This window comes from Azorhizobium oxalatiphilum (genome assembly GCF_014635325.1).
Classification (GTDB): domain Bacteria; phylum Pseudomonadota; class Alphaproteobacteria; order Rhizobiales; family Xanthobacteraceae; genus Azorhizobium; species Azorhizobium oxalatiphilum.
Window position 1 is genome coordinate 1 of sequence record NZ_BMCT01000004.1, and the last position, 228982, is coordinate 228982.

Below are 228982 nucleotides of genomic sequence, written 5' to 3' on the forward strand. Positions count from 1 at the left end.
GTGGCCGGAGCGGCCTTCCCTGAACCAGAATGTGCTCCGGCCACAATCAGTTTTCAGGGCGTCAGTTATGAGCGTTGAGTCGTTTGTCGCCTTCGTTGCAAAAGTTCGGGACATGCCGGTGGAGTTCGCCGCGCTCCGCGCGAGCCTGAGGAGCCCCCGGGAGCTCGTGCAATTTGCGTCGGCGATGGGACATCCGATTTCATTCACCGAAGCTGAAATGCTCATCGAGCAGTCCCGAAGCGCCGAAGGTGCGGAACCACTGACTGACGAAGGTTTGGACTGCGTGAGCGCGGCAGGGTGGCGGCGAAACTTTTTTAGTTGAGCCGAGCGCCGTTTGAGGGCGTTTAGGTCGAGGATCCGATGTCCCCTCAACGGATCCCGGTCGGGCCGCAGCGCGCATGAATAGACCTCTCGTGCAGCGCGCGGCCCGGCCGTCACATATCATCGGAAACAATTTCTGACTTTCGGTGTTTCGGCGGGCGTGGGCCGACCTATTGTGCGGTCGTGCGGCGGTTAGCGGGGACTGCTGCGCTGGATTGCCTGCCACCTCCACTCCGCGATTATTCAGCGGAATATACAATTCCGATGGACTATGACTCTAAACGTGCCGCGGAGCTGATCGCGTTGAACATTGTCCTAAAGCGCTTGGAGCGACGGCTCGTCGAGGACTGGGACATGGACATCCGGGACCTTCTTAAGATCGAACATGAAGGTGCTCTCGCCGCCCTGCATGCGATGGAAATTTCTCCGCATGATCCGGCAAGAGCGACAGCGATCCGCGCTCATGCTGAATTGGTGATTGATCACATGCTGGTAAACCGGCGGGGGCCGAAATGGCCACCGGACGATCGGTAGCTGGCGCGTAATCAGCGACATCTCAAGGTTTTTTTGGGGGGCGTGTGATCTGGAGCGCCGCCGGGCAAAAACTCGGTCTCCGGCGGCGGGGCCTCGGCTCGCTTTCCGGCCTGCGGCCTCTTCAGCGCAGTAAGCCGTCCAAGTCGAAATCGCCCCAACCTTTCAGCTGCGTCTTCTCCGGGTCGGCGCTGCCCTTGACCGTCTCGTGGGCCGGCAGCTTGCCGGCCTTCTTCAGCGCGGCCCTCTGCCTGCCGCGCCGACGGTTCTCGGCCGCCGCCAGCGTGTCCTCCTCCCGCCAGACGTCAGGCAGGTTGCGGTCGAGGATGTCTTCGATGTGGCGCGGCTCGAAGACATGAAAGGTAATCTTTCTCGCGCGGCCACGCAGCTTTACCGTGCGGGTGCCGGCGCTTTGCAGCCGACCGTCTTTAAGCCAGCGGTGGCGCTCCGCTGACTTGATTGAAAGGATGTCCTCGACCTCGCGCGGGATGATCGGCAGTTCCTCGATACCGATCAGTTTTCGGGTGATGGTGGCCGCCGTGGCCGCATGAGGGTCGGGATCGTCTTCGGGGATGCACAACACAAGTGCTCCGTTTTCCAAGTCCACCAGTTTCCGCTCAATGGGTGACAGTTGCGCCCGCACTTCCAGAAGGATGCCGCGAGTCCGGACAACAGATCCCAATGTGGCCGCTGTGGGCAAAGGCCATTGCTGGATAAGTCTAGTGGCAGCTTTCGGTTTGGATGAGCGCGGCATGGCCTTAGAATGGCGATGCATGTTGGGCCTTTCAACTGGATGCGCCGCGCACCCCGAGAGAGTCCTCCGGCAGTAACGACCGATGGAACGGCCACACCTGATGCGGGTGACCACTTCAATGATGCCACAAGTAGGCAGCATCGGCACTCGTGTCGGTGGCCGAACGTACGCCATCCGTGTTCGGCGCTTAGTAGCAGACGGTCTGACGTCGGCCCCCACCCGGACGTTCAGACACGCTCATGGCAATGGCTGCTTCTTGCACATGACGCACGGGACATATCCCCGATTTGAGATCGATATAACCGCGGGCGACGAAGGGTCGGCGACCGGGCCGATATCGATGTGGTTCGATGCGGCGCGGCGTTTCTGCACCTGAAGGAGCGGGGGAGCGGCAGTTGGTGAGCTTCGGCTCTCGGCTCCAGCGGGCGCGGCAGAAGGGCTAGCATCACATCTGCCCACGCGGCCGGAGGAGCGTGCTGGTAGGCAAATGCTGAGCCCGATGAGCGTCATGTCGAGCGGATGGACCCAGATAAATGGGATTGAACTCGCCAGCAACCGTGAGCCGCTCCCAGCTGCTCACTTGGATAGACCTGCCCCGCTGCGAGATTAATCCATCAGCCACGAGGCTCTTCAGCACTCTGTTCACATGAACCGGCGTGAGGCCCAGGACATCGGCGATCTGTTCCTGCGTAAGCGGGACGATAAAATCCTCTCTAGAGGCAAGTCCTGCGCGTTCTAGCCGGCAACCAAGCTCGCAAAGAAAGTGTGCCACGCGGACAGGGCCGGGGCGCGCTCCCACCGTGACCAACCATTCTCGAAAGATGGCGCCTTCTTCCAACGCCTCCTTCCATGCGGCAACGCCTACCCGAGGGCGATTTAGAATCACGTCTCGAAACTGATGTCGACTGAACTCTGCAACGGTGATGGCGGTCGCAGCTTCGAGGTTATGGTCCGCGCGATCGAGAAAGAGATGCTGCGCATCAATGAAATCGCCGGCCATCAGCACCGCCACGATCTGTCGCTTCCCATGCGCCGTGACCTTTTGACGAAACGCCAGCCCGGACAGAAGAATGGAGCAGTAGTCGCCGGGCCGATCAGCCTCTCGGAAAAGGAAACTCTCAGGCGGATGCGTTGTGATTGCGCAGCGCACATTGTTCAGGGCTGCCACGTCATCATCATCCAGCGGATTGCGAGCATCGAGCCTGCGCGCGATGGCCTTCATCGGATGTTCGGTCATGGCAACCTCTCACCGCTCTCGGTCCTACGAAGCCTTTGAACAGGATAGGCGAAAACGAGAGCGAACAAGGTCGCCAAACGGGTGAACGAGGAGACCCAGCAGGGCCACCAGCAGTATCGCCATAGAACTGAGCCGATCGAAACTCGGCGCGCACGTTGCGCAGAAGCCGTTGCGCCGGATAGCGGACGCATTGACAGCAGAAATAAAGGGCCCGCCGCAAATCCGCACACACGGTGCTAAGCTGAACTAGAATGCCAATTCTAGCACATCGCGGGCGTTCGTCCTAAAAGCAGGTGCCCACCACGGGCCGAGCATCCGGTCAGAGGGACGGCGCGTGGCCGCCGTCCCGGATGCGGGGCAATGCCGCTAGCGGCTCTTCTTATAGAGCTTGGCGGCGATCTCGTAGAATTCTTCCGCTGTGTATTCGGGGGCGAAGGCGGAGGGCGTGCCCTCAATCTCCGCTATCTTGGCGCCATCCGGCATGCCTTCCACGACCTCCAATTCGCCCGGCGGATCGTCGGGCAGTGCCTGCTCGCCCTTACCCCAGATGCCAGCCATTTCCTTGTAATCGGAGGGGCTGAACGTATAGAGGCGGCGGTGGATGCCTTCCTCTAGATACTTTTGGGACTCCGGTATGGCGCTGAGGGGAATCTTCGGGCAGGGCAGCATCTTTTCGATGTCGACGCCGGTGATCTTCTTCAGCGCCAGCGCATAGGCGTGGGCATGAACGCTGCCTCTTACCAGCAGATACCCGCAGACCTCGCGTCCGGTCGGTTCGGTCATGGCTTCGTACACGCGCAGCTTGTGCAGGCGGGCGCCGCATTCCAGATGAAAATTGTGCAGCAAATCAAAAATCACATTTCCGGTGCTTGTCACAAAATCCATGTTCCAGGAGGCACCGTTGCTGTTCATCGGCATGGCGCCACCGCCGTTTGCGAAAAACGAGGCCGCGAGGCGGATGTCCTGCATCTCTTCGAATGGCGCGGCTGAGATGTCGACGTTCTCGGTCGGATCGCCAGGGCCATTGTTCAGCATGGCCACGCCATTGCTCACCAACTCCACATGGCCGAGCTCTTCAGCAGTGATGGCCGCGACCAAGCTGTAAAAGGGGCGCAGCTTCGACTTACTGCGGAAGTTGAAGCTCTGGAACATATAGTTGCCGAGCGTGCTCATCTCTCCGTACTTGCCGCCCAGCAGCTCCTGCAAGGCGGCCCCGGCATTTGGGTTCGGCGCGGTAGGCACCGGAATTTCGGTCTGAAGGCGATCGATCCGCATAAACATGGCAATGCCTTTGGCTGGTATGGGCGACGTCCACCAACAAGGCAACCGGATGCACGTTCCAACTTGGCCGCAGTGAGAGAGAATAAAATTCAAAAAAGGATGCGCCTACCTTCAATTTAGATCTGAAATTAACTTATGTTATATTTATATCTTACCTGTAATGGTGATCCTGCCAAAAGTGGAACTTTCCAACATCGAAATTCTTGAGCGGATAACAATCCGCGCGAGGGACCGATGAAAGCTTTAACTTGGCATGGTAAGGGGGACATTCGCTGCGAGAGCGTTCCCGATCCCCGCATCGAAGATGGCCGTGACGCCATCATCAAGGTCACCGCCTGTGCGATCTGCGGGTCTGACCTGCACATCTACGGTGGGATCATCCCCGGTATGGAACACGGTGATGTTCTCGGTCACGAGACGATGGGCGAGGTCGTCGAAGTGGGGTCGGCCAACAAGTCGCTGAAAGTCGGGGATCGCGTCGTCGTGCCCTTCACGATCGCCTGCGGCGAATGCTTCTTCTGCAAGCGCGGCTATTTCTCGGGATGCGAACGCTCCAACCCCAACAAGGGTGCCGCCGAGAAAATGTGGGGTTACTCCCCGGCCGGACTTTTCGGCTATTCCCACACCCTCGGCGGCTACGCCGGCGGTCAGGCAGAATATCTCCGCGTGCCCTTCGCGGATGCCGGGCCGATCAAGGTACCGGATGGGCTCACAGACGAGCAGGTGCTCTTCCTCTCCGACATCTTTCCTACCGGCTACATGGCGGCGGAGTTCTGCAACATCCAGCCGGGTGACACCATAGCCATCTGGGGCTGTGGTCCCGTGGGCCAGATGGCCATTCGCAGCGCTTTCATGCTGGGCGCCGAGCAGGTCATCGCTATCGATACGGTGCCCGAGCGCCTTGCCATGGCCAGTGCAGCTGGGGCGCTGACGCTAGATTTCCTCGATGAGGACATCTACGACCGTATCAGGGACTTGACCAACGGGCGTGGCGCCGATGCCTGCATCGATGCGGTGGGCACCGAAGCTGAGCCCAGATCCTCGGCCTACGCTATGATCGACCGGATCAAGACCGCCACCTTCATGGGCACGGATAGGCCCCATGTGCTGCGGCAGGCCATCCAGTGCTGCCGCAACTTCGGAACCGTCTCCATCGTAGGCGTTTATGGCGGCTTCCTGGACAAAATTCCCATGGGTTCCGCCATCAACCGCGGCCTGACCTTTCGAATGGCCCAGACCCCAGTCCAGCACTATCTGCCCAAGCTGCTGGAACGCATCGAAAAGGGCGAGATCGATCCGTCCTTCGTCATCACCCATACCGCGTCCCTCGAGGACGGTCCCGACCTCTACAAGACGTTCCGCGACAAGGCGGACGGCTGCATCAAGGTCGTGCTCAAGCCGTAAGGGAGAAGACCATGGCATATGCTCGCCAACTTGCTGTCGTGACAGGAGCCTCCAGCGGAATCGGCTTCGAACTGGCTTCGCTCTGCGTGGAGCACGGCTACGATCTGATTATCGCGGCGGATGACCCTGGCATCGCAACTGCCGCTGAGCGCCTGCGGGAGCTTGGTGCCCAGGTAGAAAGCGTCGAAGCTGACCTTTCCACTACCCAGGGCGTCGATCGCCTGTATGAAGCCGTGGCGCTTACCCGGAGACCGATTGATGCCTTGCTTGCCAACGCGGGGCACGGCTTAGGTCGGGGCTTCCTTGAGCAGGATTTCGAGGCGGCCCGGCATGTGATCGACACCAACATCACCGGCACGGTCTACCTGATCCACCGCATCGGCAAGGACATGCAGACACGTGGCGAGGGGCGCATCCTCATCACCGGATCCATTGCGGGATTCATGCCTGGCACCTTCCAGGCCGTCTACAACGGGACGAAGGCGTTCATCGACTCCTTCTCCTGGGCACTCCGAAATGAGCTGAAGGACACCGGCGTGTCCGTGACCTGCCTGATGCCCGGGCCTACTGACACCGACTTCTTCGACCGCGCCGATATGCTGGACACGCAGGTGGGCCAGCAGAGGAAGGATGACCCGAAGATGGTTGCCGAGGTCGGCTTCGAAGCCATGCTCCGGGGCGACGGGGATGTGGTCGCGGGCTGGAAGAACAAGATCCAGTCGGCAATTGCGAATGTCATGCCGGCGGGAATGCTGGCCGAGCAACATCGGAAGATGGCGGAGCCCAAAACGCCCGATGGCGATCCGGCCGAGCTGCATCGAGGTGGCATCCGCTCGGAGCTTCTGCCGCACTGGACGAAACCGCCCCGCAGATAGCTGCTGGAGCGTCTGCTTACCCAAACGAGCCAAGAATGGAGGGTGCCATGCCCCGCGGCGACAAGTCCAAATACACCGACAAGCAGGAGCGCAAGGCGGAGCATATCGCCTAGAGCTACGAGGACCGCGGCGTTTCCGAACAGGAAGCCGAACGGCGGGCGTGGGCCACCGTCAACAAGGATGACGGCGGCGGCAAAAAACCGGGTGGCTCGGGACGGGGTGCGCATACTGGCCACTCGGCTGCGCACAAGGGCGGCAAGTCCCGCGGCCCGGCGTCGGCGGCGCGCCCGGCAACCGAGCGCTCGGCCTCCGCGAAGAAAGCCGCGGCTACGCGCAAACGTAACGCCGAGACCCATAGCCACACGCATTAGGAAGAATGGACATGCTCGTCCCGATCCAGATCGACGCCACGCAGGCAAAGGTACGTGGGATTCAGGAAGGCTGGTGGGCGACGACCCAGTTCGGCGAACCGATCTCCGGTCCGTACCCCACGAAGGAAGCCGCCATTGTCGCCATCGCCAAGCGCGGGGAAGACCAGCCCACGGGACGACCCGGCGAGTCAGGCCCGGCACCGGAAGGAACATGACGATGAACAGGCCATCCTCGGACAGCGCGCGCCTCAAGCAGCGCATCGATGCAGGCCGGACCGGCGAGAAGGTTGCGGCGCTCGACGTGGCCGCCGCGCCGCTCGGCACCGACGATGAGGCGGCCCAGAACCGTCCTCAAGGTCACCGGGAGCGGGACGCAACCGACGGGGAGCTGATGCTGGGCCGTGCTGAAAGTCAGGAAGACAACCGCGCGCCAGCGTCCTCACAGCCTTCCGCCGGAACGTGGTACGCGATCTTGGGTGGCATGGGCGCACTGGCGGTCGTGGGCGTAACCCTGACCTATGTTTTCGCCTGAGTGGCATTGTCGTGATTGATGAAGGCTATCGACGCCAGGCTTCGATCACGTCGTCGGCTTCGGCAACTTCCACCTGCAATGCGTAACGCTCGCTGAACAGGGTCAGCAGATACTCATGCCCTTGATCTGACGACGAACAGACGGCGTCCGCCACTACAATCGTGCGCAGTCCGAGATCGATTAGCCCCATCAGCGACGAGAGCACGCACACGTCGGTTTCGGCGCCGCTCACAATCACGCAGCCAGAGCGCGTCACAAGGGGCATTAGCTCCGGAGCGCCCAGTGCCGAGTAGGTCATCTTGTCGACCACCTTCGCCGGCGGAACGAAGCGCTCAAGCTCCGGCATCAGGCCGACCAGCCGGGGATCCATCTCCGACAGCGTCGCGGCATGCCAGCGCTGGTAATAGGCGCGCCAACGACCTGGCATCTCTTCGGGATGCTTCGGTGGAACGAAGCGTGTGAAAATCGTGCGCTCTGGACGTGCTGATACCAGTCTTTCTACCAGCGGCAGAACACGTGGCATCTAGGGCGTAAGCCATGGCCCCTCGGCAGAGAACAGCCGCTGCAAGTCGATACACAGGTGAAGTGCTGTCGAGGGGATATCTGCGATCCTGGTCATCAGCAGTGTGCCTCGAGCGTCCCCCTTCAGGCACCTGCGGTATGCGGGGCCCGAAGGGGCAGATAATCAATCGATGTGCGCGGGCAGGATGCCGATCACGCCGCCTTGGCGTTCTCGCCGGACTGCGCGAGTTGAGTGAGGAGCTTGTCCGTTTTGATCTCCTCCTGGAGCGTTTCGTCCAGAAGAGCAGCCGCCTCGTCCAGACCGAGCTGGAGAGCCCACGTCTTAAGCGTTCCGTATCGGGTGATCTCGTAATGCTCGACCGCCTGTGCAGACGAGATCAGGCCGGCATCGAGCGCCGGACTGTCGGCGAAGTCATCCATGATCTCCTTGGCCTCTTCGATGATGCCGAGGATGGCTGCGCACTGCTTGCCTCGTGCTGGCTTGCCGATCAGATCGAAGATCTTCTCCAGGCGCTCCACCTGGGTTTCCGTTTCCAGTTCGTGCGCCTCAAAGGCTTTCTTAGCCTCCGCGGATTCAGCTCCCCGCTTCATTTTCGGCAGCGCCCGCAGAATCTGTTTCTCCGCGTAATAGATGTCCTTCAGGGTGTCGACAAACAGGTCGTGTAGTGTCTTTTCCTTGGCCATGATCTTGATCCTAGTGTAAATGACAAAGATCAACATCGCGGAGAGGCAGTCGTTCCAATCAAGTGGGCGTAAAATTACTTAACATTTGTTATAAATGTAGTTGCTGGCGGGGCGGGCTAAAATGCTCGGGAACCGCCCGTCGTCCGGCCCGTTAAGCTCGTGCTGGACACGGGAGAGCTCAATGGAAGACGCGCAAATTGGTTGGATCGCGGCAATCATCATTGGCGGCTTGGCGGGCTGGATAGCCTCCGCTCTCATGGGTAGCGGCACCGGAATTTTCCTGAACATCGTCCTCGGCATCGTTGGCGCGGCGGTGGCAAGCTTCCTCTTTGGTATCATCGGCGTCGGTTTCGGGGGTTGGATCGGCTATCTAGTCGCGGGCGTCCTGGGGGCCTGCATTCTGATCGGGCTGGCACGCGCTATCAGGCGCTAACCTGCATCCCCAACGTTTCCTGAGCAGCGATCACGTATCAAGACCGGAGAAGATGATGGATTCCGATCGCATTGAAGGCGCCGCCACGCAATTTGCCGGACGCGCCAAAGAAGCCGCGGGCGCTATAACCGATAACGATAGTCTCCGCGGGGAGGGCTATTACGATCAAGCCACAGGCACGGCTAAGGAGCAATTCGGAAGAGCAAAGGATACCGTCGCTCATAACCCTTTAAGCTCTATCGTGGCAGCCGGACTGGTTGGCCTCGTGATTGGCTTCGTCATCGGACGCCGATAAGCGTCCCTGTCTTCTCAAGCCCTCGCTCGCAGATCGCGACCGAGGGCTTTTGGGGGCTAGCCATGCGGATGCCCCGGTGCGCCTGTTACCCGCAATACGTTTCTTTCCCATGTGCGACGGTGCGACAGGAAGCGCAGAACGGCTAAGCACTCACTGTAAGTTGTGACCTTCACTCGAAACCGGTATCAATGCTTCCCGTCACGTAGGTGGTAACAGTGTCCGCTGACGATCGCGATCATCTCCCTTCGCTCGCCGCGCTGAAATCGAACGAGGTGGATCCAGGGGCACCGTCGGAGCAGACATGCGCTTCTGAATTTAATGTGATGTTCCGGGTAAGCGCCGACTGGAGCGAAGTGCGCCAGCTGGACGGACGCGTTTCCGAGACGGCGATACAGCCGGGCATAGGCTGGCTCGATGTGTTTGTGATCTCCGACGATCTCGGAGCCGCAAAATCGACAATCCAAGAAGCTGTCCGCCACAAGTCTCTGCTGGAGTTGGAGCATCGCGCCAGGACGGGCGATGGCGGGATTTGTTGGCTGCACACGCGGGCTGCGCCAATCATCGGCACAGATGGTGATGTCGTGGAATGGTTCGGCAGCATTTCCGATGTGACCGGCCGTCGTCGAGTTGAGGATGCACTGGCTGTCGTCGAGGAGCGATTGCGACTCGCGGTCCGTGCGACGAACGATGCAATTTGGGACTGGGATTTCGCGACTGACCACGTATTCTGGAATGACGCTCTTGCGGCGACCTATGGATACGCGCTGGCGGACGTGCTCCCGTCGGGTGAATGGTGGATCGCGCACATTCACGAAGATGACCGCACGCGTATTGATCTGAGCATTCACGCGGCGATCGATGGCGAAGAGCAAAGCTGGAGCGATCAGTATCGCTTCCTGCGCGCCGACGGCAGCTATGCTTCAGTTCTGGACCGTGGTCACATCATCCGGGATTCTGATGGTCGCGCAATCCGGATGATCGGCGCGATGCTCGACCTCACCGAACTTCAGGCGAACCGCGTTGCCCTCGCCATCAGCGAAGAGCGCCTGAGGCTCGCCACCCAAGCCGCTGATGTTGGTTTTTGGGACGTCGACGTCATCAACAACGTGCTGATCTGGCCCCCGATCGTGAAACGCATGTTCGGTATTTCCGCCGACGTGCCAATCTCCATGACGGATTTTTATGAGGGGCTCCACCCTGACGACCGATCTGAAACCGCTCAGGCCTACGCTGCTGCTTGCGATCCTCTCCAGCGCGCGTTGTACGAGGTCGAGTATCGGACGGTCGGCAAGGAAGACGGCTTGATCCGCTGGGTTGCGGCCAAGGGACGTGGGATCTTCGACGAAGGCGGCCGCTGCCTGAGGGTGGTGGGAACGGCAATAGACGTCACGGCTCGGAAGTCCGCCGAGCAGGCTTTGCGCGCAAGCGAAAGTCGCTTGCGGTTTCTCCGGCAGTTGGACGAAGCCCTGCAAGCAAAGGAAGATGCGACCGGGGTGATGCGCCTAGCAGCAGAGATGCTGGCTCTTCATCTCCAGACGTCCCGTTGCGCCTATGCCGATGTCGACGGTGACAATGATCGCTTTATCATCCGGGATGACTATTCTGCTCCAGGCATTGATAGTTCCGCGGGGACATACAGTCTGGACTTGTTTGGTTCGCGTGCGGCGACGGACATGCGTGGTGGTCGAACGCTCATTGTGAGTGATGTTTCGCATGAGCTTGCTGCCGACAATGGAAGAGAAATGTTCCTATCCATCGGCATCGGCGCGATAGTCTGCTGCCCCCTGGTCAAAGACGGTCGGCTGGTGGCGATGATGGCGGTTCATCAGGACCGCCCGCGTCACTGGAGCGACAATGACGTTGGCCTCGTCGAAGCCGTTGTCGAGCGATGCTGGGCGCATGTTCAGCGTGTCGGCGCCGAGGCCAGACTGCGCGCCAGCGAGGAACAGTATCGAACCCTGTTCGAAGCTGTCGATGTCGGTTTCTGCGTGGCCGAGGTCAAGTTCGATGGGGACCGTGCCGTCGACTATCGCTTCGAGGAGGGAAACCCGGCTTTCGAACGTCAGACCGGCTTGGTCGGTGCGGTGGGGAGGTGGGCCAGCGACCTCGTCCCCAACCTCGAACAGCACTGGTTCGACACCTATGGCCACGTCGCCCGTACCGGCCAAGCCGTGCGGTTCGAGAACGGCTCAGACGCAATGGGGCGGTGGTTCGATGTTCATGCCTTCCGTACCGGCAAACCTGAGCAGAACCGGGTGGCGATCCTTTTCAACGACATCAGCGCCCGCAAAGCGGCTGAGGATCGGCTTCGTGAGCTGAATACCTCGCTGGAGCGGCAAGTGTCGGAACGCACCGCTGAGATCCAACGCTATCAGGAAATCATCGAGGCAACCGTGTCGCCGATCTGCTCCTTCGACACGCATTACCGCCTGACCGCTTTCAACAAGGCGCACGTTGATGAGTTTCGGCGAGTCAACGGCTTTGATGCCCAGTTGGGGGACGTCCTGCCCGACCATCTCATCCCAGACCAGCGCCGTGTCATGCTCAAGCTGATGGACAGGGCGCTCGCGGGCGAGAGATTTACCGTCATCGAGGCATTCGGCCGTCCCGAGTTCGGTACGCCCTCCTGGGAGATCACCTTTACCCCTCTACGAAATGAAATCGGGCAGGTCATCGGCGCCTTCAATGTCGCTCAGGACGTCACTGAGAAGCTTCAGGCTGAGGCGGACTTGGCGGCCGCACAGGAGGCTCTGAGGCAAAGCCAGAAGATGGAGGCGATGGGCAGCCTCACTGGGGGCGTCGCACATGACTTCAACAACCTGCTCACTCCTATCGTTGGCAGTCTGGATATGCTGCAACGACGAGGGGTCGGAGGCGACCGCGAACAACGCCTCATCGCTGGTGCGATGCAGTCAGCCGAGCGTGCGCGGGTCTTGGTGCAGCGGCTGCTCGCGTTTGCCCGCCGACAGCCTCTTCAGCCACGGCCAGTCAATGTGGGATCACTCGTCACCGGAATGGCCGAACTCGTTGCAAGCACATCCGGGCCGCAGACGCGCGTTGAGGTCGACGTCCAGGACAATCTTCCGTCGGCTGTGGCTGACCAGAACCAGCTCGAGATGGCCATCCTCAATCTCAGCGTGAATGCACGCGACGCGATGCCCAACGGCGGACGTTTGACAGTGGCAGCACGGGCAATCGACGTTGCCTATGGAGAGCATCCCTCTCTCAGGCCCGGTCGTTATGTTCGTTTATCTGTAGCGGATACCGGAAGCGGCATGGATGCTGCGACGTTGAAGCGAGCAGTTGAGCCCTTCTTCTCAACCAAGGGGATTGGAAAGGGGACGGGGCTCGGACTGTCGATGGTCCATGGACTTGCCGCACAGCTCGGCGGAGTGCTGACGATCGACAGCCGCATAGGCGTCGGAACGAATGTGCAGCTCTGGTTGCCGACGACTTCCGATACTCAAGAGGTTTCAGGGATTCCGGATCAAGTCAGCCCGCCATCCCGCGCGGGTCATGTTTTGCTCGTGGACGATGAGGATGTCGTCCGAGCCAGCACTGCGGACATGCTGAGTGAGCTTGGGTATTATGTAACCGAGGCAAAGTCGGCGGAGGATGCAGCTCGAATGCTGGATAGGGGATTGAACCCTGATCTGCTCGTCACTGACCACCTGATGCCGGGCAAGAGCGGCACCGACCTGGCCCGCGAATTCATCTCCCGCTCGCCTGACAAGCGCGTGCTCATTATTTCTGGCTACGCTGAAGTGGAGGGTATAGCCCCCGATCTTCCCCGGTTGGTCAAGCCATTCCGCATGTCCGACCTTGCAAACGCACTTGCCGCAAGTTCTCTGGAGGCATAATCGGCCAAGGCTGTAGCCGCTTGTTTGCATCAGAACGAGACTCAGTAACATCTGGGTCCGATGCGGTGCTCGCGTTTAGTTCGACTGTTTCGCCAAGGCCCGGCGAAGCGCACTGGCGAGGTCCTCGATCGTGTACGGTTTGTGGATGAGGTCAAAAGACTGGCGGCGGGTTTCGGAGAGGGCTCGGCTGTAGCCGCTGGTCAATACCACCGGGAGCGTCCGATATGTCCGGCCTAGCTCTTCCGCCAGCTCGATGCCTGTCATCTCGGGCATCATTACGTCAGAAAACACAATCTGGAAGCGAGACGGATCGGCGGCGATCAAGCGAAGAGCCTCGCGCCCATCGCTAACCAATTCGGCACCATATCCCAGCTCACGGACGGCTTGTTCAGCAAAGCTGCCGACTTCGGGATTGTCTTCGACGATCAGGACGTTGGCGCTGATTTTGTCGGACGAGATCAGCTTCCTGTCTTTCGGTCCGACCTTCCGTTCGCCGACGGTGCTGCGCGGGAGGTAGATCGTGAATGTTGTGCCATTTTCCTCGGATGTTTCCACCTCGACGTCGCCCCCTGATTGCTTCGCGAACCCAATCACCTGGGACAGGCCAAGCCCAGTACCTTCACCGATATTCTTGGTGGTGAAGAACGGCTCAAAGATGCGGTCGATCACTTCCGCTGGGATGCCGGTGCCGGTGTCTTTGATGGAAATCGCCACATAGTCACCTTCGATCGGCGGATGCGTCCTGAGCGCCGGTATCCGATCCTCCCGCCGCGTTGCGATGGTGAGCGAGCCACATCCACCCATGGCGTCGCGCGCATTGGATGCCAGGTTCATGATGGTGGTGTCGAGCTGTGTTCGATCCGCAAGGATGAAGCAGTCCTGGCACAGATCCAGCTTCACTTTGATCCTTGAGCCGACGAGCGCGCTTATCATTTCTCCGATCGCCTCGAGTCCCTCGCCAACATCAAAAAGCTCGGGCTTCAGGGCTTGCCGCCGCGCGAAGGCCAGAAGCTGACTCGTTAGTCGGGCTGCGCGATCGGCGGTGTCCATGATCGCATCGACGAAGCGCGCTCTTTTGTCCTCGGCCAGATCGGGACGGCGCAACAGTTCAGCCGATCCCCGGATTACGGTAAGTAGGTTGTTGAAGTCGTGGGCAACGCCACCGGTCAACTGCCCGATTGCCTCAAGCTTCTGCGCCTGACGCAATGCCTCGTGTGCCTGCTCGCGGTCCGCCAGGACCTCAAGGACGCGGGCGTCGAGTGTCTCGGTCAACTTTTGAAGGTTGATCTCGGTCCGGCGGCGATCAGTGATGTCGTTGAACATGACCGCGACCTGTCGGTCCGTCGCCTCGCCGATACGGAATGCGTAGACATCGTAGTATCGACCAAGCGCATCGGCAGAATGCTCAAACCGGGTAGGCTCACCAGTGATGGCGACCTGACCGTAGATGTCGAACCAATGCTGCTCGTGCTGGGGCACCATGTCGCGCACCCATTTGCCTTCAGCCTCAGTCAGGCCAGTGTTGCGAACGAATGCGTCGTTCACCTCGACGAAGCGATAATCGACAGGACGCGTCCGCTCATCGAATTTCATTTCGATCACGCAGAAGCCCGCGTCGATCGACATGAAAAGGGAGCGATAGCGCTCCCGGCTCCGGGAGAGCGCAGCGTCGGCGGATTTCCGCGCGTCGACTTCGTTGGCGAGCGCTTTCGTTCTGCTGTCTGCCTCAACGAGGGTTCGCCGGAGCTCGAGTTGCGTCATCACCTGACGAGCGAGGACTTCCAACGTGAGGCGTTGCCGGGCTGTGATACCGTCTGGCCTTGGTTGGCGATCCAAGACACAGACCGTGCCGAGCGGCAGGCCGTCGGCAGTCTTCAGCAATGCGCCCGCATAAAAGCGTAGTCCGTTTTCGGCCGTCACAAGCGGGTTGCAGTCGAAGCGAGGATCGAGGCGTGTGTCCTGCACCACCATCAGGTCGTCCTGGAGGATGGCATGAGCGCAGATCGAAACCTCGAGCGGCAGCTCTGGCGCTCCCACACCGACTTCAGCCTTGAACCATTGACGACCGGTGGCGATGAAGTTGACCACTCCGATGGGCGCATCGAATGCAGCCGCTGCCAGTTCCGCGATATCGTCGAATTGCTTTTCTCGTGGCGTATCGAGGACGCGGTAGGCGTTCAGTGCCGCAATACGATCGCTTTCCAGCCACCCAAGCTGTTGTTGTTCGGATTGAGACGCATCATCGGGCGGGAACGAAACCATTCTTGACCTTGACCGTTATGCATGGCTTAGGGCTGCCATCCCATCCTGAACGGCGCTTCATTCACCGGGTTCCCGCAGCTCTCTCGCAGAAGCGAAGTCATTGATTTCCGATTCAAAATTCCAGGGAACACTCACGTCCCGAATCAGTTCGCAGACTCGTCAAGGTTGTGTCCGGAGGACGTGTCATGGCGACAGCGCGAGCGAACTGGAAGGGCTTCATCAAATTTGGTGAGGTGGCGTGTTCGGTTGGGCTGTACACCGCCGTCTCAACGAGCGAGCGGATCGCCTTTAACACCCTCAATCGCGCGACGGGCAACCGGGTGAAGCGAGAGTTCGTAGATAGCGAGACCGGCAATCCCGTGGAGCGGGATGACCAGGTGAAAGGCTACGAGATCGAAAATGGCGATTTCATCGTGCTTGAACCAGAGGAGATCGCCGCAGCCGTCCCGGAGAGCAACAAGACGCTGACGATCGAGACGTTCATTCCGTGCAGCGAGATCGAGGACGTCTATTTTGACAAGCCCTACTATCTGGCGCCGGATAAAATGGGGGCCGACGCATTCGTTCTGCTGCGGGATGGGATGAGGAAGGCCAAGGTGGCGGCCCTAGCGCGCACCGTCCTTTTCCGTCGGCTCCGCACCGTGCTCATCCGGCCTCACGGAAGTGGCCTGATCGGGACCACGCTGAATTTCGACTACGAGGTGCGCTCTGCCGAGCAGGCGTTTGAAGATCTTCCCGAGGTCAAGGTCGAAGGGGAGATGCTGGATCTGGCCCAGCACATTATCGCGACGAAGACGGGCGAGTTTGATCCCCGCACCATGGATGACCGTTACGATGCTGCACTAGCCGCGCTCGTGAAGGCGAAAATCGAAGGCAAGCCACTGCCGAAGCGGAAGACGAAAGCACCTGCAAAGACGAGCGATCTCCTGGCGGCGCTGCGCGAAAGCGCCGGCGTGAAATCTGCCGCGAAGCCCAAGGCGAAGCAGAAACCCGGCACATCGTCCGCCACGCGCAGAAGGGCGACGAAGCCAGCCTGCAAGCACAAGGCAGCCTGAGGAGGGAGCCATGGCCGTCCGCCCGTACTGGAAAGGCTACTTGAAGCTTTCGTTGGTGACGTGCCCGGTGCAGATGATGCCGGCGACGACGGACTCGGAGAAGGTTCGCTTCCATACTCTCAATCGAGGGACGAACAACCGCGTTGTCAGCCACTATGTCGATTCCGTCACGGGCGATGAGGTGGCGGAAGACGATGAGGTGAAAGGCTATCAGCAGGGCGAGGACGACTACGTGATGCTCGAGGATGAGGAGCTGGAGAACGTCGCCCTGGAGAGCACACGGACAATCGACATCGAGGTCTTCGCACCACGCGACAGCATCGAATGGATCTGGCTTGAGGCTCCCTACTACCTCTCGCCGAACGATCCGGTCGGACAGGAGGCGTTCGCGGTGATCCAGGGTGCCATGGCGGCGGAAGATATGGTCGGTATATCACGGCTCGTGATTGGCCGCCGCGAACGCGCTGTCATGCTCATTCCTCGCGGCAAAGGCATCGTCGTTTGGACGCTGAGATACGGCGACGAGGTTCGCGATGAGGACGAGTTCTTTCGCGGCATCGATAAGGCCTCAGGAGGCGCCGAGGCCGTTCCGCTGATCCAGCAGTTCATCAAGAAAAATACCCGCCACTGGGACGGAAGCCTGGTTGGGGACCCCGTCCAGGACAAGCTCCTAGATATCATCCAGTCCAAACGGAAGAAGTCGAAGCGCGTCAGCCGAGCCAAAGCTACCGAGGCAGAACCAAAGCCTACCAACGTGGTAAGCATCATGGACGCATTGCGCCGCTCCTTGAAAAGCGAAGGCGGGTCGCCCAAACGCCGCTCCTCGTAAGGAAGAGCAACCCCTCCGGCACAGATCAGACCCTTTCGCTTTCCTTCGCGACTGCGGTGAGCTGGAACATGAATGGTGCGTCCGTCCCACGAAGGTCCATGGCTCCGATCACGGATTGATCCGGGGAACGGCGGAAGTGGTCGATGATGGGAAGGTCATCGTAGATCATCGCCGCACTCTCGCTCCCGCGATAGCGCACCGTTCGCAGGCGAGCTTTCGGGGCGGATGTGGCCATGAAGGTGCGAAGCGATCGGAACACAGCTAACGCGACCGGATTTCGTGCCAAGAAGGGTGCGCGCAGTAGGATCCCTATAGGGACCAGAGCCGGATTGACCGCGACAAGCTGGTCGGGCGTTCCGAAAAGCAGAGGATCCACCGTTTCGGCGTCGGAGAAGCGTTTACCGAACCAACCAGCGGGCTCCAAAATGCCGTCCAGTGGGTGACCGGTCGGCAACTCGCGCCCCCGCCATAGGCCGCCCATATCAGAAACTGACACGGGCGGGAGCGTATCGAAATATGCAAGCGCATCCCGGCTTGCCGCACCATCAGGGGGCAACGGTGATGTCGCCTTCATGGCGCCCGTCCCAATAGTGGATACGAGATGCGCGGACCCGGATGAGAACGACACCGGGTGTATCGGGCCCTTGTTCGAACCAGTAGTCTAAATCCTCGGTCCAGTGTGCCTCGAACTGTGTCCGATCTCTGATGAGTTCAGCTTGGCCTTCGATGGAGAGGAAGAGCGGCGGCTTCCCGAAAATGCCCTTCGAGCCCGTCATCGTCAGGGAAACTTTGGGATCACGCTCAATGTCGGCCACCGTCCGATAGGACTCGTAGGTGAAGAACCAAGAGTCGCCATCGTACTCGACATCGCGGTTATTGCTCATGGGGCGGGAGGCGATTTCACCCCCGTCCGTCTTCGTGGTGAACATGGCGAAGTCGATGTCCTTCATGCGCTCGGCCAAGTCCTTTAACGCCATCTCGCTCATGCTCGACTCCTGGTGTCGGGATGGGGGCAGTGGTTATCGAGCGAACCGGCCGCGCCGGTAAATGTTCCGTCTTTACCGGCATTTAGGTGTGCGGCGCAGCGATGAGCCGGGGGAACGCATTGTCTCGGTTCGGAGTTGCTCACGCACTCACCTCGTTAGGCGACAACGAGGAGCCGATAGCGGAGTAATACCTATGAAGAAACTTGTTCTGACCATCGGCCTCCTGGCTGCAACGACAGTCGGCGCGGTGGCCCAAACGCCCGCCGTTGCTCCCAAGGAAACCAACCCGGCAGCACCCGTGCAGGGCGCCAATAGCTTCACCGAGGCTCAGGCTAAGGAGCGGATCGAGAAGGCTGGATTCACCAACGTCTCAGCCTTGAAGAAGGATGACCGCGGGGTCTGGCAGGGCACTGCGACGAAGGACGGCGCTTCGAAGCCTGTATCCGTCGACTTCCAGGGCAACGTCGTCAGCAAGTGAACGGGGCATCAGTGGAGAAAGCCATGACAACGACTGTATCTGCGATGTTTGATCGCTACGATGACGCTGCCAGCGCCGTGCGGGAGCTGGAGGCTTCAGGCATTTCGCAATCCGAGATCAGCGTCGTTGGCAACAACGCCGACGATTACCACGCTTCCCGTGGGACCGATAAATCCGAAGTCGGAGAAGATGCAGGCATCGGCGCTGGCGTGGGCGCCGCGATCGGTGGTGCTGGCGGCCTGCTGACTGGCCTCGGCATGATGGCTATTCCTGGCGTTGGGCCGGTAGTCGCGGCCGGATGGCTGGTGGCAACAGCGGCGGGTGCGGCAGCCGGAGCCGTAGCGGGCGGAGCCGTAGGCGGGCTCGTCGGTGCGCTTACGGCGTCAGGCGTGCCCGAAGCGGATGCCAACGTCTATGCCGAAGGCGTGCGACGCGGAAGCACTCTCGTGACAGCGCGGGTGGCGGAAGCCGATGCGCCACGCGCTCAGGAAATCCTCGGTCGCTTCTCGGCGGTCGATTTGAATGCTCGCCGTGAGGCCTATCGGGGTGAGGGATGGACTGCCTTCGACGAGACTGCCCCGGAGTATCCGCGCGACCGCATCAGTGAAGCGCGTCGTCAGCCAATCTGATCGCGGCCACGGCGAGCATATACCCGCGCCCCTCATTGGGGCGCGGGTTTTTTGTGCTCATCGGTGAGCCGGGACGAGAGGTGCGGCTTCGCCGCGGCAACTTATCCACGCGTCGGAAATGGACGACTGAGGAAAGGTGAGCCATCTAGCCCAAACCTCCAGGGACGTTCCGCAGCTTTGGTAATGCCAATGCGTGGCCCGGCGATGATCTCCGGCGTCACCGCCTTGGCGACGAATGTGAACGGTGCCCCATCGAGTGGTAGTGCATCGTGGATCTTGGAGAGGCCAAGTGCCTGGGTCAGGCGACCGGGGCCGTCGCATAAGTGTCGGGTCGATCCCCGTCGCACTTCCATGATGGTTCGTTCATGCTCCGGCGCGAGCGCTCGTAAGAGAACGGCACCGTGATTCCGAGTGACGATGTTGAAGCACCAGTGCAGCCCGTAAGATCGGTAGACGTAGGCACAGCCGGGCGGACCGAACATCGCACCATTGGTTTTCGTTAGGCCGCGAAAACTGTGAGAGGCGGGATCGTCTCGTTCGTACGCTTCCGTCTCAACGATCATCCCGCCCACACCATCGACGAGGAGCGTCATACCGATCAGGAGACGCGCGACCTCGACTGCACCCAAATCGAAAGTCAGGGTCATCTGGCGCTTGTAATCTTCTTAAGGCGTTTGATCGCTGCCCCGAGCGGTCGCTCAGCATCGCAATAGTCCGCCCAGGCCGTGCTTCGCTTGAGGTGCGCGGGCACGGTTCGGACCGTGTATCGAGCAGGATCGAGGCCGGCCTTCACCTGGGTCCAGTTCAACGGCATGGAAACCGTCGCTCCCGGGCGCGCCCGGGGCGAAAGTGGCGCTACTGCCGTCGCCATCCGGTCGTTACGGAGATAGTCGAGGAAGATGCGTCCCTTACGGAGGTTCTTGCTCATCTTGGTCAGGTAACGGTCGGGGCTTTCGCGCGCCAAGACCTGACAGACACCGTGGGCGAAGGCCTTCGCTTCCGGCCAGGCGAGCTTGCTCCGCTTATCCAATTTCAGCGGCGTCACCACATGCAGGCCTTTCCCGCCCGTGGTCTTGCAGAAGCTGATCAGCCCCAGTTCATCCAGCAGGTCTCGCATCTCGCGCGCAGCTTCAACAACCTGAGCGAAGGGAACATCAGGACCCGGATCGAGGTCGAACACAAAGCGACCGGGGACTTCAGGGCTGCCCGGCTGGCAGTTCCAGGGGTGGATCTCCAGCCCTCCAATCTGGGCAATGGCAGCCAGCCCCTCGATCCGATCGACCTGGAGATAGGGCTTCTTGTCTCCGAACACGGTGGTGAGCTCGAGGAGACTAGATGTGCCGGGCATCGCATGGCGTTGGAAGAACTGTTCTCCTCCAATCCCATCAGGCGCGCGAATGATGGACGATGGCCGACCCTGGACATGAGGCATCATCCACTCGCCGACGGCCTCAAAATAACACGCGAGATCCTCTTTGGTGACTGGCTTCCCGTCACCAGCGTCAGGCCATAGCGCCTTGTCCGGGTTCGACAGCAGGACGCCCATCACATCCGCCTTGCCGGACCGACGGTTCAAGCGCTTCGACGACGGCTTGGCAGGCTCCGGCACATCCGCCTTTGATGGAGCTGCGGGCTTCTCGGCTTCGACTTCATCGGCGGGCTTGTCCTCGCGAAGGCCCTTGAAAGCGGCCTGTCGAACTAGGCCGTCGGCCGTCCATCCGGCGAACTCGATCTCCGCTACCAGTTCCGGCTTCAGCCATATCACCCCGGGCGCGGCTTTAGGGGCGCCGATGCCAGTGAAAGGGGATTTCGAAGCCGTGAGCGCCTTCAGTCTCGGCAGGAGCGTCTTGACCTTCGCTGCGCCGTAGCCGGTTCCCACGCGGCCGACGTACACGAACCCGTTCCCTCGATTTACGCCAACGAGAAGCGAACGGAACGCCCCGTTGGTGGTGGCATAGCCGCCGATGACCACCTCATGCCCGCCACGGCATTTCGACTTCGCCCAGGTCTTCGTGCGGCCGGACTCGTAGGGCGCGTCGGCCCGCTTTGAAACGATGCCTTCCAGGGAGAGGCGGCAAGCGGAGCGCAACACCGCGTCCCCGCCGCTGTCGAAGTGGTCGACGTACCGAAGCCGGGTGTCCTCACCGTTCTCCGTGAGAAGCGCCTGCAAGCGCTCCTTTCGCTCGACAAGGGAGAGCGGACGCAGATCGTCTCCCCCCTGAAACAGCATGTCGAAGGCAAAGAAGACGAGGGCATTGGTCTTTCCCTCGGAAAGGGCGGCCTGGAGGGCTGCAAAGTCAGGAGCACCATTCGCATCCAGCGCGCAGATTTCGCCATCAATGATAACGTTCGGCAGCTTGCTGGCTGCCTTGGCAATGGCGGGATATCGCTTCGTCCAATCGAGCCCCTTGCGGGTCTTCAGGGTGACGTTGCCGTCTTCCACCCTCATCTGGATGCGGTAGCCATCGAACTTGATCTCATGGAGCCAGCCGTCCTCGGATGGCGGCCGCTCGCGTGTCTCGCAGAGCTGGGGAGCGATGAAGTCCGGCAGGGAGACGCTCTTCGCAGACTTTGCCTTCCGGGCCGGCGGCGACTTGCGGTTTTCCGCTGCCACGCCCTTGCTACTGTCCCAGGTGGCGTCCGATGCGAGCGGGGCTGCCACGGTCATAAAACCTTTCGGCTTGCGTCCCTTGCCTGCTGCGATGACCTCCATGGCGCGTCCGGATGCGACGGAGGTGGCGTTGTCGTCCAGGACGGCCGCGCCATTTTCCTCGACCGCGTGCTCGTCGCGATGCTTGATGAGCAGCCAGTTGGTGCGCTTCCCGCCATTGCGGTCACGCTTCATGCGCACGAGAACGAAGCTGCCGTGGAGTCGTTCGCCGTCGAGGGTGAACTTGAAGTCGCCCTTCGCGAGCGCGTCCTCAGGGCTGCCGCTGCCCTCCGATTCCCAGTAGCCCCGGTCCCAAAGCATAACTGTGCCGCCGCCATATTGGCCCTTGGGAATGGTACCTTCGAAGTCACCGTAGTCGAGAGGATGATCCTCCACTTCCACGGCCAGTCTCTTGTCATGCGGATCGAGGGAAGGCCCCCTGGTAACGGCCCAGGACTTGAAGACGCCATCGAGCTCAAGCCGAAGGTCGTAATGCAGCCGGGTCGCATCGTGCTTCTGGATGACGAAGCGCCGGCGCTTCGAGTGCGCGCTGGATACCGTCCCGCTCGGCTCCTGCGTCTTCTCGAAGTCCCGCTTGGACTGATAGACCTTCAGCTTGTCGCTCGCCATTCCGGTCGCCTTGCGATGCAGATTGAACCGTGGCCGGGGAACAAGGCCCCGGCCACAACCATCAGTTCCTACGTCGAGAGCTTCCTGGCCTCGGCCTTCAGCGTCTCGCGATCGTTCCCATGCTTGCGGACCAGCTCTCTTGCCTGCTCGGCGGAGATGCCTGCCTCCTTCGCGAAGTACTCGATCTCGTAGTCCTCGCTGCCGGCGACTTGGCTGCGGTCACGCTCGTCTCGTTTCGAGGGATTGTCGGCCATGTCCAATCTCCTTGGTTTCGTTTCAGCGGAGCAGGATGATGCCCAGAAAAGCGCCTACGCCCGCCGCGATGGCGACGGACTTGAGCGGGCGTTCCTGGATGCAAAGGCTGAGCTCGTCCAACTTGTCCGAGGGAACTGCCGCCGCATCATAGGCAACGCCGGCGGTCGCATCGGTAGCGGTCCTCTTGATGGTGTCCATCAACTGGGCGATGTCGGATTTCAGTTGCTGGACATCGGCTTTCAAGGCGGACAGCGACGGAGCGTCAGTGTTGTCATTGAAGGTGTTGTCCATCGAGGTCTCCCACTGGCTGAAGGTTGTGCAGGATCAACGGCGCTTTGGGTCGACCGTTCCTCAGGCTAACTTCGTTCACCGTGAGAGCGGCGCGCAGCGCGGTCGCGGACCCTGCAAGAACGCAGTTCATGAGACGGGCTGGCGGGGTAGATTGGCTACTAAGCGAGCCTTGGCCACACGAACGCCGTGTGTTGTGATCCCGGTATTGAGTACCGTCTCCGACCCACTGTTTCGGAATGAATACGTCCTTCCCCCAACAAACGTTGTGGACTCAAGTCGCCATATGTCCCATGGCGGCAAGGGGCGCAGTGGATGACTGGTAAAACGTATGGATGAATATGGTTGCGCGGGATGCCGAGAGGGAGATGGGTTCGAAAGCTCCATCTCCATGGCCTTCCAACCCATTGTTGATCTCACATCGAAAAGCGTCTGGGCATATGAAGCGCTGGTGCGAGGTCCAAAAGGGGAGGCTGCTTCGAGTGTTCTTCGGCTGGTAACGCCAGCCAACATATATTCATTCGATCAGCGCTGCCGCGTCACCGCCATCGCGAAAGCCGTCGCAGCGGGAGTTCTGGAAACTGATGCAAGGCTCTCAATCAATTTTCTTCCCAATGCCGTCTACTCGCCGAAAGCGTGTATTCAACTGACGCTTCAAACGGCGGCTAAAACTGGCTTCCCTGCGGACCGGCTAATTTTTGAGTTTACCGAGAACGAGCAGATGGGAGATCCATCTCATGTAACGGCGATCATCGAAACTTATCGGCAGATTGGCTTCCGCACAGCCTTGGATGATTTTGGAGCCGGGTACGCGAATTTGTCGCTACTTGCTAGGTTTCGTCCAGACTTTATCAAGCTCGATATGGATCTTCTCCGTGGGATCGATGCGGATTCAACGAGGCAGCACATCGTGGAAGCGGTGGTCGGATTAGCGAAAAATCTCGGTTTGGGCGTGGTTGCGGAGGGCATTGAATCTGCGGGGGAGCTTGCGACCGTGCGGCAATTGGGAATTAATCTCGCGCAGGGTTATTTCCTGGCAAAGCCCGCGTTTGAAAAGCTTCCGGAGGTCAGGATCGCCTGATCACGGCCATCACCCTGGTTTTTCGGCGCACACGCTCCATCATTTCCGTTTCCGCCGCCGATCGGCTTCCTGGCATCGGGAGCGCAGTGAAGTAGACCAGCAGGATGGCGAAGCGGCTCAACGAAGGAAGGCTGAAACCAGCCGGACTCGACGCGGTAGCATCCTTCGACCGCTCTTCTTTCCAGCCTCCAGCGAACGCATCCGTGAACGGGAACGTTGATCCCGGACAGGAGGACCGCGATGACTGAAACCATCGGTATGATCCACGAAGACGCGCTTCCGGGGAATGAGGCTGACCTCGAGCCCAAGCCAGCATGGCAGCCACGATATCGGGGTGCGGACAAGCTCAAGGACAAGGTCGCCATCATCACCGGCGCAGATAGCGGTATTGGCCGTGCGGTTGCGGCCCTCTACGCCAGGGAGGGCGCCGACATTGCCGTCGTCTATCTGTTGGAAGAAGCCGATGCAGCCGAGACGAAGCGCATCGTCGAGGCTGAGGGGCGCCAAGCGATAACATTGAAGGCCGACGTGGGCGACAGGCATGCATGCAACCGCGTTGTTGCGGAGACGATGAAAGCCTTCGGAAGGATCGATATCGTCGTGAACAATGCTGGCGAACAGCATCCCGATCAGGACATCACCGACATCACCGAGCAGCAATTGCAACGCACGTTCCAGACGAACATCTTCAGCATGTTCTTCATGGTGCAGGCTGCCAGGCCTCATCTCAAAAAGGGCGCCGCAATCGTCAATTGCACGTCGGTGACGATGTACAAGGGCTCGAAGGAACTGCTGGACTATAGCTCGACCAAGGGTGCCATCACCGCGTTCACCCGGTCGCTTTCCCAGAACCTGATTGGAGAGGGCATCCGTGTGAATGCGGTTGCTCCCGGGCCAATCTGGACGCCGCTCAATCCCAGTGGTGGAGCGAGCCAAGAGAAGCTCGCTCATTTCGGTGAGTCCACTCCAATGGGCCGCCCCGGCCAGCCCAATGAAGTTGCGCCCGCGTTTCTTTTCCTGGCCTGCGGGGATGCGAGCTACATGTCCGGGCAGGTGCTGCATCCGAATGGCGGCGTGATCGTGAACGGGTGATGGATGTCGGGGCCATCCACCGTTCACCCGCGAACATGCTTTGGAGGATGGTCCCGCGTCACCAGTATGGTCAGCGTAACCGCAGCCAGACCGGAGCGTGATCGCTGGTACGGGGCCAGCCACGCACTTCCCGATCGACGCCCGCCGCAACGACCTCATCTGCCAGCGCAGGGCTGACCAGGAAGTGGTCGATGCGAAGGCCAGCATTTCGACCGAACGCATTGCGTAGGTACTTCCAGAATGTGTAGATGCGTTCGCTCGGGTGCAGGTGCCTGACAGCATCGATCCAGCCGTCGTTGACCAACCCAGCGAAAGCCTCTCGCACCTCCGGCCGGAACAGAGCATCATCTCGCCAGCGGTCCGGCGCGTAGACGTCCAGGTCAGTTGGCATGACATTGAAGTCGCCCGCCAGAACCACGGGCAGATCCAGCTCTATCAAGTCAGCCGCATATGAGCGGAAGCGGTCGAACCACCGGAGCTTGTAGTCGAACTTCGGGCTGGGTGCAGGATTTCCGTTCGGGGCGTACAGGCACCCCACGACGATGCCGTCGATCACAGCCTCGATATAGCGGCTCTGGACATCGTCGGGATCGCCGGGAAGCCCGCGCCGAGTTTCCAGCGGCGTTTGCCCTCGCGCGAGGATGGCCACGCCATTCCATGCCTTCTGTCCGTGCCAAATGGCACCGTATCCAGCCTTCTCCAGCGCCGCGTGTGGAAACCGTTCCTGAGGAGCCTTCAGCTCCTGAAGGCACACGACATCGGGTTTTGTCGCGGCGAGCCACCTCAGAAGGAGATCGAGCCGCCCATTTACGCCGTTAACGTTGAAGGTCGCGATGCGCATATAGATCCAGACGTGTTCCCCGTTCGGTGAACGTCTGGAGACCCGCGCTGGTTCGCGAGGATCAAGTGACCGGATCGCGGTCGGGAACGGCAGGAGGGATGCGCGGTTTGAGTTCGCAGGAGGACAAGATGAACACAGCCAACCTGCAATTGGAGGGCCTTTTGGTGGCCACCTCGTCCATTCTGGAACTGCTGCGTCGCAAAGGCTTGCTGAACGAACAGGAAATTCTTGATGCCCTCCATGCGGCAGAAGCCAACTTGGAGGATCGGCTGGCGGACAGTCCGGAACTCCGTTCCGCTCATATGGACGCGGTGAAGTTTCCGATCCGCTTTCTGCTGGCCGCCACCAACGCTGCACCTGAGCAATTGTCGTTCTCGCAGATCACCGCACTGGTCGGTGAAGCGAAGCGATGACCGCGCCGAAGCCCCCGCAGTAAGGAAGATGACTTGAGTATCGGATTGATAGGGCTGCTTGACGATGTCGCTGCCCTCGCGAAGGTCGCTGCGGCTTCACTGGATGATGTGGCGGCACAGGCTGGCCGGGCTGGCGCGAAGGCTGCGGGTGTCGTGATCGACGATGCGGCCGTCACCCCGCGTTATGTGATGGGGTTTTCGCCGGACCGCGAATTGCCGATCGTCGGCAAGATCGCCCTCGGGTCGGTCAGGAACAAGCTTGTCTTCCTGCTGCCCGCAGCGCTGGCGCTGAGCACTTTTGCCCCGTGGGCGATCACGCCGCTGTTGATGCTGGGCGGGGCCTATCTGTCCTATGAGGGCGTCGAGAAGATCCACAGTGCCCTCTTACCGGAAGGACGCCATGCCCAGGAAACGGACCCTGCGCCTGTCGACGCGAACGTCCTAGAAGACCAGAAGGTCGCCAGCGCGATCAAGACCGACCTGATCCTGTCGGGCGAGATCATGGCCATCACACTGGCTTCCGTTCCTACCGGCAGCCTATGGGCGCAGGCCTTCATTCTCGCCGTGGTCGGAGTGGGCATCACGGGTCTCGTCTATGGCGGAGTGGCGTTGATCGTCAAAGCTGACGATGTGGGGCTCGCCATGGCGAAAAATGCCCTGGGCGGCATCTCCGGCAGCCTGATACGGAGGATAGGGCGAGCGATGGTCATCGGCATGCCGATGCTACTCAAGATCCTATCGATCGTGGGCACGGCCGCAATGATCTGGGTGGGAGGCGGCATTATCGTGCATGGCCTGGAGACGTTCGGCCTTCGGGAGCCGGCGCACACGATCCATGCCATTTCCGTTTCCGCCGCCGATCGGCTTCCAGGCATCGGGAGCGCAGTAGAGTGGATCATCGGAGCCGTGGGATCCGGCCTTGCGGGTCTTGCTCTCGGTGCGGTGATCATGGCCCTGGTGGGGATGGTCGTCGTTCCGACCCTCAAGATTTTACGGAGGCAATGAGAGAAGGTATTGCGGGAACCTGGAGCTGGGGCATGGGCTTGTGCCCATGCCAAACTGCTTCACGGGCGGGTTTTCGGGAGCGTGTGACGCAATGCTTGGTCTCTCGGCGCGTCCCGTCGCACGGTTGCGGGAGCTGTATTACGGTGACAGCGCGCGCTCGGCACGCTTCCGCTTCTGGCACGTCCTGCTCGCTGTCGCGATCATGTTTTTCATTGCGGCTCTGGTGATCCGGGGCTCCGCAACTTTCCTTGTGATCGATGTCGTCGTCGCCGTCGTTCTCGCGTTCGATATGATTGCCCGCATCACGAGCTTGGGAAGCCTCACAGCGGTGGTCAGAAGTCCGCTTGTCTGGCTGGATGGGCTCATCCTCCTGACACTCATATTTCCATACTATCTGGGCAATTTCGGCTTCCTGCGCGCCTTGAAAATTTGGACGCTGGTGCACTCCGACATCTTCTGGCAGACCATCGGCGGCGGAGAATGGGACGACACGTACATCGAGGACGTATCGAAGGCTGCGGCGACCCTGCTCACGTTCGTCTTCCTCGTGACAGGCCTCGTCTATGTGGTCTTCCTGGGGAGTTCAGGCGTGCACGGCTACGTGGATGCCCTGTACTTCACTGTGACGAGCCTGACGACCACTGGATACGGTGACGTGACATTGCCCGGTACGGCCGGAAGGTTGATCTCAATCGCGATTATGCTCGCAGGGATTACCCTCTCCCTCGGTTGGGCCAGGCAGTGGTGAGGCCACGAAAAGTTCGCTTCCCCTGTCCAAAGTGCGGGCTCTCGCTTCATGATCAGGATGCGGTGCATTGCAAGGCGTGTGGGTCCATCCTTTGCATCCCGGATGAAGGCAGCGAGTGATCATCACTCCTGGCGGGCGTAGGCAGCTCTCGTGCTGGTCATTAGGTGAAGCGCGCGCGTGTACGCGCGAAGCATCATGCCAACGGTTGCCTTCAGACACGGCGCCCCACCCATCCGGAAGGCTCCGAATGGGGGCTCAGACCAATGTTTTCCTCCAATCAGAGCTGATGTAGCAGGACTACCTGACACGTCAGAGCCGCCCCAGCCATGCCCGCTTAGAAGCTAGAACGGAACTATTGATCGGAGCCGTCGTTTGTCTCTCGCGCCGCGAGGAAGCTGTCCGAAAAGCGCAACCGCAAGCGCGTAGAGATCAAGGCTGGCCAAGGGAAAGAATGAACGATAGCTCGCTTCTCCATCTGCCTGAGCCAGGTCGAAACTGCTTCCGCATCGATACAGCCGACCAGCTTTCGGTGATCGTGGATGCAGATGACTACTTTCGCATCGCAAGGGCGGCCATGGTCAAAGCCAAGCGGCGCATCACGTTGGTGGGCTGGGACTTCGATGCACGCATCAGGGTGGGCGGCGGACGGGAAGACGGTGGGCCGGACAAGCTCGGAGCCTTCATATACTGGCTGGTCGAACGCAATCCTGAGCTGGAAATTTTTCTGCTGCGTTGGGGAATGGGGGCTTTCTCCACTCTGATGCGGGGAACGACTGCATTCACCTTGCTGAAATGGATGGCTCATCCCCGCATCCACACAAAACTGGATCATGCCCATCCGACTGGTTCGTCGCATCACCAGAAGATCGTGGTGATCGATGACTGCCTCGCGTTCTGCGGGGGCATCGATATGACGGGTGATCGATGGGATACGTCCGAGCACCGTTTCCAGGACGAGCGGCGACGCCGCCCGTTCACCCGCCGCCGTTACATGCCGTGGCACGACGCGACGACCGCTATCACAGGTCCGATTACGAAAGCCATTGCGGAGATATGCCGGGATCGTTGGCGAGTGGCTGGCGGGAAGCCTGATTTGGTGCCGCTAGAAGGACTTGAAGCCTGGTGGCCAGACTGCTTGTGGACGCACTTCAAGAATGTGCCGTGTGCTGTTTCCCGTTCTGCCCCCGAGATGGACGAGCGCTCTTCAGTGCGGGAGATTGAGACTCTCTATCTTGACCAGATTGCCCGGGCCAAACGCTTTATTTATGCCGAGAGCCAGTACTTCGCCTCCCGGCGTATCGCGGAGGCAATTGCTCGACGGCTGAATGAGTCCGATGGGCCGGAGATTGTAATCGTCAATCCTGTGTCCGCTCAGGGCTGGCTAGAGCCCATCGCCATGGACACCGCGCGGGCTAGGCTTTTCGAGGCGTTGCTTCAACGTGATCGAGGGAGGCGCTTCCGGATTTATCACCCGTTCAACGACGGCGGCGAGGCAATCTATGTCCATGCCAAAGTCCTCGTCGTCGACGATCGCATATTGCGGGTTGGTTCCTCCAATATGAACAACAGGTCCATGCGGCTCGACACGGAATGCGATGTCAGCGTGGACGTGGATCTTATCGGGGACGAACAAGCGTCGTGCGCAATCAGATCGATACGCGACTTCCTCCTGGCGGAGCATTTAGGGGTATCGAGCGAAGTCATATCGGCTGAGATCAGCCGACGTGGGTCACTAATCGCAGCAATTGAAGCGCTGCGGGGCGAGGGTCGTTCACTTCGCGCGTACAAGCCTCCAAATCTCTCCGATACGGAAAAGTGGCTTGCCGATAACGAGGTGCTGGACCCTGAGGGGCCGGAGGAGATGTTCGAGCCGTTTGCCAAACGCGGCCTTTTCCGAAAGCTCAAACGGGCGATCGGCAGAAGCAACTGATGCTGCGGAGCTGATTTTAGGCCTGGCAACACAGGCTTCCGTTCCCGTCGTGTCGCGCTGGGCTTGACCGTCGATAACTCGCGGTAGCCGAAGCTGGCTCGATCTCATCCCCGGTAAACACAGCCCTTGTGTGTGCTCGTCAGATTCTTCTTGTTCTCTTTTTGTTCTCATGGGATCCATAAGGCCGATCAGCCCCGGAGAACGCCATGCCGAGCGACAGTTTTCGCGCGGACGAGACCGCTTTGTCCTCTTTCGCGACCGCCCCTCAGCTCCAGGAACGGCAGCCCTCAAGCTCGTCCACGGCCTTGGGCGGGATCAAACAGCGGGAAGCCATGTGGTTGGAGTGGGAGCAGCATTTCCTGACAGAGATCGCCCTACGCGCTGACGCGTCCGATGGGTTCCAACATTGAAGGCGCAGGCGCCTTCGCAACGGCTGGCGGCAAAGGTCGTGACGCCGTCGTTGAAGCCCTGCGGGAACGGATTGAGAGCATCGAGGGTGTGCGCCGCCGGATCAGGAAGGTCTTGCCCTTCGGCGTTCCGGCGATGGATGCAAAGCTGCCTGGCGGTGGCTTGGCAATGGGCGCGCTTCATGAGGTGGCCGGCGGCGGCAATGGAGCCGTCGACGGTGCTGCTGCCGCTTTATTCGTGGCAGGGATCGCCGCACGTACGCGTGGTCAGGTCCTGTGGTGCATTACCCGAGCGGACCTGTTCGCTCCTGCACTGGCGCAGGCGGGCCTGGCACCGGACCGGGTGATTTACGTTGAGGCGGGTGACGATAGCGCCATCCTGACCTGCCTCGAGGAAGGGCTTCGGCATGGCGGCCTCGGAGCCGTGGTGGGCGAGGTGGCCCGATTGTCGATGACCGCTTCCCGTCGCCTACAATTACGCGCCGAGGAAACCGGCACCATCGGCATCGCTCTCCGCCGCTGGCGGCGACCTGCGGATGCCGCCGACTTTGGGCAGCCCACGGCCGCCATGACCCGCTGGCGGGTTTCCGTTTTGCCATCCGTTCCACTGCCAGTCCCTGGCGTGGGACGGCACCGATGGCTTGTAGAGCTGCTCCGCTGCCGAGCGGGCGAGAGTGCAGATTTCGAACTGGACGCGTGTGATGCCGAGGGCCGTCTCCATCTGTCTTCCGACCTGGCCCACCGACAGGTGGCGCCGGAAGGCAGGATCATCAGCGCCATCGGCTGACACTCCACTCGTGCTGATAGGACGGCATGGTCAGAAGCAAGTAGTGACGGCGGCAGATGCCGCTGCACACGCGAACGGTCTGCGAGTTGGGATGCCTGCGACCACCGCCCGGGTTTTGGTGCCTGGACTGATCGTGGAGGAGCACGATGAGGTCGCGGATGCGGCAGCCCTCGACCGGATCGCGCTCTGGATGATGCAGCGCTACGCACCGATCGTTGCCGCCGATCCACCTGATGGGATCGTGCTGGACACATCAGGTGCCGACCACTTGCATGGCGGTGAAAATGTAATGCTGACCTCCATGGTCCAACGGCTTGCGGCCTCTGGGGCTTCTGCAAAGGCGGCAGTGGCAGATACCTGGGGAGCTGCGCACGCGATCGCCCGGTTCAGCGGGCGAAGCACATCCAACATCCTACGAGGTGATGCGAGGGCGGCCATGGACGCCCTGCCCATCGTCTCGCTCCGCTTGCCGATCGACCTCGTTTCCGGCTTGCACGTGCTCGGCTTCTCGAGGGTCGCTGACCTCCTTGAGGTGCCGCGGGCTCCACTGACCCTGCGCTTCGGTCCAGAACTCGGCCGACGGCTGGACCAAGCGCTTGGGCTGCTGGCCGAACCCATCGACCCTATCAGGCCCGATGAGATCGTCCGCGTGCGGCGTGCATTCGCCGAGCCCATAGGTGCGCCGGAGACCATCTCCCGGTATCTCGGCAAGCTCGTCATCGCCTTATGCGAAGGCCTCACCGAGCATGGCCTGGGAGCGAAGCGCCTCGACCTGCTTTGTCACCGTGTCGACAACACCTTGCAGGCGATCCGCGTCGGCACGGCTTTGCCCGTCCGCGATCCCAAGAGGCTGACCCGGCTCCTCACCGACAAGGTCGAAACCATCGAGCCGGGCTTCGGCATCGAGTGCCTGGAACTGGCAGCGACGCTGGCAGAGCCTCTGGGTGAACGACAGGCCGTCACCAGCCTCATCGATGAGGCTACCCCGGACATCTCAGACCTGGTCGACGTGTTGGCGAACACCGTCGGGGAGCAGAGGCTTTTCCGCCAGGCTCCCGTTGCGAGTGATGTCCCGGAGCGGTCGGTAATGCGCATCGCTCCTATGGCGCCGGACACGGGCGCGTCCTGGCCGGACTGCTGGCCACGTCCTTCTAGACTTCTGGCTCGACCAGAGCTGATCGAAACCATGGCGCTGCTGCCCGACCATCCGCCCGCCTGGTTCTCATGGCGCGGCGTCCGTCATCGTGTGCGGCGTGGTGACGGCCCCGAACGAGTCTTCGGGGAATGGTGGTTGGGCGACCGTGAGATGCACGCAGTCCGCGACTACTTCCGGGTCGAGAACGATGCCGGGGAGAGGTTCTGGCTCTTCCGGGCCGGAGATGGCCAGGCCCCGGAGACCGGGTCCCACCGCTGGTACCTGCACGGGCTCTTCGGATGAGCGGGCCGCGCTATGCCGAGCTTCAGGTCACATCGCACTTCAGCTTTCTGCGTGGAGCGTCTTCCTGCGAGGAGCTGTTCGCGGCGGCGGCGCTTCTCGGCATCGCGGCGCTTGCGGTGGTCGATCGGAATTCGGTCGCAGGAATTGTCAGGGCCCATGAGGCGGCGAAGACGACAGGCGTTCGTCTCATTGTCGGCTGCCGTCTCGATTTGAACGATGGGATGTCGGTGCTGGTCTATCCCACCGATCGCCCGGCCTATGCCCGGCTATGCCGCCTGCTGTCGCTGGGCAAGCGGCGGGCAGGCAAAGCCAAGTGCCTTCTCGAATGGTCGGATGTGGTCGCCTATTGCGAAGGGATGATCGGCATCCTCGTTCCCGATGATGCGGATGAGGCATGCGGTGTTCGACTTCGAAGGCTTCGAGATGCCTTCGGTGATCGGGCCTATGTCGCGCTCACATTGCGGCGGCGACCGAATGACCAACTTCGGCTTCATGACCTGAGCCAGCTCGCGCATCGCATGCGAGTGCCGGCGGTCGTCACCAACGATGTCCTGTTCCATACGCCAGATCGTCGCCAACTCCAGGACGTGGTCACCTGCATCCGACATGGCGTCACCATCGATAGCCTAGGTTTTCGCCGTGAACGCCACGCCGACCGCTTCCTGAAAGCACCAGCGGAAATGCATCGCCTGTTCGGGCGATATCCCGAGGCGCTGGCGCGCACCATCGAGATCGCCGACCGCTGCCGTTTCAATCTCGATGAGCTCGCCTACCAATACCCGGAGGAGCGGGACGACCCTTCACTGACGCCCCAGCAGACCCTCGAGAGGCTGACCTGGGAAGGAGCTGAAGGTCGCTACCCGGAAGGCGTCCCAGATAGCGTCCAAGGCGCACTGAGGCATGAGCTGGGCCTCATCGCGAAACTGAAGTACGCCCCGTACTTCCTGACCGTTCACTCCATCGTTCGGTTCGCCCGCTCCAGGGATATTCTGTGCCAGGGCCGCGGATCGGCAGCCAACAGTGCCGTCTGCTTCGTGCTCGGGATCACGTCCATCGATCCCGGCCGAAACGATCTCCTGTTCGAACGTTTCGTGAGCGAAGAGCGTCACGAGCCACCGGACATCGACGTCGACTTCGAGAATGAGCGGCGCGAGATCGTCATGCAGTGGATCTTCGAGACCTACGGACGGGACCGGGCGGCGTTGTGCTCGACCGTGATCCGCTATCGCACGAAGGGCGCCTTGCGGGATGTCGGCAAGGCATTGGGCCTGAGCGAGGACCTCATCAAGACGCTCTCCGGGCAGGTGTGGGGATGGTCCGAGGACGGGGTTGAGGACAAGCACGTTGAAAGCCTGAACCTCAACCTGTCCGATCGCCGTCTGCGGTTGGCACTCGACCTTGCACGCCAGCTTATGGGCGCACCCCGGCATCTATCCCAGCATCCCGGTGGCTTCGTTTTGACCCATGACCGGCTGGACGAATTGGTTCCTATCGAACCTGCCGCCATGGAGGATCGGCAGGTCATCGAATGGGACAAGGACGACATCGACGCGCTGAAGTTCATGAAGGTCGACGTGCTCGCGCTCGGGATGCTCTCCTGCATGAAGCGCGGCTTCGACTTGCTGGCGGAGCACAAGGGCATCGAACTCGACCTCGCGTCGATCCCCGCGGAAGATCCCCGGACCTACGCGATGATCCGCAAGGCGGACACGCTCGGCACTTTCCAGATCGAAAGCCGGGCGCAGATGAGCATGCTGCCGCGCCTGAAGCCTAGAACCTTCTACGATCTCGTCGTGCAGGTGGCCATCGTCCGCCCCGGGCCGATCCAGGGCGACATGGTGCATCCCTATCTCCGTCGCCGCGAGGGGAAGGAGCGCGTCAGCTACCCGACGCCGGAGCTGGAGCAGGTACTCGGTAAAACGCTCGGAGTGCCGCTCTTCCAGGAGCAGGCGATGAAGGTCTCGATCGTCTGCGCGGGTTTCACTGCGGGCGAGGCGGACCTGCTGCGGAAGAGCATGGCGACCTTCAAGTTCACCGGCGGTGTCTCGGCCTTCCGGGACAAGCTCGTCAACGGCATGGTCGCGAATGGGTATGATCCTGTCTTTGCCGAACAGACTTTCAAGCAGCTTGAAGGGTTCGGGAGCTACGGCTTCCCGGAGAGCCATGCGGCGAGCTTCGCGCTCATCGCCTATGCCAGCTCATGGCTGAAGTGCTGGCATCCGGATGTGTTCTGCGCCGCTCTCCTCAACGCGCAGCCGATGGGCTTCTACGCGCCCGCCCAGATCGTACGTGATGCACGGGAGCACGGGGTTGATGTCAGGCCGATCTGCGTGAACGCATCGAGGTGGGACTGCACCCTCGAGCCAACGGATGACGATCGTCGCTTCGCGGTCCGATTGGGCCTGCGCATGGTGAAGGGCCTGGCGAATGCTCATGCTGCTGCCCTCGTCGCCGCGCGCGCCGACCAGCCATATGACGACGTGGAGGAGCTGTGGCATCGGGCGGGCATCCCGTCGGCCGCCCTCGTGCAGATGGCAGAGGCCGATGCTTTCCGTCCGGCATTGGGCCTGGCGCGGCGCGAGGCTCTATGGGCCATCAAGGGACTTCGCGATGAGCCCTTGCCGTTGTTTGCGGCCGCCTCCGCGCGGGAAGCCCGCATCCTGCCTGAACTGGACGAACCAACCGTCCCGCTCCGGCCCATGACGGCGGGCAGCGAAGTCGTCGAGGACTATGGTCACACCGGGCTGACGCTGCGCGCCCATCCCGTTTCCTTTCTGCGCGAGGAGCTACGGTCACGGCGGATCGTTTCCTGCCGGGAAGCCATGGACGCCCGTGATGGCCGTCGCCTTGAGGCCGCAGGCATCGTGTTGGTGCGGCAGCGGCCGGGATCCGCGAAGGGCGTCATGTTCATCACCTTGGAGGACGAGAGTGGCATCGCGAACCTGGTCGTCTGGCCGAAAACGTTCGAGGCGCACCGACGGGTGGTCCTTGGAGCTGGGATGATGGCGGTGCTCGGACGCATCCAGCGCGAGGGCGACGTGGTCCATCTCGTGGCTCACGGCCTGAAGGACTTGTCTCCAGAGCTGGCGCGAGTCGGGGAGCGTGATGGCGCCTTCCCGGTTCCGCACGGCCGAGGCGATCAGGTCCGCAATGGCGGTTCGGGGTCTGACCCGCGGGATGGGCCACCTAAAGGCATGCGGACACGAGACATCTATATCCCTGACCTGCACATCGACGTGCTGAAGGTGAAGCCACGGGACTTCCGGTGACGGCCCCATTGCGGTCATTGGCAGGTGTCGCGTCGCTTGCCGAAAGCTGACATATCCACGAGCAGCCAGTTCCATCGCAGTCAGGGCAGCATACGGTTGAGGACGTCCTGAAACATCGACTCCCACTCATCTTCCGAGACGACGAGGAAGTTGAAACTGCGCAGCAGGAATAAACCTTCGCAAGCCAGAAAGGCCAATCGTAGAGACTTGCCCTCCTCGGTCGCGCTGTCGATCCTGTCGAGCCGCTGGCGATACCATTGGCGATTGGCTTCCAGTTGCTCGGGGGCCTGCATCAAACTGGCCATCATTGCGGAGGCACGGCGGGCTTCGCCATCTGCCCCCAGGTTTTGCGTGGCAATCACATGGGCCTTGATACTTCCCGCGACGCTGTTATCGGCGGTTATCTCTGCAACTTCTGCGTCAAACTCTCCCCACCAACGCGAAACCATAGCCGCAATCAAACCTGCCTTGTTTTCAAAGCAGTATTGAACGCCGCCTTTGGTTATTCCTGCTGCCCTGGCGACCGCATCGATCGTCAGTGCCGCCGGCCCCTCATTTTGAATAATGAGTTCTGCGGCATTCAGCACGGCATCTCGATCAATGGTCCGTTTGCGACTCATGGCCCTTTTCATTCCATACGTATGTATTTATATGGGCAAGCTCTCGCCGCCCACAAGGCGTTTGCCCAACTCTATATGGAAAAGGTCCGATGGCCCAAAAACGCTGGCTCGTGCTTGCGGTTGTGTCCAGTGCGCTGTTTCTGATCGTTATGGATATGACGATCCTGTTCACTTCGCTGCCGACGCTGACCCACGAGCTCTCCGCAAGCAACTCGCAGAAGCTCTGGATGGTCAATGCCTATGGCCTCGTCGTTGCCGGCCTTTTGCCTGGCGCTGGCACGCTGGGAGATCGACTGGGTCATCGAAAGATGTTTCTGATCGGGCTGACGGTCTTCGGCGCCGCATCATTGGCCGCGGCCTATTCGAGCTCTCCGGAAGTCCTGATAGGCGCACGGGCCATTCTGGCGGTGGGCGCAGCTGCCATGATGCCGGCCACCCTTTCGATCATCAAAATCACCTACACTGATGACCGCGAGCGGGCCTTGGCCATCGGCGTATGGGCGTCGGTCGCGTCTGGCGGCTCCGCAATCGGACCGTTGGTGGGAGGCCTTCTGCTGGAGCATTTCTGGTGGGGCTCGGTCTTTCTGATCAACGTTCCCGTCGTCGCCCTTGCATTGGTGATGACCCTCCTCGTTGTTAACGAAACCGAGGAGCGTTCCAACAGACCTTGGGACTTCATCGGTTCAATCCAAATAATGGTCGCATTGGTCGCGTTCGCCTACGCGATCAAAGAGATCGCAAAGCGCGATGCGTCCATGACGATGGCCGTCTGCGCATTTGCAGTCGCAATCGCCGCTTCATCCCTTTTCGTCCGACGTCAAAAGACGGTCGCCTTTCCCCTTATCGATCTCACCCTTTTCAGGAACAATAGCTTCGCATCGGGTGTCGTTACGGCGACGGTGATCTGCTTCGTGCTCGTCGGCGTGGAACTGCTGATGGCTCAGCGTCTGCAATTGGTCGCGGGCTATACGCCGCTCCAGTCCGGTCTCTTTATGCTTCCAATCGCAGCGGCTTCCTTCTTGGCCGGACCGCTGGCAGGCCTTCTGCTTTCTCGCATCGGAACGCGAGCGACGTTGGCAAGCAGCCTGGCCATTGCCGGCGCCGGTGTTGGGTTGATGGCCGCGACCTATTCGGCCAGCTCATCGCCCTTTATCTTCGGCTTGGTCATTTTCGGATTTGGTGTCGGCGGTTCGATATCAGCAGCATCTACCACGATCATGGACAGTGCCCCCCCGGAACGTGCGGGCATGGCTGCATCTATCGAGGAAGTCTCCTACGAGCTCGGCGGAGCGATGGGCGTCGCTATCCTTGGGAGTATTGCAGGGGCTGCCTATACCGCATTGTTCGCGCCACCCGAGGGCGTTGCCCTGCCGGGCACGGCTTGGGACAGCATCGAGGAAGCGCAAATGGCGGCCCAGACGTTGCCCATAGATCTCGCGGCGGGCGTGATCGCCGCCTCTCGCACCGCGTTCGATGGCGCGTTCTGGTGGATGGTTATTGTAAGCTCTGCTCTGTTGATCGGCTCGGCTATGACGGTGTGGCTCGTTATGAGAAACGCCCGCCAGTAGAGGGCACCCGGTCGATCTTCTGGACAACAGCGCTTGTCGGCTTTCTCCTCGTCAACATTGATGCAGACAGTCTGCCCCCAGCCGATCATCCCTGCGGGAAATCCCCATCACCAATGCAACGGCCCGATCGGGGCCGGGAGCGGACTGGCTACCGCGAATTCCTCATTGCAGACGTTGTTGCCCTATCGTACGCGCCAGGGATGCAGGCCAAATACGCTCGGCGAGGGCTTCGGCCCGCCGAGGCTCAAGATGGCGGGCCTCCACGACAGACACCGCCTGCGCGGTCTCAGCGGGTGGATTGAGGAAGACGCCGAGGCCGACAATCGGCATCCGGGCTCCAGTATTCAGGGTGACAGCGGGAACCATCTTGCTCCGGTCTCAAGGGTTGGGTGACGAGAGGGGCGGCTATAGGTTGCGCCGCCGCTGGACGAGAAGGTCTCGGGCGATCCCTCGACTGTCTCCAAATCGGCCTTGCGCAAGATTTCCATCACCGGGCTGCTTACCTGGGCTACCGCGCCAGCCGGACCGGCAGGAGCGCCTTGGCACCTGCCGGTATGGAGCGCCTCACACCAAATGCTCCTGGAAGAAGCTCGACAGGCGATCGAAGGGGATGACGTCGAGCTTGTCGTAGAGATCCACGTGACTGGCGCCTGGGATGATCACCAGTTCCTTCGGCTCCGCAGCAGCGGCATAGGCGGTCTCGCTGAAATAGCGCGAGTGAGCCTTCTCGCCGTGAATGAACAGAACCGGACGCGGTGAAATCTCCTTGATGTAGGAGAGGATCGGCATGTTCATGAATGACAGCGGCGTGGTCTGCGTCCAGGAGTTGCCGGAGTTGACCGCGCGCGCATGATAGCCGCGGGGCGTGCTGTAATAGTCGTGATAGTCGACCATGAACTGGGGCTCGCCGCCGCGCAGCTTGTTATAGGGCGGCTGATAGGCCGGGGTGCCCTTGGCGGCATCGTCCCAACGCTGCCGGCTGAGCTGTTCCAGCGTCTTGGCGCGTTGTTCAGGAGTGACGCTGTCGTTATAGCCCCGCGACATCACCCGGGTCATGTCGTACATCGTGCTGGCGACGACCGCCTTGACGCGTTTGTCCACGGCGACAGCATTCAGAGCCATCCCTCCCCAGCCGCAGATCCCGATGACGCCGATGCGCTCGCGATCAACGGACGGGTGCAGGCCGAGATAGTCGACTGCTGCGCTGAAGTCTTCGGTGTTGATGTCCGGCGAGGCGACGTTGCGGGGCTGGCCGCCGCTTTCGCCCGTGAAGGAGGGGTCGAACGCCAATGTCACGAAGCCGCGTTCGGCCATCTCCTGCGCATGGAGGCCGGACGACTGTTCCTTGACGGCACCGAATGGGCCGCTGACCACGATGGCCGGCTGGCGGCCGCTCGTGGCGTTGCGCGGCTGATACAGGTCCGCTGAAAGCGTGATGCCGTAGCGGTTGCTGAACTCGACCTTCTGGTGGTCGACATTGGTGCTCTTCGGAAAAGTCTTGTCCCACGACGGGTTCGATCACCAGCGACGTGCTGGTCAATCTCAACGGCACGCTCGCCTTCAACCGGTCCGACACCTACTTCTTCCCCGGCACCATCAGCGGCGACGGGCAGGTGATCTTCACCGGCTCCGGCACGGTGCGGTTCTCCAGCCCCGACGCCTATACGGGGCCGATCAGCGTCAACGACGCCACGATGCACCTCGAGGAGGGCTCGGTCAGCACCTCCCCGGTCACTGTGAACGATGGCGGCGTCATCTCCGGCAACGGCACAATCGGGGGCCTGGTGGTCAATAATGGCGGCGTGGCCGCGCCCGGGAACTCGCCGGGCACCATCAGCGTGAGCGGTCCTGTCACCTTCAACAGTGGCTCCGTCTATCGGGTGGACGTGACCCCAGCCGGTGAGCACGACCTCATCATCGCCACCGGGGCCGTGACGCTCAGCAGCGGCGCCAATGTGCAGGTTGTGGCGGTTCCCGGCGTCTATGCGGTGAACAGCCAGTATGCGATCGTCACCACCACGCTCGCCAATGGCCGTACCGGCACGTTCGGCGGCGTCACGTCCGACTTCGCCTTCCTGACCCCGACGCTGACCTACGACAGCCAGAACGTCTATCTGACCCTGGTCTATGACGACGGCAGCAGCACGGGCGGTGGTGGCGGCAGCGGGGGCGGGACCAGCAGCCCGCGCTTCGCGGCCTATGCCACCTCGGCCAATACCCTGGCCTCGGCCAATGCGGCGCAGGCGCTGGGCCTCGGAAATCCGCTGTTCGATGCCATCGTCACCCTGCCGGTCTCCGGGGTGCCGGTCGCGTTCAACGCGATCTCGGGCGAGATCTATCCCTCGACCGCGAGCGTGATCCAGCAGCAGTCGTCCTATCTGCGTGATGCCGTCACCACCCGCCTGCGCCAGTCGGTGACGGCGCCGGGCGCCGAATCCCTGGCCCCGGCCGGGCGAGGCGCCACCGCGCAGCTTTCCGCCAGCCTCACGCCGACTCTCTGGGCCCAGGGCTACGGCGGATGGGGCAACACCTTCGGCGACGGCAATGCCGCCTCCATCTCCAACTCCATCGGCGGCTTCCTGATCGGTGCCGACGTGGCGGTGCTGCCGAACGCCCGGATGGGTGTGTTCGGCGGCTACAGCCAGTCGCAGTTCGACGTGGACGCCCGGTCCTCCTCCGGCTCCATGGACAATTACGACGTCGGCCTCTATGGCGCCGCGCAGTTCGGTGCCTTGGCGGTTCGCGGCGGTCTCTCCTACACGTGGCACGACGTCTCGGTGGATCGCACGGTGGCCTTCCCCGGCGTCTACCAGACGCTGAGCGCGGGCTACGATACCGGCACCACGCAGGTGTTCGGCGAGCTCGGCTACGATGTGACCGTGGGCGCTTATGCCTTCGAGCCGTTCGTGGGCGCGGCCTACGTGGCCACGAACGGGGCAAGCTTCAGCGAGACCAGCCGCTTGCCCGGCAGCTTCACCGGGTTGAACGTCGACATGGCCTCGTTCGACACCTTCTACACCACGCTGGGCCTGCGGGCGGCCACTTCCGTCCAGGTGATGGGATACACCCTCAGCCCGAGCGTGACCGTGGGTTGGCAGCATGCGTTCGGCGATGTGGCGCCGACGGCGGCCATGCGCTTCCAGGGTGGTGTGACGCCGTTCCAGATCTCCGGCGCTCCCATCGCTCAGGACGGGCTGCTGCTGGGTGCGGGCTTGTCCTACGCCCTCTCGGACATGGCCTCGCTGGCGGTGAACTACACCGGCCAGATCGCCTCGTCCGCCTCTCAGAACGCCTTCTCCGCGCAGTTTTCGCTGAAGTTCTGAGCGGTCCTCCGACAAGAAAGCCCCGCCGGCTCACGCCGCGCGGGGCTTTGTTTGGCTCTGGGTTAGGCTCCGGCGATAGCGTTTAGCGCCCGTAGTGGGTCAACTCCTCGCCGCTATGCATCGCGTTCCTTCACGTTTTTTGCACCTGCCGATGCGTTCCGGGAAGCGCTTCATGGCATCTGCCCGAAGCTCAAATGCGAGAACTGTGGGACTCTGAGGGAGAGCCGCGATCTTATCCGGACCCGCTGCTGGTCCCCCGGGTGCGCTTCTCGAACTCGCCGGCCGCCCAATCGAGAAAGACGCGGACCCGGGGCGATAGCTGGCAGCTTCGCGGGTAGAGCAACGAGACCTGGCCGATGGCGGGGGGAGTCTCATTGAGCAATTGACCAACGGGCCGTTGGCGAGATCATGCTCAATATGGAAGCGCGGCACCTGTGCAAGTCCCAGCCCGAGATCTGCGGCGCTCACGACTTCTCCGGGCCGTTCTGTGGAAAGTCCGTGGACAGGCTGAGGTCCTCCCAGCGCAGCATGTCCTCATGGCGCGCCTGCTCTGCCGTGAGAATGGCATGGAAGGCATCGCTGCCCAGCGCCAGCCGCAGCGGCGGCTCCGGCATCTCTGCCAGTGTCAGGATGGCGGCGGCTGCGCGGGCCGGATCGCCCGGCTGCCTGCCGTCGTAGGCCTGCTGCATCCGCGCCGCAGCGCCCACCACGGAATCATATTCGGGGCGTCCCGCATCGAGGATTGTGGAAGCCCCGGCAAAGTCGGTCCGAAAGCCTCCGGGTTCCAGAATGGTGACTGCGACGCCGATCAGCGCCATCTCCCGCGCCAGCACCTCGGAGAAGCCCTCCACCCCCCACTTGGCAGCGGAATAGGGCGCGCGCCCAGGCGCGCCGACGCGGCCCCCCACCGATGAGACCTGGATGATATGGCCGGACCTTCGGCTGCGAAGAAAGGGAATGGCAGCCTTGGTGACGATGATGGTCCCGAACAGATTGGTCTCGATCTGCCGCCGGAACTCCGCCAACGTCGTATCCTCCACGGATCCGATGTTGCCGTAGCCCGCATTGTTGACGACCACGTCGATCCTCCCGAAGGTGGTCACGGTCGCTGCGAGCGCCGCCTGCGCGGCATCCGCGTCGGTGATGTCCAGCGGGAACGGCAGGATGGCTGGCCCATAGGTCGCGACGAGATCTCGCAGGCCATCGGGATTGCGGGCGGTCGCGGCTACGCGGTGGCCCGCGCGCAGGGCGGCCTCCACGAGGGCACGGCCGAGGCCGCGCGTACTGCCGGTGATGAACCAGACTTTCGACATGGCGGGATGTCTCCTTGGATGGGACCGCCGGGGGAGAGCGAGAACGTTGGCCACGGCCCTGCCGGGCAGCAGGGCCGTGGTCCGGTTTCAGGGCGCGAAGCGGGTGAAGACGTAATCCTGCGCCTTCGCTCTCGCCTCATGGCAGGTCCAGCAGGTTTCGTGCTGGGCCGCATCCACCGGCTTGCCGTCGATGAAGCGACCGAAGCCCCAGCCGCCGGTGGCGGCATATTTCTTCTGGTCCTTCACCATCACCTGCACGGTGGTGGCCGCGCCGGGCACGGTGGCCGGCGCGAACTCGGTGGACGGCGTCTGCTTCCACGCCAGCTTCACCAGAACAGTGCCATCGGGGAAAGGCTGCGTGCCGGCCCGATAGGCATCGACGGCGATCTGGTTGCCGAGCACGGCGCGCAACTCGTTGAGCGGCGCGGCCTCGATCGCGGGAGCCACCAGCTCCCACTTGCGGTATCCCTCCGGGATGGTGACGCCATAGATGGGCGAGGCATCCGCCGCCGGCGCCTCCTGTGCGCCGGCGAAGGTGATGGCGGCGGCGGACGCCAGAACGGCCGCCGCGCAGCCGAGCGCGAAGAACTGCCTGTTCATGGCTGCGCCTCTCAGAGCTTGGTCACGTCGATGATCGCCTGCGCAAAAGGCTGCGGCGCCTCCTGCGGCAGGTTGTGACCAATGCCGCCTGTGACCAGGCGGAACTGATACTTGCCCGTGAACTTCTTCGCATAGGCCGACGGGTCCGGATGGGGCGCGCCGTTCGCATCGCCCTCCATGGTGATGGTGGGCACGGCGATGTCGGGAAAGGCGGCGAGCTTGGCCTCGATGTCGTTGTACTTCGCCTCGCCGGGCGCGAGGCCGAGGCGCCAGCGGTAGTTGTCGATGCTGATGGCCACGTGGTCCGGGTTCTGGAAGGCGGTGGCCGAGCGGTCGAAGGTGGCGTCGTCGAACGCCCATCTGGGCGAAGCCTGTTCCCAGATCAGCCGTGCGAAATCACGCGTATACTGGCGATAGCCGGCCTCGCCGCGGGCGGTGGCGAAATAATACTGATACCACCATTGCAGCTCGGCCTTGGGCGGCAGGGGCTTGCGGTTCTGTTCCTGGCTGCCGATCAGATATCCGCTCACCGAGACCATGCCCCTGAAGCGCTGCGGCCAGAGGGCGGCCATGATGTTGACCGTGCGCGCACCCCAGTCGAAGCCGCCGAGAATGGCGGTCTCCACCTTCAGGGCATCGAGGAAGTCCATGGCGTCCACGGCGATCGCGGCCTGCTGGCCGTTGCGCGCCGTCTCCTCGGAGAGGAAGCGTGTGGTGCCGTAGCCCCGCAGATAGGGCACAAGCACGCGATAGCCTGACGCGGCGAGCTGCGGTGCCACGTCCACATAGCTGTAGATGTCGTAGGGCCAGCCGTGCAGCAACAATACGGCGGGCCCATCGGCGGGGCCGGCCTCGGCATAGCCCACGTTCAGGGAACCCGCCCGCACGGTCTTGAGCGGCGCAAAGGCGGTGTGTGTGCCCCGGCCTTGGGTGGACGGCGCAACGGATGCCGACGTGGCGGCCTGTGCGGTGGCGGTGGTGAGGGACAGGGGGCCGGCGGCGAGGCCGAGGGCGGCCATGCCGAGGAGGGTGCGGCGCTGCGGATTGACGTCGTCAGACATAGGTCTCTTCCCGACTGCTGATGATGTGCGAGATTGGCCGGCCTCTGTATCCGCATGATTTGGAAACGGGCTCGTGTTGAAAGCCCATGTATCGGTCGGCACGGGGGATACAGTGCGATACGGCCGAGCTCGCATCTTGCCGGGGTGCACGGCGGCCACCCACACCCGATGCCGGTGCGCTTTGGTGTCCGATGCGGTGCGCGCCACATCGGCTTACACGCCGCCCGTTTGCGAAAACACGCCGGACACATGGAGCTGAGAATGGGCTCTGGCCGAGGCTTTCATCGGCACGAGCCAAAGGAGCGCTCCATGACCAGAATGGAAAAGGTTCTATACACCGCCCGGACGCTGACGCAGGGTGGGCGCGACGGGGTTTCGCGCAGCTCCGACGGACGGCTGGACATCATACTCTCGCCTCCGGGCAGCGCGGGCACGGGCACCAATCCCGAACAGCTCTTCGCCGCCGGCTGGTCCGCCTGCTTCATCGGCGCTCTCGGGAAGGTCGCCGCGCGGCGGCAGGTCAAGCTGCCGCCGGACGTTGCGGTGGAGGCGGAGGTGGATCTCGGCACCACGGACGGGGCCTTCCTGCTGCAGGCGCGCCTCACCGTGCGGTTGCCGGGCATTGATCCGGAGCTGGGGCGCGCCCTGCTCGAGGATGCCCACCAGACGTGCCCCTATTCCAAGGCGACGCGGGGCAATATTGACGTGACGCTCACTCTCGCCTGACACGACGAAGGCCGGGCGCGTGCGCGCACCCGGCCTTCTTTCCGTCGTGTCCTCTGGCCTCGGCCATCAGGGCCATGCATGGGTGAGCGTATGTACGATCGGCGGGGTCTCGCCCGGCCGGGCATCCCACGCGCAGGGCAAGGCGGAGAGGGCGATGATTGCAAGGACAATGACCGCTGAGCGCATGCAGCTTCTTCCACGGTTCGTGGGTGAGCGGGCCTGCCGCACCTCCATCTCCGGCTTCAGCCGAAGGTGAAGGCATAGGCGGTGGCACCGGGATCGAGAAAGCGGATCTCGAACGTCCGCTCCCGCACCTCACCGGACTGGCGCACGAGCTGATAGAGCCGCGTCTGGTCTACCCTGCCATTGCCGTCCGCGTCGGTGTCGGAGCCGTGGCTGGCGCCGGGTGGGGCACCATCGATGGTGACGCGGAAACGCAGCGACCGTCCCCCGGCGCCGGATCCCATCACCAGATGGAGGTCACGGGCACGGAAGCGATAGATGATCGTGCCGCCTGCTACATCAAGGGCGATGTGCTCCGCGCCGACCGTCCAATTGCCGTTGAGCGCCCATTGATTGAGACGCGGTCGGCTGCCGGTGTAATCTCGTGGCGTGCCGGCGCCTAGACTTTCCATCGATGCGAAACCGGTTGCCTTGTCATAGCCCAGATAGGTTTCGCCCGAGCCTAGGGCCGCAAGGTCCGGAGCAGCCTGCGCGCCCCTGGCGTCCGGCGCGACGAGGTCTGCCTGCCCCCTGCTGCCGCCAGCCTCCGTCAGAAGTTCCTGGATCACCCGTTCCGAGCGCGCATAGCCGCCCTCGCCGAACTGGTGGTGGCGGATGCGCCCCTGCGCGTCGACGAAGTAAAGCGCGGGCCAGTAGCTGTTGCGGAAGGCGCGCCAGATGCGGAAGTCGCTGTCCACGGCCACGGGATAGGCGATGCCGAACTGGCGCACCGCAGCCTGCACATTGTCGAGCTTCTTCTCGAAAGCGAATTCGGGCGAATGCACGCCAATCACCACGAGCCCCTGATCCTTGTACTTTTCGGCCCAGGCGCGGATGTAGGGCAGGGTGCGGATGCAGTTGATGCAGGAGTAGGTCCAGAAATCCACCAGCACGATCTTGCCGCGCATGGCCTCCGCGCTGAGCGGCACCGAGTTCAGCCACGTCACCGCGCCGTCGAGGGAGGGCAGGGTGCCTTCCACTGGCAAACCGCTGTGATAGGGGTGCCCCGCATCCACCGCTGTGCCTGCAAGGGCGGGTGCCTTGGCGGCATCGGCTTGTCCGAAATGGTCGAGCAGCGACTGTTCCAGCCCCGCCGTGCCGGCATAGGACAAACGCGACAGAAGTCCGGTGTCGAGGCCCAGCGTAATGCTGGCAACGCCCGCCAGAACGGCGATTCCGAGCCCCTTCCGGACCCCCTCGCCAAAGCCCAGCGTGCGCTTCAGGAACGTGATGATCCGACCGCCGGCGAGGACAGCCACGGCCAGCGAAGTCGCAGCGCCCGCCGCATAGGCTGTGAGCAGGAGTGTGGTGTCGAGCGCGGCACCCTTGAGAGCGGCGCCGGTGAGGACGATGCCGAGGATCGGGCCGGCGCACGGCGCCCAGAGAAGGCCGGTCGCCACGCCGATTAGCAGCGCATCGCCTCCGCCGCTGCCCGCGCCCGCGGAGGTGCGCAGCAGGCGTTCGCCCAGTCGCACCGCCGGCCGGCTGATGATCCCGGCCACGGTGCGGGAGAGAAGGGCGAGACCGAACAGCACCAGCACGGCCACGGCCGCAGCGCGGCCGATCTCATTGGCATGGACCGCCCAGCCGCCGCCCACCGCCGCAAGCGTCGCGACGAGGCCGAAAGTGAGCGCCATGCCCGCCAGCAGCGGCAGCGTGTGGTGCAGGAGGGATCGATCGGCCCGCGCGAGCACGAAGGGCAGAATGGGCAGGATGCAGGGGCTGAGGATGGTCAGCACACCTGCGAGGTAGGATATCATGAGCAGTGCCATGGCCGGTCCTTCCGGACACCGGCGGGCCGGCGAAATGCCGCCCGCTTCGGAGCCGGTCGGCATTTGAGGCGGCGCGCGTATCGGCCATGTGTTCCGGCGCAGGCGCAAATGTAAGCCAGTGTACCTGCGCCGGATCGCATCAGTGGCCGGCGCTCTCGGCGGCCGCGATGATGGTCTGCGCAACCACGTCGGGCTGCGCCGCATAGACGGCATGGCTCGCCGCCACTTCCACCACGTGGCTGCCGGCCCGCCTGGCCATGTCGCGTTCAAGGTCCGGATTGATGGAGCGGTCGGCGGTGGCCACCAGCGCCCAGCTCGGCTTCACCTTCCAGGCTGGGGCGCCGGCCTCAGCCGTGAAGGCGCCTTTCGAGGCGAACACCTGCGCGTGGGCGAGGAAGTTACTTTCCGCCTGCGGCAGATCGGCGGCGAAGGCTGCGGGAAAGGCCTTGGGATCGAGATAGAGATAGCCATCCTCCGTCGGCTTGATGGCGTCCACTGGCGCGTCGGGAACCGGCTTGCGGCCCGCCAGCATCGCCAGGCTCTCGCCGGCCTCGGGCTGGAAGGCGGCCACATAGACGAGAGCCGCCACCTTGCCGTCATGTCCCGCATCGGAGATGACCATGCCGCCGTAGCTGTGCCCCACCAGAACGGCCGGGCCGTCTTGCAGCGCCAGCACGCGGCGTGTGGCCGCCACGTCGTCCTTCAGCGCAGTGAGGGGCTGCTGCACCACGGAGACCTTGTAGCCCTTGGCTGTGAGGATATCTGAGACCCGGCGCCAGCCAGACCCATCGGCAAAGGCGCCGTGGACGATGACGACGTTACGAATGTCAGCAGCCTGTGCCGGAACTGACGCACTGGAAGCAAGTGACAGTGCGAGCGCGAAAAATCCGGTCGAAAGAGGATGGCGGGACATGGGCAAATTCCGTCCTTGCGATAATGTCGCGCAGGGTGCGCGTCCGGCTGCCTCGCATCCGGCTGCCGGCTTCAGCGTGTCGGGAATGGCCGATAGTGTCAGCGCGTGTATCGCCGCGCGGGGCAGATACAGAAGGCTACAAATCTCTGCACGCCACGCCGCCCGGTGCGGCTACAGAAGACACGATACCGGAGCGGCATGTGCCGTCCGGCGGGACGGGAGACGCAGGGTGTCATGCCCACGGAGCATATTGACCATATACTCATCGTCGATGACGACCGGGAGATTCGCGATCTGGTCTCCGGCTATCTGAAGAAGAACGGCCTGCGCGTGACCGTGGCGGCGGACGGGCGGCAGATGCGGGCCTTTCTCGACGCCGACCGCGTGGATCTTGTGGTTCTCGACGTGATGATGCCGGGCGACGACGGCCTCGTCCTGTGCCGCGAGCTGCGGGCCGGGCGGCACAAGGCGACGCCGGTCCTCATGCTCACCGCGCGCAGCGAGGAGACGGACCGCATCGTCGGCCTTGAGATGGGCGCCGACGACTATCTGGTGAAGCCCTTCTCCGCCCGCGAACTGCTGGCGCGCATCAATGCGGTGCTGCGCCGGACGCGTATGCTGCCGCCGAACATGCAGATCACCGAGCTTGGCCGGCTCGTCAGCTTCGGGGACTGGCAGCTCGACACCGTGGCCCGCCATCTCATCGACCGGGAGGGCACGGCGGTGGCGCTGAGCGGGGCGGAGTATCGGCTGCTGCGGGTGTTTCTGGACCATCCCCAGCGGGTGCTGTCCCGCGACCAGTTGCTGAACCTGACGCAGGGGCGCGAAGCTGAGATATTCGACCGTTCCATCGACCTGCTGGTGAGCCGCCTGCGCCAGCGCCTGCGGGACGATGCGCGCGAGCCCGCCTATATCAAGACCGTGCGCAGCGAGGGCTATGTGCTCGCCCTGCCGGTGGAGATCACGCAGGCCCGACAATGAGCTGGCCCGGCTGGCTGCGCCGCGTCCCCGCGCTGCCGCGCACCCTGCGCTGGCGACTATTCCTCATCCTGTTCGCGGGGCTGGCGCTCGCCCACATCCTCTCCTTCGGCGTCCTGTTCCTCGAGCGCACCATGAGCGCCAAAGCGACCATGCTGACCTCGCTGGAATATGACGTCGCCACCTCCATCGCATTGCTCGATCGCCTGCCGGTGGCGGAGCGCGCGCAATGGCTGCCGCTGCTGGCGCGGCGGAACTACAGCTACGAACTGGGGCAGGGGGAGGCGGGCGTGGCGGAACTCAGCCCGCGCGCCACGGAGATCGCTGAAACTATCAACGCCGCCACAGGTCGACGCTTTCCGGTGCGGGTGGACACCATCCCCGGCACGGGCCGCGAGCATCTGCAGGCGCATGTGACGCTGGGCGATGGCGCCATCGTCACCATCGACATCCGGCCGCAGCTCGCGCCGCTGGCGCTCTGGCTGCCTTATGTGCTGGTGGCCCAGTTGCTGCTCATCATCGTCTGTACGTGGTTCGCGGTCCGGCTGGCCATCCGGCCTCTGCAGCGTTTCGCCCGAGCGGCGGAAACGCTCGATCCCGGCCGCACGACGGGGCGTCTTTCGGAAGGCGGCCCGGCGGAGGTGGCCCATGCGGCCGGCGCCTTCAATGCCATGCGCGATCGCATCGCCCATTATCTGCAGGAGCGGGTACAGATCCTCGCCGCCATCTCCCACGACCTTCAGACGCCCATCACCCGCATGAAGCTGCGGGCGGAAATGGCGGATGACGGGCCGGAGAAGGATCGCCTTCTCGGCGACCTCGGCGAGATCGAGGCGCTGGTACGCGAAGGCGTCGCTTATGCGCGCAGTGCCCATGGCGATACTGAAGCTCCGGTTCGCCTCGATGTGGGGGCCTTCGTGGAGAGCCTGGCCTTCGATTATCAGGACACCGGGCGGGCGGTGCTGTGCGACGCCCCGCAGGCAATGGTGATCACCACCCGCCCGCAGGCGCTGAAGCGCATCGTCGCAAACCTGGTGGACAACGCCCTGAAATATACGGGCGCTGCAAGGATCCGTGTCGCGTCCGCGTCGGAGGGAGGCATCTCCATCGCTGTCGAGGATGATGGTCCGGGCATCCCGGAAGATGAGCTGGAGGCCGTGCTCCAGCCCTTCTATCGGATCGAGGAGTCGCGCAACCGCGACACCGGAGGCACGGGCCTCGGTCTCGCCATCGCACAGCAACTGGCACTCGCCATCAACGGGCGGCTGGTGCTGGCCAATCGCCGGGAGGGAGGGCTCTGCGCGGCCATCGTGGTCCCCGATCTTTTCTTACCAGGAGGGCGCCAAGAGGAGGCATGACGTGGCGCTCATCGTGATGCGATCGCCAACGACTAGCGTTTCGCGATCACATGGACGCGCATAACATCGCCAGGAGAGATGGCCGCCGCCTGCGCCGGCGTCATGGCGATCCAGGCGCGCTGGTTCTGGCCGCCGGAAAGTTCGGAGAGCGCCCGGTCCCGCAACGAGGCCGGTGAGAGCAAGGGCCTCAGCGCAGGCGACCCTCGCCAGCCGTTGACCAGTGGTCGAACAGCAGGCGAGGGGGACAGCGCCCCTGTGCAACCGGATCGCGTGTGAAAACGTCCTCCGGCGCGCGGGGCGATTACAGCATAAGGCTCACCCGCCCGGCGATCTTGCGACGGGGCAGGTAGACGGGCCGAGTACATCAAGGACGAGGATACCGGATGGACATCCTCACTTCAGCGACAAAGCCAGTCCGCTCAAATCAAGACTGACGATTACGCCCTTTTGCTCGCCGCTTAGCTCCAGAATGGCGCCGTTCTGATTGGTCAGGACAACAACTTGCGCGCCCTTTCCGAGGGCAGCGCCAGCACCGCCCTGCGCATAGACTCCGGAAATGTCAGACGCACGTCGGATATTTCTGACCCTTCCATGAAATCGTGTCTCAGAAGCGCCGAAAGTGAAGCCATAACTCAGCCCCCCGACCGAGAGTGGATATCGTCGTCCCTGAAACGTCAGCACGCCGTCTCCTGCTGATCCGCCGACCACGAATCCGGCCTTCACAATACGGATGCTGATTGAGCCGTCAGCGGCGCTCGCGATCGATCCGGCGCCGATGAGCGCTGCCAATGCGAGGAGCCCGACCCTGAGTACCGACAAGATTTTCATCGACGATACCTTCCAAGCTAGAGCGATGTGCCATGTTGCCCATCGTCACACAACGCTCAATCTGGCGGTTGGTTGCTTGGCAATCAAGCGTGAGACAAAACGCCTTCTCGTTGCGCCCCTTCTCGTTGCGCCAAGGCTGATGCGGCATGTGCGCTTCCCGCACCGGAGGCTCGTCAGGGTATCGGCAAGCCCGCGGTCAACTTCCCTGCCGTCATCGTCGCTACTATTCCGCAATGGCTTGAGTGTGTCCCCTACCTAGTCGGACGCATCCTTGGCAGTCCGGACGGATGGCATTTGCAGGGCTACACCAAGTCGCTCCAGTTCCAGTGAATAGCAGAAAAGCACAAACAATATTGCGATTAGGAAAGACCCTCGCAAAGCGGAGCCGATATCCAGTCTCTCAAGCTCCATCGCCGGCATGTGCCGCAGGAAATAGAATGAGAACAGAGCGGCCCCGAAGATGAAGCTGAGCCTTCCCGCGAAGCTCAGCAGATGGCCGAGAATGACATTGCGGAAGGACCGCGGGAGGGGCGTGCTCGACACGCGCGTCCAATAGCAGATCTGCGAGACCGTAGCCGCCAAACCGACCTGGATGAGCGGTGCGACGGACATCGGCTGTCTCACCCCGGGATTGTCGACCAAGACGCCGAAGATCGCGTGGATATGGTGGAGTATGACAAACGCACAGGCCGTCTGGATTAGCAGTAGCGCCGGATATCGTATGGTCACGCGATCCATCGTCTGAGTTCATCCCATCGTCACGGCGCGGCCTCAGATGCCGAGCCTGGCGCTTGAAGATAGCCTTAAAGGTATCGTCCACAACTCGGGCCAGGGCAGCTACTGCCAAGTTTGCTTCCAGACGACTGGGCGTGGGCGGCCGAACCTTGTCGCCCCGGCGATTGGGCTGACGCGTAGTCCTCAGAAAAGGGGAAGCTGGCCGTCAGCACCCGGCGCCTCGCCCGGCGCCTCGAGCGACGAGACCGTCACCCCGATCAGGCGGATGCCCTTCGCCGTCGGAAACAGGGGCACGAGGAGAGCTTCCCCGAGTCCCAGGAGGTCCGTGACATTCATAATCATGTTGCCGCGTGTGCGGCTCCGCGTGATCTGCTGGAAGTCCGCATACTTCACCTTGAGGGTCACTGTGCGCCCGACTAGGCCGCGCGCTTCGCAATGCCGCCAGACTTTCGCAGCCAGGAGCGCCAGCTCCTGGCGGGCCTTCTCCAAGTCGAAGATGTCGATGGGAAAGGTGTCCTCGGCGCCGATCGACTTCCGCTCGCGATGGGGCTCGACCGGGCGGTTGTCGATGCCGCGCGAGATGCGATCGTACCAGCCGCCCGATTTACCGAAATGCTGTCTCAGGAAGTCCGGCGACTTTGCCCGCAGATCCGCGCCCGTGATGATCCCGAGACGCTCCATCTTGGCGGCGGTCGCCGGACCGACGCCATGGAACTTTTTGACTGGCAAGGCCGCGACGAAGTCGGGACCTTGCCGGGGCGTGATGACCGCCTGGCCGTTGGGTTTGTTGAGGTCGCTCGCCATCTTCGCCAGGAATTTGCAGTAAGAGATGCCTGCCGAGGCATTCAGGCCGGTCACTTCCTTGATCCTGGCCCGGATGACCTCCGCCACCATCGTCGCCGCCGGAATATCCTGACGGTTCACCGTGACGTCGAGATAGGCCTCGTCGAGGGAAAGAGGTTCGATCAGGTCGGTGTGTTCGGCGAAAATCTCCCGGATCTGGGCTGAGACCCTGCGATAGACCTCGAAGCGCGGCGCGACGAAAATCAGGTCCGGGCATTTCCGCTTTGCGGTGACGGACGGCATGGCGGAGTGCACGCCGAAGACGCGCGCCTCATAGCTGGCCGCGGCAACCACACCTCGCGCGGCGGAGCCTCCGACGGCGACGGGCTTGCCCCGGAGTTCCGGATTGTCCCGCTGCTCGACCGATGCGTAGAAGGCATCCATGTCCACATGGATGATCTTACGCTGAAGGGCGCTCGATCCATTGTCCTCGGAAGAGGCCATCGTCGTTGACCGTGTCGCTCGTTTGCAGGTGACGGTGGAGAGGCCCTCGGTGGCCGGATCCCCGATCTCGCGTCCAATAGCTGAATGAGAACAAAATGGCAACAATCGGGGCGCGATCGGCCCCAGGATCCCGCCTCACAAATCTGGCTGGTTCAATCTCCGATCGTGTCGGGGCCATCCCATTCCGGACCCATCTGCTTCAAGCTCAGATGCAGGTCCCAATCTCTCTGCGCGCCTCGTCCTGAAGCAGGGCGAGGAATGCCTCGGCTTCCCGCGAGGTGCCATTGCGCCGGGCGAGCACGCCCACGTGGCGGTGGAAGGTGTCGGCGCCGAGCGGGAAGACCCGGATGCGGTCAGCGGCCGGGCCGAGATCTGAGTCCGGGATCAGCGCGACACCCATGCCTTCGCCCACCAGCGCGATCATCGTGTCGAGATAATTGATCCAGATGTTGTCGGCGGCGACGGTGCCGGTTCGCCCCAGGAAGGTGTCGATCTGCCGTCCGCTGATGGTGGAGTGGTCGTAGCGCAGGAGCGGGCGGCCCGCCATGGCCCCCCGCCAATCCGCAGCCTCGATGCCGAGGGGGGCGATGAGGACGAAGGGCTTCGTCAGCAGCGGATGCCACAGCACGTTGCCGGGCAGATCGCCCGAGGGCTGGATGACCACGGCCAGATCCAGTTCCTCGCGCTCCACCTGGCCCAGCAGGTCGTCCTCGCCGCGCGTCGAACGCAGTGTGACCTTCGGAAACACGCGGTGGAAGGTGAGCATCGTCCGCGCGATCAGGCCGCTGTGCAGGGAGGCGACGGTGCCGACGCGCAGCGTGGTGCGGATCTCGGAGACCGAGTCCCGTCGCCGCATCTCGGCCACCAGCGCGACCACCTGATCGGCCAGCGGGATGAGATCCTGCCCGTCGGCGTTCAGCGTGGCGGAGCGGCCGGTGCGGAAGAACAGGCGATAGCCCAGATAATCCTCAAGACGCCGGATCTGCTCGCTCACCGCCGATTGGGTCAGGCCGATGCGCTGGCCGGCCTCGGTAAAGGTTCCGTAGCGCGCCGCCGCCAGAAAGGTCTCGATCTCGCGCAGCATTCCGTCCTCCAAGGTTTACAGGCCCGTGGCGAGCATCGGAAATGGCGATGCTTAGTGGCGCGATTATTCGTTTTTCGCCCGCGCTGCAACATGGTTTCCTCGCCTCATAATCAGAAGGGGAACCAACATGTTTCATCGCATCTCCGCGCTCGTGCTCGGTCTTGCAGGGTGCGTGGCAGGGCTGTGGCTCGCACCTGCGAGCGCCGCGGACTCCCGCCTTGAGACCATCGTCAAGCGCGATAAGGTGATCGTCGCGGTGTCATCGACCGCCCGCCCAAACGGTTTCATTGACGAGAACGGCAAGCTCACCGGCTTCGAGGTCGAGTTCGCCCGGCTGATGGCCAAGGCCCTCGTGGGCGATCCCAACAAGATCGAACTGATGACCACCACGGTTGACGGCCGCTTCCCGGCGGTGCTCTCCGGCAAGGCGGATTTCGGCATTTCTACCGCCACCATCTATCCTGATCGCGCCGTGCGCCTCGCCTTCACGCGCCCCTATATCGACAGCAGCACGCTGGTGGTGGTGCCCAAGGGGTCGCCGATCAAGACGCTGGCGGATCTCGACAGCGAGAGCGTGGTGCTGGGTTCGACCAACAGCGCGGCCATGGTGGACCGGGCGAAACTCTATGCGCCGAAGGCCAAGGCCATCTTCTTCGACACCGACAGTGCAGCCGTCCTGGCATTGAAGAGCGGTCGCTCAACGGCGTGGCAGGCGGACTCGGCTGCGGCCAATTTCTTCGTCGGTCAGAGTGAGGGGGCGTTCGTGGTGCTCGACGGCTCCCTCGGCACCATCAACAACAACGCCATCTTCATGAAGCCCGGCGATTTCGAGCTCTGGCTGGCGTTGGACACCATCGTGCGGGAATATGTGAACGGTTCGCGCTACGGCGAATATGCGGCGCTCTACAAAACTTGGTTCGGCAAGGAGCCGCCGCCCCAGCGTCCGTTCAACCAGAACTGACGCATCGCGAGGCGCGCCCAGATGGATTTCGCCTTCATCAAGACCAATGCGCCGTTCCTGCTGGACGGCGCAACGATGACGGTCGCCCTCGCATTGGGCGCCCTCATCGGGGCCACGGCGGGCGGTGCCGTGGTCGCCGCCCTGACCATGAGCCGTCTGGCGCCGCTGCGCTGGCTCGGCCTCGCCTTCGTCGAGGTCATGCGCAACACGCCGATCCTGGTCCAGATCTTCGTGCTGTACTTCGGCATGCCGACCCTCGGCCTCACCCTGTCGGCCTTCGCCTCGGCGGTGCTCGCCATGTCGCTACAGAACAGCGCCTATGTGGGCGAGATCTATCGGGCGGGCCTGGAGTCCATCCATCCCCGCCAGCGGGAGGCGGCGCTGGCTTTGGGCATGATGCCGGGGCAGGCGCTGCGGACGATCCTCCTGCCGCAGGCCCTGCGTCGGGTGCTGCCGCCGCTGGGCAACCAGTTCATCATCATCATCAAGGACACCTCCGTCGCCTCCACCATCGCCGTCGCGGAGCTGACGCAGGCGGGCAAGCTGCTGCTGGACCGCAGCGCCGCCCCCTACGAGACCTTCACCACGGTGGCCCTGATGTATCTCGGCATGAGCGCGGCGGTCGCCGGCCTGCTGAAGGTAGCGGAGTTCCGCTTCCCGGTGAGGGTGTCCCAATGACCGGCGCCATGCTTCTGTCCACCGGGCAGTATCTCGCGCGCGGTGCGGTGGTCACGGTGGGGCTGTCCCTCGGCATGATCACTGTTGCCACCTGCTTCGGCCTCATGCTGGCGGTGCTGCGGCTTTATGGCGTGGGGCCCCTGCGGCTGGCGGCAGCCGTCTATGGCCTCATCGCGCGTGGCGTGCCGCTGCTCGTGCTGCTGATCGGCAGCTATTTCAGCCTGCCGTATCTCGGCATCGACCTGCCGCTGTGGCTGGTGGTGGTGCTCGTCGGCGGGCTCTACTTCGCCGCCTATATGGCAGAGGTGTTCCGGGCGGCCTTGGCGGCGGTTCCGCGCACGCAGTGGGATGCGGGGCGGGCGCTGGGCATGCGCCGGCTCCAGCTCTTTACCATCGTGATCCTGCCGCAGGCGAGCCGCCTGAGCATTCCGCCTTTCCTGAACGTCGTTCTGGTGGCGGTGAAGAACACCTCGTTGGTCTCCGCCATCGGTGGCTGGGAACTGGTCGCCGCCGGGCGCGAGATCGGTGAGCGGACCATGGAGATCCTGCCCGCCTATCTGGCGGTGGCGGCCTTCTACTTCGTGATCTGCTTCACGCTTTCGCAGATCGCCCGCCATATCGAGAAGAAGATGCGCCATGTCTGAGCCTGTTTCGTCTGAGCCTGTTTCCCGGACCACGGATACGCCCCTTGTGGTCATCGACCGCGTCGGAAAATCCTTCGGCCGCGTCGAGGTGCTGAAGGACGTCAGCCTGACGGTGGCCGCCGGCGATGTGCTCTCGCTCATCGGCCCCAGCGGATCGGGTAAGACCACGCTGCTGCGCTGCGTGAACTATCTGGAAAGTTATGAGCGCGGGCTCATCACCATCGCCGGTGAGAGCGTGGGCGTGGATATCCGGCCCGATGGAAGCCGCCGCCGCAAGGCGGACCGGGAGATCGCCGCGCTCCGCGCGCAGGTGGGCATGGTGTTTCAGCATTACAATCTGTTCCCGCATCTCGACGTGCTGGAGAACCTGACGGTCGCGCCGCGCAGGGTGCGGAACGAGGCTGATGCGCCGGTGCGCGAGCGGGCCATGGCGCTGCTGGAGCGCGTGGGGCTGGCCGACAAGCGCAACCGCTATCCCTCGGAACTGTCCGGTGGCCAGCAGCAGCGGGTGGCGATCGCACGGGCACTGACCATGCAGCCGCGCCTTCTGCTGCTTGATGAAGTGACGTCCGCCCTCGATCCGGAACTGGTCGGCGAGGTGCTGGACGTGATCCTCTCCTTGGCGGGGGATGGCATCACCATGATGATCGTGACCCATGAAATGGCGTTCGCGCGGGAAGTCTCGACATCCGTCGCCTTCATGGCCGATGGCGTCCTGATCGAGAAAGGCCCGCCCGGCGCGATCTTCGATGCCCCCCGCCATGAGCGCCTGTGCAGCTTCATGCAGCGCTATCGCTCGGGCCACCGGCTCTGAATGCTCCTCTTCCCTAATGGATTTGTGTTCGATGACCCCTTCTGCTTTGCGCCCCACCTGGTGCGAGATCGACCTTGGCGCGGTGTCCCACAATCTGCGGCAGCTGCGTTCCCTCGTCGGTACGGACGTGGCGATCTATGTGTGCCTCAAGGGCGATGCCAGCGGCTGCGGCGCTGTGGAGATCGCCCGGCGGGCCGAGACCGAGGGTGCGGATGGCTTCGCCTTCGGCAATGTGGATAGCGCGCTGGCCTGCCGTGCGGCGGGGATCACCGCTCCGATCCTGCTCTATCCCACCTGCCTGCCGGAAAGCGCGTCGGCTCTGGAGCGGGCGGGCCTGATGCCGACGCTCTCCACGCTGGAGGACGTCGCCCTCTGGGACAAAGCCGTGCACGGCGAACTGCCGGTGTTCCTGAAGCTCGACGGCGGCGGATTCCGGGCCGGCGCCTTTCCACACGAGGCCGCGGCCCTCGCGCAGGCGATTGCCTCCAGCCGCCATCTGCGGTTGGCCGGTGTCTATGGGCACCCGATGACCAGCTACGGCTTCGAGGACGAGCCCTACACCGTGGCGCAGCTCGAGGGCATCCGGGCCGCGCTGGCCGCGATCGAGGCCACAGGCATTCCGGTGCCGCTGCGCATGACCTCCAGTTCGGCGATCGTGCTGGGCCACCCGGAGGCGGATCTCAATGCGGTGGATCCGGGGCGCCTTGTCCTCGGCATGCCGTTTGAGGCGATTGCCCCGCGCCAGTCGGAGTGGCGCCCGGCTCTGGTGGGGCTGAAGAGCCGTCTGGTTATGGTGCGGTCGCTGGCCGAGCCGGGCAATGTGCAGCCGGCGCCGTTTCTCAGCTTGCGGCCGGGCATGCGGCTCGGGCTCATTCCGCTGGGCTGGAGCGACGGCTTTCCCCGCAAGATGCCCGAGCAGGCCTTCGCCTTGCTGAGGGGCAGGCGAGTGCCTCTGCTGGGCCCCACCCACTCGGAATTGCTGCGTGTCGATCTGACCGATGTGCCCGAGGCCGAGGTGGGAGACGAGGTGGTGCTGCTGGGGCGTTCCGGCGCGGCCGAGATCAGCCTCGAAGCGCTTGCGGACCAGTGGCGGGTCTCGACCCACGACCTGTATCCGGCCATCGGCAAAAGCCTGCCACGCCGATACATCGGTTGATCAGGAGCACCGCGGTATTGGCGCTGCTGCGGAGTGGACCGTCGGAGCGGTGGGATCCGGGGTCGCTGGTCCCGCTCTCCGACGATGAAACTTGCACGATCTGATGCGGAACGAAGGCCGATTGGACGAGCAGGCTACGGAGTGCCGATATTTGCCCCAATAATTCCGTGTAGAGCCTGTCCTGCTCACGAGGTCGCGTTGCCGACGCGGCTGGCCCGCCCTCCGTCTTAGGGGCTCCCAGCGGATAATTATCGCCTGAATATCAAGGCGATGACCTATCGCAAGAAACCCATCTTCTCAGGCTCATGCCAGTATGTTCACTGGCATGAGCCGCAGCCATGGAGCTTTCTGTGACGTGGCGAACTCAGGCGACTGCAGCCGTCTCGCTGTTGGCGAGGCTACGGCCCTCCAGCTCATCCATGGCCGCCTGCACGCCGCCGCGCCTGTGGGGCACGCCGGCAGCCGCCAACCCCATCTCGACGCCCGACAGGGCGCCGATGAGCGTGAGGTCATTGCATTCGCCCAGATGGCCGATGCGGAACACCTTCCCCGCCAGCTTGCTCAGGCCCGCGCCAAGCGACATGTTGTATTTCTCAAGGACGACCTTTCGGAAAGCGTCCGCGTCATGGCCGGGTGGCATCACCACCGCCGTCAGAACGGGCGAATACTCCCTCGGATCCTGACAGAGCACCTCGAGCCCCCATGCGCCCACCGCCGCGCGCGTGGCTGCGGCGAGGCGTCTGTGGCGGTCGAACACCTCATCGAGCCCTTCCTCCAGAAGCATGGCGATGGCCTCGCGCAGGCCGTAGAGCAGGTTGGTGGCGGGGGTGTAGGGGAAAAAGCCGTTCGCATTCGGCTTGAGCATCTCCTCCCAGTCCCAGTAGGATCGCCGCAGGCTGTTCGTCTTGCTGGCTGCGATGGCCTTCTGGGACAAGGCGTTGAAGCCGAGGCCCGGCGGCAGCATCAGGCCCTTCTGCGAGCAACTCACGGTCACATCCACCTGCCATTCGTCATGGCGGTAGTCCACGGATCCCAGCGAGGAGATGGTGTCCACCATCAGCAAGGCAGGGTGGGCGGCGGCGTCTATGGCCTTGCGGATCTCTGGGATGCGGCTGGTGACACCGGTGGAGGTCTCGTTATGGACCACCATCACCGCCTTGATGGCGTGGGCGTTGTCTTCGGCGAGCCGGGCTTCCAGCGCGGCGGGGTCGGCGCCGTGCCGCCAGTCACCGCCGATGAAGTCAACCTCGATGCCGAGCCGGGCGGCCATATTGCGCCACAGCGTGGCGAAGTGGCCGGTTTCGACCATCAGCACCTTGTCTCCGGGAGACAGCGTGTTGGCGATGGCCGCCTCCCACGCGCCGGTGCCCGAGGAGGGATAGATGACCACGGGGCCGGAGGTCTTGAAGATGGCCTGGCATCCCTCCAGAACCTGCTTGCCGAGGGCGCCGAACTCGGCGCTGCGGTGATCGATCACCTGCATGCTCATGGCGCGCAGGAGGCGTTCCGGCACCGGGCTGGGGCCGGGGATCTGCAGGAAGTGGCGGCCGTTATGTGAAGGCATGAGCGGTACTCCCGGTCGTCTTGGAAGCGCCCGAACCAGAAGGGGTTCGAAACTTCGGATGCAATTTTGCATTCATTTTTCCGATCCGCAATTTAAAATTTGGGTTCAGAATGACCGCGCTTAGCCTCGACAAGGACTCGCGGATTGGCTAGCGGTAAGGCATGAGCAGCCTGAGCGATGCCGGTAATATGGAATTGGATGCGCAGCCTGGCGCGGAGCCTGTGCCGAAGCCGGGTGCGCCGTTGCATGGCGAGGTGCTGACGCGGCTGCGGGACTATATCGTCGAGGGCCATATCGCCGACGGCGCGCGCGTGCCGGAGCGGCAGCTCTGCGACATGCTCGGCATCTCCCGCACCCCCTTGCGCGAGGCGTTGAAGGTGTTGGCGGCGGAAGGGCTCATCGACCTTCTGCCCAATCGCGGCGCGCGGGTGCGCAGCCTGACGGTCAAGGATATTTCCGACCTCTGCGATGTGATGGGCGGGCTGGAGTCGCTGGCCGGACGACTGGCGTGCGAGCGCATTACCGACGAGGAGATCGCGCAGATCGAGCAGGTCCATTACGAGATGTACCGCTTCTATCTGCGCAAGGATCTGCCGGGCTATTTCCATTGCAACCAGACGATCCACGAGCAGATCGTAGCCGCCGCGCGCAATGATGTGCTGGCGGTTTCCTATGCGAGCTTTGCCAGTCGTCTGCGCCGGGTGCGCTATTCGGCCAATCTGGACAAGCAGCGGGATCGCTGGGGGCAGGCCATGCGCGAGCATGAGCTGATCCTGGATGCCTTGCGCCGCCGGGCGGGCGAGGAGATTGGCGATCTTCTGTTTCGGCACCTGCGGAACAAGCGGATGGCGGTTCTGGAGAGTCTGGAGGCGTCCGATCCTGCGTGATCGGTTGGGGTCTGTATTGGTTGCGGCGCAATATTTGGAATTATAATGCGCGCCTCTTCTGAACGGAATTGAATTCAAAAACTGTGTGGTCTATCGTCCGCTTAATGCGCCAAAGAGCGCGTGCTGGAGGAGCGACCCATGAAAGCTTGTGTTCAAGCCCGGATTCTCGCCGCGTCCTTATTGTGCTCCGGCGCCGTTCTCGGCGCCTCCCAGGCCCTCGCATGGGAGCCGACCAAGCCCATCGAGGTGGTCGTGCCCTTCTCCGCCGGCGGGGCCTCCGACCAGATGGCCCGGACCATCCAGGGCATCATCCAGAAGAACAAGCTCACCACCCAGCCGATCATCGTCGTCAACAAGCCGGCTGCCGCCGGCGGCGAGGCGATGCTCGACATCAAGGATTCGGCCGGTGATGCGCACAAGCTCATCACCACCTCCAGCGGCATCTTCATGACGCCGATGACTACCAAGCTCGGTGTCTCCTGGACCGATTTCACCCCGCTGGTGATGATGGCGCAGGATGCCTTCGGTCTGTGGGTCAATGCCAAGTCGCCCTACAAGGAGCCCAAGGATCTGCTGGCCGCCGCCAAGGATGCAAAGCCTGCGCTGAAGGTCGGGGGCACCGGCTCGAAGCGCGAGGACCAGTTGCTGGTCATCGCCATGGAGAAGGCGAGCGGGGCGAAGTTCAGCTACATCCCCTATCCCGGCGGCGGTGCGGCTTCCACGCAGCTGGCCGGGGAGCATATCGCCGCGGACACCAATAATCCGTCCGAGGAAATCGCCAACTGGCGGGGCGGGGCGACCCGGCCGCTCTGCATCTTCTCGCCCAAGCGCCTGCCTTATGATGCGAAGGTGGTGGGCGACCAGTCCTGGGGCGACATTCCCACCTGCCGCGAGAAGGGGCTCGACGTCAGCTATGAGATGCTGCGGGGTATGTTCATGCCCGGCAAGGTCTCGCCCGAGCAGCGGGACTATTACGTCGGTCTCTTCCGGAAGGTGGCGGCCACCGACGAGTGGAAGGACTACATGGCCCGCAACGCGCTCGTGCCGGATTTCCGGGAGGGCGAGGCCTTTCTGGAGTTCCTGAAGAAGGATGAGCTGCACCACAAGGATCTGCTCACGCAGGCCGGCTTCCTCGCAGCCAACTGATCGTTTCCTCGCCGGCAGGCTGTTCGCGGCCTGCCGAGCAACGACTCAAGATCGACAGGAGGAAGGGCTCATGACCATCCAGAATGAGGCCGGAGCGGATGTGGCGGCGCCCGAGGGCGGGCTGTCGCGCCGGGCGGTGGAACTGACGGTGGCCGCGCTGCTGATGGCGCTGGCACTCATGGTGCTGTGGGACTCGTATGATCGCGGCGCGGGCTGGACCGGCGCCGGGCCGGAGAACGGCTTCTTTCCGGCGCGGATCGGCTGGATTTTCCTCGCTGGTGCCGGCGTGGTGCTGGTGAATGCGGTGCGCCAGCCGCCCGGCGTCTTTGTCTCCTGGCAGCAGCTCGGGCAGGTGATGCGCGTGCTGGTGCCGCTGGTCATCTTCGTGGCGCTGATCAAGCCTCTGGGCATCTATGTGTCCTCGGCACTCTTCATCATCGGCTTCATGCTGATCGCGGGCTCGCGCAACAAGGTCGCGATCCTGCTTGCGGCGGCCCTCGTGCCGCTGGTCGCATTCTGGATCTTCGAACTGCAGTTTCGCGTGCCGCTTCCTAAGGGGCCACTCGAAGCCTTCCTTGGCTATTGAGGTGCCGCGATGGAAAATCTGGCTTCTCTGATCGCGGGCTTCGAGCTCGCGCTCTCATGGCACAATGTCGCCTTCATGATCATCGGTGTGCTGCTCGGCATCGTGGTCGGTGTCCTGCCCGGCCTCGGCGGCCCGAACGGGGTCGCCATCCTGCTGCCGCTCACCTTCGGTATGGATCCCACCTCCGCCATCATCCTCCTGTCGTCCATCTATTGGGGGGCGCTGTTCGGCGGGGCCATCACCTCGATCCTGTTCAACATTCCGGGGGAGGCGTGGTCGGTGGCCACCACCTTCGACGGCTATCCCATGGCGGTGCAGGGGAGGGCGGGGGAGGCGCTGACGGCGGCGTTTACGGCCTCCTTCATCGGCGCGCTCGCCGGCGTCGTGCTCATCACCTTCGTGGCGCCGCTGGTGGCCCAGTTCGCGCTGCGGTTCGGGCCGGCGGAATTCTTCGCCGTCTTTCTCCTGACCTTCTGCTCATTCATCGGCATGGGGCGCGAGAACAAGGCCAAGATCATCGTGACGCTGGCCCTCGGTTTCCTGCTGGCGGCGGTGGGCATGGACACCATCTCCGGTGACCTGCGCATGACCTTCGGCGTCACCGAGCTCATGCGGGGCTTCGATTTCCTGGTGGTGGTGATCGGCCTGTTCGGCGTCAGCGAGATCCTGCTCACCGTGGAGGAGGGGCTGCACTTCAAGGGCAAGCGCGCGGGCATCGACCTGAAAGTGGTGCTGCGCACATGGACGGCGCTGCCGCGCTATTGGGGCACGCTGCTGCGCTCCTCCCTCGTCGGCATGTGGATGGGGGTGACGCCGGGCGGTGCCATCGCCGCCTCCTTCATGGGCTATGGCCTTGCGCGGCGCTTCTCCCGCAACGGTGCCAAATTCGGCAAGGGCGAGATGGAGGGCGTCCTCGCGCCCGAGACGGCGGCCCATGCGGCGGGCACGTCCGCCCTGCTGCCCATGCTGGCGCTGGGCATTCCGGGCTCGGCGACCGCCGCGGTGCTGCTGGGCGGGTTGATGATCTGGGGGCTCCAGCCCGGCCCGCTGCTGTTCGTGGAGCAGAAGGACTTCGTCTGGGGCCTCATCGCCTCCATGTATCTCGGCAACATCGCCGGGCTGATCATCGTGCTCGCCACCGTGCCGCTGTTCGCGGCGGTGATGCGGGTGCCGTTCGCCCTCGTGGCGCCGATCATCCTCATCATCTGCGCCATCGGGGCCTACACCATCTCCAATTCCATCTTCGACATCTGGCTGATGCTGATCTTCGGCATCGTCGGCTACGTGTTCAAGAAGCTGGATTATCCGTTGGCGCCGCTGGTGCTGGCGCTGGTGCTGGGAGACCGGGCGGAGGATGCGGCCCGGCAGGCGCTCATCGGCTCGGAAGGGGATCTGGGGGTCTTCTTCTCCAACGGCCTCGTGGGCACGCTCATGGTGCTGGCGTTCGTGCTCCTGCTGTGGAGCCCGATGATCGAGGGTCTGTCCTGGCTGCGCCGGCGCCTGCTCGCGAGCCGGCCCAGCGAAGCGCACAACTGAGCCCGCGCGCGGCGGCCGGTCCGCCGCGCGCCTCCATTGCGACCGTCCCCATCAGAGGCTTCCATGCACGGCACACATTCGCCGAAGCGGACCACCCGCCACGTCGCTCTTGAGCGCCAGCTTGCCAAGACGCTCGAAGGCGAGGTGAAGTTCGATCTCTTCACCCGTGGGCGCTATGCGACGGACGCCTCCATCTACCAGATCATGCCCGAGGGCGTGGTCTTCCCGCGCAGCGAGGCCGATATCGTCGCCGCGCTGCAGATTGCCGCCGAGCACCATGTGCCGGTGATCGCGCGCGGCGCCGGCACGTCGCAGAATGGCCAGCCCATCGGCCCCGGCCTCATCCTCGACATGAGCCGGCATTTCAACGCCATCCGAGCCTATGATCCGGCCGCGCGCACGGTCACCGTCCAGCCCGGCATGGTGCTGGAGCATCTCAACGCGCGGGCGAAGGCCGATGGCCTGTTCTTCCCCGTGGAGCCCTCCACGCAGAGCCGTTGCACCCTCGGCGGCATGACCGGCAACAATTCCTCCGGCGCGCGCTCCCTGCGCTACGGCAAGACCGTGGACAATGTGCGCGCCCTGCGCGCTTTGACCCATGACGGGGAAGCCTTTGCGCTCGGGCTCGGGCGGGGCGCGGTGTCGGGATCGCAGCGGATCACCACGGCGATGGCCGATCTGCTGGCGCTGGCGGCGCGCGAGCGCGCGGAGATCGAGGCGATCTTCCCGAAGGTGCAGCGGCGGGTGGGCGGCTACAATCTGGATGAGCTGCTGCCGCCGGAGCCCAACCTGTCCCATCTCCTCGTGGGCTCGGAAGGGACGCTGGCGGTCACGACCGAAATCGAACTCGCTTTGTCGCCCTTGCCGAAACATCGGGTCATGGGCGTGTGCCACTTCCCAGGTTTTCGCGCGGCCATGGAGACCACGCGTCATCTGGTGGATCTCGGCCCGGTGGCGGTGGAACTGGTGGACAACAATGTGCTGGTGCTGGGGGCGGACATTCCGCTGTTCCGTCGCACCCTCGCCGACATCACCCGCGGCACGCCCAACTGCCTGCTGCTGGTGGAATATGCCGGCGACGACCTCGACGCTTTGAAGGCCGATCTGCGCCGTCTCGACCAGTGCATGGCGGATCACGGCTTTGCGGATGCGGTGGTGGAGGTGGTGGAGCCGCCGCGCCAGAAGCAGGTGTGGGACATTCGCGAGGCTTGCCTCAACATCATGATGTCCATGAAGGGCGACGGGAAGCCGGTGTCCTTCATCGAGGATTGCGCCGTGCCGCTGGAACACCTGGCGGATTATACGGACGGCATCACCGAGCTGTTCGCCCGCCATGGCACGCGCGGCACCTGGTACGCCCACGCCTCCGTGGGCTGCCTGCATGTGCGCCCCATCCTCAACATGAAGGACGAGCAGGGTGTCCGCGACATGCATGCCATTGCCGAGGCGGCGTGCGATCTCGTCAAGCGCTTCAAAGGCTCCCATTCCGGCGAGCACGGGGACGGCATTTCGCGCTCGGAGTTTCACGAGCGGATGTTCGGCACGCGGCTGGTGCGGGCCTTCGAGCAGGTGAAGGATGCCTTCGATCCGCACAATCACCTCAACCCCGGCAAGATCGTGCGGCCCTATCACATGGATGATCGCACGCTCATGCGCTATCCGGCCGGCTACCGCGTGTCGGAGCCGGCGCGCCCGGTGCTGGACTGGTCCGAATGGGGTGGCTTCGGCGGCGCGGTGGAGATGTGCAACAACAATGGCACCTGCCGGAAGATGACGGCCGGCACCATGTGCCCCTCCTATCGCGTGACCAAGGAGGAGCAGCATGTCACCCGTGGGCGTGCGAACACGCTGCGCCTCGCCATCTCCGGCCAGCTTGGCCCGGATGCCCTGACCTCCGCCGAGATGAAGGAGACGCTGGACCTGTGCGTGTCCTGCAAGGGCTGCAAGCGCGATTGCCCCACCGGCGTCGACATGGCGCGGATGAAGATCGAGTTCCTGCATCATTATCACGCGCGCCACGGCCTGCCGCTGAAGGAGCGCCTGATCGCCCATCTGCCGCGCTATGCGCCCTATGCGGCCGCGCTGGCGCCGCTCATGAATTTGCGCGACCGCATTCCCGTCCTCGCCCGCCTGTCCGAGCGCCATCTGGGCTTCAGTGCCCGGCGCACGCTGCCGCAGTGGCGCAAGCCGTGGTGGCAGGATGGGCGCGTGGGCTCGGCGGCCGATGTGGCCGGCGACGGACGGGACATCGTCCTCTTCGGCGATACGTTCAACCGCTATTACGAGCGCGAGAATCTGGAGGCCGCTGAGCGTGTGCTCGGCGCCGCCGGTTATCGCCTGCACCGTGTGGAGGCACAGAAAGGCGGGCGCCCCCTGTGCTGCGGGCGCACCTATCTCTCCGCCGGCCTCGTGGATGAGGCGCGCACTGAAGCCCGCCGCACCCTCGCGGCGCTTGAGCCCTATGTGTCCAAAGGCGCCCGCGTGGTGGGGCTGGAGCCGTCGTGCCTGTTCACCTTCCGGGACGAGTTCGGCGCCATCCTGCCGAAGCAGGAGGGGCAGATGCTGGCCGAGCGCTCCCTGCTGCTGGAGGAGCTTCTGGCGGCGGATCTGGCGGAGGGGCGGATCACTTTGCCTCTGGCCGATCAGGGCGGGCGCACGGCCCATCTGCACGGCCACTGCCACCAGAAAGCGTTCGGCGTGATGGGCGCCGTCGAGACGGTGCTGCGGGCGGTGCCGGGCCTGTCGGTGAAGCCGATCGAGTCCAGTTGCTGCGGCATGTCCGGCGCCTTCGGCTATGGCGCGAAGACCATGGACGTCTCTTTGGCGATGGCCGAGCTGTCGCTGCTGCCCGCGGTGCGCAAGGCGGCCGACGACGATCTGATCGTCGCCGACGGCACCAGTTGCCGGCACCAGATCAAGGATGGCAGCGGCCGGGAGGCCATCCATGTCGCCCGCGTGCTGGATGGGGCTCTGGCGGTCCCCACCTGAGAGGGCGGGAGCTAGCTGTGCTTGAGGCTGAGGAGTTCGTCGGCGCTCATCACGTTGCAATAGATCATGTGGAGAATCTCCAGCTCCCGCTCGTGCAGCGCCAAGCTGCCGGCGGCGCAGCCGTCCTCGACCACGATCACGTCGAAGCTTTCGTCGGCGAGGCTGCGCACGGTGGAGGAGACGCACTGGTCGGTGAAGATGCCGGCGCAGACCACCGTCCTGATCCCCATGTTGGAGAGGATCAGGCGCAGATTGGTGCCGGTCAGCGCGCTGTCGGTGGTCTTGGTGACAATGATCTCGCCGGGCAAAGGTGCGAGGGCGGGGACGATCTGTGACGCCTCCTCGTCCTTGGGCAGCAGCAGATTGTTCCAGCCCGGCTTCTTCTGGCTGAGCGAGCGGTCGCGCCCGTCCTGCATCTGGCAGGCGATGCGCGCGAACATCACATCCCAGCCCCGGCCGCGAAACGCGTCCATCAGGCGGGCGATGGTGGGGATGGTCTTCTCGTGCATGCGCTGGTGGAACGGCGTCCAGGCATCGAACCGGCGCCGGCCCTCCGCGTCCAGCGTGGCCGGATCGGGGCGTTCGAGATAGGTGTTCTGGACGTCGATCACCAGCAGGCAGACAGCCCCGGCCTCAAGCTCCGGATCGTCGGGCTCGGGGGCGCCGTCGTAATAGATCGAGCGGCGCGCATTCTTCCATGACATGAGGTCCGTACTCCCTGATCCGGCTTCGCCAGCCCGTGTGATGTCCTGTCCCGATCCCTCGGCTCAGGTCGTGGCCGGCACGCTGGTCAGCCCGGCTGCGAGCTTGGCTGAAGCTGCGGCGAACAGCGTGCCGATGGTCATGGATATGACCACGATGGGCAGGGCGTTGGCGAGTGTCAGCGAGAACAGCGCGGCATGGGTGAAGGCGCCGGGCGTCTGGCTCAGATAGGCGAAGGTGGTGGCGTAGCCGAAGGTGACGGCCGGCACGGACGAGAAGGGCGCGAAGCGCGAGGCTAGGATGTAGATCACGACGCTGGCGAAGACGAGCAGGCCCAGCCAGACCGGCAGCGGCATGGCCGCCAGCGGATTGGCGAGGCCGAGCACCGCGACCAGCCATGCCATCACCGCCCCGAAGGCGTTGGAGGTGATGTTGAGCGGGATGGCGCGGTTGTCGCCGCCCACCGCGAAATAGGAGGCCCAGGCGACGAAGGCCGCCCAGATGAGCAGCGTACCAACAGAGAGAAAGAGCCAAGTGGCGGCGCCGCCGAGCAGGCCGACGGCGAGGGCGGTGGCAAGGACCGATGACATGGGAAGGTCTCCTCTGGGGCGGCGTTCGGGCCGGCCTGATTATCTCAGAGAGAGTCAGTTCTTGAGTCAATCTGGTATTTTTCGTTGACGAGAAAATTTCTCTCATTAAACAGATTGGATGGGTGGGCGGCCCACGTGCCGCCGCTTCTTGCAAACTCAGCATAAGACCGACAGAGGGTTCACAGGCATGAGCAAGGCCCATTTCATTGAACGTCATGGACTTTGGACCGAAGACCAGAAACGCGCGGCGGCAGCGCTGGCCGAACGGATCGAGAAGGAAGGGATCCGGAACATCCGGGTCGGCTGGGGCGACCAGCACGGCATCGTGCGCGGCAAGACCGTGACGGCGGAGGAGTTCAAGGCCAACCTGCGCGACGGCAAGGATTTTCAGCTCGTCACGGCGATTTTCGACACCACCAACCACCCCATCGTCCCGCCGTTCGGGGCCGAGAACAGCCTGAACATCCCGGAGATGATCGGCCTTCCCGATGGCGTGCTCGTGCCCGATCCCACCACCTTCCGCGTGCTGCCGTGGAGCAAGGACACGGGCTGGTGCCTCAGCGATGCGTATTTCTCCAACGGCCAGCTGTGCCCGCTGTCCACCCGCCAGATCCTGCGCCAGCAGTTGCAGAAGCTGGCCGATGACGGCTTCAGCATGAAGGTGGGGCTGGAGTTCGAGTTCTACGTCTTCCGGCTGCTCGACCCCAAGCTCTCGCCTGCCTCCAGCGGTTATCCGCCGGAGCCGCCGGACGTGGAGATGATCTCGCACGGCTATCAGTATCTGACCGAGAACCGTGGCGACGAGATCGAGGGGGTACTTTCTTTCTTACAAGAGAATATCCAGCACCTCGGCCTGCCGCTGGCGACGCTGGAGGACGAATGGGGCCCCGGCCAGTGCGAGGTGACTTTCTCGCCGCTGGCCGCGCTTGAGGCGGCGGACGCCGCTCTGCTGTTCCGCTCCGCAGTCAAGCAATTGTGCCGCCGCAACGGCTTCCACGCCAGCTTCATGGCGCATCCCAAGGTGCCCAACGTGTTTCCGAGCGGCTGGCACATGCACCAGTCGCTGGTGGGGGCAGATGGCTCGAATGCCTTTGTCGCCCATGAGGGAGACGGGCCGCTCTCCGCCACCGGCATGACCTATCTCGGCGGTCTGCTGGATCGTGCCGCCGGCACGGCGCTGCTCACCACGCCCACGGTCAATGGCTACAAGCGCCAGCGGCCGGATGGCTTCGCCCCGAACAAGGCGGTGTGGGCGCACGAAAATCGCGGCGCGATGCTACGCGTCATCGGCGGGGTCGGCCAGCCGGCGTCCCGCATCGAGAACCGCATCGGCGAGCCCACGGCCAATCCCTATCTCTATATTGCCTCGCAGATCATCGCCGGGCGCGACGGCATGCGGCGCAAGGCCGATCCCGGTGCGCCGGCGCGGGCCGCCTATCTCTCCGACCGGCCGTTGCTGCCGCGCAGCCTCATGGAGGCGGTCACGGCCTTCCGGGCGGACGAGGTGATGCGGGCCGAGCTCGGCGACGTGTTCCACAATTACATGGTGATGCTCAAGGAATTCGAGATCTCGCGCTTCCTCTCCGCGGTCACGGATTGGGAGCACACCGAATATTTCGAGATGTACTGATAAAAGCGATCCGGCGGCGCGGCCGCCGGATTTTCCAAAAGTGTTTGAGAGAATGCCCTTCGGCTTTGGGAGAGACACGTGAAGATCGGCGCCGCCCAGTTACGACCCTGCTGGCTCGATCCGGCGAGAACGACCGACAAGATCGTCAATGCCATCGCGCAGGCGGGCCGGGAGGGCATCGGCCTTCTCGCCTTCCCCGAAGCCTTCCTGAGCGGCTATCCGTTCTGGCTCTGCCGGACCAATGGGGCGGCGTTCGACGATGCCCGCCAGAAGCGCGCCTATGCCCAGTTTCTCGATGCCGCCGTCGAAGTGCCCTCGCCGCTGATCGCGCGCATCACCGAGGCCGCGCGGGACCATGGCGTGTCGGTCTATCTCGGCCTCAACGAACGGGGCCGGGCGGCGGCACGGGGCTCGGTCTATTGCTCTTTGCTCGCCATCGACGCCGCGCGGGGGCTGATCGGCACCCATCGCAAACTGGTGCCCACGTTCGACGAGCGGCTGTGCTGGGCACCGGGCGATGGGCAGGGGCTCAAGGTGCACCAGATCGGGGATACGCGGGTGAGCGGGCTGAACTGCTGGGAGAACTGGATGCCGCTGGCGCGCTTCAGCCTCTATGCGGGCGGGACCGATGTGCATGTCAGCGTCTGGCCCGGCAATCCGGCAGTGGCCCAGAATGCGGTGCAGTTGATCGCGCATGAGGGACGTGTGTGGTCCATGGGCGTGAGCGGCGTGCTGCATCTGGACGATATCCCCTCCGACTTCGAATTCCGGGCGGATCTGGAGGCGGCGGGTATGCAGTCCATCTTCTCCGGCGGCTCGCAGATCATCGCTCCCGACGGGCGCGTGGCGGCAGCGGCGACCGATGGCGCGGAGGAGATCATCTCCCATGAGGCGGATCTCGCCACCGTGCGCGGGGAGCGGCAGAATTTCGATCCGTCCGGTCATTATCACCGGCCGGACGTGTTCCGCCTCGCCATCGACCGCACGCGCCACGAGGTGCTGCTCGAGACGCAGGATCCGGCGGAGGACGAGGGATGAAGGCCCTCGTGATCCAGAATGCGCCGTCGACGGGGATCGGGCTGGTGGGCGAGCAACTGCGGGCCCGTGGCTTCGCCCTCGACATCCGCGATGCGCAGCACACAGATTTCGATGCCATTGATCTTGGCAGCGCCGATCTGTTCGTCATCCTCGGTTCGCCGCGCGGCGTCTATGAGCGCGATGTGCCATGGATCGAGGCCGAATTCCGCTTCACGCGCCGCGTGCTGGATGCGGACAGGCCGCTGTGGGGCATCTGCTTCGGCGCGCAGATGATCGCCTCGGCGCTGGGGGCGAAGGTCGCGCCTATGGGCGTGCGCCATCGCTTCTGGCGCGAGAACGACATGGTGGTGGGCGAGGCCTGGCGTGGGCCGTGGCTCCGCTGGCATGGCGACCAGTTCGAGGTGCCCCCCGGGGCCGAGCTTCTCGCCATGTCGCAGGGCGTGCCCCAGGGCTTCCAGCGCGGGCGTGCGGTCGGGGTCCAGTTCCACCCGGAAGTGGACGCGGATATGGTGCGTGCCTGGGTGAAGGAGGGGCAGGAGGGCTTGAAACAGGACGATTGCGATGGAGAGGCCCTGGTGGCCGCTTCCATCCGCGAGTGCCGGGACGTGGCCGCCCGCCTCGATCTGCTCACGGCCGACATACTGCAACGGTGCATCAGGTGAACAAGAAGACGTCCGAGCCCAGCGAGATGCTCGATACCAGCCCCGTCCTCGGCGAGGAAATCCGCCACCACCGCACCGCGCGCGGCTGGACGCTTGAGGAACTGAGCAAGCGCAGCGGCGTGTCCATCGCCGCCATCTCCAAGATCGAGAAGGGCCAGTCCCGCCCCAGCTTCGATACGCTGTTGCGCATCGCCCGCTGCCTGCAGATCAATTTCGTGCAGATGATGGAAGGCGAGGGGCCGTCGAAGCCGAAGGGCGTGACCGCGCGTCTCACCTCGACCCGCGCTGCCGATGCCGAGCTCTTCCAGACCGCGCATTATGACTACAGGGTCCATTCCACCTCGCTCACGCAGAAGGTGATGGTGCCGCTGCGCATGACCATCCGGAACCACGAGCCGCCACCGCGCGACGAGTGGAGCATCCATGACGGCGAGGAATTCGTGTTCGTGCTGAAGGGCACGCTGGCCTTCCACACCGAGCATTATGCCCCGCTGATCCTGAAGGAAGGCGACAGCTGCTATCTGGACAGCACCATGCGGCATGCCTTCGTTGCGGTCTCGCCGGGCGACGTGGAGATCCTGTCGGTCTGCCTGTCCATCAAGCCCTTTGAAGGGGAAGCAGGGCCCGAAAGTATCTGAACACGCGCCATTATCTTCGCAGCGCCGGTGCTGAGAGCGTTCGCTGCTGGTCTGCGCGAGAATTTAACGTGGGACATGCCGTCTATAGGAGGGGGCAAGGCCCTTACCTGCCCGCGATGGTCATAGTGCCAGCGAAGTCCGCTTGCTGTCCAAGTTCGAATGGCCGCATCGACCCACAGCGGAAGTTCCTGCTGTCCGCTTGACGCGGGAAACCGGATGGCCACCACCGAGCAGAGTCATCGGGTGGGAATTGCCTTTGGCGCGGGGGGCAAATTGCGGACGGATTGCCACTTCCCCGATTGGTCGGTCGGACCCCCATTCCTGCGAACAGATGCTCCGCTCAGTCATGCTCTACGGGGATGCGGCCGTTGTGGGCTGAGACCCGTCATCCGCCGCCACTCTGGACCGAGACGGGCTTGGTGGGGCCGGAGCACTCACGCGCCTTGCGCGCCTGAAGCGCAGTCCGCAATCACGAAAAACGCTCAATTCTTCGTCATGTGCAAATGTGCATTGCACGCAAAATGAAATTGACGGCTAGGCAAATTCGACCAACGATCTCCCCACCAAGCCGGACCAACCGGTTTGAGCCTCGTCGCACCCGACGGGAAAGGGGAACCGATGTCCGACACGCAATTCAAGAAAGGCGCACTGCGGCTGCGATTGCTTTGTGCGACGCTTGCCGCCGCTCTCGCATCTCCCGTGGTTGCCGCAGAGCCGAAGTTCACGAACGATGTCGTCAAGATCGGCATCTTGAACGACCAGTCCGGCCTCTATGCGGACCTGGCGGGGCCTGGCTCTGTCGAGGCCGCCCGCATGGCCATTGAGGAATTCGGCGGCACTGTCCTCGGCAAGAAGGTCGAGCTGGTCTTTGCCGACCACCAGAACAAGGCCGACATTGGTGCGGCGAAGGCGCGGGAATGGTTCAGCCAGGATGGCGTAGACGTCATTGCTGACTTTTCGAATTCATCGGTCGGCTTCGCCGTGCAGTCCTTGGCAAAGGACATGAATAAAATCGCGCTCATAACGGCGGCCTCGTCCGACTTTACCGGCAAGGCCTGCACCGACACCTCGGCACAGTGGGTCTATACCAGCTATACGAACGGTTACGGCCTCGCCAGGATCATGACGGCAGCCGGATATGACAGCTGGTTTCTGGTCACTGTGGACTATGCGTTCGGTCACGCCTTTGCCAACGACATCCGGAAGGCCGTGACGGCCAGCGGCGGAACGGTACTGGGCGAAGTCAGGCACCCGCTGAACTCACCGGACATGAGCTCCTTCCTTCTCCAGGCTCAGAGCTCGAAAGCCAAGATCGTCGCTTTCTCCAGCGCCGGCAGCGACATGGCGAATGCCATCAAGCAGGCGGCGGAATTTGGCCTGAACACCCAGAAGACGCTCGTCGCTCCGGCGGTCTTCCTGACCGATATCCACGCGCTGGGGCTCGAGAAGGCCAATGGTCTTCGCTTCGTGACCGCATTCTATTGGGATCGCAACGATGAGACGCGCCAGTGGTCCAGGCGCTTCTTCGACAAGCGCAAGGCGATGCCGACCATGACCCAGGCGGGCGTCTATTCGGCCGTGCGGCACTATCTGCGCGCGGTCGAGGCGGCCCAGACGGACGACGCCAAGGTCGTCATGGCCAAGATGAAGGAACTGCCGGTTGACGACATGTTCAGTCGCGGCGGCAGGGTGCGCGCGGACGGCCAGATGATCCACGACATGTATCTCGTTGAGGTTAAGAAGCCCGCCGAGTCGAAAGGGCCGTGGGACTATTACAAAATCGTGCAGACGATCCCGGGCGACCAGATATTCCCGCCGCTGTCCGATAGCGCCTGCCCGCTTGTAAAATAGACCCTGGGATAGCCGCCGCGCACGCCGCGCGGCGGCTTCCTTGCATCCCAATTGAATTTTCTCTACAGGCAGTTCGACACCACGAACGCTCGAGGGCGGCAATGGACCAGGTGCGCTTTGTCGCCCGTCAGATCGGTCAACGCATTCGGGCGGCCCGGTCAGCACGCAAGATGACGTTGAAGGAACTGGGAGAGAAAATCGACCTCTCGGCGGCGTTTCTCTCCAGGGTCGAGCGGGGCGAAGCTGCGACCTCGATCGCGAATCTCATCGCGATCGCGACCTGTGTCGATATTCCCTTGAGGGATCTGTTCGAGGACACATCCAGCTCTGCCGCAGCAAAGGGGTATTCCCTTTTTCGCAAGGCAGAACGCCAGAGCGGGCAGTTGCTTGACGCCAATGGCTATCAGTACCACGGCCTGTCGGCGACATTTCCCGACCCGAGCCTGAGCACCTTCGTTCTCGAATTTCCCGTCACGAGCGATACGAGCGTCAACCTGCTTTCCCATGAGGGCGAGGAGGTTCTGTACATTCTCGAGGGCCGGATCGAGTTCCAGATCGGATCTGACAGTTTCGTTCTGGAAGCTGGCGATTGCGTGCACCTGAAAGGGGAGCGTCCCCACATGGGCCGGAACGTGGGAACAGGTGTGGCGCGCATGCTGATGGTCGTTACACCGTCGCATGTCGTAGACCATCAGGGCTGACCCCAAGCTCCCTTCGCCACCGCTGCGCATCAATGCCTTGGCCGGAATGAATGACACGCACCCGCGTGCGTTGCCGCTTGCCTGCTCGGCCCGTCGACACGGAGGCCGCACAACAATTGGGCGGTGTTGATCGTTTTTCTCACTTTGCATCACATGCAAATTTGTGCAGCATGAGATTACTCAGAGGCAAATTGCGCAGCTCTGATCGAACCTGCAAGAAGGCAAAGGGGAAGCACGATGACCGACGCCGTTCGGATGTCGCTGGAGGATGTCCACGCCGCCGCCAAGGCAGCCATGCTGGGACAGGGGTTTGCGGACAACCACGCCACGGCCATCGCCAATACCGTTACCGCGGCGGAGCGGGATGAATGCCGTCATCACGGCCTCTTCCGTCTCCCCTTTTATGTGAACGGCTTGCGCTCCGGTCAGGCGTCTCCCGACGTGGAGCCCGTGCTGACCGAACTCGCGCCCGGCGTGCTCAAGGTCGATGCGGGATACGCCTTCTCACCGCTCGCGCTGGAGCGGGGCGACGCTCCGCTGGCCGAGCGTGCCAAGGAACACGGCATCGCGGCCCTCGCTGTTACAAACGCGCTCAATGTCGCCGCGCTCTGGCCTGAAGTGGAACGCCTTGCGGATCGCGGCCTGGTCGGGTTCGCCTTCGTCTCGTCCAGCCCCTATGTGGCGCCCGCCGGCGGCATCAAGCCGCTGTTCGGCACCAATCCCATGGCGTTCGCCTGGCCGCGCCTCGACGGCCCGCCCGTGGTCTTCGACCAGGCCTCGAGCGCCAGCGCCCGCGGCGAGATCCAGTTGCGTCTGCGCGATGGCGAGAGCCTCCCCGATGGATGGGCAATCGACAGCCATGGCCGTCCCACCAACGATCCCCAGGAGGCGCTCCTCGGTGCCCAGATGACGTTCGGCGGTTTCAAGGGCTCCAATATCGCCCTGATGGTTGAACTGCTGGCCGGGCCACTACTCGGCGACAAGATCAGCTTCGAACAGGCGGCGCACGACAAGGCCAATACAGGCGCGCCCTGCGGCGGCGAGCTTGTCATCGCGCTCGACCCGGCCCGGTTCGTGGCCGGCGGCGATCGGGTCGCCCAGCTCAAGCACGCGGAACTTCTGTTCCAGAGTCTTCTGGCGCAGGACGGCGCAAGGCTCCCGTCCGGCCGCCGCTACGAGGCCCGCAGGCGCTCCGAAGCCGACGGCGTAATGGTCCCGCGCTCACTGGTGGATTCCATCGAATCCTATATCGCCGGGAAGGTGGTTATCGAACGGGCGAAATACGAGGGCGATCACATCACCGCCTCGATGGCCTCGGCATAAGGGGGCATCGGCCATGTCGCATATCGAACCCACTGAACGGACGCGGATCCGGCGTCGCCCCGAACGCGGACATTTCGACCGCGCGGTCATCTATTCCATTCTTGACGAGGCCCTCGTTGCCCATATCGGGGTGAGCGTGGATGGCGAGCCGCGGGTCATCCCCACGGCGATCGTGCGCATCGGGGATCACGCCTATATCCACGGCAGCCCCAACAACCAGCTGCTGCTGACTTTGGAGAGCGGCGCGACGGCCTGCATTACGGCGACGATCGTGGATTCCATCGTCGCCGGACGCTCCGGCTTCGGCATGAGCATGGACTATCGGTCGGTGGTGATCTTCTCGAAGGCAGAGAAGGTCACGGACCTTGCCGCGAAGGAACGCATCGTTGCGGCTTTCGTCGCCGACATCATGCCCGGCCATATCGTCCGGCCGCCGAAGACGAAGGAGCTGAACGCCACCGTCTTCCTGCGTTTTCCCATCGAGGAGGCCTCGGCCAAGATCCGCGACAAGGGCGTCATGGACCCGGACGAGGATATCGCCCTGGATGTGTGGGCTGGCGTTATTCCGCTGCGCATCACTCCCGGCGCGCCCGAGAATTGCCGCTCCCTCCGGCCGGGCATTCCCACGCCGGATTATGCCAAGGCCTATAAGCGGCCCGGCAGCGTGGACTGACACCCGCCCCTTGCCTTGAACCAATGCGACAGCGCGGCGACACGCCATGCTGTCGCCTGTTCATGCCTGCCCCATGGACGTTCGATGACCACAGAAACTGTTGAACGCCCACTCATTCTTGAAACACGTGCAGGTCTGCAGCCTTGAGCAGAGGTTCAGCCATGACCATGCCCCGTGCCCACATAGGCCTCCACCACCTGCGGGTTCTTCGAGACCTGAGGGGGAGTGCGGCTTCGGTGACGCCGGGCGTGCAAGAAGCCCCGGTACCATGGCAGGATTGGCTATCTGCGCCGAGAGGCTGAAAACCCAAGGTGCTGCGCCATCAGCACCAGATCGGGCAGGGACCTTGCGCCCATCTTCTCCATCACATGGCGCTTGTGGACCTTGGTGGTGATCTCGGACAGGCCCAGCTCACCCGCGATCTGTTTGTTCATCAGGCCACCGATGGCACAGGCCATCACATCCCGCTCGCGTTCGCTCAACGTGGCAAAGCGGGCCGCGACCTCGTCGCGCAGGCCCTCCGCCCGCAATGCGGCCTCATCCGCCGCGATGGCGCGACCGATGGCTTCCAGCAGGACGCTGTCCTCCACCGGCTTGGTCAGGAACTCAATGGCGCCGCCGCGCATGGCCCGCACCGTCATGGGAATGGTGCCATAGCCGGTCAGGAAGATGACGGGCACCGAACTTCCGGCGCTGCGCAGCGCCTCCTGCACGGTCAGTCCATTATGATCCGCGAGCCGGACATCGAGCACCACGCAGGCCGGGCGCTGGTTCGACAAACGAGGAGCAAGGTCGTCCGCATCCGCATGCTCCACGGCTGCCAGCCCAGCTGATCTGCAGAGCCTCGCGAGCGCCGTGCGGAGCGCGGGATCGTCGTCGACGATGTGAACGGTCGGTTCCATGCCTCGATATACCCGACACCCGGCCGCTAGCCGAGCCTTGCCAGACAGCGTTCAAGGGCGGAGGCATCGAATGGCTTGGTCAGATAGTCAGCCGCGCCCGCCTCCAGCGCCCGCTCCCGTATAGCATCTCCGGGATAGGCGGTCATTGCGACTATAGGCAGGGCGGGACTACTCGCGCTCACCATCCGGATCAGTTCTATGCCGCCCATGTCCGGCATCTGGATGTCTGCCAGCACGCAGAACAGGCTCTGCCTGTCGCCATATGCCAGCAGCGCTTCGGCGCTTTCGAAGAGGAGCACCTCATAGCCGCTGGAGCGGATCAGGCGCCCGAGCGCGGCCCGAATGAAGGGGTCGTCATCGACGATGGCGATGCGGCGCTGTTCCGCCATAGGTTCAGCCGTTGGGCCGGGGCAGGGTGAAATGGAAGGCCGCTCCGCCTTCGGTGGCGTCGTCCACCCAGATGTCGCCGCCGTGGGCATCGATGCAGTTCCGGCATATGGCGAGCCCCATCCCCATGCCGCCCGGCCGGTTGGAATGGAACGGGGCGAAGATCTGTCCGCGTTTGTCGAGACGGACTCCCGGACCGCTGTCGCTGACCACCACCACCAGCCAGGACTGTTCCGCCCGCATGGACACCGTTATGTCCCGCCTGTCGCTGCCCTGCGCCATGGCCTGGGCCGCATTGAGAAGAAGGTTCACGAACACCTGCTGCACCTGGACCACATCGGCCCAGGCCGAAGGCAGATCGTCGGGCGCGGCGAGATGGACGACGGCGCCAAGGCCGCGCAGTTCGGCCTCGACGATCAGGTTGGCGCTGCGCGCGACAGTGACGAGATCCACCGCCGCGAACGCGCCCGGTGCGTTGCTGAAACAGGATGTGATGCGCGCCACTACGTCCCGCGCGCGCGATGCCTGGGACACCACATCGTCCAGGGCGGCGCTCACCTCTTCGATGTCCGGCGTCCCGCGCCGGATCAGGCGTTGGGCGGCCTGCCCATTGGCGAGAATGGCGGCGAGCGGCGAATTGACTTCATGCGCAATGGAGGCGCTCAGGGCATTGGCCGTGGTGATCCGTGAGGACTTGGCGGCATCGGTCTCGGCTGCGGAGAGGCGCGCCTGCGCCCGCTTGTAGCCGGTGATGTCCACGGAAGTGACCACGATATCGGAGAAGCCGTCGAGATCGCTCGGCAGCATGGCGGTGAACAGCGTATCGATCTCAATGCCGTCGGCGGTCTTCACATGCGCCTCGGACCGAAAGAAGCGGTCGCCCCGCCCGAACGCCACCAGCCACTGGACGAAGGTCTGATCGGTCTCGGGCAGAAGACGATCCAGAGGCCCCAGATAGGCCTCCTTCCCTGGCGCGCCGGTCTCCTCCACGGTGAAGTCGTTCACGTCGCGGACGATCACGCGCGCCTTGAGCGCGCGCAGGTCCTCGGGCCTGTTTGCGTAATGGCTTTCCAGATCGGTCACGCCGGCCTTGCGCAGGGCCATCACGGCTTTTCCGGCGGCGGTCCAGTCTTCCCGCCACATGGAAATGCCCGCACGCTCGAAGATTGCGCGCACCTGCTGCCGGCCTCGCCGGAGCTCCTGGCTTCGTCTGAGCAAGGACATCACCGCCAGAACGGCCGAAGCCATGGCGGCCGCGCCGATGAGTGTCCAAATGCTGCCCCCCAAGGCCATCTCCCGGGCCGCAATGGCAGCGAGGAGTGCCGGAAGCACAACCGGAACGAGTGCGGAAACCCAATCGCTTATGACCGCGGGCCAACGGGACGGCTTCGCCGCCATCATCCATGCGGGGAGGCTGTCGGCCCCGTCGGCCCGTCCGGCCGCTGCCGACGCACCGCTCGGCCACCTCGAAAAGACCTGTCGCATATGCTCCGTCCCCCGCAAGTCTGTAGCAGTGCGCCGGATATCCGTCTTCGATACACCTGTATAATGGCGCCTTGCATCATGCGGCGGCAGTGTCATGGGATGGATCTGCACACGCACGGCACCCATAAATTTCCCCACGCGGGGATTATCGCGTCATCCCTCTCCCGTGAGTGGCGCGGCGTAGCGGCGGAGCTGCGCTCCCATCCTACGGGCGAGATTCCCGCCATCACGCCGGCCCATATGGAGATCACGCTCGCCACGCGGACCTGCCCCGGTGGCTGTGTCAGCCGCAAGGGCGCTGGCGTCCGGCAGCGCTCAGCCGTGCATGAAGGCGCCATATGGCTCTGTCCTATCGGCGTGGGGGAGGATGACATCAGCATCAATGCCCCGCTTGATGAGATCCTGCACATCTACCTGCCCGCCAGCCGCTTCGAGGCGCTCGCGGAGGATTATGGAGATCCGCGTGTCCGCGGGGATGCCATCCGGTATCTGTCCGACCTCCGTGATCCGCTGATCTGGCAGGTGGGCCAGTCCATCCGGGCTGAACTGCTCCAGGAGACGTCCGCAGGCCGGATGATGGTCGAGACGGCCTCTCTGGCGCTGACCGCGCGCCTCGTACACGCCTACGGTCATGATCGTCCCGAGACGGCGGAGGCGGCCCGCGAGGCGGCCTGTCCGGAACGCATCGCACGCGCGATGGCCTTCATCCGCGACAATCTCGAACGCGATGTCTCGGTCTCGGAAGCGGCTGCCGTCGCTTGCCTCAGCCCCTTCCATTTTGCGCGCATGTTCAAGCGCGTGACCGGAAAAACGCCCCACGGCTTCCTGAGCGAGGAGCGGCTGAGCTTGTCCCGCCGGCTTCTGGCGGACCCTGAGATTTCCCTTGTCACGGTTGCGCACCGGACCGGCTTTTCCAGCCAGGCCGCCTTCAGCACGGCCTTCAAGCGCGTCATGAGGTGCTCGCCCGGCAGCTATCGGCGGGCACTGATCGAGCCGTAGCAATCAGCAGTCTTGCGAAACGCTTTCGCAGCCCTGCGAAATACCCGGCACAGGCATTCGAGCAAATCTGGCCGCGCCAACTGCATCAAGGGCAGGGAGGGGCGCGGTGAAAGCAAACGACGACGCTTCGCTTTTCACGCAGGTCATCCCGCGCATCCGCGCAATCCATGCGGATCGCAGAGCGATGACAGGCCATGCCCTGAACCTGACCCGCGAACAGCAGACCCGGCGCTACTGTTCCGTGGATCATCCGACCACACAGGTCGGTGCCGCATGAGCACGCTCACATTTATGCCCTCACGACGCGTGGTCGTCGTCGGTGGGCTCGCCATGGCCGGCGCGGCCTCGCTTGCCAGTCCCTTGTTCGCCAAGCGTCAACCCGGAGGAGCCGAGACGATGACCTTTGTCAAAACCAGCGATGGGACCGAGATCTTCTACAAGGATTGGGGGGCGAAGGACGCCACCCCGATCGTGTTCCATCACGGCTGGCCGCTCTCGGCCGACGACTGGGACAATCAGATGATGTTCTTCCTGCTGAAGGGATATCGCGTCATCGCCCATGATCGTCGCGGCCATGGCCGTTCCACGCAGACGGACACCGGCAATGAAATGGACACCTACGCGGCGGACGTGGCGGCATTGACCGACGCGCTCGATCTGAAGGGCGCCATCCATGTGGGCCATTCCACCGGCGGCGGCGAGGTCGCGCATTATGTGGCGCGGGCGAAACCCGGCCGTGTCGCCAAGGCCGTCCTCATCGGCGCGGTGCCGCCGATCATGGTCAAGACGGAAGCCAATCCCGGCGGCCTGCCGCTGGAGGTGTTCGACAGTTTCCGCAAGGCGCTGGTGGACAATCGCGCCCAGTTCTTCCTCGATGTGCCGGCTGGCCCCTTCTACGGTTACAACCGTCCCGGCGCGAAGGTGGATCAGGGCGTGATCCAGAACTGGTGGCGGCAGGGCATGATGGGCGGAGCGAAAGCTCATTACGACTGCATCAAGGCCTTCAGCGAGACGGACTTCACCGAAGACCTGAAGCGCATCGATGTGCCCACGCTGGTCATGCACGGCGATGATGACCAGATCGTGCCGTATGCGGATTCCGCTCCGCTCTCGGTGAAGCTGCTGAAGAACGGCACGCTCAAGACCTATCAGGGGCTGCCCCACGGGCTGTGCACCACGCATCCAGACGTGGTCAACGCCGACCTGCTCGCCTTCATCCAGAGCTGAGTTCCCACCCTGCCGCCAGACGAGTGGCATTCAGCCAGATGCATTGCAGATCCGAGACGGCCCGATGCGCCGCCTCGGATCGATGCCGCCCTGTTTCCGCAGGCTTCCATCGGAGCATTCGCCATGACACGCCAGCGCCTCACCCACGCGAACGGCGCTCCCGTCGCCGACAACCTGAACATCGAGACGGCAGGCCCACGAGGCCCGGCGCTGCTTCAGGATATCTGGCTGATTGAGAAGCTCGCCCATTTCGACCGCGAGGTGATCCCGGAGCGACGCATGCACGCCAAGGGGTCGGGCGCGTATGGCACCTTCACCGTGACAGGTGATATCACGCGCTTCACCAAGGCGAAGCTGTTCAGTCAGATCGGCAAGCAGACGCCGGCTTTCGTGCGCTTTTCGACCGTCGCGGGAGAGCGTGGGGCGGCCGATGCGGAGCGCGACATTCGCGGCTTCGCGGTGAAGTTCTACACCGAGGACGGAAATTGGGATCTGGTGGGCAACAACACGCCCGTCTTCTTCTTCCGCGACCCGTTGCGCTTTCCTGACCTCAATCATGCCGTCAAGCGAGATCCACGCACGGGCATGCGCAGCGCCGACAACAATTGGGACTTCTGGACACTGCTGCCGGAGGCTCTGCATCAGGTCACTATCGTGATGAGCGAGCGTGGCATTCCGCGCTCCTATCGGACCATGCACGGCTTCGGATCGCATACCTTCAGCTTCATCAGCGACGCGAACGAACGGGTGTGGGTGAAGTTTCACCTGCGCACCCGGCAGGGCATCGAGAACCTGACGGATGGCGAAGCAGCGGACCTCATCGGTGCTGATCGCGAAAGCCATCAGCGCGACCTGTTCCTTGCGATCGAGAATGGAAGCTACCCGCGCTGGACGCTGTGCGTTCAGATCATGACCTCGGAACAGGCGCGCCGTCACCGGCACAATCCCTTCGATCTGACGAAGGTCTGGCCGCACGCAGAATTCCCGCTGCACGAGGTGGGCGTTCTGGAGCTCAACCGCAATCCGGACAATGTCTTCGCCGAGGTGGAGCAGGCGGCGTTCAGCCCGGCCAACATCGTGCCGGGGATTGGATTTTCGCCCGACCGCATGCTCCAGGCCCGCCTGTTTTCCTATGGGGATGCCCAGCGCTATCGGCTGGGCGTCAACTTCAGCCACATCCCGGTCAACGCCCCGAAATGTCCGTTTCATGCCTATCATCGGGATGGTAGCATGCGAACTGACGGCAATCAGGGATCGACGCTGCATTACTTTCCCAACTCCTCGGGCGAGTGGGAGGTGCAGCCGGGCATTGCGGAGCCCCCACTTTCTTTGGACGGCGATGCGGCACACTGGGATCATCGGCAGGAAGACGATCATTTCGAGCAGCCGGGCAACCTTTTCCGCCTGATGTCGCCAACGGCGCGGCAGCGTCTTTTTGAGAACACGGCCCGCGCCATCGGTGGCGCCGCGTTGCATATCCAGATGCGTCACATCGCCAACTGCGCGAAAGCGGACCCGGCCTACGGCGCGGGCGTGGCTGATGCGCTGGGGATCAGTATTCCGATCGCAGCCAAGTGATCATTGCCGAACATTCCATTCAATGCACGAAGCCGGGGGGGAGCCGTGCAACACAACAGATCATCTTCGAAATTACCAACCCGTCTGCTCTCCGGCAGCCTTGCCGTTGCCGCCGTCATAGCCTGCGGCACGCCCGCATCGGCGCATGTGAAATGGTTCGCGCCCTATATTGTCGGTGCCCCGCCGCAGCCCACGGGGCAGGTGCTGACGGACCTCTGGTTCTGGATTGGCATCGTACTCGTCTGCCTGTTCTTCATCCTCACACGGCTGATGGAGACCGGGCCCTATGGCGAGGCCGTCCACACTGCGCTCGACCGCGTCACCGCGCCCCTGTGGGCGCGGCTGGATGACTATGTCCGTGTGACCGTCGGCGCCTTCTTCATCGCCATCTTTGCGGTTGGGGGCGTCTATCTGACGCCGGATCTGAAGACACCTGCGGAGTGGGTGTCCTGGCTCCAGTTCGTGATCGCCGCCTGCATCTTCTTTCGCGCCACCATGCCGCTGGCCGGCCTTGGCATCATCCTGCTCTGGCTGCTCGCCCTCCAGCATTACGATCTATTCCATCTGTTCGATTATCTGGCTCTCGGCATCGGCGTGGCCGCCTACCTGATCCTTGAGCCAAGCCGGAACGAGGTGTGGCGCTCGCACCGCTTTGAGGCTCTGCGCTGGGGACTGGCCATCGCCCTCATGTGGTCGAGCCTGGAAAAATTTGCCTTTCCATCCTGGTTCTACCCGCTGGTCGAGGAAAAACCCTTCCTGACCTTCGGCATGCCACGGGACATCTTCATTCCCATGGCGGGGATCGCCGAGTTCACCATGGGGCTGGGCCTGCTGTGGACGCCGCTGATCCGGCGCCTGTCCGCCGTCGCGCTGCTCGTCATCTTCACTGCGGCCGTGTGGCCCTTCGGACGCATCGACCTCATCGGCCACGGGCTGATCATGGCCATCCTCATTGCCGTGGTCTGCGACCGCTGTCGGCTGGAGCGCGTGGTGCCGGCGACCAAGGCCGGCGTGCTCGGCATACCGGCAGGTCTGGCCGTGGCGCTCACCCTCTTCATCGGAAGCTACTGGGGGCTGCATAGCGTCTTCTATGGTCCGGAGGGGTTCGTCGGCCCCGCTACCGCGGAGCGGACCACCCACTCGCACAGCCCGGAACACCCGCATGGTCCGTCTTCGGGAGCGGGCATCGGCGCGCCTCCGACCAGATCCGGCTCTGCTCCATGAGGCGGGCAGCCCTGCTTTGAACGCGGGTGCCGGTCTCTTGCGGATAAATAGGACTCCTATATATCTCGCTCATGGAAACGCCAGACCTTGCCACCCCCCTGTCGGATCGCCTTGAAGAAGGGCTGTCGCGGATTGCGGCGGTGTTGCGCGCCGATGACTGGTCGCGGGCCAAGGCCGTGCAGCTCAACCCGACCCAGTACGCGATCCTCGTGCATCTTCAGGGGCGTCCTTCCGGGCTGGGGATCAAGGACATCGCTTTCCAGCTCGGCGTCTCGCAGCCGACGACAACGGATTCCGTCGCGGCGCTGGAGCGGAAGGGACTGGTGGTGCGACACACCGACCTCGCAGACCGCCGCGCGGTCCATGTGCGGCTGACGGCGGACGCCGAGACCGCATTGCAGGCCGCCCGTTCGGTCCCCGGTCACGCCCATGAGGCGGTGGCTGCCCTTGACCGCGCCGGGCAGGAGAAGCTGCTGCTGCTGCTGATCGCCATGATCCGGCAGCTGCAGGAGACAGGCGCCATTCCCATCCAGCGCATGTGCGCGAGCTGCCGCCATTTCCGGCCCTTCGTCCATGCCGATGCGGCCAGGCCGCATCACTGCACTTTCGTGGACGCGTCCTTCGGCCAGCAGGATCTGCGGATCGAATGTCGCGAACACGAAGCCGCCGCCCCTGCATCCCGGGCTGCCACCTGGGATGCCTTCGCCAAGGGCATTCAAACTCTCCAGGCATAAAAGAGGAACGTCATGACCGGAGCACAAAAGGGCGCCGTGGCCGTTCTGGCCGCCGCGGCCCTATGGACAGGTGCGTCCATTGCCCAGCCCATCACCGCGAAGCCCGCTGACGCCACGAAGGCGTCCTTCGACATCGTGGAGACCACCATTGTCACCAGGGGTGGCAACGCCGTCTTCACCACCCGCGTCCGCGGTGAGGCCGGCAAGGATAAGCCCGACGCGACGGGCCGCTTCGCGGGATCGAGCGTCTATGCCTATGTCTGGCCCACCAGCCTCGACAGCGGCGACATCGGGTTCGAGAAGGGGCAGGGCATCGTGGCCCTCGCCGTCACCTTCCATCCCGATTTCGACGATGCGGCTCATGGCGGCAAGAACCGCCACATCTGGCATCCGCATTGGGTGGTGCTGGCCCAGGACAAGGCCTGCGGCGGTGGCCTGAAGGTGATCGACATCCCCAAGGGCACAAAGCCGAAGGTGCCGCCCACCTGGCCTGACGTACCCCTGCTCATCGACAGCCCGGAATACCCGACCACCTTCACGGGTGAGACGGTCGAAGTCTCCATCCCTCTTGCGCAGATCAGCGGCATTGCGGGCGCCTCGTTTGACGGCGTGACCGCCGGCCTGAAGGTCAATGGCAATCTTCATGCGCCGCTGCTGTGCGTGGACAACGTCTTCAAGGTCGCCTCCGGCAACCTGAGCCTGCCGGGCAAGGTGACGCCCGCAAACTAGGGCGAGTCGAGACACGTCAATGAAAAGCGCCGGTTCGCCGACTGCCATCGGACGAACCGGCCATTCCCACTCTCCAGGCAAACAGAGAGGAAGAACATGGACAGGATAAACCTCATGAACAGGGCGGACGCAACCCGGACAGCCGGGGAGCCGGGCGCCCGTGGCGGATTGTCGAAGCCACGCCGCATGGCGCCGGAACTCAGCGTCAGCCAATGGTTCAACACACCCGAACCGCTCTCTATCGCAGCCTTGAAGGGGCGGGTGATCTTCCTGCATTCCTTTCAATTGCTGTGCCCCGGCTGCGTGGCCCACGCCATTCCGCAGGTGCAACGCATCGAGCGTACGTTCTCCGGCAGTGATCTGCAGATCATCGGCCTGCACACGGTGTTCGAGCATCACGCCGCCATGTCGCCGACAACGCTGGAGGCGTTCCTGTTCGAGTATCGCCTGAACTCGCCCGTGGGCGTGGATCTGGCAGACGAGGCCTCCCACGTCCCCGTCACCATGCGTCGCTATGGCTTCCGTGGCACGCCCTCGTCGGTGCTGATCGGCCGCGATGGCACGATCCTGCACGAAGCGTTCGGGATCGAGGATGACCTCACGCTGGGCGCCCGCATCGCCACGGCACTGGCGACTCCTGTGCCTGATGCCGGACAAGCAGTCGAGGTCAGTGACTGCGCGGCCGGCGTCTGCGCTCTTCCCGTCTCCATCTGAGGAGCACCCCATGTCGAAGACTGCTTTGGTATTGAGGCACATTCATTTCGAGGATCTCGGGTCGCTGTCGCAGCCGATCGGGGACGCGGGATATGCGATCCGCTACAGCGATGTCGGACAGCCTGATTTCCTCGCTGGCGACCCAGCCGAGCACGATCTGCTCATCGTTCTCGGCGGTCCCATCGGGGTTTACGAGGAGGAAAGCTATCCTTTCCTCGCCCGCGAAAAGGCCTTCATCGCACAGCGCCTCGCGCGCGGGCTGCCGACGCTCGGGATCTGTCTCGGTGCCCAGTTGATCGCGGCGTCACTTGGCGCCTCGGTCTGCCCTTCGGGCCTGAAGGAAATCGGCTTTTCGCCGCTCATTCTCACTGATGCGGGCGAGAACAGCCCACTGCGCCATTTGCGGGATATTCCCGTCCTGCACTGGCACGGCGACACCTACGACCTGCCGGCGGAAGCGGAGCTTCTCGCGGCTACCGCGATCATCCGGCAGCAGGCTTTCCGGATCGGGGCCAGTATTCTCGGCCTCCAGTTCCATCCGGAAGCGGATTGCGGCCCCGCGTTCGAACGCTGGCTGGTGGGCCATGCGCACGAACTGGCCGCGGCGCAGGTGGATATCCGCCTGCTGCGGGAAGATGCCGGCCGGCTTGGCGAACGCCTCGGCAAAGCCGCCCATCTGATGATGCGCGACTGGCTTGCCAATTTGGCTCCGGCCACATGACCTCATGTCCGCTTCTCGGCCTGCTGACAGGAGCGGTTCGGCCGCTCGGTCCCCGTGGGGTCCCGAGCGGCATCGCCAAGATCCCGGTCTCGGCTCCCGTGTCCCTGACCGCCACCGGCTTTGCGGGCGACGGGCAGGGCGACCATCGCCACCATGGCGGCCCCGAGAAGGCCGTTCATCATTATCCCTTCGATCATTACGCCGCATGGGCGAGGGAGATCGGCGATCATCATCTCCTGACGAGGCCGGGCGCCTTCGGGGAAAATCTGTCCACGTTCGGCCTGACCGAGGAGGCCGTGGCCATAGGCGATGTGTTCGAGCTTGGCAGCGCCGTCATCGAGATCAGCCAGGGCCGTCAGCCCTGCTGGCGTCTGAACGAGCGTTTCTCCGTGCCGGCGATGGGGCGGCAGGTGCAGAGCAGCGGCAGAACGGGTTGGTATTATCGCGTTCTGAAGGAAGGCGTGGTGGATCCCGGCGCCAGCCTGAGGAGGGTGGAGCGCCACGCACCGGAGTGGACGGTCGCGCGCATCTGGCGCGCGTTCTACGTCGATCCGCTGGGATATGACGAACTCAGACTGATTGCGGACCATTCGCGGCTTGCGGAGCGCTGGCGGACGCTCGCTTTGCGCCGGATTGAAACCCGGTCCATCGAAGACTGGGCGCTTCGCCTGGACGGCCCCTTACCGTAGCAAGGGGCTTCGTTTGACCGATCAAACAGCGTCACCTCATCCCGGGGCCAGACGCCTAGGTTTCGAAGAATCCATTTGTGGCGCGCTGCAAGATCGCGGGAACGGACAGGCCTTCGAGCTTGAGCGCCTCCAGCAGCGTGTTCTCGGCCTTATAATCCCGACCGATGGAGGCGCCCGCGAGCGTGATGGTCGCGTCATGGACCGGCGTCGCCACGCCCGCCAGACGGGCGACTTCAGCCGCGAACACCAGTCCATAGGAAAGATCCTGGCTGATGTAGCGGTGGTCGACGCTGCGCGGCCCCTTCGGCCCGCGGCCCGATGCGAACAGCGTCGCGTTCATCTGCGCCATGGGGCCGAGCGGCGTACGGAAGGAGCGATGGAAATGCTCGTTCAGCGAATGGATCGTCGAACCATAGGCCTGCGCCACGGCGATACGCTCCGCATCCAGCGCCTCCATGAGCCGGCCGACCGCCTCTGTCGTCTGTCCATAGGGTGCCCAGGACTCCCGGTGCTCGATGCGCGAGATGTTGAGCAGGCACACCGGCACGTGAAACACCGGATTGGAGTTCGACAGCAGCGCGATCGCCAGTGCATCGCCGCGCGGCTCGATGAGTGCGCCGGTCAACTCATGACAGAGGTCGAGGGCCGCGGCGCGATCCCGCGCCGGCATCACGGCGGCCTCGATGCGCGGGCGCACGGTGCGGATGTCGACCGAGGTCGCATCGGTCTTGTGGGCGGTCGCCACAGTGGTGTTCCAGGAGATGATCGGCAAGCTGATGTCGCGTGCCGCGAGCAGCGCGGAAAGCGCGACCGCCCCCATGGAATGGGCTGCGCCGATGATGAAGGGAACACCGGGCCGCAGCAAAGGTGCTGCCGCCTCCATCACGGGGCGATGGCCGCCCCCATCCACGGCGAGCACCACCGCATCGGCTTCGCCAAGGGCCTCGGCGAGAGAGGCGGCGATGCCGATCTCCCACTCGCCCGCAAGCGCACCCGATGCACGAATGACTGTGCGAGGCGCCAGCCCGTGCGTACTGCCACCGGAGGGCGACCACATGATCGGCGCGTGTCCCCGCGAGGCAAGCAGGGCCGACGTCGCAAGCCCCATGCTCCCCGCACCGAGAACCGCCACCTTGAGAGACCGCAGGGTCATTCGACTTCCCTATGAATGAGTGATGATCGAGAGATCACCGGATCAGGCTACGTCTCGCACCACGGGCGAGGCCGCGAACAGATGGCGGACATCATCGAGGTCTTCGATGGTGCGCAGGCGCTGCAACAGGGTTTCCGCAGCATCGGGAGAAAGGAATGGCGCGACGTTGCGCAGGAACTTCCGCTCCAGCAACGCTTCCGGCATGGGATTGATTGGCTTGCCTGTGGCAGCAGCCTGAAGATGGGATGCGGTGCGCCCACCGTGGGTGGTCACGGTCACTCGCGTGGCCTCGGTGCCGTTGCGCGCCGCCTCCTCGTCCTCGAACAACTCGGCGGGATGCATTTCCACCCGGCCCATCGCCGCCTGGACGGTGGGATCCTCAAGATTGTCCTGCGTCAGCAGATCCGCCGTGAAGCGGCCGCGCGCGAGAAGGCAGCCCAGAGCGAAAGGCATGGAGAACTGCGCCTGCGTTACATTTGCGGGACGCGGAAAGGCGAGGTTGCTGGCGATGTGCCGGGTCACATCACATCGCACCGTCGCCACCTCGCCAGCATCGATCTTGTGATGATCCAGCAGGAATTCCAGTGCCTCGGCTGCGGCCTGCACGGACGAACAGGCGGGATAGAGCTTGTAGGACGTTCCCGGCTCCTGGAAAGCGCCCAGATGCTCGAACGCCTCTGCCGTCCAGGCGCCGCCATTGATCACCTGAATGAAGCCGCGATGGCCTTCGAACGCATTCAATGGGGCCTCTCCACCGTCGCGCGCCAGAAGAGCGGCGCGCAGGCCGATCTCGCTGGCCCGTGCGCACAGATAAGGCTTCATGTCCGACCCTACCGCGATGCGCAGCCCGCCGGCCTGCACCGTGGCGATGGCGATGGCATGGGCGGTGCGGCCGGCATCCAGCCCCAGCAGCCGCGACACCGCCGCCGCCGCGCCTATGGGGCCGAGCACCGCGCTGTTGAACCAGCCCTTGTAGAACAGGCTGTCCCGATCCTTGCGATAGGGCTGCTCCGACAGACATTCGGCCAGCGTGCAGACGGTCTGCGTGCCCGCCACGAAGGCGGTGAGGAGATCGGCGCCGGTGGCCCCGACCTCCTCACCGACGGCCAGCAGTGCGGGAAACAGCACCGCCGGCGCAAACACCATCCCCACATTGAAGTTGGCATCGAAGTCCAGGACGTGCGCCGAGGTCGCGTTCAGCCGTGCTGCCGCTGGCGCGGTCAAAGCCGCTCCCGCGCCGGCGATGATGGTCGATGCCCCTGCGCGACTTTCGGCCAGCCCCTGCGCCCGCGTTATCCGGGCGAAGGGGAATTGTGAGCCGGCGAAAGCGACGCCCATGACGTCGATCATCGCATGGCGGGCGGCGCTTCGTGCGTGTTCGGGAACGTCGGCAAAATGCAGGGCGGACACCCACGTGCCGAGCCTTTCCGCGATGAAGGGCGAGGGTGTGGAATCGGCAAGTGAGGTCATGATGATCTGCATCCTCACTTCGCAGCGAGGAAGCTCCCGTCATAATAGCGCGCGAGGTCGAATTCGGCGGTGGAGTCGGGCTCTGCGCCCACCGCCTTGGCGATGACGATCAGGTTCTTCAGGCTGTCGGCCGAGACTTCGAGCCCCACGCCAATGGCCTTCTGCTGCTCGACGATGAAAGCGTAGGAGTCCGCGCAGATGCTGCGATCGGTCTTGGTGTAGGCCGCGAGGATGTCGATGGCCTTGTCCTTGTTGGCCGGATCATAGATCCAGTCGGCGGCCTTGCGGGTTGCCTGCGTGAGGGCGATAGCGGCCTTGGGGTTCTTCTCGGCCCATGGCTTGTTCAGGATCAGCGGGGTCTGGAGATAGGGCTCGGTGTAATCGCCGAGCACCTTCAGGCCGTCGCGCTGCGCCAGCGTATCGAAGGGCGCCACCAGCAGGGCACCGAACACCTGGCCGTTGTCGAGCGCGATGACGCGATCCTTCGAGTTGGCCATTGAGACCATCTGCACCGACTGCCCGTCGCCCCCGCCGCGCTGGACTAGATAGCGCAGCAGGTTGGCCGTTCCGCCCTTCACGCCACCGGCTGTGACCGGCTTGCCCGACAATTGCTTGACGCTGGTGATCTCCTTGCCGCCCACGAGGCGAAGGATCGACTTGCCGAGCACCGCGCCGGAAATGACGATTGGCGCGCCCTGATCAATGGCGCGAATGGCGAGGTCCGCTACGGCCACACCCGCCTCCACGCTGCCCGACGACACGGACTGGAGCAGCGACGGGCTGGCTGCCGCAACCAGTTCCTTCACCTCGATGCCACGCTCCTTGTAGAAGCCCTGGTCCTTTGCAATGGCGTGCAGCCAGAGCAGCGAACTGGGCGCCAGCATGGCTACCCGCACCTCCGTCAGAGGCTGAGCCTGCGCAGCGGGTGCTGTGAGAACCAGCGCCGACGCCAGCGCGGCTGCGGCTATGCGCTTGAATGCGTTCATGATTTTCCCCGCGGATCTGGATGCCACCTCGTTGGATGGCGAGGACGAGTGTGTTCGTCCCGTTAGGGGAAATCAAACATTTTTGCCAAAATGCGTCAATTATGTCCTTTTGCAAAAGAGGCGCACGTTTCGTATGCAGGCCGGAACAGCCATTTTTGAACTGCCCCGTTTCCGGATTCCGCCATGAGCAGACAAGGCGATATTCTCTCGATCCTCCATCTGTTCGATGTGGAGACGCCGAACTGGACGGTGGAGGAGATTGCGCAGGAGCTCGGCATTTCGGTGCGCACGGCGTATCGCAATGTGCGTGAACTGGTGCAGAGCGGCTTCCTCGATCCCATATCGGGCGCCAGTTATGTTCTGGGGCCCGCCTTTATCAGCTTCGACCGCGTGATCCGCCAGAGTGATCCGCTGATCCACATCGCGTCACCGGGCATGAGGCGTCTGCTGGAGGAGGCCGATCAGGAAGCCGCCGTCATTGTGTTCCGGCGCTTCAGGGATCGCATGATGAGCGTGCACATACTGGAAGGGGACGCTCCGCATTTGCCTCCCAGCTATGAGCGCGGCGCCGCCATGTCGCTGTTTCTGGGGGCGCCTGCGAAGGTGATCCTGGCCTTCCTGCCGGACCGTGCCATGCGCGCGCTCTACCAGCGCCACGAGGAGACGTTGCGGGCGGCGGGCGTCGAGTCATGGGATAATATGAAGGCGCAGCTGCGTGCAATCCGCAGGGCCGGCTATGCCATGACCGAAGCGGAGGTGGGAGCGGGGCGCGTGGGCATTGCCGCTCCCATTCTGCGCGGCGATCAGGTGGTTGCCAGCCTCAGCATCGTACTGGCCGCTGCGAGCCTGCATCGGGATCAGAACAAGATGCGGCGTTTCGCCGATGCGGTTCAGCGTGAAGCGAAGGACATCTCATTGCTTCTGGAAGGCCAGGACGCTCACGCTGCCCGACCCTGAGTTCTCCGCATAGGGCGCTGGGCTCCGAAGCGGTGCTCAGGCTGTTTCCGGAACCGTGGCCAGGGGAAAGTGGCAGGCCACCTGATGGCCGCCCGTGAGAGTACGCAGCACGGGAATGTCGCTGCCGCACCGGGCCTGCGCCGTCGGACAGCGGGTATGGAAGCGGCAGCCGGGCGGCGGCGCATAGGGGCTCGGCAGGTCGCCCGCCAGCGGGGGGCGGCGCGGCGCGCCATCCCCACCGATTTGCGGCACGGCGTCGAGCAAAGCGCGGGTGTAGGGATGGGCGGGCGCGGCGAACAGCGTCTCGCGGTCCGCGATTTCGACCATACGGCCGAGATACATCACCGCGACCCGATCGCTGACATATTCGACAACGGACAGATCGTGGCTGATGAACAGGAAGGCGACGCCGAGCGTCTCCTGCAAATCCACCAGCAGGTTCAGGATCTGCGCCTGCACCGACACGTCCAGCGCCGACACCGGCTCGTCCAGCACCACCACCTCCGGATCGAGCACGAGGGCGCGGGCGATGCCGATGCGTTGGCGCTGGCCGCCGGAGAACTGGTGCGGATAGCGCCGCGCCGCCTCCGGCGGCAGGCCGACCTTGGCGAGAATGTCCGCCACCTTCGCCTTGCGCGCCGCTCGTGTGCCGATGCCGTGGATGTGCAGGGGCTCGGCGATCAGCTCACCCACGGTCCAGCGCGGATCCAGCGAGGCGAACGGATCCTGAAACACCATCTGCACCTTGCGGCGGGTGGCGCGCAGCGCGCTGCGGCTGTGGTGGGTCACGTCCGTGCCATCGAGGCGGATGTGGCCCTGGCTGGGCTCGATCAGCCGCAGGATGGCGCGGCCGAGGGTGGACTTGCCGCAGCCGCTCTCGCCCACGAGGCCGAGCGTCTCGCCTGCCGCCAGCGCAAGCGAGACACCATCCACCGCATGCACGGCGCCGCGCGCGGTGGCGAACCGCACCACGAGGTCTTCCACGGCGAGCACGGGCTCACGCGTGGACGACTGAAAGGCGTTCTGGTTCTGCAGCATGGATGTCTCCCACGCGCAGGCAGGCGACCGAGCCTGTTCCGGCGGGAACGAGAGGGGGCAAAGCGAGCGTGCAGGCGGCTTCCGCCACCGGACAGCGTGGCGCGAAGGCACAGCCGTCGGGCATGGCGGCAAGGCCCGGCACCGTGCCGGGAATTTCGGTGAGGCGGGCACGCACGGCGCCCCGGCCGCCGAGCCGGGGGCGGGCGGCGATGAGGCCGCGCGTGTAGGGATGCAGCGGCGCAGCGAACAGATCGCGCGCCGCGCGCTCCTCCACCTTGCGGCCGGCATAGAGCACCAGCACCCGGTCCGCATGCTCGGCCACGACGCCGAGATCATGGGTGATGAGCACCACGGCCGTGCCGTGCTCGCGCTTCAGCGTGTCGATCAGGTCGAGGATCTGGGCCTGAATGGTTACGTCGAGGGCGGTCGTGGGCTCGTCGGCCACCAGCACGGCGGGCGCGCAGGCCAGCGCCATGGCGATGACCACGCGCTGGCGCATGCCGCCGGAGAGGCGGTGCGGATAATCATGGAAGCGCCGCTCGGCATCGGGGATGCGCACCTGCGCCAGCAACTCCAGCGCCCGTGCCTTTGCGGCGCGTGGCGAGACGCGCTCATGCTCGAGGATGACCTCCATGATCTGCTCGCCGATTGTGAGCACCGGATTGAGTGCCGTCATGGGCTCCTGAAAGATCATGGCGATGCGTGCGCCGCGCACCTCGCGCAGTCGCTTTTCCGGCAGGCCGATGAGGTTGCGGCCCTCCAGCGCGATGGCCTCGCCGGACACCACGCCGGGCGGCGGCACGAGGCCGAGCAGCGCGAAGGCGGTGAGCGACTTGCCCGAGCCGCTCTCACCCACGATGGCCAGCGTCTCGCCCGCCTTCACGCTGAAGGAGAGGTCACGCACGGCTGGCGTTACCCGGCCGCGGGAAGCAAAGCCCACATTGAGGCGGCGGACCTGGAGAACGGGCTCGCTCATGCGCGGCGCTCCCCCTTGGGATCGAGGGCATCGTTCAGCCCGTCGCCCAGCAGGTTGAGGGCGAGCACGGCGACAACGATGGCGAGCCCCGGCAGCGTGGCGATGTACCAGTCGGTGCGCAGCACCTCGCGGCCCGCACCTACCATGCCGCCCCAGCTCACCACATTGGGATCGCCGAGGCCAAGGAAGGCGAGGCTGGACTCGGTGAGGATCGCGCTCGCCACCAGGATGGAGGCGGAGACGATGATCGGGGCGAGCGTGTTGGGCAGGATGTGCAGCACGATGATGCGCAGGTCTCCCGCGCCCAGCGCGATGGAGGCCTGCACCAGCTCGCCGTTGCGCAGCTTCAGCACCTCCGCCCGCACGAGGCGCGCCAGGCTCGGCCAGGCGGTGATGCCGATGGCCAGCGTGATGGTGGGGATGGAAGGCTGCAGGATGGCGACGATGGCCAGCGCGAACAGGAAGGGCGGGATGGTCTGGAACAGTTCCGTCACCCGCATCAGAGCGGCATCGGTGCGCCCGCCGTAATACCCCGCCAGCGCCCCGGTGGCGGTGCCGATGAGCAGCGAGACACTGGCCGCGACCGCGCCGATGAGCAGCGAAACGCGGGCGCCGTGGAAGATGCCCGAGGCGATGTCGCGGCCCATCATGTCCGTGCCCAGCGGATAAGCGGCATCCTGGCCCGGCCAGAGGAAGGGCTGGGCCACCATGTCCAGCGGGTCGTCAGGATAGAGCAGGGGGGCGCTGGCCGCGACCGCGATGATGGCGGCAAGCAACAGCAGGCCGACGACGCCCGACGGCCGGCGCAGCAGCCGCCAGAGGAAGCCGGAGCGCGGCGCCGCATGCGGGGTTGGGGCGGCAAGCGTGATGAGGCTCATGGGGTGCCTCCCAGCGAGATGCGGGGATCGAGCAGCGTGTAGATGACATCCACCGCGAGGTTGATCAGCACCACGACGATGGATGAGCAGAACAGGATGCCGAGCAGCAGGTTGAGATCGCGCTGGAACAGCGCCTCGAAGGCGAGGCGGCCGAGGCCGGGCCAGGAGAACACCGTCTCCACCAGGATGGCGCCGCCGAGCACGGAGCCGAGCTGCACGCCCAGCGTGGTGACGATGGGCAGCAGCGCGTTGCGCAGTACATGGCGGACGGCGATGCGGTGAGCCCGTACGCCCTTGGCGCGGGCCGTGCGCACGAAATCCTGCCCGTAGACCTCCAGCATGGAGGCGCGCATGAGCCGGGTGTAGATGGCCAGATAGAACAGCCCGAGGGTGAGGGTGGGCAGCACCAGATGCTGGGCCACGTCCCACGCATAGGCGAGCCCGGTATGACCGGCCTCGATGGTGATCATGCCGCCCACCGGCAGCCAGTCGAGCGCCACTGAAAACACCACCACCAGCATGACGCCGACCCAGAAGACGGGGGTGGCGTAGAACAGCAAAGCGAGGATGGAGATGATGGTATCCGCCGCCTTGCCGGCGTGGCGCGCGGCGAGGAAGCCGAGCGTGCCGCCGACCGTGATGGCGAAGCCGATACTGGCGCCCATGAGCAGCAGCGTCGGCCCGACGCGGTGGGCGATCAGCTCGGAGACGGGCAGCCCCTGCCGGAAGGAATAGCCGAGGTTCAGCGTCAGCACGTTTTTCAGATACGAGAAGAACTGCACGTGGAGCGGCTGGTCGAGCCCGAACTGGCGGCGCAGGGCCGCCATGTATTCGGGCGTCGCCGAGCCCGCCTCGCCGGCCATCACCTGCGCCGCGTCGCCGGGAGCAAGGCGGAGCAGGAAGAAATTGATGATGGCGATGCCCAGCACCACGAAGGCGATCTGGACAAAACCCCGGCGCAAATGGGCAAGCGCGGCCATGGCTCAGTTCTGCCTCGGGCCGTCGTCGATCCAGGCATTCTTCAGGCCGGCATAGACCTGATCGCCCTGAGCCACCGCGCCCTTCAGGTGCGCGGCATGGACGGTGAAGAACTTCAGCTCCAGCAGCGGCAGGGTGGGCACATCGCTCACCGCGATCTGCTGGAATTCCTTGAACAACTTCACCCGCTGCGCCGGATCCCCGGCGATGGCAGCAGACTGGATGATCTCGTCCACCCGCGCGTTGCGATAGCCCGAGCCGTTGGTCCAGGGCGTGCCCGTGCCCAGCCAGCCGGACCAGAATTCGCGTACCACGCCGATCTGCGGATCGGGGAAGGCGGCGTTGTAGGAGGAGGAGATGTCGAAGTCGCGGTCGACATAGACGCGCTTGATGAAGGCAGCGCTGTCCTGCGCCCGCAGGTTCACCTCGATGCCCACGCGCTTGAGCGCCTGCTTGAGATATTCGCCCGTGCGCCGGTAGTCGTCGCCATAGGGTAGGGGATCGTGGGTCAGGGTGAAGCGCGTGCCGTCCGCGCCGCGCTTGAAGCCCGCCTCGTCCAGCAGCGCCTCGGCCTTCCTGGGGTCGAAGGCATAGCGGGGCACGCTGTCGTCGAAGAAGCTGGCGAGCGTGGAGGGCACGGGGCTGATGGCCGGCTTGCCGTAGCCGAACCACACCACCTTGGCGATGGCCTCGCGATCCAGTGCATGGGCGATGGCCCGGCGCACGCGCACGTCCTTCAGATGGGTATTCTCGACGTTGAGATCGAGATAGAGCACGGGCGAGAGCCATTCATAGCCGCGCGTCTCCACCTTGAGGTTGGGCAGCTTGGCGAGGCGCTCCACGTCGCGGAAGGGCACCGGGTTGAAGGGCGCATAGAGCACCTCGCCCTTCTCGATGGCCGCCGCGCGGGCAGCGGCATCCGTGATGACGCGGAAGACGATCTTGTCCAGATAGGGCTTGCCGGGATCCCAGTAATTGGGGTTGCGCTCCAGCAGAATATACTCGCCCTTCTTCCACTCCTTGAAGACGAAGGGGCCGGTGCCAACGGGCTTGTTGTTGTACGGATTGTTCAGGAGGTCGGTGCCCTCATAGAGGTGCCTGGGCAGGATCGGCCCGCCCACCGCATTGATCACCGAAAGGATGGGCAGGGAGGGGCGCGAAAGCTTCAGGATGACCGTGTGCTCATCCGGCGTCTGCGTCTCAGCCACATTCTCGAACAGCGCCCTGTTGCGCGGGTGGACGGTCTTCCAGACGTTCTCCAGCGTCCATTTCACGTCCGCCGCCGTGAAGGGCTTGCCGTCATGCCATGTCACGCCCTTGCGTAGGTGAAAGGTGATGGTGAGCCCATCGGATGCCACCTCCCAGCGCTCGGCCAGCGAGGGGCGGGGCGTCAGGTCGAAGTCGTAATAGACGAGGCCGTCGAAGATGTTGCCGGCGATCACCTGGGTCGGCTGGGCGGTGTTTGTAGCCGGGGTGAGGGTGACGGGCTCCGGCTGGATGATGGCTGTGAGCGTGCCGCCGCGCTTGGGCGTTTCCGCCGGCTGGGCGAAGGCGGGCAGGGCACCGGTGGCGCCCAGAAGCGTCGCTGCGGAGGTGCCGGCGAGGAAGGCGCGGCGGCTGAGACGGACGGTGGTCATGTTGCGGGTTCCCGGAAGAGCCAAGAGCCGGCGGCGGACGTCGCCGCCGGCGCGCGAGAGAAGGGATCAGTTTGCCTTCACATCCTCGAACCAGAAGTCGCGGAAGGAGCCATAGACCTGATCGCCGGTTGGGGCGGGATGGCGCAGATTGGCGGCTTCCACGGTGAAGAACTTCAGCTCCACCAGCGGCAGGCTGGGCAGATCGGTGAGCACCGTCTTCTGGAAGTCCTTGAAGATCTGGATGCGCTTTTCCACGTCCGCCTCGCCCTGCACAGCGGTGAGTTGAGCGTCCACCTTCGGATTGCGGTAGCCCGAGCCGTTGGTCCAGGGGATGTTCTTGCCGACGGCGCCGGACAGATAGGCGCGGCTCACGCCCACCTGCGGGTCGGAAAAGGCGGCGAACCATGTGATGGCGATATCGAAGTCGCGATCACCATAGACGCGCTTGGTGTAAGCGGCGGTGTCCTGGGTGCGCACATTGGCCTCGATGCCGACCCGCTTGAGCGCCTGCTTGATATATTCCGCCGTGCGCTTGAAGTCGTCGCCATAGGGGATGTAGTCCACATCCAGCGAGAAGCGCGTGCCATCGGCGCCGCGCTTGTAGCCGGCTTCGTCCAGCAGTGCCTCGGCCTTCTTCAGGTCCACGGGATAGGAGATGCCACCGGCATCATGGAAGGCCGCGAGCGTGGAGGGAATGGGGCTGGTCGCCGGCTGGGCGAAGCCGAACCACACCACCTTGGAAATGGTGTTGCGGTCGATCACATGCGCCAGCGCCTGCCGCACCTTCGGATCCTTCAGCTGCGGGCGCTCTACATTGAAATCGGCGAACAGCCAGGGAGAGAGCCATTCGTAGCCCGCGGTGGAAACACGCAAGGTCGGCAGCTTGGAGAGCCGCTCGGCATCCTTCAGCGGCACCGGGCTCAGCACGCCATATTGCACCTCGCCCTTCTCCAGCGCGGCGGCGCGGCCGGCGGCGTCGGGGATGACCTTGAAGATCACCTTGTCCAGATAGGGCTTGCCCTTGTCCCAGTAATTGGGATTGCGCTCAAGAACCAGATAATTGCCCCGGCTCCATTCCTTGAAGACGAAGGCGCCCGTGCCCACCGGCTTGTTGTTGTAAGGGTTGTTGAGGATGTCGGTGCCCTCATAGAGGTGCTTGGGCAGCACCTGGGCGCCGTTGGAATTAAGCGAGGAAAGGATGGCGACCGAGGGCTCGCTCAGATGTAGCACCACGGTGAGATCGTCCGGCGTATCCACCGAGATCACCTTGGCGAAGGTGGCCTGATTGCGCGGGTGGATCTTCTTCCACACCTCTTCCAGCGTCCATTTCACGTCCGCCGATGTGAAGGGCTTGCCGTCGTGCCACGTCACCCCCGGCCGCAGCTTCAGGGTGAGGGTGCGGCCGTCCTTTGAAGTCTCCCATGAGGTGGCGAGCGCCGGCACGGGATTGAGCTTGGAATCATAATCCACCAAGCCGTCGAAGATGCTCCCCGTTACGACCCCGGTGGGGGCGGCGCTGTTCAGGGCTGCGGTGAGGATGACGGGCTCGGGCTGGATGATGGCGGTGAGCGTGCCGCCGCGCTTCGGCGCCGGTTCCGCAGAAGCTGTAGAGGCGCCGGCCTTCGCTGCGTCCTGCGCCATGGCCGAACCGGTCCCGCCAAGGAGCGCCACGGCCAGCAGGGCTGCGGCGCCCCGCATCCATAAGGCGGTCTTCGGTGCCACCGGTGCGGCGGAGAATACGTGGCTCACGGCGATCTCCAAAAAACATTGATCTAATGTGGATAAAATTGTATCCCTTGCGTAATTTGTAAGTCAACTATTTCAATGGAAATTGATGGTTATATTTATTGCCTTTGTTCTCAGGGCGATAGGTGAGAGCCCGCGCATGCGAACTGCCGCAAACGAGGTCTCAACGGGTGGTGCGCGGGTGGTGGAGCATGCGCGCCGCGCCTGTGCTCAGGCGCATGCGGGCGTCATCATCCCGCCGTTGGATTGTCAGTCCAGGCGCGCGTCCGCAAAGTTGCCCAGGGCGCCATCCATCGGTGATGGCATCGCGCAGCGGGCGATTGCCGAGCGTCACCCACTGGAATTCGACGAGGTAGGGGAGGCTGCCATCGATGTTATTCGATCAATAGGCCCGCTGCACGCCGTCCGTGGGATCCACGCCGTTGACGAGCGTCTGCACATCAAGATCGAAGACACGCTCCGTGTAGATGCGCCGGATGTAGCTGGCGAAATCCGAACCGCCGATGTCGGCTGCGACCCCCATCTGGTGGAGCGCCTGCCGCACATGTTCGGCGGTGGCTTTCAGGCAGGGTTCCACCGGATTGTGCAGCAGTCGCAGCCGGAAGCGGAGGGCGTTGACGATGCGGGGATAGCCGGCCTCGTCCAGCAGGCGCTGCGCGCGCGCCGGATCGGCGGCGTAAGGCGGACAGGCGCACGACGGCGGTCAGCGTGTCCGGCGTATCTGCGGCGGTGATATTGGCGAAGGTGGAGCGCCGGCGTCGATGAAACAATGCTCCATAAGGGGCGCCTCAACGGGCCTCGATGGGCGTTGCCATCTTCAATGATGTCGGGCGCGCAGGAGACGGCGGCAGTGCGGGCAGGATCGCCTCCTGCAGGGCGCGCCCGGCGGGGCTGGAGAGGACCAGTGCCGATGAAACCGGCGTATCCTCGACGATCCGTCCGGCATCCATCACCAGCACGCGGGAGCAGAAGCGTTCCACCAGCCGCAGATCGTGGGTCACGAACAGATAGGAGACGCCCCGAGCACGGCGCAGATCGGCGAACAGCTCCAGCATCTGGATTTGCAGATGCAGATCGAGATTGGAGACCGCCTCGTCGAGGATGATCAGCCTTGGCTGCGGTGCGAGCGCGCGGGCGATGCACACCCGCTGCAACTGCCCTCCGCTCATCTGGTGCGGATGGCGGTGGGCGACATCCGGACCCAGCCCGACAGCCGACAGGAGTTCGGCGACGCGTGGCCGAATTTCGGAGACCGACAGACCGCAGAGGTTGCGCAGCGGCTCAGCGATGACCGAACCGATGGTGCCCCGCGGATCGACGGCCCCCACCGAATCCTGAAACACCATCTGCACCGTGCGGCGAAGCTCCATCCATTGCGTCTTCGACAGGTGAGCCAGAGGCCTCCCCTCGTACAGGACCTCACCCGTATCTGGCTGGTCCAGCCCCACTAGCAGGCGTGCCAGCGTGCTTTTTCCGCACCCGCTGCGGCCGAGCAGGGCGACGGTTTCGCCGGTGGCAATGTCGAGGGAGGCGCCGTCCAGTACGCGATGGGCGCGCGTGCGGCCGAGCATGGACATGCGGCCATAGGCACGAGAGACGTTTCGGGCCGAAAGCAGGCTCATGCGACGTCCTCAAGACCATAGAGCGATAGATGAGCCGCGACGAGGCTGCGGGTTACGGCGTGCTGCGGGGCGTGGAATATCTCCATGACACCGCCAGTCTCGATGATGCGGCCGTGTTCCATCACCGCCACCCGGTCTGCGAGGCGCGCCACCACGCCCATGTCGTGCGTCACCAGCAGGATGCCCAGCCCCCGCTCGCCCTTCAGCCGGTCGAGCAGATCGAGGATTTCGCGCTGGACGATCAGATCAAGGTCGGTGGTTGGTTCGTCGGCGAAGATGAATGGCGCGCGGGATACCAGCGCCAGCGCGATCATCATGCGCTGGAGCATGCCGCCGCTCATCTCGAACGGAAACAGCCCGAGGACGCGCTCCGGGTCATCCAGCCCGGCATCGCGCATGGCCTGTGTGACTTCCGCCCTTGCATCCGCTCCCCTGCGGCCGATGGCCCGCAGGCTTTCGCCCACATGCTCGCGCATGCTGCGCACCGGATTGAATGCGGTGCGCGGGTTCTGGAGGATGCTGGCGACCTGACGGCCGCGCAGCTCGAAAGCGGTGCGCACGTTGCCGTCAATGGCCACCGATCCAGCCACCCGCCGCGTGCCCGGAGGCAGGACGTCGAGGCAGGCGGCGCACGTCATGGACTTGCCCGAGCCGCTGGCACCCACAAGCGCCAGAACTTCGCCGGCATGGAGCGTGAGGGAGACGCCATCCACCAGCGCCGTGCGGCCATGGGGATGGATGGCCTCCACACGGAGACCTTCGATGGTGAGCGCGTGAGCAGTCAATGGGAACGCCCCGTGTCGAGACGCGGATCGAGCCGGTCGCGCAGGGCATCGCCCGCGAGATTGAAAGCCATGACGGTGATGAAGAGCGCAAGGCCCGGCCAAACCATCAGGATCGGGTTTGTCCAGATGAACGGCTGGGCATCCTTGAGCATCACGCCCCACTCGGCCGTCGGCGGGGCAACGCCGAGGCCAACGAAGGACAGGCCGGACACGTGCAGCATGATATGGCCGATATCCAGCGTGGCGAGCACCAGGAGCTGTGATGCGGTGCCCGGCAGCAGGTGCTTGAGGAAGACACCCAGCTGGCTCGTTCCCGCAAGGCGCGAGGCCAGCACATACTCACGATGCTTCAGCGACAGGACGATGCCGCGCACGATGCGCGCATACCAGGCCCAGTGGGACAGGGCGATGGCGACCACCACATTGGTGAGCCCCGTTCCCAGCATGCCGATCAGGAACAGCGCCAGTACCAGCGTCGGGAAGATCAGGAAGATGTCGGTGATGCGCATGATGATCTGGTCGGCTCGGCCGCCCAGCGTGCCCGCCGTCCCGCCGATGAGGATGCCGGCACCGAGGATCAGGCTCATGGTGACGGCGACCGATCCCAGCGAGAGCCCCGCGCCTGCGATCAGACGCGAGAGGATGTCGCGACCAAGATGATCGGTGCCCAGCCAGTGCGCCGCGCTCGGCGGCTGAAGGCGGGCCAGGAGATCGATGGCATTGGGGTGATAGGGCGTGACCCACGGCCCTGCGACCGCCACGGCGACGATCAGCACCACCAGCGCGAAGGAGAAACGCGCAGACCATGAGAAGCGATGCCGGCGCGTGGGCATCGATACCTCGAGGGACAGGGATTGCTCAGTCATTCGAGCCTCCGGCAGAGAGGCGAATGCGCGGGTCCGCCCATGCGTAGACGATATCGACCACGAGATTGCAGACGACGAAGATGACCACCATGGACATGGTGAAGCACTGGATGACGGGAAAGTCCCGGTTCAGCACCGCCGAGATGGCGTAGCGCCCGACCCCCGGCCAGCCGAAGATGGTTTCGATGATCAGTGTTCCGCCGATCAGCTCACCCACATGCATGCCCGTGGCGGTGATGATAGGCAGCAGCGCATTGCGCAGGACATGGGAGCGCTCGACGGTCCGTTCCGAAAGACCGCGCAGGCGCGCATAGGCGACGTGCCGATTGCCCGCTGCCTCCAGCATGCTCGCCCGTAGCAAGCGGGCGTTGATCGACAGCGACATGAGCGAGACGGCAATGGCCGGCATCACCATATACTGCCATCCGCCGCGCCCCATGGGCGGCAGCCAGCCGAGCTGGATGGAGAAGAACAGGACGAGGAGAAAGCCGAGCCAGAAATTCGGCATCGACACGCCGAAGAAAGCGACGAGACGGACCACGTGGTCCGGCCAGCGATTGGAGTGGCGGGCTGCCCACATGCCCAGCGGCATCGAGATGCCCAGCGTCACGACGAGGGCAACACCCGCCAGTTGCAGGGTGGCCGGCAGGAAGTGCATCAGGTCCGGCAGAACGGGGCGCCCCGTCGCGTATGACCTGCCGAAATCCAGCTGAACGGCTCGCCACAGCCAGTCGAAATACTGCGTGATCAGTGGGCGATCCAGGCCCAGCATGGTGCGCGCATGCTCCAGCGCCTCCGGGCTCGGCGGCACGTATGACAGGCGCAGATAGTCCATGGCGGGATCGCTCGGCGCCAGACGCAGCACCAGGAAAACGATGATCGATGCGCCGAGCAGCATCGGGATCAGCAGCAACAGCCGCCGAAGAATGAACCCCAGCATGGTCAGCGCGCCTCCGGCCGGATGCGTTCGAACGGGATCTCGCTGGCGAGTGGCGCTGTCGGTATGTCGCCGAACCGGGGTTTTGAGACGATCATGGATGTGGCGTAGGTGAGTGGCAGGTGGACAGCGGCGTCGTGCAGCCGCGTGAGGATTTCGCGGTAGAGCGTGCGGCGCTCGTTCTCGTCAGTGGTACGCAGCACCGCGCCGATGGCGGCGCGTATCTGGTCCTTGTCGGGGAGGCCCTCCTGAGACTGATAGTCCGCATGGGTGGGAAACCGGGTGGCGCTCAGGAAACCCTGCGGATCATACGGCGCACCCCAGGTGCGGTTGAAGATCATCCCGAAGCGGCCATCGCGATGGCGGGCATAGACGCTGCTTTCCTCCTCGCCGATCAGGTTCACCTGAATGCCGATGTCGGCGAGCTGTGCGTGGATGATCTCCGCGAGCGTCTTCGCCACCGCATCGGGGCCGATGAAGCAGAGATCCAGGGTGAGTACTTCTCCCGCCTTTCGCCGGACGCCATCATCGCCGAGACGCCAGCCGCCGTCATCAAGCATCTTGCGCGCGAGCGCGGGATCAAACCCGTAAGGCTTGAGCCCCGCATCCGCATAGGGAACAGTGGGGGCGAACAGCGTGTCCGCGCGAACCTGCGTTCCGGCCAGAACGGTCGCGACGATCAGATCCTTGTTGACCGCATGATTGATCGCCTTGCGAACCGCGATGTCCCGCGTTGGGCCGCGATTGGCATTGATGGTGAGAAAACGGGTTTCCACCGGACTGGAGACCTTGGCGGTGAACGTCGGCATGGTCTTGAAGCGAGCGAACACCTCAGGGAAGATAGGGCCTTCGCTGCCGAAGATCAGATCCAGCACGCCAGCTTCCATCGCCACCGCACGAGCATTCGGATCGATAATCACCTTGACCTCGATCTCATCCAGTGCAGGTCTCTCGCCCCAGTAGCGCTCGTTCCGCACGAACAGATCACTCTCCCCCAGTCGTGTGCTCCTGAGTATCCATGGGCCGGTTCCGATGGGAGCCACAAGGCCATCTGCCGTCCCGCCATTCCTGAACTGCGAGGGCGCCGCGAAGCGGAAGGGACGGGACAGGGACAGCTCGGCGAGGGTGGGGTAATAGCTCTCATCGAGCGTCATGCGGACCGTGCGCTCATCAAGCGCCTCGATGGCCGTGATCCGCTTTGTCAGCTCCAGCCAGGCGTGCCGTGGCCGCTCCGCGAGGATGGCGTTGAAGTTGGCCACCACAGCAGCAGCATCGAAGGGTTCCCCGTTCGAGAAGGTCACGCTTTGGCGCAGCCGGAATGTGTAGATCCGGCCATCCTCCGAGATGTCCCAGGATTCCGCCAGCCACGGCGCGAAGGTGCCATCCGCCTGATATTTCACGAGCGGCTCATAGACCATGGCGACCGCGAAGATCTGATCCGGAGCATAGAGATGCGGGTTCAGCGGCCCCACGTTCGTCAGCCAGGAGAAGGTCAGCCGCGCCGGCGCCGCGGCAGTCCCCTGCGCGGTCAAAGCGAGGCTGATGGCGATGAGCCAGAACCGGAGAAACGTCACGGGAACCTCGGGGGATGGTTACGACAGTGCCGCGTGTGGGACACTGCGAAGAGCACGGGGCGCGCTCCTGCGCTCACTTCGTCAGGATGATCTTGTCGTTGGAGGTGAGCCGGAGCACGTAGACCTGACCATCGTGGAGGATGCGGATTGTCCGGCCCGTCTGGAAGAGCGATGCGCTATCCAGCGTGCCGTCCATCATCCATACGACCCTGCTGGGCGATTGACCATCCATGTCGTCTCGGCACGTGCCGCCCGCGTCTGTCCGGGGGCTGCGGCGTGGGGGGCTGGTGCCCGACGGGATGACGTCCATTCGCTCCAGCAGAGCCATCTGTCCCTCTAGAACTTCGCCGTATAGGACAATTCGACGCTGCGCGGTGCGCCGATATAGATGTGCTGCGAATTGTAGCCCGACCACTCGCCATAGAAGGCATCAGTCAGGTTCCGGCCGCGCAGCCGGAGCGTTCCCGGGCCGACGTCATAGCTGATCCAGGCATCAACGACCGTATGACCTGCCACCTCGATGGTGTTCGCGGTGTTGGTGTAGAAAGAGCTGACATACTGGAGCGAGGCGCTGACCGTCATCGGCAGCGTCGGCACCTTGTAGTCGGCCATCAGGAAGTAGGTCCACTCCGGCACGTTGGTGGGGCGGTTGCCGGCGAGGCTCATGCCGCTGGAATCGAGCAGGTTGGTATATTCCGACTTGGTGTAGGAGACATTGGTGGTCAGCTTGAGCTGGTCGGTCAGCGCGATTGCGAGTTCTGCCTCCACGCCGCGTGAGCGCTGGCTTCCGCCCTGGACCGTGAGCGCCGGATTGGCCGCGCTCGGCGTCAAGATGTTGTCCTGCTCGATCTGGAACACGGAGGCCGAGGCAACCGCCCGGTTGTTCCAGAAGGTGGATTTCACACCGGCCTCGATGGACGTGCCGGTGGAAAGTTCGAACTTCGCGCTGTCGATGTTGGCAAGGAGAAGCGAGGAGACGGGAATGGTGGCCTGATTGTACTGCGCAAAGAGAACGGTGCCCGGCAGAATCTCGTAGACCGTGCCCAGACGATAGGACACGCTCTCATAGTCCGCATCAAAGCCTGCGGATGAGAGGGCATTGAGATCAAACGTGGACTGCTCGATCTTGATGGTCTCGTAGCGGATGCCACCCACAACCAACCACTTGTCGGTGATGTTGACCGCATCCTCAGCAAACACCGCATAGGTGTCGACCGTGGAACTCAAATTCTCCCGCGTGCTGAAATTGGCAGCCGTGGTCGGTGGGAAAAAGCCGCGATCGGGGAAATACGGGCTGACCGGCGTGGTCATGCCGAAATATCGCTGGGTGGAGAATTCCGTGTTGGTGTAGCCAAGGCCCACCGCGAAGCGATGCCGCATCCCGCCCAGCGCGCCGTCGAAGCGCGCGCTGATCTGCTCCGACAGCACCTGCTGATCATGGGTGATCAGCACCGCCGAGCGGTCGAGCAGCCCGGTGCCCGCGTTGTACATGAACTCCTCGGAGTTCGACCAGTCGCGGTCGGACGTATAGTAGCCGAGGTCGTTGCGGATCGTCCAATTGTCGGACAGCTCATACTCCGTGCGGTTGCGGAGCCAGACGGAATCCGAGCCCATCTTGCCGTCATAGACGTTGTAATTGCGGTTCCGCAGCGCACGATCCAGGACGAGGCCGTTCGGCGCCGACACCACGCCCGTGGGCGAGATGGCTGCTGAAGCCGCGATCAGCGGCGTGCCTTCATAGGGCGTGCGGAGATCGTCATGGAAATAGTCGAGAGAGGTTGTGGTGGTCAGCCTATCCGAGAGGGCGACGGTGGCGCCGAGACTGATGGCGGCGGTCTTCGTGTCGGTATCGTCCACATACCCGTTCGACTGGCTGTAGACACCGCTGGCGCGCAACGCTGCGTTCTGCCCCAGAGCGACATTGTAGTCCGCGCCGACCCGCACGGTACCGAAGCTGCCGTAGCTGAGGAGCGCTTGTCCGGTGTTGCGGCCGAGGATCGGCTGTTTCGTGACCAGATTGATCGTGCCGGCCAGAGCGCCGTTGCCGGAAATGACCGATGACGGCCCCTTCAGCACCTCCACGCGGTCAAAGGTGAAGCTGTCCAGATTGCGCGACATGAACTGGGAGTCCGGGGCCTGCATGCCGTCGAACATGTAGCTCACGGCACCACCGGAAAAGCCGCGAATGGAGGTTGCGCCCGGCGTGCCCGGCGCATTGCCCGACATGACGCCCGGCACGCTGTTGTAGACCTGAACCAGGGAATCGAGCCCGCGATCCTGCATCTCCTGCTGGGTCACGATATCCACGCTGGCCGGTGTCTCGAATGGCGTGAGCCCCACCAGCGATCCGGTCTCACTGCTGATCTTGAGCTTCTCGATGTTCGGCAGCACGAGTTGCTCGGCCGCGGACGCCGCCTGTACGCTCACAGTCGCAAGCTCGATGGTGCCTTCGGACTGCTGTGCTTGAGCAGATGACCAGGAGGCGCTGCCGAGGAGAGTCAAAAGGCTGACCGATGTGGCCTGACGCCGCCAAAACGATTTTTCCAAAGACATGAAACTCTCGCCCTCACGCGCCGCCAGCCCGTCGCCGGAAAACGCACCAATCTCATTGCGATGGGAGGCTTGGTGTCAGCGCGCCATTGCTGCCGCGCGTGAACGCTGATCGTGCCGAGATGGATGAACGAGACGGCTTTCGCAGTCCCCGTCCTTGCCAACTCACTGAACCAAAGCCCCTTTTTCACAGGGCAGCACCCTGATTCCAAGCCGTTACCCAAAGTAACTGATACAATGTATCTTTTATGGATGCCAGCTGTTTTTGAGTGCGATGCACAGCGCATGTCGCATGCCGGCGACGGCCGGTTGGGGCAGATGGGTATGCGCGAGGGCGAAAGGGCGTGGGGTCAAGCTCCGGCTTGGTCGGAGCTTGACTTGATCTGCCCACGCTGGAGCGCAGGCCGTCAGAACTTGACGGTCACACGCGTGTTGACGGAGCGACCGGCACCGGCCACCGCATAGCCCCAGACGGGCGAGGTGCCCATCATGGAGGTCTCCTGATAGTTCACGAGGTTGGCGCCGCCGAGGGGCAGATCGTAGTTGGTGTCCAGGATGTTATCGACACCGAAGTCGATGCGGACCGTGTTCCACTGATAGGCGGTGCGGAAGTTGAGCAAGGCGTAAGCATCGGTCTCGACCTCGTTGCGCACCTGGCTGACCTCGGTCTTCGAGCCCACCATCTGCACCTCGAACGTGCTGGTCCAGTTGCCGATGGTGTGGTCCAGCGCCAGCGTGCCGTTCACCGGCATGATATGGTAGAGGTTCACCCCGTCGGTGCGTTCGCCGCGCACGAAATTCAGGTTCCCGCGCAGCACGCCGCGTCCGTAGCCGAGGTTGTCCCAGAGCGTCAGCTTGCCGTCGAGATTCACGCCGTAAAGATAGGCGTCGTGGTTGGCGAACTGGAGATAGACGAAGGTGTTCGTTGCCGTGAGATTGTTCGATAGGCTCGACAGGCAGCCGGCAAGCGCACAGCGGTCGGCGTCGATATAGTCCTGCACGTAGCTGTAATAGGGCGAGACGCGCAACTGCCAGACTTTCTGCTGCGGGTCATGCCAATCGGCCGTGAAGCTGATCGTGTGCGCCTTTTCCGGCTCGAGATCCAGATTGCCCACATAGCCGTTGCCGTCGCCGAACCACCCGATCATGGACATGGCCATGGCGCTGGTGGACCAGGTGTAGCGATCGTAGAGGTTCGGTGAACGCGTCTTGCGGGCGAGGCCGAATTCGTAGGTGCTGGACGGGTTGGGCGTGTAGCGCAGGATGGCGGAGCCGTCGATGTTGAAATCGGTTTTGGCGTGGTCCTGCGCATTGAAGGCGTCGGCCGCAGCACCGTACATCATGGCGTTGTAGCCCTGCACATCGCCGGTATTCATCCAGACGATATCGTTGCGGATGCCGAAGACGCCGGTCCACTGGCTGTCGAAATGGCGCTCCCATTCGGCGAAGGTGCCGAGGCGCGTGCGCGTGCCGTTGTTGATGGTGGTGAAGGTGTCGGGGCTCATCATCATGGAGCCGTCGACAGGCGGCCACCAGTCATCGAGCAGGTTGTAGAACAGCTCGTTGCCGACGCGCACGGTGTCATGGGGCGACACGTTGAAGGTCGCCTTCACATTGTAGCCGATGTTGGTGCTGCGGGTATCCATGGGCATGTCGCCGCTCTTGTCCGGCTGGATGAAGCCCATGGTGTGCCGGACCCGGCTGAAGAAGGTGCTGGCCTCGACCTGGCCCCAGTCGAACTGCCCCTCATAGCGTCCGTTGACGAAGAAGGAGCGGTTGTCGACGAGGTCCATATATTGGTTGGGATAGCCCTGATAGGGGATGAACTGGCCACCGAGTTGCACCGTGAACAGGTTGCCGGCGTCCCGCTTCGAGATGCTCACCGCATGGTTCTGCGTCTCGTACATGGTGGACTTGATCTTGGTGCCGTCACCGGCAGTGTAGTCGCTCGCCCGCGACCAGCCGCCGGTATAGGTGATGTTGGTGTCCTCGTTCGACATGGTGGCGGTGGCATCCGCGCCGAAGGCGTTGCCGTTGCTGCGGTAGAAGCCGGACACGCTGCCGCTGGTGGTGATCTGCTGGCCCGAAGTGAAGGTCGGCGGGGAGACTTCGACTTTCACCTTCGCGCCGGTGAAATCACCACCGACACTGACCGGGGCGGTCGCCGTGTAGACCGTCGCATTGGCGATCATGGCCGGATTGACGAACGACATGGGCGGATTCATCTCGTTCGGGCAGGCCACGCCATACAGCATGTCGTTGACCGAGACCTGCACGCGATCCGCGCCCATGCCGTTGATCGCGGGCAGGCTGGAAACGCCGCCGGCACCCCATGTGGCGCCGCCCGGCACGCGGTTGATGAGCGAGCCGCTGTCGCTGGTCGACATGGCTGCCGTGCTCGCCACCATGGACGAGATGGTCGCGGCATCGAGCGGCAGGAAGAGGTCGCCGTCGGCATTGCCGCTTCCGCCAGCGGAGGTGTCGAAGGCGGGCGCCTGAACGACGACGGACGGAAGGGGAAGAGGTTCGTCGACGGTTTGCTGGGCCATGGCCGGAGCCGCGACCGTGGAGGCAAGGAGGAAGGCGACGCCCTGCTGTCGCAGGCGTCGTTGCATATAGGGAGCGCGCATGGGGGCTACCTTCGGATGGATCTGTGGGAACGATGCAGCGTCCGTGCGCGCCCGGTCACGCCTCGCGTGAGGTGTGCCGTTCGCATCGATGAGACACCGCTGTGCTGCTGAAGATCAGATCGCGGAAGGGGGGCCCCGGGCGCCGAAGGCCCGCAATGTGCGGTGAGGCAGGGCAACGGTTGCAATGTCAAACGGGAGGGCAGTGCCGCTTCCCAGGTCCACCGGGCTGCCATCCGCCGCGGGCGAAGGCGCAAAACCCGGCCAGGCCATGACGCAACCGAGCTGACAGCAGACCGGAACGGAATGCGTCCCGCTGTCATCGGTGGTGCCGCCATCATCCGTCTGCGTCGACCCCACACAGAGTATGAGGTCGTGTCCGAGCGTATCGGCGCGCGCTTCCACCCTGGCCGCGAACCCCGTGATCAGGAGTTGCAGCACCAGTGCGTAGGCGATCGCCATGGCGATCGGAAAACGCCAGCGTGAGGGAGGGCGGATGGTCATCGAATCCCAGCTTCGAACGACGTCTTATAGGCGGCACCGGACGCCGGTGTCGCGGGCTATTTCGTCGCGTCGGTCTGCGGCGGCTGTCCGCAGTTTGGAGCGAATTGACGGTGGGCCGATGATCCCATAGCGTCCATCGTGACGGTTCCCGAGAGGGATCAAATGGGAATGTGGTTCGGATGGGGTTCGCCCCGTCCAATGCCGCGGCTGTCCCCGCAACTGTAGGCGGCGAGCCTCTCGTCATCGGCCACTGGGCGTCAATGCCTGGGAAGGCGGCGAGACGGCAATGACCCGTGAGCCAGGAGACCTGCCGTCAACCGTGGTTGCACGCAAGCTCGTCGGGCGGGGGTGTCCTGATGGTGGCCAATGCCGTCGGCAAGACGGAGGAAGCCGGTGTTTGCGGTGACGTGCCGACTGCCGCTGAGGGCTTTCATGCCTTACGTTTCCGTTCTGCCGGCCTCCTGGGGACTGTCCATTCGTGGTGCCGCCCTCGGCCTTCTCGCATCCGTGGCGCTGTTCCCGGTGCTCGGTCGGGCGGCGCTTGCAGCAGATGAGGCAGTCACGGCTTCGGCCCCCGCTGCGGAGGAGGCCGCGCCCTCCATCGCCCCGCAGCTGGGTTGGCTCGGCGATTGGGGCGGGGCCCGGACGAAGCTGGCCGATGCCGGGGTGCAGGTCGGCGTGAATTACATCGGTGAGCTGTGGCGCAACACGCAAGGCGGCCTCGGAACCGGCACGGCATATAACGGTCGCTTCCAGTTCAGCCTCGATGCCGATCTGGACAAGCTGTTCCACTGGAGCGGCGCCACCTTCCATGTCAGCGCCCTGCAGATCCAGGGCTCGGGCTTTTCCGGCCAATATCTCGGCAACATCATGGGGGTGAGCAATGTTGACGCGCTCTCCTCCACCCGCCTGTTCGAGCTCTACCTCGAGCAGAGCTTCGCCGATGGCAAGGCGAGCCTGCGCTTCGGCCAGCTCTCGGCGGATTCCGAGTTCGCTGCCAGCGACAATGGCGCGCTGTTCATCAATTCCACCTTCGGCTGGCCCGCATTATTTGCGGCCGATCTGCCGAGCGGCGGCCCGGCCTATCCCTTGGCCACGCCGGGCGTACGGCTGAAGCTGACGCCCACCGAAGACTTCTCCTTCATGCTCGGCCTCTTCAATGGCAATCCCGCACCCTGCTGCGGCGATCCGCAGGTGGAGAACCGGCACGGCCTGAATTTCGTCGTGGACCAGGGCGTGTTCGTGATCGGCGAGGCCGCCTACAAGTACAACACCGCACCCGATGCGCAGTGGCTGCCCGGCACGGTGAAGGTCGGCGCGTGGTACAATTCGAACGCCATGCCGAACCAGCGCTACGACATCTTCGGCATTCCGCTCGCCAGTCCCGACAGCATTGGCATCCCGGCCGAGAAGAGCGGCGACTATGCGGTGTACGCGATCGTCGATCAGATGCTGTATCGCAAGCCGGGCACGAAGGATCAGGGCATCGGTGTGTTCGGGCGCATCACCGCCGCACCGGGCGCCCAGAACCAGATCGGCTTCTATGCGGACGGTGGCGTGAACTTCAAGGGCATGGTTCCCGGCCGCGAGGACGACTCTTTCGGCGTGGCCTTCGGAACCTCCCGCGTGTCTTCGGCCGCGCGCGGCTTCGATGCCGACACTGCCTTGTACACTGGGGCCTATTATCCGGTGCGCGGCAGCGAGACGGTTCTGGAAGTCACCTATTCCGCACAGATCACGCCCGGCTTCACCATTCAGCCGGACTTCCAGTACATCTGGAACCCCGGTGGCGGCGTCCTCAACCCCAACGACCCGCTGGGACTTTCGACCGTGAAGAATGCCGCCGTTTTCGGCGTGCGGACGACCATCAACTATTGAGGCTGACTTCCACGATCCGGACCGGTGATCATTCGACCGCGCAGATGTCGGATCGCACGAGGAAGCGTCGCTCGCGGCCGTTGTCGAGGGAGAACATGCCGCCGCGTCCCTGCACCACGTCCAGCGTCAGGCGGGTGTGCTTCCAGACCTCGAACTGCGCGGCGCCCATATAGAAGGGCGTCTCGCCGATGCTGCCCAGGAGCACGTCGCGGTCGCCGATGATGAAGTCGCCGCGCGGATAGCACATGGGCGAGGAACCGTCGCAGCAGCCGCCGGACTGGTGGAACAGCACCGGGCCATGATCGGCGATGATCTCATCGAGCAGTGCTATCGCGGCAGGCGTGGCGCTGACCTGAGACTGTGGCGACGTCGGCATGGCACGCTCCGGAAGAAAATGGCACCGCATTTTCCGAAGCCCTGAACGGAGTTCGGCTCATGCGGTGCCAGGTGCAGCGCGTCCCTGCCGGGCGGGTAGGGGGGCGGCAGGGACGGCCCAGGGATGGGATCGCTCAGAAGAAGCCGAGCTTTTTAGGCGAATAGCTGACGAGCATGTTCTTGGTCTGCTGGTAGTGATCGAGCATCATCTTGTGAGTCTCGCGCCCGATGCCGGATTGCTTGTAGCCGCCGAACGCCGCATGGGCGGGATAGGCGTGGTAGCAATTGGTCCACACGCGCCCCGCCTGGATGGCGCGGCCGAAGCGATAGGCGCGGGTTCCGTCGCGGGTCCAGATGCCGGCACCGAGGCCATAGAGCGTGTCATTGGCGATGGTGAGCGCCTCCTCGTCATCCTTGAAGGTCGCCACCGACACGACCGGCCCGAAGATTTCCTCCTGGAAGACACGCATCTTGTTGGTGCCCTTGAAGACGGTGGGCTGCACATAGAAGCCGCCGGCCAGATCGCCCGGCAGTTCGTTGCGGGCGCCGCCGATCAGGACTTCCGCGCCCTCCTTCTTGCCGATGTCGAGATAGGAGAGGATCTTCTCCATCTGCTCGCTGGAGGCTTGGGCGCCGATCATGGTGGCGGGGTCGAGCGGATCGCCCTGCTTGATGGCGGCAACGCGCTTCAGCGCCTTCTCCATGAAGCGATCATAGATGCTCTCGTGCACCAGCGCGCGGCTGGGACAGGTGCAGACCTCACCCTGATTGAGGGCGAACATGACAAACCCCTCGATGGCCTTGTCGAGGAAGTCGTCATCTTCCGCCGCCACGTCCGCAAAGAAGATGTTCGGCGACTTGCCGCCGAGTTCCAGCGTCACCGGAATGAGGTTCTGGCTGGCGTACTGCATGATCAGCCGGCCGGTTGTGGTCTCGCCGGTGAAGGCGATCTTGGCGATGCGGGGGCTGGAGGCCAGCGGCTTGCCGGCTTCGAGCCCGAAGCCGTTGACCACGTTCAGCACGCCGGGCGGCAGGATGTCGGCGATGAGGTCGATCAGCACATGGATGGAGGCCGGTGTCTGCTCGGCGGGCTTGAGCACCACGCAATTTCCGGCTGCCAGTGCCGGCGCCAGCTTCCACACCGCCATGAGGATGGGGAAGTTCCACGGGATGATCTGGCCGACCACGCCCAGCGGCTCATGGAAATGATAGGCGACCGTGTCGTGGTCGATCTCCGAGATGCCGCCTTCCTGCGTGCGGATCGCGCTGGCGAAATAGCGGAAATGGTCGATGGCCAGCGGTATGTCGGCGGCGGTCGTCTCGCGGATGGGCTTGCCGTTATCCCAGGTCTCGGCCAGCGCCAGCGTGTCGAGATTCTGTTCCATCGCGTCGGCGATGCGCAGCAGCAGCAGGGCGCGCTCGGCAGGGCTCGTGCGGCCCCAGGCGTCCTTGGCGCGATGGGCGGCATCAAGGGCCAGCTCTACGTCTGCGGCTTCCGAGCGCGCGATCTCGCAGAGCACGCGTCCATTCACAGGCGAGGTGTTCTCGAAATACTTGCCTGATGTCGGCGCCACATAGGCGCCGCCAATGAAATTGTCGTAGCGGGGCGCGAACGGAACTTTGGTGGCGCGTGCGAATTCCGGCTTGTTCATGGCTGGCCTCCCTTCATCGACGCTTAAGTTGCGTCCTGAAGAGAAGCTTCGGCGGGTCTCCGGCGCCTGTCAGCATGGCTGCGATCATCTGCTTGCCGCATCTGTCGCAGGGCTGCGACACTGTGCGGTGCAAAATCTCAGTGCGGCCGGTCGAGCCCCAGTTTGCCCAGCTTGCGATGGAGCGTGGCGCGCGAGAGGCCGAGCTGCCGTGCGGCGGCGGTGATATTTCCGCCTGTCCGGATGAGGGCGCGTTCCAGAATGGCGCGCTCGGCCTGCCTCAGCTCTTCCTCGAAGCCGACGAGGGCCTGATCGGTGCCATCGGCCATGGATACGGGCTTGCCGATGATGCCGCCGGAGGCCCGGTAAGCCTGTCGCGCGGCCCGCGTGGCACCCACCACCACGTCGTCCTTGTCCACCGCAAGCAAAGCGTGGGGAGCCCCGTCTGCGGTGGCGGCCACCACGATGCGGGCGGAAGGGTAGGCCATGCGGAAGGTCTCGGCCTCAATCCGCCTTGCGGCGTCCGCCACTGCGAGCGCGATGACGTTGACCAGATCCTCCGTCAGATCGTGGCGACATGAGGAGACATCGAGGGCGGCAGCGACGTTGCCTTCGTGGTCATGGATCGGGGCGGTGGTGCAGGACAGCAGGGTGTTACGGGTGAAGAAGTGCTGGTCGCGATGGATGGTCACGGCCCGCTGCTCCACCAGGCAAGTGCCGATGCCGTTGGTGCCCTCGCGCTCTTCGCTCCAGACGCTGCCGGGCCAGAGGCCCCAGCCCTCGAACAGGGCATCGTCCCCGGCAGCACCCCGCCGCTCGATGGGGATGCCGTTCCGGTCGGCGATCAGGACGCAGCAGCCCATGCCGCCCACGGCGAGGAAGAGGCGGTCGAGGCTGGCCTGGGAGGCCCTGATAAGGGGCTGTAGCTGCTCCCGCGCAGCCGAGAGGGCGGGGCCTTCCAGACGCTGGGGGGCGCGTCGTTCCGTGGGGTCGAGCTGATGCAGGCCGGCAGAGCGCTGCCACGAGGCCACGAGGGCGGAATTGACCGCCTCGCCCGCCCGGATGGCGGTGTGGATTCTGTCGGCGTGCTGCGACGCCTCCCGGTGCGACATCGCCTCCTCCCTGGAGCTGTCAGCTTCTGGCGTTCCGTCCCGTATGCGGGCGATCCTGCCGATCTCGCGATCGGGGCCGCCGTTCTTGTGCGTCGACTATAACGGATCGCGGATGCGGCCGACAGACCGTCCACGACACCGTGACCGGGGCAGGGGGCGTGGTGTGCCGGGCTCAGAGATCCAGGCTCAGCGGCCCCTTCGGCACGGCGCAGCACAGAAGGGCCGTGCCGGGGCCGGGAAGCTCGATGTCGGTGGGGGAATGATCCACCGTCCCCGACAGGATGCGGGTGGAGCATGTCATGCAGTCGCCCACCCGGCAGATGGACCGGACGGGGACGGAATGGGCTTCGGCGAATTCCAGGAGGGAGGTGTAGCCATCGGTCCATGGCATGCTCATGCCGGAGCGGGCGAAGGTGATGGTCGGGCCCTCATCCACATTCGGGGGCGCCGTGGGGGATGTGCCGGCCGTGCCTGCCTGCGGTGAAGCCGGTGCGGTCGCTGGTCCGAATGCCTCCCACCGGATCCGGTCCCGTGGCACGCCATGGGCGTTCAGTCCCTCGATGAAGGCAGTCATGAACCGGCCGGGGCCGCACAGATAATAGTCGTAATCCCCCCACGGCAGACGGCGCTTCAGCGTTTCGATGCCAAGGCGGCCCTCGGCCTCGAATTGCCCGTAGAGCCGGTCATGGGCAGTGGGGTGCTCGTAGCAGACGTGCACATGCACGTTGGCATGGCGTGCTGCGAGCGCACGGACGTGGGACGACATGGCGTGTTCACGGCCCGAGATCGCTGCGTGCAGGAACCAGATCTCGCGCCGGCTGCCCGTGGCAACGAGGTGATCCAGCATGGACACCATGGGGGTTAGGCCCACACCGGCGCTCAGCAGCACGACCGGCCTCCCGCTGTCCTCGCGCAGGATGAAACGCCCGGCGGGAGGGCCGAGCCGGATGGACGTGCCGACCTCCACATGATCGTGCAGGAAGTTCGAGACGAGGCCGGGCGCTGCCTCACGCTTCACGGAGATGCGCAGCTCGTTCTGCCCCGGAGCGCAGGAGAGGGAATAGGCCCGGCGCAGGGGCGCCGGTTCGCCGGGCACGTCCACCTCCACCTGCACATGCTGGCCGGGAGAGAAAAGAGGAGGGGCGCCGCCATCTTCGCGCACGAGGTAGAAGGAGGTGATGACCGCGCTTTCGCGCTCCTTGCGGACGCACCTGAACGGCTTGAGGCCCTGCCACGTCTCTTCTGCAACGGGCTGGTCCCAGAGCTTCGAGCGAATGAAGGCCTTGGCGCAGTGGAAGAAGGCGTTGTCGAGCCGGAATTCAAGGGCGAAGCCGGCATCGGGCGCCTGCGCAAGGTGCCCCTTCATCCGCAGGGTCTCCTTCACGCCGGGAATTACGAACAGCAGCCCCACCTCATAGGTCGCGTCACCATCAAGCGGCAGCCTGTCGCCGGGCCATGCGGAAGCGGGAACGGCAATACGGAGCGTCGTGGCATTGATGACGCGTACGAAGCCTTGTGAGCCGCCGAACAACAGTGGGAAGGGATTGCCCTTCCCATCGCGGACGTGCAGTGCGATGAAGGTCGCCGCGCCGACGAAATTGGCGGTGTGGTGATCGAAGGAACGCTGGACCTTGCTGAGCACGATGTTGCCCGGCGGATCATAGAGGCCGGCAAGGCCTGCGGAGGCCAGCAGCTGTTCGCGCAGTTCGATTTCGCTCATGCCAAGGCCTCAGAGACGGTTCCGATAGGATTCTGCGACGAAGGCTTCGGCCTCCGCGGTTGTCATGCCGCCCACCTGATCCGCCAGAATTGCCCCGAGCGTCGGCACATCGGAGAGGTTCTCTTCCGGGCGCCAGAAGTGCGCGGCATCGAAGGCGGAGCTGGGGCGCAGTTCCGACCAGAGAACGGTGATGTCCAGCGTCGAGCGCGGCAGGCGGTTGTTCGACGCCAGCCCCGCAAGGATATCCGGGTCCGTATTGATGCGCGCACGCCCGCCCACGAAGAGGGCCAGCTCCTCCTGCGGTGCGAGGAAGACGAGCGCGATGCGCGGGTCCTGAATGACGTTGCGAATGGTGTCGATCCGGTTGTTGCCGATGCGGTCGGGAAGTCTCAGCAGGTTCTTGCCCAGAACCTGCACGAAGCCCGGTGTATCCCCACGCGGGGATACGTCCGGCGGTGCGTCGGCGGAGCCGGACATGATGAAGGCGAATGGGGACTGCCTCACGAACGCCGTGTGATCGTCCGGCAATTCATAATGGGCCACGCTTGCCGCATTGGCGGTCGATGTGTCGTGCGGGTGGGCGGGGGCCAAGGCTTCCTCCGGGCGCGGGACGGAAGCCCTATGATAGAGGCCCGTCATGCCCCCGACCTTCGCTGAGCCGCCAAGATGTCTCGCTGAAGTGACGATGATCGCGCGCCCCATGGGAGTGCCACCGCGAAAAGGTGCGGACGCCGGACGGTCTCATGGAAAGGGGGCAGTTCCGCGGGGCGTGCCGCCGCTGCATACTGCCCGCCTCCGGTCAGCGCGGCCGGAACGAAGCGGGGACCATGAAACGCACCAGTGGCAATACTCCCCCGGCGCCCATCGTGGAGCTGGAGACGGACGGGCGACCCGTCCATGTGCGTCCGATGGATTTCGCCAAGGGAACGGTCATCGATCCCCATCGGCACCGGCGCGGCCAACTGATCTACGCGACCTCAGGCCTGTTCGTCGTCCGCACGCCGGCAGGCATCTGGATGGTGCCGAGCCTGCGCGGCGTATGGGTGCCGCCCATGACAGAGCATGCGGTCAGCCTGCTGACGGACACCCGCATGCGCAGCGCCTACATCGCGCCGGAGGCGTGTGGCGTGCTCGGCCAAACCTGCAGGGTGATCAGCGTTCCCAGTGTCCTGCGGGAACTGATCATCTATCTGGGCGACAGCCGGAGCCCGCATGATGCGGATTTCCATCAATCCATCGCCGTGGTGATGACCGGACTGATCCGCGAGGTTTCAACCGCCTCGCTTTCGGTGCCGCTGCCGGAGAATGACGGGCTCAGGCAGATCTATCGCGCCCTGACCGAAGATCCCTCGGACCAGCGGACGCTCAAGGACTGGGCGCGCGCGGTGGGCGGCTCCGAGAGAACCCTGCTGCGCCGCTTGAAGGACGAGACGGGCATGTCCTTCCGTCAATGGCGCCAGCAGATCCGGCTCCTGTGCTCGCTGGAGCGGCTCGCCAGCGGACAGCCGGTGACGACCGTGGCGCTGGATGTCGGCTATGAGACGGCCAGCGGCTTCATCACCGCCTTTCGTCAGACTTTTGGTGCAACGCCTGCCGCGTATTTCGAAAGCTGACGGCTGAGCGCGCGTGCTTTGCGACAGCCAGGCAGATCAGCCCGGCCGTCCCACGATCAGCCGCAGCGAGCCCTCGAAATGCGGCTGCGTGCGCAGATGGCCGAAGCGGCGATCCCAGGTGCCGTCTTCGAGATCACGACCCAGGGCCGCGACGAAGCGCGTGCCGACGGACGCGTCAACGAAGCTCCATGCGGAATTCGCACGCCGGGCACCGGGGTCCAACAGCCGTTCCGGCCGCCCGTAATAGGCTTCGCCGAAACCGTCCGTGCAGTGAAGGGGGATCGGCACCGGGATGACCTCCACCGTGCCGCCGAGCCCGGCCACGATTCTGTCGATGGCCGGATAGCGGCTCGCCTCAACGGCGATGGCCTCGGGCGCGTAGGACGGCAGCCAGCCGCAATCCAGCGCGTCCGGATCGCACGAGAGGATCACGACGGGGCCACTGCTGACCCGCCGCATCTCGGCAAGTCCAGCTGACAGGTCGGTCCACTGGTGAACCGTGAAGCTGGCCAGAGCGGCATCGAAACTGCCGTCCGCGAAGGGGAGCCGCTCGGCCACCGCGTCCACGGCCGGCGCCAGATGGGCGGGCCGCTGGGCGCGCATGGAGGCGGACGGCTCGACCGGCGTCACCGCCCGGTCTGTCGGTTCATACGAGCCGGCACCGGCGCCGATATTGACGATGGTGCGGGCATCACCGAGCGCGTTGAGGATGAAGCGGGCAATGTCGGGATCGGGCTGGCGATAGTTGGTGTAGCCGCCGCCGATGAGACCGTAATTGGCATCGCCTGCGCTGCCGTCATCATGGCGAGACCTTGCTGCGTCGTTCTCCATCTTGCCTCGAACCCGATGCCTGATAACACTCCGTTCTATGATATGGGACGAAGGTCACGCATTGATGACGCCCTTCGCGGGACGCTGGCGCGTACGTCGGCGCATCTTCGATGGGGTGTCCGGCCTCAGGCCATGGTTCGAGGGAACGGCTGAGATATCCTCGGACCGCTTTGAGGAGGCGGGTGTGTTCCATCACCCGGGCCACGACCTGCCGGCACAGCGCATGTATTGGCTGGAGCGCGAGGCGAGGGCTGTCCGGGTCCGCTTTCCTGATCATCGCCCGTTCATCAGCTTGACGCACGAGGCCACCCAGACGGTCGAGCACCGATGTGGCGACGATCTCTATCGGGGCCGGTTCATCTTTGCCGATGATCGCAGGTGGGTGGAGACGTGGAGCGTCCGGGGGCCGCGCAAGGACTATCGCAGCATCAGCCATTTTCTCCGCATCTGATCGCGGGGCGCGCTGCTTGGGCGACGTGAATTGCACGCCTGGATTGGGAGAATCGATTCCAGTCCGCCAGCCTTCGGAGCACAGCCTGCCAAGGCGAAGCTAGGCCGAAAACAGATGGCGTTCACATCTGGTATAAATAATTTTGTATTCTTAAGCCGTTTTCCAGTTCGTAGCACCCGCGATACGGACGTGTCCGGACAGCCGGATCTCCGATGCCGGGAGCGCCGCCTTGGGCGCTTTTTATAATATTTTTAAGGAGTTCCGACGCATCGATTTCCGGGGGGAGGCGGGTGGTTTCCGCTACGCCAACCCCACCTGCCCACGCATGCCATTTCTGACCGGCCGCCGCCGAATCCGAAGTGCTATTTTTTTTGGAAATGTGCTACCTAACCGGCCTGCTTTCGTTGGCGTCTCGGGCCATCAGGCCTCAGGCCGACTGACAATAACCGATTGGTGGCGCTGGGTTTAGCTCCATGCGCCTCACGACGCTGGGACGACGATGACCGTTTATTCTGACTATCTGGCCGAGATCAAAGTCCGCGAAACTCAGGGCCTCGCGCCCAAGCCGATTGATGAAGGTGCGCTCGTCGAGGCGCTCATCACCCTGATCGGGGATGCCGGCAGCGAGCATCGGGCCGATGCCCTCAAGTTCTTCATCTACAATACGCTTCCCGGCACCACGAGCGCCGCGCGCGTCAAGGCTGCCTTCCTGAAGCGGATCATCCTGGGCGATGCGGTCGTCCCGGAGATCACCCCCACCTTCGCCCTCGAGCTGCTGTCGCACATGAAGGGCGGCCCCTCGGTGGAAGTGCTGCTGGACATCACCCTCGGCGCTGACGCAAAGCTTGCCGCGCAGGCCGGCGAAGTGCTGAAGACCCAGGTCTTCCTCTACGACGCCGACATGTTCCGCCTGCGCGATGCCTACAAGGCGGGCAATGAAGTCGCCAAGGGCGTGCTCGAGAGCTATGCCAAGGCCGAGTTCTTCACCAAGCTTCCGGACGTCGAGGACGAGATCAAGGTCGTGACCTTCATCGCCGCCGAAGGCGATATCTCGACCGACCTGCTCTCTCCGGGCAATCAGGCCCATTCCCGCTCGGATCGCCAGCTGCACGGCCAGTGCATGTGCACGCCGGCAGACCAGCAGGCGATCGTCGAGCTGCAGAAGCAGCATCCCGACAAGCGCGTGATGATGATCGCCGAGAAGGGCACCATGGGCGTGGGCTCCTCGCGCATGTCCGGCGTCAACAACGTGGCGCTGTGGACCGGCAAGCAGGCCAGCCCCTATGTGCCCTTCGTCAACTTCGCCCCCATCGTCGCGGGCACGAACGGCATCTCGCCGATCTTCGCCACCACCGTGGACGTGACCGGCGGCATCGGCCTCAACCTGAAGAACTGGGTCAAGAAGACCGGCGAGGACGGCAAGCCGATCCTCAACAACGAGGGCAACCCGATCCTCGACCAGAAGTTCTCCGTCGCCACCGGCACCGTCCTGAAGATCGACGCCAAGACGAAGAAGCTCCGCGACGAGAATGGCGAGGAGCTGGTGGACATCGCCTCCTCCTTCACGCCGCAGAAGATGGAGTTCATGAAGGCGGGCAGCTCCTACGCCATCGTCTTCGGCAAGAAGCTCCAGACCTTCGCCGCCCAGACGCTCGGCGTGGAGCCGACCCCGGTGTTCGCGCCGAACAAGGAAATCTCCATCGAGGGCCAGGGCCTGACCGCGGTCGAGAAGATCTTCAACCGCAACGCGGTGGGCGTGACGCCGGGCAAGACCCTGCACGCCGGCTCGGACGTGCGCGTGAAGGTGAACATCGTCGGCTCGCAGGACACCACCGGCCTGATGACCGCGCAGGAACTGGAAGCGATGGCGGCCACCGTCATCTCGCCTCTGGTGGACGGCGCCTACCAGTCGGGCTGCCACACCGCCTCGGTGTGGGACAAGAAGGCTCAGGCGAACATTCCGAAGCTCATGAGCTTCATGAACAATTTCGGCGTGATCACCGGCCGCGACCCGAAGGGCGTCTATCACGCCATGACGGACGTGATCCACAAGGTGCTGAACGACATCACCGTGGACGACTGGGCCATCATCATCGGCGGCGACAGCCACACCCGCATGTCCAAGGGCGTGGCCTTCGGCGCGGATTCCGGCACGGTGGCGCTGGCGCTGGCCACGGGTGAGGCCACCATGCCGATCCCGCAGTCGGTCAAGGTGACTTTCAAGGGCCAGATGCAGCCGCACATGGACTTCCGCGACGTGGTGCATGCCACCCAGGCGCAGATGCTCCAGCAGCACGGCGACAACGTCTTCCAGGGCCGCATCATCGAAGTCCATATCGGCACGCTGCTGGCCGATCAGGCCTTCACTTTCACCGACTGGACGGCCGAGATGAAGGCCAAGGCCTCCATCTGCATCTCGCAGGACGCGACGCTGATCGAGTCGCTGGAGATCGCCAAGTCGCGCATCCAGATCATGATCGACAAGGGCATGGACAATGCCGTCGGCGTGCTGAAGGGCCTGATCGCCAAGGCCGATGCCCGCATTGCCGAAATCCGCTCGGGCGAGAAGCCGGCACTGACCCCCGACGCCAATGCGAAATACTTCGCCGAGGTCGTTGTGGATCTGGACCTCATCGACGAGCCGATGATCGCCGACCCGGACGTGAACAACGCCGATGTCTCGCGGCGCTATACCCACGACACCATCCGCCCGGTTTCCTACTACGGTGGCACCAAGAAGGTGGACCTGGGCTTCGTGGGCTCGTGCATGGTGCACAAGGGCGACATGAAGATTGTCGCGCAGATGCTCAAGAACATCGAGAAGGCCGAGGGCAAGGTGGAGTTCAAGGCACCCCTCGTGGTCGCCGCCCCCACCTACAACATCATCGACGAGCTGAAGGCCGAAGGGGATTGGGAAATCCTCCAGAAGTATTCGGGCTTCGAATTCGATGATCTGGCCCCGAAGGGCACGGCGCGCACCGAATACGAGAACATCCTCTATCTGGAGCGTCCGGGCTGCAATCTCTGCATGGGCAACCAGGAGAAGGCGGAGAAGGGCGATACGGTTCTGGCCACCTCGACCCGCCTGTTCCAGGGCCGCGTGGTGGAGGATACGGCCGAGAAGAAGGGCGAGTCCCTTCTGGCCTCGACCCCGGTGGTCGTGCTCTCGGCGATCCTCGGCCGCACGCCGAGTGCCGAGGAATACAAGGCCGCCGTCGAAGGCATCGATCTGACCAAGTTCGCCCCGCCGCAGACGCCGAAGATCGACGCTTTGTCCGTCCAGTACTAGGCAGGTAAGTCGCTCCAGCCATTCGGAGAATAGCGACAGGAGCGATTACACAAGAACTGACCGCAAGTGATCGAGAGCTGGCGACGCATCGCCAGCTCTCGATTTTTTTCAAGCATGTACTCAATAACTTCCATGCTTCGGTCGCTTTGAGATTGGGCGTATGGACGACGCCGCGCGCGGTCCGTCCCGGAGAGACTGCGTCGTGGGATCGGCGATCGGCAGAATGACGTCGCCAGATCGGCCGTGAGCGGGAACGGAGCCCCCCGGAACCTGAAGGCGCGGGTCACATCACGCGGCAGGAGCGGGTCAGCTCGAAGAGGATGTCGTAGCCGTCCCAGACGTGATCAAAATCGAGCGCGGCACCCACGGGCGCCCAGCGTGATACGCCGGTTGCGAGGTTTCGCTCGGCGGCCTGCCGGATATCGTCAGCCGAAAATCCGAAATGCGTGACCGTCTGATCGCGCTCCCGCAGCAGGCCGTTCAGAGCGGCAAGATCGGGAATGAATACGATGCTCAGGAAGCCGCCGCCAATCCTGCGCTCAATGCGTTCGGCGGCGTCGGACACGACTGCGGTGAGTTCGGTGCCGCGCCAGACCACATCGCTCACACCGCCCGTCGCGGCCGCTGAGAAGCCGGCAGCCATCTTGGTGATCAACTGACCGGGTGCGCTGGTGGCGCCCCTGCCTGTCGCGATGCGGGACACGTCGTCCATCAGCCTTCTGATGGCCGGGCCATACTCCGGTGCGCCGCCGACCACATAGAGGGCCTGCGGGGAGGAGCAGGCCATCTGGTCGAAGACGAAGATGTCGTTGAACAGCCGACCCGCCAGCTCCTCCATGGCGGCCGCATCCAGCGCCGCCACCGTCGCGCCGTTCAGCACGCCGAGGGACGTGCGATCCCCGAACCACAGGGACTTGCCGCCGTTGCGCAGCGGGAAGCCCTCGAAGGCGGCGATCTTGGCGTCCCCGCCCCAGACCACGCGCGCATCGCAGTGCGCGGAGACGATCCGGCTCATCTGGCTGTCGGACGGGTAGTGAACGAACAGTTGCGAGGTCTCGCCCGCCGCTTCCAGCGCGGCGAGGAACTGGTCGAGAACCCAGATCACATCAGGGGCCAGCTCCTGCGGCATGCGCACCACATTGGCGTTGCCGGAGAGGTAGGAGAGGATCCACGAATAGAGAAAGATGGTCTCCACATTTCTGGGCGGCAGATGGAAGGCGAGGCCGCGCGGCCGGCGCAGGGTTCCGGGCAGGTCCCTGTCCCGGAAGCTGCGCTCCAACTGGCGGAGCGCGGCCTGGCGCGTCCAGAAGCCGAGATAGGTGATGAAAGGCGACACTTCGCCCTTGCGCCGGATGATGGCGTCCGCCACGGAGGCCACCAGTTGCACGCGCCCGTCGTCGAACGGCTGCGGCAATTGCCGGCGTGATGCATCCAGACGCGCGCAAAGCGTCTGCGCATCCATGGGCTGCCGTCCGCCCTGCGGCCCGAAGGCTGTGATGATCATGGGCATATCATCCATGCGCGTCAGCGAGCCTCCGTTGCGATGATGTCGGAACAGCCCCGCAGTTCGGCCTTTGCCACCCGCCCGGCAATCGAGATGGCCTTGCCGAAGCGATTGCCCCGCCCGCCATCCACGGCGACCACCGTGCCTCGGTCCTCCGTCAGCACGCAGTGGCCCGGATAGGAGCGCGGCAGCAGGGACACCACCTGCAATACGCCTTCCTCGCCGTCCGGCGCCTCCTCCCAGCTGCCGGGGCGGCGCACGATGACATCGGTGAAGTTGGGCGGGTAAAGGAGGCCGTCGGGGCCTTCCACGAACATGGAGCCGATCTGCTCCACGAAGCCGTAGAAATTATAGATCCGGCTCAGGTTGAACCGGGCTTCCAGCGCGGCGCGGAAGGCAGCGTTGGACACGCGCTTTTCCTCCAGCTTCTTCCAGCCGCCGGAATGGACGAGGATCGCGTTGGAAAGGTCGAGTTCGCCATCGCCGAACTGCTCGAACAGCTTGGTCCACACCAGGAAGGTGAAGCCGAAGATAAGGAACGGCCGCCCGCCGTTGGCGGCCACAAAGCGATGAACGGCGGCAGCGTCGATCTCAAGGTCCGGCGTCAGCGCGAAGGTCGCCTTGGCGCCGAACTTCATCATGCCCAGCACGCCGGCACCACGCGCCGTCAGATTGTCGGCCTTGAGGACATCCTTGGTGTCGATGGCGAGGAACGGCAGGCGACTGTCGCCGAGGATCGGCCGGAAGGTGGCGATCAGGGCGCGGGCCTGCCGGTCGGCCGTCTCCGCATCGACGATGATGCGGCTCGGCGTCTGCCCCGTCGTGCCGCTCGACTGAAGGGTGATGGCGGGCGACGTCGTTGAGGAAAGCTCCTGCAGCTTGAACAGCTGCACCGGCAGGAACGGCAGATCGGCCATCGCTCCATAGGACTTCAGGCCGCCCCACGCGGCATCGATGATCCGGGCGTAGGGCGGGCATCGCTCGTAATGAAAGCGGGTCAGTTCGTTCAGGCCCGGCAGCAGCAGATCCTGTTTCGCGCTCTGCCGCAGGGAATAGGGCGGTGTCTCCAGAAGTCGCTCAAACATTCAGCGCCTCCTTCACACGCGCATAGTCGATCTTGCCGCTGGACTTGCGCGCAAGCTCCGGCAGCGTGCGGATGAGGAAGCTCGTCGCGGGGATCTTGCAGGCCCGTGCCAGCGCCTTCGCCCGCTCCTTCGCATCCGCGGGCATGTCGCCCTCGAAGGCCACGGCGATGCGCTCGCCCAGATCTACACAGGCAACCATGCCGAGCACGCCCAGATCCCGCTCCATATCGTCGAGGCTGAGCCGCAGACCGGCAATCTTGGCAAAGCGTGCGGCGCGTCCGGACAGGAACAGGAAGCCCTCGGCATCGAGCCGTCCAAGGTCGCCGGTCTCCAGTCGTCCGCCCATGATGTCGCCGCGTGTCAGGTCGGCACGGTGCTCGGCATATCCCAGCATGACGTTGGCCCCCTCATAGACCACGCCGCCTGTCTCTCCGGCGGGCAGCAGGCGGCCTTCGGCATCCTCGATGCGCAGGCACCCGCCGGGCATGGCGATGCCCACCGATCCGAGCTTCTCCGGCAGCCTTTCACTGGGCAGGCAGGCCATGCGCGGGGCTGCCTCGGTCTGCCCGTACATGACGAAAAAACGTGCGCCCCGATCGCTGGCCTTTGCCTGCATCAAGGTCTGGAAGCGGGCATCCAGATGGCCGCCGGCCTGCGTGAAGGTGTCGACCGAAGGGGGGACCAGCTCCAGGCCGAGGCGGGCGAGCACGCTGTAATGGAACGGCACGCCGGGAAAATGGGTGCCGCCGCTCGCGAGAACCTTGCCCCAGAAGTCCGGGGAAGTGATCGCATCCTCAAGAAAGGCGATCCGGCCGCCCGCCACCAGATGCGAGGTGGCCACCGACAGGCCGTAGGAATAATGGAGGGGCAGATGCGCGATCGCCACGCTGTCCGGCGTGATGGCAAGGCTCTCCGCGATCTGCCGGGCATTGGCTGTCACCGCGCTCCACGAGAGGCGCACGAATTTTGCGCTGCCTGTGGTGCCTGAGGTCAGCAGCAGCAGGCCGAGTTCCGGCGCTGGCGGGCTGTCCGCCTCCGCGTCCTGCCGGTACGCCATGAACGGGCGTGCGCCCTCGACGGCCACATGCGTCCAGTTGCTCCCGCCGCAGAGCGCGAGGGCCGGGGACGGATCTGCTGCCAGCACGATCTCGGGCCGATAGCGATCGCGCAGGGCGGCCAGCTTTTCCGGAGGCAGCGTCGGGTCGACAAGCGCCACCGCATGTCCCGCTGCCGCCGCCGCCAGCAAGCCGATCAGGCTGCTCCGGTGATTGGCCGCGAGGAGAAAGATGAGCTGCTTCCCCGGCCGCGCCATGGTCGCGGCGAGCATCAGCACCTCGGCACGAACCTCGCCCGCCGACAGCCAGCGTCTGCCGGCGTCATCCCACAGCAGCGGCGTGGAGGGGGCCCGATGCTCGCCCAGCAGGCCCGCGCAGGAGGGATCGATCATGGCCGCTGGCCCCCGCTAGATGACCATGCCGCCATCGACCCGGAGAACCTGTCCGGTGATGTAGCGGGACATGTCGGAGCACAGGAAGAGCACGGCATCGGCCACGTCCTCGGGCGTGCCCGCCCGGCCGAGGCCGATGGCCTTCAGCGACTGGGCCCGGACCTCGTCGCCCAGCCCGGCGGTCATCTCGGTCTCGATATAGCCGGGAGCGACGGCATTGACGCGCACGCCCTTCGACGCCAGTTCCTTGGCGGCGGCGCGCGTTGCGCCGATGACGCCGGCCTTGGACGCGGCATAGGCCATCTGTCCTGCCGCGCCCTCGAGGCCGACCACGGATGCGACGTTCACGATGCTGCCACCCGACCGCGCCAGCAGGCGGGCCGCAGCCTGGATCAGGTGCATGGGAGCCGCGAGGTTCAGATCGAGCGTGGCACGCATGTCCTCATCGGAGATCATGCCGATCATCGCCGCCCGCATGGTCCCGGCATTGTTGACCAGCGCATCAAGTCGCTTGTGACGGGCGAATACCGCTCGCACCAGCTGCCGCGCGGCCTCGGGATCGGCCATGTCACCAGCCTGCACGGACACCCGGTCCGGGGCGGAGGCCGCGAGTTCGTCTGCGACGGAGGCGTCGAAATTGCGCGAATTGAGGACGACGGTTGCCCCCGCCGCGATCAGACGCCGCGCAACGGCAAGGCCGATGCCCCGCGACGCTCCCGTGATGAGCGCGACCTTGCCGGACAGGTCAATGGACATCGTACTTGGCCATGATCTCGACAGCTTTCTGGAAGCTGCTCATGGCCAGGATGTCGTTCGCCTCCAGCATGGCGTCGAAATGTGTTTCCAGCGCAGCCACCAGCGTCATGTGCCCGATGGAGTTCCAGTCGGGGAATTCTCGGTAGACCAGCGTGCCGCGATCCGTCCCCTCTGCGAGGTCGAAGGTTTCCTGGAATGCAGCGAAGACCTTTTCCTCTAGAGTCATGCGACGTCCCCTTGGGTGTAATGATTTTCCTGAATCAGGCTGAAGCTGCGTTTTGTGCGTCAGTTCGCCGGCGGAAGCTTTTTCTGAAGTAGAACAACGTCATGCCGCTGTCCATCCGCATCGACGAAATGACTTTCCAGCGTGCCGATCAATTTGTAGCCGCACAGGTAATTCATCCGGATTGAATCCGTGTTATCTGCCCTGATCTCTGCCATGAGCTTCAGAAGGCCAAGATCAAATCGAGCGGCGCGCATCAGTTCGCGCATGGCGAGGAGCGCGACGCCGGGCAGGCGGCAGTCATCCCTGACGGCGACCGCGCCATAGCCGTATCGGTCGCGCAGGCTGACCTGGCTGATCTGGATGAAGCCCAAAGCAGGCCCACCAGGCTGGGACATCACACGAAACAGCCCGCCCGGTTCGTTCACCCGGCGCTCGATCCAGTCGCGAACGGACGCATTGTCCGTGCGATCGGGAATGGCCATCAACATCGCCTGCATGCGCGGATCGCGGCGGATCCCGGCGAGCGCCTCAAAGTCGGTGTCGGCCGGCAGCCTGAAAATGACCGTTGGGGCGTCGGCTTCGCCTTGCAGCATTATCCTCTCCTGGGGGGAAGCTCTGTGCGGGGAGTGCATTCTTGTTGTGCAGCCACCTACCATGATCCCGTCGAAAAAAGCATTCTCTCGCATTGCTTGTGCCAGCGTTGCTTGTCCATCACCGCGGCGTGATCCTGCTGCGGCGTCACCACATGGCCGCAGTCAGCGAGCCGATCTGCTTCGTCTTCGGCGGTGCAGCCGCGTTATGGATGCTACGGCCGGCGGTGCATTTAAGTTCCCGGGGCACGGCCCTGGAAGATAATGGAAAAAGGGTCCGGTGGCAGGACCAGGGGCAGGCATGCCGAGCAGAGGCCGGGCGCACTATCGTAGTGACGCCTGCTCTCGCCTGAAACAGAAAGGGCCGGGAGCGTGCATGCTCCCGGCCCCTCTGGTTGTGGTGCCGTGCCGGTCCTCGGGACCGCACAGGCAATGTCTTTGGCCTTTCCGAAAGATCTCAGCGGGTGGTGAATTTCGCCTGTCCGGATTTGCCGGCGGACGATTTGACGGCAAACGTCACGGTGCTGCCTGCCGGGAGGGCGGAGGGCAGGTCCGCCCGCAGCGACGAGCCGGAGGCGATGAGCTGAACGGTCTTGCGCTCACCCCCGCTCACCACCAGCGCCGATGCAACGAATCCCTTGGTGTCGATGGGCTTTCCCGCCTCGTCGATGATGTTGAGCACCAGACTGTTTCCGCTGGGCAGGAACTCGGCATGGACACCGGCGACATCCTGCATCTGGCCACCGTTTGGCCCCTTGTCATCATGCGCGTGCTGGGCGAGCGCGGGCGTGGCGAGCAGGATGGCGGCGGCGATAACGATCTTCTTCAGCATGGGTTTTCCTTTCGTTGGATGTGCGATGGATCAGTTCTGAGTCACCGGCTCGGCGAGGGCTTCGTCGGCGACGTCTGCCGGCGTCTCCCGCCGGAACAGGACGTAGAGCGCAGGCAGGACCAGCAGGGTGAGGATGGTGGAGGAGACGATGCCGCCGATGACGACAGTGGCCAGCGGACGCTGAACCTCGGCACCCGCACCCGTCGCGATCGCCATCGGCACGAAGCCGAGGGAGGCCACGAGGGCGGTCATCAGCACGGGGCGCAGCCGCGTGAGGGCGCCTTCCTTCACCGCCTCCACCAGCGCTTTCCCCTCGGCCCGCAGGCGCTGGATGAAGGCGATGATGACGAGGCCGTTCAGCACCGCCACGCCGGACAGGGCGATGAAGCCGATGCCCGCGCTGATGGAGAGGGGGATGTCCCGCAGCAGCAGCGCCGCGATGCCGCCGGTAAGTGCCAGCGGAACGCCGCTGAACACGAGCAGCGCGTCCGCCACCGACCCGAAGCTCATGAACAGCAGCAGGAAGATGAGCAGCAGCGCAATGGGTACCACGATGGTGAGGCGTTGGGTGGCGGAGACGAGCTGTTCGAACTGCCCGCCCCAGCCGATCCAGTAGCCGGAGGGCAGCTTCACCTTCTCCGCGATCTGCCGCTGGGCATCGGAGACGAAACCTCCGAGATCGCGCTCGCGCACGTTGGCGCTCACCACGATGCGGCGTTTGCCATCCTCGCGGCTGATCTGGTTCGGGCCGGGTGCGATCTCCACCTTTGCCACCGCCGACAGCGGCACGTAGCGGATGCCGGAGGTGACGGACCCGTTCCAGATCGCAGGCACGGCCGAAGTCTCCGAACCCGGCGCAGCGGGAAGCGGAACCGGAAGTGACTGCAGCGCCTCGATATTCGTGCGCAGATCCTCGGGCAGCCGCACGACGATGTCGAAGCGCCTGTCGCCTTCGAACAGCACACCAGCCTCCCGGCCGCCGACAGCGATGGCGATGAGCTCCTGCACATCTGCCACGCTGACGCCGTAGCGCGCCAGCGCGCCACGGTCGAACCTGACGTTGAGCATGGGCAGGCCCGTGACCTGCTCGGTCTTCACGTCTGCGGCGCCGGGGACAGCTTGCAGCACCGCCTGCACCTGATTGGCCACTTGCAGGAGGGTTTCGAGGTCATCACCGAAGATCTTCACGCCGACGTCGCTGCGCACGCCGGAGATCAACTCGTTGAAGCGCAGCTGGATCGGTTGCGACAGTTCGTAGGCGCTGCCCGCGACATCCTCTGCCGCTTTCTCCACGGCTTCCACCACCTCGGCCTTGGGCCTCGCCGGATCGGGCCACTCCGAGCGCGGCTTCAGGATGACGTAAGCATCGGAGATGGAGGGCGGCATGGGATCGGTGGCCACCTCGGCCGTGCCGACGCGGGCGAAGATCTCCTTCACCTCCGGCACCTGAAGCAGGCGCTTCTCCAGCGCCTCCTGCATTTCCAGCGACTGTGTCAGGCTGGTGCCGGGCACGCGCAGCGCCTGCACGGCGATGTCGCCTTCGTCGAGGCTCGGGATGAACTCGCCACCCATGCGGGAGGCGGCAAAGCCGCTGACGACCACCAGCGCTGCTGCACCGAGGGCGACGATGCCCCGGAACTCGATGCACAGGTCGAGCAGGGGCGTGTAGAGCCGCCGGGCCCCCCGCATGAGAAAATTCTCATGCTCGGAGACCTTGCCGGTGACGAACAGCGCGATGGCCGCCGGCACGAAGGTCATGGAGAACAGGGCCGCCCCCAGCAGCGCCATCAGCACCGTGATCGCCATGGGCGTGAACATCTTGCCCTCCACCCCGGTGAGGGTGAGAACGGGCAGATAGACCACGGCGATGATCATGGTGCCGAACAGGCTCGGCCGGATGACCTCCTTCGAGCCCGCGAGGATGGTCTCGAAGCGCTCCGCCCGCGTCAGCAGGCGGCCGCGTCGGTGCTGTTCCTCGGCCAGCAGGCGCAGGCAGTTCTCAACGATGATCACGGCGCCATCGATGATGATGCCGAAGTCGATGGCGCCAAGGCTCATCAGATTGGCGCTCACCTTGTTCTCCACCATGCCGGTGATGGTGAAGAGCATGGCGAGCGGGATGACGCAGGCCGTCACCACGGCAGCCTTGATGTTTCCCAGCAGCAGGAACAGCACCACGATGACGAAGAGCGCGCCTTCCAGCAGGTTCTTCTCCACCGTGGCGATGGTCAGCTCCACGAGGTGCGCGCGGTCATAGACCGTGCGGGCGATGACGCCTTCGGGCAGCGAGCGGGAAATCTCCTGAAGGCGCTCCGCCACCCGCTGGGCCACCGTGCGGCTGTTCTCGCCGATCAGCAGCATGGTGGTGCCGAGAACAGTCTCCTGGCCGTTGAGCGTGGCTGCACCCGTGCGCAGCTCGCGGCCCTCGCGCACCTCGGCCACGTCGCCCACCCGCAGCGGCGTGCCGCCACGGCTGCCGATGACGATGTCGCGGATTTCGGCGGCATTGGCCACCTGTCCGGGCGCCCGCACCAGATATTGCTCACCGTTCCGCTCGATATAGCCGGCGCCGATATTGGCGTTGTTGGCGGTGAGGGCGGTCATCACCTCCCGGAAGCTGATGCCGTAGGCCATCAGGCGTGCCGGATCGGGAAGCACATGGAACTGCTTCTCGTAGCCGCCGATGGTGTTCACCTCCACGACGCCGGGCACCGTGCGAAGCTGGGGCTTGATGATCCAGTCCTGGATGGTGCGCAGATCGGTGGGGCTGAAGGGCTCGCCCGAAGGCTTGCGCGCGCCGTCCTTCGCCTCGACCGTGTACATGTAGATTTCGCCGAGGCCGGTAGAGATGGGCCCCATGGCCGTCTCCACGCCCTCGGGCAACTGGTCCTTCACCTGTTGCAGGCGCTCGTTCACCAGCTGGCGTGCGAAATAGATGTCGGTGCCATCCTTGAACACCACCGTAACCTGGCTGAGGCCGTAGCGCGACAATGAGCGCGTGTATTGCAGACCGGGCAGTCCGCCCATCCCGGTCTCGATCGGGAAGGTGATGCGTTGCTCGGCTTCCAGCGGCGAGAAGCCGGGGGCCGAGGTGTTGATCTGGACTTGAACGTTGGTGATGTCGGGCACCGCGTCGATGGGCAGGCGGGTGAAGTTCCAGGCGCCCAGCGCCGCAATGCCGAGGCAGACGAGAAGGACCAGCCAGCGCTGGCGGATGGAGAAGGCGAGGATGGCATCGATCATCGGACGCCCTCCCTGATCGGGGAGATCGCGCGCTCAATGTTCATGGGTGGCGCTCCCCTTGGCGAGCTCGGCCTTCACCACGAAGCTGTTCTTCGCCGCGTAGACGTCGCCGGGCATGAGGCCGAACAGGATCTCGACCCATTGGCCGTCGCGGCGGCCGATTTCCACGTCGCGGGCATCGAACGTGTCGCCATCGCGGACGAACACCACGTTGCGGCCGTCTATGGTCTGGATGGCGCTGTCGCGCACGGCGAGGTCCACGGGCTCTTCGGCGAGAACCGCGTGGCCCACCGCGAACAGGCCGGGCCGCAGGCGCAGGTCCGGATTGGCGACCACCACCCGCGCGAGCGCGCTCTGGGTGTCCGTGGCGCCGATGGGCGACACATAGGCCACCCTGCCGGCGATGGGGGCGCCGCCATCCTCCGGATCGATATGGACCGGACTTCCCACCTTGATGCGTGCGAAATCACGGCGATAAACGGACAGGTCCACCCACACGGTGGAGAGATCGGCCACCACGAAGGCGGGTTTCTGCTCGGAGACATATTCGCCGAGGCCGACCTGACGGCTGACGATGGTGCCGCTGATGGGCGCCTTCAGTTCGTATGTCGTAAGGCTCTGGTTGCTCTCGATCCGCGCCAGCGCATCGTCCTTGTTCACCTGATCGCCAATGCTGCGGCGAATGTCGCGCACCACGCCGGGGAAGCGCGGCGTCACCTGCACGATGGCTTCCTGATTGGCCTGGATAAGGCCGTTCAGGCGCAGTTCCACCCGCAGCGCGCCGGGGCCTGCGGTTTCAAGGCCGATGCCGGAGCTGGCGAGCTTGGCATCGGGAAGGGACACGCTGGTGCCGCCCTCCGCATGGTCTTCCTCGCCATGGCCGCCATGGCCTTCCTCTGAATGCCCGGCTTCGCCGCCTTCGGCATGGCCGCCGGCCTGCGTCGCCGCCGGCGCCGTCCTCGACTGGAGGGCGTAAACCGCTCCGGACCCCATGGCGAGGCCGAGCAGAAGCAATGCGATGTCACGCGCTGGGCGGCTCATTTCGTCTTACCTTGGGAAAGATGGACCGGTCGGCCGATGAGGCCTTCGAGGGTGGCCAGTGATGTGTGGAAGGCGACCAGCGCCTCAAGTTCGCGCAGAGCGGTCTCGGACAGGGCGTTCTGGCCGTCGAGCAGTTCGAGCAGGGTGTAGCGGCCTTCGCCGTAGCCGCTCTGGATGCCCTCATAGGTCGCGCGGGCATCGGGAATGGCCGTGGCGCGCAGGCGCTGCACTTCCTCATAGGCGGCCTTCAGGCCGTCATAGGCGCGGCCGGTCATGGAGATCAGCGTGTTACGCGCGATCTGCTCCTCGGCTTCCGCACGCCGCAGGTTCTCCTGGGCTTCGAGGATCGACCCCTGGTTCTGATCGAAGATCGGGATCGGCATGCCGAGGGAGACGACGACGCCGCTGTCGCGCGTGTCGTTATAGTAGCGCCAGCCCGCGCCGACGGTCACATCGGGCACGGCCCGCGCCCGCTCGGTGGCGACCTGTGCCCGGCGCTGGGACTTCACCGCCGTGAACTTGGTCAGCTGCGGGTTGGCCATGGCCTCGCGCAGCACGCTCTGGAGGGCCGGAGGCGCGGCGACCCGTAGAAGATTGCCGCTGACGGCGCCGAACCGCGGTTCGGGCTGCCCCATCTGAAGGGCGAGTTCGCGGCGGGCGGTGATGAGGGCGGCCTTGGCCTTGTCGAGATCGACCCGCGCCAGTTCCGCCGCCAGCCGCGCGCGGGACACTTCGGAGGGAGAGGACGCACCTGCCTCCACCCGCTTCTGGAGCATGGGCATGAAGCCATCGGTCTCGTTTACCTGCGCGGTGAGGATGGAGACGCGGCGCTGGGCGGCGAGGACGCCGACGAAGGCGCCCGTCGTCTCCGCCATCACCTGAAGCCGGACGGCTTCCCGCTCCCACTTCATGGCCTCCTGATCGGCTGCGGCCGATGCGACGCGCGCCTCGCGCTTGCCGCCCAGCTCTATGAGCTGGCTGATCTGGAGCGTGGTCTCGGCCTGATCCAGGCCCTGGTAGGCATTGGTGCCGAAGGCGCCGTCCAGCTCGAGCGACAGCGCGGGATTGGGCATGACACCGGCTTGCATGCGCCGTCCGCCGGACATGCCGATGTCGCGCTCGGCAATCGTCATGCGGGGATTGGAGGCAATGGCGCGCTGGATCGCCAGCGTGAGTGTCAGCGGGGCAGGCGGCGAGGCGGCATGGGCTATCGTCGCCGGAAGCAGCACGATGGCTGCCCCAAGCGTGGCCGCAAGGGCACGTTGAAACATGGTTTGATCCGGGCATGGGAAATCGGAGGCGGACGCAGGGCGTCAGCCGCGAAGCACCAGTTGGCGCGGATCAGGCTTTGGGAGGGGGCGCTTCCAGGGAAACGACGCGGCCGGGGATCAGGCTGTCGGTTCCGAACACCGCACGATGTGCAACGCTGCCGATCTGGAGCGTGGGGGCATCGGGCAGGGCGGCCACAATGGTGCAGCCGTGACAATCATGATCAGCTGACCAGCGAATGGGATCGCTGTTCGGTGCGTCGTTGCTGCCTGCACTGTCCGATAGCGTCGCTGCCACCGCGTCGACTGTCTCGATGGTGCCGTCGGCGGTGGTGATCGCATTGGGATTCTGCGCGAGGCCGTGTCGGGCATTCGCCAGCTCGTCGGCCGTGGAATGCATGAGAAAGCACAACGCAACCAGCATCACCAGCACGCTCTTGGCGCGCTGCGTGAGCAGGGAGAGTGAGGTTGTGCGAACCCGAAACATCCGTCACGAGAAGCCGGAAACGGGAAGCGATGTCAAGCCGGTTGCCGCACGGGAAGGTGAGAGCACGGGCCGGATCAGCCGATGGACTGTCCGAGCTTCTCGCCCTCCACGAGATTGTGTTCTTCCGCCAGCCGCCCGGCTTCGGCGCTGTCGCCGGACAGGATGGCGTTCAGGATCGGGGCGTGCTGGGAGAGAATGTCGGCCGGGTCCGGAATCAGCGCGTCGCTGGAGCGGATGTAGACGCGGATCTGCTGCGCGATGAGCTCATATTGAGCGCTCAGTCGGGAGTGGGATGCCGCATCGACGATGGCGTGATGGAAACAGAAGTCCGCTTCCGCAATCCGCGCGGCCGAGGCATCGACGCAGGCGTCCGCGAGGTTGTCAAAGGCGGCCTGAATGCGCGTCCGCTGCTCCATCGGCGCCCCGGCGGCGAGCTGCGAGGCGAGCCGCTCCACGGCCGAGCGCAGCGTATAGAGTTCCCACACATCCTGTCGCGTCAGCTGGATCACGGTCCAGCCGGTGTAGGGCTTCAGCCGCAGCAGGCCCTCCTTCTGCAGTTCATGCAGCGCCGTTCGCACGGTTGCGCGCGAAAGGCCCATTTCGCCGGACAGCTGAACCTCGGTGATGCGGGCACCTGCGGGCAGCATGCCCGTGATGATCTGGCTGCGCAGGGCCTCGATCGCCCGTGCCTCGGCGGAGACCTTCACGATCTTGGGCAGGGCGGGGCGTTCGGGTGCGCGGTCCATCGTGTCGAGTTCCATTCCGGCCAGCCTGAGGCCGTGCTCCAGCCCCTACAACGCAACGCCGCCTGCCGAAAGGGCGCGGCGATCCCAAAACGCCATCCCATCCATGTTGTATGCCAAATTGGCTATTGTCGACAATCTTGGGTGCATGCTATCCCCGGAGGGCATTCGCAGCAGGTGGTTCATGGATGAGACGAACGCCCTCATGGCGGCAGGCGGGCTGGCGGCACCGTTCCAGCGTATGGAGGAGCCCGAGGTTCTGGCCCTGCTGGGAACGCGCTATGGCGCGCGCACGTCATCCCTGACCCGTTTCGATACCGAGAAGGACGACACCTTCCTGATCCGCGAGCCCGATGGCCGGGCATGGGTGCTCAAGATCGCGAACCCGCTGGAAGACGAACGCGAAATCGACCTCCAACTGGCCTTGCTCCAGCACGTGGAGGCAACGGATCCGGGTTTGCCGGCGCCGAGGGTCATGCGGACGCAGAATGGAGAGGGCGCCTTCACCATCGTCGACGGGGCCGGGCAGGTGCGCATCGTCCGGGCCCTGAGCTATCTGGACGGCACCCCGCTCGACCGCATCGACGCAACAGCTGCGGAGCGCCGCTCCCTCGGGGCGGTGCTCGCCCGCCTGCGGCTGGCCATGGCGGGCTTCTCCCATCCGCACGACGGGCGGGAAATCGCGTGGGACGTCAAGCATCTGCCCAAGCTGCGCGGCCTGCTCGCCCATATGGACGACCGCGCGCAGCGCAATGCGCTCGAACTGGGGCTGGCCCGTATGGAGAGCCTTGCCCCAGCGCTGGCGCGATGCCGGACGCAGGTGGTGCACAATGATTGCAGCCGCTCCAACATCGTGGTGGATCGCGCGCGGCCGGGCTTCGTCACAGGCATCATCGATTTCGGCGATGTGGTGCGCACCGCCATCGTCATCGATGTCTCGACCACGCTGCTCAATCAGCTGCCCTCCCAGGCGCGGCCCGATCTGTTCGCGGAGGGCAGGGATATCCTGCAGGGCTATCTCGCCGTGGCGGACCTGACGCCCGAGGAACTGGCGCTGCTGCCGCATCTCGTGATGGCGCGGGTGATTGCCCGGGCGCTGATCACCACGTGGCGCGCGGAGCGCTTTCCGGACAATGCGCAGTACATCATGCGCAACACGCATCAGGGCTGGCAGCAGCTCGACTGGTTCCTGTCCCGCAGCATCGAGGATGTCAGCGCGACCTTCTCCGCCGTTCCGGCGGGCGCGTAACGGAAGAGGCAGAGATGACGAAGAGCAGCGATGGGGCGCCCATCAACATCGGTATGGTGAACGGCTTCAATCCCAACGATCTCGGCCGCCTGTCCCCGCAGATGCAGGATGCCATCCGGCGCCGGCAGGCGCTGCTGGGCCCCGCCTATCGCCTGATGTATGCGAACCCGGTGGAGATCCAGCGGGCCTCCGGCGTCCATATGTATGACGCCGCCGGCAACGAATATCTCGACGCCTACAACAATGTCGCCTCGGTGGGGCACTGCCATCCGCGCGTGGTGGCCGATGTGCATCGGCAGATGCAGACCCTGTGCACCCACACCCGCTATGTGCAGGACGGCATTCTGGATTTCGCCGCCGACATCCTGCCCACCTTTGGCGCGCCCATCGAGCACATCATGTTCACGTGCTCGGGCTCCGAGGCCAACGATCTGGCGGTGCGCATCGCCAAGCACCACACCGGCAAGAATGGCGTCATCATCACCTCGGAGGCCTATCACGGCAATTCCGAGCTGACCTCCGGCTTCTCGCCCTCGCTGGGCCGGGGCTCGCGGCTGGGCGTCTTCGTGCGCCGCATCTCCGCGCCCGATTCCTACCGCATGGACCCGGCCGAGATCGGTCGCCAGCTTGCGGCGGAAGTGGCGCGTGAGATCGCCGAGCTGGAACGCCGGGGCGATGGCATCGCCGCCTTCATCGCCGATTCCCTGTTCTCGTCGGATGGCATCTATTCCCATCCCGTCGATGTGCTGGGGCCGGTAGCCGAGGTGGTGCGCGCGGCGGGCGGCCTGTTCATCGCGGACGAGGTGCAGGCGGGCTTCGGCCGTTCGGGCGATCGCCTGTGGGGCTATCAGCGCCATGGCATCGCGCCGGACATGGTCACTATGGGCAAGCCCATGGGCAATGGCTATCCGGTGGCGGCGGTGGCGATGGCGCCCCACGCCATCCGCAGCTTCGGGGCGGATACGCGCTATTTCAACACCTATGGCGGCAACAGCGTCGCCATCGCGGCCGCCCAGTCCGTGTTCAACGTCATCCGCGACGAGAAGCTGATGGAGAATGCCGCGCGGATCGGCGCGAAGATCAAGGACGGGCTGAAGGCGTTGGCCGCGAAGGATGGGCGCATCGGTGATGTGCGGGGCACCGGCCTCTATATCGGCGCGGAGTTCGTAAAGGCGGATGGCGGCAAGACGCCGGACTCCGCCACGGCGCTGGCGGTGGTGGATGGCCTGCGGCAGCGGCGGGTGCTGATCTCGGCCACCGGCTATCACGCCAACACGCTGAAGATCCGTCCGCCGCTGGTCTTCTCCGACGCCGACGTGGATCGGCTGCTCACCCAGCTGGAAGACACGCTCCGCTCGGTCTGACGGCTCGGCCGCCCGTTCAGGCCTTGCGGCGGGAGCGGGCGGCGGGGCGCTCCGGCGGCTCGGCCGAAGGAGCCGGCGGGATCACCTGTCCCAGCGGGGCGCCAGCGGTGAGATAGGCCAGCGTCATGTCCACGATATGGGCGCGGCGGCGCTCCAGATTGTCCGGCGCCTTCAGGTCGCGATCGAAGATCATGGACAGGGTGAAGCGGTTGGACAGGTAGAAATAGCCCAGCGCCGAAATGGAGATGTACAGCTCCACCGGGTCCACCCCGGAGCGGAACACGCCGCGCTTCTCGCCCTCGGAGAGGATGGTCTCCATGGTGGTGGAGAGGCGGCTGTAGAGCTGGCGGATGATGGGCGATTTCGCCACGTGCCGGCCGCGATGGAGGTTCTCCGTGTTCATCATGATGATGACCTCGGGTTCCTCGATGAAGGTCTGGAAGGTGGCCTCGCAGAGCTTCTGCATGGCTTCCACCGGCTCCAGCCCGGCCAGCGGCAGCGCCTCCTGCCGGCGCCGCATGGTCTCGTAGGTGCGCTCCAGCACCTTCACATACAGCTCCTCCTTGGAGCGGAAGTGATGGTAGAGCAGGTTCTTGCTGACCTTGGCGCGGACGATGATGGCGTCCACGCGGGCGCCGTCATAGCCCTTGCGGGCGAATTCGGCCTGGGCCGCCGCGAGGATCCTCTCCTGCGTACCGATGGCGTCGCGCTTGCGGGGTTTCTCACTCACGACTGGACCTGTTCCGTTGGCTTTCCGTGTCATGAGCATGAGCCGCACCCCCGCCGTCAACTGGCCGTTGCGGCGGGAAGGCGCGGAGCGACGAAAGGCGCGCAGCGTTCGAGGCTGATGCGGATGGTCTCGCCGGCATCCCGCTGCCACCAGTCGAGCTTGGAGAACAGCTCGATTTCGAATGGCCCGTCATAGCCGATCTCGTCCAGCAGCCGGCGATAGAAGGCGAAATCGATGACGCCATCGCCCACCATGCCCCGGTCCTGATAGACATCGCGCGTCGGCACCAGCCAGTCGCACAGATGGAAGGTGAGGATCTTGTCCCGCCCCGCCGCGCGCAGGCCGATGGGGAAATCCGGATCCCACCAGCAATGGTAGACATCGGCCACGATGCCGCTGCCCACGCCCAGCTCCTCCACCAGTTCGAGGCAATGGCGGAAGGTGTTGAGGCAGGAGCGATCCGCCGCATACATGGGATGCAGCGGCTCAAGGCCGAGCATGACGCCCGCCGCTCGCGCGTGGGGCAGCAGGGCATGCAGCGCATCCTCCACGCGCCGCCGGGCGCCGGGCAGATCCTTCTCGCCGGTGGCGAGGCCGCCGGGCACCATCACCAGCGTGGTGGCGCCGATGGCATGCGCGGCATCGAGCCGGCGCCGATTCTCCTCCAGGGCCGCTTCATAGGCGCTCCTGTCGGCGAGGTTCACCCAGGCGCTGGTGCACAGGCAGGGCACGAACAGGCCGGCATCGCGGATCATCCGGGCCGCCTGGCCGAGGTCGAGCCCCTCCAGATACTGGTTCCATACGCCGATGCCGCGCACGCCTTGCCGGGCATAGGCCTCCACCGCCGCCGCGAGATCGAGCTGCGGCGTGGTGATCTGGTTGATGGCGAAGCGCGAGAAATCGCTCACGCGCCCGCTCCCGCCATGCGCTGGCGCAGGGCCGTGGTGGCGGCAAGATCCAGACTGCCTGCCTCGACCACCACGCCGAAGCCCTCGCGGGCGTAGGCGGTGCTCACCTTGCCGTCCAGTACGTCTTCGAGCACCGCTTCCGGCGGGCGGGCGAGGGGATCGCCATAGCCGCCGCCGCCCGCCTGCTCGTGGCGGATGACAGTGCCCTTGTACACGGTGCGTGTGACCTTGCTGGACAGAAGCTGCGGGTCGGAATCCACCGAGAGGATGTTGCGCGATGGCGCGCCCGGCTTGCCGCCGAACAGGCCGTAGGGGGCATGGGCATAGCGGTCGGCGCGCAACTGCATCACCGCCTCCTCGGCCATCAGCCGATACTGGCGCACCACGCCGAGACCGCCACGGGTGCGGCCGGCGCCGCAGGAATCCTCGCGTAGCCCATATTCCTCGATCATCAGAGGATAGGTGGCCTCCATGATCTCCACCGGCATGTTGGACATGTTCTGCGAGGGATTGGTCACGGCGTCGATGCCGTCCTTGCCCGCGCGGGCGCCCAGTGCGCCGTTGATCATGTCCACGACGATGAAGGGCTCGCGGGTCTGCTTGTCATAGCCGCCGAGGCAGACGACGGAATTGCCGCCTTCACCGGCCGCCACCACGCGTTCCGGCACGATGGCCGCCAGCGCGCCGAGCACCGTGTCCACCACCCGGTAGCCGGTGAGCGCACGCGCAGCAACCGGGGCGGGGAACTCGGGATTGAGCAGCGTGCCCTTGGGCGCGCTCACATCGATGCAGCGATAGAGGCCGGCATTGTTGGGCACGTCGGGATCGAGCACGCAGCGCACGGCGAGATAGGTGGCCGACTTCACGAAGGAGAGGGTTGAGTTGATGGCCCCCTTCACCTGCGGCGAGGAGCCCTCGAAATCGACCCCGATCTGGTCGCCCTTCACCGTGATGGTGACGTGGATGGGGATGGGGGCCTCGTCGAAGCCGTCGCCGTCAATGTAATCGGTGAAGCTGTAAGCGCCGTCGGGCCATGTGCTGAAGGTGCCGCGCGCGAGGCGCTCGCCGTAATCGAGGAACTCGGCGAGGAAGCCTTCCACCATGTCCGCGCCATACTTGTCGGTGAGGCGCAGGAACTCGCGCTCGCCCAGCGCGCAGGTGGCGAGCTGCGCCTCCAGATCGCCGATGACGAGATCCGGCAGGCGCACGTTCTTGGTGATGATGTCGAACAGCGTCTTGTTGCGCACGCCCTTGTCGAACAGCTTCAGCGGCGGGATGCGCAGACCTTCCTGGAAGATCTCGGTGGAATCCGACGCATTGGAGCCCGGCACCCGGCCGCCCACGTCGCAATGGTGGCAGATGACCACCGAATAGCCGATGTGGCGCGGGCCATCGAAGATCGGCTTGAACATGAAGATGTCCGGCAGATGCATGCCGCCATCGTAGGGATCGTTGAAGATGATGACGTCGCCGGGGTGCAGATCGTCGGCATAGTGGCGCTGTAGGGCCTCCATGGCGTCGGGCACCGCGCCGAGATGGAGCGCCACCGTCTTGGCCTGCGCGAGGATGCGGCCCTTGGCGTCGCACATGGTGGCCGAGTAATCGAGCACATCGCGCACGATGGGGGAGCGGGCGGTGCGCATGACCGTATAGGCCATGTCGTCCACGATGGATTCGAACGCGCTCTTCAGCACCGCGAAGGTGATCGGGTCGATGGGCTTCCTGGACCGGTCCAGCATGGGAGGCTCCCGTCAGGCGAGGGTGATGAGGAGATTGGCGCGGGCGTCCGCTTCGGCGCGGGCACCGGGGGGCACCACCACCGTACTGTCCGCGCCCTCGATGATGGCGGGGCCGGTGAGGGCGGCGGGGCAGCGGCGGCGGTCATAGACCGGGGTCTCCACGAAGCCCTGATCGGTGCCGAAATAGACCCGGCGGGTAGCAATGGGGGAGGTTTCACCCGCATCGCTAGCGCGGGCGGCGCGGAAGTCCAGCTTGCCGGGACGCGTGCCGCGCCCGATGACACGCAGGCTCACCACCTCCGGAACATCGGACGGGCAATAGCTGTAAATGGCCTCATAGGCGGCGCGGAAGGCAGCCTGGAGCCCCTCTGCGTCCGCCACATAGGGCACGGACAGCGACATTTCCTGTCCTCGGAAGCGCATGTCCGCCTCGCGGGCGATGCTCATGAGTTGCGGATCAATATCCTCGCCGGCCAGCGCCGTGCGGGCGTCCGCCTCCAGTGCGCGGAAGGCCTCTTCCGCCTCCACGGCGGAAAAGTCGGGGGCGCGGCGGGGGAAGGGGGCAATGAAGTAGCGCTCCACGTCGCCGGCCAGCATGCCCATGGCGGTGAAGACGCCCGGCGAGGCCGGCACCAGCACGCGCGGCATGGAAAGCTGGCGGGCGATGTCCGCCGCATGCACCGGGCCGGAGCCGCCGATGGCCACCAGCGTGAAGTCTCGCGGATCGACGCCGCGCTCCACGGTGACGGCGCGGATGGCGCGAGCCATGTTGGCATTCACCACATCGCGCACGCCGCTCGCCGCATCCTCCGGCGAGAGGCCGAAGGGATCGGCCAGGTCGCGGGCGATGGCGGCGCGCGAGGCGTCCACCGACAAAGCGCGGGAGCCGCCGGCCAGCGTTGCGGGCAGATAGCCAAGCAGCAGGTTGGCGTCGGTCACGGTAGGGCGGGTGCCGCCGATGCCGTAGCAGGCCGGACCCGGATCGGCGCCGGCCGAGACCGGACCGACGCGCATCAGCCCGCCCTGATCCACATAGGCGATGGAACCGGCGCCCGAGCCCACTTCCGCCACGTCGACCGTTGGCACGCTCATCATATAGCCGCCGGCCTTGATGAAGCGGCTGGGAGTGGAGATGCCGGCGCGGAATTCATACTCGCTGACGCGGGAGAGTTCGCCATTCTGCACCAGCGAGGCCGAGGCGGTGGTGCCGCCCATGTCGAACACCACCAGATCCTTGATTTCCAGCGCCTCGCCGAGCCGTGAGCCGCCCACCACGCCGGCCGCGCGACCGGAGGAGATGAAGAAGACGGGCTTCTCGCGAGCGGTGAGAGAAGAGGCGAGCGCACCGTTGGAATTGCACACCAGAAGCGGGGCGGAAACGCCCACATCCGACAGGCCCTGTTCGAGCCGTGTGAGATAGGCCTCCAGCACCGGGCGCACATAGGCATTCACCACCGTGGTGCTGGTGCGCTCATATTCCTTGGCTTCCGGCAGAACGGAGATGGAGCTGGTGACGCGCACCTGCGGAAAACGTTCCGCCAGAAGCAGTTCCGCCCGGCGCTCGTGCACCGGATTGCGGTAGCTGTTGAGGAAGCACAGCGCCAGCGAGGTGATGCCGGCGGCCACCAGTTCCTCGGCCGCCGCGATCAGGCCCGCCTCGTCCAGCGGCACCAGAACGGTGCCATCCGCCATGATGCGCTCGGCCACTTCCTTGCGGTGGCGGCGGGCGACGAGAGGCGCGGGCTTCTCCCATTGCAGGTCGAACATGGAGGGCGTGCGCAGGCGGCCGATTTCCAGCACGTCGCGAAAGCCCCTGGTGGTGATCAGCCCGGTGGCGGCCCCCACCTTCTGCAACAGCGTGTTGGAGCCGACCGTGGTGCCGTGCACCACCTCGGCCACATCGGCCGGCGAAAGGCCGGCGTCGGCGACGATGGCGGCGACGCCCTCCAGCACGGCCTGCTCGGGGGCGGCCGGCGTCGAGGCCACCTTGCGATGGAAGACGCTGCCCTGGCCGTCAGCCAGAACAAGGTCGGTGAACGTGCCGCCGATATCGACACCAATACGCGCCATGCGGGCGCTGCGCTCCAGACGGGTGGTTGTCACGAGCTGCCTCCTTGGTATTGGACCAAATGGTTAGTTATGAGAAAAATCCGCGTCAAGAGGCTCTGTGCCGTAAATGTTTGCAGCGTGGGGTGCATAAATGATCTTGCGCATCGAATTGGACCATATAGTCTCATTCGAAAGCAAAGAGGGGATCGTCACCATGAGCATGTCGTTCTCGTCCCGAACCCGGCTGGTCTGTGCCGGTGTCCTGTCTGCCCTGATGCTGGCGGCAGCCTCTGCCGCCCCCGTGCGTGCGGACGAAAAGGTCTCTGTCCGCCTCGATTTCTCGCCCTGGGGGGTGCATGCGGGCATGCATCTCGCCAAGGAGAAGGGCTGGTTCAAGGAGGTTGGCCTCGACGTGGACGTGCAGGATGGCCGTGGCTCCGGCAACACGCTGCAACTGGTGAATGCCGGGCAGGTGGATGTGGGCCAGATCCAGCTCGGCCTGCTGCCGCAGGCGCGGGAGAACGGCTCCACCGTCAAGAGCTTCGCCGGCATCGACAAGCGCACCGATCTCGCGGTGCTGGTGGACAAGGATTCACCCATCCAGAAGGTGCAGGACTTCAAGGGCAAGAGCCTCGTCGTCTTCGCCGCCAGCCCGTGGGCGCCCTTCATCGATTACTGGCTGAAGCAGGGTGGTCTCGACCGCACCACGGTCAATGTGATGGTGGTCGATCCCGCCGCCGTGTGGGGCACCTACAGCGCCAAGCGCGCCGATGGCCTCATGTCCACCGTGCCCTCGGCCATCCCCGTGGTGGAGCCGAACCGCCCCTCCAAGGCGATCCTCGCCGAGGACGTGGGCATCGCCTTTCCGAGCTACGGCCTCATCGCCACCGAGAAGACCATCGAGGGTCGCAAGGATGCGCTGAAGAAGCTGGTGCAGGTGCAGCAGAAAAGCTGGGACTACATCCGCAACGGCCATGTGGAGGAGGCGGCCGAGGCCATCATCAAGCAGCGGCCTGACGCCAAGCTCAACAAGAAGGTGCTGATGGAGCAGATCCAGCTTACCATCGATTTCTTCGATACGCCGGAGACCAAGGGCAAGCCCATCGGCTATCAGGCGAAGGAAGACTGGATCAAGGCGCAGAAGTCCGCCGAAACGGCCGGCGCCATCAAGCCGGGCACCGATCCCGCCACCTACTATACCAACGAGTTCATCCAGTGAACGTGCACACGGCTTCCATGACGGGCACGGCCATGGCTTATGTTTCCATCTCCGGGGTCCGCAAGACCTACGGCTCGCCGCGCGGCCCGGTGGCGGCGCTGGAGGGTATCGACCTTCAGGTGAGGGAAGGGGAGTTCGTCTCCATCCTCGGCCCGAGCGGCTGCGGCAAGTCCACGCTGCTCAAGTGCATCGCCGGGCTGGAGCCGACCACCGCCGGGCAGATCGTCATCGATGGCCGCCCCCTCAAGGGGCCGCCACACGACATGGGCATGGTGTTCCAGCGCGATGTGCTGCTGGACTGGCGCACCATCCTGGACAACGTTCTCATCACCGCCGAATTCATCGGCCGCAAGGGGCCGGAGGTGCGGGCGCGCGCCTCTGCCCTGCTTGCGCGCTTCGGTCTCGGCGGGTTCGAGGATCGGCATCCGTGGGAATTGTCCGGCGGCATGCGCCAGCGCGCCGCCATCTGCCGCGCGCTTCTGTGCGATCCCAAGCTGCTGCTCATGGATGAGCCGTTCGGGGCGCTGGATGCCATGACGCGCGACGATCTCAATCTTGAGCTGGCGCGCATCTGGCAGGATACGCGCAAGACGGTGGTGTTCATCACCCACGGCATCAGCGAGGCGGTGTTCCTCTCCGACCGCGTGGTGATGATGGATCGCAACCCGGGCCGCATCGTCGAGATCATCGACATCGACCTGCCGCGCCCGCGCCATCTCGCCTTGCGCGAGACGCCGGAGTTCGGCCGCTACGTGGCCCACATCCGCCACCTGTTCGCCAGCCTCGGCATTCTCAAGGACGACGATCCGGAAACGGGATCGGGAGACCACTCATGAGCGACAGCAACCCGCTTTTCGCCTCGCGCACCTTCCGCGCGCTGCATGAGGTCGGCATGGTGGTCCTGCTGCTGGCTGGCGTGGTGGTGGTGTGGGAGGCGGCGGTCTACGTCTTCAAGCCCGCTCCGCTGATCCTGCCCTCGCCGAGCGGCATCTGGGATGAGTTCCTCCTCGCGCCGGCCTATTTCCTGCGCATGTCGCTGTTCACCCTCTACACCACGCTCGCCGGCTTCGTACTGGCGGTGGTGCTGGGGCTCGGCCTCGCGGTGGGCATCGTGCATTCCAAATTCATGGAACGCACCGTCTATACGCTGCTGGTGGCGCTCAATTCCGTGCCCAAGGTGGCGCTGGCGCCGCTGTTCGTCATCTGGATGGGCACCGGCATCGAGCCCAAGATCGCCATTGCACTCATGCTGGCCCTGTTCTCGGTGGTCATCGATGCGGTGCTTGGCTTGCGCTCGGTGGACCCGGACATGGTGAACCTCGCCCGCGCCAGCCGTGCCTCCTCTTTCGACATCCTGCGCAAGATCCGCTTTCCCAACGCTCTGCCGAGCGTGTTCGCGGGCCTGAAGGTGGCCATCTCCTTCGCGCTGGTGGGCGCCATCGTCGGTGAGTTCGTGGCCGGCTCCGAGGGGCTGGGCTTTGCCATCCTCACCGCGCAGGGGCAGTTCGATACGCCGCGCGTGTTCGTCTGCCTCATCCTGCTCGGCTTGCTGGGTACGGCGCTCTTCTATGTGGTGGAGGCGCTGGAGCGGCTGCTCCTGCCCTGGCACGTGTCGCAGCGCGTGCCGGGCGGCCCCGGCCACTGACGCCCGCGCGTGTCGGAGCCCGGCCAAGCCCATGCCCTGCCGGCCATCGGCGCGCTGACGGCGACAGCCGTCCTGTGGGGCAGCAACCATGTGGCGGCGCGGGCCATTCATGAGGCCGTGCCGCTGCCCTCGCTGATCTTCTGGCGCTGGGCGCTGGCGCTGCTGGTGCTGGTGCCCATGGCGCTGCCGGGTCTTCTGCGGGAGCGGGAGGCGATCCGCGCCCGGTTCGGCCGGCTGACGGTGCTCGGCGCCTTAGGGGTGGGGCTGTTCTCGGTCTGCCTGTACGCCGGGGCCTATCACAGCCTTGCCCTTGAAGTGGGGCTGCTGAATGCGACGACCCCCATCTGGGTTCTTCTGCTGGCGGTCATGACCGGGGCGGCACGACCCCGAGCGGCCCAGGTTGCGGGCGTCCTGCTGGCTTTGGCCGGGGTGATCGTGGTTCTGCTGAAGGGGGACATCGGCAATCTGCTGACCCTGAGGCTCGGCATCGGCAACCTCTGGTCGCTGCTCGCGGCCATGGTCTTCGCCTGGTACACCTTCGCGCTGGGCGCCCGGCCACTCGGCCTTGCGGCGCTCAACGTCACGGTGCTCACCGCCCTCACGGGCTTTTTCGTGGTCATTCTTCCCGTCTATGCCGCCTTCGTGCTGACGGGGGGCGTGGATCCCCTGTGGGCACGGCCATCGTTCGGCGATGCGACGCTGGCCGTCCTCTACATCGCCATAGGCCCGACCCTGCTGGGCAATCTGTTCTGGATCTATGGGGCATCGCGACTGGGGGCCGAGCGGGCGGGGCCCTTCCTGTATCTGTCACCGCTGGCCGCGCTGGTCCTGTCCACCTCGCTGCTCGCAGAGCCGTTGGGGCCGGTGCAGGTGATCGGCGCCGCAGCCATTCTGGGCGGTCTGGCGATTTCGGCGCGCGGGCGCCGGCCGCGTCTGGCCGAGGCATCGAGCAACTGATCCAGCCCTTACGGGCACTGGAACGGCTCCCTCAGCTGCGTGGCACCTTGCGGATGTCCTCATAGAAGCCGTGCAGCCGCTCCAGGGAGCCCTGGGTGCGCTCGGGCTCGGAGGCGGCCAGACCCACCACCATGATTTCGAGGCTCATGAGCACCAGCCCGTGCAGCGGCACCATTTCCGAGCGGCCGCGCGGCACGCGGATCACCACGTCCGCTTCCTTGGCGAAGGTGGAGTTCGGGGCGTTGGTCAGGAGGATGATCGGGTTGCCGAGGCGCTTGGCCTCCAGAATGGTGGCCATGCCCTCGCGATGGGCATTGGCCTGTCCCATCATCACCAGCGCATCCCCCGCCCGCATGCCGAGCAACTGCTCCGCAAGGGAAATGCCGGTGCGGTTGAGGGCATAGCCGGGGCGGCCGTTGCGCGAGAACAGGCGGGCCACATAATCGGCCAGCACGCCCGAGGCGCCGATGCCGAAGATGCCGATGCCGGCCGCCTCGCCCAGAATGCGGATCGCCTGCGTGAACGCCTCCCGGTTGGGCGCGGAACGGATCTCGTCGATGCCGCTCAAATGGCCGTCGCAGACGAAGTCGATGCTGCTGTCCGCATCGGCGGTCAGTGCGTCGGTGGTGGAGGCCATCTTGTCGGCTGAGGAGAGCGCGCCGCCGAAAAAGCCGGACAAAGTCTGCTTGAGGTCGCGCAGACCCTCGAAGCCGAGCGCCTGTATGGCCCGGATCACGGTCGCATCCGAGGTGCCGGTGGCCGCCGCGATATCCAGTGCCGACTGGTTGAGGACCGATCGGCGGTTATCGTTGATGTAGGTGGCCACCGTGAGCAGGCTGGGCGACAGCGTTGAGCTGCGGCTCTTCAGCCGCTCGCCGAAGCGGTCGGTCCTGCGCTCCTTCTGGGAAGAGGCATTCGATCTCGGGACATTCGATTTCATGGCGCACTCCCCCCTTTCAGGCGTCCGGCCCGGTCACAGTTGCGACAGCCTGTTTCTTTCCACGAGGAGATCGGCATCGCACAAGGGCACATAGCCCTCCCGCGTCCGCGTCATGTCCGCGACGATGGCCTGCCCGCGCCCGGAGAGCGCCAGTGTCAGGAAGTCCCTGATCAGCGGCGTGAGGGTTCCACCCTTCGGCAGGTCGAAATAGAAGGCGACCGGCGCGGAGAGCGGATAATCGCCGGCCGCCACATGGTCGAGGCAGGGCGTGCGAAACGCTTCGCCGGCGGTGCGGGAGAGCGGCAGGATGCGCACGGCGTCGGACACCTTCGCGGTCTCCAGCCAGCCGATGGCGCCGATGCCGAAGGGATCGTCGGCCACGGCGCGGATCACTGCCTCGCGGCTGTCCAGCGTCTCGTAATGGGCGACATAGACCGGGGCATGGAGATAAGTGTCGCGGAACCCGGTGGCGTATTTTCCGTCATCCCGGAGGCCGTAGACATGGATGCGCCGTCCGGTCCAGCGCCCCTCAAGGCCGAGCTGGTCCCAGAAGGTGATGTCGCCCTCGGGCCGGCCGGGGCAGAACACCCGCGCCAGATCGCCCACGGCGAGGCCGGCGAGCGGATTGTCCTTGTGCACGTAGATGGCGGGCGGGGTCTTGGCGCCCACGCGCGGGCCGTGGCCGGCATAGCCGACGCGGATGGATGTCGGCTGATAGCCCCTGGCCGAGCGGAAGGTCGCCGCATCGCCCCGCCACGGCAGGCGGGACATGGGTGCGAGATCCGATGCGCCCGAGGCGAGCGCCGGAATGGCGGTCGAGGAGCCGCGCAGATCCACGTGGAAGCGCGCGTCGGGATGTGTCTCGCGCAGCAGGGCGCAGAACTGCTCGACGAGCAACTGCATGCCGTCATTGCCCATGAGGGTGAGATGCTGGGAGCGGGTCACTTCTGGGCGTCCTTGTGGGGGAGAATGCGGGCAAGCGCTGCGGTTTCCGCGCGTGCCTGAGCCGCTGTCAGGGGGATATAGCCACGCGGCTGGGCGGCGATGATCGCCTGCCCCTCGCGCGCGAGCACGAAGCGCAGGAATTCCTGCGCCAGCGGATCGAGCGGTATGTTTTCCTGCTGGCGCACATAGGCGTAGAGGAAGCGGCCGAACGGATAGGCGCCGTCGATCACATCCTGCGTGCTGCCGTCCGAATATGGCTGCCCCGCGCCGAAGGAGAGCGGCACCATGCGGATGTCGTCGGTCTCCCGACCGATGGCGGCAACCGCAATGCCCGAAGGTGTCGCGGCGAGCCGCCCCAGTACGTTGTCGGTGCTGATCAGGCGCTCATAGGCCGGGGCCGGCACGCGATTGGCGAGGTGATGCTTCTGCATATAGGTGCCGAAGCCGGTGAATTCGGGCGTGCCGATGGGATGGATCGGCCGGGTCGCCCAGTCGCCATCAAGGCCAAGCTGGCCCCAGACCGAAAAGTCCCCGCCGGGATTGCCGATGGTGAACACCTGCGACAGTTCCGTCGTGGTCATCCGCGCCAGAGGGTTGGAGCGGTGGACATAGAGGCCGAGCGAGGTGGCGAGGTGCTGGGAGGTTTCCTCCGCCGCATGGGCGATGCGGATGGCCACCGGCGGCGCGCCGACGCACTTGCGATAGGGCACCACCTCCACCGGCGTGATCTCGCGCCCCATGACACTGAGCAGCGACTGGCCGTTAGTGATGAAGGCCATGGCCGAGGGCGTGCCGCGCAGGTCCACATGGAAGCGGATGCCGCTCACCTCTTCGAAGGCGGCGCAGAAGCGCTCGAAGATGAACTGCCCATGCTCCGATCCGCTGATGCGCACCCGGCCATCGTCCGTCAGATAGGTGGCCCCCTCCGGCACCGCGACCGGGCGCGGCTCATAGACGGGCAGGGCGCCGTCCACGGGGCGCGGCATCCAGCCGGCGGCGGGTGGGCTGTCCGGCAGGGCGGCGTGCGAAGCGTGATCCAAGAGATGAGTCCTTGCTGCAAAAGGCGTGAGAAAGGCGCGTGGCGGCTCAGGGGCGCTTCAGCGGGGGCTGGCGGCCGGAGACCTGCGACTGGATGGTGGAGACCATCAGGCTGAGCGCGGCGTAGGAATTGGAGATGGCCTCCTCGCGGGCGAGGATGGTGTAGCGCCCCTCGCGGCAGGCTTTGAGGAAGGCGCAGTAGCCCGGCATCACCTTCTCCATGTCGGCGATCTCGTCCGCCGGCTTGCCGCCCTGATCGGAGCGGTAGGTGTCGAAGATGAAGTCGGCATCCAGCTCCGGCAGGCGCTCGGCGCTCACATCCATGCGCTTGCCGGGCGGGATGGCATCCACCAGCGCAGGGAAGCGGAAGCCGGCATCCCGCAGCACCTGCCCCAGCGACTGCTGGGTGTGGTGCACGGTGATCTTGCCCTTGTTGGCCTGCAAGGCGACGACGGTGATCGCCCCCGTGTCCACCACCGAGCGCAACTGCGCGATCTGCATGCGGTAGCGCCGCTCCAGAATGGCGAGCTGCGCCTGCGTGCCGGTGAGGTCGGCGATCTTGCCGTAAAGCTCCCCCGCGCCGCCGTCCCGATTGTCGAGGCTGACCGTCGGGGCGATCTTTTCCAGCTGCTCGATGGGCGTGTTGCGCGAGGGCTCGGTGATGATCAGGTCGGGCTTGGCCGCCACCACCGCCTCGATGTCGATGCTGGTGGTGCCGATGAACTTGATGTCCGAATTGTCGAAATCCACGCCCGTCAGGATGGCGCTTGAGCGCAGGAAATGGGTGCCGTCGAGCCGCGTGCGGCCGTGGCTCGCCACCGGGCGCGCGCCCAGCTCGATCAGCGGGATGGTGATGTCGAGATCATGCAGCGAGACGATGCGCAGCGGTTTCGCCGGCACGGTGACGGAACGGCCGAGATCATCCTTGAACAGGCGCGTCTCCTGCGCGGAGGCGGGCGCGGTCAGGGGCAACAGGCAAAGCAAGGCGAAGAGGAGGGGAGCGCGTCGGGTCATCGCGGGGTTCCGTCCGGGTCAGAGCTGGTTGCGCCGCCGCCAGAGCAGCAGCAGGAAGAAGGGCACGCCCATCACCGACATGACGATGCCGGCGGGAATCTGGAGCGGGGCGAAGGCGAGGCGGCCGATGGTGTCGGCGGCAAGCACAAGCAGCGCGCCCACGAGGGCGCTGGAGGCCAGCAGCGTCACCTGATTGCCGCGCATGAGGAAGCGCGCCATGTGCGGTGCCATCAGGCCGACGAAGCCCAGGCTGCCGACGCAGGAGACGCTCGCCGCCGTCATCAGCACCGGAGCTGCGAGCCGCAGCACGGAGAGCCGGCGCAGGCGCACGCCGAGGCCGGTGGCGGCGCCATCGCCCAGCAGCGCGGCATCGGAGGCGCGCGCGGTGGCGAACAGGATGACGGTGCCCGCCAGCGCCCAGATGGCGGCCACCGAGAGCAGCGGCCAGCCGGCCGCGTGCAGGCTGCCGGTCATCCAGACGAGCGCCGTCTGCACATCGCGGATGTCGGCGGTGGTGAGGAAGATGAGGACGATCGACGACAGCATCCAGGACACGCCGATGCCGACCAGCACGAAGCGGGTGCGGGACAGGTCGCGGGCAATGAGGATAACGAGAAGGGCCACGCACAGCCCGCCCGCCATGCCCGCCACCGGCCGCCAGCCAACGCTGGCGGCGGGGAACAGCAGGATGACGGCGAGCACCATGACGCTGGCGCCTTCCTTCACTCCGATGAGGCCGGGATCAGCAAGGCCATTGCGGGTAATGGACTGCATGGCCGCGCCCGCCAGCCCCAGCATGGCGCCGCTGAGGGCGGCGATGAGGATGCGGGGCATGCGGATGTCGTAGAGGATGTAGAGCTGCTCGCGCGTGCCGGTGTCGGGGGCGCGCAGCAGGCGGGCGAGATCAGGCAAGGCGATGGCATAGCTGCCCCTGGAGACGGCGTATGCCGCAAGCCCCATGACGAGAAGCGCCAGCGCGAGACAGGCCAGCACCGCCACCGGGCGCGCCAGCAGCGCGACGGGGCCGAGGGCGAAGCGCCGGTAGCCATTGGCGTGCGAGGGGCTTGTCATCGGAAATACCGCGATACGATGAGGAGGAAGACCGGCGCGCCGAGCACGGCGGTCATGATGCCGGTGGCCAGCTCGCGCGGGGCGAGCAGGGTGCGGGCGGCAGCGTCCGCGCCGAGCAGGATGAGCGCGCCCGCAACCGCCGAGAGCGGCACCAGCAGCCGGGCATCGCGGGAGATGAGAATGCGCACCGCATGCGGCGCCACGAGGCCGACGAAGCCCACCGGGCCAGCCAGCGAGACCGATGCGCCGCACAGCAGAGCGGCGGCGCCCAGCGCGGCGAAGCGGGTGCGCCGGAGGTTGACGCCGAGGCCGCTCGCCACGTTCTCCCCCAGCGCCAGCGCGTTGAGTTGCGGCGTGATGGCGAGCGCGCCGAGCGCCGCGAAAGCTGCGGGCACCGCCGCGCAGGCAAGGCCCGCATAGGTGAGGCCGGAGAGATCGCCCGCCAGCCACAGCCGCAGATCGGCGAGTGTCTGCTCGTCGAGAATGAGCAGCGCCGAGGTGAGCGATGCGGCGAAGGCGGAAAAGGCCACGCCGCACAGGATCACCTTCAGCGGCGTCAGCCCGTCCCGGCCAGCGGAGGATGCGGTGATGATGAGGCTGAACAGCAGCCCCGCGCCGATGGCCGCCACCAGCGGCCGTGCGGCCAGTGCCCCGAAGGCGGTGCCGCCGGCAAGGCCGAGGGTTGTCGCCAGCACCACCGCGAGGGCCGCGCCCGCATTGAGGCCGAGCACATGCGGCTCGCCCAAAGGGTTACGCGTGACAAGCTGGAGCAGCGCGCCGGACATACCCAGCGCCGCGCCCACCAGCAGGCCGCTGAGCAGACGTAAAAGTCGCAGGCCTATGATGACCTTGTGATCAAAATTGGCGGGGTCATAGGCGAAAACCGCCCGCACCACGGTACCCGGCCAGATGAAGCGGCTGCCGATGCCGAGATGGATGGCGCACATGATGACCAGCAGTGCCAGCGCCAGCAGGCCCGCCGCCAAACGGCCATGCGCACGCCGGCGCGGCAGGGAAAGGGGCTGTGTGCGCGCACCGGACATCAGGCGGTATCGCCCCCGCGGCGGGGAATGAAGACCGGGCCGCCTGTCTCGGGGTGGGGCACCATCAGCACCTCGATGCCGAACACATCGCGGATGAGCGCGGGCGTGCAGTCGGCGGGCGGGGAGGCGGTGCCGCGAATGGCGCCGTCCTTCAGGAAGACCACGGTGTCCGCATAGCTGACCGCGAGATTGAGGTCGTGCAGCACGGCGACGATGGTGCGGCCGTGGTTCAGGGTGAGATCGTGCAGCAGGTCGAGGATCTCCACCTGATAGCGCAGGTCGAGAAAGGCGGTGGGCTCGTCGAGCAGGATGGTCTGCGTTTCCTGCGCGATGGCCATGGCGATCCAGCAGCGCTGGCGCTGCCCGCCGGAGAGATCGTCCACCGGCCGCCTGGCGAATTCCAGCGTGCCGGTGAGGCGCATGGCGCGCTCCACGGCGGCCTCGTCCGCATCGGACCACTGCCGCAGCAGGCCCTGATGCGGATAGCGCCCGCGCGAGACCAGATCGAAGACGCTGAGACCTTCGGGCTGCAACGGGTTCTGGGGCAGGATGCCCAGTTCGCGGGCGAGTGCCTTGGTGGGCATGCGGTGGATAGCCTTGCCGTCCAGCGTCACCACGCCCCGCATGGGCGCCAGCAGGCGGGACATGGCGGAAAGCAGGGTGGACTTGCCGGATCCGTTCGGCCCCACCAGCGCCGTGAAGCGACCGGCCGCCACATCCAGCGACACACCGTCCAGCACCGCATGCCGCCCGTAGCCCGCCGCCAGATCCTCTGCGGCGAGGCGGATCACGTCCGGAGGCGGAACAAGCGAAGGGTTCGAAAGAGGCGACATCACGGAAGGTCCAGCCGGAAACGCGTTTAAAGCATGGGCAATCGGATGCGGCACATCACGCGCGTCCGTGGCGGGATCTCCCGCCGACACGACAGGTGATCTCCGTAGCGGCTGTAGTAGTCAATTTTGGAAGGCATTGAAAATGGGGTAATGGGCATCAAATTCGAGTAATTTAGGATGATTCTAAGTATGCGGCGGCGTCAGTCCGGGCTGAGATCGGCAGAAGTGGCGATGTAATCTGTAATGGCTCTAAAGATGGTGGAGCGGACGTCCGGAGCTGTTCTTGGGTTTTTTGCTGCGATTTGCTAGGCAGGGCACCAGCGTCGCGACAGGGCGCCGTCCATCCGTCCAGCCTTTGCGGGAAAAGCGTTTGCGGGTGACTGAAATGGCCGGTGTCCTGGCCATGGATGGTGGCCGTGGACATCTGGCGGAGCAGTGGGGGCGGCGGAAAACCTCCACAAACAGCAATGGAAGAAGCGCAGGTGATGATCCCGTATAAAACGGCCCGGATCCAGAATGGACGGGCTCCAAATTGGACTACTACGATCACGCTTGGCTAATCGGGCGCCAACTGACTGTGCATCGTCGGTGGGGCGGGTTCATGGCGCGCCGCCGATGCATGGGGATCATTGCATCGGGATTGGGAATATGGCGCCTCTGTCGTGTGTCACTCGGAAGGATCTGGTTCGCCTGTGCGCGGCGACTCTGTTGGTGAGCGTGGCGCACGTGGACATGAGCCATGCCCAGCAGGCCACCGCGCAGGCTTCGGCCTCCGGGCAGGGCGGTGAAACCGCCTGGGGCTCCCCGGAAATCGCTCTCGACACCGTGAGCGTGACCGGCGCAGGGGAAATGGCGACGGCGGGCTACCAGCCCATCACCAATTCCTCCGCCACCCGCACGAACATGCTGATCCTGGACATTCCCCAGGCGGTGAACGTGGTGAGCCAGGAGGTCATCAACGACCAGCAGGACCGCACCCTCGACGAGGTGCTGCGCAACGTCTCCAACGTCACCCAGGCCAACACGCTGGCGGGCACGCAGGACGCCTTCATCCGCCGCGGCTTCGGCGACAATCGCGACGGCTCGGTGCTGACCAATGGCCTGCGCACGGTGCTGCCGCGCAGCTTCAATGCCACCACCGATCGCGTGGAAGTGCTCAAGGGGCCGGCCTCCACGCTCTACGGCATCCAGGAGCCGGGCGGCATCATCAACGTCATCACCAAGAAGCCGCAGGATGTGTTCGGCTCCTCATTCGAGCTGTCCGGCACCAGCTTCGGCGGCGGCTACGGCACGTTCGACATCACCGGCCCCATCGCCAACACCAACCTTGCCTATCGCCTCATCGGCGAGTGGCAGGATAATGACTATTGGCGCAATTACGGCGAGGTGAAGCAGAACCTCATCGCGCCTTCGCTCGGCTGGCACGGCGAGAATACCTCGGTCGATGTCTCCTATACCCATCGCGAGTACACCGTGCCCTTCGATCGCGGCACCATCTTCGACCCGACCACGGGCAAGGCGGTGACGACGGATCGCCGGATCCAGTTCACCGAGCCCTACAACATCACCAACGGCCAGTCCGATCTGGTGCTGGTGAACGCTTCGCATAACTTCAATGACAAGTGGAAGCTGAAGGTCGATTACGCCTACAGCCATGACAGCTATTCGGACAATCAGGCCCGCGTGATGGCCTACGACCCGGCCACCGGCAACCTGACCCGCCGCGCCGATTCCACCAACGGCTCGTACCAGACCCAGCACAATGTGCGCGCCGACCTGTCCGGTGAATTCACCGTGGCCGGCTTCAAGAACGAGCTTCTCGTCGGCGCCGCCTACAGCGATTACGACCTGCTGCGCACGGACATGATCCGCTGCCCGAACACCACCGGATTCAACATCTACAGGCCCGTGTACGGCACGCTGGCGAAGTGCACCCGCGTCTCCGCCGCCGACAGCGACCAGACCATCCAGCAGTCGGTCTACAGCGGCTATATCCAGGACGCGCTGTATCTGACCGACCAGTGGATCCTCGTCGGCGGCGTCAGCTTCCAGCAATACACCCAGTATGCGGGCAAGGGCCGGCCCTTCAACGCCAATACGGACAGCGACGGCACGTCGGTCAATCCGCGCGCCGGCATCGTCTACAAGCTGACGCCCGACATCTCGCTCTATGCGAACTTCGCCACCGGCTTCGTGCCGCAATCCTCCATCGCGGACAATATCGGCAGCCTGCCGCCGGAGGAGAGCGTCTCCTATGAGGCCGGTGCCAAGTTCGAGCTGATGAACGGCCTCACCGCGACGGCGGCGATCTTCAACATCGAAAAGAAGAACGTGCTCTATAACGAGACGCTGTCCAATGGTGACACCGTTGCCCGCACCGCTGGCAAGGTGCGCTCGCAGGGCTTCGAGTTCGACATGGCCGGGCGCCTGACCGACCGCATCAACATCATCGCCAGCTACGGCTATCAGGACGTGAAGGTGGTGGAAGATCCGACCTATGCCGGCAACAGCCCGGTCAATGTCTCGCCCTACACCGCCTCCATGTTCATGACCTATGACGTCGGCCGGGTGCTCGGCGACGACAATCTGAAGATCGGCGGCGGTTTCAGCGCCCAGGGCAAGCGCGCGGGCGATGCGGCCAACAGCTTCTATCTGCCCGGCTACGCCGTGTTCGATGCCATGATGGCCTACACCATCAACGTCAAGAACCCGATGACCATCCAGCTGAACGTGAAGAACCTGTTCGACACCACCTATTACACCTCCTCCATCGGCAACAATCTGGGCGTCGCCATCGGCGCTCCCATGGAAGCGGTGCTCTCGGCACGGGTGAAGTTCTGATCGGGCAGGGCGTGCACGGGCTCCGGCCGTGCACGCCCGCGCTCATGCCTTTCCACATTCTGAAATACTGATTTCCGGCGCTCTGCCCTTACCTCGGCCATGCGAGGCCCCTATCTCTCCGCCGGGCAGTTCTGTCCACGCGCATCATCGAGATAAGGATCAGCCGCATGGCCCCCAGAAATCCCGCCGAGAGCTTTCCCGCAGGCTACGAACCCTCGAAGGTCTGGGAATGGGAGAAGGGTAATGGCGGGCAGTTCGCCAACATCAACCGGCCCATAGCCGGCGCGACTGCGGAGAAGGAACTGCCGGTGGGGCAGCATCCCCTGCAGCTCTATTCGATGGCCACTCCCAACGGCGCCAAGGCCTCCATCATGCTGGAGGAACTGCTGGCGGCTGGCCATGCCGGGGCGGAATATGACGCCTGGCCGATCCGGATCGGGGAGGGCGACCAGTTCGGCTCGGGGTTCGTGGATATCAATCCGAACTCCAAGATTCCCGCCCTTCTGGACCGGTCGCCCAAGGGCGGCGGCGCGCCCGTCCGGGTGTTCGAATCCGCTTCCATCCTGGTCTATCTGGCGGAAAAATTCGACGGTGCCTTCCTGCCCACCGACATCAAGGCGCGCACGGAGACCTTCAACTGGCTGTTCTGGCAGATGGGGTCCGCGCCCTTCCTGGGCGGCGGCTTCGGTCATTTCTATGCCTATGCGCCGATCCACATCAAATATGCCATCGACCGCTATGCCATGGAGGTGAAGCGGCTGTTCGACGTGCTCGACAGGCATCTGGCCGACAACCGCTATCTGGCGGGCGAGGACTACACCATCGCGGACATGGCCACCTGGCCCTGGTATGGCGTGATGGCGTTGGGCGAGGTGTATGGCGATGCGGCCACCTTCCTTGATCTCGCGTCCTACAAGAACGTGCAGCGCTGGACGGCGGAGATCGCCGCCCGCCCCGCCATCAAGCGCGGGCGCATGGTGAACCGGACCTGGGGCGACCCGGCCGGACAGCTGCCGGAACGGCATGCCGCATCCGACTTCGACACGAAGACGGCCGACAAGCTGGCCTGATCCATAAGAGCCCGTGCGGTGCCGGAAACAGTCCGGCACCGCCTTTTCAAGGCTTCTGCCGTTGGGCGGGAGCGTCTGGCCTCTGGACGAGCCGGGACAGCGCCTTGCGCAGCCGTGGCGTGGCGAAATCGAGGAAGCGGCGCATCTTGAGCGGCATCTGCGCGCGCGGCAGATGGAGCAGGCTGACCGGCACTGGCTCCGGCTCGAAATCTTCCAGCAGCAGTCGCAGCGCTCCGGCCTCCACGGCGGCGGCCGCCTGATAGTGCAGCAGACGCGTGATGCCGACATTCCGCATGGCCGCTTCCGCAGCGGCCTCGGTGGTGGTGACGGCCAGCCGTGGCGCGATGGCGATGTCCTGCCGCACACCGGAGCCGGGCGTCCGGAACGACCAGCTGGAAGCGGGCTGCAGCATGTCCACGGTCACGCAGGGAAGTTGCGGTAGCGCGCCGGGGGCAGCGGGGACGCCGTGGCGATCCAGAAAGGCGGGGCTGGCGCAGGTTACGATCCGCATCAGGCCCACCTGCGTGGCCACCATGGCACTGTCCGGCAGGCGAGCGATGCGCACCGCCATGTCCACATGCGCGTCCGCGAGATCCACATTGCGGTCGGACAGCAGCAGGCGGATGTTGATGTCTGGAAACTGGTCGAGGAAGTCCGCCACCACGGGCAGCACATGGAGGCGGCCGAACTGGATCGGGGCGGTGAGCACCAGTTCGCCCTTCGGGGCATCGAATTCTCCGGCCGCCTCGCGCTCGGCCTCCTCCACCTGATCGAGGATCCGGCGCGCGGCAGCCACATAGACGGCGCCCGCATCGGTCAGGGTAAGCTTGCGGGTGGTGCGGATCAGCAGTTGCGTGCCCAGTAGGGCTTCAAGCTCTGATATCTTCCGGCTCAGCGTGGGCAGGGGCACCTTGAGCGCGCGGCCGGCGGCCGACAGGCTGCCCGCCTCGGTCACGGCCACCAGCAATGACATGGCTTCGAGGCGGTCCATGGCGCCGTTCCAATTTCCGGAAGAATGGATCTCGAAAATACAGGATTATCCCAATCCGTGAAGGGGGCCATCTTTGCAGTCAGGGGAAGGGGCCGGGGCATGACGCCCGGTTGCCGGCCCCGCCAGAGAGGGGTGCATCATGTCCTATGGCTTTCTCGATATTGCCGTGACGCCCAGTGTCCGTGCGGTGCAGGAGCAGATGGGCGTGGACCATGTCTGGAGCGATTTCCAGGGCAATCGCGCGTTCGATCGCTTCACCGAGAACGAGGCGGCGTTCATTGCGGACCGCGACAGCTTCTACATGGCCTCGGTTTCGGAAACCGGCTGGCCCTATGTACAGCATCGCGGTGGCCCGCGCGGTTTCCTGAAGGTGGTGGACGAGCGTACGCTGGCGTTTCCCGATTACCGGGGCAACCGCCAGTACATCAGCACCGGCAACGTGATGGCGGACGGGCGGGTGAGCCTGTTCCTGATGGATTATGTCCATCGCGCGCGGCTCAAGATCTACGCCCATGCGGAGATACTCACGCCCGAGGCTGATCCGGCGCTCACCGAGCAGCTTGAGACGCCGGGTTATCGCGGCAAGGTGGAGCGCATCTACCGCCTGCGGCTGGACGCGTTCGACTGGAACTGTCCGCAGCACATCACGCCGCGCTTCACCGAGGCGCAGGTGGCGGAGGCTGTCGCGCCACTGCGCCAGCGCCTCGCCGAGCTGGAAGCCGAAGTCCGGGAACTCCGGGCTTCGGCTGGATAGGGCGCCGAAGGCGCGGATCAGAAGTCGGCGGTCAGCGGGTTGGGGCCGATGCGGCCGTCCTTGCGGTCGAGTCCGTCGAGCACCGCCATCTGGTCCGCCGACAGCACGAAATCGAACACCTTGGCATTCTCGTCGATGCGGGCCGGCGTGACCGACTTCGGAATCACGATGAGCCCGGACTGGAGATGCCAGCGGATGATGACCTGCGCCGGGGAGCGGCCGTGGGCCTTGGCGATTGCCGCGATGGCGGGGTCGGTCAGGAGCTGGCCCTGGCCCAGCGGGCTCCAGGATTCCGTCGCGATGCCGTGGCTGGCGTGGAAGGCGCGCAGCGCCCGCTGCTGGAAGGTGGGATGCAGCTCGATCTGGTTCACCACCGGAAGCTCGCCGGTTTCGGAGGCGAGGCGCTCCAGATGCTCCGGCTCGAAGTTGGAGACGCCGATGGATTTGGCGCGGCCTTCCGCCTTCAGCTGGAGAAGCGCCCGCCAGGTGTCCACGAACCGGTCGTTCTTCGGCGCCGGCCAGTGGATGAGATAGAGGTCCACATAATCCGTGCCGAGCCGCTTCAGGCTCTCGTTGAACGCGCGCAGGGTGCTGTCGAAGCCCTGATCCGCATTCCAGAGCTTCGTGGTCACGAACACATCGCCTCGCGCCACGCCGGATGCCTTCAGGCCCTCGCCGACGCCCTGCTCGTTGCCATAGACCGCAGCGGTGTCCACATGGCGATAACCGGATTTCAGGGCATGGGCGACGACCTGTGCGGCGATGTCGTTGGGTGTCTTCCAGACGCCAAGGCCGAACTGGGGCATGTCGGCACCGTCGCGAAGTTTCAGGGTCTGCATCAGTCTTCCTCGTACGATCTCTTCGGGGGCACGCGCCTCGGGCCGTGCCCGACCGTACGGGACAGGTGGGGCGCATCGCGGCAGGAGACAAGCCTGCGGGGCTTCAGTTTTCGGTGACTCTCCGCTGCTGTCGGCCGGGCACATCATGCGGCGGGGCGTTACGCCAAAGGCCCGGGTTCCCTTGTGTGCGGGCATCGCCCATCATCGCACCGCCATGCATGATTCTGCTGTCCTCGCCTGGGTGCTTTTCGCGGCGCATGTGGCCGTGCAGATCATCTTCATGGTCCGCGCGCTGCTGCGCCCGCACCGCGAGCCGTCCTCCCGCCTTGCCTGGATTCTGGTGATCGCCCTCGCGCCCGTGGTGGGCGTGCTGGCCTATGTGCTGTTCGGCGACAGCAATCTGGGCCGCCGGCGCCTTGCCCGGCTGCAGGCGGCCTTCGCGGCGCTGCCGCCCGCCGGCGAGGTGGCGGGCCCGGCCATGGAGGCGGGCGTTCCCGAGCGCTATGTCCCGCTGTTCCGGGTGGGGCACTCGGTCAGCCATTATCTGCCCGTCGCCGGCAACCGCGCGGCCTTGCTGCCGGATTCCGCCTCGGCCATCGCAGCCATGGTGGCGGACATCGATGCCGCCCGCCACAGCGTGCATGTGCTGTTCTACATCTGGCTCGCCGACGGGAGCGGCCTGAAGGTGGTGGAGGCCCTGAAGCGTGCCGCCGCGCGCGGCGTCACCTGCCGCGCCATGGCCGATGATCTCGGCTCGCGGGCGATGATCCGCTCGGCCCACTGGCGCGAGATGGAGGCGGCCGGGGTGCAGCTTGCCGCCGCGCTGCCCGTGGGTAATCCGCTGCTGCATCTGCTCTTCGGGCGAGTGGACATGCGCAACCACCGCAAGATAGTGGTGATCGACAATGCGCTCACCTATTGCGGCAGCCAGAATTGTGCCGATGCGGCCTTCGCCGTGAAGGCGAAATATGCGCCCTGGGTGGATGTGATGGCGCGGTTCGAAGGGCCGGTGGTGCGGCAGAACCAGCATCTGTTCGCCAGCAACTGGATGGCGCAGGTGAATGAGGATCTTGGCCCCCTGCTGCGCGCACCTCTGCCCGCGGCGGAACCGGGTTTCGTGGCGCAGGTGATCGGCACCGGCGCGGGCGTGCGCTATTCGGCCATGCCGGAGATGTTCTGCGCGCTGATGAATGCGGCCCGGCGGGAGCTCGTCATCACCACCCCCTATTATGTGCCGGACGAGCCGTTGCAGGCGGCTCTGTGTGCCAGTGCCCGGCGGGGCGTGGCCACCACCATCGTGTTTCCGGCCCGGAACGATTCCTGGATCGTGGCGGCGGCAAGTCGCAGCTATTATCGCGACCTGCTGGAGGCGGGCGTCGAGATCCGCGAATATGCCGGTGGCCTGCTGCACGCCAAGACGCTGACGCTCGATGGCGATGTCACGCTGATCGGCTCCGCCAATATCGACCGGCGCAGCTTTGAACTGAACGCCGAGAACAACATTCTTCTCTATGACACGGCGTTCACCGCCACCGTCCGCGCCCGCCAGCAGGTGTTTCTCGATGCCTCGGCGGTGGTCTCGCGCGCCAGGGTCGAGGGCTACAGCCCTGCGCGGCAGCTCTGGAACAACCTCATCGCCATGCTCGGGCCGGTGCTGTAGCTGCACGCGGCAAATGAAAGGGGCCGCCGGCTGATGCCGTGGCCCCTTCGCAGGTTTCCCTTTTCGCCCGGTGCGGCGCCCGTGAGGAGGCGCCGCACCGGGTCCGTCAACCGGCCCTGCCGGCGGGCATGCCGGCGGCGCGGGCCTGCTGCTCGGGCTCATCGAACACCGCCACCTTGGGCGGTGTGCCCTGATACTTCTCCAGTTCGCAGCTGCCCGTCTGTGCCGACGTGGCCTGCGCGAGCCGGGAGGTGGCGACGCTGCTGGTCAGGTTGTTGACGTCGCCATAGCGGCACAGGGTGCCTTCCTCGCGCGGGTTCTCCGGGTCGTACCAGCCGCCCTCGTCGATGCGGATCACGCCGGGGCGGATGTCTTCCGACACCTTGATCCCGACAAGGATCTGGCCGCGATCGTTGAAGGCGCGGGCGACATCGCCGTCCTTCAGGCCGCGCCGGGCCGCATCCACCGGGTTGATCCAGCAGGGCTCGCGTCCGGCCACCGCATACTTCTCGCGCAGCACCGTGCCGCAGAGCTGCGAGTGCAGGCGATAGATGGGGTGGTTGGAAGCGACGTGCAGCGGATACTTGGTGGTGGGGCCATCGAGCCGCTCGATGGGCTCCATCCAGGTGGGATGGGGCGGGCAATCGTCATACTTCATCTTGGCGATGGCCTTCGAGAAGATCTCGATCTTGCCCGAGGGCGTACCCAGCGCACTGAGCAGCGGATCGTTGCGGAAGGCGGCGTAGCCGACAAAATCCTTCTGCGCCTGCTTCACCGGGAATTCGAGCGCATCCTCGCTGTTCCAGAATGCGTCGAACACCGGCATTTCCATGCCCTTGGCGCGGGCTGTCATGCGGGCCTTCTCGTAGAAGTTCCGGATCCAGTCGATCTCGGTGAGGCCCTCGGTATATTGCTCCTTCAGCCCGAGGCGGTCGCAGATGCCGGCATAGACGTCATAGTCGGACCGTGCCTCATAGAGCGGCTCGACGATCTTGCGCATGGGCACGATGTGGCTGAGCGCGAAGTCACCCACCTGCTCGATGTCGTTGCGCTCGTAGGACGTGGTCACGGGCAGTACGATGTCCGCGTGGCGGGCGGTGGCCGTCCACTGGAAGTCGTTGACCACGAAGGTGTCGATCTTCCGCCAGGCCCGCAGCATCTCGTTGCGGTCCTGATGGTGGGCGAACGGGTTGCCGCCCGCCCAGAAGGCCATCTTGATGTCCGGATATGTGACCTTGCTGCCGTTGAAGTCGATGGTCATGCCGGGGTTGAGCAGCATTTCCACCACGCGCGACACCGGGATGGAGACGCCCGTATCGCCCATGCAGTAGGAGGTGGTGTTGCCGGGCGTGCAGCCGGGAGGCAAGTCGGCCAGCGCGCGGCCGCGTCCGTCCGACATGCCGGGCACGCTCGGGCTGTCGTGCGTCGGCACGCCCGCATTGTAGTGATAGGAGAAGGCGAAGCCGCCGCCGGGCAGGCCGATCTGGCCGAGCATGGCGGCCAGCGTCACCAGCATCCACGGCGGCTGCTCGCCGTGGTGCTGGCGCTGGGTGGACCAGCCCATGGACAGCATGGTGCGGTTGCCGGCGAAGGTGCGGGCCAGCTCGCGCAGCTTGTCCGCCGGGATGCCGCAGATGTCGGCCGCCCACTCAGGCGTCTTCGCCACGCCGTCGGTCTCGCCGACGAGATACTTGCGGAAGTCCTCGAAGCCGGTGGCGTACTTCTTCAGAAATGCCTCGTCATGCAGCTTCTCGGAATAGAGCACATGCGCGATGCCGAGCATCATGGCCACATCGGTCTGCGGCTTCGGGGCGATCCATTCGCCGTCGAGAAACTGGCAGGTTTCTGTGCGCACCGGATCAATGCAGATCAGCTTGACGCCGGCCTTCTTCACCACATCCAGCCCGTCCATGTATCCATGGTCGGGCACCATCCAGGCGATGTTGGAGGTGTTGGCGGGGTTGCAGCCCCACATCACCAGCACCTTGGTGTGCTTGGCCAGCATCTCGTAGGTGGTGCACTGGTCCACCACGCCGGCCGAGCCGATGACGTGCGGCAGGATCACCGAGGCGGCGGCGTTGGAGTAGTTGCCGACAGAGGAGACGAAGCCGCCGGTGAGCTTCAGCATGCGCCACAGCAGCACGCGGCAGCTGTGCACCTTGCCCACGCTCTTCCAGCCGTAGGAGCCGCCATAGACGGCGCTGTTGCCGTGGGTCTTGCGCACCCGCGTCATCTCGGCGGCGACCAGATCCAGCGCCTTGTCCCAGCTGACACGCACGAAATCACCCGTGCCGCGTCCATCCGGATCGGCGCCCGGCCCCTGTTCCAGCCACGCCCGGCGCACCATGGGATACTTGATGCGGGTGGGCGAGTAGATGGAATCGCGCATGCCCTCCAGCATCACGCTGGGATGGGGATCATGCTCCCACGGCAGCACCTTCTCGAAGCGGCCGTTCTTCACCTGGGCGCGGAACACGCCCCAGTGCGAGGCCGAGAGCGGCAGGCGGTCCGGCGTCTGCGCCAGCGCGCCATTGGCGAAGAGCGAGCCGCCACCGGCGCCGAGGGCGGCCAGGGCCGCGGCGCTCTTGATGAATGACCGGCGGCTCAGCTGAGACGGGAAGGGCCGGTTGTTACCCATGGACATGGGGAGCCTCCTGATGGGAAAGGGGAGCCGGGCCGGGGATCGGGCACGGCTGGGATGCGCTGACGAGGAACGCATCGAGCAGCACGAAGAGGGGGGCATAGACGCCGCCGTGCGGGCTGCGGGCCACGGCTGTGGCCACCGAAGGCGCCCAGCCGCGCAGACGCCCGAGCAGGCCGGCGGCCTCATCCGGACGGTCGAGCAACAGCGCCCTGGCCAGCGCCGCCAGTTCCACCGCCAGATGGTCCGGCGGTTCGCGGCAGGGGCCGTCCACGCGGATGTCGAGCGCGCGCAGGGTCTCCTGCATGGCTACGAACGGCGCGTTGAACAGGCCGGGACCCTCGCCGCAATAGCTGCTCTCATAGAGCGAGATCGACTTCGGGCCGGAGACACCCTCGAACAGCAGCACATATTGATGTGCGATGCGGGCTTCCGCCTGTTCCGGCGTTCCGCTGCCGAGGGCCTCGGTAAGGGCGGCGGCCGCCGAGCCGCAGTCCAGTTCCACGCCGAGCGTGTGGACGAAGGCGCGGGCCTGCAGCCGCCGGTGCCGCTCGATGCCGGCGGCATCCAGGGGCGCCAGCAGCAGGCCGGAGAACCAGTTGGCGATGAGCGCCATGGCCTGCGCCTCCTCGCTCGGGTCACGGGCGGCGGGGCCGCCCGTGAGGTCAGGATGCGCGATCTTCGGCATCAGTGGCCTCCCTTCATGTCCTTGGCGTGGTTCTGGACATAGGCGAGGAGCAGCCGGTACTCGTCATTGTTGAGCGAGGTGTAGCGGCGCATCGCACCAAGGGTGCCGATCCACTGGTTGGCCGTGAAGTGCTCCGGCGTGTTCAGCGAGTGACAGGTGGCGCAGGAGGCCGACAGCAGGTTGGACGAGAAGTGCCAGAGATTGTCCTCGCTGACATTGAGGGCGGCATCGTCGATCCAGAGGCTGGTCTTCACCTTGGCCCAGCGTGCGCCGGTGTCGCGATCGGTCTCGAACGGGCTGCGCTCCACCTTGGCGGCCGCATCGTCATCCAGCACCGCGGCCATGATCCGCTTGCCGCTGGCGGCATAGATGACCGAGGTGACGCCCTCCGGCTGCCAGCCTTCGAGGCGGACCTTCAGCTGCTTGCCCTGCCGTTCCTCGACGGTGATCCTGGCGGCGCCGAGCAGCTTGCCGTTGCTCCTGGCCGCATCGCCGATGGCGGCGGCATCCGGATAGAGCGGCTTGGTCATGCTGGCATAGAGCACCTGCGCCTTGGCGATGTCGGTCGCCGGGGAGGTGGGCAGGGGCACATCGTTCTTCTGCACCGGAACCATGACCACCTTGGTGGTGTAGTTCGGCGCCGGCTGGCCCGGCGCGGGGCTGTTCACGCCCGGCACGGTCTTCAGATAGGCCGCCATGGCGCGCAGGTCATTGTCGGGCAGCTGCTTGGTGTTGAGGATGACCTCGGCCATGTCGCCGCCCGCCGTCTTGCCCAGTGGGCTGAGGCCGAGCTTGAGGTAGCTGACGATGGAGGCCTCGGCCCAGAAGCCGATGCCGGTGTCATGCTGGCTGATGTTGGGGAAGAAGGCCTTGCCGTCCGGCGTCGCACCGCCGCCATAGCGCCTGGCGTCCGCGATCACGCCCATGAAGTTGCGGGGGGAATGGCATTCGGCGCAGTGGCCGGCGCCTTCCACAAGGTAGCGGCCACGTTCCACCAGCGCCGCCTGCGTCTGCGGATCGATGGCGCCGTCCTTCGGCAGGGCGACGGGTGCGGTGCCGCCGCTGGCGGGCTGGCCGTCGAGGAAGGCGAGGCGCCACACGCCGATGCCCCGGCGCAGGGTATAGGGGAACTTCAGCTCGTGGTCGACCGCCTTGCCGGCGATCGCCGGCAGCGTCTTGATGTAGGCGAACATGTCGCGCACATCGTTGGCGCTCAACCGCTGGTAGGAGGTATAGGGAAAGGCGGGATAGAGGTTCTGCCCATCGGGCAGGATGCCGCCGGGGCCGACGCCCTCGCGCACGGCGCGGGTGAACTGCGCCAGCGTCCAGCTGCCGATGCCGTCCTTCGGATCGGACGAGATGTTGGGCATGCTGAACTTGCCGAATTCGGTATCCAGCACCCGCCCGCCGCCGAGCTTGAGCGGATCGTGCTGGCCCGGTGTGGCGTGGCATGTTGAGCAATCGCTCGCCACAAACACGTCGCGGCCGTTCTTCAGGTCCGCCGGGCCCTGGTCGGCCACGTCGCGCGTCGGGTGGGTCAGCGACCAGGTCCAGGGGGAGGTGAGGACGAGGAAGCCGGCGGCACCGAGGATCGCGGCTGCCGCGACCCCCTTTGCCAGCAAGGCCTTCCTGGATCTCTGTTGTCCGAGCATGTCTGGTCCTTTCCGGCCACTTAATCGTGCCTCGGTTGCGATCCTGTAGATCTGCGCGCTCAACCGTCGGTATGTGCGATGCTTCGAAACAAAACCTGATCTATCCAGTCGTTATTGTTTCAAATATCGCTTCTCGGCTCGCGTTTGATCGCTGTTTTCTGATGTAAAACTAGATTTGTTTACATGGCATGCATTGCGTTGAATCAATGTAAGTTGAATGTGTTTTCCGGTAGAAATCGAGTTGACTTCGCAACCGGCGCGCGTGAGTTGATTTGTCCTTGGTAGGATTGCGCATGTGCGGATGTGTCGCGTGGTGGGCTTGGGCTTTGCTTGATGCACTGCCGCCGGCAACGGGGGGCATGAGATGGGTGATGCAGACGGTGATTTTGGTCTGGGCGCGGTGATCTGCACGGCGGAGGTGGATTGCGATGCCCTTCTCGAAGGGGTCGCCCGCCACCTGCATGCGCGTGGCCACGACGTCGCAGCCTATGTGCATCGGCATGCGTCCGACGACGATGCCTGCTGCGACTCCATTGCGGTGGAGGAGATATTCAGCGGATTGCGCTGGCTGATCACCCAGTCACTGGGCTCGGGATCGCAGGCCTGTCGTCTCGATCCGCACGGGCTTGCCGATGTGGCGGCGCACGCCATGGAGGCGCTCGACCGGGGGCCGGATCTCGTCATCCTGAACAGGTTCGGCAAGAGCGAAGCCGAGGGGCAGGGCATGCGGGACGTGCTGGCGCGCGGATGCGCGGCGGGCATTCCCATGCTGACCGTGCTCAAGCAGGAGCATCTGGGCGCCTGGGATGCGTTCACGGACGGGATGGCGCAGGTCATCCCGGCGCATCCGGAGGCTGTTCTGGGGTGGTGCGACCGGGTTATGGCGCCCAGAGGAGGCGTGCGTGCTGCATCTCAAACCTGACATCCCGGCGGGCGCGGACGCCGCGCCGGTGCTGGTGGACGGCTTCTGCCGGCAGATCCGCTATCTGCGGCTGTCGGTGACGGACCGCTGCGACATGCGCTGCCTCTATTGCATGGCCGAGCACGCGACCTTCGCGCCGCGCCGCGAGCTGCTGTCGCTGGAAGAGCTGTATCGGCTTGCCGCCATCTTCATCCGGCGCGGCATCCGCAAGATCCGCCTCACCGGCGGGGAGCCGCTGGTCCGCAAGGATGTGATGCGGCTCGTCGCTGATCTTTCGCCGCACCTCGCCGACGGCAGTCTGGATGAGCTGACGCTCACCACCAACGGCTCGCAGCTCAAGCGTTTCGCGGGCGATCTGGTGTCAGCCGGCGTCAGGCGCGTGAATGTGTCGCTCGATACGCTGGATGCCTGCCGCTATGCCGCCATCACCCGCTGGGGGCGGCTGGAGCGGGTGATGGAGGGCATCGATGCGGCGCAGGCGGCCGGCCTTCACGTGAAGCTGAACGCGGTGGCGGTGAAGGGCCAGATCGAGACGGAGGTGGACAGCCTGATCGCCTTCGCCCACGGTCGCGGCATGGATCTGACGCTGATCGAGGAAATGCCGTTCGGCGACACCGGCCGGAACGGTCCGGGGAGCTTCCTGTCGCTGCAGGAACTGCGAAACAGCCTCGCGGAGCGCTGGACGCTGGTACCGGTGCTGGACCGCACCTCGGGGCCGGCGCGCTATGTGCGGGTGGCGGAAACCGGCGGACGGCTCGGTTTCATCACGCCCTTGTCCTGCGATTTCTGCGCCGGCTGCGATCGCCTGCGGGTGGGCAGCACGGGGCAATTATACACCTGCATGGGCCATGAAGAGCCGGTATCCCTGCGGGACGTGCTGCGGGCGAATCCGGAGGACGACCGGCAGGTCGAGCAACTGATCAGCCGGGCGGTGATGGGCAAGCCGCGCGGCCATGGCTTTGGCATGGATGGCGGCGGCGCGCTGAAGCGTCCCATGTCCGCTCTGGGTGGCTGAATTTGGGAGGCAGAATGCGTATCGCCATCGTCACCATTTCCGATCGGGCCTCGCGGGGCGAATATGAGGACATCAGCGGGCCGGCCATCGAAGCCTGCCTGCGCCGCTTTGTCGTGACGCCCTTCGAGGCGGTGCGCCGGATCGTGCCCGATGGGCGAGACAGCGTGGCGCAGGTGCTGCGGGCGCTGTGCGATGATGATCCGGTGGATCTCATCCTCACCACGGGCGGCACCGGCCCTTCGCCGCGCGACGAGACGCCCGAGGCCATGCGTGACGTGATGGAGAAGGAGCTGGCCGGCTTCGGCGAGCTGATGCGCCGCGTGAGCCTTGAGCAGACGCCCACCGCCATCCTCTCCCGCCAGACGGCAGGCATCCGGGGCAGGACGCTGATCATCAATCTGCCGGGCCGCCCGGCGGCCATCGACCTGTGCGTAGAGGCGGTGTTTCCGGCCGTGCCCTATTGCCTCGATCTCATCGGCGCCGGCCGTCTGGAAACCGATCCCGCCGTGCTGAAGAGTTTTCGGCCGGGCTGACGTGCTCTAGCCGCAGCAGGCGTGCCGGAACCAGCCGCCTACGGCGCGCTCCAGCTCCGGCCATGCGGCCTTGAGTGCCTGAAAACGCGGCAGGTTGTTGCGGAACAGGCCGCGCAGCTCGCGCTCCATGGCCGGCAAATCGATGCCGGTGGGAACGCCATCGCGCACGATGGTGCGCCCCGCCACCACCACGTCGCGCACGCATGACGTATTGCCGCGCGCGAACAGCAGGTCGATGGGATCGAGGGCCATGAAGGCGTCCCGGTCCAGCACATCGAGGTCGAGCACAGCGAAATCCGCCGGGGCGCCGGGCACGAGATGGCCGGGGCCGGGCGCGCCCGTGGCGCGACGGCCGTTGCGCAAGGCGAGTTCAAGGAATTCGGCGCGGCCCCACGTGCGCTCGAAACCCGTGCCGCCGTGCGTCATCTGCACAAGGCGCAGCTCGCGCAGAGCGTCGTCGTCATCATCAAGCGCATTGCCGTCCACGCCCACCGTTATGGCGCAGCCGGCCTTGTGGGCCTTCGCCACCGGGCCGAGGCCGGAGTGCAGGTGCAGATTGGAGCTGAAATTGGTGACGATGGTGGCGCCGGCCTCCGCGATCAGCGCCAGCTCATCGGGCCGGGCGTGGACGCAGTGGGCCAGTGTCAGCCGCTCGGAGAGCAGGCCGATGTCCTTCAGATGCCGGACGATGCCCTGCGGAAAGGTCTGGTCCGCCCACGCGCGCTGATAGGGCGTCTCCAGCAGATGCATGTGGACACGCCGTCCGGTGGCGGCGGAGCGCTCGGCAATCGCCTCCAGCAGTGGCGTCGAGCACCATTGCACGCCGGCCGGGCCATACTGCACATCCACCATGGGGCCGCCGATGGCGTCCGCGATCTCCTCCACCAGCTCCACATAGGCGCTTGGCGGCGTGGGCGCGCGGATGAACATCTCCTCCACTGCCGCGCGGGCGGGGGCGGAAAGATCGGTGAGGACAGGCGCGCTGTCGCCATAGACCAGCGGGTTCTGGTCGCGCACGGCGTGCGCGAAGGCGAGGCGCACGCCCACGTCGGAGGCGGCGCGGGCGATGGCGCGCGCTTCGTCCACGAGGGGCAGGGTGCCGCTGGGCCGGGTGTAATGCACCATCACCGCGCCGCAGCCGGCGCGCGCGGAGCGGGCCAGCGAGACGGCGGCGGCGAGATAGGGATCGGGCGGGGTGCCGAGCGCGGAGCGCAGGATCCACGTCTCCAGCGGCATGCCGGAGGCGCCGAAGGAGGTCATGCTCGGCCGGGCGTGGTCGTGCGCATTCACCAGCGCCGGAATGATGAAGCGCCGGCCCTCCGGCAGTGTCGGGGCGGGCAGGATGGCATCGATGACGCCATCCTGATGGGTGAGGGCGACGTTCGCGGCGAGGGTTTCGCCGGTAAACAGGCTTTCTGCGAACGCCGTCCCGGTCATGTGCGTATGCCTCGGCTCAGTTGGCGGTGTAGACCAGCGCGCGCTCGGACTTGGCCGGCAGGAACTGGCGCGAGAAGATTTCTTCCGGCTTCGGCGTGCGGGTGAGGCCGTAGCCTTCCACGATGATGCCGATGGCGCGGGCCATGCGGTCATCCTTGGTATCGCCGACGCCGATTTCCGCCAGCTCGGGCGAGACCATGAGGTGGGTGAAGGAATACTGGAGGCGCTTCTTCTCCACCGCCTCGTTCACGAGGTTGTCGAAGGCCATCACGCTCTTCATGGCCATGTTCTGGTCCTTGGCGGTCTCCATCATGGCCTTGTTGGTGGCACGCACGAGGCCTTCCACCGCCTTCGGATTCTCCTTCAGCAGCTTCTGCGAGACCATGAGGCCGTTGGAATAGAGGTCGAGGCCATAATCGCCGAACATCAGCCAGTTATAGTCCTTCTCCGGATCCTGCCGGTTCAGCAGCAGGTTGAAGTAGCTGGTGATGTTGAAGACGAGCGCGCCGTCGATGTCGCCCTTGATGAGCATGGGCTCCTGAAGGTTGGGCGCCATGTTGGTGAGCTTCACCTTGCTCATGTCCACATTGTTCTTGCGGGCGAACACCTCGATGAGGCGGGTGGTGGGGGTGCCCTGCGCGCCGCCCAGCGTCTTGCCTTCCAGATCCTGCGGCTTGGTGATGCCGACGCTCTTCTTGCTGGAGATGGCAAACGGCGGCTTGTTCCAGATCATATAGACCATCACCGGCGCTTCGCCGGGCTTGGCGGCGGCGTTCTGGATGATGGCGTTCACGTCGCCGAAGCCGGCGTCATAGGCGCCGCCCATGATGCGGGTGACGGTGGCGCCGGAGCCTTCGCCCTGATCGATCACCACGTTGAGGCCCTCGGCCTTGTAATAGCCCTTGTCGCGGGCGACGAAGAAGGCGGCGTCCGAGCCCTGCGTCTTCCAGCCCAGCGTAAACTTGATGGTGGTCTCCTGCGCCAGCGCGGGTGCCGCGAAGACGCTCGTCACGGCAAGGCCGGCGAGGATGGTGGCGGTCAGTTTCTTCAGCATTCTGGTCCCCTCTTTCATTGAATAATCGATCAGGCGGCGGCGAAATCGTTCTTGCGGTTGGCCCAGCCGGTCACGCGGCCCTCGATGAGGGAGAAGATCGCGTAGAGGATCACGCCGAGGCCGGCGAGAATGAACAGGCCCGCGAACAGCAGCGGCACGTTGAAGCTCGAGGCGGCGCTCATCATCACGTTGCCGATGCCCCGGTTGGAGGCCACGGTCTCCGCCAGCACGGTGCCCACGAAGGCGTAGGTGATGGCCACCTTCAGCGAGGCGAAGAAGAAGGGCATGGTGCGCGGCAGGCCCACGTTCCAGAGGATCTCCAGCTTGGAGGCGCCCAGCGCCTTCAGCACGTCCTCCATCTCCGGCTCGGTGGTGGCAAGGCCGGTGGCGATGTTCACCGCGATGGGGAAGAAGCAGATGGAGAGCGAGGTGAGCACCGCCGGCACCGTGCCGGAGCCGAACCACAGCACCAGGATCGGCACGATCGCCACCTTGGGGATGGATGAGAAGCCGATCAGCAGCGGATAGACGGTGTCATAGGCGGTGCGCGAGGCGCCGATGATGCAGCCGAGGAACACGCCCAGCACCACGCCGAGGCCAAAGCCGAGCATGGTGCTGCCCAGCGTCTGCAGGATGTGCGGCCACAGGATGGGGAAGCGCTGCCAGAGCGTGACCATGATCTCGCTGGGGCGCGGCAGGATCAGGTCCGACATGCCGGAGGCGATGCAGAACACCTCCCAGCCCGCGAAGAACAGCACGATCAGAAGCGCGGCGACGATACGCTGCTTGATGCGAAGGTCGAGCATGTCAGTGGGCCTCCACCGGCGCCGCGCCGGCGCGGGCGCTGACGATGAATTCACGCAGGCGCTGGTTCAGCGCCACGAAGTCGGGCTCGAACGTCATGGGCACCGTGCGCGGGCGCGCAAAATCCACCGGGCTGTCGTCGAGGATGCGGCCGGGGCGGGCGCTCATCACGCAAATGCGGCTGGCCAGGAAGCCCGCCTCGCGCAGATCGTGCGTCACCAAGAGCACGGTGGGCCGGTGGGCGAGCCAGAGATCCTGCAGGATGCCCCACAGCTCCTCGCGGGTGAACTGGTCGAGCGCGCCGAAGGGTTCGTCCAGCAGCAGCATGCGCGGCTCGTGGATCAGTGCCCGGCACAGATTGGCGCGCTGGAGCATGCCGCCGGAGAGCTGCCAGGGATATTTGCCCGCGAACCCCTTGAGCCCCACCTGCGCGAGAAGGGCGTGCGCCTTGTCGCGGAAGGCACCCTTGCGCTCGCGGCGGTAGCTGGCCTTGTAGGGCTGCACGATCTTGAGCGGCAGCATGATGTTCTGCTCGATGGTCATCCACGGCAGCATGGTGGGGTTCTGGAACGCCATGCCCACGCGCAGCGCCCGCGCCGCCACCTCGCGTCCGCCGACGATCACCGCGCCCGTGGTCGGCCGCAGCAGGCCGCTCACCAGCCGCAGGATGGTGGACTTGCCGCAGCCGGAGGGGCCGACGAGAGCGACGAACTCGCCATCCTGCACCCGCAGCGTGGTGGAGGAGAGGGCGGGCGTCGCCTGTTTGCCGCGACCGAAGGTGACGGTGGCCTGCGACAGCTCGATGGCCGGCGTGCGGTGCGTGCCGGCCTCCGGGGCGGATGTGCCCGGCGCGACGGAAAGGGAAGGGGTCTGGCTCTCGCTCATGCAGAAAGTGCATGCAATCGACATGCCAAAGTGCATTCTATCGCGACGGCCGCGGCAGCCCCATCGCTTCAGCGTGCCGCATGGGCAGCTTTAAGCCAAGCGGCGCAAAAACCGCGCCGCCGGGAAGCGGCCTTTGTTGCGAAGGCGATGCCGGCAGGGCTAAGAGTTTGGGTGCGGAACAGAGGCACACATGGCGCTTGCGAAGGAAAAGGGGCGCGGCGCGCCCGACAAGGTGGCGGTGATCTGCCATGCGCTTCGGCGCGCCATCATCGAGCAGGCGCTGGAGCCCGGCACCAAGCTGCCGGAGGATGCACTTGGTGAACGTTTTGGCGCCAGTCGCACAATTGCGCGCCATGCGCTGGGCCAGTTGGCGGCCGAAGGACTGGTGGAGCTGCGGCGCAACCGCATCGCCGTCGTCGCCACGCCGAGCTGGCAGGAAGCGCGCGATACGTTCGACATCCGCATCGAGCTGGAGCGCCTCGTGGTGCGCCAGCTGGCGGGCCGGCTGACCAAGGCGCAGCTCACCGCGCTGCGGGCGCACACCGATGCGGAGGATGCCGCGCGGGGCGAGAGCGATCCCGTCTCCATCCGCCTGGCGACGGAGTTTCACATCCTGCTCGCCACCATGACGCAGAGCCCGATCCTGATCCGCTATGTGAGCGAGATTTCCTATCGCTGCTGCCTCATCCTCTCCCAGTTCAGCCGCCCGCATTCCTCCGAATGCGCCATCAACGAGCACCGGGCGCTGGTGGATGCGCTGGAGGTGGGCGACGTGGACAAGGCGGTGGGGCTGATGCACCACCATCTGGATCAGGTGGCCACGCGCGCGCTGGTGGAAGAGGGCAAGCCGCGCGGGCGGGACATTATGGACATCCTCGCGCCCTATGCGGCGCCTGTGCCTGCAAAGGCTGATGCTGCCAAGACTGATGCTGCCAGGGCTGTTGCCGGCAAGAACCTACCGCCGAAGGCCGCGCCCCGCCGCCGGCAGGGGGCGGCAGGCTGAAGCGCCTTTGAGTCAAAGCTCAGGCGGTGATGCCGCGCCTGGTCAGCACGCGTTCGGCGCTGTCGTTCCATACGTCCATCTTCACGATGAGCCCGTCGCGCACCACGAAGCGGTCCACATAACGGTTGCCCTCGAACGCCTCGCCATCGGGCCATTCGCCATAGAGCGTGCCGACGCTGTAAACGATGGTTTCCCCATCGCCGGGGCACACGTCGAAGCGGTCCATGCGCTTTTTTACCCAGCGATAGCGCATGGCGTTGAAGCCGGTGGGGCCGCGGGGATGGTCGAAGTCGCGCGCGCCGGTGAAGGTGATGATGGTGCCCGGCTTCATATAGCGCGCGGCGCCGTCCGGGTCGGGCACCATGGAGGCTTCCAGATAGGCGCGTACGATTTCCGCATCCGCGCTTGTGGCGGCCAGATGGGCGGCGCTCTCACGTTCGGTCGGATCATTGGCGGACATGGTGCGTCTCCCTGCTGCAAATCGCATCCAGACTAGACAATCGGCGTGCAAATTGCATGCACTTATATTGAACAGTTTCACCTCACATCGTATGCACTCACATGACCTCCGCTTCCGCACTCGATCTCGTTTTCCGTCAGGCCATGCTCCCCGGCGCGGCAGTCCCCATGGATATCGGCGTCGCACAGGGCCGCATCGCAGCCCTCGCGCCGCATCTCGTCTGCGATGCGCCGGAGGTTGAGGTGGGCGGCCGCGCGGTCATCGCCGGCTTCGTGGATACCCATATCCATCTCGATAAGGCTTGCCTGCTGGGGCGCTGCGGCCACGTGCAGGGCGGCCTCAAGGAGGCCATCGCCGCCGTTGGCGCGATGAAGCGCGACTTCTCGGTGGAGGATGTCTATGCGCGCGGCGCGCGGGTGATCGAGAAGGCGATCGGCAAGGGCACCACGCGCATGCGTACCCACGTGGAAGTGGATCCGCGCGCCGGCCTGCGCAGCTTCGAGGCGGTCAAGGCGCTGAAGCGCGACTATGCCTGGGGGCTGGACCTCTCGCTCTGCGTCTTCCCGCAGGAGGGGCTCACCAATGATCCCGGCACGGAGGAACTGCTGGAGGCCGCGCTGCACGATGGTGCCGATCTGCTCGGTGGCTGCCCCTATACCGACGGTGATCCCAACCGGCAGATCGAGATCCTGTTCAATCTCGCCCGGCAGTTCGATGTCGATCTCGATTTCCATCTGGATTTCGATCTCGACCCCTCCTGGATGCACCTCACCGAGATCTGCCGGCAGACGGAGGCCCACGGCTGGCAGGGCCGGGTCGCCATCGGCCATGTGACCAAGCTGTCAATGGTGGCGCTGGCACAGCTGGCGGAGATCGGCCGGCGGCTCGCCGATGCCGGTGTGGCGCTCACCGTGCTGCCCGCCACCGACCTCTATCTGATGGGGCGCGACCGCGACCATGCGGTGCCGCGCGGCCTCACGCCGGCCCATCGGCTGGTGGAGATGGGCGTCACCTGCTCGGTGGCCACCAACAATGTGCTGAACCCGTTCACGCCCTTCGGCGATTGCTCGCTGCTGCGCATGGCGAATTTTTACGCCAACGTGGCGCAGGCCGCGCCCGCGGACTTCCAGCGCTGCCTCGATCTCGTGACCACCTTGCCGGCGCGCCTGATCAATGCCCGTGATTACGGCATCGCGGTTGGAAATCCCGCCGATCTGGTGGTGCTGGGCGCCGCCACGGGGGCGGACGCGCTGGCCGAACTGGCCGAGCCGGTAATGGGCTTCAAGGCCGGCCGGCCGAGTTTCTCCCGGCCGGACGTCCAGTTGCTCAAGCCCTGAGGACCCTCAGTGCCCGCCATGCATCATGGAGGGCAGCCACAGGATGATCTGCGGGAAGGCCACCAGAATGGCGATGGCGATGAGATGCGCCACGAAATGGGGGAAGGTGCCGCGAAACACCTCCGCCACCGGCCGCCCGGAATAGCGCGAGACGATGAAGCAGTTGAGCCCGATGGGCGGCGTGATCATGCCCACCTCGGCGGTGACGATCTTCACCACGCCGAACCACAGGGGATCGAAGCCCAGCGACTTGATGAGCGGCAGGACAACCGGAACGGTCAGCACCAGAATGGCGATCTGGTCCATGAACATGCCCAGCACGATGTAGCCGCACAGGATCAGCGCCATGATCACCCAGCGCGACACCTCCAGCCCGCCCACGAAAGCGACGATGTTCTGCGTCACCTGCGTGATGGTGAAGAAGTAGCCGAACACATAGGCGCCGAGCAGGATCATGGCGATCATGCAGGTGCCGTGGCTGGCCCGCAGCAGGGCGCGGCTGAGGCTGCGCGGGGTGAGCTTGCCATACCAGAGCGCGATGAGGAGCGCGCCCGCCGCGCCCAGCGCGGAAGCCTCCGTGGGGGTGGCGATGCCGGTATAGATCACGCCCGTGACCATGCCGAACAGCAGCAGCATGGGTCCGATGACGCGCAGCAGGCGGAATTTCTCGCGCCAGCTCACAGGAGTGGCTTCCGGCGCGCGGGAGGGATCCTGCCACACCAGAAACCAGACCGTGGCCATGATGGTGAAGGTGACGAGAATGCCCGGCAAAATGCCGCCGATCAGCAGGCCGCCGATATTCACCTCCGCCAGCAGGCCATAGACCACGAGGGCGATGCTGGGCGGAATGAGCATGGCCAGTGTGCCGGAAATGGCCACCACGCCGGCGGCGAGGCGCGGTTCATAACCCTGCTTCAGCATGGCGGGCAGGCTGGTGGAGGAGAGGGTGGCAGCGGAGGCCGTGCTGGTGCCGCAGATGGCGCCGAAGCCGGCGCCCGCCAGCGCGGTCGCCATGCCGAGGCCGCCGCGCACCCGCCCCATCCAGGCGGCGGTGGCGCGGAACAGATCGTCCGCCACGCCGCTCACCAGCACCAGCTCGGCCATGAGCAGGAACATGGGAATGGTGATCAGCTCATAGGCGGCGACCGTGGACAGCGGGGCGGTCTGCAGGATGCCCGCCACCATGCCCATGCCGCCGATGAGATAAAGCCCGGTGATACCCGCCACGAGCATGGCGAAGCCCACCGGCGTGCCGAGGGCGAGCAGCAGGAAGAGTAGGCCGAGACCGATGAGGGTGATCATTCGAACACCTCCCCGGTGTCGTGGCTGTTGGCGACGGCGGGGATGATGTCCCGCCCGGTGGCGAGGCTGGCAAGCTGGCCGAGCAGCGTGACGGCAAGGCGCAGGCACAGCAGGCCGGTGCCCAGCGGCACCAGCGCGATGGAGGGCCATGTGGGCCAGGGGATGCTGCCGGCGATCACGTCCTGCGACTGATAGGCATCGAGCGCGCGGTCGAAGCTGAAGCGCGCCACCAGCGCGAAGGCGACAAGGCCGACGATGCAGGTGACGCATTCCGACAGGCGCTTGGCGCGCGGGGGGAAGGTCTGTTGCAGGATGTCCACGCTCACATGCGCGCCGGCGCCATAGGCCTGCGAGACGGCGAGGAAGAACACGCCGGCCATCAGATAGAGCGAGATCAGGTCATAGGCCCAGGCGAACGGGCTGTTGAAGACATAACGCATGAAGACATCGGAGGCGACGATGACCATGATGGCGAACATCATCACCATGGCGATGCCGATGGCGACGCGCTCGATGGCGCCGATGACACCGAGCAGGCCCTTGATGAGACTTTCCATGTGCCGCACCTGAGGAGGGGGAAGGAAGGGCGAGAGAGGCTATGGTCGCCGGTCAATTGGCCGGCGCGCCGAGGGCCTCCCGGAACTCCTTCAGCACCGCCGTGCCCTGCTTGCCGCGACCATCGAGGCCGGTGGCCCACTCGTTGGCGACATTCTTCAGAAGGTCGGTGAGCTGGGCGGAGAAGGCTGGGGTGAGGGGCTCGAAGGCGACGCCCGCATCCTGCAATTTCTTCTTGATCTCGGCATCCTGCTGATCGACTGCGGCACAGGCGGACTTCACCGTGGCGTCGCCCGCCTCCTGCATGATCTTCTGCACCTCCGGCGTCAGCTTCTTCCAGGCGTTGTCGCTGATGGAGTAGGCGACGATGAAGCTGGAGAAATTGGCCTTCTCCGTTGAGTGTTTGACCAGCTTCTCCACATTGTACGAGACAACGCTGTCGAGCGGGAAAACGACGCCATCCAGCGTGCCGCGCGAGAGGGATTCATAGGTGTCCGGCGCGGCCATGCGCACCGGCACGGCGCCGAGCGTGCGCAGGGTGAGATCCTGCGCGCCGCCAGTGGAGCGCAGCTTCAGGCCCTTCAAATCCTCCAGCTTCGTCACCGGCGTCTTGGCGGTGAGGATCTGGTAGGGCGGCAGCGCCACCGCGATAAGCAGCCGGATCCTGTTGGGCGCGTAATCCTGCTTGGCGACCAGGCCGTCGCGGGCCACCTTCCAGTAGGCGCGCGTGCCCTCGCAGCTGTTGGCGAAGCTGCCGGGCAGCATGGCGACCTCGGAGGTCGGCATCTTGTCCGACACATAGGCGGGGGCCACATAGCCGATGTCGGCGACGCCGTTTTGCGTCAGCGCCAGCATATCGGCCGCCTTGCCCAGCTGCTGGCCGGGGAAATAATCGAACACGATGGCGCCGTTGGTGCGCTTGGTGACTTCATCCATCCAGGGCTTGAGCAGCAGCCGGCTGAGGTAATGGCCGCTCGGGAAGGAATCCGCGACGCGCAGATGCGTGACATCGGCGGCGCGTGCGGAGCCGAGGCCGGCGCAGGCGACGAGAAGGGCGGCGGCGAGACGCGATGGCGCTTTAAGCATGGCATTCCTCCCGGAGAAATTTCTAGTCTGGTGGCCCGCAAACGTCGGCCTTCTGTCGGGCCATGGGCGTTTCCGGTTCCGGGGTGCGGCCCGGACAATTTCTGCTGCCGGCTGTGGCTGAGGGGCGAGGCGGCAGTCACGCTGGAAAATAATGTTCAGACGATCATTACTTGTGAAGCGGGGGCGTTGGGTCTTCCCGGAGCCACGTCTAGGATGGCGTTCAGCCCGGTGGACCGGGATGTCCATGATCCTGCTTCCCAATACGCGGCCGCTCTGGAGCGGCCATCATTTGCGCAGGCATTGTTCATATTCGAGGACAAATTCGTATCCCCGCGTGAATGAAGGTGTCAACGCAAAAACGGACGCCGGGCAGCTTTTGGCAGTGCGGAAAAACCAAATGAATTTCAACATGTTGAAGATGTTGGTCTTATGGGCGACGGGCCTGCCCAGGTCGGTGCGGCGCGGAATAGTCTCGCTGCATTGCATCGAATAATTCTTCCATAAAAAATTCTTGTCCATGCCTGTGAACAGGTCTAACCCTCTTGGTGGTTGCAGGGGCATCGTCCCGTCCACTGTCTGTTCTTGCTTCGGGTATCAGGCGCATGGGTCCATTGGCTGGCATCAAGATCATCGACATGACCTCCGTGGTGATGGGGCCTTATGCGACCCAGCAGTTGGCCGACATGGGGGCGGACGTCATCAAGGTGGAGGCGCCGGTCGGCGATCTCACCCGGCAGATCCCGCCCTTCGTCAATCCCGGCATGGGCGCCATCTATCTCAATGCCAACCGCAACAAGCGCAGCATCTGCCTGGATCTCAAGCAACCGGCCGGCCGGGAGGTGCTGCTGCGCCTCGCCGCCGATGCCGATGTGCTGGTCTATAATGTGCGGCCGCAGGCCATGGCGCGCCTCGGCCTCTCCTATGAGGCGGTGAGCGCAGCCAATCCGCGGATCATCTATGCCGGTGTCTTCGGCTTCGGCCAGGCCGGCCCATATGCGGCCAAGCCGGCCTATGACGATCTGATCCAGGGCGGGGCGGGCATGTCCGCGCTCATCGCCCGCGCCTCCGTCGATGGCGTGCCGCGCTACGTGCCCTCGGCCATGGCCGACCGGGTGGTGGGGCTCGCCGCAGTCGGTGCCATCTGCGCCACTCTGGTCAATCGCGAGCGCACGGGGCAGGGGCAGCGGGTGGATGTGCCCATGTTCGAGACCATGGTGGGCTTCGTGATGAGCGATCACATGGGCGGCCTCACCTTCGAACCGCCGCTGGACAAGGGCGGCTATGCCCGCCAGCTCTCCTCCGAGCGTCGCCCCTACCGCACGGCGGACGGCCATGTCTGCGCGCTGGTCTATAATGACAAGCAGTGGTCGAGCTTCCTCGCCGCCGTGGGTATGGAGGATCTGCTCCGCGACCCCTGCTTTGCCTCCTTCCGCGCCCGCTCGCAGAACGTGGATCATGTCTATGGCGAGCTGGCCCGCATCTTCCTCACGCGCACCACGGCGCAATGGCTGGAACTGCTGGAGCAGGCGGATGTGCCCTGCATGCCCATGCATGATCTGGAAAGCATTCTGGATGATCCGCAGCTCACCGCCACCGATTTCTTCCAGCTGATGGAGCATCCCACGGAGGGCACCGTGCGGGTGATGCGCATGCCGACCGAATGGTCGGCCACGCCCGCCGAGATCGGCCGTCTGGCGCCTGCGAAGGGAGCGGATGGCGAGGAGGTCCTGCGGCAGAGCGGGTTTGATGCGGACGAGATCGCGCGGCTGAAGGCCGATGGCATCCTGAGCGGCGTGTAAGCCTGCCGGGGCGAGACAAAAACGGGGAAGGAGGCGCCAGATGCATTTCGGCTTGACCACGGAGCAGGAGGCGATCCGCGAGGCCATCGCCGGCATTTGCAGCCGCTTTGGCGACGACTACTGGCTGGAGACGGACCGCACCGGCGCCTTTCCGCAGGCCTTCTATCAGGCGCTCGCCACCGATGGCTGGCTCGGCATCTGCATTCCTGAGGCTTATGGCGGCTCGGGTCTCGGCATTGCTGAAGCCGCGATCATGATGGAGACCATTGCCGCCTCCGGGGCCGGCATGTCGGGGGCGTCCTGTGCCCATATCAACATCTTCGGGCTCAATCCGGTGGTGGTCTATGGCACTGAAGAGCAGAAGCAGCGGATGCTGCCGCCCATGCTGCGGGGGGAGGAGAAGGCGTGCTTCGCCGTCACCGAGCCCAACACCGGGCTCAATACCACCCAGCTGAAGACCCGCGCCGTGCGCAAGGGCGATCGCTATGTGGTGGATGGCCAGAAGGTGTGGATCTCCACCGCGCAGATGGCCGACCGCATGATGCTGCTGGCCCGCACCACGCCGCTGGAGCATGTGACCAAGCCTACCCTCGGCCTCAGCCTGTTCTACACGAAATTCGATCGCGACCGCATCCGCGTGCACGAGATCGAGAAGATGGGCCGCAAGGCGGTGGATTCCAACGAGCTGTTCATCGAGGGGCTGGAGATCCCCGAGGAGGACCGCATCGGCGAGGAGGGGCGCGGCTTCGAATATATCCTGCACGGCATGAACCCCGAGCGGGTGCTGATCGCGGCGGAAGCGGTGGGCCTCGGCCGGCTGGCCCTGTCCCGCGCGGTGGCCTATGCGAAGGACCGCGTGGTGTTCAACCGGCCCATCGGCCAGAACCAGGCCATCCAGCATCCGCTGGCGAAGAACTGGATGGATCTGGAGGCGGCGTGGCTGATGATCATGCGCGCAGCCTGGGAATATGACAGCGGCCAGCCGTGCGGGGCCAGCGCCAATGCGGCGAAATATCTGGCGGGCGAGGCCGGCTTCGACGCCTGCCAGCAGGCGATCATGACCCATGGCGGCTTCGGCTATGCCAAGGAATACCATGTGGAGCGCTATCTGCGCGAGGTGATGATCCCACGCATCGCGCCGGTCAGCCCACAACTCGTCCTGTGCTTCATCGCCGAGCGGGTGCTGGGCCTGCCCAAATCCTATTGAGCGAACCTCGCGAGGATGGCCCATGACGGAGCTCATCGATGCGGCCCGGCTGGACCTGCCGGCGCTGCTGCGCCCCGGCGACAGGCTGGTGTGCGGGCAGGGCACGGCGGAACCGCTGACCCTCACCCGCAGGCTGGTGGAGGCGGCGGCCACCGTCGGCCCGCTTGAGCTGTTTGTCGGCCCTCTGTTCTCCAACACCTTCACCCCGCAGACGCTGCACGGCGCCGCACTGCGCCTCAAGGGCTATGGGGCCATGGGTGCCGGCAGCCGGCTATGGGCGGCCGGGTTGCTCGATGTCGTCCCGGAGCATTACAGCGCGCTCAATGCCGCCTTCGCCAGCGGCGCGCGCGGAGCCGATGTGGTGCTGCTGCAGGCGGCGCCCCCACAGGCGGGGGGCGGCTACAGCCTCGGGCTGGTGAATGATTATGCGGCGCAGGCTGCCCGTCATGCCCGCCTCGTCATCGTCGAGGTGAATTCCGACGTCCCCTGGACCCATGATGCGCCTCTGCCGGAGGGGCTCGCAAACGTCCTCTTCGTCGCCGCTGAGACCCATGCTCCGCTCGATGTGCCGCCAACCGCGATGGGGGCGACGGAGGCGGCCATCGCCGCGCATGTGGCGGAGCTGGTGCCGGAGCGGGCCACGCTCCAGATCGGCATCGGCGCCGTTCCCGATACGGTGCTCGCGGCGCTGGGCCAGCATCGCGATCTCGGCCTGCATTCCGGCGTCATCGGGGATCGCGCGGTGGAACTGATCGAGGCCGGTATCGTCACCAATGCGCACAAGAGCATCGATGCGGGCCTCACCGTCACCAATGCCGTCTTCGGCACGCAGTTGGCGCGCCGCCATGTGCATGCCAATCCCGGTATCCGCGTGCGTCCTGCGCGCTACACCCACGGGCGCGAGGTTCTGGCATCCATCGATCGTCTGGTGACGGTGAATTCGGCGCTGGAGGTGGATCTGTCCGGACAGGCCAATACGGAGATGGCCGGTGGCGCCTATGTGGGGGGCACCGGCGGCCTCATGGATTTCGCCCGCGCGGCACGGCTGTCGCGCGGCGGGCGCAGCATCATCGCGCTGCCTGCCACCGCGCGCAAAGGCACGGTGAGCCGCATCGTGCCCCGATTGGCCAACGTGACCCTGCCCAAGAGCGATGCGGATGTGGTGGTGACGGAGCACGGGGTGGCGGACCTGCGTGGCCTCTCGCTCGCCGAGCGGGCAGGGCGCATGATCGCCATAGCGGATCCGGCATTCCGGGAGGAGCTGGAGCGCGCTTACAGGGAGGCACAGCCCCATGCCTAAGCCGGCCCCTCATGTCTCGCCGCGCCCCGGCCCCCTCGCGGGGCTGCGGGTGGTGGAGTTCGTCGGCATCGGGCCGGCGCCTTTCTGCACCATGCTGCTGTCGGATCTCGGTGCCGAGGTGATCAGCATCGACCGCACGGTGGCGAGCGGCCTCGGCATCGCCCGTCCGCCGCGCTTCGATATCCTTGCCCGTGGCCGGCCCGTGCTGCGGCTGGACCTCAAGCGACCCGAGGGGCTGGCGCTGGCCCGGGAGCTGGTGGGCCGGGCCGATGCGCTGGTGGAAGGGTTCCGCCCCGGCGCCATGGAGCGGCTCGGGCTGGGGCCGGAGGACCTGCTCGGCCAGCATCCGGCGCTGGTCTATGGGCGGGTGACGGGCTGGGGGCAGGAGGGGCCGCTGGCGCAGTCCGCCGGGCATGATCTGAACTATATCGCCCTCACGGGCGCGCTCCATGCCATCGGCCGGGCCGGCCAGCCGCCGACGCCGCCCCTCAATCTGGTGGGGGATTTTGGCGGTGGCGGGCTGCTGCTGGCCTTCGGCATCGTGTGCGCGCTCCATTCCGCCCGCGCCACCGGCCGGGGGCAGGTGGTGGATGCGGCGATGATCGACGGCGCAGCAACGCTCATGGCCTCCATGTTCGGGCTTGCGGCGGCGGGCCTGCATGGCACCGAGCGCGGCACCAACCTGCTGGATTCCGGCGCGCCCCATTATGACGTCTACGCGTGTGCGGACGGGCAGTATGTGGCCGTGGCGCCCATCGAGCAGAAGTTCCGCGCGCAAATGCTGGCGCGCCTCGGCATCGCGCCGGAGGACGAGCGGCTGTTCGCGGATCCCGCCTCATGGCCGCAGGCAAGGGCGTTGCTGGCCGAACGCTTCCGGGCGCAGCCGCGCGCGCATTGGGAAAGCCTGTTTGCCGATACGGACGCCTGCGTTGCGCCGGTGCTCACCATGGCCGAGGCCCCGGCCCATGCGCACCATCGCGCGCGGGGCAGTTTCGTGGAGGTGGACGGGGTTGCCCATCCCGCGCCCGCGCCACGCTTTTCGGGCACGCCGGCCGCGGCGCCCGGTGCCGACGTGAGGACGGCGGCCGAGCGGCTGGCGGGCTGGGGACTGGACGAGGCGCGCCTCGACGCGCTGGCGGCGGCGGGCGTCGTGCATCGGGATGCGGGCGAGATAGACAAGAACCGACAGGGAGGATGAAAGATGGCTGGTCTGTATTTCGAGGAGTTCAGCGCGGGGCAGGAGTTCGATCATGTCTTTACCCGCACGGTCACGGAGATGGACAACACCATGTTCAGCCTCATGACCATGAACCCGCAGCCGCTGCATCTGGATGCGCATTTCTCGGAGGGCACGGAATGGGGGCAGCGCCTGTTCAACAGCCTCTATACGCTCGGCATCATGATCGGCATGACCGTCTATGACACCACGCTCGGCACCACGGTGGGCAATCTGGGCATGACCGATGTGGCCTTCCCGCGCCCGGTGTTCCATGGCGACACGCTGAAGGCGCGCACCAAGGTGCTGTCGGTGCGGGCGAGCAAGTCACGCCCCAAGGTGGGCATCGTGGAGTTCGAGCATACGGCGCTCAACCAGCGCGGCGAGGTCGTGGCCTCCTGCCGGCGCACCGCCATGATGAACCGCCGTCCGGAGGCCGCATGATGCGCTCCTTCCTCTTCGTGCCCGGCGACAGCGCCCGCAAGTTCGAAAAGGCATCCGGCGGCACCGCCGATGCGCTGATCCTCGATCTGGAGGATTCCGTCGCGCTCCCCGCCAAGCCGGCGGCGCGCGCGCAGGTGCTGGAGATGTTGCGCGCTCCGCGCAGGCAAAAGCTGTTCGTGCGCGTGAATGCGCTCGACACCGGCCTCACCGCGGCGGATGTGGCTGCGGTGATGCCGGGGCGGCCGGATGGCATCGTCCTGCCCAAATGCGCCGGCCCGGACCATGTGCTCCAGCTGGGCCATTATCTCGATATCTGCGAGGCGCTCGAAGGGGAGGGCGCGGCCGGCCGGACAAGCATCCTCGCCATCGTCACCGAGACGGCGGACTCCGTTCTGGCGCTGGCCGGGGCGCGTTATCGCGGTGTCAGCCCACGGCTGTGGGGCATGGCGTGGGGAGCGGAGGATCTGGCGGCCTCCGTGGGCGCCACCTCCAACGAGACGGAGGGGCGCTTCAGCGAGCCCTTCGTGCTGGCGCGCAACCTCTGCCTCATGGCTGCCGCTGCGGCGGGGGTGGCGGCGGTGGATACGGTGACGACCGATATCGGCAATCTGGCCAAGGTGGATGGGGAGGCCCGGGCGGCGCGGCGCGATGGTTTCGCGGCCAAGATGGTCATCCATCCCAGCCATGTGGATGTGGTGAATGCCGCCTTCACACCGTCTGCGGACGAGGTGGCCTGGGCGCAGCGTATCCGTCAGGCGTTTGCCAACGAGCCGAACGCGGGGGTAGTGAACCTCGACGGCAAGATGGTGGACAAGCCGCATCTGCGCAGCGCGGAGCGTATCCTCGCGCAGGCCGGAGCGGGAACGGGTTCCGCATGAACGCCAGTCCCGGCCCCGCGCGGGGCCGGGCACGGATAACGTAAGACAAGGGAATGGTGGTGGCGCAATGGCCGTGAAACAGGCCCAGAATGTTCTGGAAATCCTGGAATATTTCGCGAAGCGCAAGCGGCCGGCCAGCCTGTCGGAGCTGGCCGATGATCTCGGCTGGCCGCGCTCCAGCACCTTCAACCTCATCAATACGCTGATCGACAAGGGCTATCTCTACGAGCCTAAGGCGCGGGGGGGCTATTATCCCACCCCGCGCTGGCAGGTGATGTCCAATGCGGTGGCCGATGCGGAGCCGCTGCCGGAGGCCATCGCCTCGCTGGTGAGCGAGGTGGCCGAGGAGACCGGGGAAACCACCGCCATCGGCGGGCCGGCGGGCACGTCCCTGATCTTCATCCATGTGGTGGAATCGACCTCGCCCATTCGCTATTTCGCGCAGATCGGCCACAAGCTGCCCATCCATGCCACCTCCACGGGGCGGGCGGTGCTGAGCCAGTACAGCCGGGATGAGCGCTATGCGCTCTATCGCAAGATCAAGTTCGTGAAATATGCGCGCAATACGCTGACCAGCATCGAGGAAGTGGAAGCGGAAATCCGCCGCTCCGAGCAACGCGGCTGGTTCCAGAGCATTTCCGATTACAGCCAGGACCTGTGCGGCGTCGCGCTGCCGCTGCCGCTGGGTGCCCGCCGGCTGGCCATGGTGGTGGCGGGGCCGGAGTTCCGGTGCGTGCAGCGCATCGAGGCGATGGCGGACATCTCCCGCCGGGCCATCAGCCGCTTCCGGCCGCTGCTGGACGAATATTCCGGCAGCTGAGCAGCGCAGAATGCGCGGTCCGACCTCGGGTCGGTTGGCTGCTACGGTGTTCTTGCGCGTTTGGCGCAAACCATTTTCACTTGTCATTACAAGTGTGTGACCGGCCGCGCCGCCGCCGATCCACCTATGAAAGCCAGATTTTGCGCGCTTTTCGCGCAATCGCGGTTGTGCCCGCGCCTGCGACAAATCAGGCGAAATGTGGGCTGGAATTGCTCAAAATGCGCATATTGCCTTGCCATGATGGTCGCCGCGCGCAATAAGCACGGCTAACAATGGATCGAAGGCGCGCGATGTGCGCCGCGAAATGCGCGAAACGCGTAAAGGGAGAAGGCCAGTGCAGATTCCAATCAAGCGTGCGATCGAGAAGGTCCCCGGTGGCATGATGGTCGTGCCGCTGCTCATCGGCGCGCTGATCGCCACCTTCTTCCCTGAGACGCCCAAGGTGTTCGGTTCCTTCACCGGCGCCCTGTTCTCCGGTTCGCTCACCATTCTCGCGGTGTTCTACGTCTGCATGGGCGCGAGCATCGACTTCAAGGCCACCCCCTACATCATCAAGAAGGGCGGCACGCTCTTCGCGGTGAAGGTCGGCATGGCCATGGTGCTGGGCGTGATCTTCGGCCGCTTCCTCGGTGAGGCGCCGGTCGCCGCCGGCATGTTCGCGGGCCTGTCCACGCTCGCCATCGTCGCCGCCATGAACGACACCAACGGCGGCCTCTACATGGCGCTGATGGGTCAGTATGGCCGCCCGCGCGATGTGGGCGCCTACACCATCATGACGCTCGAGTCCGGTCCGTTCCTGACCATGGTCACGCTGGGCGTGGCGGGTCTGTCTGCCTTCCCGTGGCAGGCGCTGGTGGGCTCCATCCTGCCGCTCGCCGTGGGCATGCTGCTGGGCAATCTCGACCGCGACATGCGCGCCTTCCTCAGCAAGGCCATTCCGGTGATGATCCCGTTCTTCTCCTTCGCGCTTGGTGCGGGCCTCGATCTCTCCAAGGTCTGGCATGCCGGCCTGCTGGGCGTGGGCCTCGGCGTCGCGGTGGTCGTGGTCACGGGCATTCCGCTGTTCTTCGCCGATCGCCTCACCGGCGGCACCGGCGTGGCGGGCGTCTCCGCTGCCTCCACGGCGGGTAACGCCGCTGCGGTTCCGGCCATCGTCGCCGCCGCCAATCCGGCCTATGCCGCTGCCGCCGCGCCTGCCACCATTCTGGTTGCCGCCTGCGTGGTGGTGACGGCCATCCTCACCCCGCTGGTCACGGCCTGGGTCTACCGGGTGTTCGGTCGTCCCGACGATCCGACGGAAGTTGCCGATGAGGCTGCGGCCCTCGAAGCCGGCAAGCCTGCCACTGCCCCGGCCGGGCACTGACATGGCTGGTCGCTGGCTCATTCTCGCCGACGACCTCACCGGAGCTGCGGACTGCGCCATTGCCTTCGGGCGGCGCGGTTCCGACGCCGGGGTCAGTTGGGGCGAGCCGCCGGAGACGGGCGCACAGCCGCCCGTCTTTTCCTATGACACCGACAGCCGCGGCATGGCCCCCGAGGTCGCCGCGCGCACGCATGGCGAGATGCTTGCGAGGCTCTCCGCCACCGACCGCACGCTGTTCAAGAAGATCGACTCCACCTTGCGCGGCAACCCCGCCGTGGAGACGGCCGCCACCATCGCCTTCCTGAAGGCGCAGTCGGGCGCGGCCTTCGGCATCTTCGCCCCGGCCTTTCCCGCCACCCGGCGGACCACGATCGGCGGGCGCATCCATGTGAATGGGCGCCCGCTGGAAGAGGCCGAGGTCTGGCAGCGCGACCACAGCTATGAGAGCGCCAATCTCGTCGAGGTGCTGGCCACCGCCGGCGTGAAGGGCGAGGTCGTGCCGCTCGCCACCGTGCGTGGCACGCCAGAGGGCCTCAAGGCTGCGCTCGACGCCATCGCGGGGCAGGGCGACATCGTCGCCGTCTGCGATGCGGAGAGCGATGACGACCTCAACCGCATCGCGCAGGCCAGCCTGCCGGCGCGTCCGGGCACCTTCTTCATCGGCAGCGCCGGCCTTGCCCATGCGCTGGCGGCGGCGAGCCCCGACGCGGGCGATGCCAAGCCGGCCCTGTCCACGTCCACGCAGGGCGCGCTGATGGTGGTGGGCTCGCTCGCCGCCGTTTCGCGGGCCGGTGCCCGCAAGCTCATCGCGGCCGGCGGTATCACCCATGTGCCCGTCACCACCGAAGTGCTGCTCAGCCTCCCGGAAGCGCGCGCCGAACTCGGCCGCACCGTCACCGCTCTGCTTGATTCCGGGCAGGACGTGATGGTGGAGATCGTCATGGGCGAGAAGCCCGACATGACCCTCGGCCCCCGGCTGGTGGAAGGGCTGGCGGACGCGCTGAAGCCGGTCGCCGGCCACATGAGCGCCTTCGCCGCCACCGGCGGGGAGACCGCCGCCGCGCTGCTGTCCAGCTTCGGCGTGAACGGCATCCGCCTCATCGACGAGATCGAGCCCGGCGTCGCGCTCGGCCTGACGCTTGGTGCCCTGTCGGTGCCGGTCGTCACCAAGGCCGGTGCCTTCGGCGACGAGGACAGCCTCTCGCGCATCGCCGCCCGTCTCAGGACCATTCGCAAAGGAGCATCGGCATGAGCCGCCCCCGGCTTCCCACCGTCGCCATCACCATGGGTGATCCCGCCGGCATTGGTCCGGAGATCATCATGAAGGCGCTGGCGCACCCGGTGGTGCACGGCATGTGCGAGCCGCTGGTGATCGGCGATGCCGCCCGCCTGCGCAAGGCCGGTGCCGTCGTCGGCTCCCCCCTCGAGGTGGATGCGCTGAAGGATGCCGCCGACGCCGACTATGCCAACGGCCGGGTGCAGTGCCTCGACCTCGGCGTGGTGCCGGAAGACTTAGCCTTCGGCCAGGTGTCCCCGGCCGCAGGTGAAGCCGCCTACCGCTTCATCGAGAAGGCGGCGGAGCTGACCACCACCGGTCAGGCGCAGGCCATCTGCACCGCTCCGCTCAGCAAGGAGGCGCTGCACGCCGCCGGCCACAAGTATCCCGGCCACACCGAGCTGCTCGCGCATCTCACCGGCACGCCGGAAGTGTCCATGATGCTGGTGTCGCCCAAGCTGCGCGTCATCCACGTCACCACCCACATCGGCCTCATCGACGCCATCGCGAAGATCGAGCCCGGCCTCGTGGAGCGGGTCATTGCCCGTGGCCATGACGTGCTGGTGAAGGCGGGCATCGCCAACCCGAAGATCGGCGTCTGCGCCATCAACCCGCATGCGGGCGAGAACGGCCTGTTCGGCTATGGCGAGGAAGCCGAGAAGATCACCCCCGCCGTCGAGAAGTGCCTCGCCAAGGGCTGGGACGTGCGCGGCCCGCTGCCGGCGGACACGCTGTTCTTCCTCGCGGGACGCGGCGACTACGACATGGTGGTGGCCATGTATCACGATCAGGGCCACGGCCCGATCAAGGTGCTGGGCCTTGAGGCCGGTGTGAACATCACCGTCGGCCTGCCGGTCATCCGCACCTCGGTGGACCACGGCACCGCCTTCGACATCGCCGGCAAGGGCATTGCCGACGAGCGCAGCCTCATCGAGGCCCTGCGCCAGGCCGTGGACCTTGCACCTGCGCGGGCCGCCTCCTAAACGTAGAGCGACTCTACGTTTTTCGAGGGACCATGCGCAGCAAGGAGCGCCGCTCACACTTCCTCGACGCCTTGCGCGCCGGGGAAGTCGACGTCACGGAGCTGTCGGCGCGGTTCGGGGTCTCGCCCTCGACCGTGCGGCGCGATCTCCAGCGCCTGTCGAAGGACAATGCGGTTCGGCGCACCTATGGCGGCGCCATCCTCGCCGAGCGTCACCATGAGACGACGCTGGCCGAACGCAAGGTCGCGCAGGGCCGCCAGAAACAGGCCATCGCCCGCGCCGCCGCAGCCATGATCCAGGATGGCGACAGCCTGATTCTGGACGCCGGCTCCACCATCATGGCGCTTGGCCCCTTCCTGAAGGGGCGCACCCTGCGCATCGTCACCAACAACGTGGCCCTGCTGCCCTTCCTCGCGAAGGAGCCGGGCCTCGACGTGACCGTGCTCGGCGGCGCCCTGCGCCCCACCGGCATGGGCACGGTGGGCGCGCTGGCCTTCGATGCCATGCGCCGCATCACGGCCGACTGGCTGTTCACCAGCGCGGACGGCGTAGTCGCGGAACGCGGCCTGTGCGAGGCCAGTCAGGATCAGGTGGCGCTCAAAAGCCTCATGATGCAGCAGGCCCGCCAGACCGTGGTGCTGGCCGACGCCACCAAGATCGGCCGCGCCGAAGTCTCCTACTGGGCGCCCTTGCCGGCGCGCTGGCAGATCGTGACCGACACCGGCGTGCCCGAGGACGAGGTCGCGGCCTTGAAGACGGCCGGCGGGCAGGTTCTGATCGTGCGGCCCTGACCGCCCCTCTTCCCTTCCGGTGATCCCATGGACGACTGCCTGATCCGCAATGCCCGCCTCGCCGATGGTCGGGCGGTGTCCATTTCCATCCGCGCCGGCCTGATTGCCGGCCTTACCGACGCTGCGGCGCCTGCGCCTGCCGTCGGGCAGGTGCTGGATGCCGCTGGCATGCTCGTGCTGCCCGGCTTCACCGACGGCCATCTGCATCTCGACAAGACCATGCTGGGCCTGCCCTGGCGCCCGCACAATGCGGCCCCCTCCGTGCGCGGGCGCATCGAGGCGGAAAAGGAATTCCGGCGCCGTGAGACCTCCCCGCTGGCCGAGCGTGGCGCGGTGCGCCTGCTGGAGATGGCGCTCAAGCACGGCACCATCAGCCTGCGCACCCATGTGGATGTGGACGACGTCACGCGCCTCGATCATCTGGCGCAGATCCTCGCCTTGCGGGACGCGTGGCGGGGCCGGGTGGACATCCAGATCGTCGCCTTCCCCCAGAGCGGCGTTCTGGCGTGCGCGCCGGTGCACGCGCTGCTGGACGAGGCCATGGGCATGGGTGCCGATCTCGTTGGAGGTCTCGATCCCATCGGTTGCGACGGCGATCTCAAGGGCCAGCTCGACATCCTGTTCGCGCTCGCCGGGCGCCATGGGCGCGGCATCGACATCCATCTGCACGACGGCGGCGAGGCGGGGCTCTCGGAGATCGCCGACATTGCGGCGCGCACCCGCGCGGCGGGCCTTGGCGGTCAGGTGACGATCAGCCACGCCTTCGCGCTGGCCGATGCGGACGAACGGCAGCTTGCCGCCCATTGCGCGCTGCTGCGGGAGGCGGGTGTCGCGATCCTGTCGAGCATTCCGGGCGGGGAGCGCTGCCCGCCGATCCCGGCCTTGCGGGCGGCAGGCGTGCCGGTTTTCTTCGGCTCGGACAATGTGCGCGACTGCTGGAACCCGGCCACCGTGGTGGGCATGGCGGAGCGCATGATGCTCGCCGCACACCGCTTCGGGCTGCGCAGCGATGAGAGCCTCTCAGGCCTGCTCGATCATGTGACGGGCATTGCGCATGCCGTCACCGGCCTCGGCGCGGGGGCCGTGGACGTCGGGCGGCCGGCGGACCTGCTGGTGTTCGACGTCCAGCACGTGCCCCAGCTGGTGGTGGAGCGGAGCCTGCCGGTGGCGGTGATGAAGGGCGGCATCCTGCAGGCGGGTGTGCTGTCTGCGGCAGGCGAGCCGGCGACCCGCTGAGAGCGGAGGCGGGGCCTCAGTTTCTCTGCGGGCGTGAAGGAAAGCGGGGGCCGGCCTGGCGGGCGAGTGCCGCCAGAGCCGCGTCGTAATCGTTCCGGCACAGCACGAAGGCCCATGCGAGATGCACCAGCAGCAGAATGCCAAGAGCGAGAGGCACAAGGAAAGCAACGGCGGCCAGCCCCCAGACGAAGGCGTCCGCAACGGATGAAAGGCTGCCGATGTTCATTGAACGAAGCTCTCGCAAAAGGCGGTTCGCGCCTGTCCCGTTTGGTCAGGCGCCAGCGGCGTAGTTCTGGTCCACGAGGCTCTGAACCCGCTTGAAGGCGGTTTCGGCACCGAGGATGACGCGGGCTTCCCCGGCTTCGTCCACCGGCAGCTCGTCGAGCGCGGCGGTGAAGGTGCGCCAGTGGAGGCCGCGGCCTTCGGGGGCTGCGGCCAGATGGCGCGCGCCGAAGGTCTCGTTGAGCCCGAGGGTGGCTGCGGCCTTGAGCAGGAAGGCGGCGCCGAGGTTCGAGCCTTCGGCCGTATAGAGCCAGCCCAGCGCCGTGGGGATGTCCACGGTGCCGCCCGCCGTGAAGGCCGGGGCGCTCTCGATCACCGGCTCGGCGATGCCGAGGTCCGCCAGATCCTGCTGGATCTGGCCGAAACGGCGGCGGCCCGGCAGGTCGGGCAGCATCTTGTCGAGCATCGGATCACTGTAGAGGGCATCGATCTCGCGATGGAAGGCGTACTGCACCTTCAGGAACTGGCCGTAGGTCTCCCGGCTGGCGAAGGGGTTGTGGCCCATGATCGACTTGTCCAGCCGGTCGTGGGTGTCGTGGGTGTGGGCCTTGAGTCGCTTGGCGCGGCTGTCGCTGACGGGGGGCTCGAGTTCGATGGTGCTCATGGTGTGGATCCTCAGATTCGGAAGCGGCTGAACTTCGGGCGGCTGCGGCGTGCGGGTGGTCCAAAATTCCACCTGCCGCTCCACCTTCCGTACGTTCTCAAGGGTAGTGTGCGTGCGTAGTCAGAAATAATTCCAAAATACAGAAGCGTGTCTTTGAAAGTGGTTCTAAACTCGCTCGCGCATAGGTAGTACTATTCCTCTCTGAACGCACGATTGATCTGGTCATACAGGGGTTTTACCAGATAGGAGAGCGCTGTGCGAGCACCTGTTGTGATGAATACCTCAATGGGCATGCCAGGCAGAAGGGGCTGCCCGGCCATCCGTTGCAATTCCGAGGCCGGAAGCGCAATCCGCACAAGGTAGTACAGCTGTCCGGTGCGCGAATCTTCGGTCTGGTCGGCGGCAACCTGCGTCACCGTGCCCCCCAGCTCCGGCGTGGTGTGGGCATTGAAGGCGCTGAGCCGCAGCAGGGCGGACTGGCCCACCTGCACCTGATCGATATCCTGCGGCCGGATGCGCGCCTCCACCGCCAGCCGGTCGGCCGTGGGCACCACGGACATGATGATATCGCCCGGCGCGATGACCCCGCCCACCGTGTGCACGGAGAGCTGGTGCACCACGCCGTCCTGCGGGGCGATGAGATCGATGCGCCTGAGCTGATCCTCCGCCGCCACCCTGCGTTCCACCGCCTCGCCCAGCTGCGCGTCCACATCCCGCAGTTCCTGCCCGACTTCCGTGCGCAGATCCTGATCGATCTGGAGAATCTGCAATTCCGCTTCCGCGATGCGCCCGGCGGCCTGCGCCTGATAGGCGATCTTCTCGCCGCGCTCGCCGCCGAAGGTGGCCGCCTGCGTCTCCAGCGAATTCAGCCGCTGCACGTTCACGATGCCCTTGGCCAGAAGCGGCCTGAGATCGGCGATCTCCTTCTCCAGCACCACGAGGCCCCGGTCATAGGCGGCCTCCTGCGCCTTCAGGCCCTCGATCTCGTGCCGGGACTGGGCGATGCGCTCGCGCAGCTGCGCCTGCCGGCCGAGGCGGGCGGCGCGGCGGGCGGCGAACAGGCTGCGTTCGCTGTGCACGGCGGCGGTGGCTTCGGGCATGTCCGCCCGCAGCAGCCAGTCGGGAAAGACGATCTGCGCCAGGTCATCGCGCTCGGCCTCCAGCCGTGCCCGGCGGGCGGTGAATTCCACCACGCGCTTGGACTGGATGGCGAGGCTGGCCCTGGCCTGGGTGGCGTCGAGGCGCATCACGACCTCGCCGGCGCGCACCCTCTGGCCCTCGGTGACGGCGATCTCGCCCACCACGCCGCCGGTGGGGTGCTGGACCTTCTTCACATAGCTGTCCACCACCGCCGTGCCGCTCGCCACCACGGCGCCGGCCAGCGTAGTGGCGGCAGCCCAGCCGCCGACGCCGCCGACCAGCAGCACCGCCACCAGCCCGCCCGCCATGAGGTGGCGGCGGACGGAGCGGCGCACGGCATGGAGATCGGGGTGGGATGTCTCATGCGGGAGCATGGGCGGCCTCCTGTTCGGCGAGCGGGGCGACGGGTTCGCCGCCGACCACCCGCAGCGGGCCGGCGGCGCGGGCGGCGCCCTTCTGGGCAGCGGCGCCCTGCGCCTTGCGCAGCGCTTCGAGCACCTGATCGCGCGGGCCGAACACGCTGGGGCGTCCAGGCTCCATCAGCAGCAGATGATCCACGGCGCCGAGCGCGCTGGGGCGGTGGGCGATGACGATGCAGATGCCGCCGCGCGCCCGCACGGCGGCGATGGCAGCGAGGACGGCGGCTTCGCCCTCCGCATCGAGATTGGCATTGGGCTCGTCCATCACCACCAGGAAGGGATCGCCATAAAGCGCCCGCGCCAGCCCGATGCGCTGGCGCTGGCCGGCGGAGAGGGCAAGGCCCGCCTCGCCGATGGGCGTGTCATAGCCATCTTCCAGCTTCAGGATCATCTCATGCACCCCGGCCGCACGGGCGGCGGCGACCACCGCCTCCGCATCGGGCGTGGGATCAAGCCGCGCGATGTTCTCCGCCACCGTGCCCTCGAACAGGTCGATGCCCTGCGGCAGGTAGCCGATATGGGGGCCGAGCCTGGCGCGGTCCCACTGGTCCAGCGTGGCGCCGTCGAGCCGCACCTTGCCGGCGGCCGGGGCCCACACGCCCACCAGCGCGCGGGCGAGGGTGGATTTGCCGGCCCCGCTGGAGCCGATGATGCCCAGCGCGCTGCCGGCGGAAAGCGTGAAGTTGACCCCGTTCACGCTGACCTTGCGGGTGCCGGGCGGGGCGATGGAGAGGTTCTCCGCCCGGAATTCCCGTTCCGGACGGGGCAGGGCCGTGCGCGGCGTGGCCTGGGGGCGGCGGGCGAGCAGATCGGCGAGGCGGCGGGCGCTCTGGCGCGCGGCGGCAAAGCCCTTCCAGCTGCCGATCACCATGTCTACCGGCGCCAGCGCGCGGCCCATGAGCACTGAGCTTGCGATCATCACGCCGCCGGTGGCCTGCTGGTCGATCACAAGGAGCGCGCCGATGGCCAGCATGGCGGATTGCAGCGCAACCCGCAGCGCGCGCGAGACTGCGGCGAGGCCGCCGGCGCGGTCATTGGCGCGGCGGTTGGCGGAAAGATAGGCGGCATTGGCGGCGGACCACCGCTGCGCGACGCGCTCGGAGAGGCCCATGGCGCGCACGGCTTCCGCATTGCGCCGCCCGGCCTCCAGCAGTGCCACGCGGGCCATGCCGGTGCGGATGGTCTCGGCCACCGGCCTGCGCGAGAGGAACTCGCCCAGCAGCGCGAGGGCGATCAGCACCAGCGCGCCCACGAGCGCGGCAACGCCGATCCACACATGCAGCGCGAAACACAAGGCGAGATAGAGTGGCATCCAGGGCAGATCGAAGAAGGCGCTGGCGCCTTGCCCGGCGAGGAAGCCGCGCACATTGTCGAGATCGCGCAGCGGCTGGAGGCCATCGGCTTTCTCGCGCCCGTCCAGCGGCTGGGCGATGACGGCCGCCTGCACGGGGCCGGCGAGCGCATGGTCCAGCATCTCGCCGATGCGGGTGAGGGCGCGCCCGCGCAGGATGTCGAGCAGCGCCTGGAAGCCATAGAGCCCTGCCGCGAGCAGCGCGAGGCCGGCCAGCGTCGGCAGGCTGCGGCTGGCGAGCACGCGGTCATAGACCTGCAGCATGAACAGCGGGGCGGTGAGGGCGAGCAGGTTGACGATGCCGCTCACCAGCCCGAGCGCCGCCGCCATGGGGCCGAGGCCGGCGGGCAGCAGCGCGCGGAACGAGGGTTTGGGGCCGGACGGGCGCATCAGCGAACCTGCGGTGGGAGGTGGGGAGCAGGCCGCCGTGCGAGGTGGGGCCTCGCGCGGCGGCCTGCGGGTCAGACCCTTGCGGGCCCGATCAGACGAAGATGGCGGCCGTGCTCATGTCCGCCGCGGTCACGCCCAGCACGGTGATGCTGTTAGAACCGTAGGAGAGCACGGCGCCGGCAGCGGTGTCGGTGATGGAGTAGGAGCCCCAGGCCGTGACGTCGATGCCGTCTTCGGTCACGCTGAAGTCGGTGATGGTATCAGCGCCGTCGGTGCCGTCGAACACGAAGAAGTCCGAGCCGGCGCCGCCGGTGAAGGTGTCGTTGCCGTCGAAGCTGTAGATCGTATCAGCGCCGCTGCTGCCGATAATGGTGTTGCTCTGGGCGTTGAGAGTGGCGAGCAGCACCGTGCTGCTGCCGCCCATCAGGTCATAGATGAGCGTATGCACGGCATTGCCGGTGCCCGAGCCGGAGAGGCCGAGGCCGGTGATGGCGATGTCGGTGGCCGACTGGCTGAAGCTGTCGCTGGCGGCGTCATAGGACAGGCCCTGGCCGAATCTCACGCTGTCGAGAGTGCCAGCGAGGGTGTGGGTGAGGAAGTCATAGGAAAAGTCGCCGGCGGTGCCGGAGCCTATTGCCACGCTATCAGCGGTTGAGGGAATGTCTCCGACCGTAACCGTGCTGGATTCGGTGAAGGAAAACTCATTTCCGCTCAAATCTGCGCCGTTGTCCGAGAAAAATCCGAAATATCCACGGGTGAAGTTGCTGTTGAAATCGTCCAGATAAGCCAGCAGGTCAACGCCGACGCCATCGCTGTTCGCATCGGTAAGCGTAATGGTAGCCATCTGTTGAACTCCAAATGTTGATCCAATGATCAATAGTCATCGGATGAAAAGCCGCGCCGATCGACGCGGCGGCTTCTCCAGCGGCCTCGGCCGCTGGAAAACACGAAGGGCGTGCGGCATCTGAATGTCGCGCGGACGCCGCTCTATATCGTCAGGTCCGGGCCTGATCCCCAAGCCGGATGTTCCCGGCTTGAGGCACGGCGCTGAAGTTCGCCCGGTCCTAGAACTTCAGGTTCAGCGACACCGTGGCCGTGCGGCCGGGGGCAGGGAAATCGTAGCTGTTCATCGCATCCACATAGGCCACGTCGGTCAGGTTGGTGACGGCGAAACGCAAGGTGGCCTGCTCGCTGAGCTTCAGGGAGGAGTAGACATCCCACACGGTATAGACCGTGGGTTCGTAGGAGACGGCGTTTATGCCGAGCTGCTCGGCAGGCACCACATGCGTGACCTTGCCGCCGATCACCCAGCGGCGGTCGAACTGGCGGAGCCCCACATCCATGGTGAACTTCTGCTCAGGTGCAACTGAAAGAAAATAGATTCCGTCAGTTGTATAGGCGTAGGGTGTGCCATCTCCAGAAATGTATTCCTGAGAATATTCTGAGTTGGTGAGCGTGTAGGATCCGCCGACATAATAATCTCCGGCATCGTAATTGCCTTCAATTTCAATGCCGCTCAGCTTGGCGTCGTTGGTAAGATTGACGGCCTGGAAGCCCGAGTAACGATTTCCGGTGGTGGGTGAGACGATGAGTGATGAGGGTGCAAGAACGATAAAGTTCTCAATCGTTCTGTCGAAATAGGCGGCCTTGAATCGGAATGTATCGTTGTTTCTAAGAACGTTATCGTACTTCATGTTTACGCCGATTTCCCAGTTTTGGGAAGTCTCGGGCCGCAAGTTAGGATTTGGAATATAATTAAATATGGCGCCGATATGCTGGCCGCCAAGCAGTGCTTCGCTGAGTCCGGGCGGCCGATACCCCCCAGTATACTTTCCATAGACCTGAAAACCGGTGAGCGGTGTCACCGCAACGGTCGCCTCCGGCGAGAAGTGACCGCCGGACTGGTCCACATTGATGTCTTCGGTCAGTCGGCGCTGCTCGGTGACGGCGGTGGACCATCTGCGGCATATGCTTCCGAAGTAGAGGAGACACACCGCTGGCGTGATGACCACCGTCTCCGTGCCGCCATACACCGTCGAGCTGCCGGTCAGCTTGTAATAATCGTAACGGCCGCCGGCCGAGACTTCGAGCCACTCGCCGTGGGTGAAGGTGGCCTTGGCGAAGGGGGTCGCCAGCCAGCGCTCGCCATTGGGGTTGGTGCCCGAGAACCACCAGCCCTCATCCGCATCGTCCGCATCATAGGCGACCGAGTTCGTGCTGCCCTTGTCGTAGAAGGCCTCGACGCCGTAGTTCACCGCCAGCTTGCCATAGGGCACGGCGAAGGTGCTGGTGTTGACGATGCTGCCGCCATAGCTGTCGAGCCCGTAATCAACATCGAATGCACCATAGGTGGCGCGCTCATCGCGATACTGCGAAACATCCGTGCGGTTGGCCCAGAGCTGGGCCTTCAGGTCGATCCAGCCATTGTCCGGCCGCCACGTATAGGTGAGCGTGCCGGTGAGGTTCAGCAGCTTGTTCGTATCGGGATAGGTGCCAAGCGCGGTGCTGGTCGAGAACTCCGTGTCATAGACCACGAAGCCCGCTTCCAGGCGCTGGTCCTCGGTGATGTCCCAGCCCAGCTTGGCAAGGCCCGACCAGGTGTCCGAGCCGGTGAAGATGGCGGACGAGTTCGCCGCATATTGAGCGAGGATCCCGCTCGACGCCTGCAGCGTGCCGTTATGGCCGATGTTGTATTCGCCCAGCTCCTTGTGGGTGATGGCGAAAGCGGCATCCACCTTGCCCACCCGCCCGGCCACGGCCGCCAGCCCGTAGAAGGTATAGGCATTGGTGCCGGTGGTGAGATCGAGTTCCGCGCCCCAGTCCTTGCCCGGCTGGATCAGATCCTGCGCCGAGAGCGTGCGGAAGGCGACCACCGAGCCGTGCGAGCCGCCCGCGCCCACGCCGGCGGCCATGCTCTTGTCCACCTCCACCGCGCGCAGCAGCAGCGGGTCCACATAGACGAGGCCGGTGTTGGCGTGGCCGCTCATCTGGAAATTCTGGCGTGCGCCGTCGATGGTGGAGGTCACGCGGTTCTGGTCCTGCAGGCCACGCACGTTCACCGTGATGCCGGGATCCTGCGGCGTGCCCACCGTATTGACGCCCGCCATGCCGTCGAACAGATCCGAGGCCGAGCGCGGCGTCGTCTCCAGAATGGCGGAGCGACCGATGTAGCTGATGGAGGCCGGGGTGTCGTAGATCCAGTCCGGCGCGCCCTGATAGCCGGCGTGGCTGGCGGCGCCGCTCACATCCACCGCATCGAGCGCGATGGCGCCTTCGACACCCACCACGCCCACGCCCCCCGGCGTCTGGCCGATCACCACCGTGTTGCCGGACAGGCGGAAGTTGATGCCGGTGCCACCCAGCATCTGCCCCAGCGCCTGCTCAGGCGTCAGGCTGCCGCGCACCGCCCGCGTGGTGATGCCGCGCGCGGTGGCCGAGGCCAGCGTGACCTGAAGGCCCGACTGGCGGCTGAACACGCCCACCGCGCTGCTGAGCGGCTGGGCGGCGATATCGAAGCTGCGCACCACGCCGCCGGTCTGCGCGCGCTGGGGGGCAGGGGTGGTCTGCGCGGCGGCAAGCGATGTGGAGCCCATCAGCGCCACTGCGGCGGCGGCCAGAAGGCGCGTGCGGGAATAAGGCTTCAGTCTGAAAGGTGCCGCACCCCGGCCGGCGGCGATCTGGAAAGGCATGTTGTTTTATCTCTGTCGTCTCTGAAATGGTGTCCGCGCCAGAGGCGCCCCGATCAGACGACAGCTCGCATGCCGATTTTTTTCATGAGCAATGGAACATTATAACGCATCAAATCTGTGCGTTGCCGCGCTTCACAGGCGGGCGATTACCCGGAGGTAGGGAGAGAGGGTGTGCACCTGTCCGCCGAAGGGCTCCACCAGCGCGGTGAGCGCCGCATCCGGGTGGCGCAGGTCATAGGCGCCGGTCACGCGCTCCGCCGCCAGCGTGGCGTCGGGCAGGGCGATCCAGGCCGGGTGATAGCGGCGAATGCGCTCCACCACGTCGCCGATGGTGGCGTCCACCACCACGAGGCGCCCCTCGCGCCAGGCGCCGATTTCGTCCGGCGCCACCCGTTCCTGGGTCAGCGTGCCCTGGGCGGTGTCGTAATGCAGGAGGTCGCCGGGCGTCATGCGGCGGCTCTGGATGGCGGCGCCGGTGCCGAAGCTGGCTTCCACCGCGCCACGGGCTAGGGCGACGTCTGCGGTGGCGCTGCCGATGCGCATGTCGAAGGCGGTGCCGAGCACGCGCACCCGCATGTCTTCGCCCGCCACCGTGAAGGGCCGGGCGGCATCATGGGCCACATCGAAGAAGGCTTCGCCCGCGATGAGCGTCACATCCCGCTGTCCGGCGCTGAAATGCGCGGCGAGGGCGCTGCCGGCGCCCAGCGTCACGGTGCTGCCGTCCGCCAGCTGCACCACGCGGGTCTCGCCGGTGCCGGTGATGTAGTCGGCCTCCATGCGCAGCAGGATGCCGGGCAAAGCGAGGGCCAGCACGCCCGCCGCGACGGCGGCGAGAGCCGCCACGCGCCACGGCCGCAGGCGGCGGGGCGGGGCGGGTTGCGCGGGTGCCGGCCGCCGTGTGCCGTGCTGCGGCGCGCGGCGGCGCGGCGCGGCCGGGCGCGCGGTCAGCGGGGCCGGGATGTGGCCGGCGGGCTGCTCTTCCAGCAGGTTCCAGGCGAGGCATACCTGATCGAAGGCGGCCTGATGCGCGGGGTGCGCGGCCAGCCAGGTCTCGAAGCGTAGGGCCTGTCCGTCGTCGTCCGGTGCGGCGCGCAGGCGGATCAGCCAGTCGGCTGCCGCCTGTGCTGCCTCCTCGGTCGGTATCATGCCGTGCTGCTGTCGCATCGTTCGAAAGCTGTCCAGTTCCGGTCGCTGTGCGCCGGGCCGAGGAGATGAGGCGCAGACTGCCTCACCGCTTCAGACACCCGACTCCGCGCTTTTTTTCACGGTTCGAGAAAGAAATTACGCATCGGGGTTAAGCTCGAGCGCCAGGGCGGCCATGGCGTCGCGCAGGCGCCGGTGCACGGTGGCCACCGAGAGGCCGCTGGCCTGCGCGATCTGCTCCAGCGTGAGCCCTTCGAAGCGGTAGAGCTCGAACACCGTGCGCATGTCGTCCGGCATGGCGTCCATCACGGCGGCCAGCCGCCGCAGGCGCTCGGCCATCAGCAGGCGCTGTTCCGGCGTTTCCACCAGTTGCGGGGCGGCCCAGGCGGGGGCGGCGTCCTCGGTGGCGTGGGTGGATTCCAGGCGCCGCCGCCGGCGCAGGTTGAAGGCGAGGTTGCGGACGATGCGGAACAGATAGGCCCGGGGCGTCGCGAGCTGCGCCACGTCGGCGGGCTCCAGGCGCGCGAATGCCTCCTGCACCAGATCCTCGGCGCCCTCGCGGGAGCCGAGCAGCATGGCGGCATATTCCACCAGCGATGCCCGATGCGAGACATAGAGCATCCGGCGCTCGTCCATATCACGCACACCCATGGCGTCCCCGGCATGCGTCGGCGCACCGCTCCGTGCTTGCGGGGCAATGGTATGGCAAGGGTGAGCGGACCTTGGTTGCGTGGTCCTGCATGATCCATTCCGATGCCGCAGGATAAGGGTATCATGCGGCCAATATTCGCTGAATATCTAGAGTAGAGAGTTTGAGGGTGCAACGTTCCTAGTTTGGATTTTATCCAATTGAAGTAATCTGTATTTTACAAGTGGCGCGCTGGGGTCGATTTCCGGATTGCTACTCTGCGTTGTGGCTGGCCGAGGGGATCCCCGCGCTAGAGCACGTTCGGTTTTGATTGCAACGCAATCAAAACCGTAAAACGTTCTCTATCAAAGAGTTGGAGCGTTTCAGTGTTTCCATGAAACACTGAAACGCTCCAGGGCGTCGCGCGTCTCGATGGGCCGGGTGGAGCGCCGCCACTGAAGCCGACCGCTCGCGAAATCGCACAGGACTGCTTATCTGGGGGAGGATGCCCGGCACGCGGGCCAGGGAGACGAGCAGATGGCGGAGAAGACCTATCCGGTCCAGCACACGGCCGAGGAGTGGCGCAGGATCCTGACGCCCGAACAATATTATGTGATGCGCGAGCACGGCACGGAGCGCCCCGGCAGCTGCGCTCTGCTGCACGAGAAGCGGCAGGGGCGATTCCTGTGTGTCGGCTGCGGCACGCCCCTGTTCCAGTCCGGCCTCAAGTTCGAGAGCGGCACCGGCTGGCCGAGCTTCAACGATCCGGTGGACGGCAGCGTGGAGACCACCACCGATCGCAGCCATGGCATGGTGCGCACCGAGGTGCATTGCGCCACCTGCGGCAGCCATCTGGGGCACGTTTTCCCGGATGGCCCGCCGCCCACCTACCAGCGCTATTGCATCAACGGCATCGCGCTGACCTTCGAGCCGCTGTCCGCGGATGCGCTGAAGGCGGGGGAGTAAAAGGTTCGGGGCGGGCGGCTTATGCCGCCCGCTTGTCCCGGACTTTTGGCGCCTGTGCCTTTGAGACGTGGGCGCCCGCATCGGGCTTCAACCGCAGCGCATCCGCCACGCCCAGCAGGGACACCAGTCCCACCAGCACGAACGCCACGCGGAACGGCAGGGCCGGATCCCCGCCCGCGTCCGAGAGCGTGTCGCCCACCCGCCAGCAGATGGCCCCCAGCGCCACCCCGAGGCCCAGCGCCAGCTGGAAGGCGGCGGAGAACAGCGTGTTCGCCCCGCTCATCTTCTCGCGTGGCACGTCCGAGAAGGCGATGGTGTTGAGCGCCGTGAACTGGATCGAGCGCGACATGCCGCCCAGGCACAGCACCACGGCCATCACCGTCAGCGGTATGCTGGGGGACATCAGCGCGCAGGCGCAGATGAAGAGCGCGTTGAGCACTCCGTTCACGATCAGCACCGGCCGGAAGCCGAACCGCCGCAGGATGGGCGTGGTGGCCGGCTTGATGACGATGTTGCCGACGAACACCGCCATCAGCAGCGCCCCCGCCTCGAAGGCGTTATAGCCGAAGCCGATCTGGCACATGAGCGGCAGCAGGAAGGGGATGGCGCCCACCCCCATGCGGAACGCCGAGCCGCCCCAGATCGCCACCCCGAACGTGGGCAGCTTCAAGGGCGCGAGGTCGATCATGGGATGCGCGGTCCGGTTGAGGTGCCAGGCGCTCGCCACCAGCAGGGCGGTGCCGATGGCGATCAGCGCGATGGCCGGCGTCCACAGGATTGGCGTATGGCCGAACAGCTCGGCGGCGAACAGCAGCGAGAACAGCGCCCCGCCGGTGAAGACGAAGCCCGGCCAGTCGAAGCGCTTCTCCTTGTCCCCGCCCGCGCGCGGCACCACCAGAAGGGCGGTGATGAAGGCGAGCACGCCCAAAGGCAGGTTGAGATAGAAGATCCAGCGCCAGCTGGCCGCTTCCGTGATCAGGCCGCCGATGGGCGGGCCGAGCACGGGCGCCACCAGCGCCGGCCAGGTGAGCATGGCGATGGTGACGATCAGCCGTTCCCTGGGCGTCACCCGCAGCACCACGAGGCGCCCCACCGGCACCATCATGGCCCCGCCGATGCCTTGCAGCACCCGCATGGCGATGAATTGCGGCAGGCTCTGCGCCGTGCCGCAGAGCAGGGAGGCCAGCGTGAACAGGGCGATGGCGCAGGCGAACACCCGGCGCGGCCCGAAGCGGTCCGCCACCCAGCCGCTGATGGGAATGAAGATGCCCAGCGTCAGCATGTAGGCGCTGATGCCGGCATTGAGCGCGATGGGCTCCACCCCGAAGTCCGCCGCCATGTGCGGCACGGCGGGGGCGATGGCGGTGGCGTCGAGATTCTCCATGAAGAAGGTGCCCGCCACCAGCAAGGCGATGGCCCGGGCACCGAGGGTGGTCGGCGCGGCTTCGGCCTGTGCGGGGCCGCTCATGTGCGGGGCTCCGTGCAGCCGGCAGCCCGCGCCGCCGTCACGCCTGTTCCCGATCCCGCAGCCTTGCCCATGCCGAACCCATCCCGCGTCTCGCCCGTGCCCCGCAGGGTGGGATACCGTACCCGCTTCCGCACCCGTGGCGCGGAAACCTGCATGACAGAAAGGTGCACCCATCCCCGGCCGTCAAGCTGCCGCAATGGAATGCGGCTGTCTTTTGCCGGCTCGGCGCGTTGCGTGGCGGCCGCGGCTGGCGTGCCGGGCTGGCTCTCGCTGCGGAAGCTTGCTAGGCTTGCGCATGTTCTCTTGCTGAGCGCTGGCGCAACAGGATCGCCGCCCGGCATTTCCATGCACATTCGGGAGGTAACATGGCGGATAGGCGACGCGAAGCCCTTGCCCGTCTCATGGATCGTTTTGCGCAACAGCACTGGAACGACCGTTTTCCGCCGGAGCAGGCGGAGCTGTCCATCGAGGGCGATGTCCTGCGCTGCACGGTGAGCGGTGAAACAATGGAGGGGCACGCCAGCGCGCCGCTCCTGTTCGCGAGCGGCGCCTTCGGCCTCATCTATGCCCATGCCACCGGGGATCGCTTCGGCCATCGGGTTGAGGGGCGGATCAACCGGGTCTGGCCCAACGGCGCCGGCCGCTCCCTCGTGGAGCACGGACTCTCGGCGGAGGTGGCGGCGCTCGCCGCGCTCTGGCCGGAGCGCCTGTTCAGTTCCGCGCTCTATGACGGCGTGCCGACGCCGGGCTATCCCCGCCGGCCGCGCTGTCTGGAGGATGCGCCCTCCCGCACGACGCTGAGCGGTATCCTGAAGCGTGTGGCGAAATCGGCCGGCGATGCCGATCCGCTGGAGCGGCTGAAGGTGGCGGAGTTCATCGAACATGCGGTGCGCCGCGAATGGAGCCAGACCGCCGCCGACGCCATGATGCAGGCGGTGGGCGCGCCCCTGCTGGCGCTGGCGGAAGATGCCGAGTCCGCCATCCGCGAACTGGCGCTGCTGGCGCTGGAGACCTGCGCCTTCGTGTGCTGGGCCGAGCGCGCCTATGGCCTCTATGAGCCGCTGTGCCGCCGCCTCATCGCCGCCGGACTGAATGCGGATCTGCACTACGCCCGCCTCGCCGAGAGCGCCTATGCGGCTGGTGAGGAGGGAGAGGGCGATCGCCTCTGGGCCATCGCCACCGCCGGCCAGAAGCCGACACGCGCGCTCCATCTCAGCCAGGCCTTCGACCATCTGGGCGACTGGTCGGATCTCCACACCCGCATCCTGCGGCAGGCGGGCGGCAGCAATGTCGCCTATGCCGCCGGCCTCGATCCCAACGAGGCCCGGCAGGCCAAGCGCGCCAAGGCCGGCATCGAATCCCCGCCGCCCGAGGTGGCGGCCCGCCATCGCGCCATCGCCCACCGCCTGCTGGCACGGGCGGCGGAAGGCGCGGATGCCCGCCTCGCCCTTGACCTGCCGGCCATCAGGGAGGGCCGCAAGGTGCCTCTGGGGGGCGGCGAGATCGACCCTGCGGAGCGGCGGCTTTTCCTCTCCACCATCTTCGGCCTCCAGTCCCGCCTTGCCGAGATGGAGGGGAATGCGCAGGAGCAGCTGCGTCTCCTCTTCCGCACGCTGGATGTGGAGTGGCAGCTGAACGGTTCCACCGAGACGTGGCGCTCGGGCAGCGAGGAGGCGGTGGCGGCGCGCGCCGCACCGCTGCCGGACGATCGGCTCACGGCGCTGGGCATGCCGGCCTATCTCTGGCCGCTGGTGCGCGATGCCCGGCAGGCGCAGGTGATGGAAGGCAGCGCGGACGGGCGCCGCCAGCTGTTCTGGCAGGATTTCATGGCCAATGTGCGCGAGGAATTCCACGCGCGCACCGACCTCAATTACGATCCGCTGCCCGGCGCCGAGCTGGTATCGGGCTTCAGCGTCACCACCAGCGGCGGCGAGATGCGGATTTCCCACGCCGCGCTGGCGGAGCCGGTGGCGGGGCCGCTTTCGGCCCCGGTTCTGACGGCCCTGCGGGCATGGCACGGTGCGCTTACGGGCGCCCACGGCAAGGGGGCGTGGTTCGAAACGTCCGCCTACAAGATCATCACCCTGGATGCGTCCGGCGTTGCCGAGATGGCGGCGCTGGCGGCCGAGACGCTGGCGGCGGGCGCGGAGACGGAAGCCATCGCCCTATACCGCTTCGCCCATGGCACGGACCCGCTGGTGCAGCCGTGGCCCTACAACGACCCCGTCGCCCCCCTGTCGCTGGATGCGGTGCCCGAGCCGCTGCGCGAGGCGGTGGCCGCGCGCAGTCCGCTGGAAGAGAACGAGGGCCATGCCAAGCTGAAGCCGCGTGGCCGGCGCATCGAGCAGCTTGCCCGCGATCTCGACGGCGCGGATGGCGTGAGCGCGCGCTACATCGCCCATTGCCTGCGGGATGCCTGCGGCCATGCGGGCGACAGCGAGATCCCCCGTGCGCTGAAGGCTGGTCAGCCTTTGCTGGTGCGGCTCTGGCAGGATGAGAACCCGCAACTGGGGGAACTGGCCGCCATCGCCACGCTCAGCATGCTGCACATGCGGGCGCTCTATGCCCAGGGGCTGGATGCGGACGCGCTGATGGCGGTGGCGGGAGAGAGCGGCATCGCCGATCTGTCCCATGTGCAGCGGGAGCCGGCGGAACTGTAGACGGGAGCGCGCGGGCTCAATCCGTGCGCTGCTCTCCGTCCGGGGAACTGTCGCTGGCACGGGGGGAGGGGGGCCGCGCAGCCCTGCGCTTCTGGAGGCGAAGCTGTCCCTGCGAGGCGCCGCCCTGGCGCACCAGGAGCATGATGCTCACGCCGCTGGCGACAGTCAGAACCAGCAGGACGATAAGAAAGGTGATTTCCATCTGACAGGGGCAATTCCGCGCGGCGTTGCGGCCAAGCTGGCGAAAAGCGGAATATCCTGCCCTATCAAATGTTAAGCTCCAGCCTTCAAAGGCGTAAATTGGTCGCGCGTCGTCTCCTGCAAGTGGAGATAGAGCGGGTTGAAATCCGCCGCCGTCTGCAATCGCTCCCAGTTCCGTATCCGGATACTGCGCCCGTCGCGCTCGATCAGCCCGTCGGCGGAAAGGCCCTTCAGGGTGCGGTTGACGTGGACCGGCGTGAGGCCCACCGCATCGCCGATCTGCTCCTGCGACATGGGGATGTGGAACGCATCGCGCGAGCCGAGCCCCGCGCCCTCGAAGCGGAGCGCGATCTCGCACAGCAGGTGGGCCACCCGCGCAGGGGCCTTGCGCGCGCCCACATTGAGAACCCATTCGCGGAAGATGGAGGCTTCGGAGAGGGCCTCGGTCCAGAGTGCACGCCCCACATTGGGGCGGCTGAGGGCCACCGCGCGCAGGCTGGTGCGGCTGAATTCCACCACGCGCAGCCGCGTCAGCGCCTCCACCGTATGGTCGGCCCGCTCCAGAAAGAGATGCTGGGCGTCCAGAAAGTCCCCGCAGACGTGGATGGAGATGATCTGCCGCTGCCCGCTGGAGGTGGTCTTCTGCCGCAGGGCGAGCCCCGACACCACCATGCTGCAGTAATCGCGGGGTTCTTCGCCCTCCCGCACAAGATGGGTGCCCGGCTCATGCCAGCGCAGCGAGGCCGGCACGTCGAGCACGGCGTTCGCATCCACCGGGTTCAGCGGAAAGCGGGCGGAAAGCTTGCGAACCACGTGAGACATGGCCTCCCTGTGGTTTCCATTGTCCTGTTGCACGGCCTCCTCCTCAATGAATACGCCCATGGTATCCACGCGGAAGGCACAGGTTCGGTTCCCGTTCGGGACGGTATTCCCGAGCGGCTCCATGTTTCACGGCAACGCCATCGCGTTCCAAGTCTTTGGTTTTACGCAATTCCGTTCGCGGAACTGCACGTACGTCCGATGGGGGAATTGCCTTGGAAAATAATACCGCCCCGACCCTTTCGGGGCGGGGCGGCTGCCGGCCGCGACCTCAAGGCTCTCACCTCCGGTCGCACCTCCCCCGCAGAGGTGGCGATGGCTATTCGGCGGCGCGGATATTGAGCTTGGACTCCGCGATGCGGGTGAGCTTCTCGTCCGCTTTCTTCTCTTCATCGAGGTTGAGCTGGAGCACCGCCGCACAGTCGGCGCGGCCGAGACGGCGCGCCCAGGCCACAAGCGTGCCATAGCGCGTCATCTCATAATGCTCGACGGCCTGCGCGCTGGCGGCGAGTGCCGCGTCCAGAACCTCGGGATCCTCCACCTCGCCGATGACCTCCTCGGCCTCGGTGATGATGCCGTCGATGGCGCGGCAGGTGACGGTCTTGGCTTCCACACCATGCATGCGGAAGACCTCCTCCACTCGCTGCACATGACCTTCGGTCTCGACGAGGTGGGATCGAAAGGCCGCCTGGAGTTCAGGATCGGTGGCCTTGTCGATCATCTTGGGAAGCGCCTTCAGAATGCGCTTCTCCGCGTAATAGATGTCGCGGAGCGTGTGCACGAACAGATCGTCCATGCTCTTCATATCATAGGAGAAAAGGCCCATCGTTCTGCTCCCGATCGTCATATGTGTTGGGCAGACGTCGTCTTGCGTCCTGCTGCTTGAACGATCGCGCATAGGGGCGGTTCCGAAAAAGGTGCGGAACATGGGACTTTATACTAAGGCTTTGCCTTGAATGAACAGGTTGATATTCGATAGATGAGATGAAGCGTGTTCTTTGGCATGAATATGCCAAATCTAACATTTGTTATGATCTGCCGTGCCGTGCCGTGCGTGTACGCGCCGCGTCGGGCAGGGCGTATGAGCGCGGCGGGCAAGGGTAGGGCTCCGCTGCCCGTCTTCAGGATGACCCGTTGCTCACCTGTATCTCGCACAACGCGAGGGGCGGCCGGCTGAGCCGGTCGCCCCTGAGCAGGAGAAGTGAGGCGCGGCTCACTCGACGTCGGGATCGAAGGACGGACCCCAATGCGGATCGGCAGCGCCAATCAGGTTGCCGATGCCGGACTGCGCCGGGCGCATGGACTTCATGGTCGCACGCGGGGCGGTCAGCGGGCCGAGGTTGCCCTGTGCGGAAACCGAATACTGCTCCGCATTGAGGGGCCCCACATCCGGGCCGGCGAAGGCGGTCGAGCTCACGGCAGCCATCAGGGTGGCGGCGGTGCCGAGGGCGAGAAGGGTGGTCTTGATGGTCATGGGTCTTACTCCGGTTGGATAAATGGGTTGCGTGGGATCACTCGACATCGGGGTCGAAGGCGGGGCCGGAATGGGGATCGGCCGGGCCGATGAGATTGCCGACGCCGCTCTGAAGAGCCTGCGTGTGCAGTTTGGCGGCGGTGAAGCGAGGGGCGGGCAGGGTCTGCTGCCAGTCGCTGTACTGTGCGGTTTGCAGGCCGTCATGCGGCATGGCAAAGGCGCTGGTGCTGGCCGCGCCCAGAAGAGCAGCGGTGGTCACGGCGAGGAGAGTGGTCTTGAAAGTCATGTCCGTTACTCCGGTTTCGAAGTAAGGACAGATTAGATCCCGCGGATCCCGGACAATATTGTCCAGCGGTTTCGCGACAGCCTGCTTGAGGTCTGCCGCTTCCAAACCTTGGTATGAGGGCGCAGCACCGCAGGGATGGTTCGCGCGCCATTCGTGGCCCGCAGGCAGCTCAAGGCGCCCTGCGGCGGGCGGACGTCCCGCCTTTGCCGGCTGCCCTCAGGGCCGTTCCGCATCCTTCGCCAGCGCCTCGCGCAGGCGGGTGGTGGCCACGCGGCCGAGGGTCAGCGGCTCGGCGATGCCCTCCAGTGTCACCCGCGAGCGGTCGCGCGAGGGGGTGTCGAAGGCGCGTAGCCGGGCGCGGTTGAGGATCAGCGAACGGCTCAGCCGCAGGAAGGGCGGGCTCGGCAGGATGCCCTCGAAATGGCTCAGCGTGCGCCAGATCAGAAGCGCGGGCTGCCCCGCAAGGATCACCCGGCTGAAATCGCCTTCCGCCACCAGCGCCGCGATATCCTCCGGGGCGGCCAGCACCGTGCGGGAGGGGGTGCGCAGCTCAAGCATCTCGCGCTCCGCAGGCGCCTGCGGCGCCGCCTGAGCCTTCAGGCGATGCAAGCGGGCGAGGGCCTCGGCGAGGCGTTCCGGTGTCACGGGCTTGAGCAGATAGTCCACCGCCTCGGCGGCGAACGCATCCACCGCATAATTGGCATGGGCGGTGACGAACACCACATGAGGCGCCGGATCGAGCCCGTCCAGAAGATCGAAGCCGGTGGCCGAGCCGAGGTCCACATCGAGGAACACCGCATCCGGCTTTTCCGCCTTCAGCAGCTCCGTGGCGCTGCGCGGCGTGTCGGCGCTGCCCACCACCACCACGTCGCCATGGGGCAGCAGCAGGCGGCGCATGGCGCGCACCGCCAGCGGCTCGTCATCCACGATCACGACACGGAGCATGGCGTGCCCTCCAGAAGCAGTTCCGCCACCACGGCGCTGTCATGGTGGCAGTCGTCCGGCCAGCCACTGATGCTCTTCTCTTTCAGCTCGAAACTGTGGCGGCCGGGATAGTGCAGCGCAAGGCGGCGGCGCACGTTCTGCAAGCCGATGCCAGTGTGGCGCAGGCGCTTGCGCACGGTGGTCTCGGCGGAGCGCAGCACGCCGTTGTTCTCGATCTCCACCCGGAGCGCCGTGCCCTCGGTGCGGATGCGCACGATCAGATCCAGATGGTCGCTGCGGTCGCCATGCTCCACGGCATTCTCCAGCAGCGGCTGCAACAGCACGCTGGCGATGGGCCGGTCGAGCGCCTCGCGCTCCACGTCCATGTGGCTGCGCAGGCGGGCGCCGAAACGCGCTTCCTGAATGCGCAGATAGGCGGCCAGCGCCTCGGTCTCGCGGGCAACGCTCACTACGGGATGATCGAGCGCCATCAGGGCATGGCGCAGATAGGCGGACAGATCGCGCACCATGTTGAGCGCGGCCTTGGGATTGTCGGGGATTTCCTCCGCCACGCCGTTGAGGGCGTTGAACAGGAAGTGCGGGTTCAGTTGCAGGATGAGCTGGTGCAGCTCGGCCCGCAGCGCCTCGGATTCGGCCTGCGCCGCGCGCTGCTGCTCGGTGCGGCGGGCGATTTCCGCCTTCACCCAGAAATAGGCGAGGCTCCAGGCGCTGAAGATGAGCGTGTAATAGGCGAAGGGGGTGAGGAAGGCCTGGGTGTCGGTCCAGTCCGGAATCGACCAGCCGAAGGGGGCGCGCAGCAGCGTGGTGGCGCTGACGATGGCCAGTGCGGTGCCGGCGCTGAGCGCGAAGATGCAGGCGATCCCGCCCACCGACAGCCGGCCCTCGAAGCCCAGCCGGCGGAAGACGAACCGCAGCCCCGCCGCCGCCAGCACCAGCACCGGCCACAGCAGCAGCGTCACCATCAAAGCGGTGGCGAAATCCTGATAGACCACGGTCCGGGCGGCCACATCCAGCAGCGCGAACAGGCCCCAGCCGGCGATCTGTACCCGCCAGAACACCGGCACGCGCAGCCATGCGCGCTTGAGACCGCTGTTCCGTCTCACCCTGCGAACCCGAGCATCCACGCGCAATCCCCGTCGGGACGACCAGGCCCGGCTTGCCCGGCGCCCGTGCCGCCGGAAGGTCAGGATGGAGGTAACGGCATTTGCGCGGCGCGGGCAAGCGTCGCGCCCTTCCGGCGTCGCCACGGCCAAGGCTCAGGCATGTCCGCCGTTTTTCCGGGCTGGTTCGCCGAGCCGGGCGGCGCGCCCTCATGATCGGCGGCGCACTTCGTGTCAGGACAAACCCAAGGGGGCATTCTTCGTGATGTCAGACGTGATGGGGACAGACCAATGCTGACCGAAACCGACGGCCAGACGGCCGAGCCGGAAACCAATGCCCTCTATGCCTCCGTGAACACGCTGTCCGCCGCCGACGGCGCGGATCTCGACTATGCCGTCGGCTCCAACTGGGGCTCGGGCTTCACCGCCAGCATGACGGTGGAGGCGGGTGCCTCCGCGCTCGATGGCTGGACGGTGGAGTTCGACGCCAGCTTCACCATCACCAATATCTGGAACGCGGTGATCGTGAGCCATGTGGGCGATCACTATGTGATCCGCAACGCCAGCTACAACGCCAATGTCGCCGCCGGCCGCGACACGGCCTTCGGCTTCCAGGCGACACCCGGCGCCGGCGGCACGTCGGCGGACGGCTTTCGCATTAACGGCACCACGGTGGGCGAGCCCGCGCCGGTGCTGCCGGCCCTCAGCGTGTCGGATGCCAGCGTGAGCGAGGGCCAGTCGGGCACGACGGAGATGGTGTTCACGCTCACGCTCTCCGCCGCCTCCGCCACTGCGGTGAGCGTGAACTATGCCACCGCCAACGGCACCGCCATCGCCGGTTCGGACTACACCGCCAGAACGGGCACCGTGACCTTCGCCCCCGGCGAAACCTCGAAGACCATCACCGTGCAGGTGACGGGCGACAGCACGGTGGAGGCCAACGAGACCTTCACCCTGAACCTTTCCGCTCCTTCCGGCGCCACCATCGCGGACGGGCAGGCGACCGCCACCATCCTCAATGACGACGTGGCGTCCCAGCCCTCGGGCGGGGCGGACATTGACTATGCGATCAGCTCCAACTGGGGCTCGGGCTTTACCGCCAGCATGACGGTGGAGGCGGGCTCAACCGCGCTCAATGGCTGGACGGTGGAGTTCGATGCCGACTTCGCCATCTCCAACATCTGGAATGCGGTGATCGTCAGCCATGTGGGCAATCATTATGTGATCCGCAACGCCAGCTACAATGCGAACGTGGCGACAGGAAAGGACACGGCTTTCGGCTTCCAGGCCGCGCCCGGCGCCACCGGCACCACGGCCAGCGGCTTCCGCATCAACGGCACGGCCGTGGGCGAGCCCGTGACGGTGCTGCCGACCCTCACCGTCTCCGACGCCAGCGTCACCGAAGGACATTCCGGCATGGCGGATCTGGCCTTCACCGTGACCCTTTCGGCGGCCTCCGCCACGGCGGTGACGGTGAGCTATGCCACGGCGAACGGCACCGCCACCGCCGGCTCCGACTACAGCGCCCTTACCGGCACGCTCACCTTCGCGCCGGGCGAAACCACGAAGGTGCTGCATGTGCCGGTGAACGGCGACACGGCGGTCGAGGCCAACGAGACGCTGACGCTCTCCCTCTCCGCGCCCTCGGGCGCCACCATCGCGGACGGGCAGGGCACCGGCACCATCCTCAATGACGACGTCGCCCCCATCGTGCCCAGCGTTTCGGTGGCCAATGCCAGCGTCGCCGAGGGTGATGCGGGCACGGTGAACCTCGCCTTCACGGTGACGCTCTCGCAGGCCACCTCCGTGCCGGTGAGCATCGCCTATGGCACGCAGGACGGCACCGCCACCGCCGGCTCCGACTACACCGCCACCAGCGGCACGCTGACCTTCGCGGCGGGGGAGACCTCCAAGGTCATCCATGTCACGGTGAGCGGCGATACGGCGGTGGAAGCGGCCGAGACGCTGAAGCTGGTGCTCTCCCAGCCCTCCGGTGTCACCATCGCCAGCGGCACGGCCACGGGCACGATCGTCAATGACGATGCCGCCCAGCCGGGCACCGGGCCTGCCATCTCCATCTCCGATCCCACCGTCACCGAGGGCGACCCGGCCGTGGTGACGCAGACCGGCTGGTTCAGCACCTCGGGCAACCAGATCGTGGATGCTGACGGCAACAGCGTGCAGATCGCGGGCGTGAACTGGTTCGGCTTCGAAAGCGAGACCGGCTCGCCGCACGGCCTGTGGACGCGCGGCTACAAGGACATGATGCAACAGATGGTGGACGAGGGGTTCAACACCATCCGTCTGCCGTTCAACAACGACATGCTCCACAGCACGGCCGCTGCCGGCAGCATCGACTATAGCAAGAACCCGGATCTCGCCGGCCTCACCTCGCTGCAGGTAATGGACAGGATCGTGGACTATGCGGGCGAGATCGGGCTGAAGATCATCCTTGATCATCATCGTTCCGATGTGGGGGCGGGGCCTTCCGCCAACGGCCTCTGGTACGACAGCGGCCATTCGGAAGCCGCATGGATCGCCGACTGGCAGATGCTGGCGGCGCGCTATGCGGATGATCCCACCGTCATCGGCGCGGACCTGCACAACGAGCCCTATAACGGCACCTGGGGCGGGGGCGGCGCCAATGACTGGGCGCGGGCAGCCGAGGCTGCCGGCAACGCCATCGGCGAGGTCAATGCCAACTGGCTGATCTTCGTGGAGGGCATCGCCACCTATGAGGGCAACAATTACTGGTGGGGCGGCAACCTCATGGGCGTGCGCGACCGGCCCATCGATCTCGATGTGGACAACAAGCTGGTCTATTCAGCGCATGATTATCCCAATTCGGTCTATGCCCAGCCCTGGTTCCAGGGCAGCGATTTCCCGGCCAACCTGCCGGAAAAGTTCGACCAGATGTGGGGCTATATCTACAGGGAAGGCATCGCCCCGGTTTACATCGGCGAGTTCGGCACCATGCTGTCCGACCCCAAGGATGTGGCCTGGTTCGATGCCATCACCGCCTATCTCGGCGGCGACTACGACAACGATGGCGTGAGCGACATTCCGGCGGGCGATACCGGGCCGGCCTGGACCTTCTGGTCGTGGAACCCCAATTCTAGCGACACCGGCGGCATCCTGCAGAATGACTGGCACAGCGTGAACGAGAACAAGATGGCGTATCTCACGCCCATCCAGTTCGACTTCCCCGAAGTGACGGGCGGCGGCGGCACGCCGGAAGGCGCCCATGCGGACTTCATCGTGACGCTGTCGCAGGCGTGGGATGTGGCGGTGAGCGTGGATTACCACACGCTGGCGGTGGATGGCTCGGATGCGGATTTCACCGCCGCGTCCGGCACCGTCACCTTCGCGCCCGGCGAGACGCAGAAGGTGATCTCGATCGCCATCACGCCGGACCAGATCGGGGAAGCCAACGAGCATTTCGCGGTGGCGCTGTCGAACCCCGTGCATGCCTCCATCGCCAAGGCTACCGGCACCGCCACCATCATCGACGATGACGGCGGCGTGCCGACCACGCCCACGAACCCCACCACGCCGACCACGCCCACCACTCCGGGCGCTGGAGGCGAGGGGCTGGATGGGGATTTCACCCTTGTTGATGCGTGGAACAACGGCTTCAATCTCTCGGTCTCGGTCCATAACGACGCCACCATTCCCACCTCCGGCTGGCAGGTCACGGTGGAGATGCCGTACCAGATCGACAACATCTGGAATGCCGAGATCGTGTCCCATAGCGGCGACACCTATGTAATCCGCAACGCCGCCTGGAACGGCACGCTGGCACACGATGCCGAAGTCACCTTCGGCTTCACCGGCAAGGGCGTGTTCGATGCCGGCCATGTGGATCTGATTTTCTGACAGGAGATTGCCGCCGGGGCTTCGGCTGCCGGCGGCAATGTGCCCCCCACTGCGGTGGGGGAGGCTCGGCGGCGGGCGATCACAAGGGGGGCTCCGGGGGGAGCCGGGGACGCTCGCCGCCGGCCGCACACGCGAAACGCCGTCCCCATGTGCCCCCGGGGGAAGGGCGGAGGGAGGCGGCCGTGGATGTTCGGATTGCCGGGGGGCAGTCCGGCCTCCATGTGCCGCCTCCCATGCTGCCTCCCATGGCATCGCCCCTGCCGCTGCAAGGGCGGATCGTCGCATCGGGATACGGGGGCCCCGCACGCAAGCCCAGGGCAAGCTCACCCTTCCATGGTCCGCGATGCGTCACTCCCGGCCATGAGGGCCGCGCGGGCGCGCCCGGTTCCCGCCGGGAGAGCTGGAAAGATCCGCTTCATGACGACCGCCGCCCAAAAGCCGGCACGCCTGCCGGCTGCTGCCCGTCCCCTCATCGGCATGGCCGAGCTGGTGCGCGGATGCGAGGCGGGGCGGGACATGGAGCCGGTGTTCAACGGCCTCGTGGCCCGGCTGGAAGCCGATCCCACCGACGCGGCGGCGCTCCTCGATATTTCCACCTTCCTGCTGATCCGCAAGGCGCGCGCCAAGGGCGAGCAGGCGCAGGCCGGGGCGTTGGCCATGGCCCGCCGCTTCCATCGCACCTATGGCAAGGGCGGCGGCCTGCGCATCGTCGCCTTCGTCACCGCTGGCGACCTGATGGCGAACACGCCGCTGGATTTCCTGCTCACCGGTTCGGATTTCGAGCTGGATCTCGTTTACGTGGATGCGGACACGGATGATCTCTCCGAGCTGCCGGCGCATGATCTCGTCATCGTGGCGCTGGGCGAGTCCCCCGAGAACCAGCCCGTGCTGGCGCGGCTCGATGCGCTGCTGAAGGACTGGCCGGTGCCGGTGTTCAACGGCCCGGCGTCCCGCATCGCCGGCCTGACGCGCGATGGCGTCTGCGCCATGTTCCGCGATGATCCCCATGTGCTCTCGCCCGCCGCCATCCGCGTGCCGCGTGCGGATCTGCAGGCCATGGCGGAGGTCATGCACATGGCCGGTGTGCCGCGCTATCCGCTCATCATCCGCCCCATCGCCAGCCACGCGGGCGAGGGGCTGGAGCTGGTGACGAACCAGGACGGGATGATCCTGTATCTCACCACCCAGAAGGAGGACGAGTTCTTCGTCTCGCCCTTCATCGATTATTCGGGGCCGGACGGCCTGTTCCGCAAGCAGCGCATCGCCTTCATCGATGGCGTGGCCTATGCGGCCCATGGCGCCACCTCCGCGCACTGGATGGTGCATTACGTGAACGCGGGCATGCGCAAGTTCGCCGAGCGGCGGGCGGAGGAGGCCGAGTTCATGGGCACCTTCGATACCGCCTATGCGGTGCGCCATGCCACCGCATTCGCCAAGCTGGTGGAGCGCATCGGGCTCGATTATTTCGCCATCGACTGCGCGGAACTGGCCGACGGCCGGCTGCTGATGTTCGAGGCGGACATCGCCATGGTGCTGCACGATGCGGACAGCGTGGAGATGTTCCCCTACAAGCAGGAGCCCATGGCCCGCCTGTTCGCCGCCTTCCAGCGCGCGCTGCTGGCCCGCGCCGGTGCGGCGGGGAAAAAGGGCGTGGCGGCGGCCTAAGGGCCGGAAAGGGAAGGCGGGAGGCGTCCCTCGCCACCTGTCAGGCGCCGGCTGATCGTGTGATCATCTGTCCGGCGTACTTGCTTTGTTCAGGCGGCTTCGGCCACCATGGGCAAAGGCGTGGCGCACATCAGATGGGCGCTCTCGCCAGCGCAGCGCTTGCAGGTGAAGGGCTCGCGCTTGAACAGCGGGCTGCAGGCGAGCCCCGCCGGGCTGTAGGGTGAGCCGCCGCTCAGCGGCATGCTCAGGATGCGCTGGGTCTGGACACCGCAGCTCTCGCAGCGTAGATCAAGCCTGAAGCGCTGGGGCCCGAGGCCAGTGGCGCGTCCGGTAGGGCGTTCCGTGGACCGATCCATGGACCGTCCGCTCAGGCGCCGCTCAAAACCGCTCATGTCGCTCTCCATCGGTTGGTGTTCTTATTTTGTTCCGTATGGCTTTCAAGTCAACGCGGGCACGATGACGCTCGCCGAATATGGTTTACGCACGCTCCGGACGGAGCGGTTTTTCCTTTGCAGGCCTAGGCTTTGCCTGTGTGAAGCACGGAACGACGCCCCGCTGCGGGGCGGGGCGTCGTCAGAGCACGCCGGGCTTTGATTGTTGCGCAATCCAAGCCGCAGGACGGTCTCAAGGCATCAGGGCCCGTGCGGGTCCGGTGCTCTCGTCAGGCGGCTTCCAGATCCTGAACAAAACCCTCCACCACCGAGCGCAGGTCCAGCGCCTGGCTGGAGAGATCCTGGGAGAGCGCCAGAAGCTGGCTGGAGGCCGAGCCGGTGAGCTGCGCCGCCTCGCCCACGCCGCCGATGCTCTGCGTCACCAGCTGCGTGCCGGTCGCCGCCCGCTGGCAATTGTGGGCGATCTCTCCGGTCGCCGCGCCCTGCTGCTCGACGGCACCGGCGATGGAGGAGGAGATCTGTTTCATGTCCGAGATCACCCGGATGATCTCGCCCATGGACGTCACCGTGCCGTTGGTCGCGGTCTGGATCTCGGCGATCTTGGAGGCGATCTCGTCGGTGGCCTTGGCGGTCTGGGCGGCGAGCTGCTTCACCTCCGAGGCCACCACCGCGAAGCCCTTTCCGGCCTCGCCGGCGCGGGCGGACTCGATGGTGGCATTGAGTGCGAGCAGGTTGGTCTGGTCCGCGATGCCCTTGATGAGCGCCACCACATCACCGATGGCGGAAGCGGCGGTGGCGAGCGAGCCGATGCGGGTGTTGGACGACTGCGCCTCGCTGTAGGCGATGTCCGCGACGCCCGCCGAATGGCTGACCTGACTGGTGATCTCGCGCACCGAGGCGGCAAGCTCCTCGGATGAGGCGGCCACTGTCTGCACGTTGACGGCGGCCTCTTCGGCGGCCTCGGTGACGGCCTGCGCCTGCCGGGAGGTCTGCTCCGCCGTCACCGAGAGGTTGCGGGCGGAATCCGCCACCTGGCTGGAGGAGGAGGCGAAGGAGCTGGCCAGCTCGGTCATGCGGGAGACGAAGGCGGTGCCGAGGGCGTTGCGCTGGGCGAGGCGTGTCCGCTCGACCTCTGCGGCGGCGGCGCGCGCCCGGCGGGCGCCTTCGGCCTCGGCGAGCTGGCCGCGCAGGATTTCCAGCGCATTGGCCATGGCGCCGATCTCGTCCTTGCGGTGGGTGTCCGCCACCGGCGTGTCGAGCTGGCCGGCGCCCAGCCCCTGCATGGTCCCCATCATTCCCTGGAGCGGGGCGACGATGCTCCGGCGCACCAGCACCACGGCAATGCCGATCAGCGCCAGCGTGGCGAAGCCGATGGCACCGAGCGTGCTCATGCTGGTCCAGCGGGTGGTTGCGGAGAGCTGATCGGAGAGCTCATGCGCGGCCTTGGCGAGGTTGGTGTTGACGGCCGTGAGCTTGGGCAGGAAGGCACGGGCGGCGGGCTCGCATGTCTTGAGCATCACGGTCATGGCGCGGGCATCGTTGTCGGCGGCGCTGCTGTCGTTGGCGAGCCGCATGGCATCGGCGCAGGGGCCGTCGAACAGGGCCCGATACTCCGTCACCAGGGCTTTCAGTTCGTCGCCATGTTCGGGATAGAGCGTGGCGGCGAGGCTGATCCTCTCGCCGAATTCGCGCTGGGCATCGGCCGTATTCCTGCGGGCGAGGGCCTTGTCCTCGGCAGTGTCGGCCGAGATGTTCTTGTAGATGGCGGCCATGGCCTCGCTGAGGAAACGGGCTGCCCGCGAGGTTTCCTGCATGGCCCGGGCCGGACCGTTCAGCAGGAAGCTGTAGGTGGTGTCGATGTCATTCATCTTCTGCGAGGCATAGAAAGCCCCGCCGAGGCTGACCATGCCGAAGGCCAGCAGAAGAATGAGTACTTTCCATGTCATGGAAATATTGTTGTACATCTGGATATCCCATCCTTCCTGTCGGTTGGGGCGGTCAAGCGTTCAGGTTCCGGAGACTTTCCGGCTCAGTTGGGCTGACGTCTTCTGGAGATGCGCTTCTGGGGAAGCGGTAAAACGGGCCTTGTGGTTAAATGGTAGTGAAATCATTCCGAGATATGGGATCTCGAAATCTCCAATATTCATATCTGTTCACGTGATGTTGAAAATCAGTCTGAGAATTTTTGCGGCGATTGAATATGGCAAGATGGAATGGAAATTGATTTTATCGAGCTCGGCCGGGACGTATTTGCTCCAAGTTGAGTGGTGTTTCTGAGTTCCTGAATGCGTGTTCAGGTTTTTTTCTATTTCTTGGCTATGCATCCCTATGCTCAGCTTAAGTGGCGCTGTGCAGGTTTGCGGCTCGCGGGGAAGCGTAAACGCACAGCAGAACGCAAAACGCCCCGCCGGAGGGGCGGGGCGTCTGCTGTGGGGTGGGAATGAGAGCCGTCAGGCGGCTTCCAGATCCTTCACGAAGGCATCCACCAGCGTGCGCAGGTCGCTCGCCTGGCCGGACAGTCCTTCGGACAAGGCGAGCAGTTCGGTGGAGGCCGATCCGGTCAGCTCCGCCGCCTGGCCGACACCGGCGATGCTGTGCGTGACCTGCTGGGTGCCGCTGGCCGCCCGCTGGCAGTTGTGGGCGATCTCACCCGTGGCCGCGCCCTGCTGCTCCACCGCGCCCGCGATGGAGGAGGACACCTGCTTCATGTCCGTGATCACCCGGATGATCTCGCTCATGGAGGTGACGGTGCCGTTGGTCGCCGTCTGGATCTCGCCGATCTTGTTGGCGATCTCCTCGGTGGCGCGGGCCGTCTGGGTGGCCAGCGCCTTCACTTCGGCGGCCACCACGGCGAAGCCCTTGCCGGTTTCCCCGGCGCGGGCCGCCTCGATGGTCGCGTTGAGGGCGAGCAGATTGGTCTGGTCCGCTATGCCGCGGATCAGCGATACCACGTCGCCGATGGCCCCCGCCGCCGTCGCCAGCGTGCCGATGCGCTGGTTGGACTGCTCGGCTTCGCGGAAGGCCACTTCGGCCACGCTCGCCGAATGGCCGACCTGCCCGGTGATCTCCTGCACCGAAACCGCCAGTTCCTCCGAGGAGGCGGCAACGGTCTCCACATTGCCGGCCGCCTCCTCGGCCGCTTCGGCCACGGCCTGGGCCTGCCGCGCGGTCTGCTCGGCGGTGGCCGAGAGGTTGCGCGCCGAATCCGCCACCTGGCTGGAGGAGGAGGCGAAGGCGGTGGCCAGTTCGGTCATGCGGCCGACGAAGGCCGTGCTCAGCGCATTGCGGTGGGCGAGGCGGGCATGGTGTGCCTCCTCCGCCGCCGCCTGCGCGTGACGGGCCTCCTCGGCCGCCGCCAGCTGCTCGCGCAGCACCTCCAGCGCCTTGCCCATGGCACCGATCTCGTCCTTGCGGGCGGTGCCGCGGATGGGCGTGTCCAGCTTGCCCTGTCCCAGATCATGCATGGCGGCCATCATGGCGCGCAGCGGGGTGACGATGCTCCAGCGGATCATCACGATGGCAATGACGATCATGGCGAGGGTCGCCACCACGATGTTGGCCATGGTGGTCAGGCTGGCGCTGCGGGTGGTCTCCGCCAGCTGGGCGGCCATCCGGTCGCTGGCCTCGCTGCTGGACATGTTGACGTCCACCATCTTCTGCAACACGGCGCGGCCGGCCGGCTCGCAGTCCTTGTGCATGGCGTCGAGCGCGCGCCGGTGGCCGGCCGCGCTTCCCTCGGAGGCGGCCTGAAGCGGGGTGGCGCACGGGCCGCTGATCATGTCGCGGTAGGCGCGGTCCAGCGTGTGCAGCTTCTCGGCCTGGGCCGGGAACAGGGACGCGGCGAGCGCGATCTTGTCGGCGAAGGTGCGCTGGGCCGTGGCGAGGTTCTGGCGGGCCGTGGCACGCTCGTCGTCGGTATCGGCGGAGATGCCCTGATAGAGGGCCGACATGGTGTCGCTGAGCATGCGCGAGGCGCGGGTGGTTTCCACCACCGCCTGGGCGGGCCCTCGCAGCAGGAAGGTATAGGTCTCATTGACCTCATTCATCCTGCTGGCGCTGTAGAGCGTGCCTGCAAGGCTGATCAGCGCCAGCGCGGCAAGCTGCAACGAGACCTTCCAGATCATGGAAATATTGTTGTACATCGTGGTGCGTCCCTAAAATCACAGTTCAATTTATTATTGATTGGCGGATTGTTCTGGGGGAATTCCAGTCCGTTGGTGCGGGGTGGCGGAAATGTCCTTTCGCTGTCGGCATCGGGAGACGTTCTACGCCCGCACTGTGCGCCCAAAGCGAAGATGAATGGTTGATTAACCGCAACGGATGATGCGCCAAATGTCTCACGCCCCGCGCAGTTTGGCGCAGGGGGGCGCCTTGGGCGGATGCCCTGATTTCGCCTGCCGGACGATCGCAAAAGAAAAACGACGCCCCACCGCAGGGTGGGGCGTCGCAAGGCAGGTCGTGTGTATGCCGGTGTGGCGGTCAGGCGGCGTCCAGGTCCTTGACGAAGGCTTCCACCAGCGTGCGCAGGTCGCTTGCCTGGCCGGACAGTCCTTCGGACAAAGCGAGCAGTTCGGTGGAGGCCGATCCGGTCAGCTCCGCCGCCTGGCCGACGCCGGTGATGCTCTGCGTGACCTGCTGGGTGCCGCTGGCCGCCCGCTGGCAATTGTGGGCGATCTCGCCGGTGGCGGCGCCCTGTTCCTCCACGGCGCCGGCGATGGAGGAGGACACCTGCTTCATGTCGGCGATCACGCGGATGATCTCGTCCATGGAGGTCACTGTGCCGTTGGTGGCGGACTGGATCTCGGCGATCTTGGCGGAAATCTCCTCGGTGGCGCGGGCGGTCTGGCCGGCCAGTTGCTTCACCTCGGAGGCCACCACCGCAAAGCCGCGGCCCGCCTCTCCGGCGCGCGCGGATTCAATGGTGGCGTTCAGCGCGAGCAGGTTGGTCTGGTCCGCGATACCCTTGATGAGCGAGATCACATCGCCGATGGCCGAGGCGGCGTTCGCCAGCGTGCCGATGCGCGTGTTGGAGGCCGAGGCTTCCTGATAGGCGACGTCCGCCACGCTGGCCGAGCGGCTGACCTGCCCGGTGATCTCGCGCACGGAGGTGGCAAGTTCTTCGGAGGCTGCGGCCACCGTCTCCACATTGCTGGCGGCTTCCTCGGCGGCTTCGGCCACGGACTGCGCCTGCCGCGAGGTCTGCTCGGCTGCGGCCGAGAGATTGCGGGCGCTGTCCGCCACCTGGCTGGAGGAAGAGGCGAACGAGGCGGCCAGCTCGGTCATGCGCTGCACGAAGGCGGTGCCGATCTCGTTGCGGTGGGCAAGGCGGGCGCGGGCGGCCTCGTCGGCGGCGGCCTTGGCCTGCCTGGCCTCTTCGCCCGCGGCCAGCTGGCCGCGCAGCACGTCCAGCGCCTTGGCGATGGCGCCGATCTCGTCCTTGCGCTGGGTGCCTGCCACCGCCGCGCCGAGCTTGCCTTCGCCCAGGCTCTGCATGGTGGCCATCATGCTGTGGATCGGCGCGACAATGCCCCGGCGCACCAGCACGATGGCGATGACGATCACCAGCAGCGTGGCGAAGAAGGTGATGGCCAGCGTGCGGGTGTTGGTCTCGTGCGAGGCGTTGGTGAGGCTGTCGGACAGGGTCTGGCTGTGGGCGCTCAGGCGCTCATTGAAGGTCACGAGATTTGCCAGCAGCCGCTGTATGGCGGGCTCGCACAGCCGTCCCATCTCGTCGAGGGCGCGGGTGTTGCCGTCGGCAAGGCTGGTATCGTTGGAAAGCCGGATGGTCTCGGCGCAGGGGCCGGTGAAGAGAGCGTCATAGATGCTCTGGATCGCGCGCAGCTCCTGTGCCTGTTGCGGACGCAGGGTGGATGCCAGCGCGATCTTCTCGGCGAAGCCGCGCTTGGCGGTGTCGAGGCTCCGGCGGGCCTCGGCATTCTCCGCCTCGGTGTCGGCGGACATGTTCTTGTAGATGGCGGCGGTGGTGTCGCTCAGCAGGCGCGAGGCGCGGGTGGTTTCCACGACTGCCTGCATGGGGCCTTCCAGCAGGTTGGTATAGGCGGCGTCGATTTCGACCATCTTCTGAGATGCGTAAAGGGCACCGCCCAGGCTGACCAGGGCGAGGGCCAGAAGAAGAGTGACGACTTTCCAGGACATTGAAATGTTATTGTACATCGACCTTAATCCGTCGGAAATATTGCATTATTGCGCCATCCTGTGTCTCGGATGGTGTTTTTTGTTGATCTCGTTGATGCGTTTCTGGAGATGTTTAGGGATGTATTTTCTGTCTTGATTTAGATGTCTCTGGAAGCCTTATAAGTAAAACAACCTATGTTGATTGAGATCAACTTCTCCATAGGGGGTGCATCAACGCGGGGGAGGGTGTCTCGCCTTGCGTGGGATTCGCATGTGACGCATGTCAAAATGCAGTGTTATTTTTTTGCTGTCTGTAAAAGTGCCGGCCCCGCCCATGGGGTAGCGTTGTCCTCAGTAACCTGAAGGTGCCTATACGTATTCAAAATTTGATTGAGGTATCATGGTGTACTTCTTTGCCGACGCGGCATCAACTATGCCGCCGAGGCGGCTCGTCTTTCCCGCCGTCGTAGTGCGCCGGAGTGGCTGGCCTGTTGCGGGCCGGAGCGGATATGGTGCGCGCCCATGCGTTGCCGCTCTGCCTGCGGGGTGGCGCGACGGCAGGCAGGAGGCGGCCGAGTGTCCGAACTGGTAAATGTGAACGGCGTCACGCTGGAGGTGCAGCGGGACGGGGAGGGGGCGGACAAGCCCTGGATCGTGCTCTCCAACGGGCTCTGCACCACCTTCGCCATGTGGGACCGGCAGATCGAGACGCTGACGCGCACCCATCGCGTGCTGCGCTCCAACGCGCGCGGCCACGGCCGATCGCAGGTGGTGCCCGCGCCTTACGCCATGGGTGATCTGGTGGGCGATCTCGTGGGCCTCATGGATCATTTCGGCATCGAGCTGGCCGATCTCATGGGCCTGTCGCTGGGTGGCATCGCGGTGCTGCAACTGGCTCTGGAGCATCCCGGCCGCGTGGATCGCGTCCTGTGCTGCGACAGCCGCGTGCAGGTGGACGATGCGGTGCGCGCCCTGTGGGACAATCGCATCGTGCAGGTGGCTGTGGGCGGTGTGGAGCCGCAGGTGCAGGGCTCGCTGGAGCGCTGGCTCGCCGAGGATTTCCGCACGGAGAACCCGCAGGTGGTGGAGGAGATGCGCGCCATGGCGCTCACCACCAGCGCGGAGGGCTATATGGGCTGCGCCCGCGCGCTGCGCGACAATGACGTGATGCGCCGGCTCGGCGGCATGACGCGCCCCGTGACCTATCTCGTGGGCAGCGAGGATGTGAGCGCCAGCCCGGAAATCATGCAGGAGATGGCGGAGGCGACGCCGGGCGGCAGCCTGATCGAGATCACCGGTGGCGCCCACATCCCCACGGTGGATTCCGCTGACGTGTTCAACATGGTGATCGGGCGCTTGCTGGCCTGAGCCCTCCACGAAAAAGGCCGCCACCGGAAGACCGATGGCGGCCTGCGTTTTTCAGGCGATCAGCGATAGACGATGCCGCCGTCGGTCAGGATGGCCTGTCCGGTGATGTAGTCGGAATCGTCGCTGGCGAGGAAGGCCACAAGCGCCGCCACGTCTTCCGGCGTCTGGGCGCGGCCGAGCGCGATGCCGTCCACATACTTCTTGTAGGTCTCGCCCTTCGGCGCGCCGGTGATTTCCGCGAAGCGCTCGTCGA

203 protein-coding genes, 2 pseudogenes and 1 riboswitch (1 of these 206 cut by a window edge) are annotated in these 228982 nt (G+C 65.2%); of the genes and pseudogenes, 93 read left to right on the forward strand and 112 right to left on the reverse strand.

All coding sequences use genetic code 11. From position 1 onward, the window contains the following. The coding region (locus IEW24_RS28650) for a Nif11-like leader peptide family natural product precursor (RefSeq protein ID WP_210324220.1) at positions 1-322 on the forward strand (322 nt) is incomplete at its 5' end. 263 nt (positions 323-585) lie between these two features. Next, positions 586-855, forward strand: coding sequence for a hypothetical protein (locus tag IEW24_RS14440; RefSeq protein WP_188579808.1), 270 nt, complete (start codon positions 586-588; stop codon positions 853-855). A 121-nt stretch (positions 856-976) separates the two neighbouring features. Here IEW24_RS14440 and IEW24_RS14445 read toward each other — a convergent pair whose 3' ends face one another. From IEW24_RS14445 to IEW24_RS14455, 3 genes are all read right to left on the reverse strand, one after another. Beyond that, the gene (locus IEW24_RS14445) at positions 977-1459 is read right to left on the reverse strand and encodes a hypothetical protein (protein ID WP_308468842.1); all 483 of its coding nucleotides are present in this window, start codon (positions 1457-1459) and stop codon (positions 977-979) included. 592 nt (positions 1460-2051) lie between these two features. Beyond that, positions 2052-2843, reverse strand: a complete 792-nt coding sequence (locus IEW24_RS14450; RefSeq protein ID WP_188579810.1) for a Crp/Fnr family transcriptional regulator — start codon at positions 2841-2843, stop codon at positions 2052-2054. A 366-nt stretch (positions 2844-3209) separates the two neighbouring features. Next, positions 3210-4124, reverse strand: a complete 915-nt coding sequence (locus IEW24_RS14455; protein WP_188579812.1) for a manganese catalase family protein — start codon at positions 4122-4124, stop codon at positions 3210-3212. A gap of 234 nt (positions 4125-4358) precedes the next feature. On the opposite strand from IEW24_RS14455, the gene IEW24_RS14460 reads away from it, so the two are divergent. The 5 genes and pseudogenes from IEW24_RS14460 to IEW24_RS14475 all read left to right on the forward strand — a co-directional run bounded on the left by IEW24_RS14460 (position 4359) and on the right by IEW24_RS14475 (position 7306). Then, positions 4359-5528, forward strand: coding sequence for a zinc-dependent alcohol dehydrogenase (locus IEW24_RS14460; protein ID WP_188579814.1), 1170 nt, complete (start codon positions 4359-4361; stop codon positions 5526-5528). An 11-nt stretch (positions 5529-5539) separates the two neighbouring features. After that, positions 5540-6403 (forward strand): SDR family NAD(P)-dependent oxidoreductase, encoded by an 864-nt coding sequence (locus tag IEW24_RS14465; RefSeq protein ID WP_188579816.1) that lies wholly within the window; start codon positions 5540-5542, stop codon positions 6401-6403. A 47-nt stretch (positions 6404-6450) separates the two neighbouring features. After that, positions 6451-6774: pseudogene (locus IEW24_RS28765) on the forward strand (plasmid stabilization protein). Between the two features lie 11 nt (positions 6775-6785). Continuing rightward, on the forward strand, positions 6786-6989 hold the full coding sequence (locus tag IEW24_RS14470) for a hypothetical protein (protein ID WP_188579818.1): 204 nt from the start codon (positions 6786-6788) through the stop codon (positions 6987-6989). Then, the gene (locus IEW24_RS14475; protein WP_188579820.1) at positions 6986-7306 is read left to right on the forward strand and encodes a hypothetical protein; all 321 of its coding nucleotides are present in this window, start codon (positions 6986-6988) and stop codon (positions 7304-7306) included. Before IEW24_RS14470 ends, IEW24_RS14475 begins: the two co-directional genes overlap by 4 nt. A gap of 25 nt (positions 7307-7331) precedes the next feature. Here the strand turns inward: IEW24_RS14475 and IEW24_RS14480 are convergent, their stop codons facing one another. Further along, on the reverse strand, positions 7332-7829 hold the full coding sequence (locus IEW24_RS14480) for a cysteine hydrolase family protein (RefSeq protein ID WP_244644419.1): 498 nt from the start codon (positions 7827-7829) through the stop codon (positions 7332-7334). A gap of 191 nt (positions 7830-8020) precedes the next feature. Then, a complete protein-coding gene (locus tag IEW24_RS14485) occupies positions 8021-8512 on the reverse strand; it encodes a YciE/YciF ferroxidase family protein (protein WP_188579821.1) in 492 nt (163 codons plus the stop codon). Positions 8513-8693: 181 nt separating this feature from the next. Between IEW24_RS14485 and IEW24_RS14490 the strand changes: the two genes are divergently transcribed. The 3 genes from IEW24_RS14490 (at position 8694) to IEW24_RS14500 (ending at position 13100) form a co-directional block, all read left to right on the forward strand. After that, entirely contained in the window at positions 8694-8945 is a 252-nt protein-coding gene (locus IEW24_RS14490) for a GlsB/YeaQ/YmgE family stress response membrane protein (protein ID WP_188579823.1), read from the forward strand. A 55-nt stretch (positions 8946-9000) separates the two neighbouring features. Further along, on the forward strand, positions 9001-9240 hold the full coding sequence (locus tag IEW24_RS14495; protein ID WP_188580610.1) for a CsbD family protein: 240 nt from the start codon (positions 9001-9003) through the stop codon (positions 9238-9240). A gap of 215 nt (positions 9241-9455) precedes the next feature. Next, positions 9456-13100, forward strand: coding sequence for a PAS domain-containing protein (locus IEW24_RS14500; RefSeq protein ID WP_188579825.1), 3645 nt, complete (start codon positions 9456-9458; stop codon positions 13098-13100). A 75-nt stretch (positions 13101-13175) separates the two neighbouring features. Here the strand turns inward: IEW24_RS14500 and IEW24_RS14505 are convergent, their stop codons facing one another. Further along, positions 13176-15362 carry a hybrid sensor histidine kinase/response regulator gene (locus IEW24_RS14505; protein ID WP_188579827.1) on the reverse strand — a complete coding sequence of 729 codons (2187 nt, stop codon included), beginning with the start codon at positions 15360-15362 and terminating at the stop codon, positions 13176-13178. A gap of 185 nt (positions 15363-15547) precedes the next feature. On the opposite strand from IEW24_RS14505, the gene ku (IEW24_RS14510) reads away from it, so the two are divergent. Next, the gene (gene ku / locus IEW24_RS14510; RefSeq protein ID WP_188579829.1) at positions 15548-16417 is read left to right on the forward strand and encodes a non-homologous end joining protein Ku; all 870 of its coding nucleotides are present in this window, start codon (positions 15548-15550) and stop codon (positions 16415-16417) included. A 10-nt stretch (positions 16418-16427) separates the two neighbouring features. Next, positions 16428-17246: a non-homologous end joining protein Ku gene (gene ku / locus IEW24_RS14515; RefSeq protein ID WP_188579831.1), complete on the forward strand. Its 819-nt coding sequence runs from the start codon at positions 16428-16430 to the stop codon at positions 17244-17246. Positions 17247-17271: 25 nt separating this feature from the next. Here ku (IEW24_RS14515) and IEW24_RS14520 read toward each other — a convergent pair whose 3' ends face one another. Continuing rightward, entirely contained in the window at positions 17272-17820 is a 549-nt protein-coding gene (locus IEW24_RS14520) for a GXWXG domain-containing protein (RefSeq protein ID WP_188579833.1), read from the reverse strand. Continuing rightward, complete coding sequence (locus IEW24_RS14525; protein ID WP_188579835.1) at positions 17792-18232, reverse strand: pyridoxamine 5'-phosphate oxidase family protein; 441 nt, start codon at positions 18230-18232, stop codon at positions 17792-17794. Before IEW24_RS14525 ends, IEW24_RS14520 begins: the two co-directional genes overlap by 29 nt. Positions 18233-18425: 193 nt before the next feature. Here IEW24_RS14525 and IEW24_RS14530 point away from each other — a divergent pair, with 193 nt between their 5' ends. Together IEW24_RS14530 and IEW24_RS14535 are read left to right on the forward strand one after the other, a co-directional pair. Next, on the forward strand, positions 18426-18710 hold the full coding sequence (locus tag IEW24_RS14530) for a PepSY domain-containing protein (protein WP_188579836.1): 285 nt from the start codon (positions 18426-18428) through the stop codon (positions 18708-18710). Positions 18711-18733: 23 nt separating this feature from the next. Continuing rightward, positions 18734-19339 carry a general stress protein gene (locus IEW24_RS14535; protein ID WP_188579838.1) on the forward strand — a complete coding sequence of 202 codons (606 nt, stop codon included), beginning with the start codon at positions 18734-18736 and terminating at the stop codon, positions 19337-19339. A 101-nt stretch (positions 19340-19440) separates the two neighbouring features. On the opposite strand, the gene IEW24_RS14540 is transcribed toward IEW24_RS14535, so the two are convergent. From IEW24_RS14540 to IEW24_RS14555, 4 genes are all read right to left on the reverse strand, one after another. After that, positions 19441-19986: a DNA-3-methyladenine glycosylase gene (locus IEW24_RS14540; RefSeq protein ID WP_188579840.1), complete on the reverse strand. Its 546-nt coding sequence runs from the start codon at positions 19984-19986 to the stop codon at positions 19441-19443. Continuing rightward, on the reverse strand, positions 19983-22619 hold the full coding sequence (ligD, locus tag IEW24_RS14545) for a DNA ligase D (RefSeq protein WP_188579842.1): 2637 nt from the start codon (positions 22617-22619) through the stop codon (positions 19983-19985). Before ligD ends, IEW24_RS14540 begins: the two co-directional genes overlap by 4 nt. A 68-nt stretch (positions 22620-22687) precedes the next feature. Further along, the gene (locus IEW24_RS14550; protein WP_188579844.1) at positions 22688-22873 is read right to left on the reverse strand and encodes a DUF3606 domain-containing protein; all 186 of its coding nucleotides are present in this window, start codon (positions 22871-22873) and stop codon (positions 22688-22690) included. A gap of 22 nt (positions 22874-22895) precedes the next feature. Continuing rightward, positions 22896-23165 (reverse strand): glycine zipper domain-containing protein, encoded by a 270-nt coding sequence (locus IEW24_RS14555; protein ID WP_188579846.1) that lies wholly within the window; start codon positions 23163-23165, stop codon positions 22896-22898. 328 nt (positions 23166-23493) lie between these two features. On the opposite strand from IEW24_RS14555, the gene IEW24_RS14560 reads away from it, so the two are divergent. Continuing rightward, a complete protein-coding gene (locus tag IEW24_RS14560; RefSeq protein WP_210324221.1) occupies positions 23494-24243 on the forward strand; it encodes an EAL domain-containing protein in 750 nt (249 codons plus the stop codon). A 240-nt stretch (positions 24244-24483) separates the two neighbouring features. Beyond that, positions 24484-25335 (forward strand): glucose 1-dehydrogenase, encoded by an 852-nt coding sequence (locus IEW24_RS14565; RefSeq protein WP_188579848.1) that lies wholly within the window; start codon positions 24484-24486, stop codon positions 25333-25335. 70 nt (positions 25336-25405) lie between these two features. Here IEW24_RS14565 and xth read toward each other — a convergent pair whose 3' ends face one another. After that, positions 25406-26176 (reverse strand): exodeoxyribonuclease III, encoded by a 771-nt coding sequence (xth, locus tag IEW24_RS14570; RefSeq protein ID WP_188579850.1) that lies wholly within the window; start codon positions 26174-26176, stop codon positions 25406-25408. A 128-nt stretch (positions 26177-26304) separates the two neighbouring features. Here xth and IEW24_RS14575 point away from each other — a divergent pair, with 128 nt between their 5' ends. The 7 genes from IEW24_RS14575 to IEW24_RS14605 all read left to right on the forward strand — a co-directional run bounded on the left by IEW24_RS14575 (position 26305) and on the right by IEW24_RS14605 (position 36173). Then, positions 26305-26589, forward strand: coding sequence for a hypothetical protein (locus IEW24_RS14575; protein ID WP_188579852.1), 285 nt, complete (start codon positions 26305-26307; stop codon positions 26587-26589). A 33-nt stretch (positions 26590-26622) separates the two neighbouring features. Next, a complete protein-coding gene (locus IEW24_RS14580) occupies positions 26623-27594 on the forward strand; it encodes a DUF808 domain-containing protein (protein WP_188579854.1) in 972 nt (323 codons plus the stop codon). Positions 27595-27685: 91 nt separating this feature from the next. Continuing rightward, the gene (locus IEW24_RS14585) at positions 27686-28342 is read left to right on the forward strand and encodes an ion channel (protein WP_210324222.1); all 657 of its coding nucleotides are present in this window, start codon (positions 27686-27688) and stop codon (positions 28340-28342) included. A gap of 451 nt (positions 28343-28793) precedes the next feature. Continuing rightward, positions 28794-30272: a phospholipase D-like domain-containing protein gene (locus tag IEW24_RS14590; protein ID WP_188579856.1), complete on the forward strand. Its 1479-nt coding sequence runs from the start codon at positions 28794-28796 to the stop codon at positions 30270-30272. 393 nt (positions 30273-30665) lie between these two features. Then, positions 30666-31466, forward strand: coding sequence for an ImuA family protein (locus IEW24_RS14595; RefSeq protein ID WP_188579857.1), 801 nt, complete (start codon positions 30666-30668; stop codon positions 31464-31466). Next, positions 31381-32904: a Y-family DNA polymerase gene (locus IEW24_RS14600; RefSeq protein WP_188579860.1), complete on the forward strand. Its 1524-nt coding sequence runs from the start codon at positions 31381-31383 to the stop codon at positions 32902-32904. Before IEW24_RS14595 ends, IEW24_RS14600 begins: the two co-directional genes overlap by 86 nt. Next, positions 32901-36173: an error-prone DNA polymerase gene (locus IEW24_RS14605; RefSeq protein WP_188579862.1), complete on the forward strand. Its 3273-nt coding sequence runs from the start codon at positions 32901-32903 to the stop codon at positions 36171-36173. Before IEW24_RS14600 ends, IEW24_RS14605 begins: the two co-directional genes overlap by 4 nt. Before the next feature lie 80 nt (positions 36174-36253). On the opposite strand, the gene IEW24_RS14610 is transcribed toward IEW24_RS14605, so the two are convergent. Then, positions 36254-36793 carry a TetR/AcrR family transcriptional regulator gene (locus tag IEW24_RS14610; RefSeq protein ID WP_188579864.1) on the reverse strand — a complete coding sequence of 180 codons (540 nt, stop codon included), beginning with the start codon at positions 36791-36793 and terminating at the stop codon, positions 36254-36256. An 89-nt stretch (positions 36794-36882) separates the two neighbouring features. On the opposite strand from IEW24_RS14610, the gene IEW24_RS14615 reads away from it, so the two are divergent. Continuing rightward, complete coding sequence (locus IEW24_RS14615; RefSeq protein ID WP_188579866.1) at positions 36883-38361, forward strand: MFS transporter; 1479 nt, start codon at positions 36883-36885, stop codon at positions 38359-38361. A 564-nt stretch (positions 38362-38925) separates the two neighbouring features. Here the strand turns inward: IEW24_RS14615 and IEW24_RS14620 are convergent. Beyond that, a pseudogene (locus IEW24_RS14620) lies at positions 38926-39870 on the reverse strand (alpha/beta hydrolase); the annotation flags it as partial. Between the two features lie 20 nt (positions 39871-39890). Between IEW24_RS14620 and IEW24_RS14625 the strand changes: the two are divergent. Continuing rightward, positions 39891-41684, forward strand: coding sequence for an autotransporter family protein (locus IEW24_RS14625; protein WP_244644421.1), 1794 nt, complete (start codon positions 39891-39893; stop codon positions 41682-41684). Between the two features lie 464 nt (positions 41685-42148). On the opposite strand, the gene IEW24_RS14635 is transcribed toward IEW24_RS14625, so the two are convergent. The 3 genes from IEW24_RS14635 to IEW24_RS14645 all read right to left on the reverse strand — a co-directional run bounded on the left by IEW24_RS14635 (position 42149) and on the right by IEW24_RS14645 (position 44658). Further along, a complete protein-coding gene (locus IEW24_RS14635; protein WP_188579869.1) occupies positions 42149-42997 on the reverse strand; it encodes an oxidoreductase in 849 nt (282 codons plus the stop codon). 87 nt (positions 42998-43084) lie between these two features. Beyond that, complete coding sequence (locus IEW24_RS14640) at positions 43085-43597, reverse strand: cytochrome P460 family protein (protein ID WP_188579871.1); 513 nt, start codon at positions 43595-43597, stop codon at positions 43085-43087. Positions 43598-43608: 11 nt separating this feature from the next. Continuing rightward, complete coding sequence (locus IEW24_RS14645) at positions 43609-44658, reverse strand: alpha/beta fold hydrolase (protein WP_188579873.1); 1050 nt, start codon at positions 44656-44658, stop codon at positions 43609-43611. A gap of 309 nt (positions 44659-44967) precedes the next feature. On the opposite strand from IEW24_RS14645, the gene IEW24_RS14650 reads away from it, so the two are divergent. Then, positions 44968-45384 (forward strand): organic hydroperoxide resistance protein, encoded by a 417-nt coding sequence (locus IEW24_RS14650; protein WP_188579875.1) that lies wholly within the window; start codon positions 44968-44970, stop codon positions 45382-45384. Positions 45385-45626: 242 nt separating this feature from the next. Here the strand turns inward: IEW24_RS14650 and IEW24_RS14655 are convergent, their stop codons facing one another. Together IEW24_RS14655 and IEW24_RS14660 are read right to left on the reverse strand one after the other, a co-directional pair. After that, the gene (locus IEW24_RS14655) at positions 45627-47378 is read right to left on the reverse strand and encodes a cytochrome c biogenesis protein DipZ (RefSeq protein WP_188579877.1); all 1752 of its coding nucleotides are present in this window, start codon (positions 47376-47378) and stop codon (positions 45627-45629) included. 139 nt (positions 47379-47517) lie between these two features. Next, positions 47518-48291, reverse strand: a complete 774-nt coding sequence (locus tag IEW24_RS14660) for an alpha/beta fold hydrolase (RefSeq protein ID WP_188579879.1) — start codon at positions 48289-48291, stop codon at positions 47518-47520. Between the two features lie 234 nt (positions 48292-48525). Between IEW24_RS14660 and IEW24_RS14665 the strand changes: the two genes are divergently transcribed. Together IEW24_RS14665 and IEW24_RS14670 are read left to right on the forward strand one after the other, a co-directional pair. Continuing rightward, positions 48526-49272: a response regulator gene (locus IEW24_RS14665; RefSeq protein ID WP_188579882.1), complete on the forward strand. Its 747-nt coding sequence runs from the start codon at positions 48526-48528 to the stop codon at positions 49270-49272. Beyond that, positions 49269-50627, forward strand: coding sequence for an ATP-binding protein (locus IEW24_RS14670; protein WP_188579884.1), 1359 nt, complete (start codon positions 49269-49271; stop codon positions 50625-50627). The genes IEW24_RS14665 and IEW24_RS14670 overlap by 4 nt, the downstream gene beginning before the upstream one ends. Positions 50628-51020: 393 nt before the next feature. Here IEW24_RS14670 and IEW24_RS14675 read toward each other — a convergent pair whose 3' ends face one another. The 4 genes from IEW24_RS14675 to IEW24_RS14690 form a co-directional block, all read right to left on the reverse strand. Continuing rightward, a complete protein-coding gene (locus IEW24_RS14675) occupies positions 51021-51455 on the reverse strand; it encodes a lipid-binding SYLF domain-containing protein (RefSeq protein WP_188579886.1) in 435 nt (144 codons plus the stop codon). Positions 51456-51710: 255 nt separating this feature from the next. Further along, a complete protein-coding gene (locus IEW24_RS14680) occupies positions 51711-52193 on the reverse strand; it encodes a hypothetical protein (RefSeq protein WP_188579888.1) in 483 nt (160 codons plus the stop codon). A gap of 180 nt (positions 52194-52373) precedes the next feature. Then, on the reverse strand, positions 52374-53477 hold the full coding sequence (gene dinB, locus IEW24_RS14685) for a DNA polymerase IV (protein ID WP_188579895.1): 1104 nt from the start codon (positions 53475-53477) through the stop codon (positions 52374-52376). A 205-nt stretch (positions 53478-53682) separates the two neighbouring features. Then, entirely contained in the window at positions 53683-54561 is an 879-nt protein-coding gene (locus tag IEW24_RS14690; RefSeq protein WP_188579897.1) for a LysR family transcriptional regulator, read from the reverse strand. A 127-nt stretch (positions 54562-54688) separates the two neighbouring features. Between IEW24_RS14690 and IEW24_RS14695 the strand changes: the two genes are divergently transcribed. From IEW24_RS14695 to alr, 5 genes are read left to right on the forward strand one after another with little or no spacing between them, the layout of a single operon-like run. Beyond that, positions 54689-55522 carry an ABC transporter substrate-binding protein gene (locus IEW24_RS14695; protein WP_188579899.1) on the forward strand — a complete coding sequence of 278 codons (834 nt, stop codon included), beginning with the start codon at positions 54689-54691 and terminating at the stop codon, positions 55520-55522. A gap of 21 nt (positions 55523-55543) precedes the next feature. Further along, on the forward strand, positions 55544-56200 hold the full coding sequence (locus IEW24_RS14700) for an amino acid ABC transporter permease (protein ID WP_188579901.1): 657 nt from the start codon (positions 55544-55546) through the stop codon (positions 56198-56200). Then, a complete protein-coding gene (locus IEW24_RS14705) occupies positions 56197-56844 on the forward strand; it encodes an amino acid ABC transporter permease (RefSeq protein ID WP_188579903.1) in 648 nt (215 codons plus the stop codon). Before IEW24_RS14700 ends, IEW24_RS14705 begins: the two co-directional genes overlap by 4 nt. Beyond that, positions 56837-57658 (forward strand): amino acid ABC transporter ATP-binding protein, encoded by an 822-nt coding sequence (locus tag IEW24_RS14710; RefSeq protein WP_188579905.1) that lies wholly within the window; start codon positions 56837-56839, stop codon positions 57656-57658. The genes IEW24_RS14705 and IEW24_RS14710 overlap by 8 nt, the downstream gene beginning before the upstream one ends. 31 nt (positions 57659-57689) lie before the next feature. Continuing rightward, positions 57690-58814: an alanine racemase gene (gene alr, locus IEW24_RS14715; RefSeq protein ID WP_188579907.1), complete on the forward strand. Its 1125-nt coding sequence runs from the start codon at positions 57690-57692 to the stop codon at positions 58812-58814. A gap of 364 nt (positions 58815-59178) precedes the next feature. On the opposite strand, the gene IEW24_RS14720 is transcribed toward alr, so the two are convergent. Beyond that, positions 59179-60378, reverse strand: a complete 1200-nt coding sequence (locus IEW24_RS14720; RefSeq protein ID WP_188579910.1) for a pyridoxal-phosphate-dependent aminotransferase family protein — start codon at positions 60376-60378, stop codon at positions 59179-59181. A gap of 161 nt (positions 60379-60539) precedes the next feature. On the opposite strand from IEW24_RS14720, the gene IEW24_RS14725 reads away from it, so the two are divergent. The 5 genes from IEW24_RS14725 to IEW24_RS14745 all read left to right on the forward strand — a co-directional run bounded on the left by IEW24_RS14725 (position 60540) and on the right by IEW24_RS14745 (position 67521). Continuing rightward, positions 60540-61265: a GntR family transcriptional regulator gene (locus tag IEW24_RS14725; protein WP_188579912.1), complete on the forward strand. Its 726-nt coding sequence runs from the start codon at positions 60540-60542 to the stop codon at positions 61263-61265. Between the two features lie 138 nt (positions 61266-61403). Continuing rightward, positions 61404-62411 (forward strand): Bug family tripartite tricarboxylate transporter substrate binding protein, encoded by a 1008-nt coding sequence (locus tag IEW24_RS14730; protein ID WP_188579914.1) that lies wholly within the window; start codon positions 61404-61406, stop codon positions 62409-62411. Between the two features lie 70 nt (positions 62412-62481). Continuing rightward, positions 62482-62997 (forward strand): tripartite tricarboxylate transporter TctB family protein, encoded by a 516-nt coding sequence (locus IEW24_RS14735; protein ID WP_188579916.1) that lies wholly within the window; start codon positions 62482-62484, stop codon positions 62995-62997. 9 nt (positions 62998-63006) lie between these two features. Next, positions 63007-64533 carry a tripartite tricarboxylate transporter permease gene (locus IEW24_RS14740; protein ID WP_188579918.1) on the forward strand — a complete coding sequence of 509 codons (1527 nt, stop codon included), beginning with the start codon at positions 63007-63009 and terminating at the stop codon, positions 64531-64533. Between the two features lie 63 nt (positions 64534-64596). Continuing rightward, on the forward strand, positions 64597-67521 hold the full coding sequence (locus tag IEW24_RS14745; protein ID WP_188579921.1) for an FAD-binding and (Fe-S)-binding domain-containing protein: 2925 nt from the start codon (positions 64597-64599) through the stop codon (positions 67519-67521). 11 nt (positions 67522-67532) lie between these two features. Here the strand turns inward: IEW24_RS14745 and IEW24_RS14750 are convergent, their stop codons facing one another. Both IEW24_RS14750 and IEW24_RS14755 read right to left on the reverse strand, forming a co-directional pair. Next, on the reverse strand, positions 67533-68225 hold the full coding sequence (locus IEW24_RS14750) for a cysteine hydrolase family protein (protein WP_188579923.1): 693 nt from the start codon (positions 68223-68225) through the stop codon (positions 67533-67535). A 63-nt stretch (positions 68226-68288) separates the two neighbouring features. Next, complete coding sequence (locus tag IEW24_RS14755) at positions 68289-68813, reverse strand: DUF1097 domain-containing protein (protein ID WP_188579925.1); 525 nt, start codon at positions 68811-68813, stop codon at positions 68289-68291. A gap of 187 nt (positions 68814-69000) precedes the next feature. On the opposite strand from IEW24_RS14755, the gene IEW24_RS14760 reads away from it, so the two are divergent. The 8 genes from IEW24_RS14760 to IEW24_RS14795 all read left to right on the forward strand — a co-directional run bounded on the left by IEW24_RS14760 (position 69001) and on the right by IEW24_RS14795 (position 77329). Beyond that, complete coding sequence (locus IEW24_RS14760; protein ID WP_188579927.1) at positions 69001-70443, forward strand: glutamine synthetase family protein; 1443 nt, start codon at positions 69001-69003, stop codon at positions 70441-70443. 78 nt (positions 70444-70521) lie between these two features. Further along, positions 70522-71481 (forward strand): carbon-nitrogen hydrolase family protein, encoded by a 960-nt coding sequence (locus IEW24_RS14765; protein ID WP_188579929.1) that lies wholly within the window; start codon positions 70522-70524, stop codon positions 71479-71481. Then, on the forward strand, positions 71478-72143 hold the full coding sequence (locus IEW24_RS14770; RefSeq protein WP_188579931.1) for a type 1 glutamine amidotransferase: 666 nt from the start codon (positions 71478-71480) through the stop codon (positions 72141-72143). The genes IEW24_RS14765 and IEW24_RS14770 overlap by 4 nt, the downstream gene beginning before the upstream one ends. Then, positions 72140-72781 carry a helix-turn-helix domain-containing protein gene (locus IEW24_RS14775; protein WP_188579933.1) on the forward strand — a complete coding sequence of 214 codons (642 nt, stop codon included), beginning with the start codon at positions 72140-72142 and terminating at the stop codon, positions 72779-72781. Before IEW24_RS14770 ends, IEW24_RS14775 begins: the two co-directional genes overlap by 4 nt. A 618-nt stretch (positions 72782-73399) precedes the next feature. Continuing rightward, the gene (locus tag IEW24_RS14780) at positions 73400-74632 is read left to right on the forward strand and encodes an ABC transporter substrate-binding protein (protein WP_188579935.1); all 1233 of its coding nucleotides are present in this window, start codon (positions 73400-73402) and stop codon (positions 74630-74632) included. A 101-nt stretch (positions 74633-74733) separates the two neighbouring features. Beyond that, positions 74734-75333, forward strand: a complete 600-nt coding sequence (locus IEW24_RS14785) for a helix-turn-helix domain-containing protein (RefSeq protein ID WP_188579938.1) — start codon at positions 74734-74736, stop codon at positions 75331-75333. Positions 75334-75570: 237 nt separating this feature from the next. Then, the gene (locus tag IEW24_RS14790) at positions 75571-76656 is read left to right on the forward strand and encodes an Ldh family oxidoreductase (protein ID WP_188579940.1); all 1086 of its coding nucleotides are present in this window, start codon (positions 75571-75573) and stop codon (positions 76654-76656) included. 13 nt (positions 76657-76669) lie between these two features. Continuing rightward, positions 76670-77329, forward strand: a complete 660-nt coding sequence (locus IEW24_RS14795; RefSeq protein ID WP_188579942.1) for a pyridoxamine 5'-phosphate oxidase family protein — start codon at positions 76670-76672, stop codon at positions 77327-77329. A gap of 281 nt (positions 77330-77610) precedes the next feature. Here the strand turns inward: IEW24_RS14795 and IEW24_RS14800 are convergent, their stop codons facing one another. Genes IEW24_RS14800 through IEW24_RS14810 form a run of 3 tightly spaced genes read right to left on the reverse strand, consistent with a single transcriptional unit; the run spans position 77611 to position 79905 of the window. Then, positions 77611-78231, reverse strand: coding sequence for a response regulator transcription factor (locus IEW24_RS14800; protein ID WP_188579944.1), 621 nt, complete (start codon positions 78229-78231; stop codon positions 77611-77613). 26 nt (positions 78232-78257) lie between these two features. Beyond that, positions 78258-78620, reverse strand: coding sequence for a response regulator (locus IEW24_RS14805; RefSeq protein ID WP_210324223.1), 363 nt, complete (start codon positions 78618-78620; stop codon positions 78258-78260). A gap of 4 nt (positions 78621-78624) precedes the next feature. Then, positions 78625-79905, reverse strand: a complete 1281-nt coding sequence (locus IEW24_RS14810) for a sensor histidine kinase (protein ID WP_188579948.1) — start codon at positions 79903-79905, stop codon at positions 78625-78627. 297 nt (positions 79906-80202) lie between these two features. On the opposite strand from IEW24_RS14810, the gene IEW24_RS14815 reads away from it, so the two are divergent. From IEW24_RS14815 to IEW24_RS14860, 10 genes are all read left to right on the forward strand, one after another. After that, positions 80203-81102, forward strand: coding sequence for a helix-turn-helix domain-containing protein (locus IEW24_RS14815; RefSeq protein WP_188579950.1), 900 nt, complete (start codon positions 80203-80205; stop codon positions 81100-81102). 106 nt (positions 81103-81208) lie between these two features. Continuing rightward, entirely contained in the window at positions 81209-81379 is a 171-nt protein-coding gene (locus IEW24_RS14820; protein ID WP_188579952.1) for a hypothetical protein, read from the forward strand. A gap of 119 nt (positions 81380-81498) precedes the next feature. Then, positions 81499-82329, forward strand: a complete 831-nt coding sequence (locus IEW24_RS14825; protein ID WP_188579954.1) for an alpha/beta fold hydrolase — start codon at positions 81499-81501, stop codon at positions 82327-82329. Between the two features lie 123 nt (positions 82330-82452). Continuing rightward, complete coding sequence (locus IEW24_RS14830) at positions 82453-83907, forward strand: catalase (protein ID WP_188579956.1); 1455 nt, start codon at positions 82453-82455, stop codon at positions 83905-83907. A gap of 45 nt (positions 83908-83952) precedes the next feature. Beyond that, positions 83953-85131, forward strand: coding sequence for a hypothetical protein (locus tag IEW24_RS14835; protein ID WP_244644423.1), 1179 nt, complete (start codon positions 83953-83955; stop codon positions 85129-85131). Positions 85132-85271: 140 nt separating this feature from the next. Next, positions 85272-85865 (forward strand): MarR family winged helix-turn-helix transcriptional regulator, encoded by a 594-nt coding sequence (locus IEW24_RS14840; RefSeq protein WP_244644424.1) that lies wholly within the window; start codon positions 85272-85274, stop codon positions 85863-85865. A 12-nt stretch (positions 85866-85877) separates the two neighbouring features. Beyond that, entirely contained in the window at positions 85878-86594 is a 717-nt protein-coding gene (locus IEW24_RS14845; RefSeq protein WP_188579961.1) for a hypothetical protein, read from the forward strand. Between the two features lie 186 nt (positions 86595-86780). Continuing rightward, complete coding sequence (locus IEW24_RS14850; RefSeq protein ID WP_188579963.1) at positions 86781-87308, forward strand: thioredoxin domain-containing protein; 528 nt, start codon at positions 86781-86783, stop codon at positions 87306-87308. Positions 87309-87318: 10 nt separating this feature from the next. Continuing rightward, on the forward strand, positions 87319-88029 hold the full coding sequence (locus IEW24_RS14855; RefSeq protein WP_188579965.1) for a glutamine amidotransferase: 711 nt from the start codon (positions 87319-87321) through the stop codon (positions 88027-88029). Further along, positions 88026-88718 carry an MOSC domain-containing protein gene (locus IEW24_RS14860; protein WP_188579967.1) on the forward strand — a complete coding sequence of 231 codons (693 nt, stop codon included), beginning with the start codon at positions 88026-88028 and terminating at the stop codon, positions 88716-88718. The genes IEW24_RS14855 and IEW24_RS14860 overlap by 4 nt, the downstream gene beginning before the upstream one ends. Before the next feature lie 55 nt (positions 88719-88773). On the opposite strand, the gene IEW24_RS14865 is transcribed toward IEW24_RS14860, so the two are convergent. Genes IEW24_RS14865 through IEW24_RS14875 form a run of 3 tightly spaced genes read right to left on the reverse strand, consistent with a single transcriptional unit; the run spans position 88774 to position 92327 of the window. Beyond that, positions 88774-89871 (reverse strand): NAD/NADP-dependent octopine/nopaline dehydrogenase family protein, encoded by a 1098-nt coding sequence (locus tag IEW24_RS14865; RefSeq protein ID WP_280514980.1) that lies wholly within the window; start codon positions 89869-89871, stop codon positions 88774-88776. Between the two features lie 42 nt (positions 89872-89913). Beyond that, positions 89914-91341, reverse strand: a complete 1428-nt coding sequence (locus IEW24_RS14870) for an MmgE/PrpD family protein (RefSeq protein ID WP_188579980.1) — start codon at positions 91339-91341, stop codon at positions 89914-89916. Positions 91342-91355: 14 nt separating this feature from the next. Further along, positions 91356-92327: an ABC transporter substrate-binding protein gene (locus IEW24_RS14875; protein ID WP_188579982.1), complete on the reverse strand. Its 972-nt coding sequence runs from the start codon at positions 92325-92327 to the stop codon at positions 91356-91358. A gap of 183 nt (positions 92328-92510) precedes the next feature. On the opposite strand from IEW24_RS14875, the gene IEW24_RS14880 reads away from it, so the two are divergent. After that, positions 92511-93284, forward strand: coding sequence for an IclR family transcriptional regulator (locus IEW24_RS14880; protein ID WP_188579984.1), 774 nt, complete (start codon positions 92511-92513; stop codon positions 93282-93284). 36 nt (positions 93285-93320) lie between these two features. Here IEW24_RS14880 and IEW24_RS14885 read toward each other — a convergent pair whose 3' ends face one another. From IEW24_RS14885 to IEW24_RS14960, 16 genes are all read right to left on the reverse strand, one after another. After that, positions 93321-94322 (reverse strand): ABC transporter ATP-binding protein, encoded by a 1002-nt coding sequence (locus IEW24_RS14885; RefSeq protein WP_188579986.1) that lies wholly within the window; start codon positions 94320-94322, stop codon positions 93321-93323. Beyond that, complete coding sequence (locus tag IEW24_RS14890; RefSeq protein WP_188579988.1) at positions 94282-95298, reverse strand: ABC transporter ATP-binding protein; 1017 nt, start codon at positions 95296-95298, stop codon at positions 94282-94284. Before IEW24_RS14890 ends, IEW24_RS14885 begins: the two co-directional genes overlap by 41 nt. Further along, the gene (locus IEW24_RS14895; protein ID WP_188579991.1) at positions 95295-96176 is read right to left on the reverse strand and encodes an ABC transporter permease; all 882 of its coding nucleotides are present in this window, start codon (positions 96174-96176) and stop codon (positions 95295-95297) included. Before IEW24_RS14895 ends, IEW24_RS14890 begins: the two co-directional genes overlap by 4 nt. Then, positions 96173-97156, reverse strand: coding sequence for an ABC transporter permease (locus IEW24_RS14900; protein WP_188579992.1), 984 nt, complete (start codon positions 97154-97156; stop codon positions 96173-96175). The genes IEW24_RS14895 and IEW24_RS14900 overlap by 4 nt, the downstream gene beginning before the upstream one ends. 3 nt (positions 97157-97159) lie before the next feature. Then, positions 97160-98791, reverse strand: coding sequence for an ABC transporter substrate-binding protein (locus IEW24_RS14905; protein ID WP_188579994.1), 1632 nt, complete (start codon positions 98789-98791; stop codon positions 97160-97162). Positions 98792-98857: 66 nt separating this feature from the next. Next, positions 98858-100540, reverse strand: a complete 1683-nt coding sequence (locus tag IEW24_RS14910; protein ID WP_244644425.1) for an ABC transporter substrate-binding protein — start codon at positions 100538-100540, stop codon at positions 98858-98860. A 379-nt stretch (positions 100541-100919) separates the two neighbouring features. After that, positions 100920-101114 (reverse strand): hypothetical protein, encoded by a 195-nt coding sequence (locus IEW24_RS14915; protein ID WP_188579996.1) that lies wholly within the window; start codon positions 101112-101114, stop codon positions 100920-100922. A 211-nt stretch (positions 101115-101325) separates the two neighbouring features. Continuing rightward, the gene (gene nikE, locus IEW24_RS14920) at positions 101326-102159 is read right to left on the reverse strand and encodes a nickel import ATP-binding protein NikE (RefSeq protein ID WP_188579998.1); all 834 of its coding nucleotides are present in this window, start codon (positions 102157-102159) and stop codon (positions 101326-101328) included. Then, positions 102156-102944, reverse strand: a complete 789-nt coding sequence (gene nikD / locus IEW24_RS14925) for a nickel import ATP-binding protein NikD (protein WP_188580000.1) — start codon at positions 102942-102944, stop codon at positions 102156-102158. Before nikD ends, nikE begins: the two co-directional genes overlap by 4 nt. Further along, complete coding sequence (gene nikC / locus IEW24_RS14930; RefSeq protein WP_188580002.1) at positions 102941-103810, reverse strand: nickel ABC transporter permease subunit NikC; 870 nt, start codon at positions 103808-103810, stop codon at positions 102941-102943. The genes nikD and nikC overlap by 4 nt, the downstream gene beginning before the upstream one ends. Further along, complete coding sequence (nikB, locus tag IEW24_RS14935) at positions 103803-104750, reverse strand: nickel ABC transporter permease subunit NikB (RefSeq protein ID WP_188580004.1); 948 nt, start codon at positions 104748-104750, stop codon at positions 103803-103805. Before nikB ends, nikC begins: the two co-directional genes overlap by 8 nt. Before the next feature lie 2 nt (positions 104751-104752). Beyond that, positions 104753-106321, reverse strand: coding sequence for a nickel ABC transporter substrate-binding protein (nikA, locus tag IEW24_RS14940; protein WP_188580007.1), 1569 nt, complete (start codon positions 106319-106321; stop codon positions 104753-104755). Positions 106322-106394: 73 nt separating this feature from the next. Next, a complete protein-coding gene (hemP, locus tag IEW24_RS28775) occupies positions 106395-106649 on the reverse strand; it encodes a hemin uptake protein HemP (protein ID WP_244644426.1) in 255 nt (84 codons plus the stop codon). Positions 106650-106657: 8 nt separating this feature from the next. Next, the gene (locus IEW24_RS14950) at positions 106658-108823 is read right to left on the reverse strand and encodes a TonB-dependent receptor (protein WP_244644427.1); all 2166 of its coding nucleotides are present in this window, start codon (positions 108821-108823) and stop codon (positions 106658-106660) included. Positions 108824-109278: 455 nt separating this feature from the next. Continuing rightward, positions 109279-111501: a TonB-dependent receptor gene (locus IEW24_RS14955; RefSeq protein WP_188580011.1), complete on the reverse strand. Its 2223-nt coding sequence runs from the start codon at positions 111499-111501 to the stop codon at positions 109279-109281. A gap of 114 nt (positions 111502-111615) precedes the next feature. Beyond that, on the reverse strand, positions 111616-112002 hold the full coding sequence (locus tag IEW24_RS14960) for a hypothetical protein (protein ID WP_188580012.1): 387 nt from the start codon (positions 112000-112002) through the stop codon (positions 111616-111618). Between the two features lie 125 nt (positions 112003-112127). After that, positions 112128-112331, forward strand: a riboswitch (cobalamin riboswitch). A 103-nt stretch (positions 112332-112434) separates the two neighbouring features. Between IEW24_RS14960 and IEW24_RS14965 the strand changes: the two genes are divergently transcribed. Next, positions 112435-113880 (forward strand): carbohydrate porin, encoded by a 1446-nt coding sequence (locus IEW24_RS14965; RefSeq protein WP_188580013.1) that lies wholly within the window; start codon positions 112435-112437, stop codon positions 113878-113880. A 28-nt stretch (positions 113881-113908) separates the two neighbouring features. Here IEW24_RS14965 and IEW24_RS14970 read toward each other — a convergent pair whose 3' ends face one another. The 5 genes from IEW24_RS14970 to IEW24_RS14990 form a co-directional block, all read right to left on the reverse strand. Beyond that, a complete protein-coding gene (locus IEW24_RS14970) occupies positions 113909-114256 on the reverse strand; it encodes a DUF779 domain-containing protein (RefSeq protein WP_188580015.1) in 348 nt (115 codons plus the stop codon). 133 nt (positions 114257-114389) lie between these two features. Continuing rightward, positions 114390-115907 (reverse strand): aldehyde dehydrogenase, encoded by a 1518-nt coding sequence (gene adh / locus IEW24_RS14975; RefSeq protein ID WP_188580017.1) that lies wholly within the window; start codon positions 115905-115907, stop codon positions 114390-114392. A 137-nt stretch (positions 115908-116044) separates the two neighbouring features. Further along, a complete protein-coding gene (locus IEW24_RS14980; RefSeq protein WP_188580019.1) occupies positions 116045-117016 on the reverse strand; it encodes a GAF domain-containing protein in 972 nt (323 codons plus the stop codon). Between the two features lie 172 nt (positions 117017-117188). Then, positions 117189-118736, reverse strand: coding sequence for a 2Fe-2S iron-sulfur cluster-binding protein (locus tag IEW24_RS14985; protein WP_188580021.1), 1548 nt, complete (start codon positions 118734-118736; stop codon positions 117189-117191). A 9-nt stretch (positions 118737-118745) separates the two neighbouring features. Beyond that, positions 118746-119327, reverse strand: coding sequence for a pyridoxamine 5'-phosphate oxidase family protein (locus tag IEW24_RS14990; RefSeq protein ID WP_188580023.1), 582 nt, complete (start codon positions 119325-119327; stop codon positions 118746-118748). 236 nt (positions 119328-119563) lie between these two features. Here IEW24_RS14990 and IEW24_RS14995 point away from each other — a divergent pair, with 236 nt between their 5' ends. Beyond that, positions 119564-120349 carry an AraC family transcriptional regulator gene (locus tag IEW24_RS14995; RefSeq protein WP_188580025.1) on the forward strand — a complete coding sequence of 262 codons (786 nt, stop codon included), beginning with the start codon at positions 119564-119566 and terminating at the stop codon, positions 120347-120349. A gap of 36 nt (positions 120350-120385) precedes the next feature. Here the strand turns inward: IEW24_RS14995 and IEW24_RS15000 are convergent, their stop codons facing one another. Beyond that, a complete protein-coding gene (locus IEW24_RS15000) occupies positions 120386-121180 on the reverse strand; it encodes a class I SAM-dependent methyltransferase (protein ID WP_188580027.1) in 795 nt (264 codons plus the stop codon). Between the two features lie 64 nt (positions 121181-121244). Here IEW24_RS15000 and IEW24_RS15005 point away from each other — a divergent pair, with 64 nt between their 5' ends. Continuing rightward, complete coding sequence (locus tag IEW24_RS15005) at positions 121245-121631, forward strand: DUF6314 family protein (RefSeq protein WP_188580029.1); 387 nt, start codon at positions 121245-121247, stop codon at positions 121629-121631. Positions 121632-122130: 499 nt separating this feature from the next. Next, entirely contained in the window at positions 122131-124920 is a 2790-nt protein-coding gene (locus IEW24_RS15010) for a bifunctional aconitate hydratase 2/2-methylisocitrate dehydratase (protein ID WP_188580031.1), read from the forward strand. Between the two features lie 283 nt (positions 124921-125203). On the opposite strand, the gene IEW24_RS15015 is transcribed toward IEW24_RS15010, so the two are convergent. From IEW24_RS15015 to IEW24_RS15070, 12 genes are all read right to left on the reverse strand, one after another. Then, complete coding sequence (locus IEW24_RS15015) at positions 125204-126424, reverse strand: acyl-CoA reductase (RefSeq protein ID WP_188580033.1); 1221 nt, start codon at positions 126422-126424, stop codon at positions 125204-125206. Between the two features lie 20 nt (positions 126425-126444). Next, a complete protein-coding gene (locus IEW24_RS15020) occupies positions 126445-127509 on the reverse strand; it encodes a LuxE/PaaK family acyltransferase (protein ID WP_188580035.1) in 1065 nt (354 codons plus the stop codon). Further along, entirely contained in the window at positions 127502-128956 is a 1455-nt protein-coding gene (locus tag IEW24_RS15025; RefSeq protein ID WP_188580037.1) for an AMP-binding protein, read from the reverse strand. The genes IEW24_RS15020 and IEW24_RS15025 overlap by 8 nt, the downstream gene beginning before the upstream one ends. 15 nt (positions 128957-128971) lie before the next feature. Then, a complete protein-coding gene (locus tag IEW24_RS15030) occupies positions 128972-129712 on the reverse strand; it encodes an SDR family NAD(P)-dependent oxidoreductase (RefSeq protein ID WP_188580039.1) in 741 nt (246 codons plus the stop codon). Continuing rightward, positions 129702-129938: an acyl carrier protein gene (locus IEW24_RS15035; protein ID WP_188580041.1), complete on the reverse strand. Its 237-nt coding sequence runs from the start codon at positions 129936-129938 to the stop codon at positions 129702-129704. Before IEW24_RS15035 ends, IEW24_RS15030 begins: the two co-directional genes overlap by 11 nt. Before the next feature lie 59 nt (positions 129939-129997). Continuing rightward, complete coding sequence (locus tag IEW24_RS15040; protein ID WP_188580042.1) at positions 129998-130531, reverse strand: GNAT family N-acetyltransferase; 534 nt, start codon at positions 130529-130531, stop codon at positions 129998-130000. Between the two features lie 454 nt (positions 130532-130985). Further along, positions 130986-131360: a hypothetical protein gene (locus IEW24_RS15045; RefSeq protein WP_188580044.1), complete on the reverse strand. Its 375-nt coding sequence runs from the start codon at positions 131358-131360 to the stop codon at positions 130986-130988. Between the two features lie 30 nt (positions 131361-131390). After that, entirely contained in the window at positions 131391-134603 is a 3213-nt protein-coding gene (locus IEW24_RS15050) for an efflux RND transporter permease subunit (protein WP_188580046.1), read from the reverse strand. A gap of 33 nt (positions 134604-134636) precedes the next feature. Further along, positions 134637-135644, reverse strand: coding sequence for a divalent metal ion exporter adaptor subunit IhpB (gene ihpB / locus IEW24_RS15055; RefSeq protein WP_188580048.1), 1008 nt, complete (start codon positions 135642-135644; stop codon positions 134637-134639). Continuing rightward, positions 135641-136915 carry a TolC family protein gene (locus tag IEW24_RS15060; protein ID WP_188580049.1) on the reverse strand — a complete coding sequence of 425 codons (1275 nt, stop codon included), beginning with the start codon at positions 136913-136915 and terminating at the stop codon, positions 135641-135643. The genes ihpB and IEW24_RS15060 overlap by 4 nt, the downstream gene beginning before the upstream one ends. A gap of 70 nt (positions 136916-136985) precedes the next feature. Next, positions 136986-137339 (reverse strand): hypothetical protein, encoded by a 354-nt coding sequence (locus IEW24_RS15065; protein WP_188580051.1) that lies wholly within the window; start codon positions 137337-137339, stop codon positions 136986-136988. Positions 137340-137473: 134 nt separating this feature from the next. Beyond that, on the reverse strand, positions 137474-138160 hold the full coding sequence (locus IEW24_RS15070) for a GntR family transcriptional regulator (protein WP_244644429.1): 687 nt from the start codon (positions 138158-138160) through the stop codon (positions 137474-137476). Positions 138161-138326: 166 nt separating this feature from the next. Between IEW24_RS15070 and IEW24_RS15075 the strand changes: the two genes are divergently transcribed. Both IEW24_RS15075 and IEW24_RS15080 read left to right on the forward strand, forming a co-directional pair. Continuing rightward, positions 138327-139391 carry a phosphotransferase gene (locus IEW24_RS15075; protein ID WP_244644431.1) on the forward strand — a complete coding sequence of 355 codons (1065 nt, stop codon included), beginning with the start codon at positions 138327-138329 and terminating at the stop codon, positions 139389-139391. A 14-nt stretch (positions 139392-139405) separates the two neighbouring features. Further along, positions 139406-140755 carry an aspartate aminotransferase family protein gene (locus tag IEW24_RS15080; RefSeq protein ID WP_244644433.1) on the forward strand — a complete coding sequence of 450 codons (1350 nt, stop codon included), beginning with the start codon at positions 139406-139408 and terminating at the stop codon, positions 140753-140755. A 16-nt stretch (positions 140756-140771) separates the two neighbouring features. On the opposite strand, the gene IEW24_RS15085 is transcribed toward IEW24_RS15080, so the two are convergent. From IEW24_RS15085 to IEW24_RS15100, 4 genes are read right to left on the reverse strand one after another with little or no spacing between them, the layout of a single operon-like run. Further along, entirely contained in the window at positions 140772-141485 is a 714-nt protein-coding gene (locus IEW24_RS15085; RefSeq protein ID WP_244644434.1) for a TetR/AcrR family transcriptional regulator, read from the reverse strand. Between the two features lie 56 nt (positions 141486-141541). Next, a complete protein-coding gene (locus IEW24_RS15090; protein ID WP_188580055.1) occupies positions 141542-142393 on the reverse strand; it encodes a sugar phosphate isomerase/epimerase family protein in 852 nt (283 codons plus the stop codon). Further along, complete coding sequence (locus IEW24_RS15095) at positions 142390-144132, reverse strand: hydantoinase B/oxoprolinase family protein (protein ID WP_188580057.1); 1743 nt, start codon at positions 144130-144132, stop codon at positions 142390-142392. The genes IEW24_RS15090 and IEW24_RS15095 overlap by 4 nt, the downstream gene beginning before the upstream one ends. A 12-nt stretch (positions 144133-144144) precedes the next feature. Continuing rightward, on the reverse strand, positions 144145-146235 hold the full coding sequence (locus IEW24_RS15100) for a hydantoinase/oxoprolinase family protein (protein ID WP_308468864.1): 2091 nt from the start codon (positions 146233-146235) through the stop codon (positions 144145-144147). 160 nt (positions 146236-146395) lie between these two features. Here IEW24_RS15100 and IEW24_RS15105 point away from each other — a divergent pair, with 160 nt between their 5' ends. Genes IEW24_RS15105 through IEW24_RS15120 form a run of 4 tightly spaced genes read left to right on the forward strand, consistent with a single transcriptional unit; the run spans position 146396 to position 150002 of the window. Next, positions 146396-147400: an ABC transporter substrate-binding protein gene (locus tag IEW24_RS15105; protein ID WP_244644435.1), complete on the forward strand. Its 1005-nt coding sequence runs from the start codon at positions 146396-146398 to the stop codon at positions 147398-147400. A gap of 17 nt (positions 147401-147417) precedes the next feature. After that, positions 147418-148236 (forward strand): ABC transporter ATP-binding protein, encoded by an 819-nt coding sequence (locus tag IEW24_RS15110; RefSeq protein ID WP_244644475.1) that lies wholly within the window; start codon positions 147418-147420, stop codon positions 148234-148236. Beyond that, positions 148233-149045 (forward strand): ABC transporter permease, encoded by an 813-nt coding sequence (locus IEW24_RS15115; protein WP_188580059.1) that lies wholly within the window; start codon positions 148233-148235, stop codon positions 149043-149045. Before IEW24_RS15110 ends, IEW24_RS15115 begins: the two co-directional genes overlap by 4 nt. A gap of 9 nt (positions 149046-149054) precedes the next feature. Further along, positions 149055-150002, forward strand: a complete 948-nt coding sequence (locus tag IEW24_RS15120) for a DMT family transporter (protein WP_188580061.1) — start codon at positions 149055-149057, stop codon at positions 150000-150002. A gap of 31 nt (positions 150003-150033) precedes the next feature. On the opposite strand, the gene IEW24_RS15125 is transcribed toward IEW24_RS15120, so the two are convergent. From IEW24_RS15125 to IEW24_RS15155, 7 genes are read right to left on the reverse strand one after another with little or no spacing between them, the layout of a single operon-like run. Next, entirely contained in the window at positions 150034-150942 is a 909-nt protein-coding gene (locus IEW24_RS15125) for a MurR/RpiR family transcriptional regulator (RefSeq protein WP_188580063.1), read from the reverse strand. 33 nt (positions 150943-150975) lie between these two features. After that, on the reverse strand, positions 150976-151887 hold the full coding sequence (locus IEW24_RS15130) for a PstS family phosphate ABC transporter substrate-binding protein (RefSeq protein ID WP_188580065.1): 912 nt from the start codon (positions 151885-151887) through the stop codon (positions 150976-150978). Beyond that, a complete protein-coding gene (locus IEW24_RS15135; RefSeq protein WP_188580067.1) occupies positions 151884-152927 on the reverse strand; it encodes a PstS family phosphate ABC transporter substrate-binding protein in 1044 nt (347 codons plus the stop codon). Before IEW24_RS15135 ends, IEW24_RS15130 begins: the two co-directional genes overlap by 4 nt. Positions 152928-152973: 46 nt before the next feature. Further along, complete coding sequence (locus tag IEW24_RS15140; RefSeq protein ID WP_188580069.1) at positions 152974-153939, reverse strand: ABC transporter substrate-binding protein; 966 nt, start codon at positions 153937-153939, stop codon at positions 152974-152976. A gap of 18 nt (positions 153940-153957) precedes the next feature. After that, positions 153958-155010: a FecCD family ABC transporter permease gene (locus IEW24_RS15145; RefSeq protein WP_188580071.1), complete on the reverse strand. Its 1053-nt coding sequence runs from the start codon at positions 155008-155010 to the stop codon at positions 153958-153960. Beyond that, positions 155007-156053, reverse strand: coding sequence for a FecCD family ABC transporter permease (locus tag IEW24_RS15150; protein ID WP_188580073.1), 1047 nt, complete (start codon positions 156051-156053; stop codon positions 155007-155009). Before IEW24_RS15150 ends, IEW24_RS15145 begins: the two co-directional genes overlap by 4 nt. Then, positions 156053-156886 (reverse strand): ABC transporter ATP-binding protein, encoded by an 834-nt coding sequence (locus IEW24_RS15155; protein WP_188580075.1) that lies wholly within the window; start codon positions 156884-156886, stop codon positions 156053-156055. Before IEW24_RS15155 ends, IEW24_RS15150 begins: the two co-directional genes overlap by 1 nt. A gap of 711 nt (positions 156887-157597) precedes the next feature. On the opposite strand from IEW24_RS15155, the gene IEW24_RS15160 reads away from it, so the two are divergent. Together IEW24_RS15160 and yghU are read left to right on the forward strand one after the other, a co-directional pair. After that, positions 157598-159727, forward strand: coding sequence for a TonB-dependent siderophore receptor (locus IEW24_RS15160; RefSeq protein WP_244644436.1), 2130 nt, complete (start codon positions 157598-157600; stop codon positions 159725-159727). Positions 159728-159894: 167 nt separating this feature from the next. Continuing rightward, complete coding sequence (gene yghU, locus IEW24_RS15165; protein WP_188580077.1) at positions 159895-160797, forward strand: glutathione-dependent disulfide-bond oxidoreductase; 903 nt, start codon at positions 159895-159897, stop codon at positions 160795-160797. 46 nt (positions 160798-160843) lie between these two features. On the opposite strand, the gene IEW24_RS15170 is transcribed toward yghU, so the two are convergent. After that, on the reverse strand, positions 160844-161788 hold the full coding sequence (locus IEW24_RS15170; protein ID WP_188580079.1) for a LysR family transcriptional regulator: 945 nt from the start codon (positions 161786-161788) through the stop codon (positions 160844-160846). 139 nt (positions 161789-161927) lie between these two features. Between IEW24_RS15170 and IEW24_RS15175 the strand changes: the two genes are divergently transcribed. Then, entirely contained in the window at positions 161928-162542 is a 615-nt protein-coding gene (locus tag IEW24_RS15175) for a pyridoxamine 5'-phosphate oxidase family protein (protein ID WP_188580081.1), read from the forward strand. Positions 162543-162559: 17 nt separating this feature from the next. Here IEW24_RS15175 and IEW24_RS15180 read toward each other — a convergent pair whose 3' ends face one another. Beyond that, a complete protein-coding gene (locus IEW24_RS15180; RefSeq protein WP_188580083.1) occupies positions 162560-163381 on the reverse strand; it encodes an aldo/keto reductase in 822 nt (273 codons plus the stop codon). A gap of 214 nt (positions 163382-163595) precedes the next feature. On the opposite strand from IEW24_RS15180, the gene cls reads away from it, so the two are divergent. Beyond that, positions 163596-165041: a cardiolipin synthase gene (cls, locus tag IEW24_RS15185; protein ID WP_188580085.1), complete on the forward strand. Its 1446-nt coding sequence runs from the start codon at positions 163596-163598 to the stop codon at positions 165039-165041. Positions 165042-165147: 106 nt separating this feature from the next. Here cls and torA read toward each other — a convergent pair whose 3' ends face one another. Genes torA through IEW24_RS15200 form a run of 3 tightly spaced genes read right to left on the reverse strand, consistent with a single transcriptional unit; the run spans position 165148 to position 169992 of the window. After that, a complete protein-coding gene (gene torA / locus IEW24_RS15190; protein WP_210324225.1) occupies positions 165148-167685 on the reverse strand; it encodes a trimethylamine-N-oxide reductase TorA in 2538 nt (845 codons plus the stop codon). Further along, complete coding sequence (locus tag IEW24_RS15195; RefSeq protein WP_188580087.1) at positions 167672-168370, reverse strand: TorD/DmsD family molecular chaperone; 699 nt, start codon at positions 168368-168370, stop codon at positions 167672-167674. The genes torA and IEW24_RS15195 overlap by 14 nt, the downstream gene beginning before the upstream one ends. Then, positions 168370-169992 (reverse strand): c-type cytochrome, encoded by a 1623-nt coding sequence (locus IEW24_RS15200; protein ID WP_244644437.1) that lies wholly within the window; start codon positions 169990-169992, stop codon positions 168370-168372. Before IEW24_RS15200 ends, IEW24_RS15195 begins: the two co-directional genes overlap by 1 nt. Before the next feature lie 394 nt (positions 169993-170386). Between IEW24_RS15200 and IEW24_RS15205 the strand changes: the two genes are divergently transcribed. Genes IEW24_RS15205 through mog form a run of 3 tightly spaced genes read left to right on the forward strand, consistent with a single transcriptional unit; the run spans position 170387 to position 172492 of the window. Beyond that, on the forward strand, positions 170387-170944 hold the full coding sequence (locus IEW24_RS15205) for a DUF2478 domain-containing protein (RefSeq protein WP_188580090.1): 558 nt from the start codon (positions 170387-170389) through the stop codon (positions 170942-170944). Positions 170945-170975: 31 nt separating this feature from the next. Next, a complete protein-coding gene (moaA, locus tag IEW24_RS15210) occupies positions 170976-171959 on the forward strand; it encodes a GTP 3',8-cyclase MoaA (RefSeq protein ID WP_210324231.1) in 984 nt (327 codons plus the stop codon). A gap of 14 nt (positions 171960-171973) precedes the next feature. Continuing rightward, the gene (mog, locus tag IEW24_RS15215; protein ID WP_188580094.1) at positions 171974-172492 is read left to right on the forward strand and encodes a molybdopterin adenylyltransferase; all 519 of its coding nucleotides are present in this window, start codon (positions 171974-171976) and stop codon (positions 172490-172492) included. 6 nt (positions 172493-172498) lie between these two features. Here mog and IEW24_RS15220 read toward each other — a convergent pair whose 3' ends face one another. The 4 genes from IEW24_RS15220 to IEW24_RS15235 are packed head-to-tail and all read right to left on the reverse strand — an operon-like array spanning position 172499 to position 176696. After that, complete coding sequence (locus tag IEW24_RS15220) at positions 172499-173929, reverse strand: amidohydrolase family protein (RefSeq protein ID WP_188580095.1); 1431 nt, start codon at positions 173927-173929, stop codon at positions 172499-172501. A 16-nt stretch (positions 173930-173945) separates the two neighbouring features. After that, positions 173946-174983 carry an ABC transporter substrate-binding protein gene (locus IEW24_RS15225; RefSeq protein WP_188580097.1) on the reverse strand — a complete coding sequence of 346 codons (1038 nt, stop codon included), beginning with the start codon at positions 174981-174983 and terminating at the stop codon, positions 173946-173948. Between the two features lie 29 nt (positions 174984-175012). Next, a complete protein-coding gene (locus IEW24_RS15230) occupies positions 175013-175789 on the reverse strand; it encodes an ABC transporter permease (RefSeq protein WP_188580099.1) in 777 nt (258 codons plus the stop codon). 1 nt (position 175790) lies between these two features. Beyond that, the gene (locus IEW24_RS15235; protein WP_244644438.1) at positions 175791-176696 is read right to left on the reverse strand and encodes an ABC transporter ATP-binding protein; all 906 of its coding nucleotides are present in this window, start codon (positions 176694-176696) and stop codon (positions 175791-175793) included. Positions 176697-176862: 166 nt separating this feature from the next. On the opposite strand from IEW24_RS15235, the gene IEW24_RS15240 reads away from it, so the two are divergent. Further along, entirely contained in the window at positions 176863-177675 is an 813-nt protein-coding gene (locus tag IEW24_RS15240) for a GntR family transcriptional regulator (RefSeq protein ID WP_188580101.1), read from the forward strand. A 19-nt stretch (positions 177676-177694) separates the two neighbouring features. Here the strand turns inward: IEW24_RS15240 and IEW24_RS15245 are convergent, their stop codons facing one another. Then, the gene (locus IEW24_RS15245) at positions 177695-178135 is read right to left on the reverse strand and encodes a nuclear transport factor 2 family protein (RefSeq protein ID WP_188580103.1); all 441 of its coding nucleotides are present in this window, start codon (positions 178133-178135) and stop codon (positions 177695-177697) included. Between the two features lie 101 nt (positions 178136-178236). Between IEW24_RS15245 and IEW24_RS15250 the strand changes: the two genes are divergently transcribed. Further along, a complete protein-coding gene (locus tag IEW24_RS15250; RefSeq protein ID WP_188580105.1) occupies positions 178237-179472 on the forward strand; it encodes an amidohydrolase family protein in 1236 nt (411 codons plus the stop codon). A gap of 6 nt (positions 179473-179478) precedes the next feature. On the opposite strand, the gene IEW24_RS15255 is transcribed toward IEW24_RS15250, so the two are convergent. The 4 genes from IEW24_RS15255 to IEW24_RS15270 form a co-directional block, all read right to left on the reverse strand. Next, the gene (locus IEW24_RS15255; protein WP_188580107.1) at positions 179479-180774 is read right to left on the reverse strand and encodes a TRAP transporter large permease; all 1296 of its coding nucleotides are present in this window, start codon (positions 180772-180774) and stop codon (positions 179479-179481) included. Beyond that, complete coding sequence (locus IEW24_RS15260; RefSeq protein WP_188580109.1) at positions 180771-181331, reverse strand: TRAP transporter small permease subunit; 561 nt, start codon at positions 181329-181331, stop codon at positions 180771-180773. Before IEW24_RS15260 ends, IEW24_RS15255 begins: the two co-directional genes overlap by 4 nt. Positions 181332-181383: 52 nt before the next feature. After that, positions 181384-182415 carry a TRAP transporter substrate-binding protein gene (locus IEW24_RS15265; RefSeq protein ID WP_188580111.1) on the reverse strand — a complete coding sequence of 344 codons (1032 nt, stop codon included), beginning with the start codon at positions 182413-182415 and terminating at the stop codon, positions 181384-181386. A gap of 285 nt (positions 182416-182700) precedes the next feature. Further along, positions 182701-182988: a hypothetical protein gene (locus tag IEW24_RS15270; protein ID WP_188580113.1), complete on the reverse strand. Its 288-nt coding sequence runs from the start codon at positions 182986-182988 to the stop codon at positions 182701-182703. Positions 182989-183017: 29 nt separating this feature from the next. Here IEW24_RS15270 and IEW24_RS15275 point away from each other — a divergent pair, with 29 nt between their 5' ends. The 12 genes from IEW24_RS15275 to IEW24_RS15330 all read left to right on the forward strand — a co-directional run bounded on the left by IEW24_RS15275 (position 183018) and on the right by IEW24_RS15330 (position 195728). Next, on the forward strand, positions 183018-184214 hold the full coding sequence (locus IEW24_RS15275; protein WP_188580115.1) for a CaiB/BaiF CoA transferase family protein: 1197 nt from the start codon (positions 183018-183020) through the stop codon (positions 184212-184214). A 40-nt stretch (positions 184215-184254) separates the two neighbouring features. After that, positions 184255-185421, forward strand: a complete 1167-nt coding sequence (locus IEW24_RS15280; RefSeq protein ID WP_188580116.1) for an acyl-CoA dehydrogenase family protein — start codon at positions 184255-184257, stop codon at positions 185419-185421. A gap of 22 nt (positions 185422-185443) precedes the next feature. Continuing rightward, on the forward strand, positions 185444-186721 hold the full coding sequence (locus IEW24_RS15285; protein ID WP_188580118.1) for an acetyl-CoA hydrolase/transferase family protein: 1278 nt from the start codon (positions 185444-185446) through the stop codon (positions 186719-186721). Further along, positions 186714-187919: a CaiB/BaiF CoA transferase family protein gene (locus IEW24_RS15290; protein WP_188580120.1), complete on the forward strand. Its 1206-nt coding sequence runs from the start codon at positions 186714-186716 to the stop codon at positions 187917-187919. Before IEW24_RS15285 ends, IEW24_RS15290 begins: the two co-directional genes overlap by 8 nt. 3 nt (positions 187920-187922) lie before the next feature. Then, positions 187923-188381, forward strand: coding sequence for a MaoC family dehydratase (locus IEW24_RS15295; protein WP_188580123.1), 459 nt, complete (start codon positions 187923-187925; stop codon positions 188379-188381). Then, on the forward strand, positions 188381-189259 hold the full coding sequence (locus IEW24_RS15300; protein ID WP_188580640.1) for an HpcH/HpaI aldolase/citrate lyase family protein: 879 nt from the start codon (positions 188381-188383) through the stop codon (positions 189257-189259). The genes IEW24_RS15295 and IEW24_RS15300 overlap by 1 nt, the downstream gene beginning before the upstream one ends. A gap of 67 nt (positions 189260-189326) precedes the next feature. Then, complete coding sequence (locus IEW24_RS15305) at positions 189327-190079, forward strand: IclR family transcriptional regulator (RefSeq protein ID WP_188580125.1); 753 nt, start codon at positions 189327-189329, stop codon at positions 190077-190079. A 334-nt stretch (positions 190080-190413) separates the two neighbouring features. Then, the gene (locus tag IEW24_RS15310) at positions 190414-191442 is read left to right on the forward strand and encodes a 2-keto-3-deoxygluconate permease (RefSeq protein WP_280514981.1); all 1029 of its coding nucleotides are present in this window, start codon (positions 190414-190416) and stop codon (positions 191440-191442) included. Position 191443: 1 nt separating this feature from the next. Beyond that, positions 191444-192694 carry a four-carbon acid sugar kinase family protein gene (locus tag IEW24_RS15315; RefSeq protein ID WP_188580129.1) on the forward strand — a complete coding sequence of 417 codons (1251 nt, stop codon included), beginning with the start codon at positions 191444-191446 and terminating at the stop codon, positions 192692-192694. After that, positions 192691-193701: a 4-hydroxythreonine-4-phosphate dehydrogenase PdxA gene (gene pdxA, locus IEW24_RS15320; protein ID WP_188580132.1), complete on the forward strand. Its 1011-nt coding sequence runs from the start codon at positions 192691-192693 to the stop codon at positions 193699-193701. The genes IEW24_RS15315 and pdxA overlap by 4 nt, the downstream gene beginning before the upstream one ends. 32 nt (positions 193702-193733) lie before the next feature. Next, a complete protein-coding gene (locus tag IEW24_RS15325) occupies positions 193734-194492 on the forward strand; it encodes a DeoR/GlpR family DNA-binding transcription regulator (RefSeq protein ID WP_188580134.1) in 759 nt (252 codons plus the stop codon). Between the two features lie 27 nt (positions 194493-194519). Next, positions 194520-195728, forward strand: a complete 1209-nt coding sequence (locus IEW24_RS15330) for an amidohydrolase (RefSeq protein ID WP_188580137.1) — start codon at positions 194520-194522, stop codon at positions 195726-195728. 16 nt (positions 195729-195744) lie between these two features. On the opposite strand, the gene IEW24_RS15335 is transcribed toward IEW24_RS15330, so the two are convergent. The 8 genes from IEW24_RS15335 to IEW24_RS15370 all read right to left on the reverse strand — a co-directional run bounded on the left by IEW24_RS15335 (position 195745) and on the right by IEW24_RS15370 (position 205397). Further along, the gene (locus IEW24_RS15335) at positions 195745-195954 is read right to left on the reverse strand and encodes a hypothetical protein (RefSeq protein ID WP_188580139.1); all 210 of its coding nucleotides are present in this window, start codon (positions 195952-195954) and stop codon (positions 195745-195747) included. 45 nt (positions 195955-195999) lie between these two features. Then, positions 196000-196614 (reverse strand): biliverdin-producing heme oxygenase, encoded by a 615-nt coding sequence (locus IEW24_RS15340; RefSeq protein ID WP_188580141.1) that lies wholly within the window; start codon positions 196612-196614, stop codon positions 196000-196002. A 191-nt stretch (positions 196615-196805) separates the two neighbouring features. Further along, positions 196806-198128 carry an HlyD family type I secretion periplasmic adaptor subunit gene (locus tag IEW24_RS15345; protein ID WP_188580143.1) on the reverse strand — a complete coding sequence of 441 codons (1323 nt, stop codon included), beginning with the start codon at positions 198126-198128 and terminating at the stop codon, positions 196806-196808. Continuing rightward, positions 198115-199914 (reverse strand): type I secretion system permease/ATPase, encoded by a 1800-nt coding sequence (locus IEW24_RS15350; RefSeq protein WP_188580145.1) that lies wholly within the window; start codon positions 199912-199914, stop codon positions 198115-198117. Before IEW24_RS15350 ends, IEW24_RS15345 begins: the two co-directional genes overlap by 14 nt. A 91-nt stretch (positions 199915-200005) precedes the next feature. Continuing rightward, positions 200006-200758 (reverse strand): calcium-binding protein, encoded by a 753-nt coding sequence (locus IEW24_RS15355; RefSeq protein ID WP_188580147.1) that lies wholly within the window; start codon positions 200756-200758, stop codon positions 200006-200008. 220 nt (positions 200759-200978) lie between these two features. Continuing rightward, positions 200979-203603, reverse strand: coding sequence for a TonB-dependent receptor (locus IEW24_RS15360; protein ID WP_188580149.1), 2625 nt, complete (start codon positions 203601-203603; stop codon positions 200979-200981). Between the two features lie 132 nt (positions 203604-203735). Beyond that, positions 203736-204749: a FecR family protein gene (locus IEW24_RS15365; protein WP_188580150.1), complete on the reverse strand. Its 1014-nt coding sequence runs from the start codon at positions 204747-204749 to the stop codon at positions 203736-203738. A 135-nt stretch (positions 204750-204884) separates the two neighbouring features. After that, a complete protein-coding gene (locus tag IEW24_RS15370) occupies positions 204885-205397 on the reverse strand; it encodes an RNA polymerase sigma factor (RefSeq protein ID WP_188580152.1) in 513 nt (170 codons plus the stop codon). Between the two features lie 514 nt (positions 205398-205911). On the opposite strand from IEW24_RS15370, the gene msrB reads away from it, so the two are divergent. Next, a complete protein-coding gene (msrB, locus tag IEW24_RS15375; RefSeq protein ID WP_188580154.1) occupies positions 205912-206340 on the forward strand; it encodes a peptide-methionine (R)-S-oxide reductase MsrB in 429 nt (142 codons plus the stop codon). A 19-nt stretch (positions 206341-206359) separates the two neighbouring features. Here msrB and IEW24_RS15380 read toward each other — a convergent pair whose 3' ends face one another. After that, positions 206360-207808: an MFS transporter gene (locus IEW24_RS15380; RefSeq protein ID WP_188580155.1), complete on the reverse strand. Its 1449-nt coding sequence runs from the start codon at positions 207806-207808 to the stop codon at positions 206360-206362. A 365-nt stretch (positions 207809-208173) separates the two neighbouring features. Here IEW24_RS15380 and IEW24_RS15385 point away from each other — a divergent pair, with 365 nt between their 5' ends. Next, entirely contained in the window at positions 208174-210468 is a 2295-nt protein-coding gene (locus IEW24_RS15385; RefSeq protein WP_188580157.1) for a hypothetical protein, read from the forward strand. Between the two features lie 273 nt (positions 210469-210741). Here the strand turns inward: IEW24_RS15385 and IEW24_RS15390 are convergent, their stop codons facing one another. From IEW24_RS15390 to IEW24_RS15415, 6 genes are all read right to left on the reverse strand, one after another. Continuing rightward, entirely contained in the window at positions 210742-211491 is a 750-nt protein-coding gene (locus IEW24_RS15390) for a Crp/Fnr family transcriptional regulator (protein WP_188580159.1), read from the reverse strand. Between the two features lie 316 nt (positions 211492-211807). After that, positions 211808-212314 carry a YciE/YciF ferroxidase family protein gene (locus IEW24_RS15395; RefSeq protein ID WP_188580161.1) on the reverse strand — a complete coding sequence of 169 codons (507 nt, stop codon included), beginning with the start codon at positions 212312-212314 and terminating at the stop codon, positions 211808-211810. A gap of 387 nt (positions 212315-212701) precedes the next feature. Beyond that, positions 212702-212962, reverse strand: a complete 261-nt coding sequence (locus IEW24_RS15400) for a hypothetical protein (protein WP_188580163.1) — start codon at positions 212960-212962, stop codon at positions 212702-212704. A gap of 37 nt (positions 212963-212999) precedes the next feature. Then, complete coding sequence (locus IEW24_RS15405) at positions 213000-213248, reverse strand: hypothetical protein (RefSeq protein WP_188580165.1); 249 nt, start codon at positions 213246-213248, stop codon at positions 213000-213002. Between the two features lie 216 nt (positions 213249-213464). Then, positions 213465-214193 (reverse strand): LytR/AlgR family response regulator transcription factor, encoded by a 729-nt coding sequence (locus tag IEW24_RS15410; RefSeq protein WP_188580166.1) that lies wholly within the window; start codon positions 214191-214193, stop codon positions 213465-213467. Then, entirely contained in the window at positions 214178-215296 is a 1119-nt protein-coding gene (locus IEW24_RS15415) for a sensor histidine kinase (protein WP_188580168.1), read from the reverse strand. The genes IEW24_RS15410 and IEW24_RS15415 overlap by 16 nt, the downstream gene beginning before the upstream one ends. Positions 215297-215584: 288 nt before the next feature. On the opposite strand from IEW24_RS15415, the gene IEW24_RS15420 reads away from it, so the two are divergent. After that, entirely contained in the window at positions 215585-219169 is a 3585-nt protein-coding gene (locus IEW24_RS15420) for a Calx-beta domain-containing protein (protein WP_188580170.1), read from the forward strand. Between the two features lie 417 nt (positions 219170-219586). Beyond that, entirely contained in the window at positions 219587-220834 is a 1248-nt protein-coding gene (locus tag IEW24_RS15425; protein ID WP_210324226.1) for an ATP-grasp domain-containing protein, read from the forward strand. An 89-nt stretch (positions 220835-220923) separates the two neighbouring features. Here the strand turns inward: IEW24_RS15425 and IEW24_RS15430 are convergent, their stop codons facing one another. The 4 genes from IEW24_RS15430 to IEW24_RS15445 form a co-directional block, all read right to left on the reverse strand. Then, a complete protein-coding gene (locus IEW24_RS15430; RefSeq protein WP_188580172.1) occupies positions 220924-221226 on the reverse strand; it encodes a hypothetical protein in 303 nt (100 codons plus the stop codon). A gap of 269 nt (positions 221227-221495) precedes the next feature. Next, the gene (locus tag IEW24_RS15435) at positions 221496-223190 is read right to left on the reverse strand and encodes a methyl-accepting chemotaxis protein (RefSeq protein ID WP_188580174.1); all 1695 of its coding nucleotides are present in this window, start codon (positions 223188-223190) and stop codon (positions 221496-221498) included. A 486-nt stretch (positions 223191-223676) separates the two neighbouring features. Then, positions 223677-225368, reverse strand: coding sequence for a methyl-accepting chemotaxis protein (locus tag IEW24_RS15440; RefSeq protein WP_188580176.1), 1692 nt, complete (start codon positions 225366-225368; stop codon positions 223677-223679). 337 nt (positions 225369-225705) lie between these two features. Then, positions 225706-227382, reverse strand: a complete 1677-nt coding sequence (locus IEW24_RS15445; protein ID WP_188580178.1) for a methyl-accepting chemotaxis protein — start codon at positions 227380-227382, stop codon at positions 225706-225708. 555 nt (positions 227383-227937) lie between these two features. Here IEW24_RS15445 and IEW24_RS15450 point away from each other — a divergent pair. Next, positions 227938-228729 (forward strand): alpha/beta fold hydrolase, encoded by a 792-nt coding sequence (locus IEW24_RS15450; protein WP_188580180.1) that lies wholly within the window; start codon positions 227938-227940, stop codon positions 228727-228729. A 59-nt stretch (positions 228730-228788) separates the two neighbouring features. Here IEW24_RS15450 and IEW24_RS15455 read toward each other — a convergent pair whose 3' ends face one another. Beyond that, positions 228789-228982 carry the end of an acetoin reductase gene (locus IEW24_RS15455; RefSeq protein WP_188580182.1) on the reverse strand. Its footprint extends 586 nt past the window's final position, so the window shows 194 of its 780 coding nt (coding positions 587-780); its start codon lies beyond the right edge, outside the window; it ends in the stop codon at positions 228789-228791.

What these genes read in the sequence shown, in the direction of transcription:
- IEW24_RS14440 (WP_188579808.1), top strand. Translation starts at nt 586, where the DNA reads ATGGACTATGACTCTAAACGTGCCGCGGAGCTGATCGCGTTGAACATT.
- IEW24_RS14450 (WP_188579810.1), bottom strand. Translation starts at nt 2,843, where the DNA reads ATGACCGAACATCCGATGAAGGCCATCGCGCGCAGGCTCGATGCTCGC.
- IEW24_RS14455 (WP_188579812.1), bottom strand. Translation starts at nt 4,124, where the DNA reads ATGTTTATGCGGATCGATCGCCTTCAGACCGAAATTCCGGTGCCTACC.
- IEW24_RS14460 (WP_188579814.1), top strand. Translation starts at nt 4,359, where the DNA reads ATGAAAGCTTTAACTTGGCATGGTAAGGGGGACATTCGCTGCGAGAGC.
- IEW24_RS14465 (WP_188579816.1), top strand. Translation starts at nt 5,540, where the DNA reads ATGGCATATGCTCGCCAACTTGCTGTCGTGACAGGAGCCTCCAGCGGA.
- IEW24_RS14470 (WP_188579818.1), top strand. Translation starts at nt 6,786, where the DNA reads ATGCTCGTCCCGATCCAGATCGACGCCACGCAGGCAAAGGTACGTGGG.
- IEW24_RS14475 (WP_188579820.1), top strand. Translation starts at nt 6,986, where the DNA reads ATGACGATGAACAGGCCATCCTCGGACAGCGCGCGCCTCAAGCAGCGC.
- IEW24_RS14480 (WP_244644419.1), bottom strand. Translation starts at nt 7,829, where the DNA reads ATGCCACGTGTTCTGCCGCTGGTAGAAAGACTGGTATCAGCACGTCCA.
- IEW24_RS14485 (WP_188579821.1), bottom strand. Translation starts at nt 8,512, where the DNA reads ATGGCCAAGGAAAAGACACTACACGACCTGTTTGTCGACACCCTGAAG.
- IEW24_RS14490 (WP_188579823.1), top strand. Translation starts at nt 8,694, where the DNA reads ATGGAAGACGCGCAAATTGGTTGGATCGCGGCAATCATCATTGGCGGC.
- IEW24_RS14495 (WP_188580610.1), top strand. Translation starts at nt 9,001, where the DNA reads ATGGATTCCGATCGCATTGAAGGCGCCGCCACGCAATTTGCCGGACGC.
- IEW24_RS14505 (WP_188579827.1), bottom strand. Translation starts at nt 15,362, where the DNA reads ATGGTTTCGTTCCCGCCCGATGATGCGTCTCAATCCGAACAACAACAG.
- ku (WP_188579829.1), top strand. Translation starts at nt 15,548, where the DNA reads ATGGCGACAGCGCGAGCGAACTGGAAGGGCTTCATCAAATTTGGTGAG.
- ku (WP_188579831.1), top strand. Translation starts at nt 16,428, where the DNA reads ATGGCCGTCCGCCCGTACTGGAAAGGCTACTTGAAGCTTTCGTTGGTG.
- IEW24_RS14520 (WP_188579833.1), bottom strand. Translation starts at nt 17,820, where the DNA reads ATGAAGGCGACATCACCGTTGCCCCCTGATGGTGCGGCAAGCCGGGAT.
- IEW24_RS14525 (WP_188579835.1), bottom strand. Translation starts at nt 18,232, where the DNA reads ATGAGCGAGATGGCGTTAAAGGACTTGGCCGAGCGCATGAAGGACATC.
- IEW24_RS14530 (WP_188579836.1), top strand. Translation starts at nt 18,426, where the DNA reads ATGAAGAAACTTGTTCTGACCATCGGCCTCCTGGCTGCAACGACAGTC.
- IEW24_RS14535 (WP_188579838.1), top strand. Translation starts at nt 18,734, where the DNA reads ATGACAACGACTGTATCTGCGATGTTTGATCGCTACGATGACGCTGCC.
- IEW24_RS14540 (WP_188579840.1), bottom strand. Translation starts at nt 19,986, where the DNA reads ATGACCCTGACTTTCGATTTGGGTGCAGTCGAGGTCGCGCGTCTCCTG.
- ligD (WP_188579842.1), bottom strand. Translation starts at nt 22,619, where the DNA reads ATGGCGAGCGACAAGCTGAAGGTCTATCAGTCCAAGCGGGACTTCGAG.
- IEW24_RS14550 (WP_188579844.1), bottom strand. Translation starts at nt 22,873, where the DNA reads ATGGCCGACAATCCCTCGAAACGAGACGAGCGTGACCGCAGCCAAGTC.
- IEW24_RS14555 (WP_188579846.1), bottom strand. Translation starts at nt 23,165, where the DNA reads ATGGACAACACCTTCAATGACAACACTGACGCTCCGTCGCTGTCCGCC.
- IEW24_RS14560 (WP_210324221.1), top strand. Translation starts at nt 23,494, where the DNA reads ATGGATGAATATGGTTGCGCGGGATGCCGAGAGGGAGATGGGTTCGAA.
- IEW24_RS14565 (WP_188579848.1), top strand. Translation starts at nt 24,484, where the DNA reads ATGACTGAAACCATCGGTATGATCCACGAAGACGCGCTTCCGGGGAAT.
- xth (WP_188579850.1), bottom strand. Translation starts at nt 26,176, where the DNA reads ATGCGCATCGCGACCTTCAACGTTAACGGCGTAAATGGGCGGCTCGAT.
- IEW24_RS14575 (WP_188579852.1), top strand. Translation starts at nt 26,305, where the DNA reads ATGAACACAGCCAACCTGCAATTGGAGGGCCTTTTGGTGGCCACCTCG.
- IEW24_RS14585 (WP_210324222.1), top strand. Translation starts at nt 27,686, where the DNA reads ATGCTTGGTCTCTCGGCGCGTCCCGTCGCACGGTTGCGGGAGCTGTAT.
- IEW24_RS14590 (WP_188579856.1), top strand. Translation starts at nt 28,794, where the DNA reads ATGAACGATAGCTCGCTTCTCCATCTGCCTGAGCCAGGTCGAAACTGC.
- IEW24_RS14595 (WP_188579857.1), top strand. Translation starts at nt 30,666, where the DNA reads ATGGGTTCCAACATTGAAGGCGCAGGCGCCTTCGCAACGGCTGGCGGC.
- IEW24_RS14600 (WP_188579860.1), top strand. Translation starts at nt 31,381, where the DNA reads ATGCCGAGGGCCGTCTCCATCTGTCTTCCGACCTGGCCCACCGACAGG.
- IEW24_RS14605 (WP_188579862.1), top strand. Translation starts at nt 32,901, where the DNA reads ATGAGCGGGCCGCGCTATGCCGAGCTTCAGGTCACATCGCACTTCAGC.
- IEW24_RS14610 (WP_188579864.1), bottom strand. Translation starts at nt 36,793, where the DNA reads ATGAGTCGCAAACGGACCATTGATCGAGATGCCGTGCTGAATGCCGCA.
- IEW24_RS14615 (WP_188579866.1), top strand. Translation starts at nt 36,883, where the DNA reads ATGGCCCAAAAACGCTGGCTCGTGCTTGCGGTTGTGTCCAGTGCGCTG.
- IEW24_RS14635 (WP_188579869.1), bottom strand. Translation starts at nt 42,997, where the DNA reads ATGTCGAAAGTCTGGTTCATCACCGGCAGTACGCGCGGCCTCGGCCGT.
- IEW24_RS14640 (WP_188579871.1), bottom strand. Translation starts at nt 43,597, where the DNA reads ATGAACAGGCAGTTCTTCGCGCTCGGCTGCGCGGCGGCCGTTCTGGCG.
- IEW24_RS14645 (WP_188579873.1), bottom strand. Translation starts at nt 44,658, where the DNA reads ATGTCTGACGACGTCAATCCGCAGCGCCGCACCCTCCTCGGCATGGCC.
- IEW24_RS14650 (WP_188579875.1), top strand. Translation starts at nt 44,968, where the DNA reads ATGACCAGAATGGAAAAGGTTCTATACACCGCCCGGACGCTGACGCAG.
- IEW24_RS14655 (WP_188579877.1), bottom strand. Translation starts at nt 47,378, where the DNA reads ATGGCACTGCTCATGATATCCTACCTCGCAGGTGTGCTGACCATCCTC.
- IEW24_RS14660 (WP_188579879.1), bottom strand. Translation starts at nt 48,291, where the DNA reads ATGTCCCGCCATCCTCTTTCGACCGGATTTTTCGCGCTCGCACTGTCA.
- IEW24_RS14665 (WP_188579882.1), top strand. Translation starts at nt 48,526, where the DNA reads ATGCCCACGGAGCATATTGACCATATACTCATCGTCGATGACGACCGG.
- IEW24_RS14670 (WP_188579884.1), top strand. Translation starts at nt 49,269, where the DNA reads ATGAGCTGGCCCGGCTGGCTGCGCCGCGTCCCCGCGCTGCCGCGCACC.
- IEW24_RS14675 (WP_188579886.1), bottom strand. Translation starts at nt 51,455, where the DNA reads ATGAAAATCTTGTCGGTACTCAGGGTCGGGCTCCTCGCATTGGCAGCG.
- IEW24_RS14680 (WP_188579888.1), bottom strand. Translation starts at nt 52,193, where the DNA reads ATGGATCGCGTGACCATACGATATCCGGCGCTACTGCTAATCCAGACG.
- dinB (WP_188579895.1), bottom strand. Translation starts at nt 53,477, where the DNA reads ATGGCCTCTTCCGAGGACAATGGATCGAGCGCCCTTCAGCGTAAGATC.
- IEW24_RS14690 (WP_188579897.1), bottom strand. Translation starts at nt 54,561, where the DNA reads ATGCTGCGCGAGATCGAGACCTTTCTGGCGGCGGCGCGCTACGGAACC.
- IEW24_RS14695 (WP_188579899.1), top strand. Translation starts at nt 54,689, where the DNA reads ATGTTTCATCGCATCTCCGCGCTCGTGCTCGGTCTTGCAGGGTGCGTG.
- IEW24_RS14700 (WP_188579901.1), top strand. Translation starts at nt 55,544, where the DNA reads ATGGATTTCGCCTTCATCAAGACCAATGCGCCGTTCCTGCTGGACGGC.
- IEW24_RS14705 (WP_188579903.1), top strand. Translation starts at nt 56,197, where the DNA reads ATGACCGGCGCCATGCTTCTGTCCACCGGGCAGTATCTCGCGCGCGGT.
- IEW24_RS14710 (WP_188579905.1), top strand. Translation starts at nt 56,837, where the DNA reads ATGTCTGAGCCTGTTTCGTCTGAGCCTGTTTCCCGGACCACGGATACG.
- alr (WP_188579907.1), top strand. Translation starts at nt 57,690, where the DNA reads ATGACCCCTTCTGCTTTGCGCCCCACCTGGTGCGAGATCGACCTTGGC.
- IEW24_RS14720 (WP_188579910.1), bottom strand. Translation starts at nt 60,378, where the DNA reads ATGCCTTCACATAACGGCCGCCACTTCCTGCAGATCCCCGGCCCCAGC.
- IEW24_RS14725 (WP_188579912.1), top strand. Translation starts at nt 60,540, where the DNA reads ATGAGCAGCCTGAGCGATGCCGGTAATATGGAATTGGATGCGCAGCCT.
- IEW24_RS14730 (WP_188579914.1), top strand. Translation starts at nt 61,404, where the DNA reads ATGAAAGCTTGTGTTCAAGCCCGGATTCTCGCCGCGTCCTTATTGTGC.
- IEW24_RS14735 (WP_188579916.1), top strand. Translation starts at nt 62,482, where the DNA reads ATGACCATCCAGAATGAGGCCGGAGCGGATGTGGCGGCGCCCGAGGGC.
- IEW24_RS14740 (WP_188579918.1), top strand. Translation starts at nt 63,007, where the DNA reads ATGGAAAATCTGGCTTCTCTGATCGCGGGCTTCGAGCTCGCGCTCTCA.
- IEW24_RS14745 (WP_188579921.1), top strand. Translation starts at nt 64,597, where the DNA reads ATGCACGGCACACATTCGCCGAAGCGGACCACCCGCCACGTCGCTCTT.
- IEW24_RS14750 (WP_188579923.1), bottom strand. Translation starts at nt 68,225, where the DNA reads ATGTCATGGAAGAATGCGCGCCGCTCGATCTATTACGACGGCGCCCCC.
- IEW24_RS14755 (WP_188579925.1), bottom strand. Translation starts at nt 68,813, where the DNA reads ATGTCATCGGTCCTTGCCACCGCCCTCGCCGTCGGCCTGCTCGGCGGC.
- IEW24_RS14760 (WP_188579927.1), top strand. Translation starts at nt 69,001, where the DNA reads ATGAGCAAGGCCCATTTCATTGAACGTCATGGACTTTGGACCGAAGAC.
- IEW24_RS14770 (WP_188579931.1), top strand. Translation starts at nt 71,478, where the DNA reads ATGAAGGCCCTCGTGATCCAGAATGCGCCGTCGACGGGGATCGGGCTG.
- IEW24_RS14780 (WP_188579935.1), top strand. Translation starts at nt 73,400, where the DNA reads ATGTCCGACACGCAATTCAAGAAAGGCGCACTGCGGCTGCGATTGCTT.
- IEW24_RS14785 (WP_188579938.1), top strand. Translation starts at nt 74,734, where the DNA reads ATGGACCAGGTGCGCTTTGTCGCCCGTCAGATCGGTCAACGCATTCGG.
- IEW24_RS14790 (WP_188579940.1), top strand. Translation starts at nt 75,571, where the DNA reads ATGACCGACGCCGTTCGGATGTCGCTGGAGGATGTCCACGCCGCCGCC.
- IEW24_RS14795 (WP_188579942.1), top strand. Translation starts at nt 76,670, where the DNA reads ATGTCGCATATCGAACCCACTGAACGGACGCGGATCCGGCGTCGCCCC.
- IEW24_RS14800 (WP_188579944.1), bottom strand. Translation starts at nt 78,231, where the DNA reads ATGGAACCGACCGTTCACATCGTCGACGACGATCCCGCGCTCCGCACG.
- IEW24_RS14805 (WP_210324223.1), bottom strand. Translation starts at nt 78,620, where the DNA reads ATGGCGGAACAGCGCCGCATCGCCATCGTCGATGACGACCCCTTCATT.
- IEW24_RS14815 (WP_188579950.1), top strand. Translation starts at nt 80,203, where the DNA reads ATGGATCTGCACACGCACGGCACCCATAAATTTCCCCACGCGGGGATT.
- IEW24_RS14825 (WP_188579954.1), top strand. Translation starts at nt 81,499, where the DNA reads ATGACCTTTGTCAAAACCAGCGATGGGACCGAGATCTTCTACAAGGAT.
- IEW24_RS14830 (WP_188579956.1), top strand. Translation starts at nt 82,453, where the DNA reads ATGACACGCCAGCGCCTCACCCACGCGAACGGCGCTCCCGTCGCCGAC.
- IEW24_RS14845 (WP_188579961.1), top strand. Translation starts at nt 85,878, where the DNA reads ATGACCGGAGCACAAAAGGGCGCCGTGGCCGTTCTGGCCGCCGCGGCC.
- IEW24_RS14850 (WP_188579963.1), top strand. Translation starts at nt 86,781, where the DNA reads ATGGCGCCGGAACTCAGCGTCAGCCAATGGTTCAACACACCCGAACCG.
- IEW24_RS14855 (WP_188579965.1), top strand. Translation starts at nt 87,319, where the DNA reads ATGTCGAAGACTGCTTTGGTATTGAGGCACATTCATTTCGAGGATCTC.
- IEW24_RS14860 (WP_188579967.1), top strand. Translation starts at nt 88,026, where the DNA reads ATGACCTCATGTCCGCTTCTCGGCCTGCTGACAGGAGCGGTTCGGCCG.
- IEW24_RS14865 (WP_280514980.1), bottom strand. Translation starts at nt 89,871, where the DNA reads ATGACCCTGCGGTCTCTCAAGGTGGCGGTTCTCGGTGCGGGGAGCATG.
- IEW24_RS14870 (WP_188579980.1), bottom strand. Translation starts at nt 91,341, where the DNA reads ATGACCTCACTTGCCGATTCCACACCCTCGCCCTTCATCGCGGAAAGG.
- IEW24_RS14875 (WP_188579982.1), bottom strand. Translation starts at nt 92,327, where the DNA reads ATGAACGCATTCAAGCGCATAGCCGCAGCCGCGCTGGCGTCGGCGCTG.
- IEW24_RS14880 (WP_188579984.1), top strand. Translation starts at nt 92,511, where the DNA reads ATGAGCAGACAAGGCGATATTCTCTCGATCCTCCATCTGTTCGATGTG.
- IEW24_RS14885 (WP_188579986.1), bottom strand. Translation starts at nt 94,322, where the DNA reads ATGCTGCAGAACCAGAACGCCTTTCAGTCGTCCACGCGTGAGCCCGTG.
- IEW24_RS14890 (WP_188579988.1), bottom strand. Translation starts at nt 95,298, where the DNA reads ATGAGCGAGCCCGTTCTCCAGGTCCGCCGCCTCAATGTGGGCTTTGCT.
- IEW24_RS14895 (WP_188579991.1), bottom strand. Translation starts at nt 96,176, where the DNA reads ATGAGCCTCATCACGCTTGCCGCCCCAACCCCGCATGCGGCGCCGCGC.
- IEW24_RS14900 (WP_188579992.1), bottom strand. Translation starts at nt 97,156, where the DNA reads ATGGCCGCGCTTGCCCATTTGCGCCGGGGTTTTGTCCAGATCGCCTTC.
- IEW24_RS14905 (WP_188579994.1), bottom strand. Translation starts at nt 98,791, where the DNA reads ATGACCACCGTCCGTCTCAGCCGCCGCGCCTTCCTCGCCGGCACCTCC.
- nikE (WP_188579998.1), bottom strand. Translation starts at nt 102,159, where the DNA reads ATGAGCCTGCTTTCGGCCCGAAACGTCTCTCGTGCCTATGGCCGCATG.
- nikC (WP_188580002.1), bottom strand. Translation starts at nt 103,810, where the DNA reads ATGACTGAGCAATCCCTGTCCCTCGAGGTATCGATGCCCACGCGCCGG.
- nikB (WP_188580004.1), bottom strand. Translation starts at nt 104,750, where the DNA reads ATGCTGGGGTTCATTCTTCGGCGGCTGTTGCTGCTGATCCCGATGCTG.
- hemP (WP_244644426.1), bottom strand. Translation starts at nt 106,649, where the DNA reads ATGGCTCTGCTGGAGCGAATGGACGTCATCCCGTCGGGCACCAGCCCC.
- IEW24_RS14955 (WP_188580011.1), bottom strand. Translation starts at nt 111,501, where the DNA reads ATGCGCGCTCCCTATATGCAACGACGCCTGCGACAGCAGGGCGTCGCC.
- IEW24_RS14960 (WP_188580012.1), bottom strand. Translation starts at nt 112,002, where the DNA reads ATGACCATCCGCCCTCCCTCACGCTGGCGTTTTCCGATCGCCATGGCG.
- IEW24_RS14965 (WP_188580013.1), top strand. Translation starts at nt 112,435, where the DNA reads ATGCCTTACGTTTCCGTTCTGCCGGCCTCCTGGGGACTGTCCATTCGT.
- IEW24_RS14970 (WP_188580015.1), bottom strand. Translation starts at nt 114,256, where the DNA reads ATGCCGACGTCGCCACAGTCTCAGGTCAGCGCCACGCCTGCCGCGATA.
- adh (WP_188580017.1), bottom strand. Translation starts at nt 115,907, where the DNA reads ATGAACAAGCCGGAATTCGCACGCGCCACCAAAGTTCCGTTCGCGCCC.
- IEW24_RS14980 (WP_188580019.1), bottom strand. Translation starts at nt 117,016, where the DNA reads ATGTCGCACCGGGAGGCGTCGCAGCACGCCGACAGAATCCACACCGCC.
- IEW24_RS14985 (WP_188580021.1), bottom strand. Translation starts at nt 118,736, where the DNA reads ATGAGCGAAATCGAACTGCGCGAACAGCTGCTGGCCTCCGCAGGCCTT.
- IEW24_RS14995 (WP_188580025.1), top strand. Translation starts at nt 119,564, where the DNA reads ATGAAACGCACCAGTGGCAATACTCCCCCGGCGCCCATCGTGGAGCTG.
- IEW24_RS15000 (WP_188580027.1), bottom strand. Translation starts at nt 121,180, where the DNA reads ATGGAGAACGACGCAGCAAGGTCTCGCCATGATGACGGCAGCGCAGGC.
- IEW24_RS15005 (WP_188580029.1), top strand. Translation starts at nt 121,245, where the DNA reads ATGACGCCCTTCGCGGGACGCTGGCGCGTACGTCGGCGCATCTTCGAT.
- IEW24_RS15010 (WP_188580031.1), top strand. Translation starts at nt 122,131, where the DNA reads ATGACCGTTTATTCTGACTATCTGGCCGAGATCAAAGTCCGCGAAACT.
- IEW24_RS15015 (WP_188580033.1), bottom strand. Translation starts at nt 126,424, where the DNA reads ATGATCATCACAGCCTTCGGGCCGCAGGGCGGACGGCAGCCCATGGAT.
- IEW24_RS15020 (WP_188580035.1), bottom strand. Translation starts at nt 127,509, where the DNA reads ATGTTTGAGCGACTTCTGGAGACACCGCCCTATTCCCTGCGGCAGAGC.
- IEW24_RS15025 (WP_188580037.1), bottom strand. Translation starts at nt 128,956, where the DNA reads ATGATCGATCCCTCCTGCGCGGGCCTGCTGGGCGAGCATCGGGCCCCC.
- IEW24_RS15030 (WP_188580039.1), bottom strand. Translation starts at nt 129,712, where the DNA reads ATGTCCATTGACCTGTCCGGCAAGGTCGCGCTCATCACGGGAGCGTCG.
- IEW24_RS15035 (WP_188580041.1), bottom strand. Translation starts at nt 129,938, where the DNA reads ATGACTCTAGAGGAAAAGGTCTTCGCTGCATTCCAGGAAACCTTCGAC.
- IEW24_RS15040 (WP_188580042.1), bottom strand. Translation starts at nt 130,531, where the DNA reads ATGCTGCAAGGCGAAGCCGACGCCCCAACGGTCATTTTCAGGCTGCCG.
- IEW24_RS15045 (WP_188580044.1), bottom strand. Translation starts at nt 131,360, where the DNA reads ATGCTGAAGAAGATCGTTATCGCCGCCGCCATCCTGCTCGCCACGCCC.
- IEW24_RS15050 (WP_188580046.1), bottom strand. Translation starts at nt 134,603, where the DNA reads ATGATCGATGCCATCCTCGCCTTCTCCATCCGCCAGCGCTGGCTGGTC.
- ihpB (WP_188580048.1), bottom strand. Translation starts at nt 135,644, where the DNA reads ATGAGCCGCCCAGCGCGTGACATCGCATTGCTTCTGCTCGGCCTCGCC.
- IEW24_RS15060 (WP_188580049.1), bottom strand. Translation starts at nt 136,915, where the DNA reads ATGTTTCAACGTGCCCTTGCGGCCACGCTTGGGGCAGCCATCGTGCTG.
- IEW24_RS15070 (WP_244644429.1), bottom strand. Translation starts at nt 138,160, where the DNA reads ATGGAACTCGACACGATGGACCGCGCACCCGAACGCCCCGCCCTGCCC.
- IEW24_RS15075 (WP_244644431.1), top strand. Translation starts at nt 138,327, where the DNA reads ATGGATGAGACGAACGCCCTCATGGCGGCAGGCGGGCTGGCGGCACCG.
- IEW24_RS15080 (WP_244644433.1), top strand. Translation starts at nt 139,406, where the DNA reads ATGACGAAGAGCAGCGATGGGGCGCCCATCAACATCGGTATGGTGAAC.
- IEW24_RS15095 (WP_188580057.1), bottom strand. Translation starts at nt 144,132, where the DNA reads ATGCTGGACCGGTCCAGGAAGCCCATCGACCCGATCACCTTCGCGGTG.
- IEW24_RS15105 (WP_244644435.1), top strand. Translation starts at nt 146,396, where the DNA reads ATGAGCATGTCGTTCTCGTCCCGAACCCGGCTGGTCTGTGCCGGTGTC.
- IEW24_RS15110 (WP_244644475.1), top strand. Translation starts at nt 147,418, where the DNA reads ATGACGGGCACGGCCATGGCTTATGTTTCCATCTCCGGGGTCCGCAAG.
- IEW24_RS15115 (WP_188580059.1), top strand. Translation starts at nt 148,233, where the DNA reads ATGAGCGACAGCAACCCGCTTTTCGCCTCGCGCACCTTCCGCGCGCTG.
- IEW24_RS15125 (WP_188580063.1), bottom strand. Translation starts at nt 150,942, where the DNA reads ATGAAATCGAATGTCCCGAGATCGAATGCCTCTTCCCAGAAGGAGCGC.
- IEW24_RS15140 (WP_188580069.1), bottom strand. Translation starts at nt 153,939, where the DNA reads ATGACCCGACGCGCTCCCCTCCTCTTCGCCTTGCTTTGCCTGTTGCCC.
- IEW24_RS15145 (WP_188580071.1), bottom strand. Translation starts at nt 155,010, where the DNA reads ATGACAAGCCCCTCGCACGCCAATGGCTACCGGCGCTTCGCCCTCGGC.
- IEW24_RS15150 (WP_188580073.1), bottom strand. Translation starts at nt 156,053, where the DNA reads ATGTCCGGTGCGCGCACACAGCCCCTTTCCCTGCCGCGCCGGCGTGCG.
- IEW24_RS15155 (WP_188580075.1), bottom strand. Translation starts at nt 156,886, where the DNA reads ATGTCGCCTCTTTCGAACCCTTCGCTTGTTCCGCCTCCGGACGTGATC.
- yghU (WP_188580077.1), top strand. Translation starts at nt 159,895, where the DNA reads ATGGCCCCCAGAAATCCCGCCGAGAGCTTTCCCGCAGGCTACGAACCC.
- IEW24_RS15170 (WP_188580079.1), bottom strand. Translation starts at nt 161,788, where the DNA reads ATGGACCGCCTCGAAGCCATGTCATTGCTGGTGGCCGTGACCGAGGCG.
- IEW24_RS15175 (WP_188580081.1), top strand. Translation starts at nt 161,928, where the DNA reads ATGTCCTATGGCTTTCTCGATATTGCCGTGACGCCCAGTGTCCGTGCG.
- IEW24_RS15180 (WP_188580083.1), bottom strand. Translation starts at nt 163,381, where the DNA reads ATGCAGACCCTGAAACTTCGCGACGGTGCCGACATGCCCCAGTTCGGC.
- cls (WP_188580085.1), top strand. Translation starts at nt 163,596, where the DNA reads ATGCATGATTCTGCTGTCCTCGCCTGGGTGCTTTTCGCGGCGCATGTG.
- torA (WP_210324225.1), bottom strand. Translation starts at nt 167,685, where the DNA reads ATGTCCATGGGTAACAACCGGCCCTTCCCGTCTCAGCTGAGCCGCCGG.
- IEW24_RS15195 (WP_188580087.1), bottom strand. Translation starts at nt 168,370, where the DNA reads ATGCCGAAGATCGCGCATCCTGACCTCACGGGCGGCCCCGCCGCCCGT.
- IEW24_RS15205 (WP_188580090.1), top strand. Translation starts at nt 170,387, where the DNA reads ATGGGTGATGCAGACGGTGATTTTGGTCTGGGCGCGGTGATCTGCACG.
- mog (WP_188580094.1), top strand. Translation starts at nt 171,974, where the DNA reads ATGCGTATCGCCATCGTCACCATTTCCGATCGGGCCTCGCGGGGCGAA.
- IEW24_RS15220 (WP_188580095.1), bottom strand. Translation starts at nt 173,929, where the DNA reads ATGACCGGGACGGCGTTCGCAGAAAGCCTGTTTACCGGCGAAACCCTC.
- IEW24_RS15225 (WP_188580097.1), bottom strand. Translation starts at nt 174,983, where the DNA reads ATGCTGAAGAAACTGACCGCCACCATCCTCGCCGGCCTTGCCGTGACG.
- IEW24_RS15230 (WP_188580099.1), bottom strand. Translation starts at nt 175,789, where the DNA reads ATGCTCGACCTTCGCATCAAGCAGCGTATCGTCGCCGCGCTTCTGATC.
- IEW24_RS15235 (WP_244644438.1), bottom strand. Translation starts at nt 176,696, where the DNA reads ATGTCGATTGCATGCACTTTCTGCATGAGCGAGAGCCAGACCCCTTCC.
- IEW24_RS15240 (WP_188580101.1), top strand. Translation starts at nt 176,863, where the DNA reads ATGGCGCTTGCGAAGGAAAAGGGGCGCGGCGCGCCCGACAAGGTGGCG.
- IEW24_RS15245 (WP_188580103.1), bottom strand. Translation starts at nt 178,135, where the DNA reads ATGTCCGCCAATGATCCGACCGAACGTGAGAGCGCCGCCCATCTGGCC.
- IEW24_RS15250 (WP_188580105.1), top strand. Translation starts at nt 178,237, where the DNA reads ATGACCTCCGCTTCCGCACTCGATCTCGTTTTCCGTCAGGCCATGCTC.
- IEW24_RS15255 (WP_188580107.1), bottom strand. Translation starts at nt 180,774, where the DNA reads ATGATCACCCTCATCGGTCTCGGCCTACTCTTCCTGCTGCTCGCCCTC.
- IEW24_RS15260 (WP_188580109.1), bottom strand. Translation starts at nt 181,331, where the DNA reads ATGGAAAGTCTCATCAAGGGCCTGCTCGGTGTCATCGGCGCCATCGAG.
- IEW24_RS15265 (WP_188580111.1), bottom strand. Translation starts at nt 182,415, where the DNA reads ATGCTTAAAGCGCCATCGCGTCTCGCCGCCGCCCTTCTCGTCGCCTGC.
- IEW24_RS15275 (WP_188580115.1), top strand. Translation starts at nt 183,018, where the DNA reads ATGGGTCCATTGGCTGGCATCAAGATCATCGACATGACCTCCGTGGTG.
- IEW24_RS15280 (WP_188580116.1), top strand. Translation starts at nt 184,255, where the DNA reads ATGCATTTCGGCTTGACCACGGAGCAGGAGGCGATCCGCGAGGCCATC.
- IEW24_RS15285 (WP_188580118.1), top strand. Translation starts at nt 185,444, where the DNA reads ATGACGGAGCTCATCGATGCGGCCCGGCTGGACCTGCCGGCGCTGCTG.
- IEW24_RS15290 (WP_188580120.1), top strand. Translation starts at nt 186,714, where the DNA reads ATGCCTAAGCCGGCCCCTCATGTCTCGCCGCGCCCCGGCCCCCTCGCG.
- IEW24_RS15295 (WP_188580123.1), top strand. Translation starts at nt 187,923, where the DNA reads ATGGCTGGTCTGTATTTCGAGGAGTTCAGCGCGGGGCAGGAGTTCGAT.
- IEW24_RS15300 (WP_188580640.1), top strand. Translation starts at nt 188,381, where the DNA reads ATGCGCTCCTTCCTCTTCGTGCCCGGCGACAGCGCCCGCAAGTTCGAA.
- IEW24_RS15305 (WP_188580125.1), top strand. Translation starts at nt 189,327, where the DNA reads ATGGCCGTGAAACAGGCCCAGAATGTTCTGGAAATCCTGGAATATTTC.
- IEW24_RS15315 (WP_188580129.1), top strand. Translation starts at nt 191,444, where the DNA reads ATGGCTGGTCGCTGGCTCATTCTCGCCGACGACCTCACCGGAGCTGCG.
- pdxA (WP_188580132.1), top strand. Translation starts at nt 192,691, where the DNA reads ATGAGCCGCCCCCGGCTTCCCACCGTCGCCATCACCATGGGTGATCCC.
- IEW24_RS15325 (WP_188580134.1), top strand. Translation starts at nt 193,734, where the DNA reads ATGCGCAGCAAGGAGCGCCGCTCACACTTCCTCGACGCCTTGCGCGCC.
- IEW24_RS15330 (WP_188580137.1), top strand. Translation starts at nt 194,520, where the DNA reads ATGGACGACTGCCTGATCCGCAATGCCCGCCTCGCCGATGGTCGGGCG.
- IEW24_RS15335 (WP_188580139.1), bottom strand. Translation starts at nt 195,954, where the DNA reads ATGAACATCGGCAGCCTTTCATCCGTTGCGGACGCCTTCGTCTGGGGG.
- IEW24_RS15340 (WP_188580141.1), bottom strand. Translation starts at nt 196,614, where the DNA reads ATGAGCACCATCGAACTCGAGCCCCCCGTCAGCGACAGCCGCGCCAAG.
- IEW24_RS15345 (WP_188580143.1), bottom strand. Translation starts at nt 198,128, where the DNA reads ATGCTCCCGCATGAGACATCCCACCCCGATCTCCATGCCGTGCGCCGC.
- IEW24_RS15350 (WP_188580145.1), bottom strand. Translation starts at nt 199,914, where the DNA reads ATGCGCCCGTCCGGCCCCAAACCCTCGTTCCGCGCGCTGCTGCCCGCC.
- IEW24_RS15355 (WP_188580147.1), bottom strand. Translation starts at nt 200,758, where the DNA reads ATGGCTACCATTACGCTTACCGATGCGAACAGCGATGGCGTCGGCGTT.
- IEW24_RS15360 (WP_188580149.1), bottom strand. Translation starts at nt 203,603, where the DNA reads ATGCCTTTCCAGATCGCCGCCGGCCGGGGTGCGGCACCTTTCAGACTG.
- IEW24_RS15365 (WP_188580150.1), bottom strand. Translation starts at nt 204,749, where the DNA reads ATGATACCGACCGAGGAGGCAGCACAGGCGGCAGCCGACTGGCTGATC.
- IEW24_RS15370 (WP_188580152.1), bottom strand. Translation starts at nt 205,397, where the DNA reads ATGGGTGTGCGTGATATGGACGAGCGCCGGATGCTCTATGTCTCGCAT.
- msrB (WP_188580154.1), top strand. Translation starts at nt 205,912, where the DNA reads ATGGCGGAGAAGACCTATCCGGTCCAGCACACGGCCGAGGAGTGGCGC.
- IEW24_RS15380 (WP_188580155.1), bottom strand. Translation starts at nt 207,808, where the DNA reads ATGAGCGGCCCCGCACAGGCCGAAGCCGCGCCGACCACCCTCGGTGCC.
- IEW24_RS15385 (WP_188580157.1), top strand. Translation starts at nt 208,174, where the DNA reads ATGGCGGATAGGCGACGCGAAGCCCTTGCCCGTCTCATGGATCGTTTT.
- IEW24_RS15390 (WP_188580159.1), bottom strand. Translation starts at nt 211,491, where the DNA reads ATGTCTCACGTGGTTCGCAAGCTTTCCGCCCGCTTTCCGCTGAACCCG.
- IEW24_RS15395 (WP_188580161.1), bottom strand. Translation starts at nt 212,314, where the DNA reads ATGGGCCTTTTCTCCTATGATATGAAGAGCATGGACGATCTGTTCGTG.
- IEW24_RS15400 (WP_188580163.1), bottom strand. Translation starts at nt 212,962, where the DNA reads ATGACCATCAAGACCACCCTTCTCGCCCTCGGCACCGCCGCCACCCTG.
- IEW24_RS15405 (WP_188580165.1), bottom strand. Translation starts at nt 213,248, where the DNA reads ATGACTTTCAAGACCACTCTCCTCGCCGTGACCACCGCTGCTCTTCTG.
- IEW24_RS15410 (WP_188580166.1), bottom strand. Translation starts at nt 214,193, where the DNA reads ATGCTCCGTGTCGTGATCGTGGATGACGAGCCGCTGGCGGTGCGCGCC.
- IEW24_RS15420 (WP_188580170.1), top strand. Translation starts at nt 215,585, where the DNA reads ATGCTGACCGAAACCGACGGCCAGACGGCCGAGCCGGAAACCAATGCC.
- IEW24_RS15425 (WP_210324226.1), top strand. Translation starts at nt 219,587, where the DNA reads ATGACGACCGCCGCCCAAAAGCCGGCACGCCTGCCGGCTGCTGCCCGT.
- IEW24_RS15430 (WP_188580172.1), bottom strand. Translation starts at nt 221,226, where the DNA reads ATGAGCGGTTTTGAGCGGCGCCTGAGCGGACGGTCCATGGATCGGTCC.
- IEW24_RS15435 (WP_188580174.1), bottom strand. Translation starts at nt 223,190, where the DNA reads ATGTACAACAATATTTCCATGACATGGAAAGTACTCATTCTTCTGCTG.
- IEW24_RS15440 (WP_188580176.1), bottom strand. Translation starts at nt 225,368, where the DNA reads ATGTACAACAATATTTCCATGATCTGGAAGGTCTCGTTGCAGCTTGCC.
- IEW24_RS15445 (WP_188580178.1), bottom strand. Translation starts at nt 227,382, where the DNA reads ATGTCCTGGAAAGTCGTCACTCTTCTTCTGGCCCTCGCCCTGGTCAGC.